Genomic DNA, 230,686 nt, shown 5'->3' on the forward strand with positions numbered 1-230,686 from the left:
ACCGATGACATCGGTTTCGCTATTTATCAGCTGGATTTAAGTAAGTAATTTTCGTGCCGGATGCGGCGCAATAGCGTCTTATCCGGCCTACAAAACTACGCAGCCCGTTCGTCCCGCTGCGCTAAAACCTGCGGCAAATTCAGTTCTATCCAGTCCGCCAGCGCGGCAACTTTATCGCTCACCTGCTCACCCAACGGCGTCAGGCTATACTCCACGTGCGGCGGTACCACCGGATACGACACCCGATTGATAAACCCGTCATGCTCTAACGCTTGCAGGGATTGCGCCAGCATCTTTTCACTGACCCCGCCCATCTTACGGCGCAAATCGCTGAAACGGTGCGTACCGTCGCGCAGCGCCACCAGAATCAACACGCCCCAGCGGCTGGTGACATGTTTTAACACCTCGCGGGAGGGACACTGTTCGGCAAACAAGTTGCCATCGCGTAACTGCTGGGAGAGCGTCGAAGCTGTCATTTTCATACTAACCTTTTTGTGCGTACTTACTAAAAGTAAGTTTAGGTGTTAGCGTGATTAAACACAAGACCAATACCAAGGAGTCACTCCATGATCGCAATTACCGGCGCCACCGGCCAACTGGGCCAACATGTTATTGAATCTCTGCTGAAAACCGTTCCTGCCAGCCAGATTGTGGCAATTGTGCGTAATCCCGCTAAAGCGACGGCGCTTAGCCAGCAGGGCATTACCGTTCGTCAGGCGGATTACAGCGATGAAGCCGCCTTGACGGCTGCCTTACAGGGTATCGACAAGCTACTGCTAATCTCCTCCAGCGAAGTGGGACAACGCGCCTCGCAGCATCGCAACGTGATTAACGCAGCGAAAGCCGCGCACGTGAAATTCATCGCCTACACCAGCCTGCTGCACGCCGACACCTCCCCGCTGGGGCTGGCTGATGAGCATGTGGCAACCGAGAAGATGCTGGCTGAATCCGGTATCGCATACGCGCTGCTGCGTAACGGCTGGTACACCGAAAACTATCTCGCCAGCGCACCGGCTGCACTGGAACACGGCGTGTTTATCGGGGCTGCAGGTGAAGGCAAAATCGCCTCAGCGACACGCGCCGACTATGCCGCTGCCGCCGCGCGCGTCATCAGTGAAGACGTTCATTCCGGTAAAACTTATGAGCTGGCGGGCGACGCAGGCTGGACCCTGAGCCAGTTGGCTGCCGAGCTGGCAAAACAGAGTGGTAAAAAAGTGGTGTATCAGAACCTGAGCGAAGCAGATTTTGCCGCCGCACTTAAAGGTATAGGCCTGCCTGCCGGGCTGGCGGACATGCTGGCTGACTCAGACACTGGCGCCTCCAAAGGCGGTCTGTTCGACGACAGCCATACGCTGAGCAAACTGATTGGTCGCCCGACCACCTCGTTGGCTGACAGTGTCAAAGGCATCGTGTAAGTGTTAAAAATTAGTTAATTGTGGTGGCATCCCCGCGCATCCTCTCTGATAATGACAGGATGATGCGTGGGGAGAGAAAACGTGCAAGGTGTACCTGAGCAGTTTATTGATGAGAAAGACAGCGCCCGCTTTCGCCATCTGGCGCAGGTGCCGGGCGTTGAGCTGTATCATGCGCACATCTCGCGTTACGCTTTCGAGCCGCACACCCATGAAGCGTTTGGCATTGGCGCGATAGAAGCCGGAGCCGAACGTTTTCGCTATCGCGGCACGCAGTATGTTGCCCCCGCCCATTCCGTCGTCACCATGAATCCCGATGAGCTGCATACCGGCGAAGCCGAAACCGCCGACGGCTGGCGCTATCGGATGATTTATCTTGAACCCTACCTTCTGGAAGAGGTCACCGGGATCCGCCACTGGTGGTTTCATGACGTAACGCGTCACGATCCGCTGCGCTCGCGCCAGATCTGCTCGCTGATCCACAGCCTGTGGAACACGGAAGATCCGCTGGCGCAAAAAGGACTTCTACTCGATCTGATCGACACGTTCCAGCCACTGGCCCGCCATGCGCCGGTATTGACGGAGGGGGCGCATCGCTTTGAACGGGTACGCGAGTATCTGCACGATAATTATATGCATCCGGTCACGCTCGACGAGCTGGCGCGGGTTGCATCGCTGAGTCCCTGGCATTTTCAGCGCCAGTTTAAATCTCATTTCCACGTCACGCCGCACCAGATGCTGATGGCGATCCGCCTATGGCGAGCCAAAGGTTTTCTCACTTACGGTATGCCCGCTGCAGAGGTCGCCGCCGCAACCGGCCTCACCGACCAGTCGCATCTCACCCGCGCGTTTACCCATCGCTACGGCATTACGCCGGTACGTTATCAGAAACAAGTCGTCCGGCGTTGATCAGCAATCTCATACAATACGGCGGCATTTTTCCTGCCTACACTCGACTCATTGTTAAACGATGTGGATGTCAAAAATGATTAGCGGTGTGTTGTATGCCCTGTTGGCCGGGCTGATGTGGGGATTAATTTTTGTTGGACCGCTGATCGTACCGGAATACCCGGCGGTATTGCAGTCGATGGGGCGTTATCTGGCGCTGGGGCTGATCGCATTGCCGATTGCCTGGCTGGGACGTGCGCGCCTGCGTCAACTTGTGCGGAAAGACTGGGTAACTGCGCTGACGCTAACAATGATGGGGAATCTGATTTATTACGTTTGCCTGGCAAGCGCCATCCAGCGCACCGGCGCACCGGTCTCCACGATGATTATTGGTACATTACCGGTGGTGATCCCGGTCTTCGCTAACCTGCTCTACAGCCAGCGTGACGGCAAATTATCATGGTGGCGTCTGTCGCCTGCGCTGGTATTGATTGGTATAGGACTGCTGTGCGTGAATATCTCGGAGCTGAATCAGGGGTTACCAGACTTTAGTGGCTGGCGTTATGGTTCCGGCATCGCGCTGGCGCTTGTCTCGGTGGTGTGTTGGGCATGGTATGCGCTGCGTAATGCCCGCTGGCTGCGCGAGAATCCGGATAAGCACCCGATGATGTGGGCGACGGCCCAGGCTCTGGTAACGTTGCCTGTTTCTCTGGTCGGTTACATTGCCGCCTGCCTGTGGCTTAACGGGCAAACGCCGGACTTCGCTCTGCCCTTCGGTCCGCGTCCGGGCGTGTTTATCGGTCTGATGATAGCCATTGCGGTATTGTGTTCGTGGGTTGGCGCATTGTGCTGGAACGTCGCCAGCCAAAAATTACCGACGGTGATCCTCGGCCCGCTGATTGTCTTCGAAACGCTGGCTGGCCTGTTGTACACCTTTATTCTGCGCGAGGAATTTCCACCTCTGCTGACGGTTAGCGGAATTGCGCTGCTGATGGTTGGGGTGGTGATAGCCGTCAGAGCCAAGCCACAGAAACCGAGCGTCGTGGTGGTTTCACAATCATAATGTGCCGGATGGCGCTGCTTATCCGGCCTACAAGGATTGTACGATCTCATGTAGGCCGGATAAGGCGTTTACGCCGCCATCCGGCGCGACACTTTAAACACCGCTACCGTCTGGTTCAACCGCGCGGCCTGCTCTTCAAGCGCGGCAGCGGCGGAAGCGGACTCTTCTACCAGCGAGGCGTTTTGCTGGGTCACGCGATCCATTTCGGCAACCGCCTGGCCTACCTGATCGATACCCCGACTTTGTTCATCAGAAGCTGAGGCAATCTCCCCCATGATGTCGGTCACGCGGGTCACGGCGCTAACTATTTCCGCCATCGTTTCGCCCGCTTCATGCACCAGCGCCGTGCCGGCATTGACCCGATTCCCCGAGTCATCAATCAGCGCTTTGATCTCCTTCGCCGCCTGAGCGCTACGCTGCGCCAGCGTCCGAACCTCGCCTGCGACCACGGCAAATCCGCGTCCCTGCTCGCCCGCACGCGCCGCTTCCACCGCCGCGTTTAGCGCAAGGATATTGGTCTGGAAGGCAATGCCGTCGATAACATTGGTAATTTGCGCGATTTTGCTGGAACTGGTGGCGATTTCATCCATCGTACGCACCACACCATCGACCACGTTTCCGCCTTTTTGCGCCGTTTGTGAAGCATTTTTTGCCAGACTGGTCGCCTGACGCGCGTTATCTGCGTTCTGTCTCACGGTTGCGGTAAGTTGTTCCATGCTGGCAGCAGTCTCTTCCAGAGAGGCGGCCTGCTGCTCGGTACGTGAAGAGAGATCGTTACTGCCTGCGGCGATTTCACCCGCGCCGGTATAGATGGTATCGGCCCCGTCACGCACCACGCTGACCGTATTCGCCAGCGCCTGCTGCATGTCACGGACGTTGCTTGCCAGCAGCGCCATTTCATTACTGCCATCGGCGCTGATGGGGTGCGTCAAATCGCCTGCGGCAATGTGGCGAATATGTCCCATCACCTCGTGGAGCGGCTTGAGCAGCACTCGCTGCATCGCCAGCCAACTGGCGATAATCACGGTGACGACAATCAGCATCACCGCGGACAGCAGCCAGATTATCTTCTGGTAATCACTCTCATTGTCCTGCACTCCGGCAGTGGCCAGCGCCGTTTGCGCACTACGCCATTGCCGATAAACTTCCTGCATGGCCGTTTGCTTTTGCTCGGCATTCTGCTTGAACATCTCTTCCAGCTTTCCTTCAGCCAGCAGCACGTTCATTTTTGCCAGCGTCGCAGAATAGATGCCGTACTGCTCTTCCAGTCGATCGGCCAGATGCTCATCCAGCCCAGGCGTTTCCGGCAGAGCGTAGTATTTATCGTAATGATCTTTCGATTCGGCCAACAGGCGATTTGCCGTGTTCACCAGCTCCTGCAACTGACCGCCGTTAATCTCGCTGGCCATCGTTCCCTGTAAACGCAGCATGCCCCGGTTGAGCGTGACGCGAGCCTGGTTCAGGCTAATCCACGCATCGGTAAACTCGGCCACGTTCTGGCTGGAAAGTTGAGACACGTTAAAGTTCTGCTTATCGTTATTGAGTGCGCCAATAAAGACGCCCGCGGAGATGAGCTGCATTGCGCCCAGCGCGAGTAACACGGTGATAAGTAAGGTTATCACTTTGATTCGTTTGAACATCTGTAGCCTTTTATTATGCAGGTATTGTCTGAGGTCTAACTATCGGCAGCGGCGTGCGCTTATTTAATCCTGTCGTGCGGCTTTTTTCACCGTACCTCTCCTTTCCAATAAGATTCAGCATCTTAACGAGATAAGAAATTTTCGTGACGTCCATCACAAAACACCCCACCCCGAAAGGGTTATATCCTTTGCCATAAGTTGCATTTAAAATACATCTTATATTATTGAGAATGAGGTAACGGCAATGTCATATCGCGATCAACCTTTAGGTGAACTGGCGCTCTCTATTCCTCGCGCTTCGGCCCTGTTTCGTAAATACGATATGGATTACTGCTGCGGCGGTAAGCAAACGCTGGCACGCGCTGCCGCGCGTAAAGAGCTGGATTTAGACGTTATTGAGGCGCAGCTTGCGCAGCTGGCTGAACAGCCGCTGGAGAAAGACTGGCGTACCGTGGCTCTGGCTGAAATCATCGACCATATCATCGTGCGTTATCACGACAGACACCGCGAACAGCTGCCGGAGCTGATCCTGCAGGCCACTAAAGTTGAACGCGTTCACGCAGACAAACCGAACGTACCGCGCGGTCTGGCGAAAAACCTGACCATGCTGCATGAAGAGCTGTCCAGCCACATGATGAAAGAAGAACAGATCCTGTTCCCGATGATCAAACAGGGCATGGGTAGCCAGGCGATGGGGCCAATCAGCGTGATGGAAAGCGAACATGACGATGCGGGTGAACTGGTAGAAGTGATCAAACACATCACCCATAACGTAACGCCGCCACCAGAGGCCTGCACTACCTGGAAAGCCATGTATAACGGCATTAACGAGATGATCGACGACCTGATGGAACACATCAGCCTGGAAAACAATGTTTTGTTCCCGCGTGCCCTCGCAGGTGAATAAAAAAAGGCGCCCGAGAGCGCCTTTCTGAAGTCCGAATTCGGCCACTGCATATGTGGCCTTTTTTGTGTCAGAACGTAGACCTGATAAACGCAGCGCCGGCGGCATATGCCGGATGCGGCGTAAACGCCTTATCCGGCCTACATCTCACTGCTTAGCGATTATCGCGTACCTGCCATACGTTTCTTACCGATGAACAACCAGCCCAGACCTAGCGCGATGAACCACAGCGGCGTGACGATCAGCGCCTGACGGGTATCATCTTCCAGCGTCAGCAGTACCAGTACGAAGACGAAGAACGCCATACATACCCAGCACATCAGCTTGCCTAACGGCATCTTGTAGATTGATTTTTCATGCAGGTGAGGACGCTGCTTGCGGTACACCAGGTATGAGCAAAGAATGATGGTCCAGACGAACATGAACAGAATCGCCGATACGGTGGTGATCATGGTGAAGGCGCCAATCACGCTCGGGTTCACGTACAGCATCACCACGCCGCCCAGCAGACAGATACAGGAGAAGGTTAAACCCTTCGCCGGAACTGCGCGTTTAGACAGCTTGGCAAACGCTTTAGGCGCAACGCCTTCCTGCGCCAGACCGAACAGCATACGGCTGGTAGAGAACACGCCGCTGTTTGCAGAAGAGGCAGCTGAAGTCAGCACCACAAAGTTGATCAGGCTCGCCGCAGCAGGCAGACCAACCAGCACAAACAGTTCAACGAATGGGCTCTTGGTTGGCACTACCGAGCTCCACGGCGTAACGGACATAATCACGATCAGCGCGAACACGTAGAACATGATGATACGGATTGGAATCGAGTTAATGGCGCGCGGCAGCGATTTTTCCGGATCCTTGGTTTCCGCTGCGGTCGTACCCACCAGCTCAATACCCACAAACGCGAACACCGCTATCTGGAAGCCGGCAAAGAAGCCGCTCAGACCTTTCGGGAACCAGCCACCGTCATTCCACAAGTGCGTGAACGATGCCTGAACGCCGGTTGGCGACTGGAAGTGCGTCAGCACCATCACCAGACCGACGACAATCAGGCCGATGATGGCAACGATTTTGATCATCGCAAACCAGAACTCCATCTCACCGAACATTTTTACGGTGGCGAGGTTGAGGCTCAGCAGCAGCACGATCACCGCCAGCGAGGCGACCCAGTCTGACAGTTCGGGGAACCAGAATTGCGCATACGCGGTAATCGCGACCACGTCTGCCATCCCGGTAACGACCCAGCAAAACCAGTAGGTCCAACCGGTAAAATACCCGGCCCATGGCCCGAGCAGGTCAGAGGCGAAATCACTAAACGATTTGTACTCCAGATTCGAGAGCAGCAATTCACCCATTGCACGCATCACGAAAAACAGCATAAAACCGATGATCATATACACAAAGATGATCGACGGTCCGGCGAGACTGATGGTTTTACCGGAGCCCATAAACAGGCCAGTACCGATAGCGCCACCAATAGCAATAAGTTGAATATGACGGTTTGTGAGATTGCGCCGTAGCGACTGTTCAGACGACGCCTCTTCAGCGGTGTCGACTTTTACCTGATCTACCATGTTTTTTCTTCCTGTACCTGTCTGTGTTGTTCAGGCTCTACGGCCTTTAGTGTGTCTATGATACGACGATCCTGTTATCAGGACTCATCGATATTAGGTAAGAATTGGCGGGATGAATACTAAGATTTAGATATAATGTTAATTTAATGTTTAAAGTGAGTGTCATATCACTCTGATAGCGCGAATCAGCTCACAAAAATACACGCTGATGGGGCATTTGCAAGATAAAATATCGACAACGACGTAACTATAGCTTTTCACGCTATTTTTTTGTTCCCCCCGGCCTTGGGGGGAACAGAAGTCACTGCTTACAGGATCTCAAGCAGCTCAACTTCGAACACCAGCGTGCTGAACGGAGGAATGGACGCGCCAGCGCCACGCTCGCCGTAAGCCAGTTCCTGAGGAATAGTCAGTTCCCATTTGGAACCTACCGGCATCAGGGTCAGCGCTTCAATCCAGCCTGGGATTACGCCGTTAACCGGGAATTCAGCCGGTTCGCCACGTGCGACAGAGCTGTCAAACACGGTACCGTCGATCAGCTTACCGGTGTAGTGCACGCGAACGCGGTCAGTACGTGCCGGAATAGTACCTTCACCCTGGGTCAGAACACGGAACTGCAAACCAGATTCAGTGCTGTTCACACCGTCTTTCTCACGGTTTTCTTCCAGATATTTGACGCCATCAGCCGCCATAGCCTGGAAACGCTCGCGACGTACTGCGTCAGCGCGTTCGTGGATTTCACGCAGTGCGCGATGCACAACATCAACCGGCACTGCCGGGTGCTTACCTTCCAGCGCGTCAGCGATACCCGCTACCAGCGCTTCAGGCAACAGTCCTTCTAGTCCGGATTCGCTCAGCTGTTGTCCTACCTGCAAACCAATGCCGTAGCTTGCTTGCGCTTCGATAGTGTCAAAAGTCGGGTTAGCCATCATATTTCCTTTCATCGGATGTAAAGTAGCGGGCAGCATATCAGCCATGCCGCATCCGGTAAAACTTTGTCTCGGGAACAGATGACAAATCGCGAGGAAACATAAACAATAGGAATATCCCGCGTTGACGTCACGAAAGCGGGTAATATGACGAACATCATAGCGTTAGCCATCTATACTCTATGATCGAGGAACGAGACGCGGAGCAGGAGGAAAGCCATGCCCGGGCGCTTTGAATTAAAACCAACCCTGGCGAAAATCTGGCATGCACCGGACAATTTTCGCATTATGGACCCGCTACCGCCTATGCACCGCCGCGGCATTATTATTGCCGCTATTGTGTTGGTGATAGGTTTCCTGCTCCCTTCCAGTGACACCAGCGATGCCCCTGTGGTGACGCGTACTGCCCAGCTGGATTTACAGTCACAGTCGCAGCCACCGACCGAGGCTCAACTGCAGGCACAGCTCGTCGCGCCGCAAAATGATCCCGGCCAGGTCGCTCCGGTTGCGCCAGAGCCAATCCAGGAAGGAGAACCTGATGCGCAGCCTCAGGTCCAGCAATCTCAGCCGCAGACACAACCTTTCCAACAGGATAGCGGAATTGACCAGCAGTGGCGCTCCTACCGCGTAGACTCAGGTAAAACGCTGGCGCAGGTATTCCGTGACCATAACCTCCCGCCAACCGATGTCTATGCGATGGCACAGGTTGAAGGCGCCGGAAAACCGCTGAGCAATCTGAAAGACGGTCAGATGATACAGATCAGGCAGAATGCCAATGGCGTGGTGACAGGGTTAACCATCGATACCGGCAACGGCCAGCAGGTACTGTTTACCCGCCAGCCTAACGGTAGTTTTATTCGCGCCCGTTAAGCGCTGTGACCCCGCGATTCCAGGCCTGATAAGCGATAGCGCCATCAGGCATCAAGGTGAAACGTCAGCGTTTCACCTTGTTCACCCACCAGATCCCCGAACACACCAGCACCAGCGCTACCGCATATTTCCATTCGAGAATGTTTTCACCGAGGAATATTGCCGACAGTACTGCTCCCGAAACCGGGATCAGGAAGTTAAACGGCGCAATCATCCCCACGCGATTATGCTTGAGCAGAATACTCCACAAGGCGAAAGCGACCGAAGAGAGTAACGTCAGGTAGCCGAGAATCGCCACCGAAGATGCACCGTGTACGGTTAGCGTGCCGCCAAAAGCGTAGCCGCCGATAACCAACGCCAGACCGCCACCGCCCAACTGGTACCCTGTCATTACCGTCGGGTCCACCGTCTGAGAAATACGTTTTCCATATAGCGTGGCAGCAGAGAGAATAAAGGCTGCCATCACTACTGAGCCATCTCCTAACAGATTGAAGCTAAAATCCATTCCGCTGCTAAAGTTCACCACCATTACGCCGGTAAAGCCGAGAATACAGCCCAGCGCTTTGTTGTAACTCAGTTTGTCGTTATGGTAGATAAAATGGGCCAGCAGCACGCTGAAGAAGGTCCCGGTCGCATTCATGATGGACCCTTTCACCCCCGTAGTGAACGCCAGGCCAATGTAGAAGAAGATGTATTGCAGCGAGGTTTGCGTTAGCCCCAACAGCGTGAGTTGGCCGTACTGACGCGGACTTAACCGGCCAATCGGTTTACGCTGCGCTACCGCCAGCAGTAGCAGCAATAATCCCGCAAACAGAAAGCGATATCCGGCAAAGACAATCTTTGAGGGAATGTCATCCGTGGCAATCTGGAAGATCTCATATCCGCTTTTGATCGCCGGATAGGCACTCCCCCACAGCAGGCAGCAGAACGCCGCGCTCAGGTAGACAACATTTTTACGCGCAAACAGAGGTTGGTGCGTTGGTTCCATTCCATCACCACTTTGAAATAATGTTTTATTTTTTTGATTATCCCGAAAAGGATAAAGAATAGCCAGAGAGAAAAGCGGGGGAACAGAAAAGCAAAACGCCGGCATAGGGCCGGCGCTTTTACGCGGTCATCAGAATAAAAACTTATTCTGCAACTACGTTTACAGTCAGCTTAGCAAACACTTCGCTGTGAACCTGGAAGCTCACTTCGTGCTCGCCAGTGGTACGCAGAACGCCGTTCGGCAGACGAACTTCGCTCTTAGCTACTTCAACGCCAGCTGCAGTTACAGCGTCAGCGATGTCGCGAGTACCGATGGAACCGAACAGTTTACCTTCGTCGCCAGCTTTAGACGCGATGGTTACGGTTTCCAGTGCGTTGATTTTCTCAGCACGAGCTTCAGCAGCGGACAGAACGTCAGCCAGTTTAGCTTCCAGCTCAGCGCGACGCGCTTCGAAAAATTCAACGTTTTTCTTGGTAGCAGGAACAGCTTTACCCTGTGGTACCAGGAAGTTACGAGCATAGCCCGCTTTAACGTTAACCTGATCACCCAGGCTACCCAGGTTTGCTACTTTATCAAGCAGAATAACTTGCATTACCTTATCCTCTCAAAGTCGTATTAATGGACCGTGACCGATTACTGATGACGATCAGTGTACGGCAGCAGGGACAGGTAGCGAGCGCGTTTGATAGCGCGAGCCAGCTGACGCTGATATTTTGCACGGGTACCGGTGATACGGCTTGGGACAATCTTACCGCTTTCGGTGATGTAGTTTTTCAGCGTAGCGATATCTTTATAGTCGATCTCTTGAACGCCTTCCGCGGTGAAACGGCAGAACTTGCGACGACGGAAATAACGTGCCATATGGCTAGTCTCCAGAATCTATCAATTCAATCTGCTCGGCATGCAGAACCATTTTGCTCAGGCCGTTCTTTGCTTTGTGGCAAGAGATGAACCCCTGAACGGTCACTGCGCTACCGACCGTTATACTGTGAGTAATGGCCTGGTTTTCGTGTCCGCTAATAATAACGGGCATTTGGCACCACGCCTGCCGGTGAAACCCGGCTTCCTCCTGCACAGAACGATGCTCAAGCACGAACTGGCAATGAGGAATTCCTGATGGACTGACCTTTCGAAGGGGGGCCCTGCACACAGTGCCGGACAACGCCAGACGGTTGGTCATCAGAAATTACTCTTCAGAATCCCCAGCTTCAGCATCATCTGCGGTTTCGTTAGCGAAATCATCGCGACGTTCACGACGCTCGTCTTTCGCTTTAACCATCGGAGATGCTTCGGTAACAGCGTGTTTAGTACGCATAACCATGCTGCGGATAACGGCATCGTTGAAGCGGAAGGTAGTTTCCAGCTCATCGATCACTTCCTGCGGCGCTTCAACGTTCATCAGAACGTAGTGAGCTTTGTGCAGTTTGTTGATCGGGTAAGCCAGCTGACGGCGGCCCCAGTCTTCCAGACGGTGGATCGTGCCTTCTGCACCAGTGATGGCAGCAGTGTAGCGTTCGATCATACCCGGAACCTGTTCGCTCTGGTCAGGATGGACCATAAAAACGATTTCGTAATGACGCATCGAATTGCTCCTTACGGATTATTCAGCCTCCTGTCTGGGTCAGCCGAGGCCCATGGAGGCAAGGAACGTGTTAAAGGTCGGCTGAAAAATGACGCGTCATAATACTGGGGTCAGCAGGTAAACTCAAGGTGCTTGTACGATTATTTATCATGTCGCTATTAATACATATCCAGCAGCATTTTGATGCTGATGCAAATGGAGACAATGACAATCATGGGTCGGATGACTTTCTTACCGCGCGTCAGTACGACTGTCGCACCAAGACGTGCGCCAAGGGATTGCCCTGCAAACATCACCAGCCCAAGCGACCAGATCATTTTACCGCCGAAAATGAAGAACAAAATCGAGGCGATGTTCGACGCCAGGTTAATAAAATTCGAGTGGATTTGCGCTTTATCAATACTGTATCCCCACAGCAGGATATAGCTGAGGGTATAAAAGGAACCTGCCCCAGCACCGAGAAAGCCATCATAAAAACCAATACATCCCCCACCGATCAACGAGAAGAGAAACAGGGATACCTGCTGCTTTCTTTTCGGTTCGCTAAGGTTTGGCGCAAAAATAAAGTAAATGGCGACTGCGATAATCAGGATTGGGAGCAGTTTCTTCAGCAGTTCCGGTTCAATGAACTGGATAAGCGTCGTTCCCAGCGCAGAACCGATAAAGGCAGATAAAAACACATACTTGTGCTCCTGCACGTTGATATGTCCCCGGCGTAAAAAGTAAATTCCAGAGGTCAGAGAGCTACCCAGAGCCTGAATTTTATTGGTTGCCAGCGCATTAGCCGGGGGTAAACCAGAAATTAAGAGTGCGCCAATAGAGAGAAATCCACCACCGCCCGACACCACGTTAATAAAGCCAGCCACCAGCGCGACCATAAACATAACCACGAAATAGCTGAAATCCATGAATGAAGTATCCATAAGTTTTTGCCTTATTATCATAAAGTTATATTAATTATCCGGCTCACTATAAACGGCGTACTCCCCCGATTAAATTGACTATTTGGTAAGAGCTTATGCGCGAAAGGCAGGTATTTTTTCACCGCAGCGGTATACACCAGCGGACTGTTAATTAAAGAAAAGATGGCTATGCGGTAATTTTTTGAACAACTGCATCAGAAATGGTCGCTATCGACTGCGCCGACAGCGGTTAAAATTACATCAGAAGCTAATCACTCACAGGAGAGAAGCAACCAGCGACCGCAGTCGAGGAGGTACATATGCGAGCCCGTGTTTTGACCCTTCTGGCTGTGCTTTTGCTCAGTGCAAATGCAACGGCAGCCATCAAAATTGATAACCATCAGGCCAGGAACATGGATGATGTGCAGAGCTTAGGCGTCATTTACATAAATCATAACTTCGCCACTGAAAGTGAAGCCACTCAGGCCCTGAATGAAGAGACCGATGCGCAAGGCGCAACCTACTACCACGTGATCCTCACCAGGGAACCCGGTAGTAACGGGAATATGCACGCCAGTGCAGATATTTATCGTTAACACCAGAAATAACCAACGAGAACATTGCCACAGTTTGACTTGCCCCCTTCACTGGGGGCTTTTTTTGCAAAACAATCCCGAAGCCAGACCGCTCTCATCCCCATGAAGAGTTGGCTCCGGAACGTTTTATCTTACTTCTGCCCGTAATAGGCATTTGGACCGTGCTTACGCATGAAATGCTTATTCATCAGATAACTGTCGATGGGGCTGAGTGCCGGATTAATGCCACGCGCAATCCACGCCATCCGCGCCACCTCTTCCATCACCACGGCATTGTGTACCGCATCATGTGCATCTTTCCCCCAGGCAAACGGACCGTGCTGATACACCACAATCCCCGGCGTATGCAGTGGTTCAACGTCACCCAACGTTTCGATGATCACCTCTCCGGTGTTCAGCTCATATTCACCCTGAACCTCTTCTTCGCTTAGTGCCCTGGTACACGGAATGTCGCCAAAGAAATAATCCGCATGCGTGGTGCCGAGCGCGGGTATTGCCAGACCTGCCTGCGCCCATGCCGTCGCGTGGGTTGAGTGGGTATGCACCACGCCGCCAAGAGAGGAATAGCGGCGATACAGCGCCAGATGGGTGGCGGTATCGGAAGAAGGACGATAGCGTCCTTCCACCACGTTGCCGTGCAGATCCACAACCACCATGTCATCCACTGTCATTGTTTGGTAGTCGACGCCGCTGGGCTTAATCACCACCAGCCCGCGTTCGCGGTCGATGGCGCTGACATTACCCCAGGTAAACGTCACCAGCCCGTAGCGCGGCAGATCCATATTGGCCTCAAAAACCTGCTGTTTGAGTTTGTGCATTACACCGCCTCCTCCAGACCGGCGCTGGCCATACGCGCTTTTACCCAGTCGCGCGCCTTCGCCACTTCACGTGCCGGGTCGTCCGACGTTTCACTCCACATCTCAATCAGGTATGGCCCGCAATACCCACTCTGTTTGAGCGTCGCAAAACAACGTTCGAAATCGACAATCCCTTCACCAAACGGCACATTTTTGAATACGCCGGGTTTGGTATCTTTCACGTGTACGGCAACGATATGGCCCATTCCCGCCTGCAATTCCATCTGCACGTCGTTATCCCACGCCGACAAATTGCCAATATCGGGATACAGCTGGAACCACGGATTGTTGAGATAGTGGGCGTAACCCAGCGCCTTACTGATCGAATTCATCAGTGGATAATCCATGATTTCCATCGCCAGCGTCACCTGTGCACGGCTCGCCATCTCTACGCTTTCTTTCAGCCCATCGCGAAACCGACGACGCGTTTCGTTATTGGCCTGCTGGTAATAAACGTCGTAACCCGCCAGTTGAATAACGCGAATACCGATATCCTGCGCAAACTGAATGGCTTTACGCATGATCTCCAGCCCTTGTTCACGTACCGCATCATCTTCACTACCCAGCGGGAAACGACGATGAGCGCTCAGGCACATGGACGGTACCCGTATCCCTGTCTCAGCGATAGCGGCCACCAGCGCCAGTCGCTGCTCGCGGTTCCAGTCAAGACGCGCCAGGCGAGCGTCGGTTTCATCAACCGACATTTCGACAAAGTCAAAACCCAGTTCCTTCGCCAGCTGCAAACGCTCCAGCCAGCACTCCCCGCCGGGGAGTGCCTTTTCATAAATACCGAGCGGGACCTGTTTCGACAACATAGTCGCTCCTTATCCCCACAGCTGGGCGATAGAACGTTTGAACTGACGGGCCGCTTCCACCGGAGAGTCGGCATCGCGAATGCTGCGACCGGCAATAAATACGTGAATCGGAATTCCCTGAAACAGCGGCAGATCTTCCAGCGCCAGACCGCCGGTGACGGTGACTTTAAAGCCCATCTCGGACAGGCGTTTGATCGCGCTGATATCCGCTTCTCCCCACGCCACGCCCGCCGCCTGCGCATCACGACTGCGATGATACACAACTTGCCCAATCCCTGCGTCACGCCATTCCTGGGCCTGCTCCCAGGTCCAGTAACCGGTCAGTTCAATCTGCACGTCGCCGTTAAATTCTTTCGCTACCTCCAGTGCCCCCTTGGTGGTGTTGATATCCGCACAGCAGATGACGGTGACCCAGTCAGCGTTGGCTTCGAAACACATGCGGGAGAGGATTTTTCCCGCATCGGCAATTTTGGCGTCCGCCAGCACAATTTTATGCGGGTAAAGCGCCTTCAGATCGCGAACGGCGCGCACACCCTCTGCCACGCAAAGAATAGTTCCCACCTCAATGATATCGACCTCTTCGGCAATCAGACGCGTCGTTTCATACGCAGAAGACATTGATTGGTTATCCAGCGCAACCTGCAACATAGGTAATGACATTTTGGTATCCTTTTAAACAGCCGCCGCAGTGGCGTTATCAATTAAATCCAACACTTCCTGCGCGGTGCGACAGGCGCGTAAACGGTCGAAATTGGCTTCGTCATCAAAGAGATTCACGATCTGCATGATGCCCACTTCCTGATGTGTGTTGGCGTCAACTGCCGCCATCGTTATCAGAATATCGACCGGGTCGTTATCTTCGTGGTTAAACACCAGCGGTGATTTCAGCGTCACCAGCGCAAAACCGGTTTTCTTGACCCCTTCCTCCGGACGGCCGTGCGGCATTGCCAGGCCAGGCGCAATCACAAAGTACGGGCCAAACTGCTCAACGCCATCAAGGATGGCCTGGTAGTAGCGTGGTTCAACCACATCGGCCTTAACCAACAGATCCACACCAAGCTTTACCGCTTCCTGCCAGGTACTGGCCTCGGCTTGCAAAAGGATGGAATTATTGTCTGTTAGCGAGTCACGTAATTTCATATGCCGCCCCTTACTTCACGTCCTGCGGGAAATGCGCTTTGATCACTTCCAGCAGTTTTGGCCCAAAATCGGCAGGAGACAGCATGTTGCGTACGCCAACGACATATTTATTGCCAGAAACGGTAATCTCACCGGCGATATGCGTAGAGGCGATGATGATATCCGCGCCGCTCAGTTCACTTTTGTATTCACCCACGGCACAGCTGTTTACCGTATGGTCAATATTTGACTGGGTTAAAAACTGGTCCACCTTCATTTTCATGATCATGGAACTGCCCTGCCCATTGCCACACACAGCCAGAATACGTACGGTCATAATCGGAACTCCTTATTAAGCAGAGTGTTCTGCCAGTTGTTTTTCTGCGTCTTCCTCAGCGCGCAACGTGCGTCCTGCGAAAAACATATAAGCCAGTGCAATCAGAATAATGACGGCCATAAACACAATGCCGATGGAGGCAAAGCCTTGCATCATCGGCGGTGCCAGAATTGACCAGTCCGCCATGCCCATCCAGGCGCTCATACCGGTGAGTTTCACCGCCCAAACGCAGCCGAAGATTTCGATCATCCCCATCACCAGGCAAATCTTGAGCGCCGCGCGCCAGCCGCCAAAGTGGTTAGCAAATACGCCAATGGTGGCGTTCGAGAAGAACATCGGGATAAAGCCAGGGATAATCAGAATGGAAGAGCCGCAGGCAACCAGAATACCTACCGCAATCAGTTGGCCGATGGTGCCCCACATAAAGCCCCAGACCACCGCGTTGGGGGCAAAGCTGTAAATGGCTGCGCAGTCGATAGCCAACACCGCGCCGGGGATCAGACGTTGAGAGATACCGTTGAACGCCTCTGAAAGTTCAGCAACGAACATACGTACACCCTGGGTGATGATGAAGATAGCGACAGCAAACGAAAAACCGGTTTGCAGGATATACACCGTCCAGTGGGTTTTACCCGCCATCGCCTGAACCACATCAATGCCGAAAGAGAGCAGGATCGCCCCGAAAAAGATGGTCATCACAATCGCGGTGGAAACGATGTTGTCATGGAAGATATTCAGCCAGCCTGGCAGCTTGAGATCTTCTACGCTCTCCTCTTTCTTACCCAGATACGGCGCGACTTTGTAAGCAATCCAGGAGGCGAACTGCTGCTGGTGACCGATGGAAAAACCGCAGCCATCGGTCACTTCCTGGGTCGGCTTGTACATCATATTGGAGGTAATGCCCCAGTAGAGCGACACCAGCACCGCGGTACAGATGATGGTGGTCCACATCGGATAACCAAAGATGTAGAAAGAGACAGCAATCAGCCCCGCCTGCTGGAACATGATGTGCCCAGTCAGCATGATGGTTCGAATGCCGGTAATACGCCGTAGCAGTACGTAACAAATGTTCAGCGCCAGCGCCAACAGTACGGCGTACCCTACCCAACTGTAGGCATCACCCATTCGTTCGATGGTTGCCATCATGGAGGCATAGGTATCGGAGATCGCGCCATTGATACCGTAAACCTCAGACATCTTCGCCACCACCGGTTTAAACGTGCTGGTCAGAATGCCCGACCCTGCCTGCAATAACATAAAACCGATAATCGTTTTGATCGTGCCTTTGATAATGACGCTGACACTTTTACGCAACAGGATGTAGCCGAGGCAGGTCACAATACCCAACAGCAACGGTGCATTGGTCATGACCTGATTAAAAAAGACGGTAAAGATGTTGTAGAGGATCTCCATAACGATCTCCAGTAGACGAAGTTGCTGAACATTCATTACAGATGCCCAGGATGTTGTGCCCTCACTCTAATTTTCAAAAGTAATCACAACAAGATTGAATTTGATTAAATGTGATGAAGTACGCAAATAATTCTCTTACTTGCAGAGTGGATTTACTTCAAATTCATACTCGTCAAAATAAATTCATTTAAAACAATAAAATACAAAAATACATTTCATATAAACCATCTTGTCACGTTGTAATTTGTTCACATTTTCCCATTCAACACCAAAAATCAGCGCATTGCCTTCTTGAGAAAATGATGTCAGTATCAATCAAAACAAATCATAATTTGATTCAACTTGAAAAAACATGAAGGTAATTGCGATGAGTAAAGTAAAAAGCATCACGCGTGAATCATGGATTCTGAGCACATTCCCGGAGTGGGGAAGCTGGCTCAATGAAGAGATCGAGCAGGAACAGGTCGCACCTGGCACTTTCGCTATGTGGTGGCTTGGCTGTACCGGTATTTGGCTAAAGTCTGAAGGCGGAACTAACGTCTGCGTCGATTTCTGGTGCGGTACGGGTAAACAGAGTCACGGTAACCCGCTGATGAAAACCGGTCACCAGATGCAACGCATGGCGGGCGTGAAGAAGCTGCAGCCAAACCTGCGCACCACGCCGTTTGTTCTTGATCCGTTTGCCATTCGTCAGATCGATGCGGTGCTGGCCACGCACGATCATAACGATCACATCGACGTAAATGTTGCGGCAGCCGTCATGCAGAACTGTGCCGATGACGTGCCGTTTATTGGACCGCAGACTTGTGTGGATCTGTGGATCGGTTGGGGTGTACCAAAAGAGCGCTGCATCGTGGTAAAACCTGGCGATGTGGTGAAAGTGAAAGATATTGAAATTCATGCGCTTGATGCGTTTGATCGTACGGCATTGATCACGCTTCCTGCCGATCAAAAAGCGGCAGGCGTGCTGCCGGATGGTATGGATGCCCGCGCCGTAAACTATCTGTTCAAAACGCCGGGCGGTACGCTTTATCACAGCGGTGATTCACACTACTCCAACTACTATGCAAAGCATGGCAATGAGCACCAGATCGACGTCGCGCTCGGATCCTACGGCGAGAACCCACGGGGTATTACGGACAAAATGACCAGTTCCGACATGCTGCGTATGGCGGAGGCCCTGAATACAAAAGTGGTGATCCCTTTCCATCACGATATCTGGTCAAACTTCCAGGCCGATCCTCAGGAGATCCGCGTACTTTGGGAGATGAAAAAAGATCGGCTGAAGTATGGCTTTAAGCCTTTTATCTGGCAGGTGGGTGGCAAGTTCACCTGGCCGCTGGACAAAGATAACTTTGAATATCACTATCCGCGCGGCTTTGACGACTGCTTCACGATTGAACCGGATTTACCGTTTAAATCGTTCTTGTGATCCACACAAAATGCCGGGCCATCCCGGCATTTTTTCCCATTTACTTTAGTATTTCCAGGCTATTTCAAATATCATCTTTTCAAATCAATTTGTATCGGAATAGCTCATGACTGAAGCACAAAGACATCAAATACTGCTGGATATGCTGGCGCAGTTGGGCTTTGTTACCGTTGAGAACGTGATTGAGCGTCTGGGGATTTCACCCGCCACAGCACGCCGGGACATCAACAAACTCGATGAAAGCGGCAAACTCAAGAAAGTCCGCAACGGCGCAGAAGCTATTACCCAGCAGCGACCGCGCTGGACGCCAATGAATCTGCACCAGGCACAGAACCACGATGAAAAAGTTCGCATTGCCAAGGCGGCATCCCAGCTTGTGAATGCAGGTGAAAGCGTGGTGATCAACTGCGGATCGACCGCCTTTCTGCTGGGTCGCGAAATGTGCGGCAAGCCGGTGCAGATCATCACTAATTATCTGCCGCTGGCGAACTATCTGATCGACCAGGAGCATGACAGCGTGATCATCATGGGAGGGCAATATAACAAAAGCCAATCCATCACGCTTAGCCCGCAAGGCAGTGAAAATAGCCTGTATGCCGGGCACTGGATGTTCACCAGTGGCAAAGGGTTGACCGCGGACGGACTGTATAAAACGGATATGCTGACCGCGATGGCCGAGCAGAAGATGCTTAACGTGGTGGGCAAACTGGTGGTACTGGTCGATAGCAGTAAAGTCGGTGAACGTGCGGGAATGCTGTTCAGTCGCGCCGACCAAATCGACATGCTGATTACTGGCAAAAATGCAAACCCTGAGATTCTGCAACAGCTTGAAGCTCAGGGCGTGAGCATTATGCGCGTTTAAAGGTGCTGGCGGAAAAACGTCACTGTTGCGGCCAACGCTTCTGGCGTGATGCGATGTCGTACGCCCGCTTCCCACAGGCAGGTCAGATTGTTGTCCAAACCTGCCTGAATCAGCGCTTGCTGTAAGCGGAAGGTTTCAACAGCCGGTACAACATCATCATCCTGTCCATGCCACAGCAGCAACGGCCTGTCAGCGAGGCGTGGTAACTGATGCGTAACATCCCATTCGGCAAGCGGGGCGATAACGGCATCAAATTCCGCCTGCTGCTCTGGGGTCTGAACCAGTAAAGGGGGAAAAAGCGTCTGCGCAAGCCGGGTAAAATAGCCTGAACCCATCAGGCTGGCTACACATTTAACCTCAGGATGGCGCGCCATTATGCCCAATGCTGTCATTCCCCCCATCGACGCCCCACCGACGGCAAGCCGCTCATCTGAAAGCCAATTTTCCGCCTCCAGCGCCGCACGTAACGTCGTAAACTCCTGCATATTTTGCTGCAAAATATGCCAGAAGCGGCGCATTCGCACCCTGGCATCGCTTTTGAAGCGAGCGCCATGGTCGGGCGCATCTGGCATGACGACACGGAACCCGGCCTGAGCCAGCGCAACGGCAAAATAGCTGTAAACCAGGCTTGAAGAGGTAAACCCGTGATAGAAGATAACACAAGGGAGTGAACATTCGCGTTTGCCAGCCGGAACGGCGTGCAGGACAGGTATACCCGCCAACTGTCGTGTTTCAATTTCGATCATTTGTCGCCTCTTTCTTTCTGGTATGCCATGCAGCAATACTTAACGCAAGCGAATGTGTTCGGCAATGATTCATAATGTTGAGAACTGGGTTACGCTTTCGCAACATTTTCATTCGAAAATCGCGTGAGAGATAACAATTCGGGAACATTCCCCTAAAGGGAAATTAATAAGGCACTACACTATGGCTATCAGGAAACGAGATAGAGTTATGCGTCGGTTTGCCTCTTTGTTGTTGGTTATGTTTTTAAGCGCCTGTAGCGTGCTACAGGGAACGCCACAACCCGCACCGCCCGTTGCCGACCACCCGCAGGAGATCCGCCGTGACCAGAGTAATGGGTTACAGCGATTAGGGACGGTTAGCGCGCTGGTAAGAGGCTCTCCGGATGATGCGCTGGCAGAGATCCGTGCCAAAGCCGCCGCGGCTAAAGCTGATTACTACGTGGTTTTATTAGTGGATGAAACTATCGTGACAGGCCAATGGTATTCACAGGCTATTTTGTATCGTAAATAACATTGGGTTGAAATTTAGTCAGCTTTACATTGCTTTGCGCCCCTATGCGTTTACCTGTGCACAATAAACCAACAGCAGGAAGCTTGAGGTTTATTATCGCGATGGAATGCCCTGCCGTGTGTAGGGGTACGAATAATGGAGCTGACGATGAAACAATCACTTGCCTTATCCTCACTGCTGCTTTCTGCCGGACTGGTAGGTACTACGGCGCAGTCTGCCGAATTCGCCAGTGCTGACTGTGTTACTGGCCTGAACGAAATTGGCCAGATATCTGTCAGTAACATTGCAGGAAATCCGCAGGATGTAGAACGTGTTGTCGCGTTAAAAGCGGATGAACAAGGTGCCTCATGGTATCGGATCATTCAAATGTACGAAGATCAGCAGCCCGACAACTGGCGCGTACAGGCCATACTCTATGCTTAACACATTGCCGGATGGCGTAAACTTATCTGAGCTACAGTGAACTGTAGACATGATAAGACGCGAAAGCGTCGCCATCAGGCATATTATTATCGTAATCCCCCCGTTGCCCGCAGAAGCAAATCGTTCAGCACCTGCTCAGACAATCGTAGTCCCCCCCGCGTATCAAGCATAATTTGGCACCAGGCCTGCGCCACTGGTGGAGAGGCATAGCGCAACATCTGCGCTCCGCAACCAAGCAGGAAAAGCTGCTGCGTAATCTCCCGCCCCAATGCCTCGCTGGGTTTACGTAAACGCTGCTGGAGCTGACGCACCATTCGATCGTAATGTCGGTCTTGCCCTTTGACTTCCGCAAAGGCTTCACTGAGCATCTCGTATATGCCGGGTTGTTTGGTTAGTACCCGCAATACATCAAGGCACATAATGTTGCCAGAGCCTTCCCAGATACTGTTTACCGGCATTTCACGATACAAACGCGGCAGCTCGCTCTCCTCGCAATAGCCAATCCCACCCAGCACTTCCATCGCTTCTGCCACAAATGGCATACCGCTTTTGCAAACGGAGAATTTCGCCGCTGGCGTGAACAACCTGGCCCACAGCGCTTCTTTAGCATCAGCACGACGGTCCCAGGCCCGCGCCAGTCGAAACAGTAACGCCGTTTGACCTTCCAGTTGGAGCGCCATCCGACCTAACACTTGACGCATCATCGGCTGTTCAATCAATGGCTTGCCAAAAACTTGCCGCTGGTGCGCATGGTAAATCGCGACGGAAAAAGCACGTCGCATCATACCGTGACTGCCGAGCGCACAGTCAAAACGCGTCATCCCCCCCATTTTCAGGATATGGCGTATACCTTCCCCTTCTTCACCCAATAGCCAGCCAATCGCTTCATGGAATTCAACCTCGCAGCTGGCGTTGGAGCGGTTGCCTAACTTATCTTTCAATCGCTCAAGACGGATAGCATTACGCTGCCCGTCAGGTAAAAATCGCGGCACAAAAAAGCAGGATAATCCTCCCTTAGCCTGGGCCAGCACTAAATGGGCATCGCTTTGCGGCACGGAGAAAAACCACTTATGTCCCACCAGCCGATACGAGCCGTCAGCAAGACGTTCTGCCTGAGTGGTATTGCTCAGCACATCTGAACCACCCTGCTTCTCGGTCATGCCCATGCCGATAAGCAGCCCACGCTTTTGCCCTCCGGGCAGTAAATGCGAGTCATAACGGTCGCTTAGCAGCGGCGTAAGCCAGTCGTGAAAGGGGGCGGGTAACATTTGAAGTAACAGCGGCGTGGCGGCAAAAGTCATGGTCACCGGACACAACGTGCCAGCTTCAACCTGCGCATGCAGCATGAAACGCGAGGCCCGTGCAACAAATGTTCCCTGCCTCGCATCTTCTTCCCAGGCCAGATTATGTACGCGGTTGGCGCACAATCCCTGCATCAGCAAATGCCAGGCTGGATGAAAACGCACATCATCCAGCCGCTGCCCCTGCGGGTCGTAGCGCAACAGTTCAGGTGGAAAAGCATTGGCCAGACGACCCAGTTCGAGCGACTCGGCAGTCCCTAGCTGCTGACCAATACTGGCGAGAAGATCGCTGTCCCAACCAGCGCCTTCGCGGATAACCGCTTCGCACAGCGCGCCATCGGACAAATATAAGTTACTGTTATTGAGCGGTACAGGTTGGTTAAAAACGGTATGCGTTTGCCAGTGCATTGTGTCTCCCTCCTTCAATGGCCGTCGCTTTAAGTATGGTCAGCCAGACAAGAGAGTGCCTGGGATTCAGGTCACAAAAAAGCCATCCCGAGGGATGGCTTAAGAGACATAGAGAATAAATTAGCCGCGCTGGCGGACGGCTTCAAACAGGCAGATACCCGTCGCAACTGAAACGTTCAATGACGAAACGCTCCCTGCCATCGGGATGCTGATCAGTTCGTCACAGTGTTCGCGGGTCAGACGGCGCATACCTTCACCCTCTGCGCCCATCACCAGCGCCAGACGACCGGTCATTTTGCTCTGATAGAGAGTATGGTCGGCTTCACCTGCGGTTCCGACGATCCAGATATTCTCTTCCTGCAGCATACGCATGGTGCGCGCCAGGTTGGTCACGCGGATCAGCGGTACGCTTTCTGCCGCACCACAGGCCACTTTTTTCGCCGTCGCATTCAACTGTGCGGAACGATCCTTCGGTACGATTACAGCATGTACGCCAGCGGCATCGGCGCTACGCAGGCATGCGCCCAGGTTATGCGGATCGGTGACGCCATCGAGGATCAATAAGAACGGCTGATCGAGCGTAGCAATCAGATCCGGCAGATCGTTTTCCTGATACTGACGGCCCGGCTTCACGCGAGCAATAATCCCCTGATGTACCGCACCCTCGCTTTTCTCATCCAGAAACTGACGGTTAGCCAGTTGAATGACAACACCCTGTGCTTCCAGTGCGTGGATCAGTGGCAGCAGGCGTTTATCTTCACGACCTTTGAGAATAAAGACGTCCTGGAAGCGCTCAGGCGCACGTTCCAGCAGGGCCTGCACCGCATGGATGCCGTAAATCATTTCACTCATGAATGTACTCGTTAATAGTTTATGCGTAACGCCAGGCAACGCGAAGGTTGCCCGACTTACAGTCTATGGCTGTTATTGTGCGACTTTCTTTTTCGCCGCACGTTTAGCTTTAGTGGCGGCAGCAATTTTAAGCGTTTTTGCCGAGGGCTTTTTCGCTTTTTTATCGCCTTTCTTCTCAGCCGCATTCTTTTCCGCCTGAGGTTTGGCTCTGCCTTTCTTCTCGCCGCGGAAAGCGCTGTCCGGCTCGAAATTCACCTTTTTGCCCATCTGACGACGTTTACCGGTATTTTTACCCGCATCGCCTTTTTTGGCTTTTTCGCGGGCGGTTTTACCTTCATTACGCGGCGCACGTTCGCTGGAGATCAAGCTGAAGTCGATCTTACGCTCGTCCATGTTGACTGCTTCCACGCGAACTTCCACGCGATCGCCCAGGCGATACATCTGGCCGCTGGATTCCCCCGTCAGGCGCTGCCCAACCTGGTCGAAACGATAGTAGTCGTTATCCAGAGAGGAGACATGCACCAGACCATCGATAAACAGTTCATCGAGACGGACAAAGAAACCAAATCCGGTCACGCTGGCAATCACGCCTTTGAAGACATTACCCACCTGGTCCAGCATGAAGTCGCACTTCAGCCAGTCAGAGACATCGCGCGTGGCTTCATCAGCACGGCGCTCGGCCATCGAACAGTGCTGACCCAGTTGCAGCATCTCTTCCATCGAATAATGGTAGCCACCGGTTTCCGTGGTGTTGCCCTTATGGCCCTGCTCCTGCGCCAGCAGATACTTAATCGCCCGGTGCAAGGAGAGATCCGGGTAACGACGGATCGGTGAAGTAAAGTGCGCATAAGATTGCAACGCCAGGCCAAAGTGACCACGGTTTTCCGGATCGTAAATCGCCTGCTTCATCGAACGCAGCAGCATGGTTTGCAGCATTTCTGCGTCAGGACGGTCAGCAATCGACTCCAGCAGTTCAGCGTAATCACGCGGCTCAGGTTTGTTGCCACCAGGCAGCTCCAGCCCCAGCTCTGCCAGGACGGAACGGAACGAGTTAATCGCTTCGGTCGTCGGCTTATCGTGAATACGGAACAGCGCTGGCTCTTTGGCTTTCTCAACGAATCGTGCCGCGGAGATGTTCGCCATGATCATGCACTCTTCAATCAGCTTGTGCGCGTCGTTACGCTGCGTCTGCTCGATACGCTCGATACGGCGTTCAGCATTGAAGATAAACTTCGCTTCTTCACTCTCAAACGAGATACCGCCACGCTCTTCACGGGCTTTATCCAGCACTTTGTAGAGGTTATGCAGCTCTTCAATGTGTTTAACCAGCGGTGCGTACTGCTCACGCAGCTCCTGGTCGCCCTGCAGCATGTGCCAGACCTTAGTGTAGGTCAGACGTGCGTGGGAACTCATGACCGCTTCGTAGAATTTAAAGCCGGTTAAACGGCCTTTCGACGAAATGGTCATTTCACAGACCATACACAACCTGTCCACCTGCGGGTTGAGTGAACACAATCCGTTAGACAGCACTTCCGGCAGCATCGGAACAACCTGCGACGGGAAGTAAACGGATGTGCCACGGCTACGAGCTTCCTGGTCCAGCGGAGTCGGCGGGCGAACGTAATAGCTTACGTCAGCAATCGCCACCCATAAACGCCAACCACCGCCGCGTTTCTTCTCGCAATAAACCGCATCGTCGAAGTCGCGCGCATCTTCGCCATCGATAGTCACCAGCGGCAGATCGCGCAGATCGACACGTCCTACTTTCGCCTCTTCCGGCACTTCTTCTTTCAGTCCGGCGACCTGTTTCTCAACCGCCTGAGGCCAGATATATGGGATTTCATGAGTACGCAGGGCCATATCAACGGCCATGCTGGTTCCCATGTTGTCACCCAGCACTTCAACAATTTTACCCACCGCTTTGGTGCGGCGAGTCGGGCGCTGGGTCAGCTCAACCACGACCACAAAACCCATACGAGCGCCCATTACCTCTTCCGGCGGGATCAGGATATCGAAGCTCAGGCGGCTGTCGTCTGGGACGACAAACCCAACACCAGCATCGGTGAAGTAGCGGCCGACAATCTGGCTGGTTTTCGGCACCAGTACGCGCACAATACGCGCTTCGCGGCGACCTTTACGGTCCGCGCCCAACGGCTGCGCCAGTACCTGATCGCCATGAATGCAGGTTTTCATCTGCTCGCTGGACAGATACAGGTCATCTTTGCGGCCTTCAACGCGCAGAAAGCCGTAGCCATCACGGTGGCCAATAACGGTACCTTTCAGCAGGTCGAGACGCTCCGGCAGCGCATAGCATTGACGACGGGTGAAGACCAGTTGTCCGTCACGCTCCATCGCGCGCAGGCGACGACGCAGCGCTTCTTGCTGCTCTTCACCTTCAATATTGAGTTCAGCGGCCAGCTCATCGCGGTTGGCCGGCTTTTCACGTTTAGTTAAATGTTCGAGGATAAATTCCCGGCTCGGGATAGGATTCGCGTATTTTTCTGCTTCGCGTTCCTGGAAAGGATCTTGTGACATGTCGGTTCCTCCGTCATCATCGCTGCTGGCGGGAGTCGTTACTCCACCAGCAATAATTTATAAAGCGGTTGATTCTTTTCAACCAAATCAGCAAGTGTGTAGTTGTCCAGTTCCGTGAGAAAACTTTGCACTGCTTTAGAAAGCGCCTGTTTGAGTCTACAGGCTGGGGTAATATGGCAAAACTCGCTGCTACAGTTGACCAACGATAAGGGTTCCAGCTCGCGAACCACATCACCAATACCAATATCCTTAGCGGGTTTACCCAGGCGGATACCGCCATTTTTTCCTCGAATAGCAGTAACAAAGCCCGCCCGGCTAAGTTGATTGATTATTTTGACCATATGATTACGGGACACGCCGTAGACTTCTGTCACCTCAGAAATACTGGTCATACGTCCTTCGGGAAGTGACGCCATGTAGATTAGCGCACGTAATCCGTAATCGGTGAAACTTGTTAACTGCACATCAACCTCAGGAAAAGGGATAAAACGGATAAACCTGGTAGTATTAATTACATTGATGATAAACCAGCCACCAGCCAGGTCGCTAATTTATTTCAGTTCGGGAAGGAAAAAAGCGAGGAACTTACGTGATTTTAAGCCGGATTCTGATGCAAAGCACCTTATCCGGCCTAAATTAGTGCAAGCGCAGCGCCGTTTGACGCTACGCTATAACCAGAATTATGCGTCGAACGGGTCGCGCAGGATCATGGTTTCAGTACGGTCTGGGCCAGTTGAGATAATATCAATCGGCACACCGGTCAGTTCTTCAATACGCTTGATGTAGTTCAGCGCTGCCTGCGGCAGACCGCTACGTTCCTTCACGCCGAAGGTGGATTCAGACCAACCCGGCATGGTTTCGTAAATCGGCTCGATACCTTTCCAGTCGTCAGCTGCCAGCGGAGTAGTCGTTACTTCGCGGCCATCCGGCATACGGTAAGCAACACAGATTTTCACCTCTTTCAAACCGTCCAGTACGTCCAGTTTGGTCAGGCAGAAGCCAGACAGGGAGTTAATCTGTACTGCACGGCGTACAGCAACGGAATCCAGCCAACCGGTACGACGACGACGACCGGTGGTCGCGCCATACTCGTTACCTTGTTTGCACAGGAACTCGCCAACGTCATCAAACAACTCTGTCGGGAACGGACCCGCACCTACACGAGTAGAGTAAGCTTTGATGATACCCAGAACGTAGTCCACATAACGTGGACCCAGGCCGGAGCCGGTTGCCACGCCACCTGCGGTGGTGTTGGAGGACGTTACGTACGGATAGGTACCGTGGTCGATATCCAGCAGCGTACCCTGCGCACCTTCAAACATGACGAAATCGCCACGCTTACGCGCCTGGTCCAGCAGATCGGAAACATCAACAACCATTGAGGTCAGGATGTCGGCGATAGCCATCACATCATCCAGCACTTTCTGGTAGTCAACTGCTTCAACTTTATAGAAATTCACCAGCTGGAAGTTGTGATATTCCATCACTTCTTTCAGTTTTTCAGCGAAAGTTGCTTTATCAAACAGATCGCCAACACGCAGACCGCGACGAGCTACTTTGTCTTCATAAGCTGGACCGATACCACGACCGGTAGTACCGATCGCTTTCTCGCCACGCGCTTTCTCACGAGCGTTATCCAACGCAACGTGATAATCAAGGATCAGCGGACAAGCTTCAGACAGCAGCAGGCGCTCGCGAACCGGGATACCACGATCTTCCAGTCCTTTCATTTCTTTCATCAGCGCGGACGGAGACAGAACAACACCGTTACCGATGATGCTGATTACGTTTTCGCGAAGAATGCCTGATGGAATAAGATGGAGGACGGTTTTTTCACCGTTGATTACGAGAGTATGGCCTGCGTTGTGACCACCCTGGTAGCGCACAACATATTTAGCCCGTTCAGTCAGAAGATCGACGATCTTCCCTTTACCTTCGTCACCCCATTGGGTGCCCAGTACGACGACGTTGTTACCCATTTTTCAAAATCACCGTTTGCTTAAAAATGGATTCTACCACCGCTTTTTCAGATATACAGCACTTTTTGCATGCGAAAATCCGCAAATTAGTCTACTTATTGATCAGCCAATCGTTTTCCTCAACATGTAGTAGACCACAACGCCCGCAACCACAAGACCTCCACCAAAACGACGCAAAATATTTTCGGGAAGTTGCGCCATTGCGGAGATCATTTTCTTCCATGCGCTGGGATAAAGCATCGGACCCAGCCCTTCCAGCACCAAAACCAGCGCGAGCGCCAGCAAAATTGTTGAATTCATCCATCGCCCTTATATAAAAAGAAAACCACCGCATCCCTGGAGATGCCGGTGGTTTTGCTGCTTTAAAACCGCTGGAACGCGATTAGCGTGTCGCGGTATTTGGTGTCTTCATGTAGCGGAAGAAATCGCTGTCCGGGCTCATGACCATCACGTCCTGATTCCCTTCAAAGCTCTTCTCGTAAGCACGCAGGCTACGGATGAAGGCGTAGAAGTCCGGATCCTGACTGAACGCATCGGCAAACAGCTTAGCGGCTTCTGCATCGCCTTCACCGCGCATAATACGGCCCTGACGCTCAGATTCTGCCAGCGTTTTAGTGACTTCATAGTCAGCCGTTGCACGCAGTTTTTCCGCCTCTTCCTGGCCTTGTGAACGATGGCGACGCGCTACCGCTTCACGCTCAGCGCGCATACGGTTGTAGATAGCCTCGGACACTTCAGCAGGCAGGTTGATTTGCTTAATACGCACGTCAACCACTTCGATGCCCAATGCCGCCATACTGTTCGGATTGATGACCGGTACTTTACCGTTCGTTTCAGCCTGAACACGTTCAGCCGCTTCGGCAATCGCGCTATCTGCTGCCGGAGTCGCCACTTCATCTTCCGTGCCAGCAGAACCGGAGTTCAGCGCGTCACGCACTTCCAGGGTCAGACGACCGCGGGAATCGGTAACGATGTCCTTCACGTCCAGACGACCAATTTCAGAACGCAGACGGTCAGAGAACTTACGTTTCAGCAGGACTTCCGCCTGAGAAACATCGCCACCGCCCGTTGCCAGGTAGTAACGGCTAAAGTCACTGATGCGCCACTTGATGTAGGAGTCAACGATCAGGTCTTTCTTCTCTTTGGTAACAAAGCGATCGGCCTGGTTGTCCATGGTCTGAATACGCGCATCCAGCATCTTCACAGATTCAATAAACGGAATCTTGAAGTGCAGGCCTGGTGCAACAACCAGCGGCTTGTTTTCATCGTCACGCAGAACTTTACCAAAGCGCAGAGTAATACCGCGCTCGCCTTCTTTGACCACAAAGACAGACATGAACAGAACTACCAGAACGATGATGATAATCGCAATAACTGACTTACGCATCGTTATTCCCCCTGACGCTGGTAGTCGTTACGCTGCGCATTCGCGCGGCGTTGGTCCATAATATCGCCCTGACTGGTGGACGAAGTGTTGCTTGCTCCAGTGCTGGAAGTCGTTGCTGGCGGAAGACGCAGCAGGTTTGAACTGCTGTCAGTCTTTGTTGCTGGCGCACTACCACCTTTCAGCATTTGATCCAGCGGCAGAACCATAAGATTGCTACCTTTATCGTTAACCAGGACTTTGCGGGTATTGCTCAGCACTTTTTCCATGGTTTCGATATACAGACGCTCGCGGGTAATTTGCGGTGCGGCTTTATATTCCGGCAGAATTTTTGCGAAGCGAGCCACTTCACCCTGTGCTTCCAGGATGGTCTGAGTCTTATACGCACGTGCTTCTTCCAGAATACGCTGCGCCTGACCGTTTGCACGCGGCTGAACTTCGTTGGTGTACGCTTCCGCTTCACGGATGTACTGCTGTTCGTTTTCACGTGCTGCGATAGCATCGTCAAACGCGGCTTTTACTTCTTCCGGCGGACGTGCAGCCTGGAAGTTGACGTCCAGCAGGGTGATACCCATGTTGTACGGACGGATCGTTTCTTCCAGTTCACGTTGGGTGTCGCTACGAATAACGGTACGCCCTTCGGTCAGGATACGGTCCATGGTGTATTTACCGATAACCCCACGCAGGGCGCTGTCAGTAGCCTGACGCAGACTGTCATCCGCGCTGGTTACGCTAAACAGGTAACGCTGCGGATCGGTCACGCGGTACTGTACGTTCATTTCGACGCGCACGACGTTTTCGTCAGAAGTCAGCATGACGCCGGATGCGGCAAGTTCACGCACGGCTTCAACGTTGACCGGTGTCACTTCGTCGACAAAGGTCGGTTTCCAGTTCAGACCCGGTTCAACCAAATGGCTGAATTTACCGAAGCGTGTCACCACGCCGCGTTCCGCTTCTTTAATGGTATAGAAACCGCTGGCCGCCCAGATAATGACGATAGCGGCCGCTGCGATAGTAAAGACTCGACCGCCCAGTTGCGGACGCGGGCCTTGCGATGAACTACCGCCGCCAGAGCCAGTACCTTTACCGCCACCCAGACCACCGAGCTTTTTACTCAGTTTGCGGAAGATATCGTCCAGATCGGGAGGTCCCTGCTCGCGACCACCTTTGTTTCCATTTCCCTCAGGGTTGCCGCCAGGTTTGCTGCTTCCCCAGGGGTCGCGGTCTTGTCCGTTATTACCGGGCTGATTCCACGCCATTTTTGTGCTCCATATTTGTTATGCGATGCTATACCTGCGTCTTTTGCGCTGCCGTTGCGTTGGCTGCGTCCCTCAACGCCAGTCACATAGTTGACTATGCTCCTGGAGATTTCAGGACTTGCCGCCTTCCTGCCGCACAAAATCCACAAGGTATAGAGGCGAAAAAATCTTCAGGCCATATCCGTCAGATCAGACAACATAGTCTTCCAGTGCCGGTTCTTGTTTACAGAGGCGACGCCAGTCTACGATCGGCATACGAACCTGCAGACCTACGCTGCCGTCCTCCTCCATCCACTCTTTTTCTATTGCCTGAAGTTGATAAAACCGGCTTCTCAAACGCCCTTCCTGCGGCGGCAAACGCAACGTATGCTGCGCCACCTCACCGGAAAGTCGCTCAGTCAAAGCCTGAAAAAGTTGTGGTATACCAATCCCCGTTTGCGCTGATACCCAAACGCGAATGGGTTTATTCTCTTCATCTCTGTCGATACGCGGCTCAAAGTCATCCAACATATCGATTTTATTCATCACCAGCAGGGTCGGGATCTCATGCGCATCGATCTCTTCGAGCACCGTATCGACGGCCTCAATGTTTTCCTGCACACGAAAGTCTGCTGCATCAATAACGTGCAGCAGCAATGTCGCCTGACGTGTTTCCTGCAAGGTGGCCTTAAACGCCGCCACCAGGTCGTGCGGCAAATGACGGATAAACCCAACGGTATCCGCCAGCACTGTCTCACCCACGTCCGCAACGTCTATTCTGCGTAGCGTCGGGTCCAGGGTCGCAAACAGCTGATCCGCTGCGTAGACCTGGGCTTCGGTGATCTGGTTGAACAGGGTGGATTTTCCGGCGTTGGTATATCCCACCAGTGATACGGTTGGGACATCCGCTTTCTTGCGCGACTGTCGCCCCTGCTCACGTTGCTTTTCAACTTTTTCCAGGCGCGACTGTATCTGCAAAATGCGATTACGCAGCAAACGACGGTCGGTTTCGAGCTGGGTTTCACCCGGGCCGCGCAAACCAATCCCGCCCTTTTGCCGTTCAAGGTGAGTCCAGCCACGGACCAGACGCGTAGCCATATGGCGCAACTGCGCCAGCTCAACCTGCAACTTACCCTCATGGGTTCGCGCACGCTGGGCAAAAATATCTAAAATGAGACCAGTCCTGTCGATAACAAGACACTGGCACAACTGTTCCAGGTTACGTTCCTGGGCAGGGCTTAGAGCATGATCAAAAATCACCACCGCAGCGCCAGTCGCTTTTACGGCTTCGGCAATTTCGATTGCCTTACCTTCACCAACAAAATACTTCGGGTGCGGTGCTTTACGGCTCCCGGTAATCACCTGCATTGCTTCGACACCGGCGGAAGAAACCAGAGATTCAAACTCCTGGAGGTCTTCCATATCTTTGTCTTGCGAAAAATAGATGTGTACCAGTACCGCCTGCTCACCGGCATCATAACGGTCAAACAAGCGTCAACCCCTTAATATAAATCAACGGGGAACGCAGGATCGCTGGCTCCCCGTATGTAAAACAGCTAATAACCTTATTCGGTTTCTTCGCTGTCCTGTTGCGCAGATGAACCTTGCGCGTTGCTACCGTGATGGTAGTTGCTGCCTGTGCCGCCGGTGGCATTATTGCTGTGATGAGAAACCGGACGAGACGGGACAACAGTAGAAATCGCGTGCTTATAAACCATCTGGCTGACCGTGTTTTTCAACAGGATCACGAACTGATCAAAAGACTCGATTTGACCTTGCAGCTTAATACCATTCACCAAATAAATAGAAACTGGAACACGTTCCCGACGCAGTGCGTTCAGGAACGGATCTTGTAAAGATTGCCCCTTAGCCATTCTCTCTTTTCCTTATATGCTTATTTGTACTTTGAACCTTTCGATTCTGAAAAATTGCGCACGATACGTTTCAATTGTACACATTCAGTTCGCGATAGCACCAACAACCTGTAATACTTCGTTTCGCGCCTGGTCAGGCTTTTCACTGTCAAGCCAGTGCACCCCTTCCCAACCACGCAACCAGGTTACCTGTCGCTTCGCCAACTGCCTCGTGGCGCAAACACCTCTATAAACCATTTCATCGTATGAAATTTCACCTTCAATGTATGACCACATCTGGCGATACCCTACACAACGAATGGAAGGCAAATCCGTATGCAAATCTCCACGGGCAAAAAGCGCCCGGACTTCTGCTTCAAAACCTGAAGCTAACATCTGATGAAAACGCTGCTCAATTCGCTGATGGAGCAGTTCACGGCTCGCCGGGGCGATTGCAAACTGATGCACCTGATACGGCAAAGCATCTCCTGACGTTTGCGTCAGCTCCGTTAAAGTTTTACCCGAAATGAAAAAAACTTCCAGTGCCCGGGAAAGTCTTTGCGGATCATTTGGATGAATACGCGCCGCAGCCACGGGATCGATGTCCTGAAGCTGTCGGTGTAACGCGTCCCAACCCTGCTCTGCCGCCTGCTGCTCAATTCTGGCCCTGACTTCCGGGTCCGCCGACGGTAACGGCGACAGTCCTTCAAGCAAGGCTTTGAAATATAACATTGTGCCGCCCACCAGCAACGGGATACGCCCCGCGGCGGTGATGTCGGCCATCTCGACTAACGCATCGCGACGAAAATCCGCAGCGGAGTACGCTTGCGACGGATCGCGGATATCCAACAATCGGTGCGGCGCGGCCTGTAATTCAGCTGCATCAGGCTTGGCTGTACCGATATCCATCCCCTTGTAAATAAGGGCGGAATCAACGCTTATCAACTCTATAGGCAAAACTTTACGCAATTCAATTGCTAATGCCGTTTTACCGGAGGCCGTTGGCCCCATCAAAAAAATCGCCTTTGGCAGGCTCGCCTTACGGGTATCACTCATGTTTCAGGGCATTCATTACCGAATGTAAATCAACAGGTTGTAACAGACCACCCGGCGGTGCCTTCACGAGTTGTGGGCAGAGCCGCTCAACATCCGCTAACAGCGTAATCGCCTGTGCCATGCTCCACTGTGGATGCTCGCTCATCAGGTTACGTGCGATCCACTGTGCAATATTGCCCGGCTCGAATACGGATTGCTGCGCCAGGTAGCCTATCAGTTCAGGAATCAAGATTTGTAAATTTTGTTGGCGTAAGGGTAAAGGCACAGCCCGGATGGTCACATGCTGCGCATCCAGCTGAAATTCAATGCCCAACTCAGCCAGTTGGCTCTGTCCTTTTTGCAGTGCCGCTTTTTCATCGGCGGTCACTTTTAGACGTAAAGGGATCAGTAACGGTTGAGCACAAACCGTTCCCTGACCCGGCGTTAACTGCGCCTGACGCAGCCAACGCTCAGCCACCGGCAATGCCAACAACTGAATATGGCCATCGCACTCGAGTAACGCGCAGTCTGCACCAACAATCGTTAGCACCCGGCCAAAGCCCTGACTACTGCCAGTCAGAGGCGTCGATGACGTTTCAGAGACCGGCGTTTTCCGCGTTGGAGCCGGCGTCTGCATCAGTTGCTGATAGATTTCGCCCTGCTGCTTTTGGTATCCGGGTTGAGCATGAGGCCAACTGGCTCCCGCCTGACGGCCACCGCCACTACTACTGCCACCGCTACTGCCACTTCCAGCACCAGCGGATGCTGAGTACCGCGGTGTCGCAGGTTCACGCGCGGGAGCAGGCTCGGCAAAATGGTTGCGTCCAGCAGCTACGCGGTTTTCCGGGATGTGCCTTGGGGCGGGTTCGTCGTTATCAGCCAACGGCAGCGGCGTTTCAAGCTGCTGTTGCAGGACGCTCAACACGCCCTGGTAAATAAAATCGTGCACCAGGCGGGATTGATGGAAACGGACCTCATGTTTAGCTGGGTGTACGTTGACATCCACTTGATGCGGATCGATTTCCAGATACAGCACAAATGCGGGCTGTTGATCGGCTCCCAGCTTATCTTCACAAGCCTGGCGGATAGCATGGTTGATCAGCCGGTCACGCATCATCCGACCATTCACATAGCAGTACTGGATTTCTGCCAGAGCTGCCGTTGTGTGGTTAGGATCGGCCACCCAGCCACGCAATGTTAAATCGCCATGCTGCCATTCGATCGCCAGCGCATGCTCCAGAAATGGCGTGCCGCAAATCGCGCCCAGCCGGCGCTCTTTCTGCCCATCCGCGGCCACTGCCCGGTACTGTCGCACCACTTTGCCGTTGTGCGATAAATTTATCGTCACATCAAAACGTGCCAGCGCAATGCGGCGAATAATCTCGTCGATATGATTAAATTCGGTTTTCTCGGTGCGCATAAATTTGCGCCGCGCCGGGGTGTTGTAGAACAGATCTAGCACCTCCAGCGTGGTTCCCACCGGATGCGCAGCGGGTTTAACTGTGACATCCATGTCACGCCCTTCGGCATACGCCTGCCAGGCTTCGGGTTGTTCTTGCGTACGCGACGTCAGGGTTAAGCGAGACACGGAGCTGATACTGGCCAGCGCTTCGCCGCGAAATCCGAGGCTCACGATGGCTTCAAGATCGTCAAGCGAGGCTATTTTACTGGTGGCATGACGCGCCAACGCCAACGCCAGCTCGTCTTTTTTAATCCCACAGCCGTTGTCACGAATACGGATAAGCTTCGCGCCGCCGCGCTCAATATCGATATCAATGCGCGTCGCACCGGCATCAATGCTGTTTTCCACCAGCTCTTTCACCACTGACGCAGGCCGCTCTACCACCTCGCCTGCGGCAATCTGGTTCGCCAGCTGTGGCGGTAGAACCTGAATCGGCATGGCTAATCCTTAATTTGTTAACGTGTTACCCGGCGATATGGCGCTGGCGGTTTGCGCCGGTGCGCCCTGCGGCCCGGTTTGCATCGGGTGCGCCTGGAAATAGTTACGCAATCCTTTGTAAATCGCCTCAGCCAGCTGCTGCTGGTAATCATCGCTCGCCAGCAGACGTTCTTCGCTGTTGTTACTGATAAAGCCGGTTTCAACCAGCACTGACGGGATATCAGGCGAACGCAGTACGCCGAGGCTAGCGTGTTCTGGACGACGCTTATGCATCGAACCAATACGTTCTAACTGGCCGATCATGCTGGTCGCCACATCATACCCGACGCGCTGCGAATGACCGAACTGCAGATCCAGTACAGCCTGGCTGAGATAAGGATCGGACTGGCTGTTTGCCAGCACATCGCCCGCGCCGCCCAACAGCTCCGATTGCTTCTCGTGCTGTTCCAGCCAGCCGGCCATCTCACTGTTCGCCCGACGGTTTGACAGCACCCAAACGGAAGCACCTGTGGCATCACGGTTTGGTGCGGCATCCGCGTGAATAGAAACCAGGAAATTGGCGTTTTGTTTACGCGCGACGTCTGAACGCCCCATCACCGAGATAAAGTAATCACCATCACGAGTGAGGACGCCTTTAAACATCGGGTCATCATTGAGCAAACTGCGCAGCTTGCGCGCCACGGCAATCGTGACGTTTTTCTCACGCGTGCCGCCAGGACCAATAGCACCAGGATCCTGTCCACCGTGTCCGGCATCAATGGCAATCACCACTTTATCGCCGTTGCTGGAACTGGCGCGCGCCGCAGGGCGCGTAGAGGTATTGCTGTTAGTCACAGCCGTAGTGCGATCGTTTTCTGCTTTAAACGGATTGCGCGCTGGCTCGACAGGACGTGGGGCAACAATCGGCGCTTCAACACGCTTTGCAACCACGGGAGGTGGAGGCGGTGGCGCATCAGCGTTGATGGTAAACACGACGGTATAATTGCCGCCGTTCTGGCGTTTTACTGCTTCGGCTTTACCGTTCTCGGTTAAATCCACCACCAGTCGCAGAGACTGCGCATCTTTTGGCGTGCCGGAACGGATAGATTTCACCAGATTATTGCCGCTAAACAGCAGCGGTAATCCCTGAATCACTCCGGTTTGTTTAATATCCAGCGCGACGGTTCGTTTCCCGTCCTGCGAAACGGCATATTCAGGATCGCCAATAAAGCTCAGCGTAATCCGCGCCTGCTGATCGCCATTAGATACCTGAAGATCGGAGAGGCTGGCGGCCCCTGCCTGCGCGCACAGCAGGACCAGGGTTGCCATCAACCAGTTTCTGATGCGATAAATCATCCCGCCACCCTTAAGGTTAATCGGCTAAACGCGCCAGCAATAAATCACCTGATGAGGAGACTGCGCTTACACGCGCCTCTCGACCTTGCGCCTGGTATTCAATGTGTATTTCGACGTCCGGGTCTGGCAGTACACCTTTACCTTGTTGCGGCCATTCCACCAGGCAGATGGCATCTTTGGCAAAATAATCGCGGATCCCCATAAATTCCAGCTCCTCTGGGTCCGCAAGTCGGTATAAATCGAAGTGATATACCATCATGTTATCGAGTGAATAGGGTTCAACCAGCGTGTAGGTGGGGCTTTTTACATTACCTTTATGACCTAATGCCTGCAGAAATCCCCGGCTGAAGGTGGTTTTACCCGCCCCCAGGTCGCCGTACAAATATATAACCGTCGCGCCGTCACAGGCTTTGGCTACCCGCAGTCCCAGGTCTAAAGTCGCCTGCTCATCAGGTAGTGGAATTACTCGATTCATCATGATAAACGTCAATCACATCAGGGTTAACAATACGCTGTAGCGTGGTAAAGAGATCTGTCGCCAGCATGCCGCGCGTACCATAACGCGCCGCCAGCACATCCGCCGCCGCTCCGTGCGCAACACATCCCGCACATGCTGCATCATACGGGGTAAGCTTCTGTCCGAGCAATGCGCCAATAATACCGGAAAGTACATCCCCCATTCCGCCGCTGGCCATCCCGGCATTGCCGGTATCAATAATACCCAACTCCGCCTGTTCAGCAGCAACAACCGTACCCGCGCCTTTCAGCACTACCACGCCTCCGTACCGTTTTACCAGACGTTGTGCACAAAGTAAGCGATCGTCTTCAATTTCTGCAATGGAACAGCCCAGCAGTCGCGCGGCTTCACCTGGATGCGGCGTGATCACGCGATTGTGACGTTTATCGGGGTTGATTGCCAGCAGGTTCAGCGCATCCGCATCCCAGAGCATCGGTTTGCGAAAATTCTCCACTTTTTGCAGCGCTTTTTTGCCCCACTCCTGCTGACCAAGCCCGGGGCCTATCACCACCACATCCGCCCATGCCAGGCTCTCTTCCAGCGTCTGCGGCGTCAGCGCATCGACCATCAGTTCCGGTCTGGCTGTCAAAATAGGCGCGATATTTTCACTGCGCGTCAACACTTTGACCAGCCCGGCACCTGCACGCAGCGCGGCTTCTCCGGCCATGCGTATTGCGCCTGCCGTTCCGTGGTCACCGCCGATAATCACCAGCCGACCGTGGGAGCCCTTGTGCGAGGTGGGTCGACGCGGCGTTAGCCAGTGTGCAAGTTGTTGAGCATCAAAACGTTGCAATGGCGCGTTCTGCCCCGCCAGCCAGTCGTCCAGTCCGAGAGCGTTAACATGCAGACGCCCGGTGACATCGCGCGCTTTGCCGGTGAGCAGGCCCGGCTTGAGTGCAATAAAGGTAATGGTATGCGCTGCGTTGATGACCGCGCCCGGCGTCGCTCCCGTCTGCGCCAGCAGGCCGGAGGGAATATCTATCGCCACAGTAGGGGCTGGGTGAGAATTGGCACGTTCAATCAATACTGACAGAGGCTCACGCGGTGCGTGTTTTAAGCCAGTGCCTGTCAGCGCGTCGATAATCACGTCCACGTTATCTGGCCAATTGATATCAACCGCGTGAATGACGCCACCCGCGTTAAGCCAGGCATCACGCGCCTGCTGCGCCTCCTCGGGGAGCGGTTTGTCACCCTCCTGTGCCAGCAACGTGACTTCAAGACCCAGCGCTTTGGCAAGTCTTGCCACTACGTAACCATCGCCGCCGTTGTTGCCATGACCACATAGCACCAGCCAGTGCCGGGCGTTCGGATAAGCCTCACGAGTGATCTGAAACGCCGCCTCTCCCGCCCGTTGCATCAGTTCGTACAACGCCAGCCCTAAACTGTCTGCCGCCTCTCGCTCCATCCGCCTGATGTCATCGGCGTGCCAGATGGAGTGTGGTATACTTGCGGGGTTTTTCTTCATTGTATGGTCCGTCATGTCAGAGCCCCTCGATCTCAATCAGTTAGCGCAAAATATTAAGCAGTGGGGGCTGGAGCTTGGCTTTCAGCAGGTCGGTATTGCCGATACCGACCTCAGCGAAGCGGAGCCCAAACTGCAGGCCTGGCTGGATAAACAATACCACGGCGAGATGGACTGGATGGCCCGTCACGGCATGATGCGCGCCCGCCCTCACGAATTATTGCCCGGTACGCTACGTGTCATCAGCGTACGTATGAACTATCTTCCTGCCAATGCGGCCTTCGCCAGCACGTTGAAGAACCCTTCGCTGGGTTACGTCAGCCGTTACGCGCTTGGCCGCGACTACCATAAGCTGCTACGTAACCGCTTAAAAAAGCTGGGGGAGATGATTCAACAGCACTGCGTTTCGCTGAATTTTAGACCTTTTGTCGATTCTGCGCCCATTCTTGAGCGTCCGTTAGCGGAAAAAGCCGGGCTTGGCTGGACAGGTAAGCACTCACTTATTCTCAATCGCGAAGCCGGTTCATTTTTCTTCCTCGGGGAATTACTGATCGATTTACCCTTACCGGTAGACCAACCAGCAGAAGAAGGATGCGGGAAATGCGTCGCCTGCATGACCATCTGTCCCACCGGGGCCATCGTTGAACCCTACACGGTGGATGCGCGCCGCTGTATCTCTTATCTCACTATCGAACTGGAAGGCGCGATCCCGGAAGAATTTCGTCCCTTGATGGGGAATCGAATTTACGGCTGCGATGATTGCCAGCTTATTTGCCCGTGGAACCGCTATTCACAGTTGACGACAGAGGATGACTTCAACCCGCGCAAGCAGCTTCATGCTCCGGAGTTAATAGAGCTGTTTAGCTGGAGCGAAGCGTGGTTTTTAAAAGTCACGGAGGGGTCTGCCATTCGTCGTATTGGCCACCTGCGCTGGCTGCGAAATATCGCCGTTGCGTTGGGTAATGCTCCCTGGAATGAAGCCATTCTTCGCGCACTGGAAAGTCGCAGAGGTGAGCACCCACTTCTCGACGAACACATAGAGTGGGCGGTTGCTCAGCAAATTGAGAAGCGAAATACCTGCGTAGTTGAGGTGCAGCTACCGCAGAAACAACGTTTGGTCAGGGTCATTGAGAAGGGTCTGCCGCGCGACGCTTAAGTCATCCACAGCTTGTGTATAAAAATAAAAACACATTGATATTCAAGAGGGAAAAAATCGTCAAGTGATCGCATTAACAATTTGAAATGATAATTAAACCAGTAATTTCAAATGGTTAAAATGATACTATTCACCCGGCGAAGTTTTTTGCATTCCAGGAATAATACCCGAACCTGTGGATAAGTCTGTTTACAAGAGTATGTCAATGACGAAACAAAACGTCCCCAACGCAATTATTCGTTGTGGATATTTTTATTGGGGTAAGAATTTGGAGCGGGAAACGAGACTCGAACTCGCGACCCCGACCTTGGCAAGGTCGTGCTCTACCAACTGAGCTATTCCCGCTTGGGTGTGTCTGTGCTTAACAAGCACTTTCAAATTTTGGAGCGGGAAACGAGACTCGAACTCGCGACCCCGACCTTGGCAAGGTCGTGCTCTACCAACTGAGCTATTCCCGCATAATCTTCGTCTTTCGAACCGCTACTGCGTTGGCTGCCTTCATTCGCCTGAGTCACTTACTTTAGTAAGCTCCTGAGGACTCATTCAGTTGCCGCCTTGTCGCAATTCGAAATCCTGCGATTGGTGGTCTGTGCTTTACAAGCATTTTCAAATTTTGGAGCGGGAAACGAGACTCGAACTCGCGACCCCGACCTTGGCAAGGTCGTGCTCTACCAACTGAGCTATTCCCGCAAATCTGTACTGTTTTTGTTGCTGTCGTAATTCGCATTTCTGCGTCGTTACGGGAGGCGCATTATACGAGAAATCCGTTTAGCTGCAACCCCCCTGAAAGCGTTTTTTTCGAAAATTCGTTCAAGTGATTAATTTACAATCAAGCTGAACAATTTAGCGTCAAAAACCCGGTGGCGCAAGCCACCGGAGAACAAAATCAAAGATTAATAAAATGTTCGCGATAGTAAGCAAGCTCAGCAACAGATTCACGAATGTCGTCCATCGCCTGATGTGTTCCCTGCTTGGTGAAGCCCGCAAGGATTTCCGGCTTCCAACGACGCGCCAGTTCTTTGAGCGTGCTGACGTCCAGATAGCGATAATGGAAATACGCCTCCAGCTCCGGCATGTATTTAAACAGGAAACGACGATCCTGCCCGATGCTGTTGCCGCAGATAGGTGATTTCCCTTCCGGAACCCACTCTTTCAAAAAAGCCAGCGTGGCCAGTTCAGCTTCACGATCGCCCATGGTGCTCGCCTTCACGCGCTCCACCAGCCCGCTACCGGTATGCGTACGTACGTTCCAGTCATCCATTAATGCCAGCTGTTCGTCGGACTGGTGCACCGCAATTGTCGGTCCTTCAGCCAGAATATTCAGGTTGGCATCCGTCACCAGCGTGGCGATCTCAATAATGCGATCGCGCTCGGGATCCAGACCTGTCATCTCCAGATCGATCCAAATCAGGTTGTTTTCATTGGCACTCATGCTATTTTCCACCCTTCAGCGTCACATTCAGTGTGACTACATTGATCTAAAATTGTGTGTATCATAAATGTTTTGCCCATCATGGGCGACCAGGAGCCAGTCCGATTGAGTAAGAATAAACTCTCCAAAGGCCAACAGCGCCGTGTGAACGCCAATCACCAGCGTCGTCTTAAAACGTCCACGGAGAAGCCCGACTACGACGACAACCTGTTTGGCGAAACCGCCGAAGGCATCGTTATCAGCCGTTTTGGCATGCATGCCGACGTAGAGTCTGCTGACGGTGAAATTCACCGTTGCAACATCCGCCGTACAATTCGCTCGCTGGTGACCGGCGATCGCGTAGTCTGGCGCCCGGGTAAAGCGGCAGCTGAAGGCGTGAATGTCAAAGGTATCGTTGAAGCGGTACACGATCGTACCTCGGTACTGACACGACCCGACTTTTACGACGGGGTAAAGCCTATTGCCGCCAACATCGACCAGATCGTTATTGTCTCAGCCATCTTACCCGAGCTGTCACTCAATATTATCGACCGGTATCTGGTAGCCTGCGAAACGCTACACGTTGAACCGATTATCGTGCTGAATAAGATCGATCTGCTGGATGATGAAGGCATGGCCTTCGTTAACGAACAGATGGATATCTATCGCAACATTGGCTATCGGGTGTTGATGGTATCAAGCCGCACAAAAGACGGCCTGAAACCGCTTGAAGAAGCATTAACCGATCGCATCAGCATTTTTGCCGGTCAATCGGGCGTAGGTAAATCCAGCCTGCTCAATAATCTCCTCGGCCTGCAGGAAGAGATCCTGACCAATGATGTCTCTGACAACTCCGGCCTTGGACAGCACACCACCACGGCCTCTCGCCTGTATCATTTCCCGCACGGCGGCGACGTTATTGACTCCCCTGGCGTGCGTGAGTTTGGACTGTGGCATCTGGAGCCGGAACAAATCACGCATGGCTTTGTCGAATTTCATGACTATCTGGGCCATTGCAAATACCGCGACTGCAAGCATGATACCGATCCAGGCTGCGCTATCCGTGAGGCTGTAGAAAAAGGGGCCATAGCCGAAACCCGGTTTGAAAATTATCACCGCATCCTGGAAAGCATGGCGCAGGTAAAAACGCGTAAAAACTTTTCTGATACAGACAACTGACAACTAAGCTAAGCATCGCTAGAATCGTCCCCCTTTTTTCAGGATCCGGCCCGTATGCCGGATCGGGAACAAATTATGGCCTGGAGGCTACCTTGTTAAACTCATTTAAGCTTTCGCTACAATACATTCTGCCGAAACTATGGCTCACTCGCCTGGCGGGTTGGGGTGCGAGCAAACGAGCGGGATGGCTGACCAAACTGGTTATCGATCTGTTCGTGAAATATTACAAGGTCGATATGAAAGAGGCGCAAAAGCCGGACACCGCCAGCTATCGCACCTTTAACGACTTCTTTGTTCGCCCGCTGCGCGACGATGCACGCCCGATTAACACCGATCCAAACGTACTGGTCATGCCCGCTGACGGCGTGATCAACCAGTTAGGTAACATCGAAGAAGACAAACTGCTGCAGGCTAAAGGGCACAGCTATACCCTTGAAGCGCTGCTGGCTGGCAACTACCAGATGGCGGATAAATTCCGCAACGGTACGTTTGTAACCACTTACTTGTCTCCACGCGATTACCACCGTGTACACATGCCGTGTAACGGTATCCTGCGTGAAATGATGTACGTGCCGGGCGATCTCTTCTCTGTAAACATCCTGACTGCGCAAAACGTACCGAACCTGTTTGCCCGCAACGAACGTGTAATCTGTCTGTTTGATACCGAATTTGGCCCGATGGTGCAGATTCTGGTCGGCGCGACCATCGTCGGCAGCATTGAAACCACATGGGCTGGCACCATTACCCCACCACGAGAAGGCGTCATCAAGCGCTGGACCTGGCCGGAAGGCGAAAGCGAAGGGTCGGTGGCGCTGTTGAAAGGTCAGGAAATGGGCCGCTTTAAGCTCGGTTCCACCGTCATCAACCTGTTCGCACCTGGCAAAGTTAACCTGGTTGAGCAATTGCAGGATCTTTCCGTGACTAAAATCGGCCAGCCAATGGCCATCTCGACCGAGACTTTCGTGACGCCAGAGGCAGAACCGGCCCCGCTGGCGAAAGAAGAGATCGAAGCAGAACACGATGCCAGCCCGCTGGTTGACGACAAAAAAGACGAAAGTTAAACATAGGAATCGCTGCTGTGCGCCTGATTATCACTTTTCTGATGGCCTGGTGCCTCAGCCTGGGGGCGTACGCTGCGACGGCCCCCGATGCCAAACAACTCACCCAGGAACTGGAGCAAGCAAAGGCGGCAAAACCCGCTCAGCCAGAAACCGTTGAGGCGCTCCAGTCCGCGCTGAATGCCCTTGAGGAGCGTAAAGGCTCTCTCGAGCGCGCCCAGCAATACCAGCAAGTTATTGATAACTTCCCCAAGCTGTCCGCAACGTTACGCGCGCAGCTTAGCAACCTGCGTGATGAACCGCGCAATGTGCCAACCGGACTCACTACCGATGCGTTAAACCAGGAGATCCTCCAGGTTAGCAGCCAACTGCTGGAAAAGAGTCGTCAGGCCCAGCAGGAGCAGGATCGCGCCCGGGAAATCGCCGACTCGTTAAGCCAGCTTCCTCAACAGCAAACCGATGCCCGCCGCCAGCTCAATGAGCTTGAGCGACGCATTGGTACCGCCAACGGCAATTCCGCACAGAATCAGGCGATGCAGGCTGAATCCGCCAAACTTAAAGCCCAGGTCGATGAACTGGAGCTGGCGCAGCTTTCTGCCAATAACCGTCAGGAACTGGCGCGTATGCGCTCCGAACTGGCGGAAAAACAGAGTCAACAACTCGACACTTACCTGCAGGCTTTGCGCAATCAACTCAACAGTCAACGTCAGCGTGAAGCTGAGCGAGCGCTGGAAAGCACCGAACTGCTGGCGGAAAACAGCGCGGGACTGCCGGAAGGCATTGTCGACCAGTTCAAGGTGAACCGCGAGCTGTCTCAGGCCTTAAACCAGCAAGCACAGCGTATGGACCTGGTCGCTTCGCAGCAGCGTCAGGCCGCCAGCCAAACGCTGCAGGTGCGTCAGGCATTGAATACGCTGCGAGAGCAGTCTCAGTGGCTTGGGGTTTCAAATATGCTGGGAGAAGCGCTGCGAGCGCAGGTATCCCGTCTGCCGGAAATGCCTAAACCTCAGCAGTTGGATACCGAAATGGCGCAGCTTCGCGTACACCGCATGCGCTATGAGGATCTCCTCAACAAACAGCCGCAGCTGCGTCAGATTCATCAGGCCGATGGACAACCGCTGACCGCTGAACAGAGCAGCATCCTCAACGCCCAGCTACGGACCCAGCGTGAGCTGCTGAACTCATTGTTACAGGGTGGCGATACGCTGATCCTTGAGCTGACCAAGCTCAAAGTTTCCAACAGCCAACTGGAAGATGCGCTAAAAGAGGTCAACGAAGCGACGCACCGCTACCTGTTCTGGACGTCAGACGTTAGCCCTATCTCCCTCTCCTGGCCTGTCGACATCGTTCAGGATCTGCGGCGTCTGATTTCATTAGATACGTTTAATCAGTTGGGCCAGGCCAGCATCATGATGCTGACCAGCAAAGAAACGCTGCTACCGCTGTTCGCGGCGTTGGTGCTGGTTGGCTTTAGCCTCTCTTCGCGCAAGCACTTCACCCGTTTCCTTGAACGCTCGTCCGCGCGGGTCGGGAAAGTTACCCAGGACCACTTCTGGCTGACAATACGCACGGTATTCTGGTCAATACTCGTCGCTTCGCCGTTGCCAGTACTGTGGGCAACGCTCGGTTACGGATTGCAGGAAGCCTGGCCTTATCCGTTGGCTGTCGCGATCGGCGATGGCGTTACCGCCACGGTGCCCATGCTGTGGGCGGTAATGATCTGCGCTACCTTTGCGCGTCCCAACGGTCTGTTTATTGCCCACTTTGGCTGGCCGCGGAACCGCGTCGCGAAAGCCATGCACTATTACCTGATGAGCATCGGGCTGATTGTCCCGTTGATCATGGCGGTGATTATGTTTGATAACCTCAATGACCGGGAATTCTCCGCCTCACTGGGGCGTCTGTGCTTTATTCTGATTTGCGGTGCGCTGGCTGTCGTAACCCTGAGCCTGAAACGCGCCGGGATACCGCTGTACCTCGATAAAGAGGGCAACAGCGATAACATGGTCAACAGCATGCTGTGGAATTTGCTGATGGGTGCGCCGCTGATTGCTATTCTCGCCGCAGCGGTGGGCTATCTCGCTACGTCACAAGCCTTGCTGGCGCGTCTGGAAACGTCCGTAGCGATTTGGTTCTTATTGCTGGTGGTGTATCACGTTATCCGCCGTTGGATGCTAATTCAGCGCCGCCGCCTGGCGTTTGACCGCGCCAAGCATCGACGCGCTGAAATGCTGGCGCAGCGCGCGCGAGGCGAAGAAGAACCACCGCATTCCACCAGCCTTGAAGGCGCGATTGACGTTGATGAAAGCGAAGTGGATTTGGATGCTATCAGCGCACAATCGCTGCGCCTGGTGCGTTCTATCCTGATGCTTATCGCCCTGCTCTCGGTCATTGTACTGTGGTCAGAAATTCATTCCGCTTTCGGCTTCCTGGAAAACATCTCGTTGTGGGATGTCACCTCCACGGTTCAGGGCGTGGAAAGCTTAGAACCGATAACGCTGGGCGCAGTGCTTATCGCGATTCTGGTGTTTATCATCACCACCCAGTTAGTACGCAACCTGCCCGCGTTGCTGGAGCTGGCACTACTGCAACATCTTGATTTAACCCCCGGTACCGGTTATGCCATCACCACCATCACCAAGTATCTGCTGATGCTGATTGGCGGTCTGGTTGGCTTCTCGATGATCGGTATTGAATGGTCCAAACTGCAATGGCTGGTGGCGGCTCTCGGTGTCGGTCTGGGCTTTGGTTTGCAGGAGATCTTCGCCAACTTTATTTCCGGCCTGATAATCCTGTTTGAAAAACCAATCCGCATTGGCGACACGGTGACGATTCGCGATCTTACCGGTAGCGTGACGAAGATTAATACCCGTGCCACCACTATCAGCGACTGGGACCGCAAAGAGATCATCGTGCCCAACAAAGCCTTTATCACCGAACAGTTTATCAACTGGTCGTTATCCGATTCCGTTACCCGTGTGGTGTTAACCATCCCGGCACCGTCGGAGGCGAACAGCGAGGAGGTTACGCAGATCCTGCTGACTGCCGCGCAGCGCTGTTCTCTGGTTATCGATAATCCGGCACCTGAAGTCTTTCTGGTTGACCTGCAGCAGGGGATTCAAATCTTCGAACTGCGTATTTATGCCGCAGAGATGGGGCATCGCATGCCGCTGCGCCATGAAATCCACCAACTGATTCTGGCAGGCTTCCGCGAGCACGGTATTGATATGCCGTTCCCTCCGTTCCAGATGCGTCTGGAGAGCCTCGGCGGTAAGCAAACAGGGAGAACATTAAGTTCTGCAGGAAGAGGTAGTCGCCCGGCAGGGAGTTTGTAACGCACAATGCAGGCAAGAAATGCCGGATGGCGACCCGTTGGGTCTAATCCGGCCTACGAAGATGCTACTTTGTAGGCCGGATTAGGCAGGTCGTTTATTCCACCGCCCACTCAGGCTCGTTGATCGTGCGACGGCTGTAGTTCTGATAAATCGCCATCGCCAGCAGTGAGAAGAAGATCGGACCGCCGGTCATCCACAGTGCGCTGTTCCAGTCCCCGGCTTCAATCACCGGCTGGATGATGGTGAACACGTTGGCAAACGTCACCACCAGCACGACAACCCCCGTTGCCAGCAGCGTCGCCGTTCGGGTTTTAAAGACCACAAATGGTCTTTCCAGACCCGGACGGGATTTAAAGAACGGAAACGCCAGCGCCAGGAACAGATACGGCAGCGTCATCGAGACGTTCGCCATCAGCGTCAGTTTGTTATAGAACGCTGAAGCCGTATCGCCACCAAATGAAACCAACAGGATAAACAGGCTCACCAGCAGGCACTGTAACCACATTGCCGTCGTCGGCATCCCTACGGCATTCAGTTTGGTCATCGGCGCGGGCCACAACGCCTTCGGCGTGCCCTGAATAATCGCTTTCAGCGGTGAGTAGCTGAGGGTGAAAAAAGCGCCGGTGTAGGCAAGGAACATGGAAAGCCCGGTAATACGTGCAAACCATACGCCCATCACCATTGCGGCATCAGGGGAAAGATGTAGCGCATTACCCAACGTCATTCCGAGGCTTTTCATCAGGATATAGGTAATATTCCCGAGGTTAACTGAGCTATTACTTAATACCTGCTGCCAGTTAGTGCTAACGCCCCATAAAAAGATGGCCAGTGAATAACCAACAGAAATGACAATAGCGGCAAAAACAATGCCTTTAGCAAAGTTCTTTTCTGGTTTTTCTGTTTTATCAACCAGTCCCCCCACAGCTTCAATTCCGCCGTAAGCAAAAATGGCAAACACAACAAATGACAACCTTGCCAGTCCGGACTGATATCCGGGATTAGGCGAGGAGATGAAATTAATATCCTGTGCAAAGTGGCCACCAGTTAATAACAAAATAGCGACACTCACTAACAACAGAACTAAATTAAGACACATTACGGCAATTCCACCTACAGCCGTAATACGCGCAATCTTATTAATACCCCGGGATGCCACGCAGGTCACCAGGATCATCCAACCGACGGCGAGCAACCCGACAACCTGCGTAGGCTCAAGCCCTGCAATACGCCAGTGCTGCGTCATGTCTGCGCCAAACAAGAAGGTTGAAAAAGGTACCCAGACTTTCGCCGCGGTGCTTACCATCCATATCACATAAGAAGAAAACCACATAAACGTGCCGATAAACGCATAACGCGGTCCAACGCTATTATTCATCCACGAATAGATTCCCCCCTCTTCTTTCCGATAGGCAGAACCCATTTCCGCCATCATTAAAGCAAATGGAATAAAGAATAATAATGCAGAAAATATATACCACGGTATTGCACTATACCCCATTAAATAGAACGCGGAGGGGCTATTAGCAAAACCGAAAACTGACGTAAATATCATGAGAATGAGACCTATCAGGCTCATCTTTTTTATTGTTTGGGTCATTAAACCATCCCTTACTCTGGCAAGCGTTTAACAAACGCCGCTCACCGGTTGGCACTGCTCTCTTTGCAGAGTTCAGCGATAAAAAAATCAACACAGAATTGATACCTAAACGATATCAAATATCCAGGTGTAAATTGTGGCTATTAGAGGGGAAATGAAAAAATATGCTACAAAGTGGCGATTAAGCCGCCACTTTGTATTGCAGAAGAGTAAGTTATGCGCGATCGACGGTAAATGCGATTACCTCGGCCAGGCTCTCTGCACCCAGCGCCAGCATCACCAGACGGTCAACGCCCAGCGCCACGCCTGAGCAATCCGGCATGCCCACTTTCAGCGCTTCCAGCAGGTTATTATCAATAGGTTGCTGCGGCAGGCCACGTGCGGCGCGTTTGCGGTTATCCTGTTCAAATCGCTGCTGCTGTTCGCGCGCGTCGGTCAATTCATGGAAACCATTCGCCAGCTCAATACCTTTGTAATAAACCTCGAAACGTTCAGCCACGCGGTGATCTTCGGTACTGATTTGCGCCAGTGATGCCTGGCTGGCCGGGAAATGATACACAAACGTCGGTTTGTCTTTACCAATATGCGGTTCAACGCCCATCGTAAACAGCAGTTGCAGTAAGGTATCCCGGTCTTCTTCGGTATCAGCGATATTGCTGAGATCCAATTTCGCCGCCGCTTCCCGCAGTTGGGTTTTATCCGCAGACAGCGGGTCAATCTCCAGATGGCGCTGAAAGGCCTGCTGGTAAGAAAGGCTTTCCGCAGGCGAACAGTCCAACACCTGCTGGAGCAAATCATCCACTTCATTCATCAGGCGATACATATCGTAATGCGGACGATACCACTCAAGCATGGTGAATTCAGGGTTGTGATGACGCCCCATCTCTTCATTACGGAAGCTGCGGCATAATTGATACACCGGGCCGCACCCTGCCACCAGCAGGCGCTTCATATGGTATTCAGGGCTGGTCATTAAATAGAGATTCATTCCCTGGGAGTGCCCAGGGCCGACGAAACGCGTTTCGAACGGGAACAGATGGATGTCCGTCACCGTTGCCTGACTCATACAAGGGGTCTCAACCTCAAGCACGCCACGATCGGCAAAAAAGCGGCGAATCTCCGCTATAATTGCTGCACGTTTCAACAGATTGGGGATGGACGCGCTCGGCTGCCAGGTTGCCGTTTCGCTCATGGTTGTTTCTCCGATTTAAGACAAGGGCACGAAGTCTACTCGTATCGCGCTAACGAGACAAATTTCGCGCACCAGTAATCAGCACTGGCAATTGGATAAAAAAAGCGACACAGGGTGGTTTAGTAATTAAATTAATCAAATTCAATGATAATTCCCCCCTCTGATACGCTAAAAAAATCGAACACGTCAAATTTCCCGCACATCCCTAAGACTATACTATTGTACCTATAAAGGAGCAGTGGAAACGCGTTCATAACCTGTTTGAAGCCGATGAAGCATCTGATTCAGGCAGGGATGAAATAACAACAATCTGGAGGAATGTCGTGCAAACCTTTCAAGCCGATCTTGCCATTATAGGCGCCGGTGGCGCGGGATTACGTGCTGCAATTGCTGCCGCACAAGCAAATCCCAACGCTAAAATCGCACTGATCTCAAAAGTGTACCCAATGCGCAGCCATACCGTTGCTGCCGAAGGCGGCTCTGCTGCTGTCGCGCAGGATCATGACAGCTTTGACTACCATTTTCACGATACGGTAGCAGGCGGAGACTGGCTGTGTGAGCAGGATGTCGTGGATTACTTTGTCCACCACTGCCCAACTGAAATGACGCAACTGGAACAATGGGGCTGCCCATGGAGCCGTCGTGAAGACGGCAGCGTCAACGTACGTCGCTTCGGCGGCATGAAAATCGAGCGTACCTGGTTTGCCGCGGATAAGACCGGCTTCCACATGCTGCATACGCTGTTCCAAACATCTTTGCAGTTCCCGCAGATTCAGCGCTTTGACGAACACTTCGTTCTGGATATCCTGGTTGACGATGGCCATGCTCGTGGTCTGGTTGCCATGAACATGATGGAAGGCACGCTGGTGCAAATCCGTGCTAACGCTGTCGTGATGGCAACGGGCGGCGCAGGTCGTGTTTACCGTTACAACACCAACGGCGGCATCGTAACCGGCGACGGTATGGGCATGGCGCTGAGCCACGGCGTTCCGCTGCGTGATATGGAATTCGTTCAGTATCACCCAACAGGTCTGCCAGGCTCCGGTATCCTGATGACTGAAGGCTGCCGTGGTGAAGGCGGTATTCTGGTTAACAAAAACGGCTACCGTTATCTGCAAGACTACGGCATGGGTCCGGAAACCCCGCTGGGCGAGCCAAAAAACAAATACATGGAACTCGGTCCGCGCGACAAAGTTTCTCAGGCGTTCTGGCACGAATGGCGCAAAGGCAACACCATTTCCACTCCGCGTGGCGATGTGGTTCACCTCGACCTGCGTCACCTCGGCGAGAAAAAACTGCTCGAACGTTTACCGTTCATCTGCGAACTGGCGAAAGCTTACGTGGGTGTCGATCCGGTTAAAGAGCCGATCCCGGTACGTCCGACCGCGCACTACACGATGGGCGGTATCGAAACCGATCAGCACTGTGAAACCCGCATTAAAGGTCTGTTCGCTGTCGGCGAATGTTCCTCTGTTGGTCTGCATGGCGCTAACCGTCTGGGCTCTAACTCCCTGGCTGAACTGGTGGTCTTCGGTCGTATGGCCGGTGAGCAGGCTGCAGAACGCGCTGCAACGGCTGGCGCTGCAAACAGTGCCGCTCTTGATGCACAGGTTGCTGGCGTTGAAAAACGTCTGAAAGATCTGGTTAACCAGGAAGGTAACGAAAACTGGTCTAAGATCCGTGACGAAATGGGCCTGTCCATGGAAGAAGGTTGCGGTATCTACCGTACGCCGGAACTCATGCAGAAAACCGTTGATAAGCTGGCGGAACTGCAGGAACGCTTCAAGCGCGTACGTATCACTGATACCTCCAGCGTCTTCAACACCGACCTGCTGTATACCATCGAACTGGGTCACGGTCTGAACGTTGCTGAATGTATGGCGCACTCCGCTCTGGCACGTAAAGAATCCCGCGGCGCGCATCAGCGTCTGGATGAAGGCTGCACCGAGCGTGACGATGTGAACTTCCTCAAACACACCCTCGCCTTCCGCGATGCTGACGGCACGACTCGCCTGGAATACAGCGACGTGAAAATCACCACTCTGCCACCGGCTAAACGTGTTTACGGTGGCGAAGCGGAAGCAGCCGATAAGAAGGAGAAGGCGAATGGCTGAGATGAAAAACCTGAAAGTTGAGGTGGTGCGCTATAACCCGGAAACCGATACCGCGCCGCACAGTGCTTTCTACGAAGTTCCTTATGATGAAACCACGTCACTGCTGGATGCGCTGGGCTACATCAAGGATAACCTGGCACCGGACCTGAGCTACCGCTGGTCCTGCCGTATGGCGATCTGCGGCTCCTGCGGCATGATGGTCAACAATGTACCGAAACTGGCGTGCAAAACCTTCCTGCGTGATTACACCAACGGCATGAAGGTTGAAGCGCTGGGCAACTTCCCGATTGAGCGCGATCTGGTCGTCGACATGACGCACTTTATCGAAAGCCTGGAAGCGATCAAACCGTACATTATCGGTAACCCGCGTACACCGGATCAGGGTCCAAACACCCAGACTCCGGCGCAGATGGCGAAGTATCATCAGTTCTCCGGTTGCATCAACTGTGGTCTGTGCTATGCCGCGTGTCCGCAGTTCGGCCTGAACCCTGAGTTCATTGGACCGGCTGCGATTACGCTGGCGCATCGTTACAACGAAGATAGCCGCGACCACGGTAAGAAGGAGCGTATGGCTCAGTTGAACAGCCCGAACGGCGTCTGGACCTGTACTTTCGTGGGCTACTGCTCCGAAGTCTGCCCGAAACACGTCGATCCGGCTGCGGCCATTCAGCAGGGTAAAGTTGAAAGTTCAAAAGACTTTCTTATCGCTACCCTGAAACCACGCTAAGGAGTGCACGATGACGACTAAACGTAAAGCCTATGTGCGGCCAATGACGTCCACCTGGTGGAAAAAGCTGCCATTTTATCGTTTTTACATGCTGCGTGAAGGCACGGCGGTTCCGGCAGTCTGGTTCAGCATTGAACTGATTATCGGCCTGTTTGCACTCAAGCATGGTGCAGAGTCCTGGATGGGCTTTGTCGCCTTTTTGCAAAACCCGGTGGTGGTAATCCTTAACATTATCGCCCTGGCAGCAGCGCTGCTGCATACCAAAACCTGGTTTGAGCTGGCGCCAAAAGCTGCCAACATCATCGTAAAAGACGAAAAAATGGGGCCAGAGCCGATCATCAAAGGTCTCTGGGCAGTTACTGTGGTTGCGACAGTAGTCATACTGTTTGTTGCCCTGTTCTGGTAAGGAGTCCGGAATGATTAATCCAAATCCAAAACGCTCTGACGAACCCGTATTCTGGGGCCTGTTTGGTGCAGGCGGTATGTGGAGCGCAATCATTGCGCCGGTAATGATCCTGCTGGTAGGCATTATGCTGCCGCTGGGCTTTGTTCCTGATGCTTTCAGCTATGAACGCGTACTGGCATTCGCTCAGAGCTTCATCGGACGTGCGTTTCTGTTCCTGATGATCGTTCTGCCGCTGTGGTGTAGTTTACACCGTATGCACCACGCGATGCATGACCTGAAAATCCACGTGCCTGCTGGCAAATGGGTATTCTACGGACTGGCAGCAATCCTGACCGTTGTAACGGCTATTGGTATTCTGACCATCTAAGTACATGCGTTAATAATCAGGCCCGCCATTGGCGGGCCTTTTTATTTGTGCAGCACTCCTGTCAACCAACGGGAAAATTCACGCATCGCGGGTGTCTCCGGACGCGATTGCAAACGCGTTATCCAGTAACTTCCCAAATCAATCTGCGTTAAAAACGGTTGAACGATTCGTTCCCTACTGAGTAAATGCGTGAACATTCTGACTGGCGCAATTGCCACACCGATCCCCGCCTGCGCGGCTTCCAGCATGGTGACGGACGAATCAAACACCACCACGTTGTGCGTCGGTGACGGAGGCGCCTCTCCGGCGGCCTGCATCCAAAGCGTCCATTCATCCCGCCGATACGATCGTAATAACGGAAATTTCAGGATGTCCGCAGGCGTTTGAATCTGCGAAGCCAATGTTGGCGAACACAGTGGAGACATCAGCGCGCTACATAAATATTGCGCGTCGGTATCGTGCCAAGCTCCCCCTCCGTAGCGAATGGTATAATCCAGCCCTTCGGCAGCGGGATCCACGCGGTTATTATGGGTAGAAATATGCAAATCAACATGCGGGTAACTGCGCTTAAAATCGCCCAGTAGAGGAAACAGACACCCAACCGCAAAGGTCCCCACCACACCAATTTTAAGTTTTTCCTGGGTGTGTTTGGTAGCAAAACGATCCAGCATCCCCGCCATACGATCGAAAGAGTCATTAAGTACAGGTAACAGACTTTCCCCTTCAGTCGTCAACATTAATCCACGAGAACCGCGCACAAAAAGCTGACAATTTAGCTGCTGCTCAAGCGCTTTTACATGCTGACTGATGGCAGAATGCGTCACGTTGAGCTCAATCGCGGCGCGGGTAAAACTGAGATGTCTGGCGGCGGCTTCAAAAGCCCGCAGCGAGTTAAGAGGGATATAGCTACGCGTCATCATCCGGCCTGTTAGAAAAACTTATATCTGCTGCTAAATTTAACCGTTTGTCAACACGGTGCAAATCAAACACACTGATTGCGTCTGACGGGCCCGGACACCTTTTTGCTTTTAATTACGGAACTGATTTCATGATGAAAAAATCGTTATGCTGCGCTCTGCTGCTGACAGCCTCTTTCTCCACATTTGCTGCCGCAAAAACAGAACAACAGATTGCCGATATCGTTAATCGCACCATCACCCCGTTGATGCAGGAGCAGGCTATTCCGGGTATGGCCGTTGCCGTTATCTACCAGGGAAAACCCTATTATTTCACCTGGGGTAAAGCCGATATCGCCAATAACCACCCAGTCACGCAGCAAACGCTGTTTGAGCTAGGATCGGTTAGTAAGACGTTTAACGGCGTGTTGGGCGGCGATGCTATCGCCCGCGGCGAAATTAAGCTCAGCGATCCGGTCACGAAATACTGGCCAGAACTGACAGGCAAACAGTGGCAGGGTATCAGCCTGCTGCACTTAGCCACCTATACGGCAGGCGGCCTACCGCTGCAGATCCCCGATGACGTTACGGATAAAGCCGCATTACTGCATTTTTATCAAAACTGGCAGCCGCAATGGACTCCGGGCGCTAAGCGACTTTACGCTAACTCCAGCATTGGTCTGTTTGGCGCGCTGGCGGTGAAACCCTCAGGAATGAGTTACGAAGAGGCAATGACCAGACGCGTCCTGCAACCATTAAAACTGGCGCATACCTGGATTACGGTTCCGCAGAACGAACAAAAAGATTATGCCTGGGGCTATCGCGAAGGGAAGCCCGTACACGTTTCTCCGGGACAACTTGACGCCGAAGCCTATGGCGTGAAATCCAGCGTTATTGATATGGCCCGCTGGGTTCAGGCCAACATGGATGCCAGCCACGTTCAGGAGAAAACGCTCCAGCAGGGCATTGCGCTTGCGCAGTCTCGCTACTGGCGTATTGGCGATATGTACCAGGGATTAGGCTGGGAGATGCTGAACTGGCCGCTGAAAGCTGATTCGATCATCAACGGCAGCGACAGCAAAGTGGCATTGGCAGCGCTTCCCGCCGTTGAGGTAAACCCGCCCGCCCCCGCAGTGAAAGCCTCATGGGTGCATAAAACGGGCTCCACTGGTGGATTTGGCAGCTACGTAGCCTTCGTTCCAGAAAAAAACCTTGGCATCGTGATGCTGGCAAACAAAAGCTATCCTAACCCTGTCCGTGTCGAGGCGGCCTGGCGCATTCTTGAAAAGCTGCAATAACTGACGATGAGGCCCAGGATATTGGGCCTCCTTTCTTTCTCTTTTTTTCCTGTTGTCATCTACACTTAACAAAAATACAGCAAGGAAAATCCCATGCGCATTTTGCCCGTCGTTGCTGCAGTTACGGCTGCATTCCTGGTTGTCGCGTGCAGCTCCCCGACACCGCCGAAAGGCGTTACCGTGGTAAATAACTTTGATGCCAAACGCTATCTGGGAACCTGGTATGAAATTGCGCGCTTCGACCATCGTTTCGAGCGCGGGTTGGATAAAGTGACCGCAACGTACAGCTTGCGCGACGACGGCGGCATCAACGTTATTAATAAGGGCTATAACCCTGACAGGGAGATGTGGCAGAAAACGGAAGGGAAAGCCTATTTCACCGGCGACCCAAGCAGAGCCGCGCTTAAGGTTTCATTCTTCGGCCCCTTCTATGGCGGGTATAACGTAATTGCACTCGACCGGGAATATCGTCACGCGCTGGTTTGTGGTCCGGATCGCGACTACCTGTGGATCCTTTCACGGACCCCTACTATTTCAGATGAAATGAAACAGCAAATGTTAGCCATCGCGACCCGGGAAGGGTTTGAGGTGAATAAACTGATTTGGGTGAAACAGCCCGGCGCTTAGTGAGTGCTCAGCTTCAGACCAATAATGCCAGCAACGATCAGCCCAAGGCTCAGCAAACGTGCCGGGCTGGCAGACTCACCCAGCAGCAAAATTCCTGTAATGGCCGCCCCAACAGCGCCAATACCGGTCCAGACCGCATAAGCGGTTCCTACAGGCAACGTGCGCATTGCCCAGGAGAGCATGGCGATACTGACGATCATCGCCGCAATAGTGATAATGCTTGGCGTAAGACGCGTAAAACCGTGGGTGTATTTCAGGCCAATCGCCCAGACGACTTCGAGCAAACCTGCAATTAATAAAACGATCCAGGACATATCAGGCTCCAGAACAATGGGGCCGTCCCCGGTGAAAGAAGCGTTTGCAGGTCGTCCTGCAAAGCTGATGTGTGAAATGGCATTTTTGCCCGGAAGAAAATGAATTTCAACCTTTTTATTCACTGCCTGCTAAAAGCAAGAATTAAGCATAATTAGCGGCGTAGTTCCCGCATTTGGCACTCATCGGAGTTCTCTATGATGAAGGGCTTTCTGAAACCAGAAAGTCGATTGCCCCTCTTCTGAATGCGAAACGTTTATGCTTAAAATTTTAGTGATTGACCGGTGCCACTTTACCCGCACAGGGATAGAGGCCTTGCTTAATCATTCTGGCAGGTTCAGCTCCTCATTTCTGGTATCAGGAATCAATAATCTCCTGTTAGCAAAAGAGCATATTTTGCAATGGAAACCGCATCTGGTGATCGCGGATTTATACAGTTTTATTAGCGAGACGCACTCCAGTCCGCCAATTAAACCTTTTTTTATGAGTTGTGGCGTCATCCCACTAATTTTACTGCAATCAGCAGACAGACAGCATGCCCCCATCGTGCCCTCTCAATCCGTAGCCCATTCGGTCTTGACCAAGCACACCACGCTGAACACACTCTCCCACACAATTCAGGAAGCGCTTCAGGTTCGCCCCGCATTAGAAATAGCCAAAAATGCCACGCCTTTGCTTACGCCGCAGGAGGAGAAAGTATTATCAATGTGGATGGATGGTGTGAGTAACAATGCCATTGCCGCCGCGCTCAGCATTCATGGCAAAACGGTCTACACCTATAAGCGGAATATCCGTATGAAACTGCACCTGGGGAACCGCTTCTCGCCGTTCCTTTCACTCCCAGGGAAGGGTGATTAACGGTACGACACGACGTCGTACCGTTCTTCATTATTGCTGAGCTTTTGTCGCTGCACCAGAAATGGCGCTACCGCCTTCAGAAATATCCTGTCCTACGCCTCGTGTGGTATTACACGCGGTTAAAACGGAAGAAAGTACCAACACAGAAAAGATCGCAGCAATTGTCTTCTTAACCATAACGTCTTCCTTTTCTAGCCAATATTGTTTGTGTATAGCTACTTAATAATAGACAAGATCCGGGAGTGTGATGGATAAACAACCGTTTTTAAGACTATATGACAGGATTAGCTGGCGGCGTGAGAAATTGAATTGCCAAGATGTTTTATGTCTTCACCGAAGCCGCGCGCGGTATTGCATCCCGTCAGGAGGGTGCTGGTGAAAAGGAGTAGCATTACAAGACCGAGAAGACGTTTCATCATTCCTGCCCTGGAAAAAGTATGGCGCAGCAACCTGCGCCATAAGATCAAATGGAAGACTTATTTTACGCGAGAAACGTATTCGCCGGAGCGGGTATCCACTTTGATCACTTCGCCGATCTGTACGAACAGCGGAACTTTAACGACTGCGCCGGTAGACAGGGTAGCCGGTTTGCCGCCAGTACCAGCGGTATCACCTTTCAGACCTGGGTCGGTTTCAACAACTTCCAGCTCAACGAAGTTCGGCGGAGTTACGGAGATCGGCTGACCGTTCCACAGGGTCACGATGCATTCAGCCTGGTCCAGCAGCCATTTGGCGTTATCGCCTACCGCTTTCTCGTCTGCAGCCAACTGTTCGAAAGTGGTGTTATTCATAAAGTGCCAGAACTCACCGTCGCTATACAGGAAGGTCAGGTTCATGTCGGCTACGTCTGCGCCTTCAGCGGAGTCAGTAGACTTGAAGGTTTTCTCTACGCGAGTACCGGTCAGCAGGCGACGCAGCTTAACGCGCGCAAACGCCTGGCCTTTACCTGGTTTAACGAATTCGCTGGCTTCAACCGCATAAGGTTCGCCGTCCAACATGATTTTAAGACCAGCACGAAAATCGTTGCTATAGTACGTTGCCATAAGGCCCTCTGAAAATTGTTAACTGGTAGCTAAGCCACAAAATGGCGCATATTGTAACCCTAAATACCCCATCCAGAGAAGATTGGTTATCGCAACTTGCCGATGTTGTGACCGATCCCGATGAACTTCTGCATCTTTTGAACATAGATGCAGATGAAAAACTGTTGGCCGGACGCGACGCGAGACGGCTTTTCGCCCTGCGCGTGCCGCGTGCGTTTATTGCCCGCATGGAGAAAGGCAACCCGGACGATCCGCTTTTACGTCAGGTGCTGACTGCCCAGGAAGAGTTTGTGGCCGCGCCAGGCTACTCAACCGACCCACTGGAAGAACAGCACAGCGTGGTTCCCGGTCTGCTGCATAAATATCGCAATCGGGCACTGCTGCTGGTTAAAGGCGGTTGCGCGGTAAATTGTCGCTATTGCTTCCGCCGACACTTCCCATACGCCGAAAACCAAGGCAATAAGCGCAACTGGCAGGTCGCCCTCGACTACATTAACGCGCACCCTGAGCTGGATGAAATCATCTTCTCTGGTGGCGATCCGTTAATGGCCAAGGACCACGAACTGGACTGGTTGCTCACGCAACTGGAAGCTATCCCGCACATTAAGCGTCTGCGTATTCACAGCCGTTTGCCAATAGTGATCCCAGCGCGCATTACAGAAGGACTGGTCGAGCGTTTTGCGCACTCCTCCTTGCAGATTCTGCTGGTCAATCACATTAACCATGCCAATGAAATTGATGAGACGTTTCGCCAGGCGATGAGCAGTCTGCGCGCCGCGGGCGTTACGTTACTCAACCAAAGCGTATTGCTGCGTGACGTAAACGATAACGCACAAACCCTGGCTAACCTTAGCAACGCACTGTTTGATGCCAGTGTGATGCCCTATTACCTGCACGTGCTGGATAAAGTGCAGGGTGCCGCACACTTTATGGTCAGCGACGATGAAGCGCGTCGCATTATGCGTGAGCTTCTGACGCTAGTTTCCGGCTATATGGTCCCCAAACTGGCGCGTGAAATTGGTGGAGAGCCAAGTAAAACACCGCTGGATCTGCAGTTACGCCAACAATAGCCATTACTGAGTGTCCGATTCCGGACACTCACCACGATTAATTATTATTTAAATCTCCACAAGTGGAGCCTCGCTTTTAATCTGTGCTATTTTAATTAGCGCAGTTCAATCATTCATTCGTAAACATTATCAATAGTTTCAAATGCAGAATATTAATAAATATATGGTTAAGGAGAACCTTTTATGGCTATAAATATTAAGGGCATTAATACTGGCATTATTCGCCAAAAGAATGAATTTGTTGCCATGGCATTAAAAATAAAAGAACCAAGAAACAAAGAATCTCTCTTTTTTCTCTCTCCACTTGGACTTAGAGACCTGCTTATCGCGCTGGAGAGCCGGCTGTTCGCCATTTCTCAGCTAAACAAAGACGAGCGTATGCAATATGAAAAGACATGCGATAAAGCCAGCAAAAAAATGCACGAGAATATTCCGTCAATTCAGGAAGATGAACTAAAAAATGCGGATATTAACCGTCGCATAAATTCGCTGATGTTAGTGGATGACAAAGGCGAGAATTTAACATTTTCTCTGACGTTACATGACGGACAAACATGCGAATTACTGGTTAATGAATTACAGATTCAGGTGTTGGCGCATGCAATTATTCACGCAATAAATAATGCTGGCATGAGAGAACTCGCGCTACGAATAACATCGCTGCTGGATTTCCTGCCGCTGTACGATGTTGATTGTCAGCAAAACGACAATCTGGAATACGACTCTTATACACAACCCGAATGGAAACATAACCTGTTCAATCATTATCTGGCGATTATTTACCGCTATAAAGATGATAAAGGAAAAGCCCAGTTCTGTGGTTCGGTAGTGAAAACTCGCGCCCTTTCCGGTAGCAAAGAAGCCGAAGCCATTACTCGCCGCCTTCTCGACTTCAGCCCGCGGCTGAAAAAACTTGCCGGTGTACCGTGCCAGGTGTTTGTCAGAACGTTGACGGGTGATAAGGCGCAAAAGCTCAATCAGGATCAGTGCCTGCGCGCACTGCATCATTTACGCGTTCAGTCTGCGCATAAAACTCAGAATGCCTGATGGCGCTGCGCTTATCAGGCCTACGATTGCATGAGCCTGTCCAGGCCACTTTATTACACAAAATCATTCAATCTGCATCGCGGCGGCAAGCGAAGAAATCCCCAGGAGCATAGATAACTATGTGACTGGGGTTTCATAGCGCAGTCAACAAAGAGGCAGCTTGAAGGATGAAGTGTAATCAGTTAGGGCACTTATAAACCTGACCAATCATCTCACTGGCGGTAGGAACAAAGCTGGACAGCATTCCCTGCGATGGGCTGCTGACGCCATAAATCACGTTACCGCCCATTGCCGCAGCCTGGTTACGCAGATCGTTTGCTGCGCCACGCATTGAGCCGCCCTCTTCGCCGTGCTGGCCTGAAAGCCAGTTGCTTTGCTTACCGGTTGCGGTGCCTATCAATTGGCACTCTGCACCAGGCTTGTCTTCAACAAAACGTACGCTTTGCCCGGCAGAACTCAGTTCGTTGCTGGAGCTACAACCCGCCATCAGTAGCGCGGCACCAACGATCCCTGCTAAATATTTCACGTGCATGTCATTCCCCATAATCAATTAGTTGGACGTTTTGTCCGTAGCTGAATCATATACTAAAAAGATGACCAAAAGAAAAACCCCCGGACATTTCTGCCCGAGGGTTTCTCAATTCTGGGAGATGAGCACCCAAATCATTCTGGTTGCAGGAAGGCGGCCAGTTTGTTAATCCCCAGGAGCTTACTCAAGTAAGTGACTGGGGTTAGCAAACGCAGCCAACGCATCTGCGGCCTGAAGGATGCAGGGTGTGGGCAATTACATCATGCCGCCCATACCACCCATGCCACCCATACCGGCAGCGCCTAAGTCAGGCGCATCGCCTTTCGGCAGGTCGGTAACCATGCACTCGGTGGTGATCATCAGACCCGCAACAGAAGCCGCGTACTGCAGAGCAGAACGAGTTACTTTGGTTGGATCCAGGATACCCATGTCGATCATGTTGCCGTATTCTTCAGTTGCAGCGTTGTAACCGTAGTTACCGTCACCAGCTTTCACGGTGTTAGCCACTACAGACGGCTCTTCGCCGCAGTTCAGTACGATTTGACGCAGTGGGGATTCCATTGCGCGCAGCGCAACTTTGATACCTACATTCTGGTCTTCGTTCTGACCTTTCAGGCCGGCAATTTTAGACGCTACGCGAATCAGCGCAACACCACCACCAGCAACCACGCCTTCTTCTACCGCAGCACGGGTAGCGTGCAGGGCATCTTCAACGCGGGCTTTCTTCTCTTTCATTTCAACTTCAGTCGCAGCACCAACTTTGATAACCGCAACGCCGCCTGCCAGTTTCGCTACGCGCTCCTGCAGTTTTTCACGGTCATAGTCGGAAGTTGCTTCTTCGATCTGCTGACGAATCTGAGTCACGCGACCCTGGATTGCAGCTTCGTCGCCCACGCCATCAATGATGGTGGTGGTATCTTTGTTGATAACAACGCGTTTCGCCTGCCCCAGATCTTCCAGAGTTGCTTTTTCCAGCTCCATACCGATCTCTTCAGAGATAACGGTACCACCGGTCAGGGTAGCGATATCCTGCAGCATTGCTTTACGACGATCGCCGAAGCCAGGTGCTTTAACCGCAGCGACTTTCACGATACCGCGCATGGTGTTAACAACCAGAGTTGCCAGCGCTTCGCCTTCAACATCTTCAGCGATGATCAGCAGCGGTTTACCTGCTTTCGCTACAGCTTCCAGAACCGGCAGCATTTCGCGGATGTTGGAGATTTTCTTGTCAGCCAGCAGGATGAACGGGCTTTCCAGTTCTACTGCGCCAGTTTCCGGCTTGTTGATGAAGTAAGGAGACAGGTAGCCACGGTCGAACTGCATACCTTCAACCACGTCCAGTTCGTCCTGCAGACCAGTACCGTCTTCAACGGTGATCACGCCTTCTTTACCGACTTTGTCCATCGCTTCAGCGATCAGTTTACCTACGGTTTCGTCGGAGTTAGCGGAGATGGTACCAACCTGAGCAATAGCTTTAGAGTCGGAGCACGGTACGGACAATGCTTTCAGTTCTTCAACAGCAGCAGCGACAGCTTTGTCGATACCACGTTTCAGATCCATCGGGTTCATGCCCGCAGCAACGGCTTTCAGACCTTCAGTGATGATGGACTGAGCCAGTACGGTTGCGGTGGTGGTACCGTCACCTGCAGCGTCGTTCGCTTTAGAGGCAACTTCTTTCACCATCTGCGCACCCATGTTTTCGAACTTGTCTTCCAGTTCGATTTCACGTGCTACGGAAACACCATCTTTAGTGATGGTCGGTGCACCGAAAGATTTATCCAGAACTACGTTACGGCCTTTTGGACCGAGGGTAACTTTCACTGCATCTGCCAGTACGTTTACGCCGCGCAGCATTTTCACACGAGCGTCGTTACCGAATTTTACGTCTTTAGCTGCCATTTTCTCTTTCCCTTAAATTCGTATGTTCAGTGTCGTTCGCGGATTAGGCTTCAACAATCGCCAAGATGTCGCTTTCAGACATGATCAACACTTCTTCATTGTCGATCTTCTCAGATTTAACACCGTAGCCATCGTTGAAAATAACGATATCGCCGACTTTCACGTCCAGCGGCTGTACGGTACCGTTGTCCAGGATGCGACCCTTACCGACAGCGATGATTTCGCCACGAGTTGATTTACCTGCTGCAGAACCAGTCAGTACGATGCCGCCAGCAGATTTGGATTCAACTTCTTTACGTTTGACGATCACACGATCATGTAACGGACGAATACTCATTGATAGCTCTCCTTTGAGAAAGTCTTTATCAGTTATGGGTGACGCCGGCCCGTAAACGGTTTCCCGGCTAGTGACCAGAGAGATGGGGATGGGGTTTTGTGCCTTCAAGGGGGCAAGCGAAAAAAATTTTTTATCAGCAGAAAATCCCGTCAAAACGCCGACGCACCTCACATTTCATAACGATTTCAGTCACGTCGTCATAAGCAAATCTGATTGTGATACCATCAAAAATCTGCGCTGTAGCCCGGTCAATGGGCATAACCGGATAACAACTTATGAGCGGACTGAAACAAGAGCTGGGACTGGCTCAGGGCGTTGGCCTGTTGTCTACATCATTGTTAGGTACAGGCGTTTTTGCCGTCCCCGCGCTGGCCGCACTGGTTGCGGGCAACAACAGCCTGTGGGCATGGCCGGCGCTGATTGTTTTGGTCTTTCCCGTAGCGATTGTCTTCGCCGTACTGGGTCGTCATTTTCCCAGCGCAGGCGGTGTGGCGCATTTTGTCGGCATGGCCTTTGGTTCACGCCTGGAGCGCGTCACCGGATGGCTATTTTTGTCGGTGATTCCCGTCGGCTTGCCTGCGGCATTGCACATCGCCGCCGGATTCGGTCAGGCGATGTTTGGCTGGCATGACGAGCAGCTTCTGCTGGCTGAGCTCGGTACGTTGGCATTGGTTTGGTACATCGGCTCCCGCGGCGCAAGCTCCAGCGCGAATCTACAAACGGTCATTGCCGGGCTGATTGTTGCCCTGATTGTTGCTATCTGGTGGGCGGGCGATCTGACACCTGGCGAAATCCCCTTCCCTGCGATTACCGATATTGAGCTTCCAGGCCTGTTCGCCGCGTTGTCGGTCATGTTCTGGTGCTTTGTCGGCCTTGAAGCGTTTGCTCACCTGGCGTCTGAATTCAAAAATCCGGAGCGAGACTTCCCACGCGCACTGATGATCGGCCTGCTGTTGGCGGGGTCTGTTTATTGGGCATGCACCGTTGTCGTTCTCCATTTTGGTGCCTACGGCGAGCAAATGGCGGCCGCAGCGTCGCTGCCAGAGGTCGTCGTGCAACTGTTTGGCGTACAAGCTCTGTGGGTCGCCTGCATCATTGGTTATCTGGCCTGTTTTGCCAGCCTCAACATTTATATACAAAGTTTCGCCCGGCTGGTCTGGTCGCAAGCCCAGTATAAGCCGGAGAGTTATCTGGCTCGTCTGTCCCCCCGCCACCTTCCGCGCAATGCGCTTAACGCCGTATTGGGCTGCTGCGTAGTCAGTACTCTGTGCATCTATATGCTGCAAATCAATCTCGATGCGTTAATCGTCTACGCCAACGGCATCTTTATTATGATTTATTTGTTGTGCATGTTGGCGGGGTGTCGATTACTGAAAGGGCATTATCGCGCACTGGCGGTCATTGGTGGTCTGCTGTGTCTACTGCTACTGGCGATGGTCGGCTGGAAGAGTCTGTACGCGTTGATTATGCTGGCAGGACTGTGGCTGTTTTTACCCCGCAGGCCAGATAAGGCAACGTTGACGCCATCATCCGGCCTATAAACACTTTTGCCGGATGGCGCTAACGCTTATCCGGCCTACATACTGATGCTTAATCCCGGCGATCGTCTTTATGTTCGATGCTGTCGCGCTTGTCATCTTTACGCTGAAATTCACCATCAAAAGTCTCACCGCCGCCGGTTCCGGCGCTAAAACCACCGCCAGGCATACGCGAAAAACGCAAATGTGGCAGCAGTTTCATCGTCAGATGTTTTTGCACCGGGGGTAATAAAAGAAGAAGACCGAGGAAATCGGTGAAAAAACCAGGCAGCACCAACAACAGGCCAGCGATAATCAATGATACGCTTTTGATCATTTCTGCAGCCGGACTTTCACCAGCCGCCATTTTTTGTTGCATCAGTAAAAAGTTCTTAAATCCCTGATTACGAACCAGAGACATACCGATAACCGACGTAAAAATAACCAAAATCAGCGTCATCAGGACGCCCATCACATGGGCAACCTGAATAAAAATAGATATCTCTATGTAAACATAGAGAAAAATGGCAAGCAATGGTATCCAGCGCAAAGGGATCTCCTGTTAATAACAGCCGTTTTGTTCAACTTCTGTTCGAAAAATTATGTTAATCGCATCGATTTGATATTGTGGTGGTTAGCAAAATTTCAAGTGCCTTGTACACTAATATTTGGGGTTAATCACAAAGGGGTGATCCATTTCACAGAATAATAAATAAGGGGTAAATTCCACGCTTTAAGTGATCCAGATTACGGTAGAAATCCTTAACCAGCATATGATCTCGGGTATCAGACCGATGCAGGGGATAATCGTCGGTCGAGAAACAATCGAAATCACATATATCCTGTGTGTTTAGTCAAATCATTGGCAGCTTGAAAAAGAAGGTTCACATGTTAAACAACATTCGTATCGAAGAAGACTTGTTGGGTACCAGGGAAGTTCCAGCGGACGCCTACTACGGTGTCCACACTCTGAGAGCGATTGAAAACTTCTACATTAGCAACAACAAAATCAGCGATATTCCTGAATTTGTTCGCGGTATGGTAATGGTTAAAAAGGCAGCGGCTATGGCCAACAAAGAGCTGCAAACCATTCCTAAGAGTGTGGCAAATGCCATCATCGCGGCGTGTGATGAAGTCCTGAATAACGGAAAATGCATGGATCAGTTCCCGGTAGACGTTTACCAGGGTGGTGCGGGTACCTCCGTCAACATGAACACCAACGAAGTTCTGGCCAATATCGGTCTGGAACTGATGGGTCACCAGAAAGGTGAATATCAGTACCTGAACCCGAACGACCACGTTAACAAATGTCAGTCTACCAACGACGCATACCCAACTGGCTTCCGTATCGCTGTATACGCATCCATCATCAAACTGGTTGATGCACTGAACCAGCTGCGCGAAGGCTTCGAGAAAAAAGCTGTTGAATTCCAGGACATCCTGAAAATGGGTCGTACCCAGCTGCAGGATGCTGTACCGATGACCCTCGGTCAGGAATTCCATGCTTTTAGCGTACTGTTGAAAGAAGAAGTGAAAAACATTAGCCGTACCGCTGAGCTGCTGCTGGAAGTTAACCTCGGCGCGACAGCAATCGGTACTGGTCTGAACACGCCGAAAGAGTACTCTCCGCTGGCAGTACAGAAACTGGCTGAAGTCACCGGCTTCGCCTGTGTTCCGGCAGAAGACCTGATTGAAGCAACTTCTGACTGTGGCGCATACGTTATGGTGCACGGCGCACTGAAACGTCTGGCTGTGAAGATGTCCAAAATCTGTAACGACCTGCGTTTGCTCTCCTCTGGTCCGCGTGCAGGTCTGAACGAGATCAACCTGCCGGAACTGCAGGCTGGTTCTTCTATCATGCCAGCTAAAGTGAACCCGGTTGTTCCGGAAGTCGTAAACCAGGTGTGCTTCAAAGTCATCGGTAACGACATCACTGTAACCATGGCATCTGAAGCTGGTCAGCTGCAGCTGAACGTAATGGAGCCGGTCATTGGTCAGGCAATGTTTGAATCCATTCACATTCTGAGCAACGCTTGCTACAACCTGCTGGAAAAATGCGTTAGTGGTATCACTGCTAACAAAGAAGTCTGTGAAGCGTTTGTATTCAACTCCATCGGCATCGTTACTTACCTCAACCCGTTCATTGGTCACCACAACGGCGACATCGTCGGTAAAATTTGTGCCGAAACCGGTAAGAGCGTACGTGAAGTTGTCCTGGAGCGCGGTCTGTTGACCGAGTCTGAACTGGACGATATCTTCTCTGCACAGAACCTGATGCACCCTGCTTATAAAGCAAAACGTTATACTGATGAAAGCGAACAGTAATCGTGTAGGGTAGTACCGGAGAAGGCACGTCATGATGACGTGCCTTTTTTCTTACTCGAAGTTACTTAAAAACAACAATTTAATATCAACTTGTTAAACAACAAGGAAGGCTAATATGATAGTTTTAGAACTTATCATCGTTTTGCTGGCAATCTTTTTAGGTGCCAGACTTGGGGGTATCGGTATTGGATTTGCAGGTGGGCTGGGTGTTCTGGTTCTCGCCGCTATCGGCGTAAAACCCGGTAATATCCCGTTCGATGTTATTTCCATCATCATGGCGGTTATCGCTGCCATTTCAGCTATGCAGATTGCAGGTGGTCTGGACTATCTGGTTCATCAAACTGAAAAACTGCTGCGTAAAAACCCGAAATACATCACGATCCTTGCACCTATCGTGACCTATTTCCTGACCATCTTCGCAGGTACCGGCAACATCTCTCTGGCAACGCTGCCAGTTATCGCCGAAGTTGCGAAAGAACAAGGGATCAAACCTTGCCGCCCGCTCTCTACTGCAGTGGTTTCTGCACAGATTGCGATTACGGCGTCTCCAATCTCCGCAGCCGTGGTTTACATGTCCTCTGTAATGGAAGGTCATGGCATCAGCTACATTCACCTGCTGTCCGTGGTCATTCCGTCCACCCTGCTGGCTGTTCTGGTCATGTCCTTCCTGGTAACTGCACTGTTCAACTCCAAACTGTCTGACGACCCGATTTATCGTAAGCGTCTGGAAGAAGGCCTGGTTGAACTGCGTGGTGAAAGACAAGTTGAAATCAAAGCTGGCGCAAAAACTTCTGTTTGGTTGTTCCTGCTGGGCGTGGTTTGTGTCGTCGTATATGCGATCGTCAACAGCCCAAGCCTCGGTCTGGTCGCTAAACCGCTGATGAACACCACCAACGCAATCCTGATCATCATGCTGAGCATCGCGACGCTGACCACGATCATCTGCCGCGTTGAAACTGACTCCATCCTGAACTCCAGCACTTTCAAAGCCGGTATGAGCGCCTGTATTTGTATCCTGGGTGTTGCATGGCTGGGTGATACCTTCGTATCTCACAACATTGACTGGATCAAAGATACTGCAGGTAGCGTAATTCAGGGTCATCCGTGGCTGCTGGCTGTCATCTTCTTCTTTGCTTCTGCACTGCTGTACTCTCAGGCTGCAACCGCTAAAGCACTGATGCCGATGGCTCTGGCTCTGAACGTTTCCCCACTGACTGCTGTTGCGTCTTTCGCCGCGGTTTCTGGCCTGTTCATTCTGCCAACCTACCCAACTCTGGTTGCGGCAGTTCAGATGGATGACACCGGTACAACTCGCATCGGTAAATTCGTCTTTAACCATCCGTTCTTCATCCCGGGTACTCTGGGTGTGGTTCTGGCTGTCTGCTTCGGCTTCTTGCTGGGCAGCTTCATGCTGTAAGTTTTTCCTGCAGGGTGCCTGGGCGCCCTGCAGTTCCTCCTCCCCACCCCGCTTTAACTAACATCCTTCCCTCGTCCGTTGTATAGTGACCATTCTTTTGCTGGTTACTCTGTTCTTTCGAGGTGTTTATGCTTGATGTAAAGAGTCAGGATATTTCCATCCCCGATACCGTTGTGGTGCTCTGTACCGCCCCGGATGAAGCAACCGCCCAGGATCTGGCCGCCAAAGTGCTGGCGGAAAAGCTGGCTGCCTGCGTGACCCTGCTACCCGGTGCGACCTCCCTCTACTATTGGGAAGGCAAACTGGAACAGGAATATGAAGTCCAGATGATTTTAAAAACCACCGTCACACACCAGCAAGCCCTTCTCGATTGCCTGAAGTCACATCATCCGTATCAAACGCCTGAACTTCTGGTTTTACCCGTCACTCACGGAGACTTTGATTACCGCTCATGGCTCAACGCATCCTTACGCTGATCCTGCTGCTGTGCAGCACATCTACCTTTGCCGGATTATTTGACGCGCCTGGCCGCTCGCAGTTTGTTCCTGCCGATCGGGCGTTTGTTTTTGATTTTCAGCAAAACCAACACGATCTGAACCTCACATGGCAGGTTAAAGATGGCTACTATCTGTATCGCAAACAGATAAACATTACGCCATCTCAGGCCGATATTGCTGAGGTAAAACTGCCGCCAGGCGTCTGGCATGAAGATGAGTTTTACGGCAAAAGTGAGATTTACCGTAAACAGCTGACTGTCCCGATCACGGTCAATCAGTCTAAGTCTGGCGCAACATTAACGATCACATACCAGGGCTGCGCCGACGCCGGATTTTGCTATCCGCCAGAAACAAAAACGGTGCCATTAAGTGAAGTGTCTGCCGGTTCTGCGGCGGCCCCTGCGCCAGCCCCAGCCACTGCAGATCCGCAAGAGAAACCGCAGCCCACGGCCCAACTCCCCTTCTCCGCGCTGTGGGCATTGCTGATCGGAATTGGTATCGCATTTACGCCTTGCGTACTGCCGATGTATCCGCTGATTTCCGGTATCGTACTGGGTGGCAAGCAACGCTTATCAACCGGACGGGCATTGCTGCTGACGTTTATCTACGTTCAAGGGATGGCGCTCACCTATACCGCGCTGGGTTTGGTTGTTGCAGCCGCCGGTTTGCAGTTCCAGGCCGCGCTTCAGCATCCCTACGTCCTGATTGGCCTTGCCGTCATCTTTACGCTGCTGGCTCTGTCAATGTTTGGCCTGTTCACGCTGCAACTGCCCTCATCGCTGCAAACGCGCCTCACGCTAATGAGTAACCGCCAGCAAGGCGGATCTCCCGGCAGCGTCTTTGCGATGGGGGCGATTGCTGGCCTCATCTGTTCTCCTTGCACAACGGCCCCGCTAAGCGCGATTTTGCTGTATATCGCTCAGAGCGGGAACATGTGGCTGGGAGGCGGCACACTGTATCTGTATGCGTTGGGGATGGGATTACCCCTGATGCTGATTACCGTATTTGGCAACCGCCTGCTGCCTAAAAGTGGCCCATGGATGGAACATGTCAAAACCGCTTTTGGCTTTGTCATTCTGGCGCTTCCCGTCTTCTTACTCGAACGTATCGTTGGCGACGAGTGGGGCGTTCGCTTATGGTCACTGCTAGCCGTCGCGTTCTTTGGCTGGGCGTTCATCACCAGCCTACAGGCAAAGCACGCCTGGATGCGTATCGTGCAGATTGTCCTGTTAGCCGCAGCACTGGTAAGCGTGCGTCCATTGCAAGACTGGGCGTTCGGCGCACCACATGCTCAAACCCAGGTACATCTTAACTTCACGCCGGTGGCATCGGTAGATGCGTTAAATCAAGCACTGGCGCAAGCTAAAGGCAGGCCAGTCATGCTGGATCTGTATGCCGACTGGTGTGTAGCCTGTAAGGAATTTGAAAAGTACACGTTCAGTAATCCGCAGGTTCAGCAAGCGCTAGGCAACACGGTGCTATTGCAGGCAGATGTGACAGCAAACAATGCCCAGGATGTCGCTCTCCTGAAACATCTACAGGTTTTAGGTTTGCCGACTATCTTGTTCTTTGATGCCGATGGGAAAGAGCACCCGGAAGCTCGGGTTACGGGCTTTATGGATGCCGCGACCTTCAGCGCACATTTGCGCGATCGCCAACCGTGAGCGACACTTGCAACAGGAAATACGGAGGAGAATACCGTGCAACGTGAAGATGTCCTGGGAGAAGCCCTGAAATTACTTGAGGTGCAAGGGATAGCCAATACCACGCTGGAAATGGTGGCCGAACGCATCGATTATCCTCTGGATGAACTGCAGCGCTTTTGGCCCGATAAAGAGGCCATTCTGTACGATGCGCTACGCTACCTCAGCCAGCGGGTGGATATCTGGCGGCGTCAGCTTTTGCTGGATGACACGCTGAGCGCTGAGCAGAAATTACTGGCGCGCTACACTGCGCTGTCCGAATGCGTGAGCAATAATCGCTATCCCGGCTGTCTGTTCATCGCCGCCTGTACGTTTTACCCCGATCCCGGGCATCCGATCCATCAGTTAGCCGATCAGCAAAAAAAGGCGGCACATGACTTCACCCATGAGCTGCTGACTACGCTGGAAGTTGACGACCCGGCAATGGTCGCCAAACAGATGGAACTGGTGCTGGAAGGCTGCCTGAGCCGCATGCTGGTTAATCGTAGCCATGCTGATGTCGAAACGGCACACCGCCTGGCTGAAGATATCCTGCGCTTTGCCCAGTGCCGAATGGGCGGTGCGCTGACCTAAGCGAGCATTACCTGTTTTCGTCGCCTCTGCCGGATAGATTTGTGCAAACTTCAGGCATAACCATGCAGATTGCCGCAATATTAAGCGGTTGAACAATGTTTCCAGAAATTTGATTGACTGACAGACGTGAATACGGTTTAATGCGCCCCGTTGCCCGGATAGCTCAGTCGGTAGAGCAGGGGATTGAAAATCCCCGTGTCCTTGGTTCGATTCCGAGTCCGGGCACCACTATTCTTTTTTTATGCTTTCCTATGAATCTCTATCTTGTTGTAATTCAATTGGTTGGTGTAAAAAGTCTTTCCGGTACGTTTTGATTTATCCCTTAGTATCCGGAAAAAATGGGGTCAGATTGCGGGTCGTTCAGTTCGATAAACTGGAGAGGCCCTCATATGTTAACTGACAGCAAAATCCGCTCAGCCAAATCCCTCACAAAATCCTACAAACTCACCGATTCACAAGGCCTGTATCTGACGGTATCGGGCAGCGGCTCTAAGTTATGGTATTTCCGCTACCGCCTCGCCGGGAAAGAAAGCCGTCTGGCCTTTGGCCCCTATCCTCAGATCACGCTGGCGGAAGCCCGCGAAAAGCGCGATGCAGCACGTAAGTTGCTTGCATCCGGCATCAGCCCTTCTCAGCTTCACAAGGCGCACAACACCGCCGTTGATGAATCCCGCACATTCCGGCATACGGCAATGGCGTGGCACACCAGCAGTCTTAAACTCTGGTCGGAAGCCCACGCCGGTAAAATTCTCACTTGCCTTAAACGCTACGTTTTCCCCGTTATCGGCGCGATGGATATCGCTGAGATTGAAACCCGTCATCTGGCGCAACTGGTTAAGGCCATTGACGATAAAGGCGTGCATGATGTTGCCGGACGGGTTCGCCAGCATCTGACCAAAATCATGCGCCATGCAGTACAGCAAGGTGTGATTAAATACAATCCTGCTTACGATTTAGAGGGAGTCGTGACCCCGTTGGTGACCCGGCATCACCCCGCCCTGCCCCTGAATCGCCTGCCGGAGTTGCTGGAAAAGATGGATGACTACAAAGGCAGGGAACTGACCCGTCTGGCGCTGGATCTCAGTCTGCATGTCTTTCTGCGTTCCAGTGAGCTACGTCTCGCACGCTGGGATGAATTTAACCTGAAAGCCCATATCTGGACAGTGCCTGCAAAGCGTGAGGCCGTAAAAGGCGTGAGGTTTTCAGAGCGTGGTGCAAAAATGAAGGATGAACATCTGGTGCCGCTGTCGCAACAGGCGGTCGCCCTGCTGAAGCAGATTCAGGCGATTTCCGGCGAATCAGTCTTCGTTTTTCCGGGCGCACATACCCTGAACAAGCCGATGAGTGAGAACACCATCAACAAGGCGCTGCGCGTGATGGGCTATGACACCAAAACCGAAGTCTGCGGCCACGGCTTCAGGACCATGGCCTGTAGCGCCCTGAACGAGTCCGGGCGCTGGTCAAAGGATGCCATTGAGCGACAGATGAGCCACAAAGAGCGCAACGGAGTGCGGGCTGCCTATGTGCACAAAGCAGAGCATCTGGAAGCCCGGATCGAAATGATGCAGTGGTGGTCGGACTATCTGGATACCTGTCGGGAGAAGTATGTGCCGTCGTATATTTATGCCCGGCAGCATAAGGTTTCTGCAGGCAGCTAAATAATAACCAGGCCACTTAAAAGCAGCACCTGCGTCAGGGCGCTGCTTTTTCGATCCATAGATGTCATTGCCCCGTTTAAATCCGTTTTTCTGAGGTCGTGCTGTAATAACTCAGGCAATTAAACAACGGGAAGTCATACAACTCCTGATTATCTTGACTGGAATATCAATATTCTCGCAAAACATTCAGACCCCGTTTTCTATAAGATATGTCTTAATATACTCAACATATCATTGTTATTATTGCGTTACCTTTGTTAAAACCATATACACCAACACGACAGATTATTGACCCGCATTAAAACAAAGTATCATCAATTAATTAACCAACAACAATAACTGGTTGATAAACATATAATAAAAATATTTTGTAAAATTAAAATTATTTATTGAAATTTAAAAAACAAAGGACTAATAATATTTATACGTTATTACGATGATATCAGGAGATAAATGGCATGCATTATCTTTCTTTAACTCTGCCCGTCTTTTTACAAAGAAACCATGGTATCCTTTTCCATATCCTCATCATAAAGAGCTCAATTAACATTCAGCTAACATCATATCACTTCCGGTTTTATTTCGCCCTTAAGAATAAAGCTACTGCAAAAATAACATTTACTGTAATAAATTCTTTATCATCATTGTTCTGTTTCCCGGAAGGGAAATCAGAGCATCGCATCAACATTGAATATACGTGACAGATATCGCCTCCCTGTCATAATAAAAAAGCCTACAGGTTAATATATAAGTTCACATTTTGTCCTGAGCATACTCCGCTCCGGGTTATATAAAATAACAAAATAACACACCTGCATATCTTTAACTCTCGGTCACAAAATCAACTCCAGTTTAAATCTGAACAGATAAAGGAGATGAATAATGAGTAAGGACAATTTCCCCTCCCCCACACCAGGTATGGATACGGAATGGATAACCATCGGGGAAGCGACAGAAATCGCACATGATCTGGTAACAAAAAGAGTCACTGACAGTGATATTTACCGCCATGCACTGTATGGTGACATTACATTATCGATTTATTTTCAGTCCCCCGTCATTTTACGCAAAGTCAGAGTATCCGAATATAAAGTGACACTCAGGCCTGTTACCAATTCATTAATTCACCGGTTGTGCTTTCTTGACCGAAGCAGTTTCCTCCGTCATTCCAGCCTCATGGTCAGCACCGGTGGAAAATATATATTCCCGAGAAACCGGATTATTGACACCCCACTGAGTGGTCATGAATCTCTGCTGATACAGCACTTACTGGCCCGTTCGCTGTCACTCCCGTTACCGGAAGAACATCATGTTAATCATGGTATTTCTGTCATCATTGCCGGGGAAATATTTCAGCTGTTTGAGCAGACAACATGGCGGGAGAGGATCAAGAAACAAATTATGCACCTTCCCAAAAATATCACCCCGGATATTTATGCACATCCTTCATATAAAAAAATGAGACGATGTTCTCATCATACCTTCTTTCCCCTGTATTATCTTCCGGCCGATGCCTGCTTTGTCATCCGCTGCAGTGAACTGGATAAACTCATGAAACCTGGCGGTGGAGAAAATATCTCTCCGGAGAGCCCTTCACGCACACGGATATCTACCCCACTTTCCCGACTGTTCTGGCTTTCCTGTCGGCGTAATGACACCATCAGTCCCCTGATGAATCAGCCCTATAAACTGCTGTCCATTTTTGAGCAGTGGGCATCAGAGGAGGGTATTACCGATCACCTGAGTGGTGACACACTGAAAACCGCACTTGAAAGAGGTTCTCCCGATAAGAGGAGCTCGCGCAAATAATCCATTCATTTATCCTGCTAACCTGTATTACGGACAATGAGATCCGTAATACGGGTTCCCCCGCTTCCCTCCCCTCCTCCACCTGTGTTTTTTTGTTTTCTCCGGGCATATCCCGTTTCTGCACTGGAGGAAATTATGACATCACATCAGTTATTACGCCTGAGACAGGTTGAAGAGAAAACCGGTCTGAAACGCTCGCAAATCTATCTGTATATGAAAGACGGCACCTTTCCCCGTTCAATAAAGATTGGCCCGGCCAGTGTTGCCTGGCTCGAATCTGAAATTGACGAATGGATAAACCTTAAATTATCCAGCCGCTAAAAATTTTTAGGGAGGGAACAGAATTATGACCCCGACACTGAATTACGCTGTATTAACCGATGCCCTGTGTGCGCTGAAAGAAGGGAATATTCGCCATTGTGAATCGCTGGGATTCACCTTAGACGAAATGACTGCCCTTAATCAGCTGTCGCTTGATGAGTTGTTTGTTGTCAGCAGGGCCTCAGCCCTCTTTATCTCGGTCAATATCCGTCATGATGTTTTGCATCATTTGCTGGCTCAGGCCCGCAAGGAATACCGGCGAAAACAGCAGGTTAACCGGGCGATTCATCTGGGCGGCTCTATTGCCTTGCTGAATCAGTACTTTGGCCTTACCTCCAATGAAGTCTGCCTTCGTCGCCGGTTGCTGGGTGTCAGCGTGCCTTTTGGCCGGACGCCTGAACCCGACGAAGAGACGGATGCCGCTATCTGGCAGCAATGGCAACAATGCCGGGTAGACAACCTTGAGTCACCTGATGCACTGACCGCCATGATGCAGGTAACCGAAACCCTGCTACCGAAAGCCGGAGGGCTGTCACTCACCACGGTCTGGAAGCGCATTGCGCAGTGTGAGCAGGAAGCCGCTGCTTACAGGAGGCCCCTCCATGCCGGATGAAATCGACCGCGATCAGGAGTTTAATGAGCAGCGGCTGGAAGAGATGATTGAACAGAGCCGTTTTAAACCGAGAACAACACCATCATTATTCCACTGTCGTTTATGCGATAAGCCTATTCCTGAACAACGACGACAGGCACTCCCGGGCGTAACAACCTGTACGGAATGTCAGGATAAACTTGAACACCGCAAGTGTTAAGCGTAAACAGTAAGACATATGGGGAATAAATTCCTCATATGTCTTTATCTGTATTATTAAATAAGAATAAAACCTCCTGCCTTATTTTAATTTCCTTTTCCGCCCCCCACGTCTCTATTTGTCCGTCCGATTAACTCTTTCATTTTTGTTTTGAGTTTATTGTTTATAGTCTGACCCGCCCCCCTCATGCTGAACACACCATTACAGAATGGTTGCCCTGTTGGACGTTAATTCGTCCGGGTCGGGTATTGCTCTTTAAAAATATGGGCCGGGCTGTCACACAACCACAATTCAGGGTGCCGCTGAATGTTCTCGCTGACCCGTTAAAACCGGAATGCAGGATCGGGATGTGATCGAAAATGTTATATCTCACCATTTCATTAAAGGGGGCATCATGAGAAAACCCGTTTATTACGCCTATGTCACCCAGGAAACTCAGCCGGATTTGCAGGGCGACAAAAATACGTACTGGACAAAAGTCGGTGTGGCCTTTTCCCATAACGGTAAGTCCGGCCTGAATATTGTCCTGACGCCCGGTATTGCCGTCTCCGGCAAACTGGTCCTGCTTGAACCCCGGGAGGATAACAACCCGCCACAGAGTACGGTACCCGGCGAAACAGCGCTTTAACTCTTCTTTATCACTCCTTACTCCACAGCGTACAGGGTCCGCTGACCTGCGCGCTGCCTGAAATCCCGGGGCTATCATGCTTTCCACCACTGTTTTTCTGGCGGCGGCCATGCAGTGTGCCGCCAGCATTCATCCGTCCACCGCACTTGATGTGGCACGGGTGGAATCCGGTTTTAATCCTTATGCCATCGCCGAGATAGTCCCCAGGGCCAGAAGAGCCTCCGGTGACAATTCTGTTATTTCCCATCTTCCCGCCAGTCGGGCCGATGCCGAGCGCATTATCCGACGTATTGCCATACATAACCGGCGTTATTCCGTCGGGCTGATGCAAATCACCAGCACCAATTTCCGTCACTACGGCGTGACGGCCACCGATCTGCTTGATCCCTGCACCAATCTGTCTGTCTTTGAACGCATCTTCAGCGACTGCTACCGCCGTGGCGGCACCCTGAAAAGGGCGCTGAGTTGTTATTACTCCGGCAATTTCCGTACCGGACAACAGCCGGAAGCCGCGTTTTCCGGGACGAGCTATGTGCAGCGAATGGGTTTAACACCGGCATCTCCCCGCTATGCCGTACCCGGCACCCGCGAGGATAGCTCTGCCACTGCGACTTCCCTGAAGGCCATCCCTGCCGATCCCCCGTCCCGCCCCCGCGTGATCTGGCCGGGGACCGTCGTGCGTGGCATCCCCGCGAAACTTCGTCAGGACAACACCGCCATCGCACCGCTCTCCGCGTCGTCACTGCGCCGGAGTCTCTCCCGGCCAGCCCATGAGGAGGAAGAATAATGACACGTTTCCACAAGCTTAAGGCGGCAGCCAGCCCCGTTTCTGCTGGTGTGCTGACGGCTTTTTCTGCAACCCCGGCGTTTGCCGACGGGTTTCAGCGCGCAAACACGGTGATGGAAAAAGTCTCCACTGGCCTGCATGGCCTGGCGGCCATCACCATCACCGTGGCCGTGATCTGGGTGGGTTACAAGACGCTCTGGAAAGGCGAAAGCCTGTCCCAGTGCGCCTACATCATCATCGGCGGGATCCTGATTGGCGGGGGCAGTGAGATCGGTGCGCTGCTGATGAGCTGAGAGGTCACTTATGGCAAAGCTGCTCAAGGCAATGAAACGTCCGGCGGCACTGTGGGGGGTGCCGATGGTGCCCCTGCTGGGTGTCACGGGATTTACCATCATCATCGCTGTCTGGACTTCTGTCGCGTTCCTTGCCCTGCTCCCGGTTGAATTTCTGGTGATGAAGTCGCTCACCCGGAATGAACCCCTGCGGTTCAGCCTGATTGCCGTCTGGCTCAGGGCAAGAGGAAAACCGGCAGCAAACCGTCTGTTCGGCGCAACCGCCTTTATGCCCGTTGAGCATGAGGCCGTTGATATCACGGAGTTTCTCACCACCATGAAACTGAATCAGTGTGCCACGCTCAGAAAGTACATACCGTATTCATCGCATATTCATCAGCATGTTGTCCGCTCACCAGACAGTGACCTCTACTGCACCTGGGAACTGACGGGCACCCCGTTTGACTGCGAATCAGAAGAAACCCTCAGTATTGACCGCAACCAGTTGCACGGACTCATCCGCTCCTTCGAGGGAATGCCGGTCACCTTTTATATCCATAACGTGCGGGAGCCGTTCTCGGATTCACTGCACAAGGCGTCCGGCAACCCTTACGCCGATGAAATCAGCCGTCTCTATTATGCTTCGCTGGCGGCGGATCCGTTTCGCCGTAACCGCCTGTTCCTGACCGTCTGCTACCGCCCGTTTGTCCGTCTGGAAAAGGCCGGACGCAGACGTATGAAAGACGGTCAGAAGCTGAAAAAGCTTGGCGGCGCGCTGCGGGAAATGCTGGAAATCAAAGGCTCACTCGATACCGCACTGTCACGCTACACGGCCCGTCCTCTCGGCACCTTCACCGAAGGCAACGCGGTATTCTCCTCCCAGTTAGCCTTTTATGAGTACCTGCTGACGCACCAGTGGCGCAGGGTGCGCGTCACCCGCACTCCCGCGTATTCGGTGATGGGATCGGCAGCGCTGTTCTTTTCGGCAGAGTCCGGGCAGATAAACCACGTCAGCGGCACGCACTATTTCCGGGGGCTGGAAGTGAAGGAGTTCCCGGAGGAGACGGCGACGGGGATGATGGACTCGCTGCTGTATGCCCCCTGTGATTACGTGGTAACGCAGTCTTACACCTGCATGTCACGCGAGGAAGCCCGTAAGGCCATCAAACGCACCCGCCGTCTGTTAATGAGTTCGGATGATGACGCGGTATCCCAGCGGCTGGATCTGGATGTGGCGCTTGACCTGCTGACATCGGGGAAAATCGCCTTTGGCAAACACCATTTCTCCCTCATGGTGTTTTCCCGCACGCTGGACAGTCTGGTGGCCGATACCAGTGAAATCAGCAATGCCCTGAACAATCTCGGCATCACCCCGGTTCCGGCAGCGCTTTCACTGTCAGCGGCGTATATGGCGCAACTGCCCGGTAACTATCGCCTACGGCCACGCCTGGGCGAACTGAGCAGCAAGAACTTTGTGGAGCTGGCCGCACTGCACAACTTCTACCCCGGCAAACGCGATAACGCCCCCTGGGGAGATGCGATGGCCCTGCTGCGCACCCCGTCAGGGGATGGCTACTACCTGAACCTGCACAACACGCTGGCGGACAAGGACGAGTTCAACGAGAAGAACCCGGCCAGTACCTGCATTCTCGGTACCAACGGTTCGGGTAAAACCATGCTGATGACGTTTCTGGAAAACATGCAGCAGAAATATGGCCGCGCGGACAGTTTTTCGCCCGATACGAAAACGAAACGGCTGACAACGGTGTATCTGGATAAGGACCGGGGCGCGGAAATGAATATCCGGGCGCTGGGCGGCCGTTACTTCCGTATCACGCATGGCGACCCCACGGGATGGAACCCGTTTTCGCTGTCGCCCACAAAACGTAATATCAGTTTTATCAGCCAGTTGATGAAACTGCTGTGCACGCGTAACGGTGCGACCATCACGCCCCGTGATGAGCGTCGCCTGAACGACGCCGTTAATGCCGTGATGAGCAATGAGCCGCAATACCGTACCTGTGGTATTACGCGCCTGCTGGAGAATCTGCCGGAGCCTGCCACCCGTGAGGCACAGGAGAACGGTCTGAGCATCCGCCTGTCGCAGTGGGCGCAGGGCGGCGAGTTCGGCTGGGTGTTTGATAACGCCACAGACACCTTCGATATCAGCCACTGCGATAACTTTGGCATTGACGGCACGGAGTTTCTGGATGATGCGAACGTCTGTGCGCCGATCTCCTTTTACCTGCTGTACCGCATTACCACTCTGCTCGACGGGCGACGACTGGTTATCTTTATGGACGAGTTCTGGAAGTGGCTTCGGGACCCGGTCTTTAAGGATTTCGCCTATAACCGACTGAAAACCATCCGTAAACTGAACGGGATGCTGGTTGTGGGCACCCAGTCACCGGCGGAGATCATCCGGGATGAAATTGCGCCCGCCGTGATTGAGCAGTGCGGAACGCAAATCCTGGCAGCCAACCCCGGTGCCGACCGGGAGCACTATGTTGACGGGATGAAGTTTGAACCGGAAGTGTTTGATGTGGTGAAAAATCTGGATCCGCAGGCTCGTCAGTATGTGGTGGTAAAAAATCAGTTCAGGCGCGGCGACACCCGGCGCTTTGCCGCCCGCGTGACGCTCGATCTCTCCGGTATCGGCAGATACACCCGGGTCATGAGCGGCAGCGCCGATAACCTCGAAATCTTCAACTCAATTTACCAGGAAGGGATGCAGCCGTATGAATGGCTGGACTCCTACCTGGCTCAGGCACTCTGACAACATGAAGGAGAACCATGATGAAAAGGCGTTTTCATGCCCTGATTTTCGCGTGCGTGATGGTCAGCCCGCTGGCACATGCCGGTATTCCCGTTCTGGTGGATGCTGACCCACTGCGTGAAGCCGAATGGCTGAAAGAAGCGCAGCGCTGGATGCAGACTGCGCAGCATTATCAGAGCCAGATCCAGGCGTATAAAGATCAGTTGGCAACGGCCACCGGCATCCGTGATATTGCTGACTTTGTTGACCAGGCCAAAAGCCTGAAATCCGACCTTGAGAAGCTGCGCAAGCCAGGGCAGGCACTCAATGATCTGCTGCTTTCCGGCGGTTCTTCCGGGCAGTTCGATGCCCTGTACGAAAAGTATAAAATTTTCGACACCTGCAACACAGAACAATCCGAAAATTACGCCAGGGTCTGTAAGCAACAAGTCATCAATAAGGCGATTCAGTTTGAGCAGACTGACGAGATACAGGGGCAGGTCAGCCAGATGCTGGGGGAAATTAACAGCCTCTCAAACCGTATTGCACTTTCCAGAGACACAAAGGAGTCTCAGGACCTTGCCAACAGTATTCAGCTAAAATCAGTAATGCTGAACACGCTCACTGACCAGTGGGAAATCAGCGTGAAGGCAGCAGAACAGCGCGAAAAAGTGCTGGAGAACGAGCGTATTAAACAGTGGAATCAGCAGCAATTAAATGCTCCCACATTGAAATTTCATGAATAAATAAGGAATGGAGCGCAAATGAATAAAATCATCGTTATCTTAACCCTTTCATTTATTACAATAATTTCCGGATGTGACGAGGAAGCCAAAACAACACAATGGTATCGTGATCATCCGGATGAATTAAAAACGGTTTATGAAAAATGCCAGAAAACCGGCAGTGCTTCAGAAAACTGTAAAAATGCCAACGAAGCGCATTATCAGATCCAGCAACTCAATGCTCCCACACTTAAATTCCATGAGTAGAGAGGTTCACTATGGCTGATCTCGGTACATTTGAATTTATAGAGAAGCAGCTAATTGGTGGAATAACACAATCCACCAGTGGTCTGATGATGGAACATTCTGCAATGGTTATGGGACTGGCGGCGGCGTCAGCCACCCTCTATATCCTGTGGCGTGGATACCAGACTCTGGCGGGTAAGCTGTCCACGCCGATGGAAGATGTCATGTGGGACCTCATGAGGATGGCGATCATTCTGTCTTTTGTGGCAAACGTCAGCGGTTATCTTGACAGCGTTATCGACTCTATTAATGGTTTAAAGGAGGGATTTTCCGGCGGCGATAATATATGGCAGATGTTAGATACGCTATGGGATAAAGCAAAGGTACTCGGAAAAACACTGCATGACATGGATAATTCAACATACATAAAAGATGAGGGCATGACTGCTCAGCTTTATGTCTGGCTTGGGGTGTTCGTTTTAATGTTGGTCACAGCCTTTGTCTCAATGATCGCGGAGGTGATGATTTTACTGCTGAGTATTACTGCGCCCATATTCATATTCTGTCTGATATATGGATTTTTACGCCCTATGTTTAATAACTGGCTGCAAAATATATTTGCAGCCATATTAACGGTTCTTTTTTCAGCCTTATCATTAAGAATGGTTATAAATTTTGTGACCAAAATATTAACGCAATCACTGGCCGGAGCTGCAAAAGCCAATATTGTGGAGTTAGGCGCACAGGTCTGCCTTGCCGGTATCTGCGCGGCAATACTGGTTTACCTCTCCGCCAGGCTGGCCGGAGCACTCGCCGGGGCGAGTGCGACCATATCCATGCAGGGACTGGCGGCGGTGGGTATTGGCGCTGCGGCATTTGGTGCCGGAAAACTGGCAGCAGGAGCCGGGAAGCAGACAACCCGCGCCGTTCAGGACACGCTCCAGGGCTGGAGAGATGCCAGCGCGGGTAAACCCGGCAGCGGTCCGGGATACAGCGCGGCGAAAGCGCGTAAGTATGCGATTGAGCAGATGATCGCCCGCAACGAAGCCCGGCGACTGGCACAAGCCAGAGACTCGGCGGTTCAGAAATTCCATCGTTAAACCTGTCATCCCTGGTCGAAATACCCCCGTTACACCCCCTGGTGAAAACATAGCCCTGTTTTCATTCCACTGATCTCCCTGAGGAAATACCCCATGAAACGCTTGATTGCGCTGGCTTTGCTGTGCGCGCTTTCCGGCTGCGCGCAGTCTCCCCGTCCTCCTGCTTTTAGCGGCCAGGGCGTCCCCGTGAACACCCCACAGATTATGGCGGAGTTAAACAGTTATGAGTGAACAAACCCTCATTGCGGATTCCCGCACCTTCGAGCAGCAGATGATTGAGCGGGACAAACGCGCCACAAAAGCCGGGTTTATGGTGGGCGGCACGGGCCTGCTTACCGCCATGCTGGCGCTCATCGCCCTGGTGCTGATGCTGCCCCTGAAACAGACGGTCGTTGAACTGTACACCGTGGATAATCATACCGGACGTGTGGAGCACGTCACCCGTGTGTCAAAAACCCACCTGACGGCGGAAGACGCTTATCAGAAGGCGATGACCGCCAGCTACGTCAGGCTGCGTGAGCGGTATGTCTATCCCTCCCTCCAGGACGATTACGCCACGGTACAGATTTACAACAGCCCTCAGGTCAACGATGACTATCTGGCGCTGTATGCCGGTAAAGACGCCCCGGACAAGGTGTATCAGAACGGGGCGCATACCGTGCGGATCGACATTCTGTCAAACCAGCTCACCGGGGGCACTGACCCCGACAAGGTCGCCACCCTGCGTTACAAAAAGATTATCCGCCGCCTCGCGGACAACAGCACCCGCACCGAATACTGGGATGCCCGCCTGACGTTCCACTCCGACCCCGGCAGGGAAATGAGCGACACCGAACGGGAAGTTAACCCGTTCGGGTTTACCGTGACCAGCTGGCAGGCAGACCGTGAAATCCGGGGAGGCGAATAATGAAAAGCATCATCTTTATCCTGCTTGCGCTGATGTTGTGCGGCACCGCATGGAGTGCCGCCATCCCACAGGCGAGCCGCTACGACGCCCGCGTTCAGCAGGTGGTTTATAACCCGCTGAACGTCACCGTCGTCAGTACCCGGCCCGGCTTCATGACCACGCTGGTCTTTGACAGCGACGAGGCGGTTATCAGCGCCAGACCCGGTTTTGAGGAGGCGTGGGAAGCCACGCCGGTCGCCAACCGGGTCAGTGTCCGCCCGGTAGCGCTCGTTCAGGGTGCGCCCGGCGCGGACGGGAACACCACACAGGTGGTCATCCCGCCCAACAGTCGGGACTGGCACACCAACCTGCTGGTTGTCACCACCCGGCGGCTGTACAACGTCGAGCTGAACGTCATTGATGATAAATCCCCGCAGCAGCCCGCTTACCAGGTGAGTTACCGCTATCCGGGCGAAGACCGGGAGAAGGCCAGCCGTGAGACAGCGACCAGCGCGCTGGAGCGTGAGCAAAAACAGCAGCAGGCCGACATTCAGCAGGCCCTGAATGCCGCGCAGACGCCGCGCAACTGGGACTACCTCAGTTATCCGGGGCGCGACAGCGTCCGGATTGTCCCGGATTTCGCGTATGACGATGGCCGCTTTACCTTCGTGGGCTTCTCCCCGGCCAAATCCATTCCCTCCGTGACGAAAGTGCTGAACGGCCAGGAACATGTGGTTAACAGCAGTGTCCGCCGAAAAGGCAACTTCACCGTACTGCTCATTCAGGAGGCCACGCCCCGTCTGGTTCTGCGTTCCGGCAACGCCGTGGTCGGCCTGGAAAATCGTGGATTTGGCCGGGTCCGGGCCGCTGATGGTGCCACCGTCTCCCCGCAGGTCGAACGGGTGGAAAAGCCCGCCACCCACTGATAACAGAGGAGTCATGCAGATGAACGACGAACACCCGCATCCTGAACCTGATGAGTCCCGATCCTCCCCGGCGCAACCGGAGGACGACATTGCTGCACTTGAGCGCGAGGCCCGTGCCAGGCGGGAAGCGGCGCTTCTCACCATGCAGGAGGATGAAGAGAACGATCCGGTACAACCCGCTATCAACAAACTGAAAAAGCGCAGGCGCGGGAAAGCCACCGCGTTTCTGGCGCTCGCCGCCGTTGCGCTGATTGGGCTGGCATGGGCGGGCAACTGGGTATACCGCAATCTTCTCTGGCCACCGGGTGAAGAAAAACGACAGGATGCCGCGCCACAGCCGAACCGGAGCGATTACCGGCAGCGTACCGATCTGGGGGCGCACGATACCGCGGCGGACACACCAGAACCGGTGGACAGCATCCCGCGCAGTACGACGGTCACCGGGCCGGAGACGCCACCGGAACTGGATAAAGCCCGTTTTTTGGTCCGGAGGGACAACTCTGCCGCTGCGGCCCGAAACCCGGTCCGGACCCGACAGCAGGAAATGACACAGGCAACCTCTACTGGTCAGCAGACAGACACCACACCGACACCAACGGAATCGTCCCCGGCAGCGGTCCGGCGCATTCCTTACAACCCGGATCTGTATGTGCCGGAAAATACCGCCATTCCCTGCTCACTGGATTACCGCTTTGTCTCGGATCGGGCGGGGAAAATCCGCTGCACGATCGCCGACGATATCTGGAGCGCCAGCGGTAACACGAAGCTGATTGAAAAAGGGACCACCGCCACGGGCATTTACCAGACGGGTGCGGAAACGGGAATGACGCACGGACAGGGCCGCGCCTTCCTCATCATCACGAAACTGCGTACCCGCCAGCCCCCTTATCTTGATATTCCGCTGGTTGATACCCGCGCTGCCGGGGAACTGGGCGAGGCGGGTGTTGACGGCTGGATCGATTCGCATTTCAGCGAGCGATTCGGGGGCGCATTACTGGTCGGTATGATCCCCGATGTTGCGGCATGGGCTTCCAACAGCGCGGGTCAGAAAGATCGTAATACCGACTACACCGAAAACAGCCGTCAGGCCATGGCAGATATGGCACGAACCACGCTGGAAAACAGCATCAATATCCCGCCGACCGTGCACAAAAATCAGGGTGAGATCATCAACCTGGTCACCGGACAGGATATTGATTTTTCCGGCATCTATACGCTGAGGATGAAAAATGACCGCTAAAAACATCTCCCTGGACCGCTATAAGCAGCGATTTTTTGGCGATTTTCTGGCGCTTCCCGGACTGACGGAGATCGCCGTTAATCGTCCGGGTGAGCTTTTCACCAAAATTAACGGTGTCTGGGAGCAGCACGCCGTTCCGCTGGATTATGAGGGCTACTACAACTTCGCCCGGTGTCTGGCGAAGCATCACGGCGACAATATCGAAGATATCAAGCCGGGACTGTCCGCCACGCTGGAATCCGGTGAGCGTTGTCAGGTCATCGTCCCCCCGGCCTGCGAGCGTGACACGGTGTCCATCACGCTGCGTAAACCCTCACGGGTTCAAATCCCGCATCAGGACTATATCGACGCCGGGTTTTATAACCGGGTGGCCGGTACAGAAAAAACGCAGACACATGATGAGGAATTACTGACCTTATATCACGCGAAAGATATTCCGCGCTTTATGGAGAAGTGCGTGGAGTACGGTAAAACCCTCGCGGTGGCCGGGGAAACCAGTACCGGGAAAACCACCTATATGAAGATGCTGATTGGTTATATCCCCCCTCATCTGCGTATTACGACCATTGAAGATAACCCGGAAATCACCTTCTTTATTCATAAAAACTACGTCCACCTTTTTTATCCGTCGGAGTCGGCAGATGAAAAATGGTCAATGGTGACGCCCGCCAGCCTGCTGCGCTGGAATTACCGCATGAATCCCGACCGCATATTATTAACCGAAGTGCGCGGCGGTGAAGCCTGGGATTTTCTCAAAATAACCGGCTCCGGTCATGAGGGCAGTATGACCTCCCTTCATGCCGGTTCGGCAAGGGAAGCGGTGGACGGGTTTATTACCCGCTGCTATGAGAATCCGCAATGCGCCCGACTCCCTTACACCTTTATGTTACGCAAGGTACTGGACAGTCTGGACGTTATCGTGAGTATCGACCTGGACGGTAATGTGCGCCGGATGAATGATATTTATTTCCGGCCACTGCACCGCCGCGCCTTTTTTGAGGAGATGAAAGCATGATGAAGGTTATCAATATGCTGCTCTTTTCGCTGGTACTTTCCGGCTGTTCTTCACCCCCGCCACCGGTTCCTGTTGAATGGAATAAACCGGGCCAGTCAGTCAATACCGGTTTACCGCAATGGCGGGACAATCTGGTTATTATTCCTTCTCCGGTGGTTAATGATAAATGGTTATTGTCCATTCATGCACGGAATTATAATGAGACACGCTGGACGCCCGCTGTATTTTACGCGGTCGCCCACTCAGCGCGTATTGTTGTTGCAGCGCCATCAGGCGCAGATTTTTTTACGGCAAAAAACTGGCTGCGTCAGTATGGCGCAAAAGGCGTTATTGCATATCAGCCGGTCTCTGACTGCCTGACATGCAGCGATACCCGCATTTATTTTTCGCGTTAAATCATCCCCCTCACATCATGAAATTCATTTTACTGTAAGGACGTCATCATGAAATATTCCGCTATTACGGCGGCAATGTTGTGCATTGCTGCCGGGACGCCTGTTTATTCATTTGCTGCTGACCCGTGCGAAGTCGTGCTTTGTCTGTACGGTAAAGCAACCGGAAACAGTGGAGGGAGCGAATGCCATTCTGCTGAACGGGCCTTTTTTAATATCGTCAAAAAGAACCGGCACGGATTTTTACCCAATCATACGCTGAATGCCAGAAAAGTTTTCCTGGGGGAATGCGCCAGTGCGGATCCGGCAGCGGTGAATAAAATTCTGTCCAGATTTGGCCGGGTCAGAGGGTAATAACCCCTGACCATTATGTTAATACCCTTCCCGTATGGAGAAATAAAAGTGAACAAAGAACACCTGTTTATTTCTAACATTCACTCAACACATCAGGACAGAATATCTGTTACGTGTATCTATAATTCTCTGTCAAAAGAAGCCTGCCGGGGATGTGGGCTTTATTATGAGATATATGAAAGCCGGTTTATCCATTTATTGCGACATCATCTTTCACAGCTTAATGAACCGGACGCAGAGAAGCTCAGGCGATATGCCGAAAGTCAGGGAACGAAGACCGATGATGAAACGTACCGTGCGGCATTAAACGCAGAACGGGAATGCCTGGCTGAAATAGCCCACGAACAGAGGTGAATCACAGGCACTGATAATATATCGAACGACGCCACAGACTGACAGACGGCGAGTTTCAGGCGTGCATATTTTTGGCTTCAATTTCGAAGAAATTGTTAAGCCGTAAAATAAGCACGTGGAGTGCGGACAGAAAATTCAATTTCGCAGAAATTGTTAATTTTCAGGCACCGTGCTCACCTGTGAACATTCGCCCAAAGCGAATTGAGCAGGCCGGGGGGAGCCGCAAAAATTTTGCCGCCCCGGCGAGCAAAAAGGCACGCCCACGTGCCGGTTTTTGTGGGGGGCTTGCCCCGCACACCGTCAAGCCAGGTCATATTTTCCGCCCCAGCGGGGAATATGACCGTTCAGGCGCGACCAACCCCTTTAAAGCAGCGTTCCCGTTTTTTCGAGCCTGCGAGAAAAAACAGGCTAAACGCGCGTCTTAAAGGGGTTGGTCGCGCGTAGCGTGCGACGGTGTGCCGCCCTTGACCCTGGGGGCTTTGACGCAGCGTTCAGCGAAGACATTGCCCCCATGTTTCCGGCTGTCAGGGCGTCCAGCCGGGACAAAGGAAACACGCCGTTGTCCGTCATACGGGCGTTTCAGGGACGGACGACCACCGGTCGGCAGACTTCTGAAAGCGCGGATAACGGGCATGAGCGCCGCAGGCGTTCAGTGCTTTTCGTCCTTTTATGGGCGTCACGGGTGGGCGTCGTGCAGGGACGTGGGGTATCACGTCCATCGGTGACGCCCATGTGGTGCGCCCGTCACACCGAAATCAGACCGGAGATCACTGCCATGGGAACTCATCTGATGCAAAGGCTGAATGCCTTTTCGGATGCCTTTTCTGTTTTTCTGCTCTGGCTGCAACACAACCCGGTCATATTATCCCTGTTTGCCGGGCTGACGCTGCCATTCATTTTTCATCTGCCACGTGAGGAAAGAAAAAATGCCCCCTTCTGGTTAAAATCAGTGGCGTGCGTGTCCATCTTCTTCTTTATATCCGGCACGCTGTCACCGCTGACCATTCAGGGGCTGAGTTTTTTCTTTACGGTACTCGATAATCACATTCTGCTCAGGTTATCACTCTGGATACTGACGGTCGTATTGACGCTTGCCGGTCTGGCCTTTCACATTACCGCCCGACGGTTACTGGCCGGAGAAATCGACAGTTTAAAACACCGGATGATTAAAAAAAGCAAACTGGAAAGGAATATCAGAACAGATGTTCGTGACGTCAGGGATATGTTGCCTGACAGCATCGAATATAATCCGCTGGATTATATTGACCTGAATAAGGGTATTTTCATCGGACTGGATAAAGACAATCAGCCGCAATATATCACCGCAGAAGAATTTCAGACCCAGCACGCCGACCTTATCGGCACCACCGGCTCCGGTAAAGGAGTGAGCGCCTGTGTCCTGCTTTATCAGGCCATACTGTCAGGTGAAGGGGTATTTGTTGAAGATCCCAAAAATGATGAGTGGGCTCCACATGTCCTGCGGGACGCCTGCCTGAAAGCGGAAAAACCGTTTGTCCTGATTAACCTGAATGACCTTCATTACCAGCAGGATTTACTGGCTGATATTTCTCATGAACAACTGGAGGAGCTGTTTAATGCCGGTTTCAGCCTGGGGAAAAAAGGCGAAGGCGCTGACTTTTATCGTATTGCCGACCGACGGGCCGCCAGAAATACGGCGGCGATTTATGAAAAAGGCATGACATTACGGGATTTATTCAATACCGACTTTGTGAAATCTCTCAGTGAAGATGTGCCTGCTTTTTATGGCGAGCTGGAGGAAATCGCCTTAGTGAACTCAATTAACGCCCGCAACGGATTTTCATTAAAGACAATATTTAATGAGGGCGGATGCTGTTACATCATCGGTTCAATGCGTAATCAGAAAATCATTTCGGCGCAACGCATGATTTTAACCCGACTGATCCAGATAGCCGAAACGCGGGACCGGATACAAGGTAAGCCCCGGCCTGTCGCTATTTTTCTGGATGAACTTAAATATCATCTTTCCCGCCCGGCGCTTGAGGGACTTGGTGCGGCAAGAGATAAAGGTGTGCATATCATCATGGCGCATCAGTCGGTGAAAGATTTGTATGACTGTCCGGCGGACCTGGAGGGTGATGCCGTCGCCGGTTCAGTGATTGAGAACTGCAAGTTTATGCTGGTTTATCGCCTTCGTGATCCGGATACCGCCGACTGGGTGGCAAGAATGACCGGCTCTATTCTGGTTGACGATGAGATGCGGAAAGTGAAGACGGATATTTCCCTGACGGAGAAAATGGAAACCGACCGGATGATCCGCCAGGCAGAACGTTATTATATCGACAGTAATATGCTGCTTAATCTGCCAAAATTTGTTGGTTTTGTATTTACTCAGAATGATCTGGCGAAGGCGACCAAACTTTTTCATATACCGGCGAAAAAGCAATATATCAACCTGCTTTCATTTGAGCATAAAAACCCGCTGTATACCGGAAAAGACCATCAGGTTCACAAACCGTCCATTAACCTGTGAGGCAGCTAATGCTAATTCATAACGTTGCTGAAAGAAATGAAGCCGCAAACCGGAGAATGGAGGCATTACTGAGTTTTCTTAAGGAAGAAACATTCTCTGATTTCCAGACATTAAAAAAAGTTGTCGGCTATAAAGGAAGACATAACCATGCGATGTATAACCTGCTGAATAAGGCGGTGGCTCTGGGATTTATGAGTAAACATGAATATCCGGTACTGACAGGGAAAAAGGCATTGTGGGGAATAACCATGCCGGGGCTGGCAAGGGTGGTTAACGCAGATGACCCTGTTTTTCCCGCTTATTTTGAGCCGGGAAAACTCCGGCACTGGACGCTGGAGCATCGCCTGTTAAACCAGCGGGTCAGGCTGGCCCTGGAGGAAAAAGGCGGTACAGGCTGGCTTAACGGCGACCGGGGGGCATTTATAGCGCGGTATCCGGGCGTCCGGCACCGACCGGACGGCATTATTACCCTGAGCAGCGGTGCCATCATCGCGGTGGAAACCGAGCGCTCGCTGAAAACCCGCGCCCGCTACATCACCATTATCAACAGTCATCTGGCCGCCAGCGACGCCGGATGCTGGCACTATGCCATGTATGTCATGCCGGACGAAAAGACCCGCGTGTCGCTTGGCAGGCTGTTTGGCAGCATCAGGACGGTGATGAGGAACAGTGTTCCCGTTCCGTTTGATGCGAAGAACCGCGACATGTTTCTGTTCCGCACGATAGCCGAACTGGAACAGGCCCCCGACAGCCACGACTAAATGCCGTCAATGAGGAAATCGATGGCGGCCTTCACCTGAGTGCGGTACTGCGACGCATCGCAGAACACCGTCCCCAGCGCCCGGACAGGGACACTCGCCAGTTCGTGGGTCATGACCGCGTATTCCTGGCCGTCCGTCAGTCTGACAACAGGGACAAGACGATCCGGGCGGCGGCCTGCCGGATACCTGTCAACAGGCAACAGCGGGATCACGATCCGGCGGTTCAGTTGTCCAATGATATCGCTTGTGACATCAAGCAACAGGGGGTAAACGGCGCTTTTACCGGTATTACCGTATACGGTGAACTGCATGGTTAAAATGTCCGGTATTCATCACTGAAACAGCCATACTCATCATGGAAACGATTTAATGCGTCGATAGCCTCCCTGTTCTCTTCCTGCCATTTTTTGGCTTCATGGTGACGAAGCTCGGCATCCAGGGCGGCTGTCAGGGTCGCACTGAGGTTAATACCCGCCTCACGCGCCCGGACCAGTAAGGCGCGCTCTACTGTCATGGTCACGCTCTGCGTGTTGCGTTGTTTCGCGGTCATGCTTTCTCTCCCGTCATGAGATACGTGCAATCCGCACGGTTTAATACACTTATCATAGCACCAAAAAAAGGTCCTGCTACCGTTGCAGTCTTTCACATTTAACAGTCAGTCTGTCATACCGGCTCTGTCATCCACAGAAATCACAGGTGTAATAATGACGTTTGCGGGATGCGCGGGCTCTTTGCCGCCCGCCCCCGCAGCCTGCGAATTTTCCGGGCACCCGATGCCCGGAAAATTCGCAGGGAAATTGAAAAATCCGTCATTCTGCCTGCCCCTGAATCAGGTTAAAGCCGCACTCCTTTGCGGCTTCCCGTTCTTCAACTCAAACCTTATCTATCAGATAACGATGCGCTTTCGATGCTGCACTGGCGGCTTTAAAAATATAGCGCTTGTCGTTTTTCAGTGCTTTCAGCCAGGAAGCAATATAGCTCTCGTGCTGAACCTCTCCGACAATCCCCAGATCCGCCATCAGGAACGCGCTTCCCAGCTCGGCGATCAACTCCTCAAATGCATAATCCCCACTGCCAAATCTCCCTTTCATTTCACGGTTAAGACGTGTTTTGCCACCGCTCCAGTGCACCAGCTCATGCAGGCCGGTGGCGTAGAAATTAGCGGCATCAGAAAAAAGGTGACGCTCCGGTAATCTGACTTCATCGGTTGAGGGTCTGAAAAAGGCATTTTGTCCTTTTTCGATGATGTTTGCGCCACTGCTCTGGAAAAGATTTTCAGCCTGCGGCAACGGGTCAAACGTCTCAGCAGGACTCACAGCCTCAGCAGTCAGGGAAAGGCCGTCAATTTGTTCAACGTTAAACACGGTGAAGGTTTTCAGCATCGGAATGTGATCAACATCTCCGGCGTCGTTTTCCTTCTCCAGCGTGGTATAGAAAATCGCGGTCGTGCCGTGCTCACCTTTGCGAACCTGCCCGCCTTCTGCCTGAGCCTGTTTGTACGTCATCCAGCGGGCGTCACTGAATCCCTGTTCTGACGCGCTGTACCACAGCAACATGATATTCATCCCGCTGTACGCCACGCCAGTGGCGTAGTTGGAAGGTAATCCGGACATCCCCGCGACACGCTGCCACGGACACGTCCAGGGCTTAACACCTGCTTCCAGTGCGCTAATGATGTTGTCGGTAACGGTCTGATAAATATCAGTTCTGGTTTTAGTAAATTTCGTTTTTGAGGAGCCTGACGGGTCCAGCGGGGATACGCTGGTCGCCGCTGCGGTGTTAGGGGCGCTGGTCCGGGTATGCAGGGAAATCGTCATGGTTTTTTCTCCGTCAGTGGTGTGATTTTCGTCTTCGTATCGCCTGACGGTTCGCTTTCCCGGCATCGTTCCGGCCAGCAAGGGCGCAGCATGCGTGCCATTTACCCTTGCGGGACGGGTTGTGTTGGGAAACGATTAACCGGAAGCGAATACGGGGAACGGAAAGCACACGGGAGAAAAAATCTGCCTCTGCATAGACGAGGGCATAGCGCCCCTTGCTCAGCAGCAGTGAAAAGGAATTGGAGGTTTTGATTTAAGCAGATTGCTAAGCAATTAAATGACACGATCCTGTTATATCCTTCTCATTTTAGTTACATACCTGAGCAACAGGTACCCATCAATCTCTGATGGGTACTATCTAACGCCTGAGTCTTGACATCTCAACGACACGTTGGAATTCATTCAACAAAACACTTAATTAATATAACGAATAAACCAATCCCAAGCCGTATATATAGAATATTGCCATTTAGAAATGGTGAATTTATATAAAAAAGAGTGATAGAATAAATTGACACTTATACTGTCATTAAATTTTCTATTATCACAACGTTCACCAGACTCCGATCCCTCATATCACGCTGCGAATGGCAATTAGGACAAAGATATATAGTTAAAACAATTAAAAACGATAAACCCCAAACGACATGCTTGAATTTAATAACGACTACCCCTGATAAATATCCATTACATTCTCGCCATATTCAACCTTTCTATTTACGATAAAAAAGTAGTTTTATATAGTTTTCGTTACAGATGACTCTACCATATCAAGTGGGAAATATACGCCAAGATAAATACGGAGCCAAGTGGCCTGGTTACTGATTCTCAGCACAATCTAGCCTGTACACACTGCCTTGCACACAGATAAGCGAGAGAACAAAACACACAAATATGGTCACCAGGGAATGACTAATCTTCCATATGCGAAAACCAGACATAGCCCAGCGGAACCATGAATGATCTTAGAGGCGGCCAGAGAGTACCAATAATCAAGCTTAAGGCCACACTAATCACCATCGTCAATGTTGATCGGAACATCAGCATTTTTCCTTTCCCAGCAATCTATAAAGTAAGAATAATAAATGATATAGCATAAATAAGATGATTCGCAAAAAAAGCAGCAAACGCTAATGCTAAATCAGGGGCTCATGGAAAGGAATATATTTCTGTTCAAAATTTAAATTTCATTCAGCATAAATGTTAATCAATCAGAAATAGAAGCATGTTATTGCCAATGTCTTAAGATTAACTTGAGAAAAATCCACGATAGATGACGGTCATCTCTTGTCCCTCACCGCTCACTATTGCAAAAATTTCTGGTGGGGCAGAATGTACTCGCGTATAGAGGACGGCCACCGGATTAGGGAGGTCCATAATAAATATTGATTTAATGCAAAGAGCCATATAAACTTAGTTTACAAGGTGATGGTGCTCCACCTTTCCCAACCGCCGGTTTTTCAATACCGGATGATGGCGCCTGATATACAGATGAAGTTGTCCTCTTATAGGCATGTATGTCAGGTATCGCTATGCAAAATAAAACCACATTACCGCTTACCGCAGGCTCTCTCTCTTCTCAAAGAGATAATCCGATCCATGTTTTTGGTCATCGAAATCCTGACAGCGATGCTATCTGCAGCGCGTTGGTTGTGGCTGACTGGCTCAATTACACCGGTCGTCCTGCAACGCCCTGGCGCCTGGGAGATATCACCCCGGAAACCCGTTACATCCTCACCGTCGCGGGTGTTTCACAACCCGATTTACTCACCGCCGACCTGACCGATAAAACCGTATGGCTGGTTGATTTTACGGATGCAGAGCAAGGGCCGTCCTCGCTGATGGACAGCAACGTCATCGGCATCATTGACCATCATCGTATTGGCACCCTCATTACCCGCAATCCACCGGATGTCTGGGTGCGGGCGGTAGGATGCTGCGGAACCGTGATTCTCTCGATCCTGATGCATGACATTCCGATGCCGCTGACGGCCACTCAGGCTGTGCTGCTGATGGGGGCGATCCTCAGTGATACTGTTGCGCTGACCGGCCCCACCACCACCACTCAGGATCAGGAAGCCGTGGCTGTTTTGCGGGAAATCGTCGGCATCAATTATGACCAGTTTGTGGCCGGACTGCTGCGGGCCAAAACAGATATAACCGGGCAATCCGCGTCGGTATTACTCAATCGTGACGCCAAAAATTACCGGATCCATGATGTGCCGCTGTTGTTGTCACAAATTGAGGTCCGCGACATGGCTGATATTACTCCCCTGTTGCCTGCGCTGCTGCAGGAAATGGATAAAACCTGCAAGGACAGTGCGCTGGAAATGGTGATCCTGATGGTGACGGACATCACCAGCAGGAACTCCGTTTTGCTTTTTTCAGACAGCAGCCTGACAGGCTCCCGCCAGGTGTCACTGCCCGGTATGACAAGCCGGAAAAAAGAAATCCTCCCCTGGCTGACAGACCGCTTCGCTTCTTATAAGAGGTGATTTATGCAAATTTACCGGCATGCCTTGTTACTTGTACAGAATGAAACCGACGGCCTGCTGTTGCTTGAGCAGGCAGAACGTCTGGCAAAAGAGATGGCTACCCGTATTACTGTCGGCCATCTCAGCGCTGACTACCGGGAGCTGGATTACACCAGTGATTCATTAACCAAAGATCGTCAGTCACAGGAAGTTATTGATGCAAAGGCAATGCTGAGCCGTCTGGTGGAGTCCAGCAGTATTGATATCAACGTCAGGTCCATCGTCAGCATTCATCGTTTCCGGGACGTCGAAGCCGTTGTTCAGCAGGAAGGTATTGATCTGGTCATGCTGGGGCATAAAAACCGCCTGTTCGGGTTTTTTTCCTCTTTCTCTTTCGAATTCATCAATCACCTTTCTGTTGATGTTCTGATTAAGCATATTCCAGCCCCTTAAAAGAAGGTCAAATTTATGAGCTTTGAAATTGAACGCATCGTTGCAAGAGAAATTCTGGATTCCCGTGGTAACCCGACCGTAGAGGTTGAAGTGACTTCTGTGGGGGGCTGTATGGCAAGGGCTTCCGTTCCTTCCGGCGCCAGCACCGGCTCCCGTGAAGCCATTGAGCATCGTGATGGCGACAAGACCCGTTTTGGTGGTAAAGGCGTACAGGATGCGGTCCGCAGCATCAATACCGAAATTAACGATGCCCTGCAGGGTTTCGACGTTCGTCGTCAGAAAGAAATCGACAACTGCCTGATTGCCCTTGATGGCACAGAAAACAAAGGCCGGCTGGGTGCTAATGCGATCCTTGGCGTATCGCTGGCAGTATCCCGCCTGGCGGCACAACTCTCCTCTACCCCGCTCTACCGCTATCTGGGTGGCGTCGGCGCGAATCTGCTGCCGGTTCCCTGTATGAATATCATTAACGGCGGAGTTCATGCCCGCTGGCAGGGCGCTGATTTTCAGGAGTTTATGATTGCACCATGGGGAGCCTCTTCCGTACGCGAAGCTATTCGCTGGGGCAGTGAGGTCTACCAGGCCCTGCGTCAGGTCCTGCTGGAAAAAGGTTTATCCACCGGCGTGGGCGATGAAGGCGGTTTTGCACCGGCCGTTTCCTCAAACCGCCAGCCGCTGGAGCTTATCGTGGAGGCAATTAGCAAGGCGGGATACCGCCCGGGCGAAGATATCGTTATTTGCATGGATCCGGCCTCCAGTGAATTCTACGCCGATGGGAAATATACCCTGCGTACCGAAAATACCCAGCTCCGCGCCGAAGAAATGACCCGCTACTATGAGCAACTGGTGAAGGATTTCCCGATAATCCTGATTGAAGATGGCCTGGCGGAAGACGACTGGGCTGGCTGGCAGATCCTGCATAGCGCGCTCGGCGATAAAGTTGAGCTGGTTGGCGATGATATCTTTGTGACCAATGTGAAATATATCCAGCGTGGTATCGATGAGAATCTGGCCAATGCCGCATTGATCAAACTGAACCAGATTGGCACCCTGAGCGAAACCATTGAAGCCGTTCAGTTGTGTCAGGATAACAACTGGGGAACCTTTATTTCGCACCGGAGCGGGGAAACCGTGGACAGCTTCATTGCAGATATGACCGTCGGCCTGCGGGCTGGTCACCTGAAAACCGGTGCACCCAGCCGTGGGGAGCGCATTGAGAAATACAATCAACTGATGCGTATTGAAGATGAATTAGGTGATGCCGCCATCTTTGCCGGTAAAGCTGCCTTCAAAAAACGCTGATTCCGTCACCCTTCCCGTATGCTCAGATACGGGAAGGGGTAAGGTGGTCCTGTGAACGGAAAAATACTCCTACTGTCAACAGCAACGGGCATCCTGACAACCTGTCTGGTTTTCCTGATCACTGATGTCTTTTTTAACGTACTGCCGGATGGTACCTGCGCCGTTGTAATCGCGCTGTTCATCGGGAGTAGCGCCCATCTTCTGATGCGTCACCTCCTTGACCGGAGTCCAGGTAAATCCGGGTAACTGAACGGGTTCAGTTACTTCCGGTTCAGTGGTGGGTGACAGACAGGTAGTTGTTTATGGGAAAAATCATTTTACTCCGCCATGGCGAGAGCCAGTGTAATCAGCAAAATCGTTTTACCGGATGGGAAGATGTCCCGCTGACGCCGAAAGGAGTGGAGGAAGCCCGGCGCGCAGCAAACCATGTTGCTGGTCAGTCATGCTAATGCACTGCGTGCACTGACCATGTTTATTGAGCAGATTGATGAAAACAAGGTTCCCGATCTGCATGTCCTGACGGGAATCCCCGTACTGTATGAAATGAATGAAAAACGGGCCATCACCGCACGTTATTCCCTTGAATGACGGTCTGATGGTGCCCTGATTTCAGCGAGGTGGTATGTACAAATCATTATTCGCGGTGGTGATAGGCGGTTCGATCGGCTGTGTGATCCGCTGGATACTGTCCATGCGTCTCAATGCACTTTTCCCCAATCTTCCACCTGGCACCCTGGTGGTTAATCTGGTTGGCGGATTTATCATCGGTATGGCACTGGCCTTCTTTGTCCGGCAGCCTCACCTTGATCCCGCCTGGAAGTTTTTTATTACCACCGGCTTATGTGGCGGTATGACCACCTTTTCCACCTTTTCTGCTGAGGTAGTGGTGTTACTGCAGAATGGCAATTATGCATGGGCTGTCATTTCCGTACTGACGCACGTAACTGGCTCGCTTCTTATGACTGCCGCCGGTTTTTTTGTGATGACACTGTTGTAAAGGCATATGCGCCATACGCTTAACCGGCGCTATGTCTCCGTCAGACTTTCATTTTATCGGCATAACAACACGCCTGACCCGTCGGGTCAGGTTTTTCCGGAGAAGGATGTATGGAGATGCCCCCTGAGAATAACGTGAAGGGACTTTCCGAAACGGAGATGCAGGCCAGGCTGGCGCAATATGGCTATAACGAAGTGCGTGAACAGCCTCCGGGCCAGTTGCGTGCGAACTGTTCCATTTTCTCGCATGTAAAGATAGTATCAGATAGTATCAAGACCGATTTCATGGGGAGGCCATCGGTTTGTTAGTGAGAATAAATAAACCACTATTAATTAGAACGTTGAATTGCATCAGTAAAGTATTTAGACCTCAACAGAGTATCGTCTGGCTTGATTTATCGCTGAAAAAACAAATGGATGACTTATGAAAATCGTTATATTAGATGGTGGTATACTCAATCCTGGTGATCTCTGTTGGGAAGAGTTGAAGCAACTGGGCGAAGTGACGGTATACGACCAATCTGTGCCGGAACAGGTGGTTCAACGTCTAGCTAATGCTGACATTGTCATTACCAACAAAGTTGAGTTGAACGAAGCGATATTCAACCAGTGTCCTAGTTTAAAATTTATAGCGGTTACTTCCACTGGCTATAACGTCATCGATCTGGCTGCCGCGCGCGCGCGCAGGATAGCAGTCTCTAATGTTCCAACCTATGGCACTGCCACTGTGGCTCAATTCACTACCGCGCTTTTGTTAGCACTTTGCAACCAAGTGAGCGAACACAGCAAGGATGTACTTGCAGGTGGCTGGAGTCAACGTAACACATGGTGTTACTGGTTAAACCCAATGATTGAAATAGCGGGCAAAAAGGCCGGAATTATCGGTTATGGTCGCATCGGTAAGGCATTTGGTACTATCGCTCAGGCAATGGGTATGACGGTACTCGCCTACGTGCCAGGAACCGCTAATGTGGAGGAAAACGACAATGTGTGTTACGTCGATCTCGACACACTATACGCTAATGCCGATGTCATCAGCCTGCACTGCCCACTGACACCAGCCACCAAAGGTATGATCAACAAAAACACTCTGCAAAAAATGAAGTCAAGTGTACTACTGTTGAACGCGTCACGTGGTGAGCTGATCAATGAAACAGATTTGGCCGTAGCCCTAAATGAAGGCCGTATTGCTGGGGCTGCAGTGGATGTGCTCTCCACCGAGCCACCTGCCACTGATAACCCGTTGCTGACTGCCAAAAACTGCCTGATCACTCCGCATATTGCCTGGGCATCAGTGGAAGCTCGTGGGCGAATTCTTACGACAACCGTGAAAAACGTCGCCGCCTTTATCGCCGGGCAACAGCAAAACCGCGTGGTTTAAATAATAATCAGTTCTGTTTGGAATATAGCGACCTAGACAAACGACGAAGAGACATACTTACTTGCTTTCACTAACCAGAAACAGAAGTACTGTTCAAAAATAATGTTGGGAAAGATGTAGCAAAACTACAAAAACACATATTCATAAATCCATCATATAATATTCTCATATTATTTTTCCTGCGACATATAACCGCAGACATTGATAGCGCCCCCCGAGTAAATATAAAGAAAAGTTGGATAGACGAAAAAGGTTTTTACGGGAGAAATTTTTAATTAAAAATCTCATTAGTATACTTCGATTATTCTCAATTACGCATTATTGTTCCAGGTACAACAGTTAGATACCCGATTCTCCGTCTGTGATGTCGATTAAAGGAAGAAGGTCGATACCAAATCGGTCATGAAGCCTGATACGGTAGATGCCCCATGATTAATGATAACTCGACCTGAGCAATAGTGATTAATAGATTTTGATTGAAATTCCAGATTTCATCCAAATATTCCCATCGTCTAATTCATGTAGAACGCCTGGAGAGAGAATACATATAATCATATTGAAATACAGATAGTTATCACAGAACAATCACCAACAGGATGAACTAATTTGCTGGAATTAATCAGAAAATGTGGCATTTAATGTGATCAAGATGAAAAACTCTCACTTAACAAACTAACCTACTGAATGATAGGTTCAGTCGACACTATACACAGCAGGCCTGATAACGTCCTCCCTGCTATTTTCCTGAGGAAAGTTAATGAAAACTGAAACCCTATCAATTCATGCCGGTTATGAAGTTGATCCTACAACGAAGGCTGTTGCTGTTCCTTTGTACCAGACCACATCATATGCTTTTGATGATACGCAACATGGTGCAGACCTTTTTGATTTGAAAGTTACCGGTAATATTTATAGCCGAATAATGAATCCAACTAATGATGTGCTGGAAAAACGTGTTGCAGCACTGGAGAAAGGTGTTGGAGCCCTGGCTGTGGCATCCGGGATGGCGGCAATCACGTATGCGATTCAGACCATTGCTAAGGCTGGTGACAATATTGTTTCTGTCGCCAAACTTTATGGGGGAACCTATAACCTTTTTGCCCATAACTTTCCGCGTATCGGCATCACTACACGATTTGCCGCACATGAGGATCTTACGGGGTTGGAAGCACTGATTGATGACAAAACATGCGCTGTTTTTTGTGAAACCATCACTAACCCCGGAGGAAATATCGCGGATATTACTGCCCTGGCTGAAATTGCACATCGTCACGGTGTACCGCTTATCGTAGACAATACTGTTGCAACGCCGGTATTGTGCCGCCCGATTGATTTTGGTGCTGACATCGTAGTTCATTCATTGACCAAATATATCGGCGGGCATGGTACGACGATTGGTGGCATGATTGTAGACAGCGGTAACTTTGACTGGGAGGCGAATGCCTGCAGGTTTAGTGTGCTGACCACTCCGGACCCTTCCTATCATGGCGTCACCTATACAAAAGAATTTGGTCCGGCAGCGTTTATCGGACGGTGCCGCGTAGGCCCTCTTCGTAATACCGGGGCCGCATTGTCACCATTTAATGCCTTTATGCTGCTTCAAGGGCTAGAAACGCTCTCACTTCGTATGGAACGCCACACACATAACGCATTACTGGTTGCTGAGTATCTTGAAAAACATCCTCAAGTGGCATGGGTCAAATATGCAGGTCTGCCTCAACATCCGGATCACGCCTTAGCTAACAAATATGTAGGGGGAAAACCTTCTGCGATTCTGTCTTTCGGAATTGTTGGCGGACAGGAGGCTGGCACAAGATTTATCGACAGTTTGAAGTTGATTGTACGTCTGGTAAATATAGGAGATGCAAAGTCTCTGGCGTGTCACCCCGCTTCCACGACGCACAGACAGCTTAATGACGAAGAGCTGGAGCTGGCTGGTGTACCCCGGGATATGATCCGGCTCTCGGTTGGTATAGAACACATTGATGATATTATTGAGGATTTATCACAGGCACTTGAAAACACACGCCTTTAAGAAATCATCAATGGTGCAGAGAGTTGTGGGCTCTGGGCAGGAAAACCTCTTTCAGTACAAATCCGTAGCAGTCAGTATTCACCATGCTATTTCTTCAATGCATGGTGATACCCCGAATCACCAGTGCTGGATACTGTCCCTGATAATGAACTAAAAGGGTAGACAAAAAAGACAGCGCCCTTTAATCTACCATCTAGTAGATAACTAAAGCATTTGTAGTTAGTCCCGACAATCTTAATAAGGAGTTTCTATGTCTGTTTCAACTAAACCTTACATTGACATGGATGCAGTAAAATTAACTCAGGATGCTGTCCGTGCCCAACCTGCACTGGGTAACGTGACCTTCACCATGAAAGGAACATCGAATGGTGGTGTTTCCGTCAAAGTGGGAACCGGCCCACTTATTCAGAATGGTGACGTGGATGATGCCCGAGAGGGGCGCTTTTCTCTGATCAGCGATGAACCTGTAGCCCTACTTGGCGCTGATACTGGTGTCAGCCCTGCTGAATACATTCTGATGGGATTGGCTGGTTGCTACACCGTTACCCTGACTTCACTGGCTGGTGCTAAAGGTATAGACCTGGATGGTATAGAGCTGGAACTGTTCTTTGATATTAACCTGAACGGATTCCTGGGTCTGGATGACTCAGTTCGTAAAGGTGCACAAGGTATTCGTGTTGACATCAAAATGGCCGGTGAAAAAGCAACGCGAGCTCAACTGGAAGAGCTTGTGCGCGATCTTCCTGGCAGTTCACCTATTCATGACACTCTGGCTAATCCCGTAACGATTACCACGAAACTAGTGTAATTACCGGTTCTTGTCACGTCCTTGACCTCATTCCCCTTAGGGGGTTTTAACAATAACTGCGTAAGCTCCTGCAGTTGATTCTGAGTTAGCCCGCTTATTCGCGGGCCCTTTTTAGTCAGTGACGCATAGTTAACTGATACCTAATTGACCATGCGTGAACCTAGCTTATACGTTCTTTTCCCATAGCTGGTAACTCCCGGGGCATGCAACACACGGAGATGACTCAGATATTACATCCATCGCTTCCGCATACAGGGCCTTCAACCAGGGGGAGATCTGGTTGACTTTCTGTCCAGACCTGATTTAACGCCGACAGAAAGAAATCCGCCTTCTGTGCGCCATTAATGACATATTTGTTGTTGAAAAGATATAACGGTACACCATTGACACCCATCGCACGTAATGCCGCTTCATCCCGAACCACACTGGAAGATGCGGTGTCGACGTTAAACGCAGCCTCAGCAGCAGTAGCAGACATTCCAACTTCGCCTGCCATTCTGACGAGCTCATTACGTTCAAAAATTGAACGACCATCTGTAATACTGGATCTGAATAAATGTTCAGCCAGTTCCTCACCAACTCCTTCCTCCCACGCAGTACGAAGTAAAAGCAGGGCGTCTTCCGTATCGCCAAAAAGCATTGTTTCAAAGTTATATACGAGGCCTTCTGACAAACCGGCACTTTTGACCTGACTCATCATGTTATCTGCAGCCTGCTTGTTACCAAATTTTTTATATAACGCCTCCTTGAAAGGAATTGCTGGCAGATTATCGGCTATGCGAAAACCGTGATGTCTGATTTCAAGTTGTTGTTTATACTCAAAACGTTCTACTGCAGCATCAAAACGTTTTTTAGCTATCCAGCACCATGGACAGACAAGATCGGACCAGATATCAATATAAATTTTTGGCAAATTTGGTTTCATTACAACCTCTGGGTCAGGTAAACAGGAAAGGTGGTCACTTATGCATTTAATAAGAAGATACCTTGAAAGAATATATATCTACTAGTTGGATGGTCAAGCATCAGTTCCAGTTTACCCGTAAAAAAACGTCAGCGCCTCTTATCAGCCCTGACCACAAGTAAGATACCAGCCAATACTGTGCATGAAGATAAGATGATCCGGAGGCTAAGGTGTTCACCAAGGATCCAGGTACCTCCTGCCAGAGCAAGGCAAGGCACACTTAACTGAATTGTACTGGCAGTAACGGATTCTAAGTGTGGAATAATGGAATACCATAATACATAGGAACCTGCCGACGCTAATGAACCTGATAAGATAGCAAGCAAAACACCAGTCTCATCAAAGTCTGGACTTCTCTCCAACAGAAGAGATAGCCCAATTGCCATAGGGACAGCGAGTATAAAATTTGCAGTGGTGGCGGCAGAAGCATTCCTTACTTTACGGCCAGAAATGGTATAAGCTGCCCATGCAAAACCAGAACAAACCATCAAAAATGAGCTAAATAACGGTGGGGTTTGAGCTCCGGGTAAGAGAAGAACAGTTATCCCACCCACAGCTAACACTAAACCTGACAGCCGTTGCCAGCCCAGAACTTCTCCATGAACTAATCCATGCGCGACCATGGAAAGCTGCACCGCCCCAAAAAGCAATAATGCTCCGGTTCCTGCTTCAAGATGGATGTAGGCGATGGAGAAGCACAACGCATAGACCATCAAATACATCCCATTTTTTATCTGCCATATTTCTTTACTGAAAACATTCCCCCGCGCCAGCATTGGCAGCAGTACTATTGCCCCACTTGCCAAACGCAGATTGGTAAAAGTGACAGGGTCAATATGTTCATTTTTCAGGGCTATTCGGCACAAAACTGAGTTGGCCGCAAATGCTGTCATAACCAGGGCAATCTGTACAACCAGTACTTTTTTGTTCATGTGTGCATTTTCCGTCACATAGCTATCTACTAGTTGGTAATATAGTACTTTCTGTTACTGAGAGGAACAATTTGTCTCAGTTCTGCTAGCGAATACTCAGGTGATGATATGAAAAATTATGATGAAAATAATTTCAGAGAGGTTGAATGGTATGAAGGGATTTCAGTTATCTGTTTTTTTGCGGCCTGGTGCCCTCCTTGTTTAGCAAATAAAGAAACATTTGAAACATTTTCAGAATGGTTGCCAGAGGGGGTCAAAGTTGGAAGCATAAATGTAGATATCAGTCCGGTACTTACCAGCCGATATCGAATCTACGGATTACCTACAGTACTTTATATTCATAAGAGTAAGGTCATAAAATACATTGCGGGAGTGAAAAGCCTCAGTTTTTATCAGGAGGCATTTCTTGAAACTAGTGCTAATATATAAGGATTTCACTCCCGATGTTAATCTGACCTGATTAGCCTGATTGTTGTACCAACTACTCTGACTTAACGAACACGACATTTAGTTCTGTAACAACTCCATGGTACTCTCCAGTACACTTAAACATATACCCTAATAAATTTTTTGGTTAGAGTGATGAAGCCTTAAAACATCATGACAAGATCGTAATAATTTGTTCAATACTATTATCAAAAATATCAGGATCATTTATTGCGCGTGCTACAACACTTGCACCCTCACATATATTCATAATCAATAAGGCTGTTTTTTTAGCGGATATGCCAGGACGTATTTCACCAGCCTCAATACCCCGACTGAGGATCGTCGTCAACCAGTTGATCTGCAATTCAAAGTACTTGGTCGCCTGGAGGCGCACGTTTTCAGGAAGGTTAGCCATATCAGCGGATAATGCACAACAAAGCGGCAAACTTGAAGCCCGATATCCGTCAGAAAAAATTTTCATGTAGGCTGCAAGTCTGTCAAAAATATGTTGATGCTGAGTTTCAATCTCATCAAACAGCATAGTTGTATTGTTTATTGCCTCAAGAACAACTTGTTCACCAAGTATGTCTTTCGTAGGGAAATGATGATGAATGCTTGCTTTAGTAATTCCTATACTTCTGGACAAATCAGCATAGCTAAACGCTGAGTAACCGTGTGAACGCATCAAGATTCCAGCTTCATTAAGAAGCCTTTCGCGAGTCAAACCAATCATCATTTATACCTCAACTTATCTACCAACAGGTAGATTTTAATCCGGTTTGTTCACCACTGCAATGACCGTTAGACATCGGTTATACCTCTGGGGTCAAGAACTCGTGTAATTTTTGTGGTCAAAACGCGTGCAGAGGGAGAGGAAGAGGACGACTACGGCCACGTAAAATCGACCGGACTATGACTTCGACCTGAATATAAGGCAATAATCGAGTCGCGAATGCGTCAGTCAAAGTGAAAAATTCAGGACTCTTCTTTTATTACAAGAGACCAGATAAATAAGTTTTTCATAAAATCGCCAGAACTCGAGTAAGCCTATGTTGAAACTTTAGTTATAAATAAAAAATGGCAATCCTAGAACAGACTGCCATATGTAAAAAAGCTCATCGATTAGTAGTATATCGAAGTCAATTAATAAGTTAATTCAACCAAAGGCAAGAAAGATAGTCTGCACGATAATCTATCTGTAGTTAATAAAATAACAATAATCTTTAAATCACATTACACTTTCTCTTTTCTTGAGATATACAACATGACAAATGCGCCCAATAACGTTGCAAAGGAAAGACAATACCAGGCTATATCAGTTGTGCCTGTCATACCTTTAATCCAGCCAACAAAGTATGGGCTTGAAAATCCAGCAATTTGACCAACAGCATTTATAATTGCCAGACCTCCGGCTGCCGCGCTGGCGCTTAAATAACCACTCGAAAGCGGCCAGAACATAGGCAATGCTGTAAATGCTCCCATCGTAGCGACAGTGAGGCCAGTTAATGCAATTAACGGGGAATGACCAAACATGGCGGCAATCATCAAACCGAATGCACTCATAAGCATCGGGATAGCCAGGTGCCAGCGTCTTTCATTCCTTGCATCAGCAGATTTACCCATATATAGCATAAATATTGTTGCCGCTGTGTAAGGAATAGCTGTCACAACTCCCACCATCAACATACTTCCCCATCCACCAGCTTTGATAACTGATGGTAACCAAAAACTGATAGCGTAAACCCCTCCCTGAAATGAAAAATAAATTAAACCTAACGTCCAGACCATTCCACTTTTCATAACTTCAGCAATAGTTTCAGACTTAACACGAGATTTGCTTTTTTCATCTTCAGCAAGATTAGCCAGTAATGTTTCTTTTTCTTCTTTAGTAAGCCATTTGGCATCTTCAATTTTATCATCAAGAATATAATATATACCGATACCTAATAATATTGTTGGAATGCCTTCAATGATAAATAACCATTGCCATGCAGCCAGCCCTGCAAGGGGTTTTGCAGTAAAGGCATCCAGTATCCAGCCTGATAATGGGCCACCTATAACACCAGAAAGTGGAATAGCGGACATAAAAAGGGCCATGACACGCCCCCTGACTGCCGTAGGAAACCAGCGGGTAAAATACAAAACCAAACCAGGGAAAAAGCCTGCTTCCGTAGCCCCTGTAAAAAATCTAATGATATAAAACGACTCTTCCGTTTTGACAAACATTAAACTTGCACTGAGAGCCCCCCATAAGATCATAATAACTGCAATCCAGATTCTCGCACCAAACTTCTGCAAAGCAATATTACTTGGCAAACCAAACAACAGATAACCAATAAAAAATATACCCGCCCCAAGACCATAAGCAGCTTCGCTCATGTTCAGGTCTTCAAGCATTTGCAGTTTGGCAAAGCCGACATTCACACGATCCAGGTAATTAAAAAGGTAACAAACAAAAATATAGGGAATAATCCTTTTGATTATTTTTGAGTAAAGGTTTTTAATGTCACTGGAATTTGAAGAAGAATATGATAAATCCATGCAGTCCTCCAACCATCTTTATTATGGGATCTTCACAGAAGATCCCATTTCAATTATTATTCGATAACAGTAACCAGATATTCCTGGACTACATCGTCATTGAGTTCCTGACCCAGCCCAGGAAGATCCGGAGCCTGGAAGAAACCATTTTCAGGTTGATAGTCATATTTACACAGATCAATGATATCTTTCTTCAAAGCAAGCGTATGATGTTCATGAATAATGAAGTTAGGAATAGCTGTTTCAATATGCAGTGCTGCTGCCGTTGAAACCGGGCCACCACAAACGTGAACCTGAACTGTTGCATGATACACGTTTGCATAATCACAAATCTTTTTCGTTTCCGTGATACCACCAACCAGGCATGCATCGGGCTGGATAACTGCCACTGCTTGTTTTTCAAACAACTCACGATACCCCCAGCGGGTGTAGCTTCGCTCTCCTGTGGCAACTGGCATGTTGACGTTATTAGTTACTCTTGCAAAAGCATCGGTATTCATTGGGTTAACCGGTTCTTCGTAGTAAAAAATATTCAAATCTTCTACTGCTTTTGCAAGTTGAATGGCTGAGTTAGTTCCAAGCAATGAGTGAATTTCGAGGATAATATCAACATCCGGCCCAATTGCATCTCTCATTGCTTTTAAACGGCTATATGCACGGTTAATATCTTCGCTGCGAAGCAGACCATAATAACTTTGCTTCGGATTACTCAAAGAGTTTTCTTCTTTAGTTGTACCGTAGAACTGAATTGGATCGACTTTAATACAGTCGTAGCCTTCTTCAACAGCCTTTAATGCCGCGTCAGCATAATCTTTGGGATCAAACAGTGCCACCTGCTCTTTTCCCCAGCCAAATTGTAACTGACTTGCGTAAGTCCGGAGCTTATCATTTGTTTTGCCACCAATTAATTCATAAATCGGCGCACCATATTTTTTGCCTTTGATATCCCAGAGTGCAATATCAATTGCGCTCATTCCGGCATAAAATACCGGACCACCGCTCATCCCCCAGAATGTACCACGGTACAAATCCTCCCAAATAGATTCTATCTTCATCGGGTCTTTGCCAATGATTCGTGGTGCTAAATCTTTCAATATTCCAACAGCAGCGTTGGAACCTGAACCATACGCCAGTCCTGCCTCACCAATACCAGAGATACCTTCGTCGGTATTTACACGGATCAGTACTGGGTTAAAATAACTCAGCGCAGGGTCTTTCTCACGAACGTTACAATCAAAAATTTCTACACTTGTAATCTTCATATTAATACCTCAAATCATTGCAGAGTTTTTATGAACGGGCATGCATGCTTTCGTCAATAAAAACACCTCATCAGAGGTAATTCAATACATAGTTAAATGCCGGTAAGGAATAGCTTGTGATATTTCACTGGGTACTATTACGTATGGCCTCAATCAACTGTGCGACAAATCACATTTCTATATTACTTTTTCGTATTTACTGCGTTTTCGCGCAATGTCTGTGAAATATCAGAGGCAGTACATTTTCTCGTGAAATATCACTGATACTTGCTCAACATCTCATTTTCGTTGCAATTGCGATGACCATTACCTTTTAATTGAGTTTGAAAACATTCTCCTAGGGAAAACTCCACAAAATGTCTTCTTTCAAAAAAAGCATACATGCCAAAAAAAATTATTTGATATTCATCACATTAATGATCACTGAAACAACAAGTTGCACTCTATTCTTTTACACTAAAAGGTTCATAACATCATATACTAAAAGACAATAAATATGGAAAAACGGCTGGAATCCCTGGTAGAAGTGGCAGAGCGTACAATCATTGATATGATTATTACAGGTAAGTTGAAACTTGGTTCGCGTATTACTGAGTCCGAACTGGCTGAAATGCTTTCCTTAAGTACCGCACCGGTGCATCAGGCTCTGCATATTTTAGGAAGGATGGGGATTGTTCGAATCAGACCCCGAAAAGGAACTTATATATTTGATTTTACTATTGAAGATATCAGAAAAATGACAATAGCCAGGTACACAATTGAAAGTGAAGCACTCCGACAGGCATGTAGCAATAACCTTGGTCGATTTTGCCTTGAAATGTCCAAAATTATATCCAGATCAGATATAGAATTTACAATGGATAATATGACACAATATTTAAAGCATGATGCTGACTTTCATGAATTATTATTCACTTATGCTGATAACGAATTTTTGACCATGGCTTCAAATGCTATTACCATAAAAGTTATGGTGCTTTGGTACTTGTCAATACTTGATAACTATACAGTAAAAGATATGGAGGACTCCTTTAACGATCACAATGAAATTCTAGGAAAAATAATAGCCAATGACATTGACGGAGCATGTTGCATATTAAAGAAACACCTTGAACGGCTTGAAAAAATCTACCTCAGGGATAAGTAAATATTTGTCTGGCGGCAAGCCATACACTACACAAAATACTTTCCAATAGAAGCAACACTTATGCTATTGAAAAACTGACTAACTATTCCCATTAATGAAAACATAAAGGTTTGCTAAAAAATAACTCTATATATTTTTAACAAAAAACTTCCTTATACATCATTTATTTTATAGGCAAACCTTTAAACGATTTAATTTCTCTGATACTAAAACTAGTATTCATCTCCTTTATATTTCCAATTGTTCGTATTTTTATCATTGATACGTTGTGAAAATCATCCATATCTTTTACTACAAGATGCAAAAGATAGTCATATCTCCCGGAGATATTATGACAGGCAATGACATTGTCAATCTTCATTATTTCCTCCTCAAAATGTTGCATGCACTCCTCGGAATGGAGATCTAATGTAATATTCATGAACGCGTAAAAATTATATCCAAGGCTTTTGGGTTCAATAAAAGCCCGATAGTTTTTTATCACTTCCTGCTCTAAAAACTTTAGCCGTTTCCAACAGGCTGGCGGGGAAAGAAAAACACGCTTGGCAATCTCAGCGTTGTTCAGCCTGCCATCTTCCTGCAAGAGTTTTAAAATCTGCATATCAACTTTGTCAAGCTTTACCATATTCAACCTCCTGTGACATCAATCATATTCATAATTTTATGAAATTAAATTAACTAAATCAACAAAAACAAGAAATAAAGTAAACCATAAATCATAAAATCAGTTAATTTTAAAAAGATAATTAATATACTTACAGAGTAGAATCATTTATGAAGTGCGAACCTCTGTAAATAACCACCATAAAATATCCTCACACAGGAAGATACCTATGACCATATTAGAACAGAACATCGACAGGGCCTCATTGTCACCAGAGGAGTGGAAAAAACTAACCCGATTTGACAGTACAGATGTAGGATGGATTATTATAAGCATTGGTATGGCTATCGGTGCCGGAATCGTGTTTTTACCGGTCCAGGTGGGACTTATTGGACTGTGGGTATTCCTGCTTTCATCCATCATTGGTTATCCAGCCATGTACCTGTTTCAACGATTGTTTATCAATACGCTGGCAGACTCACGAGAGTGTAAAGACTATCCTGGTGTCATCGAGGGATATTTGGGAAAAAACTGGGGAATGCTCCTCGGTCTGCTCTACTTTCTCATGCTGGTCATCTGGATTTTCGCCTACCCTACAGCGTTGACTAACGATACAGCTTCGTATTTACACACATTTGGCTTAACTGAAAGTCTTTTATCAGAAAATCCTTTCTATGGCCTGATTCTTATTACATTTCTTGTGCTTATTGCTTCACGTAGTGAAGAACTCTTGTTCAAGATTTCCTCTTTTATGGTGTTATCAAAACTGGTGGTAGTGCTTATCCTGGGGTTGATGATGGTCAGTATGTGGGACCTCTCCAAAAACATCGGTTCATTCCCTTCCCTTAGTATTTTAATCAAAAATGCCATTATCACCCTGCCATTTACACTGACATCTATCCTGTTTATTCAGTCTTTGAGTCCGATGGTAATTTCATATCGTGCAAAAAACAAATCTATAGAAGTGGCAAGATATAAAGCACTGAGAGCAATGAATATCGCTTTTGGTACACTGTTTATCGTTGTTTTCTTTTATGCATTATCATTTACTTTCGCCCTCGGTCACGATGAAGCTGTCAAAGCATACGAACAAAATATTTCAGCACTGGCTATTGCCGCACAGTTTATTGAAGGAGATGCAGCAAAGTATGTGACACCAGTTGGTGTGGCATTAAATATCTTTGCCCTGATGACCGCCTTCTTCGGTGTTTACCTCGGGTTCAAAGAGGCCGTACAGGGGCTGGCGATGAACGTATTGACTCGCTTTATTCCGTCAGAGAAAATCAATAAAAAAGCACTTAACGTTAGTATCGTCATTTTCACTATCGCTATCGCCTGGGGGGCAATCGTTCTGAACCTGCCGGTTCTGCTGTTCACCTCAATCTGTAGCCCCATTTTCGGCATCGTTGGTTGTTTAATCCCTGCTTATCTGGTTTACAAGGTACCCTCTCTTCACCGATATAAGGGGTTTTCTCTGTATCTGATCATCTTTACTGGCATCCTGCTCTGCATTTCTCCGTTCCTGAAATTCATTTAATCAAACATATATGTCCAAAGAAGGTTCAATTATGAAGTACAATTTTGATGAAATTATCGACAGAAAAAATACTGATGCCCTGAACTACGATGGGTGGCGACAATATATATTTAAAGCCGACAAGAATGCCCGCTTTGACTTTAAGGACGATGAATTTGTCAGAATGTGGGTTGCTGATATGGATTTTGCGACACCTCCGGAGATCCTTGCAGCGATTAAGGAGAGGCTTGACAAAAAAATCCTCGGTTACACAAAAGTTTACGATGATGAGTACTATCATATTTTCCACAACTGGTGCCAGAGACGCTATGACTGGAATATAGATACCGCGGAAATCGTGCTTTCACCAGGCATTATCCCTGCACTTAACCGTTTAGTGCCGTTACTGACACAACAGGATGAGAGTGTTTTGATCAATACACCATCCTATACGCCTTTTAAGCAGGCTGGAGACTATAGCTATCGTCGAGTGATCTGTTCTGATTTGCTGGAACAGGACAATGAATACGTTATCGACTTCGACGATATGGAGACAAAACTAACCGATCCCTCTCTAAATATTAAACTGTTCATTTTATCCAATCCGCAGAATCCGACCGGGAAGGTCTGGTCTGAACAAGAGTTAATGAGAATGGGGCAGTTGTGCCTTGAAAATGATGTCTGGATTATTTCAGACGAAATACACTGTGATTTACTGAGAAACGGAATCAGTCATATCCCAATGGCAAAACTTTTCCCAGACACTGATAAGATCATCACCTGCATGGCACCAAGCAAAACCTTCAACCTTGCCGGAAACCTGATGTCACATATCTTTATCAAAAATGAAAAGATCAGAAAAGAATGGCTGCGTCTTTATGATGAGTTTCTTTCACCACTGAGTGTGGCTGCGACCAAGGCGGCCTGGTCCCGATGCGACGAGTGGCTGGAACAATTGAAACACTATCTTGATGATAATTTCAGACTGGTAGAAAAATTTACCCAAGAGCACTTTCCTGACGCAAACTTTAAAATTCCCGACGCAACTTATCTGGCATGGATAAATATTGAGAAATACCTGCCACCGCAGGTAGACAGACAACAGCTTTCTCTCTACTTCGCCAACCAGACGGGAATTCTGCTCGAAGGTGGGAACATGTTCGTAAGCAATGGAGATGGTTACATCCGGATTAATCTTGCCTGTCCACGCGCCGTGGTACAAGAAGGGTTAGAGAGAATAAGAAAAGCACTGAAATAGTACTCCCCCCGAAAAAATCAGCCTGGTCATTCAAAAGGTCGCAGTTTAAACAATGCGACCTTTATGCCAGATAATTTAGCATTTGAACCGATTTTCGGAGACCCTCTATCAAGCTGGATGACTCTGCATGTATATCGTCGACTGAAAAATAATATCAGGGATATAAATAGCCTGTTAATACCTCTATTCCTCCTCCATGACATCCTGACTCATCAGTATAGTGTTACAGCATTGTAAGGGCACTGTATAGCGCATTCACCACAACCATCACAGCATTCGTTGTCAGCCGACACCAGTCCAGACTCATCAATAAAGCAAGCCTGTCGTGGGCATACATCCACGCACTGTTTACACTGTCTGACAGGATTCACACAGGCAGTATTACTGAACATTGGGCGCAGTCCGGTATCAAAACGAGACTGCACGCGTAGCGCATCGCTCGAACATGCTGCGATACACAAACCGCAGCCATCACAACTGGCATACTCAATCATCAGTTGTGGGTAACCGTCTTCATGCCTGGACAGGACTCCCATTGAGCAGACATCAATGCATTGACTACATCGGGTACACTGAGCAATGAACTCCGCATCAGGAACCGCTCCTGGCGGCAGCGAATGCCCCAGCCGGGTAGTTATTACTTCCGGCATTGTGTGTTTTGCTGCACTGACAAATGCACGAAACAACCCGCGTCGACTGACGTGTCGGTGAGTCATCAACTCCTGATAATATTTCTCAGATTTGTTCATCCAAAGTACAACCGTTTCACCGCAGGTTTCAACGCTCGTTGCTGCTGCACATCCTGCAAATAACGCATGGTTACTACGGCAAGACGGGCATAGAACGGACTCATCACGTTGCACTGCAGCCGTTCAAGATAGCGATATCCCCACGGTAACAAATAAACCTCTAACAACTGATTAACCGCCGCATCTTTTCCGGCATCCAGTAGCGCGCTACAGGCTAACAACATCAGCCCAAACTGATCTTCCGGTTCATTCTGACGCGAGTTAAAAGTCATTCCCTGAGAATGCAGAAACGCCCGGTACTCAGCGGTGGTATCGCCCATCAGCAGGTTATCGCGCTCCAGCCAGACAGATCCCCAAGGCGGCACAGGCATTTCCCCCTGCCCCTCAAACAGCACAGAGAATTGCCATGCCAGTTCTTCATCATCGGGCAACGGCCAGTCCGAACACCACAAAGCAACCTGCGCTGGGTCGAGCCAGGGATACAGCTCCGACAGAGTGGGCAGACAGTCGAAAAGTGCTTTCACCTCCGGTCGTTCCGGAGAGTAGTAAAACAATGCACCGAGGATCCTCGGTAATACAATATCGGGGGACATCCCTGAGTTCTCCTGAAAACAGAGCGGCTACAGCCGCTCACAGATTACATCGGCAACGTCCACAGGTTGTAGAATGCGATCCTACCCACCAGCTCCGCAGCGATAACCACCAGCGATGTGGTCGCCAGAACGGCCACATTAGTTTTGAGTCGAACCCAGGCCACCACACCGACAATGCCGACAGCCAGCAGCACTACCTGAGCAGTGAACCAACTGGATTGAGCGGCAGTTAGCACCCCATCAGCATCCATAAGCGTCAAAATATAGCCTGGACGCAGGCAGAAGCTGACCAGAATCGCCAGCACGCTCACCAGCAACCCCAAGCGCAGACCAAACAGCCCGGCCAGAATGCCGCCACCAATCATCGGAGTCAGTATCATCATCACTGTGGTGTAAGATGTCCGCCAGGTGACCACCGTCGGCAACTGATAGATTTGCGGAATGGCGAAGATAAAGCCCACCCCCACCACGGCCGCCAGCCACACCAGCCCTTTGCATAACGAAGCCGATCCACGATTGAGAAGCAACCCTAATGAGCCCAACCCGCCAAGTGTCGCAAACACCGCCGATAACACGATTTCGTTGCTCATTGGTGAATGGCCCACTCGTAGCAACATGTTCAATGCTCTAAAAGGATGGCCTACATGGAAAATTCCCAGCAACACCCCAACGCCAAAGAGACACATCGCAGAAAAAAGACCAACGGCCATACGCTGCCTGTCAATCTGTCCCAGGATGCCGCCAATCAGCAACAGAATAAACGCGCCGACCGCGCTTTGAGTAAAGACTGTAAAAAAGACCAGAGGTAACTCATGCATTGCGCACCTCACTCATGTTCACGATAGCCCCTTTCTTGTCTCCCGTAGGGCGAGCCTTCGGATGGGGTTTAATAATAAGGTTAGGATGAGTAAACGACGCGGCGGGCAGTGGCGCGATTTCGTTCTCAGTACCATACTTCGCCCGCAACTCGTCAATTGGACCGAAATCCAGCGCTCGCTGTGGGCAAGAGTCCACACAGATGGGGCGCAGGTTTTTCTCCAGCCTCTCAAGACAACCATCACACTTACGCATCACTTTGGCCTTAGCATCAAACTGCGGCGCGCCGTACGGGCAGCGCATTTCGCAATAGCGGCAGCCAACACAAATGCTGTCATCGACCAGCACCAGGCCATCTTCTTCGCGTTTGTGCATCGCCCCGGTCGGGCAGCCAGACACGCATACCGGTTCATCACAGTGGTTACAGGCAATAGAGAGGTAGTAGGTAAAAGTGTCGTTGTGCCAGCTTTCCCCTTCTTTCACCCAGCCTCCGCCGCCATATTCATATACCCGACGGAATTTCGGCCCCACGTCCAGATCTTTATTATCCTTGCAACTGACCTGGCAGGTTTTACAACCTGAGCAGCGCGAGGAGTCAACATAAAAGCCATACTGTTTCATTGCGGATCACCCCTTAAGCGCGTTTGATTTCAACCAGGTTGGTATGCTGCGGGTTCCCTTTCGCCAACGGCGACGGCAGATGACTGGTGAGAGTGTTAATACACCCGCCCACGTCCACGCCGTTACTGTCCAGCCGGGTCCACGCTCCCTGTGGCATCGCTACCACGCCCGGGAGAATGCGCTGAGTCACCTTGCAGGGGATCTCCACCACACCGCGATCGTTGAATACATGGACCAGATCGCCTGATTTCAACTGACGAGCATTGGCGTCTATCGGGTTGATCCAGATTTCATCTGGTACCGCTTCATGCAACATCAGTACACTGGCATATGTTGAGTGGGTGTGACCTTTCGTGTGAAAACCACTCATCTGTAGCGGATATTTTGCCGTCAGATTTTTGTTAAGATGGGACTCTGCCACTACACAAAACTCAGGAATAGCCGGAATACGATCTCCTTCTGGTAGTGTCCAAGTTTTAGCAAGTTCTGCCAGAGTGTGCGAGTAAATCTCAATCTTCCCGGAAGGTGTCGTCAGTGGACTGGCAACCGGGTCATGGCGGAAATCAGCAAGGATAATACTGTCCTCATCACGAGTACTTTGCTGATCGATAACCCCCATATTCATTGCTACTTCCCATTCAGGTAGATATGATCGCTTCTCTTTAACTTGTCCGTAATGCTTCGCCATCCACTCTGCCTGAGTACGCCCCTCAGTAAAACGCTCCCTCACTCCAAGATGTCCCGCAATATCTGCACAGATATCATAGGTACTGCGTACTTCCCACATCGGTGTGATCGTTTTTTGCATTGCAATCATGTAATGATGAGAACCGGCAGCATAGGAACTGTCCACCAGATCCTCGGCTTCTAAGTAGCTAGTTTCTGGAAGAAGGATATCTGCAAAGCGGGCACTGGCAGTCATATGGTTATCAATAACCACTATAGTTTCGCACAAGCTGTCATCTTCAAGTATTTTGCGTGTACGGTTGATATTTCCATGTTGATTCAGAAGTGCATTCCCGGCCTGGTTGAAGAACAGTTTAATACCGGTTTTCAGTTTATCCGCGCCTTTGACCCCCATAGTGGTGGCTGTCATTTTTTCCGGACTTTTAATCGCATCAGTCCACAGATAGCAGGGGATTGACACCTTAACTGGATTTTCACCAATCGGCAGAGCCGGAACACCATAAGGTGTTCCGTATGTCCAGTTCCCATTATTGGTTCCTGGCAATCCAAAATGACCAGTCAGGGCAGGAAGTATCTGAACCGCTCTGGAAGTCTGTTCACCATTCGCATGACGCTGTGGTCCCCATCCCTGAGCAATAAAACATGCCCGAGCTCCGGCCATTTCACATGCCAACTGGCGAATACGAATAGCCGGGATGCCACAGATATCTGCCGCCCACTCAGGTGTTTTTTCAATGCCGTCATCGCCGTTACCCAGAACATAGTCTTTATAACTGGCGTTTGTTTTCGCTGTTTCTGGAAGAGTGCTACGATCATAACCGACACAATAAGTATTGACTCGTTCTTCGTCGATAAGATTTTCTTTGATCAACGTGTGTGCAATAGCAGCTACCAGTGCAGCATCGGTTGTAGGGCGAATTGGTAACCATTCAGCATGTTCTGTAACAACAGAGTCTGTATAGCGCGGATCGATTATAATCACCCGGGCACCTGATATTTCCAGCGCCCGTCGCAGTTCTTCAACTTGCCCACCACCGGACATCCGAGTCTCGGATAAATTCAGACCAAAAAAAACTACAAGGTCAGAATGCGCAATCTGGCTAAAATGACTGGCAAACTGTACTCCTGTGGCACCATACGTGTAAGATGTGGCAGTAAAGTTTTGAGCGTTTGAGTAATTATTGTAATACTGCAGAAAGCCGCCATTCAGGTTCAATAACCTCTTCCATGCGGGTGTTCCTTGATTATGATAATACGCACCGGATTGATAATTAAAATATATTGCCTCATTTCCATATTTTTCAGAAACGCGCTTTAATTCAGCAGCAATAAAGGCTGTGGCCTCATCCCATGAAATACGTTTAAATTTCCCTTCGCCTCGTTTACCCACTCGTTTCATTGGGTATTTAATCCGATCAGGGCTGTAAACACGCCAGCGGCTGGAACGACCCCTGGATTTGCCCCTATATATCCAGACACCTGTTATCACTTAACCCATTACTGGCCCGCTGCCGCAGATATTCCCGTGGCGAGCGATAACCCAGCGCACTATGCGGATGCCATTCGTTATAATGCTCGAACGCCTCTGCAAGGTTCTTTGCTGCCGTTAACCCGTCTGGTTTGGGCATGATACTTATGTAGTCACGCTTTATCGTTTTCACGAAGCTCTCTGCTATTCCGTTACTCTCCGGACTCCGCACTGCCGTGTTCTTCGGTTCAAGTCCCAACATCCTGGCGAACTGACGTGTTTCATTCGCCCGGTAGCATGAACCATTATCCGTCAGCCACTCCACTGGAGATGCCGGAAGCTCGCTGCCAAAGCGGCGTTCCACTGCTCCCAGCATGACGTCCTGTACTGTTTCACTGTCGAAGCCACCCGTTGTGACCGCCCAGTGCAGTGCCTCACGGTCACAGCAGTCCAGCGCGAACGTGACCCGCAGTTTTTCTCCGTTATCACAGCGGAACTCAAACCCGTCAGAGCACCATCGCTGATTACTTTCTTTCACAGCCACTCTGCCGGTATGTGCCCGTTTCGATGGCGGTACAGCGGGTTTTCGCTCAAGCAACAGCGCATTCTGGCGCATGATCCGGTAAACACGTTTGGCATTGATCGCAGGCATACCAGCAAGTTCTGTTTGTCTGCGAAGCAGCGCCCATACCCGACGATAACCATATGTGGGCAGCTCTCCGATAACATGGTGTATACGGCGAAGCACATCCGTATCATCCGTGTGACGGCTGCGGCGGCCGTCCTTCCAGTCATCGGTTCGTCTGAGAATGACGTGCAACTGCGCACGCGACACCCGGAGACAACGGCTGACGAAGCTTACTCCCCATCCCCGGGCAATAAGGGCGCGTGCGCTATCCACTTTTTTGCTCGCCCATATTCAACGGCTTCTTTAAGGAGTTCATTTTCCATCGTTTTTTTGCCGAGCAGGCGCTGGAGTTCTTTAATCTGCTTCATGGCGGCAGCAAGTTCAGAGGCAGGAACGACCTGTTCTCCGGCAGCCACAGCAGTAAGACTTCCCTCCTGGTATTGCTTACGCCAGAGAAATAGCTGGCTGGCTGCCACACCATGTTGCCGGGCAACAAGGGAGACCGTCATTCCCGGTTCAAAGCTCTGCTGAACGATAGCGATCTTTTCCTGTGTAGTACGCCGCCTGCGTTTCTCCGGCCCTAAGACATCAATCATCTGTTCTCCAATGACTAGTCTAAAAACTAGTATTAAGACTATCACTTATTTAAGTGATATTGGTTGTCTGGAGATTCAGGGGGCCAGTCTAACCCCGCAGACAAGGACGGATTTGGTGTTCACCGAATACCGAATCATCCTTAGCATCTTCCGGTTCAATTCGCACAATCCGATCATCTTTAACTATGACTTTCAGTGCGCAGCGGCTGCCACAGTTTACTAAGCAGGCACTATGTCTTATGGTTTCAATCCCCTCCTTTCCCGAAGCCGATACAGTATCAGACGCATTGAGAGTAAACGGCAGGGTCAGTGTGCTTGATGCTACAACCGCAGCACTAATTTTGGTTGTGTTAACAATAACCTGCCTGCGAGACAGGTCATGTTGTAATAGTTCATTGATTATTGTTTTCATGTAATTTCATTTACCCTGAAGTTGCTTCCGGATATATAATATTACACTTCGATATAAGTAAGTTATTGACAACAGTCAATTAACACAAATACACATTGATATGCTTCATAATCCATGTAACAAAAATGTTGCGCATTCTAGCCCAATGTGAACATCCATTCTCGGCGTTATTCATCATCGACAGCCGGTTAAATCATATATGAGTGAATCGCCACGGGTTTAACAGACACCTCAGAGTCATTTAAGATGGCTTAAAGAGAGGTGCCCATGAGCGGTAAGCGTTATCCCGAAGAGTTTAAAATTGAAGCAGTCAAACAGGTTGTTGATCGCGGTTATTCTGTTGCCAGCGTTGCAACACGTCTCGATATCACCACCCACAGCCTTTACGCCTGGATAAAGAAGTACGGTCCAGATTCTTCCACTAATAAAGAAGAGTCAGATGCTCAGGCCGAGATCCGCCGTCTCCAGAAAGAGCTGAAGCGGGTTACCGACGAACGGGACATATTAAAAAAAGCCGCGGCGTACTTCGCAAAGCTGTCCGACTGAGGTACGCCTTTATCCGTGACAACACCTGTTGCTGGCCTGTTCGCCTGCTCTGTCGGGTGCTGGATGTTCATCCCAGTGGTTTTTACGCCTGGCTTCAGCAGCCGCATTCACAACGCCATCAGGCAGACCTGAGGCTGACAGGGCAGATTAAACAGTTCTGGCTGGAATCGGGATGCGTCTATGGTTATCGCAAAATCCATTTGGATCTGCGGGACAGCGGGCAACAGTGCGGAGTGAACAGAGTCTGGCGACTGATGAAACGTGTCGGGATAAAGGCTCAGGTCGGATACCGGAGCCCGCGGGCACGTAAAGGCGAGGCCAGTATCGTGTCGCCCAACAGGCTCCAGCGACAGTTCAATCCGGATGCTCCGGATGAGAGTTGGGTAACGGACATAACCTACATCAGGACCCACGAAGGCTGGCTGTATCTTGCCGTGGTTGTTGATCTGTTCTCACGCAAAATTATCGGCTGGTCCATACAATCCCGGATGACAAAGGACATTGTCCTGAACGCACTGCTGATGGCTGTATGGCGGCGTAATCCCCAAAAACAGGTGCTGGTTCATTCGGATCAGGGCAGTCAGTACACAAGCCATGAGTGGCAGTCGTTCCTGAAATCACACGGCCTGGAGGGCAGCATGAGCCGTCGCGGTAACTGCCATGATAATGCGGTTGCAGAAAGCTTTTTCCAGTTGTTGAAACGTGAACGGATAAAGAAAAAAATCTACGGAACGCGGGAAGAAGCCCGCAGCGATATTTTTGATTACATCGAAATGTTTTATAACAGTAAGCGTCGGCATGGTTCTAGCGAACAGATGTCACCGACAGAATATGAAAACCAGTATTATCAACGGCTCGGAAGTGTCTAGATTATCCGTGGCGATTCACAGGAAACCACCGGGCTATTTCTCGCACACCCATCCCAGCATTATGATATCCAAGAGAAAATACGGGTCAAAAGATGGGTCTTGACAACCAGTGGAGACAAAAACTACCATTAAAAACAGTTTAATAGATAACTGAATGTTCCCGAGTCCGGGCACCAAATTCATATCAACGGACCTCCACGGAGGTCCGTTTTTCGTTTCAGAACGCCACAATTTAAGCGTTCTGCCTCCAAATCAATTCTACCGAACTCAACCAGATTCCCCCCACATCAACCCCATTGTGTGGGTATAATTGCGGGTATACCCCAGTTCGACAGAATTTGTACCCTCTTTAACGCATTCAGAAGGCTGAACTATGGCACTGACTGACGCAAAAATCCGGGCTGCAAAGCCCACCGACAAGGCTTATAAACTCACTGACGGGGCCGGCATGTTCCTGCTGGTTCATCCTAATGGTTCCCGTTACTGGCGTCTCCGTTATCGTATTCTGGGTAAGGAGAAAACCCTGGCACTTGGTGTGTATCCGGAAGTTTCTCTCTCCGAAGCTCGTACAAAACGGGATGAGGCCCGAAAACTGATTTCGGAGGGGGTTGACCCTTGCGAACAAAAAAGAGCTAAAAAAGTAGTCCCTGATTTACAACTCTCTTTTGAACATATTGCACGACGCTGGCATGCCAGTAATAAACAATGGGCACAATCACACAGCGATAAAGTACTCAAAAGCCTCGAGACACACGTTTTCCCCTTTATCGGCAACCGGGATATCACAACACTCCGTACCCCGGACCTGCTTATCCCTGTTCGTGCCGCAGAAGCTAAACAAATTTATGAAATCGCCAGTCGCCTGCAGCAAAGAATATCTGCTGTAATGCGTTATGCCGTACAGTCTGGCATCATCAGATATAATCCTGCTCTGGATATGGCTGGCGCATTGACCACTGTAAAACGCCAGCATCGCCCCGCTCTTGATCTTTCTCGCCTGCCTGAACTTTTGTCGCGTGTTAGCAGTTACAAGGGGCAACCTGTCACCCAGCTTGCCGTTATGCTGAATTTACTGGTTTTTATTCGTTCCAGTGAACTCAGATACGCCCGGTGGTCTGAAATTGATATTGACAATGCCATGTGGACTATTCCAGCCGAACGCGAACCTCTGCCCGGCGTAAAATTCTCACACCGGGGCTCCAAGATGCGAACACCACATCTTGTGCCACTCAGCAAACAGGCTGTAGCCATACTGACAGAACTTCAGACATGGGCAGGTGAAAATGGTCTGATATTTACGGGTGCACATGACCCGCGTAAACCAATCAGTGAAAATACTGTAAATAAAGCCCTGAGGGTGATGGGGTATGACACAACTCAGGAAGTCTGTGGCCATGGATTCCGGGCGATGGCGTGCAGTGCATTGATTGAATCAGGTTTGTGGTCCCGCGATGCTGTGGAACGTCAGATGAGCCATCAGGAGCGTAATGGTGTACGTGCTGCGTATATCCATAAAGCAGAACATCTGGAAGAACGGCGACTGATGTTGCAATGGTGGGCCGATTTTCTGGATGCGAACCGGGAGAAGGGTATCAGTCCGTTTGAATATGCAAAGATTAACAATCCATTAAAATAGTAAGCAGTCCGGGCAATCAGCCCGGACTGCTTTAACTAATTATTTTTCTTTGAAATGATGACGAAGATTGATGTTTCTGACAAGTTACTCCGGCTTCCATTAAAGTCCCTTCGTCACGTTCTTCAGGCTATTTATGACTGTGATTAGCACCAGGAATATATGGTTTCCATGAGAGCAAGTAATAACCCCCGGTGTTTTCGGCTGCTCTGGTATCCCCGTCGGCTTTGTTGAATAAATCAGATTTCGGGTAAGTCTCCCCCGTAGCGGGTTGTGTTTTCAGGCAATACGCACGCTTTCAGGCATACCTGCTTTCGTCATTTTGTTCAGCGCTCGTACCAGGGCCATAGCCTCCGCAACCTGACCATCGTAGTCACGCAGCGTCAGTGACCCCCCGAACAGCTGTTTTACCCGGTACATCGCCGTTTCCGCTATCGAGCGACGGTTGTAATCTGTTGTCCATTTCCACCGCGCATTACTCCCGGTCATTCGCTGATTAGCCACTGCACGGTTACGGTCTGCATATTCACCGGGCCAGTAACCCGCACCTTTTCGGGGAGGGATAAGCGCGCTGATTTTCTTACGCCGCAGTTCATCGTGACAGAGCCGGGTGTCGTAAGCGCCGTCTGCCGATGCTGCCCTGATTTTTCTGTGAGTCTGCCGGATAAGACCCGGGAAGGCTTCTGAGTCCGTCACATTGTTCAGCGACAGGTCTGCACAGATGATTTCATGTGTTTTGCTGTCAACTGCCAGATGCAACTTTCGCCATATACGACGGCGTTCTTTGCCGTGTTTTTTGACTTTCCATTCGCCTTCACCAAAGACCTTCAGCCCGGTGGAATCAATCACCAGATGCGCGATTTCACCCCGGGTGAACGTTTTGAAACTGACATTAACCGACTTTGCGCGCTTGCTGACACTGGTGTAATCCGGGCAGCGCAACGGAACATTCATCAGTGTAAAAATGGAATCAATAAAACCCTGTGCAGCCCGCAGGGTCAACCTGAACACGCGTTTAATGACCAGAACGGTGGTGATGGCGAGATCAGAATAGCGCTGAGGTCTTCCCCGTGATGAAGGCGTTGCCGACTCATACCAGGCCTGAATAGCTTCATCATCCAGCCAGAAAGTTATAGAGCCACGGTTGATGAGGGCTTTATTGTAGGTGGGCCAGTTGGTGATTTTGAACTTTTGCTTTGCCACGGAACGGTCTGCGTTGTCGGGAAGATGCGTGATCTGATCCTTCAACTCAGCAAAAGTTCGATTTATTCAACAAAGTCATGTTATACTCAAAGTAGACAATCCTGATCTCAAGCGTACGTATTGTCCATGCGATGAATAAAGGAAAAGTTATGAAACACAAGCTTTCTGCAATCCTTATGGCCTTCATGTTGACGACGCCAGCTGCGTTTGCTGCCCCTGAAGCAGCAAACGGGACCGAGGCAACGACGGGTACTACTGGCACCACAACGACCACTACCGGTGCAACCACGACGGCTGCTACCACTGGTGGCGTGGCTGCTGGAGCTGTCGGCACGGCGACAGTTGTCGGTGTGGCAACGGCTGTTGGTGTGGCGACGTTGGCAGTAGTTGCAGCAAATGACAGTGGCGATGGCGGTTCTCATAACACCTCAACCACCACGTCCACTACGCGCTAATTCTGCTTAAACGCGTCGAAATTAAAGTTAAATAACACCCGGTTGCGATATTCGTACCGGGCTTTAGAGATTTGCATTTTTTTAATTAACCTTTCAAGGATTAAAGGTGCGCCCTCTTATTTTATCGATTATCGCACTATTTCTTGCGGGATGTACGCACAGCCAGCAAAGTATGGTCGATACATTTCGCGCCAGCCTTTTCGATAATCAGGATATCACCGTAGCGGATCAGCAGATCCAGGCGTTGCCTTATTCCACGATGTATTTACGCCTTAATGAAGGGCAACGAATCTTTGTGGTACTGGGATATATAGAACAAGAACAAAGCAAATGGTTATCCCAGGATAACGCCATGCTGGTTACTCATAATGGACGTCTTTTAAAGACCGTCAAACTTAATAATAATCTGCTGGAAGTGACAAATTCCGGGCAGGACCCTCTGCGTAACGCGCTGGCAATAAAAGACGGCAGCCGCTGGACGCGCGATATTCTCTGGAGTGAAGACAACCATTTTCGCTCTGCGACCCTGAGTTCCACTTTTTCCTTTGCTGGATTAGAGACGCTGCATATTGCGGGTCGCGATGTGCTGTGTAATGTCTGGCAGGAAGAGGTGACTTCCACGCTGCCAGAAAAACAGTGGCAAAACACATTCTGGGTCGATTCGGCTACTGGCCAGGTTTGTCAAAGTCGGCAAATGTTAGGCGCAGGGGTTATTCCCGTAGAAATGACGTTTCTTAAACCCGCACCATGAATAAATTACAGTCGTATTTCATTGCCAGCGTACTTTACGTAATGACACCCCATGCCTTTGCGCAAGGAACGGTGACTATTTATCTGCCTGGCGAACAACAGACACTTTCCGTTGGCCCCGTGGAAAATGTTGCCCAGTTGGTGACACAACCGCAACTGCGCGATCGCCTCTGGTGGCCTGGTGCCTTGCTGACCGACTCTGCGGCGAAAGCTAAAGCGCTTAAAGACTACCAACATGTCATGGCACAGCTTGCTTCCTGGGAAGCAGAAGCTGACGACGATGTGGCGGCAACGATTAAATCCGTGCGCCAGCAGTTACTCAATCTCAATATCACTGGTCGCTTACCGGTCAAACTGGACCCTGATTTTGTACGAGTGGATGAGAACAGCAATCCCCCGCTGGTCGGGGACTATACGCTCTATACCGTACAGCGTCCGGTGACTATTACTCTGCTGGGTGCGGTTTCTGGGGCTGGGCAATTGCCCTGGCAGGCAGGCCGTAGCGTTACCGATTATCTGCAAGATCACCCCCGTCTTGCAGGCGCGGACAAGAATAACGTTATCGTGATTACGCCTGAGGGTGAGACTGTCGTCGCCCCTGTTGCCCTGTGGAATAAAAGACATGTGGAACCACCGCCTGGCAGCCAGCTTTGGTTAGGCTTTTCTGCGCATGTACTGCCCGAAAAATATGCTGATTTAAATGACCAGATTGTGTCTGTTTTAACGCAACGTGTTCCTGACTGATGAAGAAGAATTCTTATCTTTTAAGCTGCCTGGCCATTGCCGTCTCCAGTGCCTGTCATGCTGAAGTATTAACCTACCCGGATCCGCTGGGTTCGTCGCAATCGGACTTTGGCGGCACAGGATTGTTGCAGATGCCAAATGCGCGCATCGCACCGGAGGGTGAATTCAGCGTCAACTACCGGGATAACGATCAATACCGTTTCTACTCCACCTCCGTGGCGCTGTTCCCATGGCTGGAAGGCACCATTCGTTATACGGATGTGCGCACACGTAAATATAGCCAGTGGGAAGATTTCAGCGGCGATCAGTCATACAAAGACAAATCATTCGATTTTAAACTTCGCCTGTGGGAAGAAGGTTACTGGCTACCGCAAGTGGCGTTTGGTAAACGTGATATTGCTGGTACGGGTCTGTTTGACGATGAGTATCTGGTGGCCAGCAAGCAAGCGGGGCCATTTGATTTCACCCTCGGGATGGCATGGGGCTACGCCGGTAATGCGGGCAATATTACCAACCCGTTTTGCCGGGTGAGCGATAAATATTGTCATCGCGCAGAGTCTCACGATGCGGGCGATATCAGCTTTAGCGATATCTTTCGTGGCCCGGCCTCCATCTTTGGCGGCATTGAGTATCAAACGCCGTGGAATCCCCTGCGTCTGAAACTCGAATACGACGGCAACAATTACCAGAATGATTTCGCTGGCAAACTGCCTCAGGCAAGCCATTTCAACGTCGGTGCAGTTTATCGCGCTGCCAACTGGGCAGACCTCAACCTGAGTTATGAACGCGGTAACACGTTGATGTTTGGTTTCACTTTACGGACCAATTTCAACGATCTGCGCCCTGCCGATCTGCGCCCTGCCCTGCGCGATACGCCAAAACCGGCATATCAACCTGCGCCTGAATCTGAAGGATTGCAGTACACCACGGTAGCAAACCAACTTACCGCCCTGAAGTATAACGCGGGCTTTGACGCGCCAGAAATTCAGCTACGCGATAAGACGCTGTATATGTCTGGTCAGCAATACAAATACCGTGATTCTCGTGAAGCGGTCGATCGTGCCAGCCGGATTCTGGTGAATAACCTGCCGCAAGGCGTTGAGAAGATTAGCGTGACGCAAAAGCGCGAGCATATGGCGATGGTGACTACCGAAACCGACGTAGCCAGCCTGCGCAAACAGCTGGCAGGTACAGCGTCTGGTCAATCAGAGCCACTGCAACAACAACGTGTTGAAGCTGAAGATCTTTCTGCCTTTGGTCGGGGCTACCGTATTCGTGAAGATCGCTTTAGCTACTCTTTCAACCCAACACTTTCACAGTCGCTGGGCGGCCCGGAAGATTTCTATATGTTCCAGCTGGGGCTGATGTCCAGCGCCCGCTACTGGTTTACTGACCACCTGCTGCTTGATGGCGGTATTTTCACCAATATTTACAATAACTACGACAAGTTTAAGTCTTCGCTATTACCCGCGGACTCTACCCTGCCCCGCGTGCGCACGCATATCCGTGATTACGTTCGCAATGACGTTTATCTCAACAACTTGCAGGCGAACTACTTTGCCGACTTAGGCAATGGTTTCTATGGCCAGGTGTATGGCGGTTATCTGGAAACGATGTACGCCGGTGTCGGTTCCGAGCTGCTTTATCGCCCGCTAGATGCCAGCTGGGCGCTGGGTGTGGACGTTAACTACGTGAAGCAACGTGACTGGGACAACATGATGCGCTTCACCGATTATTCCACACCCACAGGTTTCGTGACGGCTTACTGGAACCCGCCGACGCTCAATGGCGTACTGATGAAACTTAGCGTTGGGCAATATCTGGCAAAAGATAAAGGCGCAACGATCGACGTCGCCAAACGCTTTGACAGCGGCGTGGCGGTAGGGGTATGGGCGGCAATCAGTAACGTATCTAAAGATGACTATGGCGAAGGCGGCTTTAGTAAAGGTTTTTATATCTCGATTCCGTTCGACTTGATGACCATTGGACCTAACCGCAACCGCGCGGTGGTTTCGTGGACACCATTGACGCGTGATGGTGGACAAATGCTGTCACGCAAATACCAGCTCTATCCAATGACGGCAGAGCGAGAAGTACCGGTTGGACAATAACCTGACGTAATTCATAACATTACATTGACTGATAAATATAAACCAATGAAAAAGAACATTTTTAAGTTTTCGGTACTGACATTGGCTGTTCTGTCTTTGACAGCATGTACCCTTGTTCCTGGTCAGAATTTATCGACCAGTAACAAGGATGTCATTGAACTACCTGACAATCAGTATGACCTGGACAAAATGGTCAATATCTATCCCGTCACGCCAGGATTGATTGATCAGTTGCGCGCCAAACCGATTATGTCGCAGGCTAACCCGGAGCTGGAGCAGCAAATCGCGAACTATGAATATCGTATCGGCATTGGTGATGTGTTGATGGTTACGGTCTGGGATCACCCGGAACTAACCACCCCCGCAGGGCAATACCGTAGCGCCAGTGATACCGGCAACTGGGTTAACGCCGATGGTGCGATTTTCTACCCCTATATTGGTCGCCTGAAAGTGGCCGGGAAAACACTTACCCAGGTACGCAACGAGATTACAGCGCATCTCGATTCAGTCATTGAAAGCCCGCAAGTCGATGTCAGCGTCGCGGCGTTCCGCTCGCAAAAAGCGTACGTCACCGGCGAAGTCAGCAAATCGGGTCAGCAGCCGATTACCAATATTCCTCTGACCATCATGGATGCGATTAACGCCGCGGGCGGTCTGACCGCAGATGCAGACTGGCGCAATGTGGTGCTCACCCAGAATGGCGTAAAGACCAAAGTGAACCTCTATGCGCTGATGCAGCGTGGCGACTTGCGCCAGAACAAACTGCTGCACCCGGGCGATATTTTATTTATTCCGCGCAACGATGATCTGAAAGTCTTCGTGATGGGTGAAGTGGGTAAACAGAGCACGCTGAAAATGGACCGCAGCGGTATGACCCTGGCGGAAGCGCTGGGTAACGCTGAGGGTATGAATCAGGATGTCGCTGATGCGACGGGGATTTTTGTTATTCGTGCAACGCAAAACAAGCAGAATGGCAAAATCGCCAATATTTATCAGCTGAATGCGAAGGACGCATCGGCAATGATACTCGGAACGGAATTCCAGCTTGAACCTTACGACATTGTTTATGTCACTACCGCGCCGCTGGCTCGTTGGAACCGTGTGATTTCCCTGCTGGTACCGACGATTTCCGGGGTGCATGACCTGACAGAGACTTCACGGTGGATTCAAACATGGCCCAACTAAAATTTAACTCAATCCTGGTGGTTTGTACCGGCAACATTTGCCGTTCGCCCATTGGCGAGCGCTTGCTGCGTAAACGTCTGCCAGGCGTAAAAGTCAAATCGGCAGGTGTTCATGGTCTGGTAAAACACCCTGCAGATGCGACAGCAGCAGATGTTGCCGCTAATCATGGCGTATCTCTTGAAGGACATGCCGGACGTAAGCTCACTGCTGAGATGGCACGAAATTACGATCTGATTCTGGCAATGGAGTCGGAACATATTGCTCAGGTTACCGCAATCGCTCCCGAGGTCCGCGGGAAGACAATGCTGTTTGGGCAATGGCTGGAACAGAAAGAGATCCCGGATCCCTATCGTAAAAGTCAGGACGCATTTGAACATGTCTACGGTATGTTGGAGCGCGCCAGTCAGGAATGGGCGAAGCGCCTCAGCCGGTAATTTGAGTTTATAAAATACGATGACAACTAAAAATATGAATACGCCACCAGGCAGCACTCAGGAAAATGAGATCGATCTGCTTCGTCTGGTCGGCGAGTTATGGGATCACCGTAAGTTTATTATCAGCGTGACCGCGTTATTCACACTGATCGCTGTCGCTTACTCGCTGTTAAGCACGCCAATTTATCAGGCAGATACTCTGGTCCAGGTTGAGCAGAAACAGGGCAACGCCATTCTCAGCGGCCTGAGCGATATGATCCCTAACTCATCGCCCGAGTCTGCACCGGAGATCCAACTGCTGCAATCGCGCATGATTCTCGGTAAAACCATTGCTGAACTGAATCTGCGCGACATGGTTGAGCAGAAGTATTTTCCGATTGTGGGTCGCGGCTGGGCGAGATTAACCAAAGAAAAACCAGGTGAGCTGGCGATCAGCTGGATGCATATTCCACAACTGAATGGTCAGGATCAGCAACTGACACTCACGGTTGGGGAAAATGGCCACTATACGCTGGAAGGTGAAGAGTTCACCGTCAATGGTATGGTCGGCCAGCGTCTGGAAAAAGATGGCGTTGCGCTGACTATCGCGGACATTAAGGCCAAACCAGGAACACAGTTTGTCCTGAGCCAGCGTACCGAACTGGAAGCGATTAACGCGTTGCAGGAAACCTTTACCGTTAGCGAACGCAGTAAAGAAAGCGGGATGCTGGAACTTACCATGACTGGTGATGATCCCCAGTTGATTACTCGTATTCTGAACAGCATCGCTAACAACTATTTGCAACAGAATATCGCTCGCCAGGCGGCGCAGGATTCACAAAGCCTTGAATTCTTACAGCGCCAGTTGCCAGAAGTGCGCAGCGAGCTGGACCAGGCGGAAGAAAAACTCAACGTTTATCGCCAGCAGCGCGATTCGGTTGACCTTAACCTGGAAGCCAAAGCCGTTCTTGAGCAGATTGTGAACGTTGATAATCAACTCAATGAGCTGACCTTCCGCGAGGCAGAGATCTCCCAGCTGTATAAGAAAGATCACCCAACTTATCGTGCGCTGCTGGAAAAACGCCAGACGCTAGAGCAAGAACGCAAACGCCTGAATAAGCGGGTATCGGCTATGCCTTCCACCCAACAGGAAGTGTTGCGTTTAAGTCGTGACGTAGAAGCGGGCCGTGCGGTATATCTGCAATTACTTAACCGCCAGCAGGAGTTGAGTATTTCGAAATCCAGTGCCATTGGTAACGTGCGGATTATCGACCCGGCAGTCACTCAGCCGCAGCCAGTGAAACCGAAAAAAGCGTTGAATGTGGTGCTTGGTTTTATTCTTGGCCTGTTTATTTCGGTGGGTGCCGTGCTGGCGCGTGCGATGTTGCGTCGTGGTGTAGAAGCCCCGGAACAACTGGAAGAGCACGGCATCAGCGTTTATGCCACCATCCCGATGTCCGAGTGGCTGGATAAACGTACCCGTCTGCGTAAGAAAAATTTATTTTCTAATCAGCAGCGCCATCGTACTAAAAATATCCCCTTCCTGGCGGTGGATAACCCGGCGGATTCTGCTGTGGAAGCCGTACGTGCGCTACGAACCAGTCTGCATTTCGCTATGATGGAGACTGAGAATAACATTCTGATGATCACCGGTGCGACGCCAGACAGTGGTAAAACATTTGTCAGTTCAACTCTGGCAGCGGTGATCGCCCAGTCCGATCAAAAAGTGTTATTTATTGATGCCGACTTACGCCATGGTTATTCGCATAACCTGTTTACCGTGAGTAATGCACATGGCTTGTCGGAATATCTGGCAGGTAAAGATGAGCTCAACAAAGTGATCCAGCATTTTGGCAAAGGAGACTTTGATGTGATTACTCGCGGTCAGATGCCACCTAACCCGTCTGAACTGCTGATGCGCGATCGGATGCGTCAATTACTGGAATGGGCGAACGACCATTACGATCTGGTGATTGTCGATACGCCGCCGATGCTGGCGGTGAGCGATGCTGCGGTCGTGGGGCGCTCTGTCGGCACCAGCCTGCTGGTTGCGCGTTTTGGCCTGAACACCGCCAAAGAGGTGAGCTTGTCAATGCAGCGTCTGGAACAGGCAGGCGTCAATATTAAAGGCGCTATCCTCAATGGTGTGATTAAACGCGCCAGCACCGCTTACAGTTACGGCTATAACTATTACGGTTATAGTTACTCCGAGAAAGAGTAAAACTGAAGGTAAAGTGACCGGATGCGGCGTGAACGCCTTTTCCGGTCTACGCATTAGACAGTTCTTCGTTTGTCATCAGCCTCAGAGCATTCAGGTAGCTGAATGCTCTTTTTTATGCATTACAAACTGCACGCCGGTATGCGTGCTTCATTCACGATTTGCGTAAAACCGGCCAACGAACACATGCCCTGCGCATTTCGCTCTTCACATCCTGCCAGGGTCAGTTTCACCTCTCCGGGCGGCGTATTTAATGACAGCGGCGTTTTATCACGCATCTGCTGTAAAGTCTGGAAGACCAGCGAAACCTGAATCCACTGGCTGTTATCGCTTAGCCGACGCCAGCGTTCAAACACCAGTTCACCACCTGGCGGCGTGTTATCCGGCTGACCTGGAAGCGTCCAGTTGAGCTCCAGTGCGCCGCCGAGATTTGCCAGATTAGTATCGTGTCCGGCGATAAACAGCACTGAAGTGGGTAATATCACACCATACGCCTGTTTTTGCGGTGGATGGGGCGTCAACGCTGTCATGATCAAATCCAACAACGGGGTGGCGCGGCTGCGGGCAACCTCCGGCGTGCGTTGTAGTAAATAAAATTGCGCGTTATGCAAACTTAGCAACGTGTTCCACTGGTGTGAATCAGTGATCCTTCCCCACCCCGGCTCCGGCATTCCCTGTGCCTGTTGCAGGAGAAATATCTCCGTCAGCATTGATGCGAGGCTTACCGCACCGGTTAATGAGACATTGTCGGCGCTCACCTTGAGTTCCGATGGTAATGCCTGCGTTAATGAACAGCTTTCGTCCTGTTTCTCACGGTTAAGGCACAAGTTTGATTGCGGAAAATTAAGCACCCGTTCCAGTTCGCGAAACGCCGTTTGCCGATGCCCGGTAAAGTCAGCAATTGACCCTCCTGCCCTGCTGAGGATCGCGTCAGTCACGTTCGCGTTATCCAGTTGGCAAACGCCAGTTTTTAGAGGATTAAATAACGGATCGGGACTGGACGTATCTGCCTGGGTATGTACGGTTATTGCACAGTCAGGTGCCAGCCCGGCGGCGAAGGCTTCGCCTGTTTTACGGGTACGCTCGTCGACATCAGCAATAATCGCGACCTGACCAGGCTGCGGGCAGCCCTTTTTCGTCAGCAATCCGTCGGCTACCAGACGCTGGCGTTGGTAATGTCCGAGATAAGCGATTAGCTCACCACCGCGCGGTGTCAGCCAACCCAGTTTTACCGGCCAGGTTGGCCATGCGTCTGGGGTGACATCCTGCATCAGTTGCGTGGCCTTGGTTGGGGCACGCACACCATGACGACTGACAATCACCACACTTTCCAGCTTCAGCTCCGGCTCACTCTGAGCGAATGCAGATTGCGGGGTTAACGGAATCAGAAGAGATAAAAATGGGATCAAGATCGCTTTCATCGATATGTTTCCGCTTTTCATATCCGACATTATTGATTGCCTGATACGACGCTAATGCGCCGCATCAGACTTACGTTCGTTAACTTTTCAATCGCGGGTCCAGCCATACCAACACAAGGGTGGAGAGCGAACACATCAACAAAATGCCGACGAACCAAAGTAAATACCACATTGTTCCTGCTCCTTAGTACAGCTCGTTTTCGTTACGGCGGAGAGTTTCTGTCGTCATGCGCCCCCACATTTTGTAGTAGCTCCAGAGAGTGTAGAGCAACACAATGGGCAAAAATATCAGCACGATTACCAACATAATACTCAGCGTCAGCTGACTGGAAGTGCTGTCCCACAACGTCAGGCTGGAGATTGGACTCACGCTTGACGGCATGACAAAGGGGAACAGCGTGATGCCTGCCGTGAAAATCACGCCAAATTGCATCAATGATGCCATCAAAAATCCCCAACCCGGGCGACCACGATAAATCGCCATCACCGTCAGCAATGGGCAGAAGAACCCCAGTAGCGGGAAGATCCACAAAACGGGCGACTCGACAAAATTATTCATCCAGGCACCAGGTAGCACTGCCACCAGTTTCATTAACGGATTGGAAGGACCGTTAGCATCCTGGGCGAGCAGTACAAAGCCATCAATACCGACCCACAGCCAGTAACCCGCCAGCAAAAAGCACAGCATCACCAACAGTGCAGCGCGTTTAGTCGCCAGCTGTGAACGCAGATGAATCACACCAACAGTTTTCAGTTGTAACCAGACGCCACCTTGCAAAATCACCATCCCAAGGCTGAGCAATCCGCACAATAAAGGGAATGGCGTCAGCAGTTGCCAGAAGCTGCCGAGATACTCCACGCGTAATTGCGGTGTGAAGGCAAACGGCACGCCGAGCAACAAGTTGCCGAAGGCGATACCGAAGACTACCGGCGGCACCAAACTGCCGATGACCAGACCGGCATCCCACATTTTACGCCAGCGTGCATCGGCGATTTTTCCGCGATAATCAAAGGCCAGCGGGCGGAAGAACAGCGAGCACAGCACCAGGATCATCGCCACATAAAAGCCGGAAAACGCCGCTGCATACACTCTGGGCCAGGCGGCAAATAATGCCCCACCTGCGAGGATCAACCAGACCTGATTGCCTTCCCAGTGCGCACCAACGCTATTAATCACTATCCGGCGTTCATCATCATTACGCGCCACCAGCGGCAGCAAACAGCCGATCCCCATGTCAAATCCGTCGGAGATCATAAAGACCACCAGGATCACGCCAATCAGCAGCCACCAGATGAAGCGCAATGTTTCATAATCAAACATGATTTTCTCCTTTACCCCTGTTGCTGCGTCGGTTGTTCACTCTGCATCGCGCTCGGCCCCAGACGGGCATATTTCTGCATCAGGTAGACTTCGGCGATTAAGAACAGGGTGTAAAGCCCTACGATCATGATCAGTGAGAAAGCCAGTTGTCCTGTGGTTAAGGCGGAGTGCGCGGAGTATGTCGGTAAGATGTCCTGTATCGCCCACGGCTGACGACCAAACTCGGTCATAAACCACCCGGCTTCAATCGCAATCCACGGCAACGGCAAACTCCAGAGCGCCATTTTCAGCACCCAGCGATGCTGGTCGATTTTGCCACGCAGCGTCTGGACAAGCGCAATCAGCATCACCAGTAGCAGCAGGGAACCACAGCCCACCATGATGCGGAAACTCCAGAATACCGGCGCAACCTGAGGTATTGCACCACGCATCGCCGCCTGGTACTGTGCGGCTGTGACATGATTCATATCCGGCGCATAGCGGGAGAGCAACATGCCGTAGCCCAGGTCACCTTCCAGTTCCCGGAATGCCTGCAACACATGCGGCTCACGATTGCCTTGCGATATTTCCTGCATTAACAGCCAGACCATACGTCCGCGTTGCAAGCGTGGGTAGGTTTCAGCCATCAAATTCTTCAGACCCGGCACGGGTTTATCTAATGAGTGAGTGGCGAGGATCCCTAGCAGCGCGGGAATTTTGATGGCAAAGGCGTTACGCTCTTGATCCTGTTCCGGCCAGGCAACCACATGGAACGGTGCAGGTGCAGGTTCCGTTTGCCACTCCCCTTCCATCGCCGCCAGTTTTACCGGTTGTACTTGCGCGACTTCATACGCAGAACTGTCTCCGAGTTGCAGCGTGCCAATAATCGCCAGAGTACCGAAGACGGAACCGATGGCAAACGAGCGTAATGCGACATCGCGCTCCCGTCCGCGCAGTAAATACCAGGCGCTGATCGCCATAATAAACATGGCCGAGATTTTGTTGTTCTTTTAGAGCCTGAGGTTTAGCGTAAGCGGGAGCCAGCCTGTAAATACCATCACCATCGGGGACGATTCTGTCGCCCAGACGATTAAGATCACGATACAAAGTACGCTCACTGATGTTGAATTCGTCCATCATCTTCTTACGTGATACAAAACCGTACTGGTAAAGTTCTGCAATAATAGCGGTTATTCTTTGTACCATTACCTCATGCCCGCTCATGCGCGTTCTCCTTGTAATTTTTCCTTGAGATTACCAGTCGCTACTGACATGCCCTGTCAGTAGCGACTGGAGGATCATGTTTTCATATCGGCAAATTTCTCACATAACTTAAGGAGATTAAGTCGAAAAGTCAGTTAATGGATTTTGCGGTCAATAACATAATCAGTCTCCTGCAGGCAGTCGCGAGTAGCCACTCAGAGGTGAAAGAACAACTGACGTGTCAAGGCTTCAAAAGCGGAGTATGCTGAGATTCAGTCGATTAGAGCCAGGCTGAAAAAATCTTTATAGACTTAGTTTGTTTTGCCTCAGGACTGACTGCAGCCAAACGAGCGTTCATCTCGGCTGTATGACTTGGTGCGCTCCTTCGCAAAGTAGCTCAGACGGAAAGTGAGCTTATCGTAAACCGCACGATAGTCTGTGGCGTTGGCATCCAGATAATACAGGGGATTATCTGGGATGTGGACCAACGTTCGGTATTCGGGGTAAGGGCCTAGTTGCAAAGCGCTCAGCCAGGCTTCACGTATCAGGCTGGCTAATCCCGTTCCCCCTTCTCCATAGCTCCCAAGTCCATTGAATGTGTCTTTGTTCACGAAAAGTACTGAATCGCCACAGATAATCTAGACACTTCCGAGCCGTTGATAATACTGGTTTTCATATTCTGTCGGTGACATCTGATCGCTAGAACCATGCCGACGCTTACTGTTATAAAACATTTCGATGTAATCAAAAATATCACTGCGGGCTTCTTCCCGCGTTCCGTAGATCTTTTTCTTTATCCGTTCGCGTTTCAACAACTGGAAAAAGCTTTCTGCAACCGCATTATCATGGCAGTTACCGCGACGGCTCATGCTGCCCTCCAGGCCGTGTGATTTCAGGAAAGACTGCCACTCATGGCTTGTGTACTGACTGCCCTGATCCGAATGAACCAGCACCTGTTTTTGGGGATTACGCCGCCATACAGCCATCAGCAGTGCGTTCAGGACAATGTCCTTTGTCATCCGGGATTGCATGGACCAGCCGATAATTTTGCGTGAGAACAGATCAACAACCACAGCAAGATACAGCCAGCCTTCGTGGGTCCTGATGTAGGTTATGTCTGTTACCCAACGCTCATCAGGAGCATCCGGATTGAACTGTCGCTGGAGCCTGTTGGGCGACACGATACTGGCCTCGCCTTTACGTGCCCGCGGGCTCCGGTATCCGACCTGAGCCTTTATCCCGACACGTTTCATCAGTCGCCAGACTCTGTTCACTCCGCACTGTTGCCCGCTGTCCCGCAGATCCAGATGGATTTTGCGATAACCATAGACGCATCCCGATTCCAGCCAGAACTGTTTAATCTGTCCTGTCAGTCTCAGGTCTGCCTGATGGCGTTGAGAATGCGGCTGCTGAAGCCAGGCGTAAAAACCACTGGGATGAACATCCAGCACCCGACAGAGCAGGCGAACAGGCCAGCAACAGGTGTTGTCACGGATAAAGGCGTACCTCAGTCGGACAGCTTTGCGAAGTACGCCGCGGCTTTTTTTAATATGTCCCGTTCGTCGGTAACCCGCTTCAGCTCTTTCTGGAGACGACGGATCTCGGCCTGAGCATCTGACTGTTCTTTATTAGTGGAAGAATCCGGACCGTACTTCTTTATCCAGGCGTAAAGGCTGTGGGTGGTGATATCGAGACGTGTTGCCACGCTGGCAACAGAATAACCGCGATCAACAACCTGTTTGACTGCTTCAGTTTTAAACTCTTCGGGATAACGCTTACCGCTCATGGGCACCTCTCTTTAAGCCATCTTAAATGACTCTGAGGTGTCTGTTAAACCCGTGGCGATTCAGTATCAATGCTCTGCCGGGGATCTCACCGTCCCCGCGCGGATGCTGATCGCCCTTTAGCAAATGGGTGCCTGGGCATGTTCATCGCCACAGGCACCTTCCATCCAGCCTGATCATTTACCTAAATCTGCTTTATTCAACAACGCCAGATTCATCCTCACTCATGCTTTCTTTGCTTTGAATGAACCGGAGCGCCAAATAAAGGTCTGGTGCCAGAATCATGTCGTCGTCTTTCATTGTCGGTCGACTCTCCTTAAACCAGCGTGTTAACTCCGTTTTCCGGCCCGCAAGAATTAACTTAATCTGCCGCCCCTTCAGGTCCCGTTTTAACTCATTAATGGTTGCCAGGACGCTGATATCTGAATAGGTAAAGCAAGAAACGGCGTCAATGACCACCCATTTCGGTTGTAGCGCAGCACCATCGACTAAATTCAAAACACGGCGCTTAAAATAGGCCACATTAAAATAGGTCAGCGGTGAGTTAAATCGGTACATCAACACGCCAGGGATCATTTTCACATCAGTTGAATTACCTAATGAGTGAATCATCCCATTTTCGTCAATTCCCAATAAGTGTTCAGTAGGACGGAAAACTGTGCGCAGGAACTGCAACAGACCTAGCAATACCGCAAGGCCAATTCCCTGAATAACACCAATAATCAGAACACAGCCAAAGGTGAAAAACGCCAGGCGAAATGCGGGTTTATTTCTTCGCCTCAGGTTCCAGAGTCCGCGTAAATCAATTAATGACCACGATGCATAAATTAGAACAATGCCTAATGCAGATACCGGAATAAATTGTAATGGCTGCGTGAAAAATACCACGACGATTCCGATGATTAAGGCAGCAACAACGGAAACAAGCTGGCTTTTCCCTCCAGAGGAATCATTTACCGCAGTCCGGGAATCGGCTCCGCTAATCGCAAACCCCTGAGATAAGCCAGACATTAGATTCGCGACCCCCAAAGCCCTGAACTCAGCATCAGCATTTATTTCGTATCCGTTTTTCGCGGCAAAACTGCGAGCGGTGAGCATCAGGCTAACAAAACTGACTAACGCCAGGTTCAGCGCAGGGATCAATAAATCACGCGCCAGACCAGGCTGAAACGATCCCCAGTGAACGACGGGCAAACCAGACTGAAAGCCCGATCCCCCAATAGTGGCAATCCCATACTGCTGCGCAGATGTAATCCATACCAGCGCCGTTGTTATCACAATAGCAATCAACGGTGCTGGCCATTGGCTACGAAACGTCTTGATAGCTATTAAAATCGCTAACGTTAGGATGGCGATCCCTAAGGTTAATAAATGAATTTCTGAGAGTCGACCAGGCAGGGCAATGATCTTCTCAATCACTTGCTCTTCATCAAGCGTAATCCCCAATACCTTACCGAGTTGCCCGACAATAATCGTCACGGCAACGCCGTTAAGCAGACCCGTTAGAATGGGATGAGAAAGCAGGTCAGCAAGCGCCCCCAGGCGAAATTTACTGGCAAGCAGGCACCATCCCCCCATCATCACAGTCATGACAATTGTTAACTGCCAGTGAAGTTCTGGGTTTCCGGCAGAAAGAGGAACTACAACGGCTGCAATTACCGCGCAGGTCGTGGCATCAGGACCAACAATCAATTGGCGGGAAGAACCAAACAGCGCATAAGCTAGCATTGGCAAAACGCAGGAATATAACCCGACGATAGCCCCGACTCCCGCTAACTCAGCGTAAGCAATCGCAACCGGTAGTGCTACGGCAGCAACGGATAACCCGGCTTTAACATCATGTTTTAGCCAGCTTTTATCGTACGCTAATAAATTTTTTAGCCCCGGCATGTAGTTTAATACCATTTTTCCGAACACTTTATTCTCCGGATAGACCCTTACTAATAGATAAAGGTACACGTAACTGTCGCAGGCGATCCTGATATTTTCGGGAGGTAATACAGAAAATTCAGATTGGGGGGTTTACCGCATATGCCGCAGGAAGGCTTGTGTTATGGAAGTTTTGGATATTGCTTTGTACCCGATGGTGCGGTGTTGTGATGTGCCTGATGCGCTGCGCTTATCAGACCTACAAAATACATTCAGCCCGGCCCCTGTAGGCCGGATAAGGCGGTTTTCATCCCGCACAGACGCAAAAAAGCCCATCCGGCAGGATGGGCTTCTTCACTTTAATTGATGCCTGGCAGTTCCCTACTCTCGCATGGGGAGACCCCACACTACCATCGGCGCTACGGCGTTTCACTTCTGAGTTCGGCATGGGGTCAGGTGGGACCACCGCGCTACAGCCGCCAGGCAAATTCTGTTTATCAACACACTTTTAGCATGTCGATGTTATCTGTAATCAGGCTGAATATTGTCTCTGTCTTTCGCCAAAACACCTTCGGCGTTGTAAGGTTAAGCCTCACGGTTCATTAGTATCGGTTAGCTCAATGTATCGCTACACTTACACACCCGACCTATCAACGTCATCGTCTTTAACGTTCCTTCAGGACTCTCAAGGAGTCAGGGAGAACTCATCTCGGGGCAAGTTTCGTGCTTAGATGCTTTCAGCACTTATCTCTTCCGCATTTAGCTACCGGGCAATGCCATTGGCATGACAACCCGAACACCAGTGATGCGTCCACTCCGGTCCTCTCGTACTAGGAGCAGCCCCCCTCAATTCTCCAGCGCCCACGGCAGATAGGGACCGAACTGTCTCACGACGTTCTAAACCCAGCTCGCGTACCACTTTAAATGGCGAACAGCCATACCCTTGGGACCTACTTCAGCCCCAGGATGTGATGAGCCGACATCGAGGTGCCAAACACCGCCGTCGATATGAACTCTTGGGCGGTATCAGCCTGTTATCCCCGGAGTACCTTTTATCCGTTGAGCGATGGCCCTTCCATTCAGAACCACCGGATCACTAAGACCTGCTTTCGCACCTGCTCGAGCCGTCACTCTCGCAGTCAAGCTAGCTTATGCCTTTGCACTAACCTCCTGATGTCCGACCAGGATTAGCTAACCTTCGTGCTCCTCCGTTACTCTTTAGGAGGAGACCGCCCCAGTCAAACTACCCACCAGACACTGTCCGCAACCCGGATCACGGGTCTACGTTAGAACACCAGCCATTAAAGGGTGGTATTTCAAGGATGGCTCCATGCAGACTGGCGTCCACACTTCAAAGCCTCCCACCTATCCTACACATCAAGGACCAGTGTTCAGTGTCAAGCTATAGTAAAGGTTCACGGGGTCTTTCCGTCTTGCCGCGGGTACACTGCATCTTCACAGCGAGTTCAATTTCACTGAGTCTCGGGTGGAGACAGCCTGGCCATCATTACGCCATTCGTGCAGGTCGGAACTTACCCGACAAGGAATTTCGCTACCTTAGGACCGTTATAGTTACGGCCGCCGTTTACCGGGGCTTCGATCAAGAGCTTCTCCTTACGGATAACCCCATCAATTAACCTTCCGGCACCGGGCAGGCGTCACACCGTATACGTCCACTTTCGTGTTTGCACAGTGCTGTGTTTTTAATAAACAGTTGCAGCCAGCTGGTATCTTCGACTGATTTCAGCTCCATGGGTAAACCACTTCACCTACATATCAGCGTGCCTTCTCCCGAAGTTACGGCACCATTTTGCCTAGTTCCTTCACCCGAGTTCTCTCAAGCGCCTTGGTATTCTCTACCTGACCACCTGTGTCGGTTTGGGGTACGATTTCGTGTTACCTGATGCTTAGAGGCTTTTCCTGGAAGCAGGGCATTTGTTACTTCAGCACCGTAGTGCCTCGTCATCACACCTCAGCGTTAAAAGAAGTCCGGATTTACCTAAACTTCCCGCCTACATGCTTAAACCGGGACAACCGTCGCCCGGCTAACATAGCCTTCTCCGTCCCCCCTTCGCAGTAACACCAAGTACAGGAATATTAACCTGTTTCCCATCGACTACGCCTTTCGGCCTCGCCTTAGGGGTCGACTCACCCTGCCCCGATTAACGTTGGACAGGAACCCTTGGTCTTCCGGCGTGCGGGTTTTTCACCCGCATTATCGTTACTTATGTCAGCATTCGCACTTCTGATACCTCCAGCATACCTCACAGTACACCTTCAACGGCTTACAGAACGCTCCCCTACCCAACAACACATAGTGTCGCTGCCGCAGCTTCGGTGCATGGTTTAGCCCCGTTACATCTTCCGCGCAGGCCGACTCGACCAGTGAGCTATTACGCTTTCTTTAAATGATGGCTGCTTCTAAGCCAACATCCTGGCTGTCTGTGCCTTCCCACATCGTTTCCCACTTAACCATGACTTTGGGACCTTAGCTGGCGGTCTGGGTTGTTTCCCTCTTCACGACGGACGTTAGCACCCGCCGTGTGTCTCCCGTGATAACATTCTTCGGTATTCGCAGTTTGCATCGGGTTGGTAAGTCGGGATGACCCCCTAGCCGAAACAGTGCTCTACCCCCGAAGATGAATTCACGAGGCGCTACCTAAATAGCTTTCGGGGAGAACCAGCTATCTCCCGGTTTGATTGGCCTTTCACCCCCAGCCACAAGTCATCCGCTAATTTTTCAACATTAGTCGGTTCGGTCCTCCAGTTAGTGTTACCCAACCTTCAACCTGCCCATGGCTAGATCACCGGGTTTCGGGTCTATACCCTGCAACTTAACGCCCAGTTAAGACTCGGTTTCCCTTCGGCTCCCCTATTCGGTTAACCTTGCTACAGAATATAAGTCGCTGACCCATTATACAAAAGGTACGCAGTCACACCCCAAAGGGTGCTCCCACTGCTTGTACGTACACGGTTTCAGGTTCTTTTTCACTCCCCTCGCCGGGGTTCTTTTCGCCTTTCCCTCACGGTACTGGTTCACTATCGGTCAGTCAGGAGTATTTAGCCTTGGAGGATGGTCCCCCCATATTCAGACAGGATACCACGTGTCCCGCCCTACTCTTCGAGTTCACAACACATGCACTTTTGTGTACGGGACTTTCACCCTGTATCGTGCGACTTTCCAGACGCTTCCACTAACACACATGCTGATTCAGACTCTGGGCTGCTCCCCGTTCGCTCGCCGCTACTGGGGGAATCTCGGTTGATTTCTTTTCCTCGGGGTACTTAGATGTTTCAGTTCCCCCGGTTCGCTTCATTACGCTATGTATTCACGTAATGATAGTGTGACGAATCACACTGGGTTTCCCCATTCGGAAATCGCCGGTTATAACGGTTCATATCACCTTACCGACGCTTATCGCAGATTAGCACGTCCTTCATCGCCTCTGACTGCCAGGGCATCCACCGTGTACGCTTAGTCGCTTAACCTCACAACCCGAAGATGTTTCTTTCGATTCATCATCGGTTTGCAAAAATTTGAGAGACTCGAACACACCGCTTTTCATTTCTTATTACGGAGAAATGAAACAGTGTGTCGTTTCAATTTTCAGCTTGATCCAGATTTTTAAAGAGCAAAACTTCTTAATGCACTCGAAAGTACATTCAGAAGTTCATCATTCATCAGACAATCTGTGTGAGCACTACAAAGAACGTTTCTTTAAGGTAAGGAGGTGATCCAACCGCAGGTTCCCCTACGGTTACCTTGTTACGACTTCACCCCAGTCATGAATCACAAAGTGGTAAGCGCCCTCCCGAAGGTTAAGCTACCTACTTCTTTTGCAACCCACTCCCATGGTGTGACGGGCGGTGTGTACAAGGCCCGGGAACGTATTCACCGTGGCATTCTGATCCACGATTACTAGCGATTCCGACTTCATGGAGTCGAGTTGCAGACTCCAATCCGGACTACGACATACTTTATGAGGTCCGCTTGCTCTCGCGAGGTCGCTTCTCTTTGTATATGCCATTGTAGCACGTGTGTAGCCCTACTCGTAAGGGCCATGATGACTTGACGTCATCCCCACCTTCCTCCAGTTTATCACTGGCAGTCTCCTTTGAGTTCCCGGCCGAACCGCTGGCAACAAAGGATAAGGGTTGCGCTCGTTGCGGGACTTAACCCAACATTTCACAACACGAGCTGACGACAGCCATGCAGCACCTGTCTCAGAGTTCCCGAAGGCACCAAAGCATCTCTGCTAAGTTCTCTGGATGTCAAGAGTAGGTAAGGTTCTTCGCGTTGCATCGAATTAAACCACATGCTCCACCGCTTGTGCGGGCCCCCGTCAATTCATTTGAGTTTTAACCTTGCGGCCGTACTCCCCAGGCGGTCGACTTAACGCGTTAGCTCCGGAAGCCACGCCTCAAGGGCACAACCTCCAAGTCGACATCGTTTACGGCGTGGACTACCAGGGTATCTAATCCTGTTTGCTCCCCACGCTTTCGCACCTGAGCGTCAGTCTTTGTCCAGGGGGCCGCCTTCGCCACCGGTATTCCTCCAGATCTCTACGCATTTCACCGCTACACCTGGAATTCTACCCCCCTCTACAAGACTCTAGCCTGCCAGTTTCGGATGCAGTTCCCAGGTTGAGCCCGGGGATTTCACATCCGACTTGACAGACCGCCTGCGTGCGCTTTACGCCCAGTAATTCCGATTAACGCTTGCACCCTCCGTATTACCGCGGCTGCTGGCACGGAGTTAGCCGGTGCTTCTTCTGCGAGTAACGTCAATTGCTGCGGTTATTAACCACAACACCTTCCTCCTCGCTGAAAGTACTTTACAACCCGAAGGCCTTCTTCATACACGCGGCATGGCTGCATCAGGCTTGCGCCCATTGTGCAATATTCCCCACTGCTGCCTCCCGTAGGAGTCTGGACCGTGTCTCAGTTCCAGTGTGGCTGGTCATCCTCTCAGACCAGCTAGGGATCGTCGCCTAGGTGAGCCGTTACCCCACCTACTAGCTAATCCCATCTGGGCACATCCGATGGCAAGAGGCCCGAAGGTCCCCCTCTTTGGTCTTGCGACGTTATGCGGTATTAGCTACCGTTTCCAGTAGTTATCCCCCTCCATCGGGCAGTTTCCCAGACATTACTCACCCGTCCGCCACTCGTCACCCAAGGAGCAAGCTCCTCTGTGCTACCGTTCGACTTGCATGTGTTAGGCCTGCCGCCAGCGTTCAATCTGAGCCATGATCAAACTCTTCAATTTAAAAGTTTGATGCTCAATGAATTAAACTTCGTAATGAATTACGTGTTCACTCGTTGAGACTTGGTATTCATTTTTCGTCTTGCGACGTTAAGAATCCGTATCTTCGAGTGCCCACACAGATTGTCTGATAAATTGTTAAAGAGCAGTTGCGACGCGCTTTAGCGCTCTGTCGCGAGGTGGCGTATATTACGCTTTCCTCTTTCAGAGTCAACCCTCATTTTCAGGTTTTTCTCTTCAACCGAACCGGTTGTTTGTGTGAAGTGATTCACATCCGCCGTGTCGATGGAGGCGCATTATAGGGAGTTTCCTGTGGCCCGCAACCCTTAAATGACAGAAAAATGACTGACTGCTGCATTCCACAGCAAAACCCCGCCTTATACCCATTTACACACAGAGTTATCCACAATCATAAGGAAATTATCTGTCAGCGCCCCTGAAAAGGGAGAGAACCGGTATGAAAATCTCTATATAGAAAGAAATTCACTCTACGCTATATAAAGAAGAAGGACCGACAACTGAAGCGCCATAATCCCTACCACCTTTGAATTACGGACCCCATCAGGCAATAATACCCGCACAAACCGTGATTTCAGGACTGTGATGAGATACTCCCTGCAACGTACAGCTATACGCAAACGCCCGATGAAGCTTGGCACCACCGTGATCCTCATGGTTAGTGCAGTACTCTTCTCCGTGCTGCTTGTCGTTCATCTGATTTATTTCTCGCAGATCAGCAACATGACGCGCGATGCATTAGCGAGTAAAGCGCTTGCGGTCGCGCGAACGCTAGCCAACTCTCCGGAGATCCGCCAGGGACTAATGAAAAAGCCCGAGGAAAGCGGCATTCAGGCGATTGCCCAGGCGGTGAATAAGAGCAACGACTTTTTGTTCATCGTCGTCACTGATATGCAAAGCATTCGTTACTCCCATCCCGAAGCGCAGAGAATCGGTCAGCCATTTAAAGGCGATGACATATTGCTGGCCCTGCAGGGTAAAGAGAATGTCGCCATTAATCGCGGATTCCTGGCTAAAGCTCTACGTGTATTTACTCCTATCTATGACGAACATCACCGGCAGATTGGCGTCGTGTCGATCGGCCTTGAGCTAAGCCGGGTGACTGAGCAGATCAATAACAGCCGCGGCAGCATCATCTGGTCCATCTTATTTGGCGTGCTGGTTGGACTGCTCGGTACATGGGTATTTGTCAAAGTTCTCAAGCGCATTCTGTTTGGTCTGGAGCCTTATGAAATCTCCAATCTGTTCGAACAACGCCAGGCGATGCTGCACTCTATAAAGGAAGGTGTCATTGCCGTTGACGAATGCGGTGAGGTGACGCTGATTAACCAAGCGGCGCAGGAGCTGCTGGATTATCACAAATCACAAGATGATGCCCAGCTCTCCACACTCAGCCATGCGTGGTCACAGGTGGTCGATTTTTCACAGGTACTACATGACGGAACGCCGCGCCGCGATGAAGAGATCATGGTGAAGGATCGGCTACTCTTAATTAACACGGTCCCGGTACTCAGCAACGGTAAAATCATCGGTGCCATTTCAACCTTCAGAGATAAGACTGAAGTCCGAAAACTAATGCAACGTCTGGATGGTATGGTCAACTATGCCGACGCACTTCGTGAACGATCCCACGAATTCATGAATAAATTGCACGTGATTCTGGGATTATTGCATCTGAAAAGTTATAAGCAGCTTGAAAATTACATCCTGAAGACAGCAAACAATTATCAGGAAGAAATTGGCTCGCTGTTAGGAAAAATAAAATCACCGGTGATCGCAGGATTTTTACTCAGTAAGATTAATCGCACATCTGATTTAGGCCATAGTCTGGTCATTAGCAATGAAAGCCAGTTACCGGAAAATAGCAACGAAGATCAGGTGGCGGTGCTGATTACCGTTCTGGGGAATCTGATTGAAAACGCCCTGGAAGCGCTAGGTCAAGAACCTGGTGGTGAGATCAGCGTATCCTTGCATTATCGACACGGCTGGTTGCATTGCGAAGTGAATGACGATGGTCCGGGGATTGCCCCCGAAAACATTGAGCATATCTTTGAGAAGGGCGTTTCGTCAAAAGGAACCGAACGGGGCGTTGGTTTAGCGCTTGTTAAACAACAGGTTGAAAACGTTGGCGGCAATATATCCGTCGAGTCTGAACCTGGGATCTTCACCCAATTTTTTGTACAGTTACCGTGGAATGGTGAGAGGGCCAGCAGATGATCAATGTCTTAATTGTCGATGACGATGCAATGGTAGCGGAATTAAACCGCCGTTATGTCGCGCAACTCTCCGGTTTTCACTGCTGCGGCACAGCCTCCACGCTGGAGAAAGCAAAAGAGATAATCTTTCATAGCGGTCATCATATTGATCTGATTTTGCTAGATATTTATATGCAAAAAGAAAACGGTCTGGACCTGCTACCGGTTCTGCACAGCGAAGGTTGCAAGTGTGATGTCATCGTCATCTCTTCCGCCGCTGATGCCACCACCATCAAAGATTCACTTCACTACGGTGTTGTTGACTACCTGATCAAACCTTTCCAGGCTTCCCGGTTTGAAGAGGCGCTCACCGGCTGGCTGCACAAGAAAAATGAAATGGACAAGCATCAGTATTATGAACAGTCTGAGCTTGACCAGCTGATTCACGGCAGCTCTTCCAATGAACAGGAAGCACGGCGCTTACCCAAAGGGTTAACGCCACAAACGTTACGCACGCTGTGTCAGTGGATTGATGAGCACCAGGATCAAGAGTTCTCCACAGATGAGCTGGCCAACGAGGTCAATATCTCGCGCGTCTCTTGCCGTAAATACCTTATCTGGCTCGTCAATTGTCACATCTTATTTACCAGCATCCATTATGGCGTGACCGGCAGACCTGTTTATCGTTATCGCGTGCAGGCTGAACACTACTCATTGCTTAAACAATATTGCCAATAAATACACTTGGGATTATTTGTTATTTGAAAGTAACAATTATTAAAATAATGAAAAATCCCAATTTCACCAGCTGGAACTGTAAAATTATAAATTTGCGTTAGATCAAATATATTTGTATCCGACATGTTAAATGCATTATTTAAATATTGACAAACATCACACTGTTTTTAATTTCAAAATCGCTAACAAAAGTTAATTAAGTATTATCTAACTCGCAGAGTGTGTATTTTTACCCATAAAGGATTAGTCTGAAATTAACCAGACATACAAAATCTAGACTGGTAGCAATGGAGACCATGCTACGTACCATGGACACCGTACATTTTTGTGAGCAAATAAAAGTATCCGCACGCCGACCTCATCACATTATGAGATGGCGTGACCGTGATCACATAAATAATCTACTCACCCATTCTGTCGGTGGTTCACGTAATAGCGGAAAACGCAAAACAGATAAATTACAGCGTCAACCGCAGCTTTCCATGTTCAGCTCTGCTTCCCATCGCCTGAGGATTCTCTCCTCTGATCAAAGCCACAGAAAAAACCAAATATCGCCATAACTTTAAAAAAACATTCTAGCAAGACATTTGAACATTAATCGCAAATACGGATATATCGAATACTGACCATTTTTTGATGCTTATTCTGGCAAAAAAGAATGTGGCACAGATCCATTTTTCAAAAATTGACTGGGTTTTTCGCGAGGGTAAATAAAATGTTATTTAGTATACAACTTCTCATAATATTAATATGTTTGTTTTATGGTGCCAGAAAGGGCGGTATCGCACTGGGTTTATTAGGCGGTATCGGCCTGGTCATTCTGGTTTTCGTTTTCCATCTCCAGCCGGGTAAACCACCTGTAGATGTAATGCTGGTTATTATTGCCGTGGTGGCCGCATCGGCAACCTTGCAAGCCTCCGGCGGCCTTGACGTTATGCTGCAAATCGCTGAAAAGCTGCTGCGCCGTAACCCAAAATACGTTTCCATCGTCGCACCTTTCGTTACCTGCACCCTGACGATTCTCTGCGGTACAGGGCACGTGGTATACACCATCCTGCCAATCATTTATGACGTTGCCATTAAGAACAATATTCGCCCGGAACGTCCGATGGCGGCGAGTTCTATCGGCGCGCAGATGGGGATTATCGCCAGCCCGGTTTCTGTAGCCGTTGTGTCACTGGTGGCAATGCTGGGTAACGTAACGTTTGAAGGCAAGCATCTCGAATTCCTCGACCTGCTCAGCATCACCATCCCGTCTACCCTGTTGGGTATCCTGGCGATCGGTATCTTCAGCTGGTTCCGTGGTAAGGATCTGGATAAAGATGAAGAGTTCCAGAAGTTCATTTCCGTACCTGAAAACCACAACTATGTGTATGGCGATACCGCCACGCTGTTAGACAAAAAGCTGCCGAAAAGCAACTGGCTGGCCATGTGGATCTTCCTGGCCGCTATCGCCGTTGTTGCCGTGCTTGGCGCGTTCTCTGAGCTGCGTCCTACCTTTAGCGGCAAACCGCTGTCAATGGTGCTGGTTATCCAGATGTTCATGCTGCTGACCGGTGCGCTGATTATTATCCTGACGAAGACCAATCCCGCTTCAATATCTAAAAACGAAGTCTTCCGTTCCGGTATGATCGCGATTGTGGCGGTGTACGGTATTGCCTGGATGGCCGAAACAATGTTCGGCGCGCACATGACAGAAATCGAAGGTGTGCTGGGCAATATGGTGAAAGAGTATCCGTGGGCCTATGCAATTGTTCTGCTGCTGGTATCCAAATTTGTAAACTCCCAGGCAGCGGCGCTGGCAGCGATTGTTCCGGTCGCGCTGGCAATCGGAGTTGATCCCGCGTACATCGTGGCTTCTGCTCCGGCATGTTACGGTTACTACATTCTACCGACCTACCCGAGCGATCTGGCTGCTATCCAGTTTGACCGTTCCGGCACCACCCACATCGGCCGCTTCGTTATCAACCACAGCTTCATTCTGCCTGGCTTGATCGGCGTAAGCGTATCCTGTGTCTTTGGTTGGATCTTCGCCGCAATGTACGGTTTCCTGTAATCACAGTTCGCGTGCCGTCCACGTTGGTACGGCACGCCACCATGAAGACACAGAGAATTTTAAAATTCCTGAGAAAAATGAAAAGGCTGGAAGCAAATGTCAAAAGTTGAATTCACTTACCAGGCGGCTTTCCCACTGGGGGAAGACAAAACTGAGTACTACCTGCTGACATCCGAACACGTCAGCGTCGGCGAGTTTGAAGGCGAAACAATCCTGAAAGTAGCCCCTGAAGCACTTACGCTACTGGCCCAGCAAGCCTTCCACGATGCCTCCTTCATGCTCCGCCCAGAACACCAACAGCAAGTCGCCTCAATTCTCCATGATCCCGAAGCCAGCGAAAACGATAAGTACGTGGCACTGCAGTTCCTGAGAAACTCCGAAATCGCCGCCAAAGGCGTGTTGCCAACCTGCCAGGACACCGGTACGGCAATCATCATGGGTAAAAAAGGTCAGCGTGTTTGGACCGGCGGCGGCGATGAAGCGGCGCTCTCCAAAGGCGTATTTAATACCTATATCGAAGATAACCTGCGCTACTCGCAAAACGCGGCGCTGGATATGTACAAAGAAGTGAATACCGGCACCAACCTGCCCGCACAGATCGATCTGTACAGCGTGGACGGTGACGAATACAAATTCCTGTGCGTGGCCAAAGGCGGCGGCTCAGCCAACAAAACCTATCTGTATCAGGAAACCAAAGCGCTGCTGACTCCCGGCAAACTGAAAAACTTCCTGGTTGAGAAAATGCGTACGCTGGGTACCGCAGCTTGCCCGCCGTACCACATCGCATTCGTCATTGGCGGCACGTCAGCGGAAAGCACCCTTAAAACGGTGAAGCTGGCCAGCACACACTACTATGACGCGCTGCCGACTGAAGGCAATGCTCACGGCCAGGCGTTCCGCGATCTGCAACTGGAACAGGAACTACTGGAAGAAGCGCAAAAACTCGGCCTTGGCGCTCAGTTTGGCGGAAAATACTTCGCACACGATATCCGCGTGATCCGCCTGCCTCGCCACGGCGCGTCCTGCCCGGTTGGTATGGGCGTTTCTTGCTCCGCAGACCGTAACATCAAGGCCAAGATCAACCGCGAAGGGATCTGGATTGAAAAACTGGAACATAACCCAGGTCAGTACATTCCAGAATCTCTGCGCCAGGCGGGCGAAGGCGAAGTGGTTAAAGTTGACCTTAACCGCCCAATGAAAGAGATCCTCGCCCAGCTCTCTCAGTACCCGGTTTCTACTCGTCTGTCACTGAGCGGTACTATCATTGTTGGTCGTGACATTGCCCACGCGAAGTTAAAAGAACGTATTGAGTCCGGCGAAGGTCTGCCGCAGTACGTGAAAGATCATCCGATCTACTACGCGGGTCCGGCCAAAACGCCTGCAGGCTACCCGTCCGGTTCTTTAGGTCCAACCACCGCGGGTCGTATGGACTCCTACGTTGACCTGTTGCAGTCTCACGGCGGCAGCATGATCATGCTGGCAAAAGGTAACCGTAGCCAGCAGGTGACTGACGCCTGCCACAAACACGGCGGCTTCTACTTGGGCAGCATCGGTGGACCGGCAGCGGTACTGGCGCAGCAGAGCATTAAGCATCTGGAATGCGTGGAATACCCGGAGCTGGGAATGGAAGCTATCTGGAAAATCGAAGTAGAAGATTTCCCGGCTTTCATCCTGGTCGATGACAAAGGCAACGATTTCTTCCAGCAAATCGTCAGCAAACAATGCGCTAACTGCGCGAAGTAACCCATTCGGCCCGGCACTGGACTGGCACTAAATTTTTGGCGTCAGTCCAGCGATCCCCCCGGGCCAACTTTATCCCCCCATTTACTGGTATTGAATTTTTGCCGTTCACAGGGAATAGTGACCTTTTCCATTACGTGTGAATTCGCAATGCTCCGCACTCTGAACCCCACAATCTTGCGCACCGGCGCATTGATCCTGGCGCTGATTCTTATCTACACCGGTATCTCTGCCTCGGAGAAAATCACCTGGCTGATGGAAGTCACACCGGTCATTATTGTCGTCCCGCTGTTGCTGGCAACCATGAAGCAGTACCCATTGACGCCGCTGCTTTATACGTTGATTTTCTTGCACGCCATCATTCTGATGGTAGGCGGGATGTATACCTACGCCAAAGTTCCCATTGGTTTTCAGGTTCAGGAATGGCTGGATCTCAGCCGTAACCCCTATGACAAGCTGGGCCATTTCTTCCAGGGGCTGGTACCAGCCCTGACGGCAAGAGAGATTTTAGTGCGCGGCAATATTGTCCGTGGTCGTAAGATGCTGTCATTTCTGGTCTGCTGCGTAGCGCTGGCGATTAGCGCAATGTATGAACTGATCGAATGGTGGGCGGCGCTGGCAATGGGACAAGGTGCGGATGATTTCCTTGGCACGCAGGGTGACCCGTGGGATACCCAGTCGGACATGTTCTGCGCCCTGCTCGGCGCATTAACAACGGTCCTCGCACTGGCGGGCTGGCACAATCGGCAGTTGAAAACGGCCGGAGAGCGCTAACGCTTTTCCGGCAATCTACGCTACCTACTGCGATACTTGATAACCAGAATCGGCAAGGCGAACAACAGTGTCAGAAAGTTCGCCATGCTGACGGCAGTATCTTCAATCAATAATCCGTAAATCAGCCACAAAACCAGCCCGCACACAAACATCACATACATCAAACCGGAGATGCCTTGCGTGTTGCGGGTGGTAATAACCTTAATGGCTTGCGGTAAGAAAGAAAGCGTCGTCAGGCTAGCCGCCATATACCCAATCCACGAATGCCATTCCATCGCTACGCCTTCACATCGCCTGGAGTGGCTACCGCAATAGCCGGGATATCCAGTTGCTCATGGTGCTGCGGCACCTTGCGATACTTATCCAGTAAATGGATCTGGATCCTGCGCAGGGTGTCGCCATTCAGTCGATAAAAGCGGAAATACAGGACTAAGGTCACCACGAAAAAGAGTGCGGGTAGCGCTATCATAATAAACTGCATGCCAACGATGGTTTCGGCAGACTGCGCGACATTCGGCGCGTAATTAATCACCCCGAGTATCAACGCGATAAAGAAAGCGGCAAATGCTGACCCGCCTTTTACCACCATTGTCTGCACCGAATAAGCGATACTTTCACAACGAACATTAAGTTTGTATTCGCCGTAATCAACGGTATCCGCCACCATAATAACCTGCAACACCCAGAAAAGCGCAGATCCAATATTTAGTAAAACACCAGCAATAACAATCAGTAAGATATTATGGAAATCTGCCAGCGCCATCACCAGTAGTACGCTACAGCTAAGCACCGGCAGCACCGATGCCCCAGCCCACAAGATCCGTCGTGACAACGCGCTTACCAACCGAGGAAAGAAAATCAGCGTCAGCAGGTTTGCCGCACCTGCGTAAGACATGTAGTACGGGAAGAGACTTGCATCGCCAATCACGTAGGTAAAATAGTAAATGGCAAAGCCAGCAATGATATTGGATGCAATATTGTAAGCCAGTGCCATACCTAACAGGCAGGTTAGCTGGTCATTTTTATAAATGAGCCCAACGATCGCTTTCAACCCAAGACGACTGCTGTCTGCCGTGGCCTCACTATCTGACGAAAAAACCTCATGCACATTCCGTAGCGTCACAACGGTGGAAACGATAAAGAACGCGATGAGAATGAGCGTAAACATCTGAAAACCAAAACCACGATCGGCTCCGCCAACATAGCTCACAAAAGGTAGCGTCACGCCTGCGGTAACAAACCCGGCAAGGCTGGCGAAGAAACGCGGATACGGCACCAGTTGTTCACGCTCGCGTTTATCCAGTGTAATGGTTGGCACCAGTGACCAGAATGGAATATCCATAATGGTGTAGGTCATTCCCCATAATATATACGTCACGCAAACAAATACGACCTGCGCAGTACCCTCAAAAAGATGTGCGCTAAAAAGCAAAAACAGCACCAATGAGTTCGCCAGCGTACCGAGCAAGATCCAGGGTTTAAATTTTCCCCAGCGCGATCGGGTGGCGTTCACAATCCAGCCCATGATGGGATCGTTTACCGCATCCCAGATCCTTGCCGCTAGGAACAACGTTCCGACCAGCCCCACCGATAATCCCACCACGTCGGTGTAGTAATACATCAGGTACATGTACACAATTCCGATGGCGAAATCCTTACCAAACGCTCCAAATCCATAACTGAGTTTTGTTGTCAGAGATATGCTCATAGGGTATCGGGTCGCTGTTACCAGCGCCCGCCTTCTGTAAGAGGAAACGTCAGAGGTTAAACGCCGGATACAATGCCCGGCGTGATTGTGTATTAACGGTACAGCCAGGCCGGCAGCCAGTCGCCGTGAGACGCGATCAGGTCGTCCACCAGCGCATAAATCTCTTCAATCCCCAGTACAGCGGCGGTATGCGGATCCATCATCGCCGCGTGATAAACGCGATCGCGATTCTCCGTCAGGATGGCTTCCGTTAGCAGGGTCTGAACATTGATATTGGTTTGCATCATGGCCGCCAAATGTGACGGGAGAGTCCCGACTTTCGTTGGCTGAATACCATTCGCATCGACCAGACAAGCGACTTCAACGCAGCAGCCTTGCGGCAGGTTATCGATCAGATTGTCATTGCGAACGTTGCCATACACGACGCTCGGTTCACCGGTCCAGATAGCGTTCATGATAGTGCTGGCATATTCGCGTGACGGTTTAATGTCGATCCGCTCAGCCGTTTTGTACTCTTCCAGCTCTTTTTTCCAGTTCGCCAACTGTTCCACACAACGTTTCGGATATTCATCCAATGGCACCTTATAGCGCTCAATCAGATCTTCACGCCCCGGTTTGATAAACCACGGCGTATATTCAGCGAAGTGCTCCGACGATTCGGTGACGAAATACCCCAGTTTTTTGAACATTTCATAACGCACAATGTTCTGGCAACGGGTATTTCCGTGAATATTTGGTTTCGGCGCCTGACCGGATTCATAGGCCGCCAGCAGCTCCGGGTAGAGATTCACATAGGCACCGTCCGCCGTTTTGCGCTCCAGCTCCAGATAAAACGCCATATGGTTGATCCCGGCACTGCGATAGCGCAAAGAGGCAGGGTCGATGTTCAGATCGCGGGCCAACTCCTCCGCCGTCCCCTGCACCGAATGACACAACCCAACCTGCTTAATATGCGGATAACGTGCATACATTGCCCAGGTGTTCATTGCCATCGGGTTAACGTAGTTAAGCATCGTGGCCTGCGGACAGACTTCGGTCATATCCTCACAAATCTGCCATAAATGCGGGATGGTACGCAGCGCGCGCATGATGCCGCCCGGCCCCAGCGTGTCGGCAATCGTCTGCTCCAGACCATGGCGTTTACACACCGTAAAATCGGTGATGGTACAAGGTTCATAGCCGCCAATCTGGAAAGCGACCACCACAAAATCAGCATCCTGTAATGCTGCTTTTTGATCGGTATAGCAGGTGATTCGTCCAGACGCGCCCGCAGAATCCATCAACTTGCGCACAACAACGTGTGATTCTTCCAGACGCGTAGGATCGAGATCCATCAAGGCGATATGCGCAGATTTAAGCGCATCGCGGTGAAAGACATCCCCAAGAATATTTTTGACGAAAATCGTGGAACCGGCGCCGATAAAGGTAATTTTGGGTGCAGACATCATGACTCTCCAGAACATTAGTGAACACAGTCATGGTGGCACAGCGCATAGATGAAAACCTCCGACTTCCCTGCCGAGCATTCCCATAAACTCAGATCATCACTCTGCGCCCTATTGGATCTGAGTTTATGGGACAAAATTACCCAAAAAGCAGAGTATGCGGCCGCAAAATGTCGCTATGCTCAATGGTAACGGTCCAATTTGTGTCCTGATTCTCAGCCTTAATACGTGTTAAATGACATGATTCTGATAATTCAGGAAATGGAGCAACCATGAGTACATTACCGACATCACCTCTCCCTCCCGATCCGCACATGTGCAGTAGCGATGAAGAACAAACCCGCAGCCCGCTATCGCTGTACTCAGAATATCAACGTATGGATATCGAGTTGCGCTCACCGCATGCTATGCCTGCCAGCCACTGGCATGGGCAGGTGGAGATCAATGTTCCGTTTGATGGTGACGTCGAGTACCTTATCAACAATGAAGTCGTGCAGATAAAACAGGGACACATCACGCTATTCTGGGCCTGTACACCTCATCAACTCACGCGTCCGGGCAGCTGCCAAAGTATGGCTATCTTCAATTTACCGATGCACCTTTTCCTCTCCTGGCCGCTGGATCGCGAGCTGATCAACCATGTTACCCATGGAATGGTCATCAAATCGCTGGCGTCGCAGCAGTTGAGCACCTTTGAGGTTCAGCGCTGGCAACAGGAACTGAGCAACCCGAACGAACAAATTCGCCAGCTCGCCATTGATGAAATTGGTCTGATGCTCAAACGGTTTAGCCTTTCCGGCTGGCAGCCTATACTCGTCAATAAAACCTCGCGGACCCACAAAAACAGTGTGTCGCGGCACGCCCAGTTTTACGTCAGCCAAATGCTGAGCTTTATTGCCGACAACTACGATCAGGCGCTCACCATCAACGACGTCGCGGAACACGTGAAGCTCAACGCCAACTACGCGATGGGGATTTTCCAACGCGTAATGCAACTCACCCTGAAGCAGTACATTACGGCAATGCGGATCAATCACGTCCGCGCATTGCTTAGCGATACCGATAAAACCATTCTCGACGTTGCGTTGACCGCCGGATTCCGATCCAGCAGCCGTTTTTATGACACCTTCAGCAAGTTTGTCGGCATGTCGCCGCAGCAGTACCGCAAACTAAGCCAGCAGCATCGGCAAACAATCGCAGGTTGATATCATTCGGCAATATCAGTATCAGCCAAAAAAATATTCCCACTGTCGATAAACGGCGGTGAAAAACCGCCAACAAGCAAACATAAACCACTGTTTAAAAACAAATTAAACACATATCAGGCTATTTTTTACCCGCTTTACAGCCCATTTTGACAGGATAATACTTGCCTGCGTCACATTCATACGGTGTGTCTGCAATTCATAGATTGCAACCTTTCCACAACCGGGTAAAAGATGATGAAAGTATTAATTGTTGAAAGTGAGTTTCTGCATCAGGACACCTGGGTCGGTAGCGCTGTCGAACGTCTGGCTGACGCATTAAGCCGCCAAAATGTTACCGTCATTAAGTCCACCTCATTCGACGATGGTTACGCAATCCTCGCCGCCAATGAAGCCATTGATTGCCTGATGTTCAGCTATCAAATGGAACAACAAGACGAACACCTGAACGTCAGGCAATTGATCGGCAAGCTCCACGAGCGCCAGCAAAACGTTCCCGTTTTCCTGCTGGGCGATCGCGAAAAAGCCACCGCATCGCTGGATCGCGACCTGCTGGAGCTTGTCGATGAATTCGCCTGGATTCTGGAAGACACCGCAGACTTTATCGCCGGGCGCGCCGTTGCGGCGATGACCCGCTACCGCCAACAACTTCTGCCGCCACTGTTCAGCGCGCTGATGAAGTACGGCGACATCCATGAATACTCCTGGGCAGCACCAGGTCACCAGGGCGGCGTCGGATTCACCAAAACGCCGGCCGGTCGTTTCTACCATGATTACTATGGTGAAAACTTATTCCGTAGCGACATGGGTATTGAACGTGCATCGCTCGGTTCGCTGCTGGATCATACCGGCGCGTTTGGTGAGAGCGAAAAATATGCCGCCCGCGTGTTTGGCGCTGACCGTTCCTGGTCCGTAGTGGTCGGGACTTCCGGCTCTAACCGCACCATCATGCAGGCCTGTATGACCGACAACGACGTCGTGGTGCTGGATCGTAACTGCCATAAATCCATCGAACAGGGGCTGATCCTCACTGGGGCAAAACCGGTGTACATGGTGCCAAGCCGCAACCGGTACGGCATTATCGGGCCTATCTACCCGCAGGAAATGCAGCCTGAAACTTTGCAGAAAAAAATCAGCGAAAGCCCGCTGACCAAAGACAAAGCCGGACAAAAACCGTCTTACAGCGTTGTGACCAACTGTACCTACGACGGTGTTTGTTACAACGCCAAAGAGGCCCAGGACCTGCTCGCGCAAACCAGCGATCGCATCCACTTCGATGAGGCCTGGTACGGCTATGCTCGCTTCAACCCAATTTATGCCGATCACTACGCCATGCGTGGCGCGCCGGGCGATCATAACGGTCCTACCGTTTTTGCCACCCACTCAACCCACAAACTGCTGAATGCGCTTTCTCAGGCATCTTACATTCACGTTCGTGAAGGTCGTGGGGCCGTGAACTTCTCCCGCTTTAACCAGGCGTACATGATGCACGCCACTACCTCTCCGCTGTATGCCATCTGCGCCTCAAACGACGTGGCGGTCTCCATGATGGATGGTAACAGCGGCCTGTCACTCACCCAGGAAGTGATCGACGAAGCGGTCGATTTCCGTCAGGCCATGGCACGGTTGTACAAAGAATTCACCGCCGAAGGCGACTGGTTCTTCAAACCGTGGAACAAAGAGATTGTGACCGATCCGCAGACCGGCAAAACCTATGACTTTGCCGATGCGCCAACCCAACTCCTGACCACCGACCAGAACTGCTGGGTTATGCGCCCGGGTGAATCCTGGCACGGATTTAAAGACCTGCCGGATAACTGGAGCATGCTGGACCCGATCAAAGTCAGCATTCTGGCACCGGGGATGGGCGACGATGGCGAACTGGAAGAGAACGGCGTACCGGCCGCACTGGTCACCGCCTGGCTTGGCCGTCACGGCATCGTGCCGACCCGTACCACCGATTTCCAGATTATGTTCCTGTTCTCCATGGGTATTACCCGCGGGAAATGGGGCACACTGATCAACACGTTGTGCTCTTTCAAACACCATTACGATGCCAATACCCCGCTGGCACAGGTGATGCCAGAACTGGTTGAGGAACATCCAGACACTTACGCCAACATGGGCATTCACGATCTGGGCGACACCATGTTCGCCTGGCTGAAAGAGAACAACCCTGGCGCACGTCTTAACGCGGCCTACTCCGGCCTGCCTGTTGCTGAAATCACCCCGCGTGAAGCCTATAACGCGATAGTCAGCGATAACGTTGAGATGGTGGCCATTGAAAATCTGCCGGGTCGTATAGCCGCGAATTCCGTTATTCCTTACCCACCAGGAATTCCGATGCTGCTGTCCGGGGAAAACTTTGGCGACGCCAATAGCCCGCAGATTAGTTATCTACGTTCGTTGCAGTCCTGGGACCACCACTTCCCTGGATTTGAACATGAAACCGAAGGAACGGAAATTATTGACGGTGTGTACCACGTTATGTGCGTGAAAGCATAATGTCGTTTTATAGATAGTCCGATGTTTAAGGTAGACATGTCATGCTTGAGTAATTCCTGAGTATTGCTGCAAAACAATAACATTGTCATACCTTTTTGCGCGGGACCACCCCGCGCTTTTTTTATACGCAAATAGCGCCTTTCCACTTGCGTACAAAAATGTGTACATAAGAAAAATCCCGCCAAACATTGTAATTAATTTCAGACACGTTATTTTATTGCAGTCCTGGTTTCATCATACAATTTCAATTTAGCCGATTTGGCTCATCCGATGTTGAGCTACGGTGTTTTATGTTCATATTCCTGGAGTTGGGTATGAGGCTTTGCAGCAAAGAAGCTTGTGTTGTTGTATTAACGGAGAAGGATGTTTGGTTAAGGATTAACGGTAAAGAAGCCATCAGTTTAAAAGCTAATCATATGGCACTGGTGGCATGCGATAATAATATTATCGATTTCTCATCACTTAATAACGCATTGGTCGTACATATCAGCCGCGATATCATTAAAGATTATCTGCGCTTTTTAAATAAAGACCTTTCACAGATCCCACTCTGGCAACGCAGTGCCAGCCCAGTGATGACCGCCGCGTGTCTGACGCCGGATGTCTTCAGGGTGGCTGCCCAACATAGCGTAATGGACACAGTGAACGAAGCTGAAAGAGAGCGTACGCGCTCGCTACTGTTCACGGTGTTATCACGCTTTCTCGACAGCAAAAAGTTTATTTCTTTGCTCATGTATATGCTACGCAACTGTATCAGCGATAGCGTTTATCACATTATTGAGAGCGATATACATAAAGACTGGAATTTAAGCATGGTTGCCAGTTGCTTATGCCTGAGTCCCAGTTTGTTAAAGAAAAAGCTCAAAAGTGAAAATACAAGTTACAGCCAAATAATTACCACATGTCGCATGCGATATGCCGTCAATCAATTACTGATGGACGGCAAAAACATTTCTCAGGTCTCTCAACTGTGTGGATATAACAGTACCTCATACTTTATCTCCGTATTCAAAGAGTTCTATGGGATGACGCCTCTGCATTATGTTAGTCAACATAGGGAGCCATCCGCCGCCTGATTTTTAATCAGTTAGCGATAAGCCATAATAATATCAGCATTAGCGATACCCCAGCTCCGTCATCATTAAACAGACTTTTGACGAGGTATGATAAGGCGTCATTTATCCTTATCAGGAGTTAAAAAATATGTCGACGGATGCTGATGCTCACAAAGTGGGCTTAATCCCCGTCACCCTTATGGTGTCGGGGAATATTATGGGTTCCGGTGTATTCCTGCTACCCGCAAACCTTGCGTCAACTGGCGGGATTGCAATCTACGGATGGTTGGTCACGATTATCGGTGCTCTGGCACTGTCGATGGTGTACGCCAAAATGTCGTCCTTAGACTCCAGTCCCGGTGGTTCTTATGCTTACGCCCGCCGTTGCTTCGGTCCTTTTTTGGGCTACCAGACCAACGTGCTGTACTGGCTGGCCTGCTGGATTGGTAACATCGCCATGGTGGTCATTGGCGTCGGTTACCTGAGCTACTTCTTCCCCATCTTAAAAGATCCGCTGGTCCTGACGCTGACCTGCGTCGTAGTGCTGTGGATCTTCGTATTACTGAACATTGTCGGACCGAAAATGATCACCCGCGTGCAGGCCGTCGCAACGGTACTGGCACTGGTGCCAATTGTCGGGATTGCCGTCTTCGGTTGGTTCTGGTTCCGCGGTGAAACCTATATGGCGGCCTGGAACGTCAGCGGCATGAACACCTTCGGCGCAATTCAAAGCACTCTGAACGTCACCTTGTGGTCATTTATCGGGGTGGAAAGCGCCTCCGTTGCGGCTGGCGTGGTTAAAAATCCCAAACGTAACGTACCTATCGCCACCATGGGCGGCGTGCTGATTGCCGCTGTTTGCTACGTGCTCTCCACCACCGCGATCATGGGTATGATCCCTAACGCGGCGCTGCGTGTATCAGCCTCTCCGTTCGGTGATGCCGCACGTATGGCGCTGGGTGACACCGCTGGGGCGATTGTTTCCTTCTGTGCTGCTGCCGGGTGTCTTGGTTCTCTGGGCGGCTGGACGCTGCTTGCCGGGCAAACCGCCAAAGCCGCAGCCGATGACGGCCTGTTCCCACCGATTTTTGCCCGCGTGAACAAAGCCGGTACGCCAGTGGCCGGGTTAATTATTGTCGGCATCCTGATGACCATCTTCCAGTTCAGCAGTATGTCGCCGAACGCAGCGAAAGAGTTTGGTCTGGTCTCTTCGGTTTCCGTTATTTTCACCCTGGTGCCGTATCTGTACACCTGCGCCGCGCTGCTGCTGCTCGGCCATGGCCACTTTGGTAAAGCACGCCCGATGTACTTACTGGTGACCTTTATCGCCTTTGTCTACTGCATCTGGGCGGTTGTCGGTTCCGGCGCCAAAGAAGTGATGTGGTCGTTCGTCACGCTGATGATCATCACCGCGCTGTACGCACTGAACTACAACCGGATCCATAAAAACCCGTATCCACTGGATGCCCCGGTAAACAATAACTAACTTAAGCAATCGTCATTGCCCGATGGCGTCAGTTCATCGGGCCTACGCTGCCTCGCTGATATTCGAAAAATCAACATTAAGAACTTAAGGTTGGCTTAATTTTACTTTGAGAGGATTTGCGCCACATAGTCGATGGAACCCCCTTAATGTTAAAGCTCTTGTTTAAAAGGCCCACTCTCGGGCTAATCAGCTGGCTCCTGCTGATCTCATTTTATCTTGCGACCTTCCTGAACATTGCGTTCTATAAACAAGTGCTGCAAGACCTGCCTCTGGACTCTGTGCGTAACGTGCTGGTGTTTTTATCAATGCCGGTGGTCGCGTTCAGCGTCATGAACATCGTGCTGACGCTGGCCTCATTCCTGTGGCTTAATCGCCTTGTGGCGTGCATTTTCATTCTGGTTGGTGCATCGGCCCAATATTTCATCATGACCTACGGCATCATCATCGACCGCTCGATGATCGCCAATATGATGGATACTACGCCCGCTGAAACCTTCGCCCTCATGACGCCACGAATGGTGCTTACACTTGGGATCAGCGGTATTCTGGCCGCGCTCATTGCCTGCTGGGTAAAAATCAAACCGATCACGCCAGTCATGCGCAGCATACTGTTTCGTGGCGCGAACATTCTGATCTCCGCGCTGCTGATCGTGCTGGTCGCTGCGTTCTTCTATAAAGATTACGCCTCACTGTTTCGCAACAACAAAGAACTGGTGAAATCCCTCAGTCCATCCAACAGCATTGTGGCGACGTCATCCTGGTATTCACACCAGCGACTGGCCCACCTGCCGCTGGTACGCATTGGCGAAGATGCACATCGCAATCCGTTGATGGTAAAAGAAAAGCGTAAAAACCTGACGATTGTGGTTCTCGGCGAGACCTCGCGCGGCGATAACTTCTCGCTGTCAGGCTACTCGCGCCTGACCAACCCGCTGCTGGAAAAAGATGATGTGGTCTATTTCCCCCGCACCACATCCTGCGGAACGGCAACGGCAGTATCAGTACCCTGCATGTTCTCGGATATGCCACGCGCGCACTACGACGAAGAACTGGCACAGCATCAGGAAGGCGTACTCGACATCATTCAGCGGGCGGGAATTAACGTTCTGTGGAACGATAACGACGGCGGCTGCAAAGGGGCTTGCGACCGGGTTCCACACCAGAATATGACTAAGCTGAACCTGCCAGGGCAGTGTATTGACGGTGAATGCTACGATGAAGTCCTGTTCCACGGGCTGGAAGAGTACATTAATAACCTGCAAGGCGACGGCGTGATTGTGCTGCATACCATCGGCAGCCACGGCCCGACCTATTACAACCGCTATCCTGCGCAGTTTAAGAAATTTACGCCAACCTGCGATACCAACGAAATCCAGACCTGTTCGCAGCAACAGTTGGTCAATACTTACGACAACACCATTCTTTACGTTGACTATATTGTTGATAAAGCAATCAATATACTGAAAGAACACCAGGATAATTTCACCACCAGCCTGGTCTATCTTTCCGATCACGGCGAATCCTTAGGGGAAAATGGCGTCTATTTGCACGGCCTGCCGTATTCGATTGCACCAGATACGCAAAAACATGTGCCGATGCTGCTGTGGCTCTCCGAGGATTATCAGCAACGCTATCAGGTCTCTCAGACATGTTTGCAAAAACGGGCAAGCTCAGAAGATTTCTCACAGGATAATCTCTTCTCGACCCTGCTGGGATTAACGGGCGTACAAACACAGAAATATCAGGCGGCGGATGATATTCTGCAACCCTGCCGGGGAGGCTAAACGAATGAAAATTCTGATTGTTGAAGACGATACGTTGTTATTACAGGGACTGATACTCGCCGCGCAAACAGAAGGCTATGCCTGCGACGGCGTATCAACGGCCCGTGCAGCGGAGCAATGTCTGGAAACCGGACATTACAGTCTGGTTGTTCTGGACCTGGGTTTACCGGATGAAGACGGCCTGCATTTCCTCAACCGGATCAGGCAGAAAAAATACACCGTGCCGGTGCTTATTCTCACCGCCCGTGACACACTCAAAGATCGGGTCAGCGGGTTGGACGTGGGCGCCGATGACTATCTGGTCAAACCGTTCGCACTGGAAGAGCTGCACGCCCGCATCCGGGCGCTGCTGCGTCGTCACAACAATCAGGGTGAAAGTGAATTAATTGTCAGCAATCTGACGCTGAATATCGGTCGTCGCCAGGTGTGGATGGACGGACAAGAGGTTATCTTAACGCCGAAAGAATACGCGCTCCTGTCACGCCTGATGCTCAAAGCGGGCAGCCCGGTACACCGGGAAATTTTGTATAACGACATCTACAGCTGGGATAACGAACCGTCGACCAATACGCTGGAAGTGCACATTCACAATCTGCGCGATAAAGTCGGTAAATCACGCATCCGCACGGTCAGGGGATTTGGCTATATGCTGGTCGCCACTGAGGAAAGCTAAGTGAAACCGCTGCAATATCTAAAACAACCGCTCCCGCTTCGTCATCGCCTGATGCTGACGATTGGTCTTATTCTGCTGGTCTTTCAGTTGATTAGCACCTTCTGGTTGTGGCACGAAAGTACCGAACAAATACAGTTATTCGAACAGGCGCTACGCGAAAATCGTAATAACGATCGCCACATCATGCATGAGATCCGCGAGGCTATCGCCAGCCTGATCGTCCCCGGCATCTTTATGGTCAGCCTGACATTGCTGATTTGCTATCAGGCAGTGCGACGAATAACCCGCCCGTTGGCAGATCTGCAAAAAGAGTTAGAAGCGCGAGCAGCCGATAACCTGGCCCCAATTGAAATTCACAGCTCAACCGTTGAGATTCAGGCCGTTGTCTCAGCGCTCAACGAGCTAGTGACACGGCTGACCAGCACTATTGAAAACGAACGCTTATTTACCGCCGATGTCGCCCACGAACTGCGTACACCGCTGTCAGGCGTTCGCCTGCATCTGGAATTATTATCCAAAACCCATAAGGTCGACGTTACGCCGTTAATTGCCCGCCTTGACCAGATGATGGACAGCGTATCGCAACTGCTGCAACTCGCCCGCGTCGGACAGTCGTTTTCAGCCGGGAGTTACCAGAATGTCAAACTGCTGGAGGACGTTATTCTGCCCTCCTACGATGAACTCAACACCATGCTGGACCAACGTAAACAGACGCTGCTCCTGCCACAAAGCGCGGCGGACGTTGTCGTGCGTGGCGATGCTACGCTGTTGCGGATGCTGCTACGAAATCTGGTGGAAAACGCGCATCGTTACAGCCCGGAAGGCACCCATATTACGATTATCCTGAACACCGAGCATGATGCCGTCCTGGCCGTCGAAGATGAAGGGCCGGGCATTGATGAAAGTAAATGCGGGGAGTTAAGTAAAGCATTCGTCCGAATGGACAGCCGTTTTGGTGGGATTGGGCTGGGGCTGAGCATTGTCAGTCGTATCACCCAGTTACATCAAGGGCATTTCTATCTGCAAAATCGCCAGGGAGCCAGCGGCACTCGCGCATGGGTGGAATTGGCGAAAAATCAGTAAGAGCTCACCCACACATACAAAAAGCTGCTGACAATCAGCACACTGCATACGGTGGTCAAACTTTCATAAATACGGGTTTTCATGACACTCTCCTCCGAAACTATGGAGGAGAGTTTGCCTGACACAGATTAAGCCAACCTTAAGTCGATATCATAAGACACCTTATCCGGCCTACGAAAGTACAACGCTGCCCGTAGGCCTGATAAACGTAGTGCCATCAGGCAATAACACGAATGTCCAGGCCATGCGCCGGATGGCGGCTAGCGCCTTATCCGGCCTACTGAGTACAACGCTGCCCGTAGGTCTGATAAACGTAGTGCCATCAGGCAATAACACGAATGTCCAGGCCATGCGCCGGATGGCGGCTAACGCCTTATCCGGCCTACGAAAGTACAACGCTGCCCGTAGGCCTGATAAACGTAGTGCCATCAGGCAATAACACGAATGTCCAGGCCATGCGCCGGATGGCGGCTAACGCCTTATCCGGCCTACTAAGTACAACGCTGCCCGTAGGTCTGATAAACGTAGTGCCATCAGGCAATAACACGAATGTCCAGGCCATGCGCCGGATGGCGGCTAGCGCCTTATCCGGCCTACTGAGTACAACGCTGCCCGTAGGCCTGATAAACGTAGTACCATCAGGCAATAACACGAATGTCCAGGCCATGCGCCGGATGGCGGCTAACGCCTTATCCGGCCTACTGAGTACAACGCTGCCCGTAGGCCTGATAAACGTAGTACCATCAGGCAATAACACGAATGTCCAGGCCATGCGCCGGATGGCGGCTAACGCCTTATCCGGCCTACTGAGTACAACGCTGCCCGTAGGCCTGATAAACGTAGTGCCATCAGGCAATAACACGAATGTCCAGGCCATGCGCCGGATGGCGGCTAACGCCTTATCCGGCCTACTGAGTACAACGCTGCCCGTAGGCCTGATAAACGTAGTGCCATCAGGCAATAACACCGTTACTCTTCAATACGCGGATGCTGCTGCACCAGACGCGTGCGCTTAACCTGTAGCTCAGCAATTTCCTGATCGATATCTTCGATTTTCTGTTCAATGTTATCGTAGTGTTCGCCGAGGATCTCTTTCGCTTCCTGAATATCCGAAGCAGCAGGTGTCGCGCCTTTCAGCGGCTGATTAGCCGTCTCTTTCATGGTCACGCCGGTAATCAAACCTACTACCGCAATCACCATCAGATAATAAGCAGGCATCATCAGATTCTGCGAGCTTTCCACCAGCCATGCGGCCAATGTCGGAGTCAGACCGGCGATTAATACCGAGATATTAAACGCGGCGGCCAGCGCACTGTAGCGAATATGCGTCGGGAACATCGCCGGTAACGTTGACGCCATCACCCCGGTAAAGCAGTTGAGGATCACCGCCAACATCAACAATCCGGCGAAAATCAGGCCGATGACGTTACTGTTAATCAGAATAAATGCCGGAATCGCCAGCACAAACAGCGCAATACTGCCCATGATCACAAACGGACGACGCCCGAAGCGGTCGCTGAGCAAACCCATAATCGGCTGCACAAACAGCATACCAATCATGATGGCGATAATAATCAACACGCCGTGGTCTTCAGAGTAATGCAGGTTATGCGACAGATAGCTCGGCATATAGGTGAGCAGCATGTAGTAGGTGACGTTGGTGGCAATCACCAGACCAACACATGCCAACAGGCTGCGCCAGTGCTTAGTTGCAATCTCTTTAAACGAGACCTTAGGACCTTCCTGCAGACCCTGACGATCGCCCTGCTCCAGTTTATCCACGTGCTGCTGGAACGCCGGCGTCTCTTCCAGCGCATGGCGCAGGTACAGACCAATCAGCCCTAACGGTAGCGCCAGGAAGAACGGAATACGCCAGCCCCACTCAAGGAAGTTATCCTCGCCGACGATAGTTGAGATCAGGACCACCACGCCCGCGCCCAGCACAAACCCGGCAATCGAGCCGAAGTCCAGCCAACTGCCCATAAATCCGCGCTTACGGTCTGGCGAGTACTCTGCGACAAAAATCGATGCCCCGGTATACTCTCCGCCGACCGAGAACCCCTGCGCCATCTTACACAGCAACAGCAGAATCGGTGCCCAGATACCAATTGAGGCATACGAGGGAATAAGGCCGATACAGAAGGTACTGATCGACATAATCACAATGGTGATAGCGAGTATCTTCTGGCGACCATATTTATCGCCAAGCATACCGAAGAACAATCCGCCAAGCGGTCGAATCAGAAAGGGAACAGAGAAGGTGGCGAGTGCGGCAACCATCTGCACGCTGGGGTCAGCCCCCGGGAAGAACACTTTACCTAATGCGTAAGCAACAAATCCATAAACACCAAAATCGAACCACTCCATCGCATTACCTAACGACGCTGCGGTAATGGCTTTTCGCAATTTACCGTCATCAATGATGGTAACGTCGCGCAGCGTTATTGGTTTTATTTTTTTCCTTTTTAGCATGCTCGTCCTCATAGACTTAGCCCTGTCACGCTCCAGTTCGAGTCCCCCAACGCCCATGCGTCAGGGTCATCACCGAGCGGGGAACGCACAGGCGCATTCCCTGTAACAAGCGTAGCAGGTTTACTTACACTGACGAGAAACGCACAGTACAACCGAACCTGTTGACGCCTGATTGGGCGGTTAATGACCTCTTTACCCTAACAGCGTTTAAATTTGTGATCAACTTCACATATAGTTTTTCATTTCGTCAACATGCGTAAATTAGGTCATTCTTAGTCAGCTTTTTTACATGTAATGCTTGCGATTTAATGACAATTAAATACAAAAATAAATCGCTTTATTGCACCAACAATCACAGCGGTCACTATTATTCTGCTAGCAAAAAAACCACCTAATCCCTTCACAAAAAGATCACAGCTTTTTTAATAATCAGAGCGACCGAGAACTTTTACTCGGAATATGTGATGAAGATAACTAAAACATCGTTTTATTTTGATTGAATCAATGTTCCCATGAATGCAAACTAATTCCAGACGCAATATCCCTGGGAGCAGCAACACGCTCAACGTATGCCGCGTTAGATTTTATAAAACAAAGAGATAGCGATTTTCTTTGTTAAGAAACACCAATAACCATTTGAATTTATTAATTTTTACCCTCTTGCGCGAGTTTTAGCAGCGACAAGACATGAGGACGTTTATGAAAATTAAAGCCACGATTGAACGCATCCCCGGCGGAATGATGTTGATTCCTCTGTTATTAGGCGCAGTGTTAAATACGTTAGCCCCGGATACCGGTGCGTATTTCGGTTCGTTTACCAAAGGAATGATCAGCGGAACGGTACCGATTCTGGCAGTGTGGTTTTTTTGTATCGGCGCATCTATTGATTTACGGGCGACCGGTACGGTATTACGCAAGTCCGGTACGCTGGTAATAACCAAAATAGCCGTAGCGTGGGTAGTGGCAATGATTGCTGCTTCATTTATTCCTGATACCGGTATTCAAACCGGGTTCTTTGCAGGCCTCTCAGTTTTGGCAATTGTCTCCGCAATGGACATGACCAACGGTGGTTTGTACGCCAGCCTGATGAACCAGTACGGCACCAAAGAAGAGTCCGGCGCATTTGTGTTGATGTCTCTGGAATCCGGTCCGTTAATGACCATGGTGATCCTCGGCTCCGCGGGTCTGGCCTCCTTCGAGCCACACCATTTCATCGGCGCGGTATTACCGTTCCTGATTGGTTTTACGTTGGGCAACCTGGATCACGACCTGCGTTCTTTCTTCAGCAAAGCCACACCGGTGCTGATCCCGTTCTTCGGCTTCGCGTTGGGTAACACTATTAACCTGAGCGTGATCGTTGATACCGGTCTGCTGGGTATCCTGCTGGGTGTCGCGGTTATCGTCATCACCGGTATTCCGCTGATTATTGCTGACCGTGTTATTGGTGGCGGGAACGGTACGGCAGGCGTCGCAGCCTCCTCAGCAGCAGGTGCTGCGGTAGCAAACCCGGTGATTATCGCCCAGATTAACCCGGCGTTCGAACCGGTTGCCGCATCCGCTACGGCGCTGGTTGCCGCCAGCGTAATTGTCACCGCCATTCTGGTGCCGATTATCACCGCGCTGTACGCCAAACGTTTTAATAAAAACCTGGTCGCCAACGAAGCAGTGGCCACCCCGGCAGACTCTCTGCACCACTAAACCTGCCTTTATCCTACTCACCAGCCCTGCTCAATTGACGAGCAGGGTCGGTGCAAAAATCTCCTCAACCATCGCATCGACCAGCCGCTTTGCCGAACACAATCGCGGCATTCCCAGCGCCACATTTTGCCAACGCTGCGTCACCGACCAGCTCACAGGATGACGTTGCGCATCGCACCAGCTCCCCAGCCAGCTCAGCATATCGTTATACTCGCCCGATCCGCCGACAGCTGGCGTGCTGAGCCAATGATGATAGTAATGACGCGTAGCGGGCGCTGCATTCACGCTGTCCGCCAATGCCTGAGCAGCCATGGTTCGCAGGTTGTCTTTTAGCATTAACACCACATCGGCATTCGCTAACCGGCAGGCATCACCAAAAGCTCCCCAACGTAGCTCCTCCAGCGCAACAAAACAGCGTCCTGGTAACGACCAGCCGTCATACGCGCCAGCCCGCCAGCGGGTAAAAATTTGTTCGCTATGCTCGCCCGCCTGAACCGTCAGGCCGCGCTGGGTCAGCGCCTTCTCTTTATACGCCGCGCGTTGGGTAAACCAATCAGTCAGTGAATTTATTTGCTGTAAAAGACCGGGGGTTGAAAGCCCACGCGGGTGTTCTGTTTGTTGCAAAAATATTAGCCCTTCGGCGATCCGTACCAGCGCCAGATGACCCGGGTCAATCATGCCTGCCAGCTTCTCCACCAGCTTAAGGCGCATCACCAGATGTTCGCTGGACACTCCTGCCATCACCCACGCACGCAGTTGCGTCTGGGATAACACCTCCTGCGTCAGACGCGCGCGCAGCCGCTGCTGCTGTTGCAGAAAACCGCCGGAACGTTTGGTTTCATCTCCCTGAACCAGATCGACCATAAACTTCGGGTAGACACACTCCAGCGTCCTCCCGGGGCCTTCCAGTAAAACGTTAGTCATGTGTGCTCGGTTGCAAAAAGGGTATTGATATCGTCACGCAGCAAACGGGAATCTTCATAAAGCCATGCCGCAATCGTAATGCGCTGCTGCAATTGCTCATTCATTGCATTCACCGCGGATTCATTTTGTTGGCGTAGCGTCAGACTCTCACTCAGACTCGCCTGCAATTGCGCCAGGCACAGAGAGAAATCAGCAAAAAATGTGGCCATGCCAGCCGTAACGGAGATATCGACCTGAGCAGCTAAAGCTTTACGAATTTGTTGGCAAAACTGGGAGACGTACTGCACAAGATTCTTATGCAATGCGCCCATATCTATGAGATAACGCGTTTTTGTTTCGACGTAATCATTCCATCCCCAGTTGGGTTGATTTAGCCAACGAGAGAAAGTGTCACGCACCACACCGCCAGTAGACGGCGCATTTTCTGCCGGAATATCCTGCTCAATGGCCTCGTTAAACAATTGGCGGGTATTGAAATTAAACATCGCCGTATGGAACGCTGGAAAACGGATCCGCGCACGAAAACCGGCGTGGTTTAGCTCCTCCTTCACCCTTTGCTCAATTGGCCGCATCGCGTCATTTAGCGCCCGGGAGAGCGTCGACTCAAGCTGTTCAAAACGCAGGGCTAAGTCCCGGCTGATGCTTTCCTGCGCCGCCAGCAATACCCCCTCACAGGACGAGCGAATTTTATCTAACACAATTTTCGCCTGCCCTTCATCATGCAACACCAACATCTCTCCGGCCATTTCTGCCGTATTCACAGCATTCCCCAGACCGTGTTGTGACATCATCAGGACGTTTTCTTTGACAAAGAACGTGTTGATACCGCAAAGAATCTCGGTTTGTTGCTCACTGAGATAGGCAGCAGCAGCCTCCAGCGCCAGTTCTACTTCATGGCTGACTTCATCGCTCACCCGCCCCTGGCTCACTTCTAACTGCTGCATATCCTCTTCAATATGCGTGATGTTCAGCCGCAGTTTGTCATAGGCGACCGTTAACCCATGGGCGCGAAATTCCAGATATTCGTGCACGCTTTGTGCATAGTTCAATAACTTATGTGACGCTGAGCGAAGCGCATACAGCGAAGCATTAGCATAAGCGGCATGGATCACTTTCTGGATCGGCTGTTCAAACAGCGAGTCTTCCCACAACAGGTCGGCGGCATGGCGGATGTGTTCCGTATCGTCAAGATCGGTGGTGCGCCAGCGTCTGCCAAGCGCCGCTTCGGCAAAATCCTGCACCCAACGTTGCTCCTGATGATCCGGCAGTCGCCCGCGCGTCGTCAGCTCATGACGCGCCCTGTTTGCCAGATAGCCCCACATTGAGGAGACCGGATAAATTCTTTCAGGGGAGATTCCGCCTTGCATCAACGTGCCGGAAATCAACGCCCGCACCTGCTCTTCATCGTCACTGTTGCGATCTTTCTGATCGAACTTGTTCACCAGCGCATACAGCGGTACTGACTTGCCGACCGCCATAATCGCCTGACGCACTTCCTCATCGGAAATCGATTTCAGTTGGGTGTAATCCAACACCGCCAGCACCGCAGAGGCCCGCACCAACTGTTCATTGAGCATTTTTTGTAAGTGCGGTTGTCCCGCCTCGTTCGGCCCCGGGGTATCCAGCAGCGTTAATTGCCCTGGGTAGCTTGCCTGTCCGGCCAAATGGACAAATTCAACCTCAATAACCGGAATATGCTCAATCGCGGCATAGGCGGCAAAAGGAAAATCAACGTCCAATGCTTTTGACAGGCGCACCAGGTCGTTGAGGCTTTTAAGGCAATGGAAAATAGGCTGTGCACCAAGATAATACCGTTCAAATGCCACACCATTTTCAATATGTTGCAGCAGAACATTCATATCCTTGTCAATTTCCAGGGTCTGCGTAAGACGCAGGCGATCGCACTCGCGCACGCGCTGCTGCAAAACCTTCATTAAGGCATCGATCGGCGCGACATGTGAAAAATGCAGCACCGGCTCTTTCTGCCCCGGCGTATGGCGTATTAGCGTTGGTAACGCCGTCATGGGGCGATTACGATTAGGTAAAACTTCTGTACCTACAATGGCGTTAATCGTCGTCGATTTTCCCGCTTTCATCGTGCCAACAATCGCCAGCACCATTTCCAGACGCGTAATCTTGCGCAGCTCATTATTGAGCGTTGCTTGCTGGACATCCATGCCACGCGCGCTGAAATGCAGGGGCTGAACAACCTGACTGCTATGCTCTCCTTGTTTTAGCGCGACATCATCCAACGAGGTCACGGGCAATTTTTGCAATTGCCTGAGATGTTCAAGCGAGAGCATCAGCAAGCGTTCCGCTTCCTGACTTAATTCATATATTGTCTGTGTGTGCATGGAAAATTTTTCCTTAACGCAAATGGCATTGCTTTTATTTAGCCCAATCGTTTTATTTATAGATTTTTTGGCTTTTATAATTACGTATAGAAATAATTAAAATCAAAACAACCAATTGATATTATTAAAATAAATTTGGTGTATAACCGCTGGCCGATGCCTCTCACTTATGAAAATAAGTAAGAAAGATAAACAGCGTAGTTCAGTTTTAAAAAATGCCAGCGGAATCCCCCTACTAAATTTAAGGGGTTCAATGATATTCAATCACAATGACTTAGGCATTTCTAAGCAATGTTACCTATGAATATCAGATATTTCGCCTCACCTTATCTTAAATATCTAAGCGTAGCAATTTCCCTTAAAAAATATTCCGCCATACTTTCATTGAGGTGAAAGCAGAGGGTCTTTACAGCAGATCATTTTGCGTAATCACGCAGTAGTCCCGACAAAAGCAGGGATTTTATGTATAATTGCGGCCTTTTTCGGCAATCTGCCATTTTTTGGGCGCATTTGCCCCTGCTGACTTTTGAGGAAATCCACATGTCATTACCACACTGCCCGCAATGCAACTCCGAATACACTTACGAAGATAACGGCATGTTCATCTGCCCGGAATGCGCTCACGAATGGAACGATGCTGAACCGGCGCAGGACAGCGACGAACTGATCGTTAAAGATGCCAACGGCAACCTGCTGGCTGACGGCGACAGCGTTACCGTCGTGAAAGATCTGAAAGTAAAAGGTAGCTCTTCCATGCTGAAGATCGGTACCAAAGTGAAAAACATTCGTCTGGTTGAAGGCGACCACAACATCGATTGCAAAATCGATGGCTTTGGCCCAATGAAGCTGAAATCTGAGTTTGTGAAAAAGAACTGATGCAATTTGCCTGATAGCGCGACGCTAATCAGGTCAACACCAGCTCTTCTGCCAGGCGGGAAGCTCATACTTCCCGCCTGGTTTATTTTTGCAGACGCTAACTACACTTAATTGGCTTCTTTTACCTGAGGTAAAGATTATGCCGTTAAGTCCCTATATCTCCTTTGCAGGCAACTGCGCTGACGCTATCGCCTACTATCAAAAAACGTTAGGCGCTGAGCTACTCTACAAAATCAACTTCGGTGAAATGCCCAAATCGGCGCAGGATAGCGAAGATGGTTGCCCTTCAGGCATGAAATTCCCCGATACAGCCATCGCCCACGCCAACCTGCGCGTTGCGGGTAGTGACATCATGATGAGCGATAGCGCCCCGGACGGAAATGCTCACTACTCTGGCTTTACGCTGGTGCTCGACACGCAAAACGTCGATGAAGGCAAACGCTGGTTTGATAACCTGGCAGCAAACGGAAAAATCGAAATGGACTGGCAGGAAACCTTCTGGGCCCACGGTTTCGGTAAAGTGAGCGACCAGTATGGCGTGCCGTGGATGATCAACGTCGTCAAACAACAGCAACCCCCTACAGAGTAATCCAACGGGAGGCCAGCCCTCCCGTACTGTCATCAAATAGCGCTCAACTCTTCATCGTCGAGTAACCATCCCTTAACGAAAACGTCACATTAATCCGCCACGATGGGGCCACTTTTTTAGGGAGGCCGCATCATGCAAACGATTATTCGCGTCGAGAAACTCTCCAAGTCCTTCAATCAACATCAGGCGCTCAATGCGGTTGATCTGAACATCTGTTCCGGTGAGATGGTGGCTCTGCTTGGGCCGTCTGGCTCCGGCAAATCCACCCTTTTACGTCATTTAAGCGGTTTGATCACCGGTGATAAATCCCCCGGTAGCCGCGTCGAGCTGCTGGGCCGCACCGTTCAACATGAAGGCCGCCTGGCGCGCGATATCCGCAAAAGCCGCGCCCACACCGGCTACATCTTCCAGCAGTTCAATCTGGTGAACCGCCTGACGGTGCTGGAGAACGTCCTTATTGGCGCGCTCGGCAGCACGCCATTCTGGCGTACCTGTTTTAGCTGGTTTAGCCAGGATCAAAAACAGCGTGCATTACAGGCGTTGACCCGCGTGGGCATGGCGCACTTTGCATACCAGCGCGTTTCCACGCTTTCGGGCGGTCAGCAGCAGCGTGTCGCAATCGCCCGCGCACTGATGCAGCAGGCCAAAGTGATCCTCGCCGACGAGCCGATAGCCTCGCTGGACCCGGAATCCGCCCGCATCGTGATGGACACCCTACGCGACATAAACCAGACCGACGGCATCACCGTGGTCGTCACGCTGCATCAGGTGGATTACGCCCTGCGCTACTGCGAACGCATCGTCGCGCTGCGCCAGGGCAACGTCTTCTTTGATGGCAGCAGCCAGCATTTTGATAACGATCGTTTTGACCATCTCTACCGCAGCATGAACCGCATCGAACAGAGCGCGCAGGCTGCCTGACATCCCCACAATGAGGAATGGAAATGAGTTATAGAACAATTGCCGCGCTGGCCTTCACCAGCATGTTTAGTCTCAGCACACTGCTCACCCCGGCCCATGCCGAAGAGCAGGAAAAAGCGCTGAACTTTGGCATTATTTCGACCGAATCACAGCAAAATCTGAAGCCGCAGTGGGAACCGTTCCTGAAGGACATGGAAAAATCACTGGGCGTGAAAGTGAACGCCTTCTTCGCCCCGGACTACGCCGGGATCATCCAGGGAATGCGCTTTAACAAAGTTGATATCGCCTGGTACGGCAACCTCTCGGCAATGGAAGCGGTGGATCGCGCTAACGGACAAGTGTTTGCCCAGACCGTCGCCGCCGACGGATCCCCGGGTTACTGGAGCGTGTTGATCGTTAACAAAGACAGTCCGATCAATAACCTGAACGATCTGATCGCTAAACGTAAGGATCTGACCTTCGGCAACGGCGATCCTAACTCAACGTCAGGCTTCCTCGTCCCCGGCTACTACGTCTTCGCCAAAAACAACATCTCCGCCAGTGACTTCAAACGCACCGTTAACGCCGGACACGAAACCAACGCGCTGGCCGTCGCCAACAAGCAGGTCGATGTCGCCACCAACAACACCGAAAACCTCGACAAGCTGAAAACTTCCGCGCCGGAAAAACTGAAAGAGCTGAAGGTTATCTGGAAGTCACCGCTGATCCCGGGCGATCCGATCGTCTGGCGTAAAAACCTTTCCGAAACCACCAAGGACAAGGTGTACGACTTCTTTATGAATTACGGAAAAACACCGGAACAGAAAACCGTACTGGAACGCCTGGGATGGGCACCGTTCCGCGCCTCCAGCGATCTGCAACTGGTGCCGATTCGCCAGCTGGCGCTGTTTAAAGAGATGCAGGGTGTGAAGGACAACAAAGGGCTGAACGAGGAAGAGAAAACCAGCAAAACCTCGGTGCTGAAAGCGCAGCTCGATGACCTTGACCGTCTGACCGCCGCACTGGGCGCTATGACCAGCGTCACCAAAGCGGTGCAGTAACCCTGGTGCCCAAATTGTAGGCCTGATAAGCGCAGCGCCATCAGGCAATGCAAAGGATTACATGCCGGATGGCGGTGCCAGCACCTTATCCGGCCTACAACAGACCCGAAACATCGACACCCAGGAGCTAAACATGCAAACCATCACCGTCGCCCCGCCCAAACGTAGCTGGTTCTCGTTGCTGAGCTGGGCCATTCTTCTCGCCGTACTGGTAGTCTCGTGGAAAGGTGCCGAAATGGCTCCGCTCACGCTAATCCAGGATTCCGGCAATATGGCGACCTTCGCCGCCGACTTCTTCCCGCCGGACTTCAGCCAGTGGCAGGACTATCTCGGTGAAATGGCCGTCACTCTGCAAATTGCCGTCTGGGGTACCGCCCTCGCCGTTGTACTGTCGATTCCCTTCGGCCTGATGTGTGCCGATAACCTGGTCCCGTGGTGGATTTACCAGCCGATGCGTCGCCTGATGGACGCCTGCCGCGCCATCAATGAAATGGTCTTCGCCATGCTGTTCGTGGTCGCCGTCGGGTTAGGCCCATTCGCCGGGGTGATGGCGCTGTTTATCCACACTACCGGGGTACTCTCCAAGCTGCTTTCCGAAGCAGTAGAAGCTATTGAGCCAGGTCCGGTAGAAGGCATTCGCGCCACCGGTGCCAACAAAATTGAAGAGATTCTGTACGGCGTTCTGCCACAGGTCATGCCGCTGCTTATCTCCTACTCGCTGTATCGCTTTGAATCCAACGTTCGCTCGGCCACGGTGGTCGGAATGGTGGGTGCAGGCGGTATTGGCGTGACCTTATGGGAAGCGATTCGCGGCTTTCAGTTCCAGCAAACCTGCGCCCTGATGGTGTTAATCATCGTCACCGTCAGCCTGCTGGATTTTCTTTCCCAGCGTTTGCGTAAGCACTTTATCTGATTAGCGAGGCATTGATTGCTATGCACTTGTCTACACATCCGACCAGTTATCCAACGCGTTATCAGGAAATTGCCGCGAGACTTGAGCAGGAGCTACGTCAACATTATCGCTGCGGTGACTATCTGCCCGCCGAGCATCAGCTTGCCGCGCGCTACGAGGTAAACCGCCACACCCTGCGCCGCGCCATTGACCAGTTGGTTGAACGCGGTTGGGTTCAGCGTCGTCAGGGCGTCGGCGTGCTGGTGCTGATGCGCCCGTTCGATTACCCGCTTAATGCCCAGGCGCGCTTTAGTCAGAATCTGCTGGACCAGGGCAGCCATCCCACCAGCGAAAAACTGCTGGCGGTGCTGCGTCCGGCCTCCAGCCACATTGCCGATGCGCTCAGCATAAACGAGGGCGATAACGTGATTCACCTGCGCACCCTGCGCCGGGTTAACGGCATCGCACTGTGCCAGATCGACCACTATTTTTCCGACCTCTCGCTGTGGCCGCTGCTGCAAGGCTTCAACAGCGGTTCGCTGCATGACTACCTGCGCGAACAGTCCGGTCTGAGGCTGCTACGCACGCAAACGCGCATCAGCGCCCGCCGTGCGCAGGCCAAAGAGAGCAAGGTGCTGGAAATCCCCAATATGGCGCCGCTGCTGTGCGTGCGCACCCTGAACCACCGTGAAGGCGAAGAACACGCGGCGGAATACTCCGTCAGCCTGACCCGCGCCGACATGATCGAATTCACTATGGAGCACTGAATGCATTTCGATACCGCCACCCGCCAGCGCTGGATGCGCGCGCTGGCATACAGCAATGCCGATGTCCTGAACGCCCGCATCACCGCGCTCAAGCTGACGCCGGACTATGAACTTATCCGCGCTCCGGAAAGCGGACTGATGCAGATCCAGGCCCGTATGGGCGGTACCGGCAACCGCTTCTTTGCCGGTGACACCACCCTTACCCGCGCAGTGGTACGCCTGAAGAGCGGCACGCTGGGTTACAGCTACCTGCTGGGACGCAATAAACAACATGCCGAGCAGTGCGCGGTGATTGACGCACTGCTGCAGGAACAAACGCATTTCCAGAACCTAATGGAAACCTTAATTGCCCCGCTGGAAGCGGAACGCGATGCGCTGATTAACGCACGCCGTGCCGAAGTCAACGCCAGCCGGGTCGACTTCTTCACGCTGGTACGCGGAGATAACGCATGACCTTACAGACCGCTTTTAATTTACCCGTTCAGGATGCTCAGCAGAGCTTTCGTCGCCTGCTGAAAGCCATGAGCGAACCGGGCGTAATCGTCGCCCTGCATCAACTGAAACACGGCTGGCAGCCGCTGGGTCTGGCGACCACCAGCGTGCTGCTGACCCTGGTCGATGGCGACACGCCGGTCTGGCTGGCGCCGTCGATGGATAACGATATTGCCCGCCAGAACCTGCGTTTTCATACCAACGCGCCGCTGGTGGATCAGCCGCAGCTGGCGGCCTTTGCCGTCGCCGACGAGCGCATCAGCAGCGAACAGCTTAACGCCCTCTCCGCCGGTTCAGCCGTCGCGCCAGAGACCAGCGCCACGCTGATTGTGCAGGTCGCAGGCTTAAGCGGCGGACGTATGCTGCGTCTGACCGGTGCGGGCATTGCCGAAGAGCGCATGATCGCGCCACAGCTGCCGGAATGCCTGATTCACGAACTCACCGAACGCCCGCACCCGTTCCCACTGGGGGTCGATTTGATCCTCACCTGCGGCGAACGCCTGCTGGCTATTCCGCGAACCACCCATGTGGAGGTGTGCTGATGTACGTCGCCGTCAAAGGGGGCGAAAAGGCGATAGCCAACGCCCACGCCCTACAGGAAAACCGACGCCGGGGCGATGAGACCATTGCTGAACTGAGCGTGGCACAAATCGAACAGCAGATGAACCTGGCCGTTGACCGGGTGATGACCGAAGGCGGCATCGCCGACCGCGAACTGGCGGCGCTGGCGCTGAAGCAGGCCAGCGGTGATAACGTCGAAGCCATCTTCTTGCTCCGCGCCTACCGCACTACGCTGGCAAAAGTGGCGGTCAGTGAACCGGTTAACAGTGCAGAAATGCGCCTTGAGCGCCGAATCTCGGCGGTCTACAAAGATATTCCCGGCGGGCAACTGTTGGGACCAACCTATGATTACACCCATCGCCTGCTGGATTTTACCCTGCTGGCCAATGGCGAAACGCCGTCTCTGCGCAGCGCAGACGGCGCGCAGGATGCCTCCCCACACGTCTTTTCCCTTCTGGCCAACCAGGGACTGGCAAAGCGTGAAGAGGATGATGGCGCGACACCCGACGACATCACCCGCACGCCGCCGGTTTACCCCTGCTCACGTGCTTCACGTCTGCAACAGCTGATGCGCGGCGACGAAGGCTATCTGCTGGCGCTGGCCTACTCCACTCAGCGTGGTTACGGGCGCAACCACCCGTTTGCCGCCGAAATCCGCAGTGGCTATGTGGCACTGGAAACCGTACCAGAAGAGCTGGGATTTGCGGTGAACGTCGGCGAACTGCTGATGACCGAATGCGAAATGGTTAACGGGTTTGTCGCGCCAGAAAATGAATCCCCCCATTTTACCCGCGGCTACGGGCTGGTGTTCGGTATGAGCGAACGTAAAGCGATGGCGATGGCGCTGGTGGACCGCGCCCTACAGGCAGCCGAATACGATGAAACGGTCACAGGACCGGCGCAGGACGAAGAGTTCGTGCTGGCGCATGCGGATAACGTCGAGGCGGCGGGTTTTGTTTCGCACCTCAAACTTCCCCATTACGTCGATTTCCAGGCCGAACTGGAACTGCTCAAACGCCTGCAACAGGAGGCCACCTGTGACCACTAACCTCTCCGGCTACAACTTTGCCTATCTTGATGAGCAGACCAAACGCATGATCCGCCGCGCAATTCTGAAAGCGGTGGCAATCCCGGGTTACCAGGTCCCGTTTGGCGGACGTGAAATGCCGATGCCCTACGGCTGGGGAACCGGCGGTATTCAGCTTACCGCCAGCGTGATTGGCGAGCCGGACGTGCTGAAGGTGATTGACCAGGGCGCAGACGACACCACTAACGCCGTGTCGATTCGTAATTTCTTCAAGCGTGTGACCGGAGTGAATACCACTGAGCGTACGGAAGATGCGACGCTGATCCAGACCCGCCACCGCATCCCGGAAACACCGCTGGTGGAAGATCAGATAATCATCTTCCAGGTACCGATCCCTGAGCCGCTGCGCTTTATCGAACCGCGTGAAACGGAAACTCGCACCATGCACGCGCTGGAAGAGTACGGCATCATGCAGGTGAAACTGTATGAAGATATCGCCCGCTTCGGCCATATCGCCACCACTTACGCCTATCCGGTGAAGGTCAATGACCGCTACGTCATGGACCCGTCGCCCATCCCGAAATTCGACAATCCAAAGATGGACATGATGCCGGCCCTGCAACTGTTTGGCGCTGGCCGCGAAAAGCGTATCTATGCCGTTCCACCTTACACCCGCGTGGAAAGTCTCGATTTCGACGATCACCCGTTTACCGTGCAGAGCTGGGATGAGCCTTGCGCCATCTGCGGCTCAACCCACAGCTATCTCGATGAAGTGGTGCTCGATGACAGCGGCAAACGCATGTTTGTCTGCTCCGACACCGACTACTGCCGCCAACAGAGCGAGGCCCTCAGCAAATGACGCAACCGCTGCTTTCAGTCAACAACCTGACCCATCTTTACGCGCCGGGCAAAGGCTTCAGCGATGTCTCTTTTGACCTGTGGCCAGGCGAAGTGCTGGGTATTGTCGGCGAGTCCGGTTCCGGCAAAACCACGCTGCTGAAATCGATCTCTTCCCGGCTGACGCCGCAAAACGGTGAGATTTTGTATCAGAACCGTTCGCTGTACGGCATGAACGAGGCCGACCGTCGCCGTCTGCTGCGCACCGAATGGGGCGTGGTGCATCAGCATCCGCTGGATGGCCTGCGCCGTCAGGTCTCCGCAGGCGGCAATATCGGCGAACGCCTGATGGCCACCGGCGCGCGTCACTATGGCGACATCCGCGCCACCGCTCAGCGCTGGCTGGAGGAGGTAGAGATCCCTGCCTCGCGTATCGACGATCTGCCCACCACCTTTTCTGGCGGCATGCAGCAGCGCCTTCAGATTGCCCGCAACCTCGTCACCCATCCCAAACTGGTGTTTATGGACGAACCTACCGGCGGGCTGGACGTTTCCGTACAGGCCAAACTGCTGGACCTGCTGCGCGGCCTTGTGGTGGAACTGGATCTGGCGGTAGTTATTGTCACCCACGATTTGGGCGTCGCGCGCCTGCTGGCCGACCGTTTGCTGGTGATGAAGCAAGGTCAGGTGGTGGAAAGTGGGTTAACCGATCGCGTGCTCGACGATCCGCATCATCCATATACCCAGTTGCTGGTGTCGTCGGTGTTGCAGAACTGATTTTTTGTTGTGCCGGATGGCGGCTATGCCTTATCCGGCCTACGGAACGGCATCGCTTGTGCCGGATGGCGGCTACGCCTTATCCGGCCTACGGAACGGCATCGCTTGTGCCGGATGGCGGCTACGCCTTATCCGGCCTACGGAGCGGCATTGGTTGTAGGCCTGATAAGCGAAGCGCATCAGGCAATCGAACGCAAAAATGTCTAAAGAGGCTAAAAATGAACGCGATCCGCGTTGAAAATGTCAGTAAAACCTTTGTCCTGCATCAGCAAAACGGCGTGCGTCTACCGGTGCTGCAAAACGCCACTCTGGACGTTAAAAGCGGCGAATGCGTGGTGCTGCACGGTCACTCGGGCAGCGGCAAATCCACATTGCTACGTTCGCTGTACGCCAACTACCTGCCGGATGAAGGACGCATCCACATCCGCCACAGCGATGAATGGGTCGATCTGGTGCAGGCCCCGGCGCGCAAAGTACTGGAGGTTCGCCGTTCAACCATCGGCTGGGTGAGCCAGTTCCTGCGCGTGATCCCAAGGATTTCCGCGCTGGATGTGGTGATGCAACCGCTGCTGGATCTGGGGGTCTCCCGTGAGGAGTGTGCAGCCAAAGCAGCTAACCTGCTTACCCGCCTGAACGTGCCGGAGCGGTTGTGGCACCTGGCGCCGTCGACCTTTTCCGGCGGCGAACAGCAGCGCGTCAACATCGCTCGCGGGTTTATCGTCGATTACCCAATTCTGCTACTTGATGAGCCTACCGCCTCGCTGGACGCCAAAAATAGCGCCGCCGTCGTCGCATTAATTGAAGAGGCGAAAGCCCGCGGCGCAGCAATTGTCGGCATTTTTCACGATCAAACCGTGCGCGACCGCGTCGCGGATCGTCTGCATCTGATGGGAACAACAGCATGATTATCAATAATGTAAAGCTGGTGCTGGAAGATGAAGTGGTGCAAGGATCGCTGGAAATCGAGGGCGGGGTCATTCGCACCTTTGCAGAAAGTCCGAGCAGCCTACCTGAGGCGCTGGACGGCGAAGGCGGCTGGCTGCTACCAGGGCTTATCGAGCTGCATACCGATAATCTCGACAAATTTTTCACCCCGCGCCCAAAGGTAGACTGGCCTGCCCACTCGGCGATGAGCAGCCACGACGCGCTAATGGTCGCCAGCGGCATTACCACCGTACTGGACGCGGTGGCAATTGGCGATGTGCGCGACGGCGGCGACCGTCTGGAAAATCTGGAGAAGATGATCAATGCGGTCGAAGAGACGCAAAAGCGCGGGGTCAATCGCGCCGAGCATCGCCTGCACCTGCGCTGTGAGCTGCCGCATCACACTACCCTGCCGCTGTTTGAAAAACTAGTCAGCCGCGAGCCGGTAACGCTGGTGTCGCTGATGGATCACTCGCCAGGCCAGCGTCAGTTCGCCAATCGCGAGAAGTACCGCGAGTATTATCAAGGTAAGTATTCGCTCACCGACGAGCAGATGGCCCGCTATGAAGAAGAACAGTTAGCGCTGGCGGCGCGTTGGTCACAGCCCAATCGCACGGCGATTGCCCAGATGTGTCGTGAGCGCCAGATTGCGCTGGCGAGCCATGATGATGCCACCCATGATCATGTGCTGGAATCGCACCAGCTTGGCAGCGTGATCGCCGAATTTCCTACCACCTTCGAAGCGGCTGAAGCCTCGCGCCAGCATGGTATGAACGTGCTGATGGGCGCGCCCAACATCGTGCGCGGCGGTTCTCACTCCGGCAACGTAGCGGCGCATAAGCTGGCTGAGCTGGGGCTGCTGGATATTCTCTCTTCCGACTACTACCCCGCCAGCCTGCTCGATGCGGCGTTTCGCGTAGCGGACGACGACGCCAACCGTTTTACGCTGCCACAGGCCATTCGTCTGGTGACCCGCAATCCGGCACGGGCATTAAATCTCGACGATCGTGGCGTTGTTGCCGAAGGCAAACGCGCGGATCTGGTGCTGGCGCACCGCAAAGGCGGCAACATCCATATCGATCACGTCTGGCGTCAGGGCAAAAGGGTATTCTGACTATGGGTAAACTGATCTGGCTGATGGGGCCATCCGGCTCCGGTAAGGACAGTCTGCTGGCCGAACTCCGCCAGCAGGAACCGGCGCAACTGCTGGTAGCGCACCGTTACATCACCCGCGCCGCCAACGCCGGGAATGAAAATCATATTGCGCTGAGCGAACAAGAATTTTTTACCCGCGCCGGGCAGAACCTGCTGGCGCTGAGCTGGCACGCCAATGGCTTCTACTACGGCGTTGGCGTGGAGATTGACCTCTGGCTACACGCCGGTTTTGATGTGGTGGTCAACGGCTCGCGCGCGCATCTGCCCCAGGCGCAGGCCCGTTACGGCACATCTTTACTCCCCATTTGCTTACAGGTTTCCCCGGCGATTCTACGCCAGCGCCTGCAGGCTCGTGGACGGGAGAGCGAAACGGAAATCGCCGCCCGTCTTGAGCGCGCAGCCCGCTACGCCCCGTATGACTGCCACGTCCTGAACAACGATGGAAGTTTGCTACAGTCTGTCGATACACTACTCACACTGATGGGACGCAAGGAGAAGAAACATGTCTGTCTGTGAATTACGCCGCGCCACGCTATACGATACCGATGCGGTTTACGCGCTTGTCTGTGAGTTGAAGCAGGGCCAATTCGATCTGCAGGCCTTTAGCGCTGGCTACGCCGCAAATCTGCAAGATCCCAATATGCACTACCAGCTGGCGCTGCTCGACGGACAGGTCGTCGGCTTGATCGGCCTGCACCTGCAGTTTCATCTGCACCACGCCAACTGGATTGGCGAGATTCAGGAACTGGTGGTGATGCCACAGGCACGAGGGTTAAGGGTCGGCAGTCAGTTACTGGCCTGGGCCGAAGCCACCGCGCGCGAAGCGGGCGCAGAAGTCACCGAGCTTTCCACCAGCACCCAACGCCTTGACGCACACCGTTTTTACCAGCGTGAAGGCTATACCATGAGCCATTTTCGCTTCACCAAACCGTTGTAGGGGGAGCCATGAGTCTGACCATTACGCTGACGGGAACGGGCGGCGCACAGCTGGTGCCGACATTTGGCTGCGACTGTGCGGCCTGCCAACGAGCACGCTCACAGGCGCAATACCGTCGACGCCCTTGTAGCGGGGTGGTCAAGTTCAATAATGCGGTAACGCTGCTGGACGCGGGGATCCCGCATCTGATGGACGACTGGCCGGCGGGCAGCTTCCAGCAGTTTCTGCTGACCCATTATCATATGGATCATGTACAGGGATTGTTTCCGCTACGTTGGGGCGTGGGGACGACCATCCCGGTGTACGGTCCGCCGGATGAACAGGGTTGCGACGATCTGTTTAAGCATCCGGGCATCCTCGATTTTAGCCATACCGTGGCACCGTTTGTGGTGTTTAATCTGCAAGGATTGCAGGTAACGCCGCTACCGCTCAACCATTCAAAGCTGACGTTTGGTTATCTGCTGGAGACCGCACATAGCCGCGTGGCGTGGCTCTCCGATACCGCCGGACTTCCCGACAAGACGTTGAAGTTTCTCCACAATAACCAGCCTCAGGTGATTATCATTGACTGCAGCCATGCCCCGCGCGCCGAGCCACCGCGCAATCATTGTGATTTAAACACCGTTATCGCGTTGAACGACGTTATCCGCTGCCCACGGGTGATCCTGACGCATATCAGCCATCAGTTTGATCTGTGGATGATGGAACATCCGCTACCAGTAGGGTTTGAGGCAGGATATGACGGAATGGAGATTGTGCTGGAGTAAGGAAATTTGCCGGATGCGATGAAAACATCTTATCCGGCCTACAAACAGATGATTAAGCGACTTTTTTTGCGCCGACATCTCGCTGCGCAATAAAATCTTTAACTGAAACAATCCGGTTCAGTTCTTCTTGCGCCCGCATGTCATTTTCAACTTCCCACAGGTCAACCGCCGCCTGTAGGTTACGCCAGAAATCAACGGAGGTATCGAACGCTTTTGCCAAACGAAACGCCATATCCGTTGTTAATTTGCGATTATTGTTGACCAGTGCGCTCACTGTATTGCGGTGAACATGCAGAATTTCAGCCAGATCGTTGATTTTCAGATCAAGCGGTTCCAGGTATTCATATTGCAGGATATCACCCACAGTCGTTGGTTTTCTGGATGCCTGTTTCATATCGTTACCTTACGTTTTCTCTAATAGATGTGTGGATCTAAGTACACATCTTCGGCCTTACCATTAATCCATTTAAATATTAATCGGTACTGCTTGTTTACTCTGATTGAAGAATATTCCTGTAATTTTCCGGTTAACTCTTCATATCTGTTACCGGGTGGCGAGCGCAAATCCCGATGCGAAACAGCCGCATTAATGATATCCAGCTTTCTGGCTAAGGAAGGTGCGAATAAGCAGGTCATTTCTTCCCAAGCTGACTCGCTGATTAAAATTTCGCGGATCTGGGCCGATTTTTTTCCCGCAAACACATCGAATCAGCCTATTTAGGCTATTTTTTCCACCATTTCTGGCGTTATTTCCGGTTTTTACTGAGATCTCTCCCACTGACGTATCATTTGGTCCACCCGAAACAGGTTGGCCAGGGTGAATAACATCGCCAGTTGGTTATCGTTTTTCAGCAGCCCCTTGTATCTGGCTTTCACGAAGCCGAACTGCCGCTTGATGATGCGAAACGGGTGCTCCACCCTGGCACGGATGCTGGCTTTCATGTATTCGATGTTGATGGCCGTTTTGTTCTTGCGCGGATTCTGCTTCAAGGTTTTTACCTTGCCGGGACGCTCGGCGATCAGCCAGTCCACATCCACCTCGGCCAGCTCCTCGCGCTGTGGCGCTCCTTGGTAGCCGGCATCGGCTGAGACAAATTGCTCCTCTCCATGAAGCAGATTACCCAGCTGATTGAGGTCATGCTCGTTGGCCGCGGTGGTGACCAGGCTGTGGGTCAGGCCACTCTTGGCATCGACACCAATGTGGGCCTTCATGCCAAAGTGCCACTGATTGCCTTTCTTGGTCTGATGCATCTCCGGATCGCGTTGCTGCTCTTTGTTCTTGGTAGAGCTGGGTGCCTCAATGATGGTGGCATCCACCAAAGTGCCTTGGGTCATCATGACGCCTGCTTCGGCCAGCCAGCGATTGATGGTCTTGAACAATTGACGGGCCAGTTGATGCTGCTCGAGCAGGTGGCGGAAATTCATGATGGTGGTGCGATCCGGCAGGGCGCTATCCAGGGATAATCGGGCAAACAGGCGCATGGAGGCGATTTCGTACAGGGCATCTTCCATGGCACCGTCGCTCAGGTTGTACCAATGCTGCATGCAGTGAATACGCAGCATGGTCTCCAGCGGATAGGGCCGTCGGCCATTGCCCGCCTTGGGATAAAACGGCTCGATGACAGCGGTCATATTCTGCCATGGCAAAATCTGCTCCATGCGGGAGAGGAAAATCTCTTTTCGGGTCTGACGGCGCTTAGTGCTGAATTCACTATCGGCGAAGGTGAGTTGATGGCTCATGATGTCCCTCTGGGATGCGCTCCGGATGAATATGATGATCTCATATCAGGAACTTGTTCGCACCTTCCCTAATGCAGTGTGAATATCCGCAGGTATTTTTCTGTGCGATGTCGCCCGTTCAAAAAAATCTTCAAGCCATGTATCCCGAAAATTTCTGATATTTAATGATTTAGACATTCCATTGCCAACACCTTTTCCATAAGCATAGAGAGATTGTAGTGCATACACGCACTGTGCTCAAGTGCATTCATTAACATGAAATGGTGAGCTGTTGGGCGAGCAGGTAAATCCCTGCCAGAAAGATAAAATACCCATAAATTTAATCGTTACCGCTACCGATCGTAATCTTCTTCCATTCTGCGCTCTTCGTCTTCTAACTGACGCCGTTCTTGATCGAGTTGGCGCTGACGGTCATCCAGTTGGCGACGTCGATCTTCAAACTGGCGGCGGCGATTGTCATATTGCCTGCGCCGGTCGTCACTCATCTGGCGCTGCCAGCTTTCATCACGGGAGTCATCATAATCCCGCCCGTTGTCCGGTTTGTATGCGTCGTTAATCGCCTGCTGAATATTACCAATGGCGTCATCGATAATATCCGCCTGTGCCGATACGGTGGTCAGCATTAGCAAACTAAAAAGAAGGAATGTCGCGGAGCGTTGCATAAAACCAGCCTCATCAAGAAACTCGCTCCACGGTAATCAAAGCGTATTTGCGCGGGTAGCGGAGGAATCTCAATTACGCGAATGCCGCAGCGCCTGCGCCAGCTCTCCCCGAGTAAAAGGCTTACGCAATAGCGCCACATCCGGCAACGCCGGGTTATGCGCCGGACGTAAATCCTGACCGCTTATCAGCAGGATGGACAACTGCGGATAATGTGCCTGGGCATGGTTAACCACATCCACGCCGCTTAAACCACCTGGCAGCATTAAGTCGCTAATAAAAATATCAATCTCGGATGAAACCGCCAGCATATGCATCGCCTGTTCCCCGTTTGCGGCCTCTAACGTCAGGTAGCCCAGCAGGTGTAATTGCTCGCACAACGTCTGGCGTACATCATCCTCATCCTCGAGCACCAACACCAGTTTTTCACCGCTGTTCGCCGCATGTACCGCTACCGCTTCCACTTGAGCCTGCACCGGCACAACGGCACGAGGCAGTTGCAGCCTGACCGTCGTTCCCTGCCCGGGAGCGCTTTCAATCTCCACCCGGCCACCGGACTGGCGCACAAAACCGTAGACCATCGACAGCCCCAGTCCGCTGCCGCTACCGGTCTGTTTGGTGGTGAAAAACGGCTCGAAGACCTGGGCTTTCACCTCCTGTGACATCCCGCTTCCCTGGTCGGCAACCTCCAGCATCACCATATCCTGCTTGCGCCCATCGCTGCGCGTGACCCGCTGATTCCAGGTACGGATTTTAATCGTGCCCGCCTGCCCGTCCATGGCGTCACGAGCGTTCATCACCAGATTGATAATGGCGTTTTCCAGTTGGCTGACGTCAATCCACGCGGGCCAGGCGGGAGACTGGGCTTCAATCTCCAGCGTCAACGTGGCCGGAAGAGAGTGGCGCATCAGTTCGCCCAGATTTTCCAGCAGCGTTTTCAGTTCCACCGCATGGGGATGCAACGACTGTTTGCGCGAAAAGGCCAGCAGTCGCTGGGTAAGCAGCGCCCCGCGCTCGGCGGCTTTTAGCGCCCGATTGACCCGTGGCGCATCGGGCGACTCCGGATTCACCAGATCCAGACTGCCAATAATAACCGCCAGCAGGTTATTGAAATCATGTGCTAATCCACCCGTCAGTTGCCCCACCGCCTTCAGCTTTTGGCTGTGCAACAGCGCTTCTTCCAGCCCCTGACGCTCGGTGCGATCGATTTCCATCTGACTGGTTTTTTCTTTTAGCAGTCGGGTGGTGTGCTCCAGCGACGCCGTATTCCGGGCAAAGACGCTAAAGGCGCGGGCCAGCTCGCCTAACTCATCACGCCGCTGCAGGGCCGGGACGCTGACGTCTGATTCACCGTGCGCCAGCCGGGTCATCGCCCGTGAAATGGCCGTCAGGTTGGAGCCGAGATTACGGTAGATATACCATCCGGCAAAACCGGTGATCACCACCGCCAGCAGCGCAAACACTAAAATAAACAACGCGCCGGATTGCAGTTCCTGATGGCTTTGCGCCACCCGCTGCTCTGAGATCAGCGCCACCTGCGAGGCATACTGATTGATATCGCTGTTGAGGATCGCCACCAGCGCTTTGATATGAAACATATACCAGTTGATGGCCAAATCGCTCTGCTCCAGCGCGGAAGAGAGCGGCTCCAGCTTATGCAGCTCCCGGTTGAAGTCGTTGAGGATACCGCTAATCAGCGGATTGGCATGCTGCAAGGGAAGCGCAGGCATCACCGCATCCAGTTGTTTCACCACCGAACGCGGCGTGGGCGTGTCGATGGCGGCAACAATTAAGCGGTCCATCTGCCCCAGCAGCGCATCATCCTGCGCGCCGATCAACTTTTGCAGATGACGTAAATAGCTTTGATTTTGATACAGCGAACTGAGCAACGCGTTACGCTCCAGGTGTCGCCGCTGCCCGCGCTGCAACATCCCTTCTACGCTGCTTTGTAGTTCATTACTGCGCTGGATAATACGCTCGACCAGCACCGGCTCTTGCTGCGCCAGCGGCGCGGTAGCCAGTTGTTCCAGCGACTGCTTCAGCACCCTTTGCGTCTCCTGCAGCCGCTCCGCTTCCCCTTTGTATTCCAGCGCCCCGACCACCTGCGACAGCCGCACTGCCGCCGTCGCCACGTTCGCCGTATCGCGCGCCAGGTTCATGCTGCCGGTCATGTCGTCAACGGTTTGCTGCTGCACCTGCTCCTGAATCTGGCTTGCGTGCTGAAAACCCAGCACCGCCACGCCGCTCACCATCAGCGTGACCGCCACCACCAGCAGATTGAAGAACAGCAATCGTCCGCGCGCACTGGCGAAAAAGTGACGTCCCGGTTGCGGCATATCACGCTCCGTGAAGAAAAATCGCAATATGACAAATATGAACGGCTTCTGACATTTTGCATTTACATTCCTGTGATGGACTGCTGATATCGGCCACCCCACAGGAGATCCGCCATGAGCAGGACACCGGTTCTGGAGATGCGCAACATTGCTAAAGCGTTTGGCAAATTTTACGCGCTGAAAGGGGTCGATTTAACGGTCTGGCCGGGCGAGATTCATGCCCTGATGGGCGAGAATGGCGCGGGGAAGAGCACCCTGATGAAGATCCTCGCGGGGGCCTATACCGCCACCAGCGGTGAGATCCTGATTGACGGTCAGCCGTTCCACATTCGCGGTCCTAAAGATGCGCTTAGCGCAGGCATCACGCTGATTTATCAGGAGATGCAGCTCGCGCCGAACCTGACGGTGGCGGAAAATATCTTTCTTGGCAGCGAGCTGTCGCGCGGCGGTCTGGTCCAGCGAAAAGAGATGGTGATGCAGTCGCAGAAAGTCATCGACCGACTCGGTGCCCAGTTTAAGGCCAGCGACCGTGTGATGACCTTGACCATAGCCGAACAGCAGCAGGTGGAAATTGCCCGCGCCCTGCACCGTAACAGCCGCATTCTGGTGATGGATGAACCCACCGCCGCCCTCTCCTCACGTGAAACCCATCGCCTGTTTGAACTGATCATGCGCCTGCGCGATGAGGGGATGGCGATTATCTACATCAGCCACCGCATGGCGGAAGTGTACGAACTCTCGGACCGCGTCAGCGTCCTGCGCGACGGACAATATGTTGGCAGCCTGACCCGCGACAAGCTCAACGCCTCGGAGCTGGTGCGCATGATGGTGGGCCGTCCGTTGAGCGATCTGTTCAACAAAGAGCGCGACATTCCCTTAGGTAAAGCGCGCCTCAACGTTCATCACCTGACTGATGGCAACAAAGTGCAGCCGTGCAGTTTGCTGGTACGCTCCGGGGAGATCGTCGGCCTGGCCGGGTTAGTCGGTGCCGGGCGTTCTGAGCTGGCTCAGTTGATTTTTGGCGTTCGTAAAGCCATCGGCGGCATGATTGAAGTAGACGGTGAACCGGTAGTGATCCACTCCCCGCGCGAGGCGATTGACCACGGCATTGGCTTTCTGACGGAAAACCGCAAAGAGCAGGGATTATTTTTAGAGCTGGCAGCGGCAGAAAACATCACCATGGCAACGCTGGAGCGTGACGCCAACTGGGGCATGCTCGATCGCAAAAAGGCGCAGGCTATTTCCGATGACGCCATCAAGCTGCTCAACATCCGCGTGCCGCACGCACAGGTACGCGCGGGCGGGCTGTCTGGCGGAAATCAGCAAAAACTGCTGATTTCACGCTGGGTCGCGATCGGCCCACGTATTTTGATCCTCGATGAACCCACGCGCGGCGTGGATGTTGGCGCCAAAAGCGAGATCTACCGGATCATGAACGATATGGCGCGCAAAGGCGTAGCGATCCTGATGATCTCCAGCGAACTGCCGGAAGTCGTCGGCATGAGCGATCGCGTGTACGTCATGCGGGAAGGAAGCATTGCCGGCGAGCTGAACGGACAAAGTATTACCCAGGAAAATATTATGACGCTGGCTACCGGCGTGAACGACTCCCACCATCAGGCGGTGCCCCATGAATAATCCAACCCCTCCCCAGCAGGTGGCGAAATCTGCCTCCGCGAAAAGAATGCTGATGAGCGATCTGATGCAAACAGTCGGCATCTTACCGATTCTCATCCTGATTGTGGCGGTATTTGGCTTTATCGCGCCCAACTTTTTTACCGAAAGCAACCTGCTGAATATAACCCGTCAGGCGTCGATCAACATCGTGCTGGCGGCTGGCATGACCTTCATTATTTTGACCGGCGGGATCGACCTCTCGGTTGGCTCGATTCTCGGCACCACCGCCGTCGCAGCCATGGTCGTTTCTCTTATTCCTGAGCTTGCCATGCTGTCAATTCCGGCGGCGCTTATGCTCGGCCTGGTGCTGGGATTATTTAACGGCGCGCTGGTCGCTTTTGCCGGACTACCGCCGTTTATCGTCACGCTTGGAACCTATACGGCGCTGCGCGGCGTGGCCTATCTGCTGGCCGACGGTACAACGGTGATTAACTCCAATATCAGCTTTGAGTGGATCGGTAACAACTATCTCGGCCCGGTTCCGTGGCTGGTGGTCATTGCGCTGGCGGTGGTGGTGGTGTGCTGGTTCATTCTGCGCCGCACCACGCTCGGCGTTCATATCTACGCGGTCGGCGGCAATATGCAGGCCGCACGTTTAACCGGGATCAAAGTGTGGCTGGTGCTGCTGTTCGTCTACGGCATGAGCGGTTTGCTCTCAGGTCTTGGCGGGGTGATGAGCGCCTCGCGGCTGTATAGCGCCAACGGCAACTTAGGTATGGGTTACGAGCTGGACGCCATCGCGGCGGTGATCCTCGGCGGCACCAGCTTTGTTGGCGGGATCGGCACCATCACCGGCACGCTGGTGGGGGCGTTGATAATCGCCACACTCAATAACGGCATGACGCTAATGGGCGTCTCCTATTTCTGGCAACTGGTGATCAAAGGGGCGGTGATCATCATAGCGGTGCTAATCGACAAATACCGTACCCGACACCATCAAAGTGCATAGACAAGCTTACTGGCCTGCTCATTCGTAGGCCTGATAAGCGCAGCGCCATCAGGCGTATAACAACAATACCCTACGTGAGGAAACGAGTATGCGTTTGAAGCCATTAGTGACCGCGCTCTGTGCTGGCGCCCTGCTTGCTGCAGCTCCGTTTGTGCAGGCAAAAGAACTGAAATCGATTGGCGTTACGGTGGGCGATCTGGCCAACCCGTTCTTCGTGCAGATCACCAAAGGCGCGGAGCTGGAAGCACGCAAGCTGGCAGGTGATAGCGTTAAAGTAACGCTGGTTTCCAGCGGTTACGATTTGGGGCAACAGGTGTCGCAGATCGACAACTTTATTGCCGCCAAAGTCGACATGATTATCCTTAACGCCGCCGACTCCAAGGGCATCGGCCCGGCGGTAAAACGCGCGAAAGACGCCGGGATCGTGGTGGTTGCCGTTGACGTGGCAGCGGAAGGCGCAGACGCGACCATTACCTCCGATAACACCCAGGCAGGTGAAATGGCCTGTAAATACATTACCGACCGCCTGAAAGGCAAAGGCAACGTCGTCATCATCAACGGGCCGCCGGTTTCCGCCGTCCAGAACCGCGTGGAAGGCTGCCAGACTGAGTTTAAACGCCACCCTGACATCAAGGTGCTATCGCATAACCAAAACGCCAAAGGCAGTCGCGAAGGCGGGCTGGAGATCATGACCGCGCTGCTGGCGGCAAATCCGAAGATCGACGGCGTATTCGCCATTAACGATCCGACGGCGATCGGTGCCGATCTGGCGGCAAAACAGGCGCAGCGTAGCGAATTCTTTATTGTCGGCGTAGATGGATCCCCAGACGGTGAAGAAGCGCTGAAGCGCGAAAACTCACTATTTGTGGCGACTCCGGCACAAGATCCGCAGGTGATGGCTGCCAAAGCGGTCGAAATCGGCTATGACATATTGCAGGGGAAACCCGCCCCGAAAGAACCCGTGCTGATCCCAGTAACGATGATCGATAAAAACAACGTCGGCAGTTATAAGGGTTGGACGGTTAAATAGCCCGCCACAACAACGCCGGATGGCGGTAAAAATGCCCTATCCGGCCTACAAGATCGCTATGAATTTGTAGGCCGGATAAGCGCGGCGCCATCCGGCATTATATTAAGGAGGATTCAGCCGATGAAACGCTCCGCAATAAACGAGATCCTTGGCCACACGCGCCAGTTTTTCTCTCAGCACGACGTGCATCTCCCCCCTTTTGCCAGCTTCCCCCCGACCCAATGGCACAAGCTTGATGCCTCTGCCTGGGGCGAAGTGTTCGACCTTAAGCTCGGTTGGGATGTCACCGCGTTTGGCGGCAACAATTTCGCCGCGCAAGGGTTAACGCTGTTCACTCTGCGTAACGGCTCGCCGAAAGGTATGCCTTATGAAAAATGCTACGCCGAGAAAATCATGCATGTTCGCGATGCACAGGTCACGCCGATGCATTTTCACTGGCGCAAGCGCGAAGACATTATCAATCGCGGCGGCGGTAATTTGATTGTGGAACTGTGGAATGCGGGAGTCCGGGAGCAAACGGAGCAGACCGACGTAAGCGTGGTGATTGACGGCTGTCGGCAAACCCATGCGGCAGGCAGTCAGTTGCGCCTGACGCCGGGTGAAAGCATCTGCCTGCCACCGGGCCTGTATCACAGCTTCTGGGCGGAAAAAGGTTTTGGCGACGTGCTGGTCGGCGAGGTTTCGTCTGTTAATGACGACGACCACGATAACCACTTTTTGCAACCGATCGCCCGCTATAACGACATTGAAGAAGACGAACCTGCGCAGCTGGTGCTGTGTAACGAATATCGCCTGTTCCGCTAACCAAGGAGCGCATTATGCCGTTGATATCTCTCGCTGATGGCCTTGCCCATGCCCGTGAGCATCGCTATGCCTTAGGGGCGTTTAACGTTCTGGACTCCCACTTCCTGCGCGCGCTGTTTGCCGCGGCAAAGCAGGAACGTTCGCCGTTTATCATCAACATCGCCGAGGTGCACTTTAAATATATCTCGCTGGATTCTCTGGTCGAAGCGGTCAAATTCGAAGCCGCGCGGCATGACATTCCGGTGGTATTGAACCTTGACCACGGCCTGCACTTTGAGTCGGTGGTTCGGGCACTACGCTTAGGGTTCAGTTCAGTGATGTTCGATGGCTCCACGCTGGAGTATGAAGAAAATGTCCGCCAGACCCGCGAAGTGGTAAAGATGTGCCACGCCGTCGGCGTATCGGTGGAAGCCGAACTGGGCGCGGTGGGTGGTGATGAGGGCGGCGCGCTGTACGGCCATGCCGACGAGTCGCTGTTTACCGACCCGATGATGGCGCGTGATTTCGTCGACAGAACCGGGATTGACGCGTTGGCGGTCGCCATTGGCAATGCCCACGGCAAATATAAAGGCGAACCGCTGCTCGACTTCCCGCGTCTGGATGCCATTCGCCAGCAGGCGGCAATCCCGCTGGTACTGCACGGCGGCTCCGGCATCAGCGACGACGATTTCAGACGCGCAATTGAACTCGGCATTCACAAAATCAACTTCTATACCGGCATGTCGCAGGCGGCGCTGACGGCAGTAGAGGCGCGGATGGCGAATCGCCAGCCGCTGTACGACGAATTCGCCGAACTGCTACTCGGTATTGAAGAAGCCATTACCGATACCGTTTCAGAACAGATGCGCATTTTTGGCAGCGCGGGACGGGTCTGATGGAACGCAAAGGCGTTATCGCTGCAGGCAACATGCTGGTCGATCACGTGCATCAAATTGTGCAGTGGCCGGAACGTGGCTGGCTGGCGGAAATCACCCGTAGCGAACGCGCCACGGGCGGTGCGCCGCTTAATGTGCTGCTGACGCTGGCAAAAATGCACACTGGACTGCCGTTGCAGGCGGTGGGGTTAATCGGTCAGGACAGCGACGGCGACTACATCATGGCGATGCTGGAGCAGTATCACGTTAATCGCCAACACGTGCAGCGCACCACATTCGCCCCCACGTCGATGTCGCAGGTGATGACCGATCCCAGCGGCCAGCGCACCTTTTTCCACTCACCGGGTGCCAATCGGCTACTCGATCTGCCCGCGTTTGAGCAACTGGATACCTCGATGAAAATCTTCCATCTGGGATATCTGCTGCTGCTCGACAGTCTGGACATGCCGGATGAGGAGTACGGGACGCGTAGCGCACGGCTGCTGGCGCAAATGCGCGACAACGGCTTTGAAACGTCGCTGGATCTGGTCTCACGCAAGGGCGACCCGCGCTACCAGCCACTGGTAATGCCAGCCCTGCGCCATCTCGACTATCTGGTGATTAACGAGCTGGAAGCCGGGGAGTTCAGCGGGCTGGAGATCCGCCAGCCCAACGGCGAACTGCATATTGCGCACATCGCCACCGCCGCACGCGAATTATTGAATGCAGGCGTACGCCAGCGGGTGGTGATCCACTGTCCGGAAGGTGCCTGGGGTGAAGCGCCGGATGTGCCGGGCGTCTGGATCTCGTCGCAGTACCTGGCGCAGGAGGAGATCGTCGGCAGCGTCGGGGCGGGAGATGCGTTTTGCGCCGGATTTTTGTATGGCTGTCATGAGCGCTGGTCTCTGACGGACAGCGTCAGGTTGGCACACGCCTGTGCGCGGGCAAGCTTGCTGTGCGCGAATGCGATAGACGGCGCGAAGACGCTGGCAGAGTTGAAAGCAGAAATGGCTGACGCCTGATGCGCTGCGCTTATCAGGCCTACGTTCGCATCGTCCGGAAATATGCCTGATGCGCTGCGCTTATCAGGCCTACGACCGTATCAGGCCTACGGGGTCGTTATCGCTTTTGTAGGCCGGATAAGGCGTTTACGCCTCATCCGGCAACTGCACACGATCACGCCGCCTTATCGTGATGTTGCACGTCGGCGGCAAACACATAACCCAGCCCGCGCAGGGTTTTGATCAACATTGGCTGGTGCGGGTTGTTCTCTATTTTTCGCCGCAGGCGCATGATTAACACGTCAATCGTGCGGTCAAACACCTCAACGCTGTCGCTGCGCGTCAGCTCCAGCAGTTGTTCCCGGCTCAGCACCCGGCGGGCATTTTGGGCCAGCGCCAACAGCAGGCTGTATTCCCCCTGCGTCAACTCCACCTTCAACTGCTGGGGATTATGCAGCTGGCAACCGGCGGTATCGAGATGCCAGCCATTGAAAGAAAGCCCCGTGGTTTGCGGGCCGCCGCTTTCTGCCGTTAACACGCCAACGCGTCTGAGCACCGCCTTTACCCGAGCTACCAGCACCCGCGCATTGAACGGCTTACCGATATAGTCGTCAGCCCCCATTTCCAGCCCGACAACCACATCCGACTCGCTGCCAAGCCCAGTCAGCATCACCACCGGTAATCCGGGCCTCAACTTCTGCACCTGTTGTAGCACCATCAGGCCGTTAATATCGGGCAACATCATATCCAGTAATACCAGAGCGATATCCGGCTGAGTCTCAATGCAGCGCAGCGCCTCCTGCCCGGTGTGACAGGCGGTCACCGTAAAGACGTGTTCGCTCAGCACATCCTGTAAAAGCGTGCAGACAGCGATGTCATCATCCACAACCAGTATGGCTGGCTTCATTGTTTTTCCCCATTTCTGGCCAACTTAAATGAGTGTGATTGATTCTGCACAGAGTGACAGCGATAAGGCACAAGGATGTGCGGGAAACATAACCTCGGTCACACTGCCGGGCCGTCACGTATTGGAGATTCGTCACGTCAAATATGACGACAGCCTGTTTTTCGTCAGAGTTTTGCGCAAAATTCGCCCGTAATATCGACTAATGCCCCTGATAAAAACATGGCATAAAAGATGCATAACAAAAACGACAAGCGCGTATGCGCGATTTGATTAACTGGAGCGAGACCGATGAAAAAAGTCGTCACGGTTTGCCCATATTGCGCATCAGGTTGCAAAATCAACCTGGTGGTCGATAACGGCAAAATCGTCCGGGCTGAAGCGGCGCAGGGGAAAACCAACCAGGGTACCTTGTGTCTGAAGGGCTACTATGGCTGGGATTTTATCAATGATACCCAGATCCTGACCCCTCGTCTGAAAACCCCTATGATCCGTCGCCAGCGTGGCGGCAAACTGGAATCCGTTTCCTGGGATGAAGCGCTTGATTACGTCGCCAGTCGTCTGAGCGCCATCAAAGCGAAGTATGGCCCGGACGCTATTCAGACGACCGGTTCATCTCGCGGTACGGGTAACGAAACCAACTATGTAATGCAAAAATTCGCGCGCGCCGTTATTGGTACCAATAACGTTGACTGTTGCGCTCGCGTCTGACACGGCCCATCGGTTGCAGGTCTGCACCAATCGGTCGGTAACGGCGCAATGAGTAATGCTATCAATGAAATTGATAACACGGATTTAGTGTTCATCTTCGGGTATAACCCGGCGGATTCCCACCCGATCGTGGCGAATCACGTGATTAATGCTAAACGTAACGGGGCGAAAATCATCGTCTGCGATCCGCGCAAAATTGAAACCGCGCGTATTGCCGACATGCACATCGCGTTGAAAAACGGCTCGAACATCGCGCTGCTCAACGCTATGGGTCATGTCATCATCGAAGAAAAACTGTACGACCAGGCGTTCGTCGCCTCCCGTACGGAAGGATTCGAAGAGTACAGCAAGATCGTCGAAGGCTACACGCCGGAGTCCGTCGAAGATATCACTGGCGTTAGCGCGCAGGATATTCGTCAGGCTGCACGTATGTATGCCACGGCGAAAAGCGCGGCAATCCTGTGGGGCATGGGTGTTACCCAGTTCTATCAGGGCGTGGAAACCGTGCGTTCACTGACCAGCCTCGCAATGCTGACCGGCAACCTCGGTAAGCCGAGCGTGGGCGTTAACCCGGTTCGTGGGCAGAACAACGTTCAGGGCGCATGTGACATGGGCGCGCTGCCGGATACTTATCCGGGCTATCAGTATGTGAAAGATCCGGCTAACCGCGAGAAGTTCGCTAAAGCCTGGGGCGTGGAAAGTCTGCCTGCTCATACCGGTTATCGCATCAGCGAACTGCCGCACCGTGCAGCGCATGGCGAAGTCCGCGCGGCGTACATCATGGGTGAAGATCCATTACAAACCGATGCTGAACTCTCCGCAGTGCGCAAAGGCTTTGAGGATCTGGAACTGGTTATCGTGCAGGATATCTTCATGACCAAAACTGCCGCTGCCGCAGACGTTATTTTACCGTCTACGTCATGGGGTGAGCATGAAGGCGTATTCTCCGCAGCTGACCGTGGCTTCCAGCGCTTCTTTAAAGCCGTTGAGCCGAAGTGGGATCTGAAAACGGACTGGCAGATTATCAGTGAAATCGCCACCCGTATGGGCTATCCGATGCACTACAACAACACCCAGGAAATCTGGGACGAGTTGCGTCATCTGTGCCCGGATTTCTACGGTGCCACTTACGAGAAAATGGGCGAACTGGGTTATATCCAGTGGCCTTGCCGCGACACCTCAGAAGCCGACCAGGGTACGTCTTATCTCTTCAAAGAGAAGTTCGACACCCCGAACGGCCTGGCGCAGTTCTTCACCTGCGACTGGGTAGCGCCAATCGACAAACTCACTGAGGAGTACCCGATGGTACTGTCTACAGTGCGTGAAGTCGGCCACTACTCTTGCCGTTCGATGACCGGTAACTGTGCGGCGTTGGCCGCGCTGGCGGATGAACCGGGCTATGCCCAGATCAACACCGCCGACGCAGAACGCCTGGGCATCCAGGATGAAGAGCTGGTGTGGGTGAACTCGCGTAAAGGCCGGGTCATTACCCGTGCGGCAGTCAGCGATCGTCCAAACAAAGGCGCGATTTACATGACCTACCAGTGGTGGATTGGCGCATGTAATGAACTGGTGACCGAGAACTTAAGCCCGATTACCAAAACGCCGGAGTACAAGTACTGTGCTGTAAACGTTGAACGCATTGCCGATCAGCGCGCTGCCGAGCAGTATGTCATTGATGAGTACACCAAGCTGAAAGCCAGCCTGCGCGAAAGCGCGATGGGTTAAGCTTCCCCTGACGGCCTCCATTCGGAGGCCGTTTTTTTATGCACATAATCTCTCTATACTGTTCATTCCCTACACTAAATCTAAATATAAGATGAAACGACTTTTCGCCTTGATGGTGTTAATGACATGCTTTGTCCATGCCGAAGAGCCCGGTAGTCAGTTTTTGAAAGCCGCCGAGTCCGGAGACCGACGCGCACAATATTTCCTCGCTGATACCTGGTTTAGTTCAGGTGATTTGAGCAAAGCGGAATACTGGGCGCAAAAAGCCGCCGATAACGGCGATGCGGATGCCTGGGCTTTGCTGGCGCAGATTAAGATTACCAATCCGGTCAGTCTGGATTATCCCGAGGCCAAAACGCTGGCGGAAAAAGCGACCCAGGCAGGCAGTAAGACCGGGGAAATTACGCTGGCGCGTATTCTGGTCAACACTCAGGCTGGACACACCGATTACCCCAAAGCCATTACCTTGCTGCAAAACGCCTCCGAGGACCTGGAAAACGACTCCGCCGTCGACGCGCAAATGCTGCTTGGGCTGATTTACGCCAACGGCGTGGGTATTCCCGCAGACGATGAGAAAGCGACGTGGTATTTCAAACGTAGCTCTGCCATTTCCCGCACCGGTTATTCCGAATACTGGGCTGGGATGATGTTCTTAAACGGTGAGCAGGGTTTTATCGTGAAGAATAAACAGAAGGCACTGCACTGGCTGAATTTGAGCTGTACGGAAGGATTCGATACCGGCTGCGAAGAGTTTGATAAGTTAACCAACGGGTAGTCGTTGTAGGCCTGATAAGCGTAGCGCCATCAGGCAACCCGGAGCAGGTTGCCGGATGGCGGCGTTGCCTTATCCGGCCTACAAGGCGGTCTTATCAAACTGACCCAATACTTCGCGCTCATAGGCCAGCGCTTTTTTGCGGTCAAATTTGTGTTCCCACTTGGAGATAACCAGCACCGCCAGTGCATTACCCACCACGTTCAGCGCGGTACGCGCCATGTCGAGGATACGGTCAACACCGGCAATAAACGCCAGGCCTTCCAGCGGGATCCCCACGCTGCCCAGCGTTGCCAGCAGCACCACGAATGATACGCCCGGCACGCCCGCAATCCCTTTCGAGGTCACCATCAACGTCAACACCAGCACGATTTCCTGCCACAGCGACAGGTCGATACCATACAGCTGCGCAATAAAGATCGCGGCAATACTCTGGTACAGCGTTGAACCATCAAGGTTGAATGAGTAGCCGGTCGGCACCACAAAGCTGGTGATTGAAGCCGGTGCGCCATAGGCTTCCATCTTCTCGATAATACGCGGCAGTACGCTCTCGGAGCTGGCGGTAGAGTAAGCCAGAATCAACTCGTCTTTCAGAATGCGGATCAGGATCCAGATGCTCAAACCGCAGATACGCGCGACAATCCCCAGCACCACCAGCGCGAAGAACAGGATGGCAAAGTGCACCAACAGCACCAGCTTCGCCAGCGGCCACAGGGAGGCAAAACCGAAGTTCGCGACGGTAACGGCAATCAGCGCGAAAACGCCGACTGGCGCATAGCGCATAACCATGTGGGTCACTTTAAACATGGTTTCGGAAATAGAGCGGAACACGGTAACCAGCGGCTCGCGGTGAGTTGCCGGCAGGGAAGACAAGCCTAAACCGAACAGCACCGAGAAGAAGATAATCGGCAGCATATCGCCTTTTGCCATTGAGGCGACGATATTGGTCGGCACCAGTGACAAAATTGTCCCCATCAAACCATGCGCGTGGCTCTGTACTTCTGCAGTCGTGCTTTGATATTTCGAAATATCCACGGTCGCCAGTTGCGACATATCAATCCCGGAACCCGGCTGGAACACATTCGCCAGCGTGATCCCAAGGATAATCGCCACGGTGGTGATCACTTCGAAATAGAGAATAGTTTTAGCACCAATGCGGCCCAGCTGTTTTGCATCACCGACTCCGGCGATACCGACAACCAGCGTAGAGATGACAATGGGCACAACAATCATTTTGATCAGATGGATAAAGATATCGCCCGCCGGTGACAGCAGGTTTACAACCAGCCATTCACGGCTGTCACTATGGTAATGCAGGTAACTCCCTAGCAGAATGCCCAGCACCATGGCGATTAGAATCTGCCATGCCAGGCTGACTTTCAAATTTTTCATAACAACGGACTTCCTCGATGGAGCGCTATTCCACATGCGGTGTGTGGGAATAGTACATACTGAAAGGGTATGAATTGTGTTGCGTTCGTTTATGGAGTTTTTTAACGCTTATTATCATTATCATCTGCATGGCATTCCGCGCAACCCTCTAAGAACAGGGCTTTTAGCTGAATTTATGCATAAAAATGCAATTTTGTCGCGGTATCGATGAATAACTTTTTGTTATAAAAGAATTTTAATATGTTCAAAAATGAAGAAGTCATGGCGAGAGTTTTTTTTGCTCATTTGTTCGTTCGCCTATTTTTTAAACAGGCCAAATGATACAAATCACAAAAAAAACAAATTTATTTTTGCCGATTCTGCAACAACTTCGCCATATTAATAGAGTCAACGAGCTGCGCCCGGTTTACCCTCGGCGAGTTTAAATCCATAACCTTTTGCCACACTGAAATAGCCTGGGCGTAGTCTGCCTGCATAAACGCATCTGAGGCTAACAGCATCAGCGCGGTGACCTCTGCCGGGTCCAGCGCCAGGGCCCTATCAATCATCTCGCGAGTGGGCGGCGTCATATGTTGTCCGGCCTGGTAATACAATACCGTTGCCATCGCTGAATAGATCTCAGCATTTTCACCGCCGACACGCAGCGCCTGTTCGTAGGCCAGCAGCGCATTATGATACGCGTTTTGCCAAAGATAATACTCCCCGAGTTGCGCCCATTTCACGCCGTCCTGGGGGTTAGAGCGAATCTGCGATTGCAGCAAAAGCAGCTGTTTTTCCTGAATATTTTCATCGGAGAAAGCATGTAAAGGATCCGCCAGTCGCGTCTGCTCCTGACGAACCGCCTGCCATTTTGGCGTCAACAAGTAGCCTCCTATGCAGGCCACAGCCATCAGCACCGCCGCAGCGGTCAGTCGCTTCATGGGCATTGGGCGTAACGACGGTTCGCACTGGTTCATTGCTCACCCTCCTCCGTATGCTGACGTCTTCTCACTCGCCAGACCACCACACCTACCAGCAATAACAACAGGCACGGTAACGCCCACAGCAGCAGCGTTTGCTCATTCAGCGGCGGATTATAACGAACGAAGTCACCGTAACGCTCGGTCATCCATGTCATGATCTCGGCTTCGCTTTTCCCTTCCGCCACCATGCTATAAACCTGATGGCGCATACTGACCGCTACCGGCGCATTGGATTCCAGTAGGTTTTGGTTCTGACACTGCGGGCAGCGAAGCTGGCTGGCAATGGACAGCGCTTGTTCCTGCTGTTGCGGGTTGGCAAACGTCCATGTGTCCACAACCTGGGCATGGGTAGCGAAAGTGATGAAAAACAGGAGGAGCGTTAAGAGTAAAAATTTTTTGCCGGAAGGCGCTGCGCTTATCCGGCCTACGGTTCGCGCTGCCTGTAGGCCGGATAAGGCGTTTACGCCGCCATCCGGCAACGCTGTTATTAATTTACGCATCACGCTTCCTTCCTCGCCATCCGCTCAGCAGCGCGCCAAAGACCATTAATAGTCCCCCACCCCAAATCCAGCGCACGCCGGTCTGCACGTACAAACGCATGGCATAGCGGTCAGGTCCGGTTTTTTCACCCATTACCGCGTACCAGTCATGCATCAGATTCCAGCGGATCCCCGGCTCCATCATCTGTTGACGGCGCGCGGCATAGAAGCGCCTTTCGGGTTGCAGGCTGCCAATACGTTTCTCATTGTGCCACAGCGTGATCTGCGCTTTTTCACTGGTGTAGTTACCTTTGGCTTCCAGGTCGAGACGCTCAAAACGGAAAATGTAACCCGCCAGTTCAACCTGCTGCCCAGGGCTCAGGTTCAGGCTTATCTCCTGACGGCTACCGCTGGAAAAGACGATCCCCGCCGCAAACATCAGCACCCCGGCATGCGCCAGCAGTGCCGGAAGCTGGATGCGGAAAGGCACTTTACGGCTTCTGACCGTTGCCAGCACGATAACCAGCAGCATCAGCAGGCCAAAGGGCAGCGTAGCACGGTTAAAGTACGGTGCGCCTACGGAGAGCCGTCCCCAGCCGAACAGCCCGTAAATCATCGGGTAGAGCGTGCCAATCAACACAATCAGCAGCACCGCACTAAAGAGCAGCAGCGCAACCAGAATCAGCATCTCGCGTGACCAACCGCCAAAACGCGCATTCTGCCGGACTTGCTGGCCCCGCCAGGCGTACAGCCCGAGCGACGCCAGACTCAACACGGTAAACAGCGCAAACAGCGGCGCGGCGCGGACGTTATCCAGCGCGAAAGCATGCACCGAAACGAGAATGCCGGAACGCACAATCAGCGTCCCCAGCAGCGATAAAATCAGCGTGACGATCGCCAGTAGCAGCGACCAGTGGCGGAAGATTCCGCGCTGGCGCGTGATATACAGGCTATGCAGCAGCGCGCTGGCGGAAAGCCAGGGTAATAAGGAGGCATTTTCAACCGGGTCCCAGAACCACCAGCCGCCCCAGCCCAGCTCGCAATAGGCCCACCAGGAGCCGAGGATAATTCCCAGCGTCAGCGCGCACCAGCCGGGCAGCGCCCAGCGCCAGCACACCCAGGCGCTCTGCGCATTAAAGTCACCACGTAGCAGCGAGGCCAGCGCCACGCCTGCCGCCACCATCAACCCACCGTAACCCAGATACAGCAGAGGTGGATGGAGGATTAACCCGAGATGTTGCAGCATCGGGTTAAGGTCGCGCCCTTCAATGGCTGGCGGGAAGATGCGTACGAACGGATCGGACCATACCACCACAAACAATAGCAGCAGGGCCGTTATCATTGAAAGGACGCTGAGCGTCAGCGGAAACAGCGCGTCGGTATCACGCCGATAGCGTAAAGCGAACAGCGCGCTCCAGCCGGAAAGAAACAGCACCCACAGCAGCAGCGATCCTTCATGACCGCCCCACACCGCCGCCAGTTTTAATCCCCACGGCAGTAGACTGTAGCTGTGCTGAGCAACGTAGACCACCGAAAAATCGCTGGTCAAAAAGCAGAATACCAGAATGGCAAAAGCCAGCAGTAGCAGGGTAAATTGCGCCCACACGCCCACCGTTGCAAGGCGCATCACCCCTTGCCAGCGCTGGCGGACACCCACCAACACGGCAAGCGGGGTCAACACGTTGACCCCAAGGCTTAATAACAGCGCCAGAAAACCGGCTTCAGGAAGGAGAACGTCCAGATATCACCTTACGCAACAGTTAGCTGACCCGCATAGAGTATAAAAAAACGCAGCAGCAGTACGCCGGTCAGGCTGGCGCCGCACACTGCCAGCACGCCATGAAACGTCGAACTGCGGTTGGCCCAGGGTTTTAGCAGCATCGGCAGTATCAGCCCAAGCCCAGCCACGCCAAGCCAGAACCACCAGGTCCAGAATCCGCCGCCCAGTGCCGCCGCCAGCGCGCGCATTTTGCCGTCATCGCCCAGCGCCAGACCGACGAAGAACGCCGCCAGCAGGAAGATCTCCAGCCATACCACCGGGACTTCCATGCGGTGCACAAAGTGCGCTTCGGTGCTGTGCGGGTTGCTACGATGGCGTAACGCCATGGCGATCAGCGCCACCGCGGCGCCGGAGGAGATCCCAGAGAACAGGAACAGCACCGGCAGGATCGGGTTATTCAGGAACGGGTAAGATTTCAGCGCCGACAGCAGGAAGCCGGTGTACGCCCCGAGCAGAACCGCCAGCACCAGCATTAACGTCTCAAGCGCACGATGGAAAGGCCCGATCAGCGTCAATACTTTCTGCACGATACCTAACCGCGGCAGCCAGCGCTGTTGCAGGGCAATCACCTCTTTTTCAAAGATTTTTGCCAGCCACAGCACTAACACCACCATGTACAACTGGAACAGCATGACCCCCATTGACATCACCGAAGTGAAGCTGTAGTGGAACATCAGTTTCCAGAAAGTCCATGGACGCGTCAGGTGGAACACCAGAATTAACAGACCGAGGATAATCGCCCCCGGTCCTAACACCAGAGTAGTGCGCAGCAGCGTGCTGTCCGAACCGCCCGCCTCCGGATGGAAGCGACGCAGCAGAATCGCCAGCGTGACCAGTCCGGCAGAGATACCTATCAGGAACAGATAGATGGCAATGGGCCAGTCCCACACCAATGATTCAAAATGAAATGCAGAAGCGGATGTCATTGGCTCACCTCCCCAAATTTAAAGGGAACGCGGTAGACCTTCGGTTTTGTACCCAACGCCAGCTTGTAACGGTAGGTCGTTTTCTGCTGCAACAAACGGGAGATATCGCTGTTGGGATCGTCCAGATTACCAAACGTCAGCGCCTTCGTCGGACATGACTCAACGCAGGCGGGCTGTTTGCCCGCTTTCAGGTTGGTTTTCCGGCAGAAATCGCATTTATCCGCCGTTTTGCTCACCGGATGGATAAAGCGCACGCGATAAGGACACGCGGCGATGCAGTACTGGCAGCCAACACAAAGGTCCGGGTTCACATCCACAATGCCGCTGGCGGCATCGCGATACGATGCCCCCGTCGGGCAGACGTCAACGCAGGGAGCGTGGTCGCAGTGCTGGCACGAGTGACGGAAGAAGCGATACTTCACATCAGGAAACGTACCCTGTGGCTCACTGCGAATAATCGTCAGACGCGATACGCCTTCCGGCACGTTGTTGACTTCGCGACAAGCATCCATACAGGCCGTACAGCCGATGCATAATGACTCATCATGTACCATACCGTAACGCACGCCGTTGATGTTCAGCGTCTTCGCCACAACGCGCCTCGCCGTCCCGCTCACTGCCACCAGCGCGCCGACGCCGGTGATAAACTGGCGACGAGAGCAACTCATGGATGCTCCTTAAGCAACGGAATCGACGCCGGGTTAAAGTTCGGATTGTTACGCTGATCGCTGTGGCAATCGACGCAAATCTTGATCCGTCCTTTATCGCTCAGCGTTTGCATCGTGTCTTGCTTCGGATGCAGTGAGTGACAGCTGGCACACGCCACTTTGGTTACGTGGACATCGTGCGGCCAGAACGCTTTTTGCAGCTGCTCAGGCAGGTGACAGGACATACAGACGCTGTTCTGCTGCTCCACGTTGTACATCGGCTCATTAAAGCGCATCACATCTTTCACCCCTTCACGGTGGTTCGGTGACGGCTGGCCGTGACAGTTGGTGCAGGTGACCGGCAGTTTGTTATTCGGGTTGATGACTTCCGCATGCTTACCATGCATGCCTTCGGTATCTGGCTTGTGACAGTCCAGACAGGCGGCATCCGGATTACGCTGTTGGGTAACCGTCCAGCGTTGATCCGACTCCTGCGGCGTTGGCGTGGCAGTGATTCCACTCAGGCTCCATAACAGGCCTGACGCCAGCACCCCAGCAGTTAATAACGAACGTAATACGCTCATATTCACTCCGTTGAGTTATCCGCCCCTTGCGGGGCGAAATGGGGTTATTGGCTTAACAGACCGTTTTTACGCGCCTGTTCTTCCCACTGCGGAATCACCGTTTTGATGAAGTCCTGCTTCTCAGCATTGATTTGCTGCATGTTCAGACCAATCGCCGCCTGGGCTTTCTCTTTGGTCGAGATATCCGGCAACGGAATTTCATGCGTGATGCCTTTGGTCGCCAGCAGACGGACCAGTTTGGTACGTGCGTCAGCGGCTTTATCCAGTGCACTACCCAGCATCCGCAGGCCTTCTTCCGGGGCGTGCATGTGAATGCCGTGTGAGGCGATAGACAGGTCCCAGCGCCATTGTGCGTGACGGATATCTTCCAGAATCGGCTTCATTTCCGCTTCGGTTGCGCCCGCATCCCATGCGGCTTTCGCTTCGAAGTGCGCACGCACCAGCTGATCTTCAACCTTGATTTTCAGGTCATGAATGGCCTGTTTACGCTCGGCGACCACTTTTTGCAGGGACGCTTTGTCCTGGGTGTGGCAGTTCGCGCAGGTCTGAGGGAAGTTATCGAACGGATTACCAATCTTATGGTCGGTGTAGATCTTGCCTTCCGCGTTTTGCACTTTCGGCATGTGGCAGTCGATACAGGTCACGTTGTTCTTGCCGTGAATGCCCGCGCTCCAGGTCTCATACTCCGGGTGCTGCGCTTTCAGCATCGGCGTTTTAGACAGGGAGTTGGTCCAGTCAGAGAAAGCAATGTTGTCGTAGTATTTCTCCATGTTCTCGACTTTCATGCCGTCGTCCCACGGGAACTTAACGGCTTTGTTTTTACCGTCGAAGTAGTATTCCACGTGGCACTGGCCGCAGACCATGGATTGCTGGTCAAAGCGACCGGCTTTCTCAAACGGTTTGCCGATGGTTTCCATCGCGCGTTCTGCATAAGGACGCGACAGGGTCAGTTCCGGCTTGCCTTTGGCGAAGTCTGGTGACGCGGTGTTATGGCAATCTGCGCAACCGAGGTTGTTAACAATTTCCGGGCCGCCGCGCGCCCATTTACCGTGGAAGTAGCCATCTTCGCCGTCTTTCTGGATAAGACGCGCTACGTCCGGGCTTTTACAGCTCCAGCAGGCCATCGGCAACGGACCATCTTCTGCCGTTTTTGGTGCGCCGGTACGTAAGGTTTCACGCACATCAGTCACGGCATACGCGTGTCCCCGCGGTTTGTTGTAATCGCGCGAGAATGGATATCCCGCCCACAGGATCACCAGACGCGGATCTTCTGCCAGCGCATCTTCACGGGCTGATTGCTCAGACGTGGCTTTCCAGGAGAGATATTGATCGGGATGCTGAGGCGCGAAGGTTTCATTCTTCGCTTCAACGGTGACGGTTTTTGCGGGTACAGGAGTTTGTTCAGCGTGAACAGCAGAGATAAATAATAAAGGTAATAACAGGCTGAAGAAACGGCGTACGCGTGATTTTATCCTTGCCATAGGGGTCTCATCCAGATGACGCCATTATCTGCAATGGCGATTCTTTTATTGTTTTCCATAACAGCAACCACACGAATACTGTTATGACATTGCTCCACCCTATTTGTAACAAGAAACCACACTGGAAATGTTGTTTTTAATCAATTGTAAGTGTATGTAAAATACCACTTTAGAGTTATAACACCCCTCTAACCTCTCACTCTTTCGTCTAATTCAGAGACAGATCACCTTTTCAACAATCCTTTAGATAACTACATGTTATCGCGAGAATTAATCAATTTTTGCTAGTTCCCTTCAAAATTCAGTTTGTCGCTAATTTGCACAATTCGTTTATTGCGTGATCTGCCGCGCAAATCCTAAACAAAACTCTCAAAGCCCCTACATTTAACGTTTATGAGACATATTATTAACATCCTACAAGGAGAACAAAAGCCATGAGCCAAATACATAAACACGCTATTCCCGCAAACATTGCGGATCGTTGCCTGATAAATCCGGAGCAGTACGCAGAGAAATACCAGCAATCCGTTAACGAACCCGACACATTTTGGGGCGAGCAGGGAAAGATTCTCGATTGGATCAAGCCGTACAGCCAGGTGAAGAACACCTCCTTCGCACCAGGCAACGTGTCTATTAAATGGTACGAAGACGGCACCCTGAACCTGGCCGCAAACTGCCTTGACCGCCATCTGCAGGCAAACGGCGATCGTACCGCCATTATCTGGGAAGGCGATGACGCTACCCAAAGCAAAAACATTACCTATCGCGAGCTGCATCGCGATGTCTGCCGTTTCGCCAATACGCTACTGGATTTAGGCATTAAAAAAGGTGACGTGGTGGCCATTTATATGCCGATGGTGCCAGAGGCTGCGGTTGCCATGCTGGCCTGTGCCCGCATTGGGGCCGTGCATTCTGTCATCTTCGGCGGTTTCTCACCGGAAGCCGTCGCCGGACGTATTATCGACTCCAATTCACGCCTGGTGATCACCGCCGACGAAGGCGTACGCGCCGGACGCGCTATCCCACTGAAAAAGAACGTGGATGATGCGCTGAAAAATCCAAACGTGAAAACCGTTGAACATGTGGTCGTCCTCAAACGTACCGGTGGAAAAACGGAGTGGCAGGAAGGCCGTGATCTGTGGTGGTCCGATCTTATCAAGAAAGCCAGCTCAGAACACCAACCGGAAGAGATGAACGCGGAAGATCCGCTGTTTATCCTGTATACCTCCGGTTCAACCGGAAAGCCGAAAGGCGTGCTGCACACCACCGGCGGGTATCTGGTCTACGCTGCAACCACCTTTAAGTACGTGTTTGATTACCATCAGGGCGATATCTATTGGTGTACCGCTGACGTGGGTTGGGTAACCGGGCACAGCTACCTGCTGTACGGCCCGCTGGCCTGCGGCGCAACCACGCTGATGTTTGAAGGTGTGCCAAACTGGCCAACGCCTGCGCGTATGTCGCAGGTTGTGGACAAGCACCAGGTCAATATTCTGTATACCGCACCGACCGCCATTCGCGCCCTGATGGCAGAAGGCGACAAAGCGATTGAAGGTACTGACCGTTCGTCGCTGCGTATCCTGGGTTCCGTTGGCGAGCCGATCAACCCGGAAGCGTGGGAGTGGTACTGGAAGAAGATCGGCAACGAAAAATGCCCGGTCGTCGATACCTGGTGGCAGACCGAAACCGGGGGATTCATGATCACCCCACTGCCGGGCGCTACCGAGCTGAAAGCCGGTTCTGCAACCCGTCCGTTCTTTGGCGTACAGCCTGCGATTGTCGATAACGAAGGTAATCCGCTGGAAGGCGCGACCGAAGGCAACCTGGTGATTACCGACTCATGGCCAGGCCAGGCGAGAACCCTGTTTGGCGATCATGAACGCTTTGAGCAAACCTACTTCTCTACCTTCAAGAATATGTACTTCAGCGGTGACGGCGCGCGCCGTGACGAAGATGGCTATTACTGGATCACCGGACGAGTGGACGATGTGCTGAACGTCTCCGGCCACCGTCTGGGAACGGCCGAAATCGAATCAGCGCTGGTGTCGCATCCGAAGATTGCCGAAGCCGCGGTGGTGGGGATTCCGCATAATATTAAAGGCCAGGCGATCTATGCCTACGTCACGCTGAATCACGGTGAAGAGCCGTCACCTGAGTTGTACGCCGAGGTTCGCAACTGGGTGCGTAAAGAAATTGGCCCGTTGGCAACGCCAGACGTGCTGCACTGGACCGACTCACTGCCGAAAACCCGCTCCGGCAAAATCATGCGCCGTATTCTGCGTAAAATCGCGGCGGGCGATACCAGCAATCTGGGCGATACCTCGACCCTCGCCGATCCTGGCGTCGTGGAGAAACTGCTCGAAGAGAAGCAGGCCATCGCGATGCCATCATAACCTTAACCGTGAAATGCCCGATGGCGCGCTGCTTATCGGGCCTACAAACCCTATCCCTACCCCTCCCCTGACCGGGAGGGAAATATAAAAACCCTCCCCCAAAGGATTTCGCGTTGCAGGGCTGCGACAGCAGTCAGGTCATGCCTGCTGCGCGAAAGACGAAGGGGACCTCTGGAGAGCTCTGTGATGAATGACAATATTTATCAGCGGATAGAAGACAGTGCGCGTTTCAGGGAGTTAGTTGAAAAACGGCAACGGTTTGCCACCATTCTTTCCATCATCATGCTGGCAGTTTATATCAGCTTTATTTTATTGATTGCCTTTGCGCCGGGCTGGCTGGGTACTCCGCTACACGCGGGAACCAGCGTCACCCGCGGTATTCCGATTGGAGTCGGAGTGATCCTCATCTCCTTCATCCTGACCGGGATCTACATCTGGCGGGCAAACGGTGAATTCGATCGCCTGAACAATGCGGTTCTGCACGAGGTTAAAGCATCATGAAGAGAGTCCTGACGGCGCTTGCCGCCACGCTGCCCTTCGCCGCAAACGCGGCGGATGCTATTAGCGGTGCAGTCCAACGCCAGCCAACCAACTGGCAGGCGATTATCATGTTCCTGATTTTCGTCATCTTTACGCTCGGCATTACCTACTGGGCGTCTAAGCGCGTTCGTTCGCGTAATGACTACTACACCGCCGGCGGTAATATCACCGGTTTCCAGAACGGGCTGGCGATTGCGGGCGACTATATGTCGGCGGCATCGTTCCTTGGAATTTCCGCGCTGGTGTTTACCTCCGGTTATGACGGGCTGATCTATTCACTCGGCTTCCTGGTCGGCTGGCCAATTATCCTGTTCCTGATTGCTGAGCGTTTGCGTAACCTGGGTCGTTACACCTTTGCTGACGTTGCGTCTTATCGTCTGAAGCAAGGGCCAATCCGTATTCTGTCCGCCTGTGGTTCCCTGGTGGTGGTTGCGCTGTATCTGATCGCGCAGATGGTTGGTGCAGGTAAGCTGATTGAGCTGCTGTTTGGTCTGAACTATCACATCGCTGTCGTATTGGTTGGCGTGCTGATGATGATGTACGTTTTGTTTGGCGGCATGTTGGCGACCACCTGGGTACAGATCATCAAAGCCGTACTGTTGCTGTTCGGTGCCAGCTTCATGGCCTTTATGGTGATGAAACACGTCGGCTTTAGCTTCAATAATCTGTTCACCGAAGCGATGGCGGTACACCCGAAAGGCTCAGCCATTATGAGTCCGGGCGGACTGGTGAAAGATCCGATCTCCGCGCTGTCGTTAGGTCTCGGCCTGATGTTTGGTACGGCAGGCTTGCCGCACATCCTGATGCGCTTCTTCACGGTTAGCGATGCCCGCGAAGCACGTAAGAGCGTGTTCTACGCCACCGGTTTTATGGGTTATTTCTACATCCTGACCTTTATCATCGGCTTTGGCGCAATCATGCTGGTAGGTGCTAATCCGGCGTACAAAGATGCTGCGGGCGCGCTGATTGGCGGTAACAACATGGCGGCGGTTCACCTGGCGAATGCGGTAGGCGGTAACCTGTTCCTCGGCTTCATCTCAGCAGTGGCCTTTGCCACCATCCTGGCGGTGGTTGCCGGCCTGACGTTGGCGGGCGCATCGGCGGTTTCTCACGACCTGTACGCCAACGTATTCCGTAAAGGCGCAACTGAACGTGAAGAGCTGCGAGTCTCGAAGATTACCGTACTGGTGCTGGGCGTGATTGCTATTCTGCTCGGCGTGCTGTTTGAGAACCAGAACATCGCCTTCATGGTGGGCCTGGCGTTTGCTATCGCGGCCAGCTGCAACTTCCCTATCATTCTGCTCTCCATGTACTGGTCAAAACTGACCACGCGTGGCGCAATGTTGGGTGGCTGGTTAGGCCTGCTGACGGCGGTTGTGCTGATGGTGCTTGGCCCAACGATTTGGGTCCAGATCCTCGGACACGAAAAAGCCATTTTCCCGTATGAGTATCCGGCGCTGTTCTCCATCAGCGTAGCATTCCTCGGGATCTGGTTCTTCTCAGCCACCGACAACTCAGAAGAAGGCAACCGCGAACGCGAGCAGTTCCGTGCTCAGTTCATCCGTTCCCAGACCGGGTACGGCGTAGAACAAGGTCGCGCGCACTAACCTCCCTTCTCCTCCGGCTTTCGGGCCGGAGGATTACATCCTTTCTCAGAACATCAGCCTCGCCACCAGCGGCGCTACCAGCACCATCACCACGCCAGAAAGCATCATCACCAGACTGGCAACTACCCCCTCTTGCTGACCGAGTTCATAAGAGCGAGCCGTGCCTGCACCGTGCGATGCTGCGCCAAATCCTGCGCCTTTCGCCATCCCTTCACGAATGGAAAGCCGTAAAAACAGCACATCGCCGACCGCCATACCAAATACGCCGGTCACCACCACGAACAATGCCACCAGGTCCGGCTGCCCGCCCAACGGTTCTGCTGCCGCCAGCGCAAACGGTGTGGTGACGGAGCGCACCGCCAGACTGCGTTGGATCTCATCAGGCAACATAAACAGGCGCGCCAGCCATACGGAACTGGTGACGGCCACCAGCGTTGCCGTTACCACGCCCGCCGTCAGCGACATCCAGTGACGCTTAATCACGGCAAGGTTGTCATACACCGGAACGGCAAAGGCGATGGTAGCCGGGCCTAACAGCCACAGCAACCAGTGCGATTCACCAATATAGTTTTGCCAGGAGATATGGCCGAAAACCAGCATCAGCACCAGCAGGGCCGGGGTGAGAACTAATGGCATCAGGGGTAATTTACGAAAACGGCGATACAGACGCTTATTGGCAAAGTAGATACCCAGCGTAATCACCAGACACAATACACTTAACTGGAAATTACTCACGGTTTAGCCTGCGCATTTCATAGCGATACACTTTATCCACGACCCACGCCGTTGCGCCGAGCACCATCAGCGTACTGATCGCAATCACGGCAAATATACGCCAGCCATCAACCAGCAACAGCTGCGTGTAGTTCACAACGGCGACCACCGCCGGGACAAAAAACAGAAGCATTTCAGCCAGTAACCAGCGAGCACCTGCGCGAATCCAGTTCAGCGGGATAACCCGACAGACAATTAACGCCAGCATCAGCACCATCCCTACCAGGTTGGCAGGAAGCGGCAGATGCAGCCAGGAGACAAGATATTGAGCAAATACAAAGAGACCTGCATACAACAGAACCTGAACGGGGATCTGGAGTCGATGAATAACGGCAGGCGTCACGCGGCTTATCGCCACAGCCATGAGGGTATGTCCTTAAAAAATAGAGAGCGCCAGTATAGAGAGCCCCCGTCCAGGACTGAAATGAATTAAACTCATTGCAGGCATAGTCTTAAGGAATAATCATGGATATCAGAACGCTGAGATATTTTGTTGAGGTGGTTCGTCAGCAGAGCTTTACCCGCGCAGCGGAGAAGCTTTTTGTCACCCAGCCCACCATCAGCAAGATGTTGAAGAACCTTGAAGACGAGCTTAACTGCACGCTGTTAATCCGCGACGGTCGGCGACTGCTGTTAACCGACACCGGGCAGGTCGTTTTCGAACGCGGCCTGGCGATCCTTGCCGAGTTTCGCCAGCTTGAAGCGGAACTCAGTGACATTAATCACCTCAACAAGGGCGTGCTGCGCCTCGGTATCCCGCCCATGGTGGGGATGTTGATGGCCGGGCCGATCGGCCTGTTTCGCCAGCGCTATCCCGGCGTGGAGCTGAAGGTCTCTGAATTTGGCGGCTTAACCGTTCAGCAGGCGGTAATGAACGGTGACCTGGATGTCGCGATGACCGCGCTGCCGGTTGAAGAAGAGAGCGGTCTGGCAACCCTGCCGCTTTTTAGCCATCCACTCTGCGTGTTGGTTCCTCGCTCCGGTCAGTGGACAACGTGCGAATCCATTCCCCCTGAGGCGCTGGCGGAACATCCGCTGCTTATCTACAACGAAGATTTCGCGTTGAGCCGCCAATTGCTTGAGCTGTTTAGCCAACACAACGTCAAGCCCCGCATAGCGGTGCGCAGCGGGCAGTGGGATTTTCTGGCGGCAATGGTACAAGCCGGAGTCGGGATTGCCATTTTACCGGAGCCGATTTGCCAGCGCCTGGATAAGCAAACTCTGCGCTGGATCCCTCTGGAGAGTGATTTGCGCTGGCAGTTGGGCATGATTTGGCGCGAAGGCGTTTATCTGTCGCACAGCGCCCAGGCGTGGCTCAAATGCTGTGAAGGATTTTGGCTACCGCAAGCGTCGTAAAATGCCGGATGCGGCCTACATCGGTATGCTGGTCTTGTAGGCCTGATAAGCGTAGCGCATCAGGCACGTTCACCCGCATTAAAATCCATTATTTCACCTGCCCAATCTTGCGGGTACAAACCGTGCCTCACATCACGATGAAATGTTGAAAAAGGCCAGTCCTGTACCTGCTTTACCCAACCGTGCTTCACCGGGTTAATGTAAATATAATCAACATGCTGGCGATAATCATGTTCATCACGAATGGTGTGCTCCCAAAAGCGAGATTGCCAGATATGTCGGGAAGACAATGAGTGGGTGAAATGCTTCTTAATTTCCCGCCAGCGAGAGGAATAATCCGCATCATTGTCAGGTAACGTCCATATGCAATGCATATGCTCGGGTAAAACGACCCACGCATTAATGCGAAAAGGCCTAACCTTTTTGACCTCAGCGATTGCACACCGAAGCGCGTGAATGTTGGCAGTCAGAAGATGGCTTCGACGGTCCTGCAGATTTACCGTAAAAAACTAGGTTCCCCCATTGATGTAATTTCGTCGATAGTTGGACATGTTTCCCCCTTTCCTCAACCGTATGGAGAAAAGAGGGAATCAACAAGAGGGATGGATTCGTTCAGGAAAGCCGCTCGCAAATTACACGATGAATAATTTCTTGCAGCCAGTTGCGCGCCATTTGGCACACCTTTCGCCGGATGCGGTTAGCGCCTTATCCGGCCTACATCGCTGTTGCCGGTCTTGTAGGCCTGATAAGCGTAGCGCATCAGGCACACCTTTCGCCGGATGCGGCTAACGCCTTACCCGGCCTGCATCGCTATTACCGATCTTGTAGGCCTGATAAGCGTAGCGCATCAGGCACACCTTTCGCCTGATGCGGTTAGCGCCTTATCCGGCCTGCATCGCTATTACCGATCTTGTAGGCCTGATAAGCGTAGCGCATCAGGCACACCTTTCGCCGGATGCGGCTAGCGCCTTATCCGGCCTACATCGCTATTACCGATCTTGTAGGCCTGATAAGCGTAGCGCATCAGGCACTACCGTTTACTGAGTCTCGATCAACAGCGCTTCCAGCAAATCCAGGTCGTGCAGTAATTTTTGCAGCGTTTCATTGCTGATTTCACGCGTGGCGCGCAGGTGATAAAGCTCCGCGCGTTCTGAACGTAGCGCTGCCAGGCGGAAACGCCGTTCGAGGTTTTCTTCCTGCATCGAGCTTTCCACATCGTTGCGCCCGTCGGCGCGTCGGCGCAGGTTACCAATCACGCGTGAACTCACCTCGGTGAGCAACTGGTTATCGATGTTCTCTTCGGTGTCCGCGGCCAGTCGCTCCTCCATTTTCTGGATCGCGACAATCGCCACTTCTGCCGTGGCAGCGCGGGCAATACGTTCCTCTTTCTGCTGCTGCGAGTGGTCTGCCACTTCCAGATGTTGTAGCAGAATCGGCAGCATCACCACGCCAACAAACAGCGAAAACAGGATCACGCCTGCGGCAAGGAAGATCAGCTCATATCGCGCCGGGAAGCCGCTACCGTCTGGTAACAACAGTGGAATGGAGAGCACACCAGCAAGAGTAATTGCCCCGCGTACACCGGCAAAAGAGGCGATCATGATTTCACGCGTCGTCCAGGATCCAAACTCCATCGGTTTTTTCTTCAGGAAGCGCAGACTGAACTTTTTCATGGTCCACAGCCAGCCAAAACGTACCAGCATTAGCGCCACGTAAATCAGCACGACATCGGTAAACAGCATCCAGATTTCAACGTTCGGGTCGACCTCTGCCGCCGCCAAAGAAGACTCCAGAATTCCCGGTAACTGTAGCCCTAACAGCAAGAAGACCATGCCGTTAAATACAAACTCCAGCATCGCCCAGGTACTGTTAGCACGTAAACGCATCGCCAGCGGCGCGCGGCGCATCACCCCGGAACGGGTGATCGTCATCCCGGCAGCGACCGCCGCGAGGATACCGGAAACGCCGATATGTTCCGCAATCAGGTAAGACGCAAACGGCAGCAGGAACAGCAGGACGATTTGCGTTGCCGGCTCGTCACCGCCCCAGCGGCTGAGGAAGCGCAGGGAGCGGCCGTACAGCCAACTGACGACAAAACCAGCCAGGATGCCGCCAATCGCCACTTTGAAGAACTCAAGCGTTGCGCCACCAACGGTGAATACCATCGTGCCCATCGCCACGGCGACGGCAAACTTCAGAGAGACCAGACCGGAGGCGTCGTTCATCAACGCTTCGCCCTGCAGGATACCCATGATTTTCTTCGGTATACGTCCCTCTCCCACAATGCCGGAAAGTGCGACAGCATCGGTTGGCGATAGCACAGCAGCCAGCGCAAAGGCTGGGATGAGAGGGATCCCCGGCACTAGCCAGTAAATCATAAAGCCAATGCCGACCACCGTGACCAGTACCAGCGCCAGCGCCAGGCCGAAAATCTCTCGCCCGTGCTCGAGAAACTCACGCGTTGGCGTCTTCCAGCCATCGGCAAAGAGCAGCGGCGGGATGAACAGAACCAGGAACAGCTCAGGATCGAATTCCACATGCAAACCAAACGTCGGCCACGCCAGCAAGGCGCCGATGGCGATCTGCATAAGGGGTAAAGGAAGTTGGAAGGGCAATACGCGAGTAAATACCCCCGACAGCGAGACCACAAGGGTCATGATGAGTATGGTGAAAAAGATTTCCATGCGTTCCCTGTTTGCGATGTTTCTTATGATTGCTAATGAGAGGCGTCGTGCCTCAATTCTATCTAATTGAGAGTAACGCAAAAGACAACGAGTGTGTTCTGAAAATGAAAACGGGCGGCCAAAGCCACCCGTTTTTAGGATCGTCAGGAAATCAGAATCAGATAGCCCAACCGCCGGCGTAGAAGGCCACCAGCGCGATGGCGATCACCACTGTGCCGATGTTCAGTTTGCGCCATTCACCAGAAACGATGCGGCCAATTACCAGGGTGGCAAAGCCAATCATGATGCCGGTAACGATGTTACAGGTCAGCACGATAAATACGGCCGTAACCAGTCCTGCCATTGCGTCGACAAAGTCAGCAAAGTCGATTTTCGCGACGTTGCTCAGCATCAACAGGCCCACATACATCAGCGCAGGTGCCGTTGCGTACACAGGTACAAGATAAGAGAGCGGAGAGAGGAACAGGATCAGCAGGAACAACACGCCAACGGTGATCGCCGTCAGGCCAGTTTTACCGCCAGCCGCCGTACCCGCTGCGGATTCAATGTAAACCGCCGCCGGAGCTGCACCCACCAGACCAGAGAACACGCTGCTCAGGGAGTCAGTGGTCAGCGCTTTGCCACCGTCAATAATCTGTCCGTCTTTATCCAGCAGATTCGCCTGTCCGGCTACCGCGCGGATGGTTCCGGTTGCATCGAAGACAGCGGTCATGACCAGCGCCAGCACGCTCGGCAGGACAATCGGGTTCAGTGCACCCATGATATCCAGGCTGCCGATCAACGAGTTGCCGTTTTCATCACTCAGAGACGGCATAGCAAAAATGCCGGAGAAATGCACGGCCGGGTCGAAAATCAGACCAACCACGGAAATACCGATAATGGTCAGCAGAATGCCACCCGGTACTTTCAGTTTTTCGAGGCCAATAATCACCGCCAGACCAATCAACGACATAATGACCGGGAAAGTATCGAAGTCACCCAGCGCAACCGGCAGGCCGTCCAGCGGGTTCTTAATCACCAGGCCAACACCGTTTGCCGCAATCAGCAGCAGGAACAGGCCGATACCAATCCCCGTGCCATGCGCAACGCCCTGCGGCAGATTGCGCAGGATCCAGCTACGGATACCGGTCGCGGAAATGATGGTAAACAGGACACCCATCAGGAACACCGCCCCCAGCGCAACAGGCACGCTAATATGTTGGCCCAGCACCAGGCTGAATGCGGTAAACGCGGTCAGAGAAATGGCGCAACCAATTGCCAGCGGCAGGTTTGCCCACAGGCCCATCACGATTGAACCGACGCCTGCGACCAGACAGGTCGCCACAAATACAGCAGCAGGCGGGAACCCGGCTTTACCCAGCATCCCCGGAACCACGATAACGGAGTAGACCATGGCCAGGAAGGTCGTTAATCCGGCAACGACTTCCTGACGAACGGTACTGCCGCGGAGCGAAATTTTAAACCAGGCGTCGAGTGAACCGCCGGTACGCGCTGAAGGCGTAGACATAGAAAACATCCCCTGAGAGTTTATTTTTTCGTCATTATGCGTGCTGGACAATCCACTGCCTGCTAAACGTTTTCTCCATGTGCCAGGTTTGCGTCAATAGGGGTGTCGCAAAAAAGCAAACGTTTAGCTCCGCGCATAAAAAACGGGTGGTAAAAAAAAGCAAACGATTATCCAGCGATCATACGCTGGTTTTCAACTGAACTTTGCCGCTTTTTACTCATTTCTTCTTATAACGCGCAAGAAATAACCAGTCGATGCGCAAACGTTATCGTCAATGCGCAATTTGGCAACAAATTTCGCGGAGTTATTACAACATCGGCGTGTTTATTTCGCGCAACTCGCGCAAGAAAACAGGTGAAGATGCATAAAATTTTTTGGCTAAAAAATCACCATTTCACTGGCAAATGGAGGGAGGTGGCTTACACTTACATTATCAACACAGGCCGGAACCTCCCCTAATGTGCTCGACTGAGGGGTGTTGATGTCGGGGGAAACCCTCCCGTGAACCAGCGGGATAGAGTGAAAGACAAAGACCGGAACCAAACTAAAGCGCCCTCTGTGGCGCTTTAGTTTTATATCCTTCATACCCGTCACATATTTTAAACCAATTAATCATCTTCCAGCAGGCGCGCTCCGGTCCCCTGCTCGCCAAGCTGATCGCCTGGGTTACGCAACGGGCAATCGCTGCGTGACAAGCATCCGCAACCAATACACCCATCCAGCTCATCGCGTAGCGCCACCAAAGTATGAATACGTCGGTCCAGTTCTTCACGCCATTGCGAAGAGAGCTGCTTCCACTCTTTGGCACTGAGTGAATGCCCTTCAGGTAATACACCTAACGCGTCACCGATCGTGGCCAGCGGGATCCCGATGCGTTGAGCAATCTTGATTATCGCGACGTAACGCAACACATCACGTTTGTATCGCCGCTGATTGCCGCTATTGCGCATGCTACTGATTAACCCTTTGCTTTCATAGAAATGCAGGGTCGATACCGCCACGCCGCTACGCCTGGCGACTTCACCTGGCGTGAGCAGCGCTTTTATCCGGGGTAATTTCTTTTCCATAAATCGCTTTACCTCAAGTTAACTTGAGGAATTATACTCGCCCACAGACAAAACGACGAATCGAATACTGAGAAAGAGGCAGCCCTATGTCCCATCAGCAGATTATTCAGACCCTTATTGAATGGATTGATGAACATATCGATCAACCGCTGAACATTGAGGCGGTGGCGAAAAAATCAGGTTACTCGAAGTGGTATTTACAAAGAATGTTCCGCACGGTGACGCGCCAGACATTGGGTGACTACATCCGCCAGCGTCGACTTTTGCTGGCCGCCGTTGAACTGCGGACGACTGAGCGACCTATTTTTGATATCGCGATGGATCTTGGTTATGTATCGCAACAAACCTTCTCGCGCGTGTTTCGCCGCGAATTTGATCGTACTCCCAGCGACTACCGCCACCGCCTGTAAGATCACTGCCCGCTCTGCGTCAGTATAGCGGGCGACCGTTGTACCCAGTGCATGAACTCCTGCGGCGGTAGCGCCTTCGCAAAATACCAGCCCTGACAATACTGTACGCCTCGCTCAAGCAGCCATTCGATTTGCTCCTTCGTTTCCACCCCTTCTGCAATTGTCTTCAGGTGTAAGCTTTGCGCCATTTCGATGATATGTTCGGCAATCAGGTGACTGGTGCTGTTACTGGACAGCGTGCTAATAAACGATTTGTCGATCTTCAGGATATCGATATTCAACGCGGACAAATTATGTAGATTGGAATATCCCGTGCCAAAATCATCAAACGCCACTTCATAACCCGCCTTGCGGAACGCCTGGATTATTGGGGTCATTTTATGTACATCTATGAACCCACGCTCGGTCACTTCGACTTTAATTTGCTGGGCCGCCACGGAGTACTCACGATTTTTGTCGTTAATCAGAGCAATCAATCGGGATGAATGAAAGTCAGAAGCGGAAAGGTTAATCGAGATAGAAAGCTGAGGATGCGCCGAAAGAAAATACCCCAAATCGTTGAACACCTCTTCAACGACATAATCCGTGATCCGCTCAATCATTCCCTCTTTTTCAGCCAGCGGAATAAACTCCGTCGGGCTCATCACCTCACCTTTACAACCCGGCCAGCGCAACAGAGCTTCAGCACCAACACATTGCCCATTCTTAATATCAATGATCGGCTGGTAATGCAGGCAAAGCTGACGTTTTTTGATCGCGCGTTTTAATAAGCGCCGGGGAGATAAGTATTCCTGGCGCGTGCGCCACCACATTAGCAGTATCAGGATGCTGCAGATAATCCCGAAGGGAATGGTTAATGCCGCCTCGTGATAGAAAATCTGACTTACGCGGTTGTCTGAGGTCGACACAATAATCGCAATTGGACGTTTTTCTGAATGCACGATGGTGTAGAAGCGATCGTCTTGTTGAAAGGTCGAGGCTTCACCGCGTATGAGCGGCGCGAATTGCGCAATATTTGCCGCTTCGCTGGCAGAGAAAAACGTATCTGTTACTGTGTCATACACGCCCCAGGAGAGATCCGGATCATCTGACATGACTTCGCTGTAGGACAATGGATTGATGACTGCGACGTAGTTCCCGCGTTGCATGTACGTCATTCTGTAGCCAGCGAAAAAAGGGGTATCGCGGTAGTAATAGATGGAGATATCCGGCGTACGTTTATAATCGGCTGTCGGCATAATATAAGTAACAGGCGGCGCCATCGACGTAGAGCACAAAAAGTGATCGCCCTGCGCATAAATTAGCTCACTGATATATAAACGACCGCGAATAATATTTAGCATACTTTTCTGATGTGCCGGGGTACACATCTTACCCTGATACAACTGGGCCATATCACGCGCCAAATCAGCTTGTAGGATCACCAATTCTGTTTTATTTAACACCAGTTGAGCAAAAGAGCGGAGTTGGCTATGGGTTTCGGTCATCGCCCGGATGTGTGCAAACCATATCGCCAGCACCACGGGGAACAATACCACCATGAATGTTCCCAGGAACTTCAGCAGCTTGCGTCGCGCTCTGTGATTCATGTCAGCCCTATTTCCCTGTTTCGTATATGCCAGAACCCATCAAGGCAGGATGCTATAAACACCGACTGATTAAGTTGCATGAATCTATCAGTATTAGCAACAGACTTCTCTATGTAAAAGTCTGATAATAGTTGATGATGATATTATTTTTCCGTAAGGCAAACTTAAAGTCATGCTTATTTCATAACGTTATTATCCCCAAGGAGTAATTTTTTATGAGCATTATCCTGGCTGCGTTTAAGAAATTCATTAAAGTTTTTTAACGTTTAATTTAGGATAAATATAACAAGTAGATTAAATGCATGTTTAAAGCATGGTTATTTTTTATCAACCCTTCATTAAATAAAGCCACACATTTAGAGTGGTTTTTGCCCTACAAAAATAACGTCCAATAGTGGTGAACAAACGACCAGTTGTGATATAGTTCACAAAAATCATGTAACAGAAACAATGTTTCATTCATGTTATTGCCCGTCGATAGCCAGAGTATCACACCCTCGGTGAACACCCCCGCGCTGTCCTGGGCATCCAGACTTTCTGAGGACGTTTTTCATGGCGACAATAACAACTGGCGTGGTTCTTCTGCGGTGGCAACTACTCAGCGCGGTGCTGATGTTTTTAGCCAGTACGCTCAATATCCGTTTTCGTAAATCAGATTATATTGGCCTGGCCGTCATTAGCAGCGGTTTGGGGCTGGTTTTTGCCTGCTGGTTTGCGACTGGATTGCTCGGCATAACCCTGGTGGATATGTCCGCTATCTGGAAGAACATTGAAACCGTGATGGTTGACGTGATGAGCCACACACCGCCAGATTGGCCGATGGTGTTGAACTGATCGTAAGAAAGCGTCCGACTGAACCCAGGCTTCAGTCGGACGCTCATTTTTAGGTTAAGTGACCCGATTCAAGGCTATGAACTACCACTCCATACGGAAACCCGCGTTAACCTGCCAGTTCATATCAATGTCACCTCCCGCCGACCTTTCCAGATCAACATACAACCGGGAGTTATTGTTCTGAGTAAGATGGATATTGGTACCTATACCATAGTTGATCCAAGAGTCACTTCCTCCTTCACTCACTTTCAGTAAGGCATCTTTACCCCAAACGATAACATCACGATCGCCAGCAAACTCATGCAGCAAATCCAGCTTCACGTAAATATCGCTATCCGGGCGCGATTCAAACCGATAACCTCCGCGCAATCCGACACGACCAATAACGCTGTCTATATCGTTTTGACGGACTTTCAACCCACTACTGGTGGTATAACTGGCCTCATCCAGATAGGTATACACCAGCTGACCTTGCGGTTCGATAAAAGTAGAGTTTCCTAAGCTAAACTCGCGACCGTATTCTGCACTGGCACTGATTGACCATGTACTGCTATCTGCAAAGCCAGAGTTGCCGTATGTGTTCCTGTAATTGAAGTCACTTTCATGGCGGCTATATTTCAGTACCAAATCCAGGTAATCTAGTTTCTCTGGACGATTCCAGGCAACATAAAGTGAACCACCATAGTGAATCGCCACAGATAATCTAGACACTTCCGAGCCGTTGATAATACTGGTTTTCATATTCTGTCGGTGACATCTGATCGCTAGAACCATGCCGACGCTTACTGTTATAAAACATTTCGATGTAATCAAAAATATCACTGCGGGCTTCTTCCCGCGTTCCGTAGATCTTTTTCTTTATCCGTTCGCGTTTCAACAACTGGAAAAAGCTTTCTGCAACCGCATTATCATGGCAGTTACCGCGACGGCTCATGCTGCCCTCCAGGCCGTGTGATTTCAGGAAAGACTGCCACTCATGGCTTGTGTACTGACTGCCCTGATCCGAATGAACCAGCACCTGTTTTTGGGGATTACGCCGCCATACAGCCATCAGCAGTGCGTTCAGGACAATGTCCTTTGTCATCCGGGATTGCATGGACCAGCCGATAATTTTGCGTGAGAACAGATCAACAACCACAGCAAGATACAGCCAGCCTTCGTGGGTCCTGATGTAGGTTATGTCTGTTACCCAACGCTCATCAGGAGCATCCGGATTGAACTGTCGCTGGAGCCTGTTGGGCGACACGATACTGGCCTCGCCTTTACGTGCCCGCGGGCTCCGGTATCCGACCTGAGCCTTTATCCCGACACGTTTCATCAGTCGCCAGACTCTGTTCACTCCGCACTGTTGCCCGCTGTCCCGCAGATCCAGATGGATTTTGCGATAACCATAGACGCATCCCGATTCCAGCCAGAACTGTTTAATCTGTCCTGTCAGTCTCAGGTCTGCCTGATGGCGTTGAGAATGCGGCTGCTGAAGCCAGGCGTAAAAACCACTGGGATGAACATCCAGCACCCGACAGAGCAGGCGAACAGGCCAGCAACAGGTGTTGTCACGGATAAAGGCGTACCTCAGTCGGACAGCTTTGCGAAGTACGCCGCGGCTTTTTTTAATATGTCCCGTTCGTCGGTAACCCGCTTCAGCTCTTTCTGGAGACGACGGATCTCGGCCTGAGCATCTGACTGTTCTTTATTAGTGGAAGAATCCGGACCGTACTTCTTTATCCAGGCGTAAAGGCTGTGGGTGGTGATATCGAGACGTGTTGCCACGCTGGCAACAGAATAACCGCGATCAACAACCTGTTTGACTGCTTCAGTTTTAAACTCTTCGGGATAACGCTTACCGCTCATGGGCACCTCTCTTTAAGCCATCTTAAATGACTCTGAGGTGTCTGTTAAACCCGTGGCGATTCATAGCTCTTGTTATCGCCAGTACCATAAGTGAAGTCTGCATTGCCTCTCATGTAATGCGCGGCGATCCCTCGCGTCCAGACAGACTCCTCGCCTTCTTCTTTGTTGTCATAGCCGAGTTGCCAGAAGCTATACAAGTTTTTGAAGTAGCTCCCTGTATCACTCTCTATTTCACCACCTTTATAGCGGATCCACAGACCATTTTGCTGCTGGTCCTTGCGGAGTTCGCCTAAACGCTTATTCAGGCTGTCGATTTCAAGACGGGCAGTTGCCATGGCGTAGTTCAGACCGGCATTGGCTATCACGGTGTTACTACCTGCGCTGGCTTTCGTCGAAACACCCGTGATATACCAGTTGGTTCCGTACTGGCTTTGCGGATCGCCTTCACGAATATCAGAACGCAGCAGCGGTTTATAGTCATACACATACTCGTTCGTAATATCGACTTTATCGTACGCTTCGAACGCCACATTACTTGCCGCATCGGCAACCCAGATGTCTTCCTTCAAATCAGTGAGCTTGTTAATATTCAACGCTTCAATCGCATGTGTACCGCCGGTACTACTTTTAACAACCTCAATGAAGTCACTACCGTTGCGTCGTTGCTCATCTGTTTTATTAGTATTGACATCAATTAGGAAAATACCGTTATTCCCTTTCAAATCATGAATTTTAACGGTTTCGTTGATACTCTGGTTGGTATGTAGATTAAAACCATGTAGGTTTACCGTGCCGCCGTCTTTCAGGGTGATGGCACTGATTTCCGCATCTTTACCATCGGGGATCCAGTGGGCATTATTCACCAACGTAAGATTGAGATCGCCGCTCCATTTCCCGATTTTTTCATCAAAGTAATTAGCTTCATGTCCATGCCAGTATGAATCTGCACCATTAAGCGTAATATTCATTTGGCTTGTATTAGAATAAAGCTTATCGCCAAAGTCGAGGTTACCTAATAGATTAACCTTGTTGCCTCCGGCCTGATTAATATTAACGACGCCACCGTCTTTAGCGCTGACCGCATCACTTTTTGATGACCCTTTCGGGTAGCCACTATTGTTCTCCAGGAGTTCTTTAAAGTTACTGGCGTAGGTATTAATGTATATATCGCCACCGTTTGCCGTAATGGTTGAGCCCGCACCCCGCGCATAAATTCCGTTATTGGCCAACGTTGCATCTTCACCCTGTTTGGTGTGCTCAACCTCAGAACGAATGTACACATTGCCGTTGACGGAAACATCAGCGCCATCGCCTGCATATAATGCAGTATTGTTATGTGTGTACTTAGAGCCAATCAGGAAATTATTTTTAAGACTAAAATTGTCGACGGTCACTTTGGTATCATTGCCCTCAGCGGACAACCCAAAGAAGGCTAATCCAGAACGGTGATCCTGCTGCGTGGTCCCACCAATATTGACGTTGTAATTACCAATATGATATTCACCGCCCTGATCACTCGTGATGTTGCCAATCTTGACCTCAAGACCGTTACCTTCACCTCGCACAGGATTATCAACTTTCACCGTAAAATCGTAGTTGTTGTCACCTGCTATCGTATCTTTGATGCTAATACCCGAACTTTCAGGATTATCACCGATGTAGTTTAACTCATAGTTTTTAGCAATTGCTCCGCCAGAATATAGCGCATTACTTATGCTCACTGACAATGCTAAAGGCAATATTACCTTAGCATTATTTTTCCATTGATACATATATAGACTCCGAAACACAAAAGAATATAGAAATATCAAAACGATTATCAAACCCTCACCAATAGAAAGAGATCGGAGAACAATACACTTGTATCAATGATGAATTGACAATCTCAGAGCATTATTTAATGCAAAATATTACGCTGTCAATATTTTGTGACTTATTAAGCACATAAATTTAAGATATTTTATTTGAATTTGATTACTATCAATATTATTATATGCATCTATTAAAATGTTAATTATCCACAGTATTTATATTTCGATTTTTTCTTGCAAAACATTCGATTAATACATATGAGAAAATCGTCAAAAACAAAAAGCCCCATATAAAATAGGGCTTTTGATTCATTACGATAAGAATCGTTTGGTCACGATTAGAACGGAATATCGTCGTCGAAATCCATCGGCGGCTCGTTAGACGGCGCAGCCGGAGCTGACTGTTGCGGACGAGACTGCGCGCCGCCGCTGAACTGGTTGCCACCCTGCGGCTGCTGAGGTTGACCCCAACCGCCCTGCTGCTGACCGCCACCTGCCGGAGCACCACCACCCTGACGACCACCCAGCATTTGCATGGTGCCGCCAACGTTAACCACAACTTCTGTGGTGTACTTTTCTACGCCGGACTGATCGGTCCATTTGCGGGTACGCAACTGACCTTCGATATAGACCTGAGAACCTTTACGCAGATATTCGCTGGCCACTTCCGCCAGTTTGCCAAACAGCACAACACGGTGCCATTCAGTCTGCTCTTTCATTTCACCGGTCGCTTTATCACGCCAGGATTCGGAAGTAGCCAGCGTAATGTTGGCAACTGCGCCACCATTCGGCATATAGCGTACTTCCGGGTCCTGGCCCAGATTACCGACGAGAATCACCTTGTTTACGCCTCTGCTGGCCATGATCGTGTCTCCTGAAAAACGTTACTGAATAAGTGTAAGCGCGGGATTGTAGCATTTCCAATAGCGCTTTTACTACGTTGCGAAGTTGATTCCAGTAAACAACCCCAGCCAGACATTGTTGCACAGACGTCTGCGTTTTGCATTCCAATACTGTATATCCATTCAGGTCAGGTTGTGTCATAATTAACCGTTTGTGATCGCCGGTAGCACCATGCAGCCAGGCAAAAAAGCGTTTAATCCGGGAAAGATGAATGGATAAGATCGAAGTTCGGGGCGCCCGCACCCATAATCTCAAAAACATCAACCTCGTCATCCCGCGCGACAAGCTGATTGTCGTCACCGGGCTTTCGGGCTCAGGCAAATCTTCGCTCGCTTTCGACACCCTATATGCCGAAGGGCAGCGTCGTTACGTTGAATCCCTTTCCGCGTACGCGCGTCAGTTTCTGTCGCTGATGGAAAAACCTGACGTCGACCACATTGAGGGGCTGTCTCCGGCCATCTCAATTGAACAAAAATCGACGTCCCATAACCCGCGATCCACGGTAGGTACAATTACCGAAATTCACGACTATCTGCGTCTGCTGTTTGCCCGCGTTGGCGAGCCGCGCTGTCCGGATCACGACGTTCCCCTGGCAGCCCAGACCGTAAGCCAGATGGTGGATAACGTCTTGTCGCAGCCGGAAGGTAAGCGTCTGATGCTGCTGGCACCGGTGATTAAAGAGCGTAAAGGCGAGCACACCAAAACGCTGGAAAACCTGGCAGGCCAGGGCTATATCCGCGCCCGTATCGACGGTGAAGTGTGTGACCTTTCCGATCCGCCCAAGCTTGAGCTGCAAAAGAAACACACCATTGAAGTGGTGATTGACCGCTTTAAAGTCCGTGACGATCTCACCCAACGACTGGCGGAATCCTTTGAAACCGCGCTGGAACTGTCCGGCGGTACGGCGGTGGTCGCCGATATGGACGACCCGAAAGCGGAGGAACTGCTGTTCTCCGCCAACTTCGCCTGCCCTATCTGCGGCTATAGCATGCGCGAACTGGAACCGCGGCTGTTCTCGTTTAACAACCCGGCGGGCGCGTGTCCAACCTGTGACGGTCTCGGCGTGCAGCAATATTTCGATCCTGATCGGGTGATCCAAAACCCGGAACTGTCGCTGGCCGGTGGTGCTATCCGCGGTTGGGATCGCCGTAACTTCTATTACTTCCAGATGCTTAAGTCTCTGGCGGAACACTATAAATTCGACGTTGAAGCCCCGTGGGCCAGCCTGAACCCTGCCGTGCATAAAGTGGTACTGTACGGTTCCGGTAAAGAGAATATCGAATTTAAATACATGAACGATCGTGGTGATACGTCCGTACGTCGCCATCCGTTCGAAGGCGTATTGCACAATATGGAGCGCCGCTATAAAGAGACGGAATCCAGCGCAGTACGTGAAGAATTAGCCAAGTTCATCAGTAACCGACCTTGCGCCAGCTGTGAAGGGACGCGTTTACGCCGGGAAGCTCGTCACGTATTTGTTGAAAATACGCCGCTGCCTGCGATTTCTGACATGAGCATCGGTCATGCAATGGATTTCTTCAACAATCTGAAGCTTGCGGGTCAGCGGGCGAAGATTGCCGAGAAAATTCTTAAAGAGATTGGCGATCGTCTGAAGTTCCTGGTCAACGTCGGCCTCAACTACCTGACGCTATCGCGTTCGGCAGAAACACTCTCCGGCGGTGAGGCCCAGCGTATTCGTCTGGCAAGCCAGATCGGCGCGGGTCTGGTCGGTGTAATGTACGTGCTGGATGAGCCGTCTATTGGCCTGCACCAGCGCGATAACGAACGTCTGCTGGGTACGCTTATCCACCTGCGTAATCTGGGTAATACCGTTATTGTGGTCGAGCACGATGAAGATGCAATTCGCGCTGCTGACCACGTGATCGATATCGGCCCCGGCGCTGGCGTTCACGGCGGTCAGGTCGTCGCCGAAGGGACGCTCGACGACATCATGGCAGTGCCTGAGTCGCTGACCGGCCAGTACATGAGCGGTAAACGCAAGATTGAAGTGCCTAAACAGCGCGTTGCGGCAGACCCAGAGAAAGTACTGAAACTCACCGGCGCACGCGGTAACAACCTGAAAGATGTCACCCTGACGCTGCCGGTAGGTTTATTTACCTGCATTACCGGTGTTTCCGGTTCGGGTAAATCGACGCTGATTAACGACACACTGTTCCCGATTGCGCAGACGGCGCTAAACGGTGCGACGCTGGCTGAACCTGCGCCGTATCGCGACGTTCAGGGCCTGGAACATTTCGACAAAGTGATCGACATTGACCAAAGCCCGATTGGCCGTACGCCGCGCTCTAA

Annotated in this window: 215 protein-coding genes, 4 tRNA genes, 3 rRNA genes, 8 pseudogenes and 1 riboswitch (2 of these 231 running past the window's edge); of the genes and pseudogenes, 122 read left to right on the forward strand and 108 right to left on the reverse strand. The window is 51.7% G+C overall.

Annotated elements, in window-relative coordinates:
- A protein-coding gene (cpdB, locus tag IB222_RS20335; RefSeq protein ID WP_149384859.1) for a 2',3'-cyclic-nucleotide 2'-phosphodiesterase crosses the window boundary here: on the forward strand, nt 1-48 show its 3' portion. 1,896 nt of this gene lie to the left of the window's left edge; 48 of the gene's 1,944 nt are visible here — the last part of the coding sequence; the start codon falls outside the window, past its left edge; it ends in the stop codon at nt 46-48.
- A 47-nt stretch (nt 49-95) separates the two neighbouring features.
- On the opposite strand, the gene IB222_RS20340 is transcribed toward cpdB, so the two are convergent.
- Nucleotides 96-476: a helix-turn-helix domain-containing protein gene (locus IB222_RS20340; RefSeq protein WP_032934267.1), complete on the reverse strand. Its 381-nt coding sequence runs from the start codon at nt 474-476 to the stop codon at nt 96-98.
- A gap of 90 nt (nt 477-566) precedes the next feature.
- Here IB222_RS20340 and IB222_RS20345 point away from each other — a divergent pair, with 90 nt between their 5' ends.
- The 3 genes from IB222_RS20345 (at nt 567) to IB222_RS20355 (ending at nt 3,363) form a co-directional block, all read left to right on the forward strand.
- Nucleotides 567-1,415: an SDR family oxidoreductase gene (locus IB222_RS20345; RefSeq protein WP_126319441.1), complete on the forward strand. Its 849-nt coding sequence runs from the start codon at nt 567-569 to the stop codon at nt 1,413-1,415.
- Nucleotides 1,416-1,496: 81 nt separating this feature from the next.
- Nucleotides 1,497-2,321, forward strand: a complete 825-nt coding sequence (locus IB222_RS20350) for an AraC family transcriptional regulator (RefSeq protein ID WP_126319443.1) — start codon at nt 1,497-1,499, stop codon at nt 2,319-2,321.
- A 76-nt stretch (nt 2,322-2,397) separates the two neighbouring features.
- Nucleotides 2,398-3,363 (forward strand): DMT family transporter, encoded by a 966-nt coding sequence (locus IB222_RS20355; RefSeq protein ID WP_063941648.1) that lies wholly within the window; start codon nt 2,398-2,400, stop codon nt 3,361-3,363.
- A 68-nt stretch (nt 3,364-3,431) separates the two neighbouring features.
- On the opposite strand, the gene IB222_RS20360 is transcribed toward IB222_RS20355, so the two are convergent.
- Nucleotides 3,432-5,003, reverse strand: a complete 1,572-nt coding sequence (locus tag IB222_RS20360; protein ID WP_003830435.1) for a methyl-accepting chemotaxis protein — start codon at nt 5,001-5,003, stop codon at nt 3,432-3,434.
- Between the two features lie 244 nt (nt 5,004-5,247).
- Here IB222_RS20360 and ytfE point away from each other — a divergent pair, with 244 nt between their 5' ends.
- Nucleotides 5,248-5,910, forward strand: a complete 663-nt coding sequence (gene ytfE / locus IB222_RS20365) for an iron-sulfur cluster repair protein YtfE (protein ID WP_003025690.1) — start codon at nt 5,248-5,250, stop codon at nt 5,908-5,910.
- 158 nt (nt 5,911-6,068) lie between these two features.
- Here ytfE and cycA read toward each other — a convergent pair whose 3' ends face one another.
- Entirely contained in the window at nt 6,069-7,478 is a 1,410-nt protein-coding gene (cycA, locus tag IB222_RS20370; protein WP_003830438.1) for a D-serine/D-alanine/glycine transporter, read from the reverse strand.
- 308 nt (nt 7,479-7,786) lie between these two features.
- Nucleotides 7,787-8,407, reverse strand: a complete 621-nt coding sequence (gene fklB, locus IB222_RS20375) for an FKBP-type peptidyl-prolyl cis-trans isomerase (RefSeq protein WP_186336575.1) — start codon at nt 8,405-8,407, stop codon at nt 7,787-7,789.
- Between the two features lie 219 nt (nt 8,408-8,626).
- Here fklB and IB222_RS20380 point away from each other — a divergent pair, with 219 nt between their 5' ends.
- A complete protein-coding gene (locus IB222_RS20380) occupies nt 8,627-9,277 on the forward strand; it encodes an OapA family protein (RefSeq protein ID WP_003830442.1) in 651 nt (216 codons plus the stop codon).
- Nucleotides 9,278-9,341: 64 nt separating this feature from the next.
- On the opposite strand, the gene IB222_RS20385 is transcribed toward IB222_RS20380, so the two are convergent.
- From IB222_RS20385 to IB222_RS20415, 7 genes and pseudogenes are all read right to left on the reverse strand, one after another.
- On the reverse strand, nt 9,342-10,265 hold the full coding sequence (locus IB222_RS20385) for a DMT family transporter (protein ID WP_149384858.1): 924 nt from the start codon (nt 10,263-10,265) through the stop codon (nt 9,342-9,344).
- A gap of 142 nt (nt 10,266-10,407) precedes the next feature.
- Nucleotides 10,408-10,857 (reverse strand): 50S ribosomal protein L9, encoded by a 450-nt coding sequence (rplI, locus tag IB222_RS20390; protein ID WP_003025676.1) that lies wholly within the window; start codon nt 10,855-10,857, stop codon nt 10,408-10,410.
- A gap of 41 nt (nt 10,858-10,898) precedes the next feature.
- Nucleotides 10,899-11,126, reverse strand: coding sequence for a 30S ribosomal protein S18 (gene rpsR, locus IB222_RS20395; protein ID WP_000135199.1), 228 nt, complete (start codon nt 11,124-11,126; stop codon nt 10,899-10,901).
- 4 nt (nt 11,127-11,130) lie between these two features.
- Nucleotides 11,131-11,445, reverse strand: coding sequence for a primosomal replication protein N (priB, locus tag IB222_RS20400; protein ID WP_003025674.1), 315 nt, complete (start codon nt 11,443-11,445; stop codon nt 11,131-11,133).
- Nucleotides 11,446-11,451: 6 nt separating this feature from the next.
- A complete protein-coding gene (rpsF, locus tag IB222_RS20405; RefSeq protein ID WP_003025672.1) occupies nt 11,452-11,847 on the reverse strand; it encodes a 30S ribosomal protein S6 in 396 nt (131 codons plus the stop codon).
- 70 nt (nt 11,848-11,917) lie between these two features.
- A pseudogene (locus IB222_RS20410) lies at nt 11,918-11,995 on the reverse strand (hypothetical protein); the annotation flags it as partial.
- Between the two features lie 10 nt (nt 11,996-12,005).
- A complete protein-coding gene (locus IB222_RS20415) occupies nt 12,006-12,770 on the reverse strand; it encodes a TSUP family transporter (protein WP_003830447.1) in 765 nt (254 codons plus the stop codon).
- Nucleotides 12,771-13,069: 299 nt separating this feature from the next.
- Here IB222_RS20415 and yjfY point away from each other — a divergent pair, with 299 nt between their 5' ends.
- Nucleotides 13,070-13,345: a DUF1471 family protein YjfY gene (yjfY, locus tag IB222_RS20420; protein WP_003025668.1), complete on the forward strand. Its 276-nt coding sequence runs from the start codon at nt 13,070-13,072 to the stop codon at nt 13,343-13,345.
- 131 nt (nt 13,346-13,476) lie between these two features.
- Here yjfY and IB222_RS20425 read toward each other — a convergent pair whose 3' ends face one another.
- Genes IB222_RS20425 through ulaA form a run of 6 tightly spaced genes read right to left on the reverse strand, consistent with a single transcriptional unit; the run spans nt 13,477 to nt 17,886 of the window.
- Complete coding sequence (locus IB222_RS20425) at nt 13,477-14,163, reverse strand: L-ribulose-5-phosphate 4-epimerase (RefSeq protein WP_079939052.1); 687 nt, start codon at nt 14,161-14,163, stop codon at nt 13,477-13,479.
- The gene (locus tag IB222_RS20430; protein ID WP_148362539.1) at nt 14,163-15,017 is read right to left on the reverse strand and encodes an L-ribulose-5-phosphate 3-epimerase; all 855 of its coding nucleotides are present in this window, start codon (nt 15,015-15,017) and stop codon (nt 14,163-14,165) included. Before IB222_RS20430 ends, IB222_RS20425 begins: the two co-directional genes overlap by 1 nt.
- 9 nt (nt 15,018-15,026) lie before the next feature.
- On the reverse strand, nt 15,027-15,677 hold the full coding sequence (gene ulaD, locus IB222_RS20435; protein WP_148362540.1) for a 3-keto-L-gulonate-6-phosphate decarboxylase UlaD: 651 nt from the start codon (nt 15,675-15,677) through the stop codon (nt 15,027-15,029).
- Nucleotides 15,678-15,689: 12 nt separating this feature from the next.
- Nucleotides 15,690-16,157, reverse strand: a complete 468-nt coding sequence (gene ulaC / locus IB222_RS20440) for a PTS ascorbate transporter subunit IIA (RefSeq protein WP_003830454.1) — start codon at nt 16,155-16,157, stop codon at nt 15,690-15,692.
- Nucleotides 16,158-16,167: 10 nt separating this feature from the next.
- Nucleotides 16,168-16,473 (reverse strand): PTS ascorbate transporter subunit IIB, encoded by a 306-nt coding sequence (gene ulaB, locus IB222_RS20445; RefSeq protein WP_003025655.1) that lies wholly within the window; start codon nt 16,471-16,473, stop codon nt 16,168-16,170.
- 15 nt (nt 16,474-16,488) lie between these two features.
- A complete protein-coding gene (gene ulaA, locus IB222_RS20450; RefSeq protein ID WP_003830456.1) occupies nt 16,489-17,886 on the reverse strand; it encodes a PTS ascorbate transporter subunit IIC in 1,398 nt (465 codons plus the stop codon).
- 367 nt (nt 17,887-18,253) lie between these two features.
- On the opposite strand from ulaA, the gene ulaG reads away from it, so the two are divergent.
- Complete coding sequence (gene ulaG, locus IB222_RS20455; RefSeq protein WP_003025649.1) at nt 18,254-19,318, forward strand: L-ascorbate 6-phosphate lactonase; 1,065 nt, start codon at nt 18,254-18,256, stop codon at nt 19,316-19,318.
- A gap of 106 nt (nt 19,319-19,424) precedes the next feature.
- Nucleotides 19,425-20,180, forward strand: a complete 756-nt coding sequence (gene ulaR, locus IB222_RS20460; RefSeq protein ID WP_003025646.1) for an HTH-type transcriptional regulator UlaR — start codon at nt 19,425-19,427, stop codon at nt 20,178-20,180.
- Here the strand turns inward: ulaR and yjfP are convergent.
- Nucleotides 20,177-20,926 (reverse strand): esterase, encoded by a 750-nt coding sequence (gene yjfP / locus IB222_RS20465; protein ID WP_063941654.1) that lies wholly within the window; start codon nt 20,924-20,926, stop codon nt 20,177-20,179. The two genes, ulaR and yjfP, sit on opposite strands and share 4 nt — an antisense overlap.
- A gap of 181 nt (nt 20,927-21,107) precedes the next feature.
- On the opposite strand from yjfP, the gene bsmA reads away from it, so the two are divergent.
- Both bsmA and yjfN read left to right on the forward strand, forming a co-directional pair.
- Nucleotides 21,108-21,437: a biofilm peroxide resistance protein BsmA gene (gene bsmA, locus IB222_RS20470; protein WP_057066585.1), complete on the forward strand. Its 330-nt coding sequence runs from the start codon at nt 21,108-21,110 to the stop codon at nt 21,435-21,437.
- A 147-nt stretch (nt 21,438-21,584) separates the two neighbouring features.
- Nucleotides 21,585-21,860 (forward strand): DUF1471 family protease activator YjfN, encoded by a 276-nt coding sequence (gene yjfN, locus IB222_RS20475; protein ID WP_003830465.1) that lies wholly within the window; start codon nt 21,585-21,587, stop codon nt 21,858-21,860.
- 86 nt (nt 21,861-21,946) lie between these two features.
- Here the strand turns inward: yjfN and IB222_RS20480 are convergent, their stop codons facing one another.
- From IB222_RS20480 to nnr, 15 genes are all read right to left on the reverse strand, one after another.
- A complete protein-coding gene (locus IB222_RS20480) occupies nt 21,947-23,569 on the reverse strand; it encodes an isovaleryl-CoA dehydrogenase (protein WP_149384857.1) in 1,623 nt (540 codons plus the stop codon).
- A gap of 120 nt (nt 23,570-23,689) precedes the next feature.
- Nucleotides 23,690-24,421, reverse strand: a complete 732-nt coding sequence (gene rlmB, locus IB222_RS20485) for a 23S rRNA (guanosine(2251)-2'-O)-methyltransferase RlmB (RefSeq protein WP_126319449.1) — start codon at nt 24,419-24,421, stop codon at nt 23,690-23,692.
- A 72-nt stretch (nt 24,422-24,493) separates the two neighbouring features.
- Nucleotides 24,494-26,956 carry a ribonuclease R gene (gene rnr / locus IB222_RS20490; protein ID WP_126319451.1) on the reverse strand — a complete coding sequence of 821 codons (2,463 nt, stop codon included), beginning with the start codon at nt 26,954-26,956 and terminating at the stop codon, nt 24,494-24,496.
- A 38-nt stretch (nt 26,957-26,994) separates the two neighbouring features.
- A complete protein-coding gene (nsrR, locus tag IB222_RS20495; RefSeq protein WP_003830485.1) occupies nt 26,995-27,420 on the reverse strand; it encodes a nitric oxide-sensing transcriptional repressor NsrR in 426 nt (141 codons plus the stop codon).
- A 216-nt stretch (nt 27,421-27,636) separates the two neighbouring features.
- On the reverse strand, nt 27,637-28,935 hold the full coding sequence (purA, locus tag IB222_RS20500; RefSeq protein ID WP_003025606.1) for an adenylosuccinate synthase: 1,299 nt from the start codon (nt 28,933-28,935) through the stop codon (nt 27,637-27,639).
- A gap of 102 nt (nt 28,936-29,037) precedes the next feature.
- The gene (locus IB222_RS20505) at nt 29,038-29,235 is read right to left on the reverse strand and encodes a DUF2065 family protein (protein ID WP_003025602.1); all 198 of its coding nucleotides are present in this window, start codon (nt 29,233-29,235) and stop codon (nt 29,038-29,040) included.
- Between the two features lie 82 nt (nt 29,236-29,317).
- Nucleotides 29,318-30,322 (reverse strand): protease modulator HflC, encoded by a 1,005-nt coding sequence (gene hflC, locus IB222_RS20510; protein WP_003830491.1) that lies wholly within the window; start codon nt 30,320-30,322, stop codon nt 29,318-29,320.
- 2 nt (nt 30,323-30,324) lie between these two features.
- The gene (gene hflK / locus IB222_RS20515) at nt 30,325-31,578 is read right to left on the reverse strand and encodes an FtsH protease activity modulator HflK (protein WP_063941660.1); all 1,254 of its coding nucleotides are present in this window, start codon (nt 31,576-31,578) and stop codon (nt 30,325-30,327) included.
- Nucleotides 31,579-31,767: 189 nt separating this feature from the next.
- Entirely contained in the window at nt 31,768-33,048 is a 1,281-nt protein-coding gene (gene hflX, locus IB222_RS20520; RefSeq protein ID WP_003830495.1) for a ribosome rescue GTPase HflX, read from the reverse strand.
- Between the two features lie 74 nt (nt 33,049-33,122).
- On the reverse strand, nt 33,123-33,431 hold the full coding sequence (hfq, locus tag IB222_RS20525) for an RNA chaperone Hfq (RefSeq protein WP_003025584.1): 309 nt from the start codon (nt 33,429-33,431) through the stop codon (nt 33,123-33,125).
- Between the two features lie 84 nt (nt 33,432-33,515).
- Nucleotides 33,516-34,466 (reverse strand): tRNA (adenosine(37)-N6)-dimethylallyltransferase MiaA, encoded by a 951-nt coding sequence (gene miaA / locus IB222_RS20530; RefSeq protein WP_003830497.1) that lies wholly within the window; start codon nt 34,464-34,466, stop codon nt 33,516-33,518.
- Nucleotides 34,459-36,345, reverse strand: coding sequence for a DNA mismatch repair endonuclease MutL (mutL, locus tag IB222_RS20535; protein ID WP_126319455.1), 1,887 nt, complete (start codon nt 36,343-36,345; stop codon nt 34,459-34,461). The genes miaA and mutL overlap by 8 nt, the downstream gene beginning before the upstream one ends.
- A 9-nt stretch (nt 36,346-36,354) precedes the next feature.
- Nucleotides 36,355-37,680 (reverse strand): N-acetylmuramoyl-L-alanine amidase AmiB, encoded by a 1,326-nt coding sequence (amiB, locus tag IB222_RS20540; RefSeq protein WP_048227207.1) that lies wholly within the window; start codon nt 37,678-37,680, stop codon nt 36,355-36,357.
- Nucleotides 37,681-37,696: 16 nt separating this feature from the next.
- On the reverse strand, nt 37,697-38,158 hold the full coding sequence (gene tsaE, locus IB222_RS20545) for a tRNA (adenosine(37)-N6)-threonylcarbamoyltransferase complex ATPase subunit type 1 TsaE (RefSeq protein ID WP_148362542.1): 462 nt from the start codon (nt 38,156-38,158) through the stop codon (nt 37,697-37,699).
- Nucleotides 38,130-39,677 (reverse strand): bifunctional ADP-dependent NAD(P)H-hydrate dehydratase/NAD(P)H-hydrate epimerase, encoded by a 1,548-nt coding sequence (gene nnr / locus IB222_RS20550; RefSeq protein ID WP_149384856.1) that lies wholly within the window; start codon nt 39,675-39,677, stop codon nt 38,130-38,132. The genes tsaE and nnr overlap by 29 nt, the downstream gene beginning before the upstream one ends.
- On the opposite strand from nnr, the gene queG reads away from it, so the two are divergent.
- On the forward strand, nt 39,676-40,815 hold the full coding sequence (queG, locus tag IB222_RS20555) for a tRNA epoxyqueuosine(34) reductase QueG (protein ID WP_126319459.1): 1,140 nt from the start codon (nt 39,676-39,678) through the stop codon (nt 40,813-40,815). The two genes, nnr and queG, sit on opposite strands and share 2 nt — an antisense overlap.
- Before the next feature lie 269 nt (nt 40,816-41,084).
- Here queG and IB222_RS20560 read toward each other — a convergent pair.
- From IB222_RS20560 to orn, 4 genes are all read right to left on the reverse strand, one after another.
- A tRNA-Gly gene (locus IB222_RS20560) sits at nt 41,085-41,160 on the reverse strand.
- 37 nt (nt 41,161-41,197) lie between these two features.
- Nucleotides 41,198-41,273: transfer RNA gene (locus tag IB222_RS20565), tRNA-Gly, on the reverse strand.
- Between the two features lie 156 nt (nt 41,274-41,429).
- Nucleotides 41,430-41,505 (reverse strand) — tRNA-Gly (locus IB222_RS20570).
- A 196-nt stretch (nt 41,506-41,701) separates the two neighbouring features.
- On the reverse strand, nt 41,702-42,247 hold the full coding sequence (gene orn / locus IB222_RS20575; RefSeq protein ID WP_020996267.1) for an oligoribonuclease: 546 nt from the start codon (nt 42,245-42,247) through the stop codon (nt 41,702-41,704).
- A 105-nt stretch (nt 42,248-42,352) separates the two neighbouring features.
- On the opposite strand from orn, the gene rsgA reads away from it, so the two are divergent.
- From rsgA to mscM, 3 genes are all read left to right on the forward strand, one after another.
- Nucleotides 42,353-43,405 carry a small ribosomal subunit biogenesis GTPase RsgA gene (gene rsgA / locus IB222_RS20580; protein WP_170974257.1) on the forward strand — a complete coding sequence of 351 codons (1,053 nt, stop codon included), beginning with the start codon at nt 42,353-42,355 and terminating at the stop codon, nt 43,403-43,405.
- 92 nt (nt 43,406-43,497) lie between these two features.
- Nucleotides 43,498-44,466, forward strand: a complete 969-nt coding sequence (gene asd / locus IB222_RS20585) for an archaetidylserine decarboxylase (RefSeq protein WP_003830511.1) — start codon at nt 43,498-43,500, stop codon at nt 44,464-44,466.
- A gap of 17 nt (nt 44,467-44,483) precedes the next feature.
- Nucleotides 44,484-47,798 (forward strand): miniconductance mechanosensitive channel MscM, encoded by a 3,315-nt coding sequence (gene mscM / locus IB222_RS20590; RefSeq protein ID WP_003830513.1) that lies wholly within the window; start codon nt 44,484-44,486, stop codon nt 47,796-47,798.
- Nucleotides 47,799-47,892: 94 nt separating this feature from the next.
- Here mscM and yjeM read toward each other — a convergent pair whose 3' ends face one another.
- Both yjeM and epmA read right to left on the reverse strand, forming a co-directional pair.
- Complete coding sequence (yjeM, locus tag IB222_RS20595) at nt 47,893-49,395, reverse strand: glutamate/gamma-aminobutyrate family transporter YjeM (protein WP_149384973.1); 1,503 nt, start codon at nt 49,393-49,395, stop codon at nt 47,893-47,895.
- Nucleotides 49,396-49,609: 214 nt separating this feature from the next.
- Complete coding sequence (epmA, locus tag IB222_RS20600; protein ID WP_149384972.1) at nt 49,610-50,587, reverse strand: elongation factor P--(R)-beta-lysine ligase; 978 nt, start codon at nt 50,585-50,587, stop codon at nt 49,610-49,612.
- A 323-nt stretch (nt 50,588-50,910) separates the two neighbouring features.
- Between epmA and frdA the strand changes: the two genes are divergently transcribed.
- Genes frdA through frdD form a run of 4 tightly spaced genes read left to right on the forward strand, consistent with a single transcriptional unit; the run spans nt 50,911 to nt 54,201 of the window.
- Nucleotides 50,911-52,701, forward strand: coding sequence for a fumarate reductase (quinol) flavoprotein subunit (gene frdA / locus IB222_RS20605; protein WP_003830519.1), 1,791 nt, complete (start codon nt 50,911-50,913; stop codon nt 52,699-52,701).
- Nucleotides 52,694-53,428 carry a fumarate reductase iron-sulfur protein gene (gene frdB, locus IB222_RS20610; protein WP_003025540.1) on the forward strand — a complete coding sequence of 245 codons (735 nt, stop codon included), beginning with the start codon at nt 52,694-52,696 and terminating at the stop codon, nt 53,426-53,428. Before frdA ends, frdB begins: the two co-directional genes overlap by 8 nt.
- 10 nt (nt 53,429-53,438) lie before the next feature.
- Entirely contained in the window at nt 53,439-53,834 is a 396-nt protein-coding gene (gene frdC / locus IB222_RS20615; RefSeq protein ID WP_003025537.1) for a fumarate reductase subunit FrdC, read from the forward strand.
- Between the two features lie 10 nt (nt 53,835-53,844).
- Nucleotides 53,845-54,201: a fumarate reductase subunit FrdD gene (gene frdD / locus IB222_RS20620; protein ID WP_149384971.1), complete on the forward strand. Its 357-nt coding sequence runs from the start codon at nt 53,845-53,847 to the stop codon at nt 54,199-54,201.
- A gap of 41 nt (nt 54,202-54,242) precedes the next feature.
- Here frdD and ampR read toward each other — a convergent pair whose 3' ends face one another.
- A complete protein-coding gene (ampR, locus tag IB222_RS20625; RefSeq protein WP_003830523.1) occupies nt 54,243-55,118 on the reverse strand; it encodes a LysR family transcriptional regulator AmpR in 876 nt (291 codons plus the stop codon).
- 131 nt (nt 55,119-55,249) lie between these two features.
- Here ampR and IB222_RS20630 point away from each other — a divergent pair, with 131 nt between their 5' ends.
- Nucleotides 55,250-56,395 (forward strand): class C beta-lactamase CMY-34, encoded by a 1,146-nt coding sequence (locus tag IB222_RS20630; protein WP_063859836.1) that lies wholly within the window; start codon nt 55,250-55,252, stop codon nt 56,393-56,395.
- Between the two features lie 93 nt (nt 56,396-56,488).
- Nucleotides 56,489-57,022 carry a lipocalin family protein gene (locus tag IB222_RS20635; RefSeq protein WP_001221666.1) on the forward strand — a complete coding sequence of 178 codons (534 nt, stop codon included), beginning with the start codon at nt 56,489-56,491 and terminating at the stop codon, nt 57,020-57,022.
- Here IB222_RS20635 and sugE read toward each other — a convergent pair.
- Nucleotides 57,019-57,336, reverse strand: a complete 318-nt coding sequence (sugE, locus tag IB222_RS20640) for a quaternary ammonium compound efflux SMR transporter SugE (RefSeq protein ID WP_000118520.1) — start codon at nt 57,334-57,336, stop codon at nt 57,019-57,021. The genes IB222_RS20635 and sugE overlap by 4 nt on opposite strands.
- Nucleotides 57,337-57,592: 256 nt before the next feature.
- Between sugE and IB222_RS20645 the strand changes: the two genes are divergently transcribed.
- Nucleotides 57,593-58,192: a LuxR C-terminal-related transcriptional regulator gene (locus IB222_RS20645; protein ID WP_003830562.1), complete on the forward strand. Its 600-nt coding sequence runs from the start codon at nt 57,593-57,595 to the stop codon at nt 58,190-58,192.
- Between the two features lie 30 nt (nt 58,193-58,222).
- On the opposite strand, the gene ecnB is transcribed toward IB222_RS20645, so the two are convergent.
- The 3 genes from ecnB to efp all read right to left on the reverse strand — a co-directional run bounded on the left by ecnB (nt 58,223) and on the right by efp (nt 59,235).
- The gene (ecnB, locus tag IB222_RS20650) at nt 58,223-58,369 is read right to left on the reverse strand and encodes a lipoprotein toxin entericidin B (protein WP_003025482.1); all 147 of its coding nucleotides are present in this window, start codon (nt 58,367-58,369) and stop codon (nt 58,223-58,225) included.
- 107 nt (nt 58,370-58,476) lie between these two features.
- Nucleotides 58,477-58,611, reverse strand: coding sequence for a lipoprotein antitoxin entericidin A (gene ecnA / locus IB222_RS20655; protein ID WP_003830568.1), 135 nt, complete (start codon nt 58,609-58,611; stop codon nt 58,477-58,479).
- Between the two features lie 57 nt (nt 58,612-58,668).
- The gene (gene efp / locus IB222_RS20660) at nt 58,669-59,235 is read right to left on the reverse strand and encodes an elongation factor P (RefSeq protein WP_003025478.1); all 567 of its coding nucleotides are present in this window, start codon (nt 59,233-59,235) and stop codon (nt 58,669-58,671) included.
- Nucleotides 59,236-59,276: 41 nt separating this feature from the next.
- Between efp and epmB the strand changes: the two genes are divergently transcribed.
- A complete protein-coding gene (epmB, locus tag IB222_RS20665) occupies nt 59,277-60,305 on the forward strand; it encodes an EF-P beta-lysylation protein EpmB (protein ID WP_063941665.1) in 1,029 nt (342 codons plus the stop codon).
- A 183-nt stretch (nt 60,306-60,488) separates the two neighbouring features.
- Nucleotides 60,489-61,352 carry a YjeJ family protein gene (gene yjeJ, locus IB222_RS20670; RefSeq protein WP_126957050.1) on the forward strand — a complete coding sequence of 288 codons (864 nt, stop codon included), beginning with the start codon at nt 60,489-60,491 and terminating at the stop codon, nt 61,350-61,352.
- Between the two features lie 178 nt (nt 61,353-61,530).
- Here yjeJ and IB222_RS20675 read toward each other — a convergent pair whose 3' ends face one another.
- From IB222_RS20675 to IB222_RS20685, 3 genes are all read right to left on the reverse strand, one after another.
- Nucleotides 61,531-61,884 (reverse strand): DUF4156 domain-containing protein, encoded by a 354-nt coding sequence (locus IB222_RS20675; RefSeq protein ID WP_003025468.1) that lies wholly within the window; start codon nt 61,882-61,884, stop codon nt 61,531-61,533.
- Nucleotides 61,885-62,136: 252 nt separating this feature from the next.
- Nucleotides 62,137-63,780, reverse strand: a complete 1,644-nt coding sequence (gene groL / locus IB222_RS20680) for a chaperonin GroEL (RefSeq protein WP_003830576.1) — start codon at nt 63,778-63,780, stop codon at nt 62,137-62,139.
- Between the two features lie 43 nt (nt 63,781-63,823).
- Nucleotides 63,824-64,117 carry a co-chaperone GroES gene (locus IB222_RS20685; RefSeq protein ID WP_000027827.1) on the reverse strand — a complete coding sequence of 98 codons (294 nt, stop codon included), beginning with the start codon at nt 64,115-64,117 and terminating at the stop codon, nt 63,824-63,826.
- Between the two features lie 275 nt (nt 64,118-64,392).
- Between IB222_RS20685 and yjeH the strand changes: the two genes are divergently transcribed.
- Nucleotides 64,393-65,658, forward strand: a complete 1,266-nt coding sequence (gene yjeH / locus IB222_RS20690) for an L-methionine/branched-chain amino acid transporter (RefSeq protein ID WP_126319463.1) — start codon at nt 64,393-64,395, stop codon at nt 65,656-65,658.
- A gap of 49 nt (nt 65,659-65,707) precedes the next feature.
- On the opposite strand, the gene IB222_RS20695 is transcribed toward yjeH, so the two are convergent.
- On the reverse strand, nt 65,708-66,184 hold the full coding sequence (locus tag IB222_RS20695) for an FxsA family protein (RefSeq protein WP_003025457.1): 477 nt from the start codon (nt 66,182-66,184) through the stop codon (nt 65,708-65,710).
- Between the two features lie 338 nt (nt 66,185-66,522).
- Between IB222_RS20695 and aspA the strand changes: the two genes are divergently transcribed.
- The 29 genes from aspA (at nt 66,523) to mobC (ending at nt 91,702) form a co-directional block, all read left to right on the forward strand.
- The gene (aspA, locus tag IB222_RS20700) at nt 66,523-67,959 is read left to right on the forward strand and encodes an aspartate ammonia-lyase (RefSeq protein ID WP_003830668.1); all 1,437 of its coding nucleotides are present in this window, start codon (nt 66,523-66,525) and stop codon (nt 67,957-67,959) included.
- Nucleotides 67,960-68,074: 115 nt separating this feature from the next.
- Nucleotides 68,075-69,376, forward strand: a complete 1,302-nt coding sequence (gene dcuA / locus IB222_RS20705) for an anaerobic C4-dicarboxylate transporter DcuA (RefSeq protein ID WP_003830670.1) — start codon at nt 68,075-68,077, stop codon at nt 69,374-69,376.
- Between the two features lie 128 nt (nt 69,377-69,504).
- Nucleotides 69,505-69,852, forward strand: a complete 348-nt coding sequence (gene cutA, locus IB222_RS20710; RefSeq protein WP_003025447.1) for a divalent cation tolerance protein CutA — start codon at nt 69,505-69,507, stop codon at nt 69,850-69,852.
- On the forward strand, nt 69,828-71,537 hold the full coding sequence (locus tag IB222_RS20715) for a protein-disulfide reductase DsbD (protein ID WP_148362548.1): 1,710 nt from the start codon (nt 69,828-69,830) through the stop codon (nt 71,535-71,537). The genes cutA and IB222_RS20715 overlap by 25 nt, the downstream gene beginning before the upstream one ends.
- A gap of 36 nt (nt 71,538-71,573) precedes the next feature.
- Nucleotides 71,574-72,149 (forward strand): transcriptional regulator, encoded by a 576-nt coding sequence (locus IB222_RS20720; RefSeq protein ID WP_008785982.1) that lies wholly within the window; start codon nt 71,574-71,576, stop codon nt 72,147-72,149.
- Between the two features lie 152 nt (nt 72,150-72,301).
- Nucleotides 72,302-72,377: transfer RNA gene (locus IB222_RS20725), tRNA-Phe, on the forward strand.
- 161 nt (nt 72,378-72,538) lie between these two features.
- Entirely contained in the window at nt 72,539-73,807 is a 1,269-nt protein-coding gene (locus tag IB222_RS20730) for an integrase arm-type DNA-binding domain-containing protein (RefSeq protein ID WP_057108511.1), read from the forward strand.
- An 882-nt stretch (nt 73,808-74,689) separates the two neighbouring features.
- Nucleotides 74,690-75,616, forward strand: coding sequence for a hypothetical protein (locus IB222_RS20735; RefSeq protein ID WP_057108510.1), 927 nt, complete (start codon nt 74,690-74,692; stop codon nt 75,614-75,616).
- 135 nt (nt 75,617-75,751) lie between these two features.
- Nucleotides 75,752-75,937: an AlpA family transcriptional regulator gene (locus tag IB222_RS20740; RefSeq protein ID WP_057107840.1), complete on the forward strand. Its 186-nt coding sequence runs from the start codon at nt 75,752-75,754 to the stop codon at nt 75,935-75,937.
- A 25-nt stretch (nt 75,938-75,962) separates the two neighbouring features.
- Nucleotides 75,963-76,550, forward strand: coding sequence for a DUF2857 domain-containing protein (locus tag IB222_RS20745; protein WP_077822678.1), 588 nt, complete (start codon nt 75,963-75,965; stop codon nt 76,548-76,550).
- On the forward strand, nt 76,540-76,749 hold the full coding sequence (locus IB222_RS20750) for a TraR/DksA family transcriptional regulator (protein WP_057108508.1): 210 nt from the start codon (nt 76,540-76,542) through the stop codon (nt 76,747-76,749). Before IB222_RS20745 ends, IB222_RS20750 begins: the two co-directional genes overlap by 11 nt.
- Nucleotides 76,750-77,143: 394 nt before the next feature.
- Complete coding sequence (locus IB222_RS20755; RefSeq protein ID WP_064388616.1) at nt 77,144-77,377, forward strand: hypothetical protein; 234 nt, start codon at nt 77,144-77,146, stop codon at nt 77,375-77,377.
- 76 nt (nt 77,378-77,453) lie between these two features.
- On the forward strand, nt 77,454-78,164 hold the full coding sequence (locus IB222_RS20760) for a lytic transglycosylase domain-containing protein (protein WP_057108507.1): 711 nt from the start codon (nt 77,454-77,456) through the stop codon (nt 78,162-78,164).
- Nucleotides 78,164-78,457 (forward strand): TrbC/VirB2 family protein, encoded by a 294-nt coding sequence (locus tag IB222_RS20765; RefSeq protein WP_057108506.1) that lies wholly within the window; start codon nt 78,164-78,166, stop codon nt 78,455-78,457. Before IB222_RS20760 ends, IB222_RS20765 begins: the two co-directional genes overlap by 1 nt.
- A 10-nt stretch (nt 78,458-78,467) precedes the next feature.
- The gene (locus IB222_RS20770; RefSeq protein WP_057108505.1) at nt 78,468-81,212 is read left to right on the forward strand and encodes a VirB3 family type IV secretion system protein; all 2,745 of its coding nucleotides are present in this window, start codon (nt 78,468-78,470) and stop codon (nt 81,210-81,212) included.
- A gap of 20 nt (nt 81,213-81,232) precedes the next feature.
- Nucleotides 81,233-81,937 carry a type IV secretion system protein gene (locus tag IB222_RS20775; RefSeq protein WP_057108504.1) on the forward strand — a complete coding sequence of 235 codons (705 nt, stop codon included), beginning with the start codon at nt 81,233-81,235 and terminating at the stop codon, nt 81,935-81,937.
- A gap of 18 nt (nt 81,938-81,955) precedes the next feature.
- Nucleotides 81,956-82,183: an EexN family lipoprotein gene (locus tag IB222_RS20780; protein ID WP_171847087.1), complete on the forward strand. Its 228-nt coding sequence runs from the start codon at nt 81,956-81,958 to the stop codon at nt 82,181-82,183.
- 11 nt (nt 82,184-82,194) lie between these two features.
- A complete protein-coding gene (locus IB222_RS20785; protein ID WP_064388579.1) occupies nt 82,195-83,262 on the forward strand; it encodes a type IV secretion system protein in 1,068 nt (355 codons plus the stop codon).
- A gap of 93 nt (nt 83,263-83,355) precedes the next feature.
- Nucleotides 83,356-83,493 (forward strand): hypothetical protein, encoded by a 138-nt coding sequence (locus IB222_RS20790; RefSeq protein WP_164887140.1) that lies wholly within the window; start codon nt 83,356-83,358, stop codon nt 83,491-83,493.
- Nucleotides 83,486-84,169, forward strand: a complete 684-nt coding sequence (locus IB222_RS20795) for a type IV secretion system protein (RefSeq protein ID WP_064388587.1) — start codon at nt 83,486-83,488, stop codon at nt 84,167-84,169. Before IB222_RS20790 ends, IB222_RS20795 begins: the two co-directional genes overlap by 8 nt.
- The gene (gene virB9, locus IB222_RS20800; RefSeq protein WP_064388589.1) at nt 84,169-85,074 is read left to right on the forward strand and encodes a P-type conjugative transfer protein VirB9; all 906 of its coding nucleotides are present in this window, start codon (nt 84,169-84,171) and stop codon (nt 85,072-85,074) included. The genes IB222_RS20795 and virB9 overlap by 1 nt, the downstream gene beginning before the upstream one ends.
- Nucleotides 85,075-85,093: 19 nt before the next feature.
- Nucleotides 85,094-86,314, forward strand: a complete 1,221-nt coding sequence (gene virB10 / locus IB222_RS20805) for a VirB10/TraB/TrbI family type IV secretion system protein (RefSeq protein WP_064388590.1) — start codon at nt 85,094-85,096, stop codon at nt 86,312-86,314.
- Nucleotides 86,304-87,329: a P-type DNA transfer ATPase VirB11 gene (gene virB11, locus IB222_RS20810; RefSeq protein ID WP_149384970.1), complete on the forward strand. Its 1,026-nt coding sequence runs from the start codon at nt 86,304-86,306 to the stop codon at nt 87,327-87,329. Before virB10 ends, virB11 begins: the two co-directional genes overlap by 11 nt.
- Nucleotides 87,326-87,724, forward strand: coding sequence for a cag pathogenicity island Cag12 family protein (locus IB222_RS20815; protein WP_057108599.1), 399 nt, complete (start codon nt 87,326-87,328; stop codon nt 87,722-87,724). Before virB11 ends, IB222_RS20815 begins: the two co-directional genes overlap by 4 nt.
- A gap of 48 nt (nt 87,725-87,772) precedes the next feature.
- A complete protein-coding gene (locus IB222_RS20820) occupies nt 87,773-88,075 on the forward strand; it encodes a TrbM/KikA/MpfK family conjugal transfer protein (protein ID WP_057108600.1) in 303 nt (100 codons plus the stop codon).
- Nucleotides 88,076-88,123: 48 nt separating this feature from the next.
- Nucleotides 88,124-88,429, forward strand: coding sequence for a dpoa decarboxylase (locus IB222_RS20825; RefSeq protein ID WP_072146387.1), 306 nt, complete (start codon nt 88,124-88,126; stop codon nt 88,427-88,429).
- Nucleotides 88,430-88,500: 71 nt separating this feature from the next.
- The gene (locus IB222_RS20830; RefSeq protein ID WP_196239630.1) at nt 88,501-88,854 is read left to right on the forward strand and encodes a hypothetical protein; all 354 of its coding nucleotides are present in this window, start codon (nt 88,501-88,503) and stop codon (nt 88,852-88,854) included.
- A gap of 350 nt (nt 88,855-89,204) precedes the next feature.
- On the forward strand, nt 89,205-90,941 hold the full coding sequence (locus IB222_RS20835) for a type IV secretory system conjugative DNA transfer family protein (protein WP_057108606.1): 1,737 nt from the start codon (nt 89,205-89,207) through the stop codon (nt 90,939-90,941).
- Nucleotides 90,942-90,949: 8 nt separating this feature from the next.
- On the forward strand, nt 90,950-91,702 hold the full coding sequence (mobC, locus tag IB222_RS20840; protein WP_149384969.1) for a MobC family replication-relaxation protein: 753 nt from the start codon (nt 90,950-90,952) through the stop codon (nt 91,700-91,702).
- Here the strand turns inward: mobC and IB222_RS20845 are convergent.
- The 3 genes from IB222_RS20845 to IB222_RS20855 all read right to left on the reverse strand — a co-directional run bounded on the left by IB222_RS20845 (nt 91,699) and on the right by IB222_RS20855 (nt 93,519).
- The gene (locus IB222_RS20845) at nt 91,699-92,013 is read right to left on the reverse strand and encodes a CcdB family protein (RefSeq protein ID WP_088169038.1); all 315 of its coding nucleotides are present in this window, start codon (nt 92,011-92,013) and stop codon (nt 91,699-91,701) included. The two genes, mobC and IB222_RS20845, sit on opposite strands and share 4 nt — an antisense overlap.
- Before the next feature lie 2 nt (nt 92,014-92,015).
- A complete protein-coding gene (locus IB222_RS20850) occupies nt 92,016-92,252 on the reverse strand; it encodes a type II toxin-antitoxin system CcdA family antitoxin (protein WP_057108410.1) in 237 nt (78 codons plus the stop codon).
- A 322-nt stretch (nt 92,253-92,574) separates the two neighbouring features.
- Nucleotides 92,575-93,519 (reverse strand): zincin-like metallopeptidase domain-containing protein, encoded by a 945-nt coding sequence (locus tag IB222_RS20855; protein ID WP_057108411.1) that lies wholly within the window; start codon nt 93,517-93,519, stop codon nt 92,575-92,577.
- 1,415 nt (nt 93,520-94,934) lie between these two features.
- A riboswitch (Fluoride riboswitch) is annotated at nt 94,935-95,009 on the forward strand.
- A 42-nt stretch (nt 95,010-95,051) separates the two neighbouring features.
- On the opposite strand from IB222_RS20855, the gene IB222_RS20860 reads away from it, so the two are divergent.
- From IB222_RS20860 to eno, 3 genes are read left to right on the forward strand one after another with little or no spacing between them, the layout of a single operon-like run.
- Nucleotides 95,052-96,014 (forward strand): DHHA2 domain-containing protein, encoded by a 963-nt coding sequence (locus IB222_RS20860; RefSeq protein WP_057108412.1) that lies wholly within the window; start codon nt 95,052-95,054, stop codon nt 96,012-96,014.
- A 3-nt stretch (nt 96,015-96,017) separates the two neighbouring features.
- Nucleotides 96,018-96,446: a universal stress protein gene (locus tag IB222_RS20865; protein WP_057108413.1), complete on the forward strand. Its 429-nt coding sequence runs from the start codon at nt 96,018-96,020 to the stop codon at nt 96,444-96,446.
- A 15-nt stretch (nt 96,447-96,461) separates the two neighbouring features.
- The gene (gene eno / locus IB222_RS20870; protein ID WP_057108414.1) at nt 96,462-97,748 is read left to right on the forward strand and encodes a phosphopyruvate hydratase; all 1,287 of its coding nucleotides are present in this window, start codon (nt 96,462-96,464) and stop codon (nt 97,746-97,748) included.
- Nucleotides 97,749-97,823: 75 nt separating this feature from the next.
- Here the strand turns inward: eno and IB222_RS20875 are convergent, their stop codons facing one another.
- Nucleotides 97,824-97,961 carry a hypothetical protein gene (locus IB222_RS20875; protein WP_176396445.1) on the reverse strand — a complete coding sequence of 46 codons (138 nt, stop codon included), beginning with the start codon at nt 97,959-97,961 and terminating at the stop codon, nt 97,824-97,826.
- Between the two features lie 83 nt (nt 97,962-98,044).
- Here IB222_RS20875 and IB222_RS20880 point away from each other — a divergent pair.
- The 7 genes and pseudogenes from IB222_RS20880 to IB222_RS20910 form a co-directional block, all read left to right on the forward strand.
- Nucleotides 98,045-98,167 (forward strand): annotated as a pseudogene (locus IB222_RS20880) (histidine phosphatase family protein); the annotation flags it as partial.
- A 7-nt stretch (nt 98,168-98,174) separates the two neighbouring features.
- Complete coding sequence (locus tag IB222_RS20885; RefSeq protein WP_223240864.1) at nt 98,175-98,336, forward strand: hypothetical protein; 162 nt, start codon at nt 98,175-98,177, stop codon at nt 98,334-98,336.
- A 34-nt stretch (nt 98,337-98,370) separates the two neighbouring features.
- A complete protein-coding gene (gene crcB, locus IB222_RS20890; protein ID WP_008786685.1) occupies nt 98,371-98,745 on the forward strand; it encodes a fluoride efflux transporter CrcB in 375 nt (124 codons plus the stop codon).
- Between the two features lie 158 nt (nt 98,746-98,903).
- Nucleotides 98,904-99,053 (forward strand): hypothetical protein, encoded by a 150-nt coding sequence (locus IB222_RS20895; RefSeq protein WP_233602516.1) that lies wholly within the window; start codon nt 98,904-98,906, stop codon nt 99,051-99,053.
- Nucleotides 99,054-99,168: 115 nt separating this feature from the next.
- Nucleotides 99,169-100,125, forward strand: coding sequence for a D-2-hydroxyacid dehydrogenase (locus IB222_RS20900; RefSeq protein WP_057108416.1), 957 nt, complete (start codon nt 99,169-99,171; stop codon nt 100,123-100,125).
- Between the two features lie 757 nt (nt 100,126-100,882).
- Entirely contained in the window at nt 100,883-102,160 is a 1,278-nt protein-coding gene (locus tag IB222_RS20905; RefSeq protein WP_057108417.1) for a bifunctional O-acetylhomoserine aminocarboxypropyltransferase/cysteine synthase, read from the forward strand.
- A gap of 250 nt (nt 102,161-102,410) precedes the next feature.
- Nucleotides 102,411-102,968 carry an OsmC family protein gene (locus tag IB222_RS20910; protein ID WP_057108418.1) on the forward strand — a complete coding sequence of 186 codons (558 nt, stop codon included), beginning with the start codon at nt 102,411-102,413 and terminating at the stop codon, nt 102,966-102,968.
- Between the two features lie 223 nt (nt 102,969-103,191).
- On the opposite strand, the gene IB222_RS20915 is transcribed toward IB222_RS20910, so the two are convergent.
- Together IB222_RS20915 and IB222_RS20920 are read right to left on the reverse strand one after the other, a co-directional pair.
- On the reverse strand, nt 103,192-103,893 hold the full coding sequence (locus IB222_RS20915) for a DsbA family oxidoreductase (protein ID WP_057108419.1): 702 nt from the start codon (nt 103,891-103,893) through the stop codon (nt 103,192-103,194).
- 128 nt (nt 103,894-104,021) lie between these two features.
- A complete protein-coding gene (locus IB222_RS20920) occupies nt 104,022-104,864 on the reverse strand; it encodes a DMT family transporter (protein WP_057108420.1) in 843 nt (280 codons plus the stop codon).
- A 108-nt stretch (nt 104,865-104,972) separates the two neighbouring features.
- Between IB222_RS20920 and IB222_RS20925 the strand changes: the two genes are divergently transcribed.
- A complete protein-coding gene (locus IB222_RS20925) occupies nt 104,973-105,293 on the forward strand; it encodes a thioredoxin family protein (RefSeq protein ID WP_057108421.1) in 321 nt (106 codons plus the stop codon).
- 169 nt (nt 105,294-105,462) lie between these two features.
- On the opposite strand, the gene IB222_RS20930 is transcribed toward IB222_RS20925, so the two are convergent.
- From IB222_RS20930 to IB222_RS20940, 3 genes are all read right to left on the reverse strand, one after another.
- Nucleotides 105,463-106,029, reverse strand: coding sequence for a TetR/AcrR family transcriptional regulator (locus IB222_RS20930; RefSeq protein ID WP_233602515.1), 567 nt, complete (start codon nt 106,027-106,029; stop codon nt 105,463-105,465).
- Between the two features lie 497 nt (nt 106,030-106,526).
- On the reverse strand, nt 106,527-107,834 hold the full coding sequence (locus tag IB222_RS20935; RefSeq protein WP_057108423.1) for an MFS transporter: 1,308 nt from the start codon (nt 107,832-107,834) through the stop codon (nt 106,527-106,529).
- Between the two features lie 56 nt (nt 107,835-107,890).
- Nucleotides 107,891-109,096: a mandelate racemase/muconate lactonizing enzyme family protein gene (locus IB222_RS20940; protein ID WP_057108424.1), complete on the reverse strand. Its 1,206-nt coding sequence runs from the start codon at nt 109,094-109,096 to the stop codon at nt 107,891-107,893.
- Nucleotides 109,097-109,592: 496 nt separating this feature from the next.
- On the opposite strand from IB222_RS20940, the gene IB222_RS20945 reads away from it, so the two are divergent.
- Nucleotides 109,593-110,243: a GntR family transcriptional regulator gene (locus IB222_RS20945; RefSeq protein WP_057108425.1), complete on the forward strand. Its 651-nt coding sequence runs from the start codon at nt 109,593-109,595 to the stop codon at nt 110,241-110,243.
- 163 nt (nt 110,244-110,406) lie between these two features.
- Here IB222_RS20945 and IB222_RS20950 read toward each other — a convergent pair whose 3' ends face one another.
- Complete coding sequence (locus tag IB222_RS20950; RefSeq protein ID WP_044265866.1) at nt 110,407-110,868, reverse strand: Lrp/AsnC family transcriptional regulator; 462 nt, start codon at nt 110,866-110,868, stop codon at nt 110,407-110,409.
- Nucleotides 110,869-111,076: 208 nt separating this feature from the next.
- Between IB222_RS20950 and IB222_RS20955 the strand changes: the two genes are divergently transcribed.
- Both IB222_RS20955 and IB222_RS20960 read left to right on the forward strand, forming a co-directional pair.
- On the forward strand, nt 111,077-112,384 hold the full coding sequence (locus tag IB222_RS20955) for an amino acid permease (protein ID WP_042111187.1): 1,308 nt from the start codon (nt 111,077-111,079) through the stop codon (nt 112,382-112,384).
- 31 nt (nt 112,385-112,415) lie between these two features.
- Nucleotides 112,416-113,621 carry a PatB family C-S lyase gene (locus tag IB222_RS20960; protein WP_044265872.1) on the forward strand — a complete coding sequence of 402 codons (1,206 nt, stop codon included), beginning with the start codon at nt 112,416-112,418 and terminating at the stop codon, nt 113,619-113,621.
- Between the two features lie 212 nt (nt 113,622-113,833).
- Here IB222_RS20960 and IB222_RS20965 read toward each other — a convergent pair whose 3' ends face one another.
- The 7 genes and pseudogenes from IB222_RS20965 to IB222_RS20995 form a co-directional block, all read right to left on the reverse strand.
- Entirely contained in the window at nt 113,834-114,337 is a 504-nt protein-coding gene (locus IB222_RS20965; RefSeq protein ID WP_077822672.1) for a 4Fe-4S dicluster domain-containing protein, read from the reverse strand.
- Nucleotides 114,338-114,366: 29 nt separating this feature from the next.
- Nucleotides 114,367-114,963: a molecular chaperone gene (locus tag IB222_RS20970; protein ID WP_042111190.1), complete on the reverse strand. Its 597-nt coding sequence runs from the start codon at nt 114,961-114,963 to the stop codon at nt 114,367-114,369.
- A gap of 44 nt (nt 114,964-115,007) precedes the next feature.
- A complete protein-coding gene (locus IB222_RS20975; RefSeq protein ID WP_057108426.1) occupies nt 115,008-115,781 on the reverse strand; it encodes a DmsC/YnfH family molybdoenzyme membrane anchor subunit in 774 nt (257 codons plus the stop codon).
- The gene (locus tag IB222_RS20980) at nt 115,774-116,400 is read right to left on the reverse strand and encodes a DMSO/selenate family reductase complex B subunit (protein WP_042111192.1); all 627 of its coding nucleotides are present in this window, start codon (nt 116,398-116,400) and stop codon (nt 115,774-115,776) included. The genes IB222_RS20975 and IB222_RS20980 overlap by 8 nt, the downstream gene beginning before the upstream one ends.
- A 13-nt stretch (nt 116,401-116,413) precedes the next feature.
- A pseudogene (locus IB222_RS20985) lies at nt 116,414-118,540 on the reverse strand (DMSO/selenate family reductase complex A subunit); the annotation flags it as partial.
- Nucleotides 118,541-118,550: 10 nt separating this feature from the next.
- A protein-coding gene (locus IB222_RS20990; protein WP_140415865.1) for an IS3 family transposase occupies nt 118,551-119,779 on the reverse strand; the annotation gives its coding sequence in 2 pieces (ribosomal slippage) (nt 118,551-119,464 and nt 119,464-119,779; 1,230 coding nt in all).
- Between the two features lie 91 nt (nt 119,780-119,870).
- Nucleotides 119,871-120,191, reverse strand: a pseudogene (locus tag IB222_RS20995) (dimethyl sulfoxide reductase subunit A); the annotation flags it as partial.
- Nucleotides 120,192-120,458: 267 nt separating this feature from the next.
- Between IB222_RS20995 and IB222_RS21000 the strand changes: the two are divergent.
- Nucleotides 120,459-121,606, forward strand: a protein-coding gene (locus tag IB222_RS21000; protein ID WP_096755719.1) for an IS3 family transposase whose coding sequence is annotated in 2 segments (ribosomal slippage) — nt 120,459-120,696 and nt 120,696-121,606 — 1,149 coding nt in all. Because the reading frame shifts where the segments join, the coding sequence is not laid out codon by codon here.
- A gap of 373 nt (nt 121,607-121,979) precedes the next feature.
- Entirely contained in the window at nt 121,980-123,242 is a 1,263-nt protein-coding gene (locus IB222_RS21005; RefSeq protein WP_188238274.1) for an integrase arm-type DNA-binding domain-containing protein, read from the forward strand.
- Between the two features lie 276 nt (nt 123,243-123,518).
- On the opposite strand, the gene IB222_RS21010 is transcribed toward IB222_RS21005, so the two are convergent.
- Nucleotides 123,519-124,442 carry an IS5 family transposase gene (locus tag IB222_RS21010; protein ID WP_032624899.1) on the reverse strand — a complete coding sequence of 308 codons (924 nt, stop codon included), beginning with the start codon at nt 124,440-124,442 and terminating at the stop codon, nt 123,519-123,521.
- 149 nt (nt 124,443-124,591) lie between these two features.
- Here IB222_RS21010 and IB222_RS21015 point away from each other — a divergent pair, with 149 nt between their 5' ends.
- From IB222_RS21015 to etk, 7 genes are all read left to right on the forward strand, one after another.
- Nucleotides 124,592-124,897, forward strand: a complete 306-nt coding sequence (locus IB222_RS21015) for a threonine-rich inner membrane protein GfcA (RefSeq protein WP_001299283.1) — start codon at nt 124,592-124,594, stop codon at nt 124,895-124,897.
- 106 nt (nt 124,898-125,003) lie between these two features.
- Entirely contained in the window at nt 125,004-125,648 is a 645-nt protein-coding gene (gene gfcB / locus IB222_RS21020) for a lipoprotein GfcB (RefSeq protein WP_188238270.1), read from the forward strand.
- Nucleotides 125,645-126,391 (forward strand): capsule biosynthesis GfcC family protein, encoded by a 747-nt coding sequence (locus IB222_RS21025; RefSeq protein WP_001038066.1) that lies wholly within the window; start codon nt 125,645-125,647, stop codon nt 126,389-126,391. The genes gfcB and IB222_RS21025 overlap by 4 nt, the downstream gene beginning before the upstream one ends.
- Nucleotides 126,391-128,502, forward strand: coding sequence for a YjbH domain-containing protein (locus IB222_RS21030; RefSeq protein ID WP_188238269.1), 2,112 nt, complete (start codon nt 126,391-126,393; stop codon nt 128,500-128,502). Before IB222_RS21025 ends, IB222_RS21030 begins: the two co-directional genes overlap by 1 nt.
- Before the next feature lie 45 nt (nt 128,503-128,547).
- A complete protein-coding gene (locus IB222_RS21035; RefSeq protein WP_001325515.1) occupies nt 128,548-129,687 on the forward strand; it encodes a polysaccharide export protein in 1,140 nt (379 codons plus the stop codon).
- On the forward strand, nt 129,675-130,121 hold the full coding sequence (gene etp, locus IB222_RS21040; RefSeq protein WP_000057871.1) for a protein-tyrosine-phosphatase Etp: 447 nt from the start codon (nt 129,675-129,677) through the stop codon (nt 130,119-130,121). The genes IB222_RS21035 and etp overlap by 13 nt, the downstream gene beginning before the upstream one ends.
- A 19-nt stretch (nt 130,122-130,140) precedes the next feature.
- Entirely contained in the window at nt 130,141-132,321 is a 2,181-nt protein-coding gene (etk, locus tag IB222_RS21045) for a tyrosine-protein kinase (protein ID WP_188238268.1), read from the forward strand.
- 119 nt (nt 132,322-132,440) lie between these two features.
- Here etk and appA read toward each other — a convergent pair whose 3' ends face one another.
- The 10 genes and pseudogenes from appA to IB222_RS21095 form a co-directional block, all read right to left on the reverse strand.
- Nucleotides 132,441-133,739 carry a bifunctional acid phosphatase/4-phytase gene (gene appA, locus IB222_RS21050; protein ID WP_016239723.1) on the reverse strand — a complete coding sequence of 433 codons (1,299 nt, stop codon included), beginning with the start codon at nt 133,737-133,739 and terminating at the stop codon, nt 132,441-132,443.
- A 79-nt stretch (nt 133,740-133,818) separates the two neighbouring features.
- Nucleotides 133,819-133,911, reverse strand: coding sequence for a cytochrome bd-II oxidase subunit CbdX (gene cbdX, locus IB222_RS21055; RefSeq protein ID WP_000270305.1), 93 nt, complete (start codon nt 133,909-133,911; stop codon nt 133,819-133,821).
- Nucleotides 133,912-133,923: 12 nt separating this feature from the next.
- Complete coding sequence (gene appB, locus IB222_RS21060; RefSeq protein ID WP_000460803.1) at nt 133,924-135,060, reverse strand: cytochrome d ubiquinol oxidase subunit II; 1,137 nt, start codon at nt 135,058-135,060, stop codon at nt 133,924-133,926.
- 11 nt (nt 135,061-135,071) lie between these two features.
- Nucleotides 135,072-136,031: pseudogene (locus tag IB222_RS21065) on the reverse strand (cytochrome ubiquinol oxidase subunit I); the annotation flags it as partial.
- A gap of 537 nt (nt 136,032-136,568) precedes the next feature.
- A pseudogene (locus tag IB222_RS21070) lies at nt 136,569-136,862 on the reverse strand (inovirus-type Gp2 protein); the annotation flags it as partial.
- A gap of 18 nt (nt 136,863-136,880) precedes the next feature.
- A protein-coding gene (locus IB222_RS21075; RefSeq protein ID WP_113772681.1) for an IS3 family transposase occupies nt 136,881-138,028 on the reverse strand; the annotation gives its coding sequence in 2 pieces (ribosomal slippage) (nt 136,881-137,791 and nt 137,791-138,028; 1,149 coding nt in all).
- 193 nt (nt 138,029-138,221) lie between these two features.
- Complete coding sequence (locus IB222_RS21080; RefSeq protein WP_148362550.1) at nt 138,222-139,943, reverse strand: SulP family inorganic anion transporter; 1,722 nt, start codon at nt 139,941-139,943, stop codon at nt 138,222-138,224.
- Between the two features lie 320 nt (nt 139,944-140,263).
- Nucleotides 140,264-140,379, reverse strand: a 5S ribosomal RNA gene (gene rrf, locus IB222_RS21085).
- A 97-nt stretch (nt 140,380-140,476) separates the two neighbouring features.
- Nucleotides 140,477-143,384: ribosomal RNA gene (locus tag IB222_RS21090) — 23S ribosomal RNA — on the reverse strand.
- Between the two features lie 235 nt (nt 143,385-143,619).
- A 16S ribosomal RNA gene (locus tag IB222_RS21095) occupies nt 143,620-145,161 on the reverse strand.
- The 16S, 23S and 5S rRNA genes sit together here, the layout of an rRNA operon.
- A 600-nt stretch (nt 145,162-145,761) precedes the next feature.
- Here IB222_RS21095 and IB222_RS21100 point away from each other — a divergent pair.
- The 5 genes from IB222_RS21100 to IB222_RS21120 all read left to right on the forward strand — a co-directional run bounded on the left by IB222_RS21100 (nt 145,762) and on the right by IB222_RS21120 (nt 152,679).
- Nucleotides 145,762-147,393 carry a sensor histidine kinase gene (locus IB222_RS21100; protein ID WP_003826772.1) on the forward strand — a complete coding sequence of 544 codons (1,632 nt, stop codon included), beginning with the start codon at nt 145,762-145,764 and terminating at the stop codon, nt 147,391-147,393.
- A complete protein-coding gene (gene dcuR / locus IB222_RS21105; protein ID WP_008786975.1) occupies nt 147,390-148,109 on the forward strand; it encodes a two-component system response regulator DcuR in 720 nt (239 codons plus the stop codon). The genes IB222_RS21100 and dcuR overlap by 4 nt, the downstream gene beginning before the upstream one ends.
- Before the next feature lie 715 nt (nt 148,110-148,824).
- The gene (gene dcuB / locus IB222_RS21110) at nt 148,825-150,165 is read left to right on the forward strand and encodes an anaerobic C4-dicarboxylate transporter DcuB (protein ID WP_003031873.1); all 1,341 of its coding nucleotides are present in this window, start codon (nt 148,825-148,827) and stop codon (nt 150,163-150,165) included.
- A 96-nt stretch (nt 150,166-150,261) separates the two neighbouring features.
- Complete coding sequence (gene fumA, locus IB222_RS21115; RefSeq protein ID WP_057068411.1) at nt 150,262-151,908, forward strand: class I fumarate hydratase FumA; 1,647 nt, start codon at nt 150,262-150,264, stop codon at nt 151,906-151,908.
- A 147-nt stretch (nt 151,909-152,055) separates the two neighbouring features.
- Nucleotides 152,056-152,679 (forward strand): DUF2238 domain-containing protein, encoded by a 624-nt coding sequence (locus tag IB222_RS21120; protein ID WP_032934135.1) that lies wholly within the window; start codon nt 152,056-152,058, stop codon nt 152,677-152,679.
- Between the two features lie 20 nt (nt 152,680-152,699).
- Here IB222_RS21120 and IB222_RS21125 read toward each other — a convergent pair whose 3' ends face one another.
- From IB222_RS21125 to melA, 3 genes are all read right to left on the reverse strand, one after another.
- Entirely contained in the window at nt 152,700-152,954 is a 255-nt protein-coding gene (locus IB222_RS21125) for a SemiSWEET transporter (protein ID WP_079939016.1), read from the reverse strand.
- 2 nt (nt 152,955-152,956) lie between these two features.
- Nucleotides 152,957-154,387 (reverse strand): melibiose:sodium transporter MelB, encoded by a 1,431-nt coding sequence (melB, locus tag IB222_RS21130; protein WP_079939015.1) that lies wholly within the window; start codon nt 154,385-154,387, stop codon nt 152,957-152,959.
- A gap of 92 nt (nt 154,388-154,479) precedes the next feature.
- A complete protein-coding gene (gene melA / locus IB222_RS21135) occupies nt 154,480-155,835 on the reverse strand; it encodes an alpha-galactosidase (RefSeq protein ID WP_149385122.1) in 1,356 nt (451 codons plus the stop codon).
- Between the two features lie 269 nt (nt 155,836-156,104).
- On the opposite strand from melA, the gene melR reads away from it, so the two are divergent.
- The 7 genes from melR to pmrB all read left to right on the forward strand — a co-directional run bounded on the left by melR (nt 156,105) and on the right by pmrB (nt 165,623).
- Entirely contained in the window at nt 156,105-157,037 is a 933-nt protein-coding gene (gene melR, locus IB222_RS21140) for a transcriptional regulator MelR (protein ID WP_003826756.1), read from the forward strand.
- Between the two features lie 237 nt (nt 157,038-157,274).
- Nucleotides 157,275-159,542: an arginine decarboxylase gene (adiA, locus tag IB222_RS21145; protein WP_148362704.1), complete on the forward strand. Its 2,268-nt coding sequence runs from the start codon at nt 157,275-157,277 to the stop codon at nt 159,540-159,542.
- Between the two features lie 314 nt (nt 159,543-159,856).
- Nucleotides 159,857-160,618 carry an AraC family transcriptional regulator gene (locus IB222_RS21150; RefSeq protein WP_008786968.1) on the forward strand — a complete coding sequence of 254 codons (762 nt, stop codon included), beginning with the start codon at nt 159,857-159,859 and terminating at the stop codon, nt 160,616-160,618.
- 127 nt (nt 160,619-160,745) lie between these two features.
- Nucleotides 160,746-162,083, forward strand: a complete 1,338-nt coding sequence (adiC, locus tag IB222_RS21155) for an arginine/agmatine antiporter (protein ID WP_003031853.1) — start codon at nt 160,746-160,748, stop codon at nt 162,081-162,083.
- Between the two features lie 146 nt (nt 162,084-162,229).
- Nucleotides 162,230-163,867 (forward strand): phosphoethanolamine transferase EptA, encoded by a 1,638-nt coding sequence (gene eptA, locus IB222_RS21160; RefSeq protein WP_149385123.1) that lies wholly within the window; start codon nt 162,230-162,232, stop codon nt 163,865-163,867.
- 4 nt (nt 163,868-163,871) lie between these two features.
- The gene (pmrA, locus tag IB222_RS21165; RefSeq protein ID WP_003826748.1) at nt 163,872-164,540 is read left to right on the forward strand and encodes a two-component system response regulator PmrA; all 669 of its coding nucleotides are present in this window, start codon (nt 163,872-163,874) and stop codon (nt 164,538-164,540) included.
- 9 nt (nt 164,541-164,549) lie between these two features.
- Nucleotides 164,550-165,623: a two-component system sensor histidine kinase PmrB gene (pmrB, locus tag IB222_RS21170; protein ID WP_126957405.1), complete on the forward strand. Its 1,074-nt coding sequence runs from the start codon at nt 164,550-164,552 to the stop codon at nt 165,621-165,623.
- Here pmrB and pmrR read toward each other — a convergent pair.
- Nucleotides 165,617-165,706: an LpxT activity modulator PmrR gene (gene pmrR, locus IB222_RS21175; protein ID WP_003826741.1), complete on the reverse strand. Its 90-nt coding sequence runs from the start codon at nt 165,704-165,706 to the stop codon at nt 165,617-165,619. The two genes, pmrB and pmrR, sit on opposite strands and share 7 nt — an antisense overlap.
- 886 nt (nt 165,707-166,592) lie before the next feature.
- A complete protein-coding gene (gene proP, locus IB222_RS21180) occupies nt 166,593-168,095 on the reverse strand; it encodes a glycine betaine/L-proline transporter ProP (protein WP_003826737.1) in 1,503 nt (500 codons plus the stop codon).
- 699 nt (nt 168,096-168,794) lie between these two features.
- Between proP and kdgT the strand changes: the two genes are divergently transcribed.
- Entirely contained in the window at nt 168,795-169,793 is a 999-nt protein-coding gene (kdgT, locus tag IB222_RS21185; protein WP_003826735.1) for a 2-keto-3-deoxygluconate transporter, read from the forward strand.
- 30 nt (nt 169,794-169,823) lie between these two features.
- On the opposite strand, the gene IB222_RS21190 is transcribed toward kdgT, so the two are convergent.
- Together IB222_RS21190 and crfC are read right to left on the reverse strand one after the other, a co-directional pair.
- Nucleotides 169,824-170,717 (reverse strand): diguanylate cyclase regulator RdcB family protein, encoded by an 894-nt coding sequence (locus tag IB222_RS21190; RefSeq protein ID WP_148362552.1) that lies wholly within the window; start codon nt 170,715-170,717, stop codon nt 169,824-169,826.
- Nucleotides 170,714-173,071 carry a clamp-binding protein CrfC gene (gene crfC / locus IB222_RS21195; RefSeq protein WP_003826731.1) on the reverse strand — a complete coding sequence of 786 codons (2,358 nt, stop codon included), beginning with the start codon at nt 173,069-173,071 and terminating at the stop codon, nt 170,714-170,716. The genes IB222_RS21190 and crfC overlap by 4 nt, the downstream gene beginning before the upstream one ends.
- 540 nt (nt 173,072-173,611) lie before the next feature.
- Between crfC and IB222_RS21200 the strand changes: the two genes are divergently transcribed.
- The 16 genes from IB222_RS21200 (at nt 173,612) to phnP (ending at nt 185,633) form a co-directional block, all read left to right on the forward strand.
- Nucleotides 173,612-173,947: a zinc ribbon domain-containing protein YjdM gene (locus IB222_RS21200; protein WP_003031835.1), complete on the forward strand. Its 336-nt coding sequence runs from the start codon at nt 173,612-173,614 to the stop codon at nt 173,945-173,947.
- Between the two features lie 139 nt (nt 173,948-174,086).
- Nucleotides 174,087-174,536 (forward strand): VOC family metalloprotein YjdN, encoded by a 450-nt coding sequence (gene yjdN / locus IB222_RS21205; protein ID WP_003031832.1) that lies wholly within the window; start codon nt 174,087-174,089, stop codon nt 174,534-174,536.
- Nucleotides 174,537-174,668: 132 nt separating this feature from the next.
- On the forward strand, nt 174,669-175,457 hold the full coding sequence (phnC, locus tag IB222_RS21210) for a phosphonate ABC transporter ATP-binding protein (protein WP_149385127.1): 789 nt from the start codon (nt 174,669-174,671) through the stop codon (nt 175,455-175,457).
- Nucleotides 175,458-175,480: 23 nt separating this feature from the next.
- Nucleotides 175,481-176,497 carry a phosphonate ABC transporter substrate-binding protein gene (gene phnD / locus IB222_RS21215; RefSeq protein WP_003826724.1) on the forward strand — a complete coding sequence of 339 codons (1,017 nt, stop codon included), beginning with the start codon at nt 175,481-175,483 and terminating at the stop codon, nt 176,495-176,497.
- Nucleotides 176,498-176,630: 133 nt separating this feature from the next.
- Nucleotides 176,631-177,410, forward strand: a complete 780-nt coding sequence (gene phnE, locus IB222_RS21220) for a phosphonate ABC transporter, permease protein PhnE (RefSeq protein ID WP_016155398.1) — start codon at nt 176,631-176,633, stop codon at nt 177,408-177,410.
- Between the two features lie 20 nt (nt 177,411-177,430).
- Nucleotides 177,431-178,156 carry a phosphonate metabolism transcriptional regulator PhnF gene (phnF, locus tag IB222_RS21225; RefSeq protein ID WP_063941252.1) on the forward strand — a complete coding sequence of 242 codons (726 nt, stop codon included), beginning with the start codon at nt 177,431-177,433 and terminating at the stop codon, nt 178,154-178,156.
- Nucleotides 178,157-178,609 (forward strand): phosphonate C-P lyase system protein PhnG, encoded by a 453-nt coding sequence (gene phnG, locus IB222_RS21230; protein ID WP_003826718.1) that lies wholly within the window; start codon nt 178,157-178,159, stop codon nt 178,607-178,609. It abuts the gene before it with no gap.
- Nucleotides 178,606-179,190 (forward strand): phosphonate C-P lyase system protein PhnH, encoded by a 585-nt coding sequence (phnH, locus tag IB222_RS21235; RefSeq protein WP_003826715.1) that lies wholly within the window; start codon nt 178,606-178,608, stop codon nt 179,188-179,190. The genes phnG and phnH overlap by 4 nt, the downstream gene beginning before the upstream one ends.
- Nucleotides 179,190-180,257 carry a carbon-phosphorus lyase complex subunit PhnI gene (locus IB222_RS21240; protein ID WP_148362555.1) on the forward strand — a complete coding sequence of 356 codons (1,068 nt, stop codon included), beginning with the start codon at nt 179,190-179,192 and terminating at the stop codon, nt 180,255-180,257. Before phnH ends, IB222_RS21240 begins: the two co-directional genes overlap by 1 nt.
- A 46-nt stretch (nt 180,258-180,303) precedes the next feature.
- Entirely contained in the window at nt 180,304-181,095 is a 792-nt protein-coding gene (gene phnJ / locus IB222_RS21245; protein WP_224774781.1) for an alpha-D-ribose 1-methylphosphonate 5-phosphate C-P-lyase PhnJ, read from the forward strand.
- Complete coding sequence (gene phnK / locus IB222_RS21250) at nt 181,092-181,850, forward strand: phosphonate C-P lyase system protein PhnK (protein WP_003826710.1); 759 nt, start codon at nt 181,092-181,094, stop codon at nt 181,848-181,850. The genes phnJ and phnK overlap by 4 nt, the downstream gene beginning before the upstream one ends.
- A 218-nt stretch (nt 181,851-182,068) precedes the next feature.
- Nucleotides 182,069-182,755, forward strand: coding sequence for a phosphonate C-P lyase system protein PhnL (phnL, locus tag IB222_RS21255; RefSeq protein ID WP_063941249.1), 687 nt, complete (start codon nt 182,069-182,071; stop codon nt 182,753-182,755).
- Nucleotides 182,752-183,888 carry an alpha-D-ribose 1-methylphosphonate 5-triphosphate diphosphatase gene (gene phnM / locus IB222_RS21260; RefSeq protein WP_126319496.1) on the forward strand — a complete coding sequence of 379 codons (1,137 nt, stop codon included), beginning with the start codon at nt 182,752-182,754 and terminating at the stop codon, nt 183,886-183,888. Before phnL ends, phnM begins: the two co-directional genes overlap by 4 nt.
- Nucleotides 183,889-183,890: 2 nt before the next feature.
- Nucleotides 183,891-184,445: a ribose 1,5-bisphosphokinase gene (gene phnN / locus IB222_RS21265; protein WP_008786953.1), complete on the forward strand. Its 555-nt coding sequence runs from the start codon at nt 183,891-183,893 to the stop codon at nt 184,443-184,445.
- Nucleotides 184,432-184,866 (forward strand): aminoalkylphosphonate N-acetyltransferase, encoded by a 435-nt coding sequence (gene phnO, locus IB222_RS21270; protein WP_126319498.1) that lies wholly within the window; start codon nt 184,432-184,434, stop codon nt 184,864-184,866. The genes phnN and phnO overlap by 14 nt, the downstream gene beginning before the upstream one ends.
- An 8-nt stretch (nt 184,867-184,874) precedes the next feature.
- Nucleotides 184,875-185,633, forward strand: coding sequence for a phosphonate metabolism protein PhnP (phnP, locus tag IB222_RS21275; protein WP_148362557.1), 759 nt, complete (start codon nt 184,875-184,877; stop codon nt 185,631-185,633).
- A gap of 52 nt (nt 185,634-185,685) precedes the next feature.
- On the opposite strand, the gene IB222_RS21280 is transcribed toward phnP, so the two are convergent.
- The 6 genes from IB222_RS21280 to IB222_RS21305 form a co-directional block, all read right to left on the reverse strand.
- A complete protein-coding gene (locus IB222_RS21280) occupies nt 185,686-186,027 on the reverse strand; it encodes a HigA family addiction module antitoxin (RefSeq protein WP_008786950.1) in 342 nt (113 codons plus the stop codon).
- Between the two features lie 20 nt (nt 186,028-186,047).
- A complete protein-coding gene (locus tag IB222_RS21285) occupies nt 186,048-186,308 on the reverse strand; it encodes a type II toxin-antitoxin system RelE/ParE family toxin (RefSeq protein ID WP_348925957.1) in 261 nt (86 codons plus the stop codon).
- Nucleotides 186,220-186,411 (reverse strand): hypothetical protein, encoded by a 192-nt coding sequence (locus tag IB222_RS21290; protein ID WP_348925512.1) that lies wholly within the window; start codon nt 186,409-186,411, stop codon nt 186,220-186,222. The genes IB222_RS21285 and IB222_RS21290 overlap by 89 nt, the downstream gene beginning before the upstream one ends.
- Nucleotides 186,393-187,373 (reverse strand): IS5-like element ISKpn26 family transposase, encoded by a 981-nt coding sequence (locus IB222_RS21295; protein ID WP_000019448.1) that lies wholly within the window; start codon nt 187,371-187,373, stop codon nt 186,393-186,395. Before IB222_RS21295 ends, IB222_RS21290 begins: the two co-directional genes overlap by 19 nt.
- A gap of 332 nt (nt 187,374-187,705) precedes the next feature.
- Nucleotides 187,706-188,035 (reverse strand): DDRRRQL repeat protein YjdP, encoded by a 330-nt coding sequence (yjdP, locus tag IB222_RS21300; protein WP_003031807.1) that lies wholly within the window; start codon nt 188,033-188,035, stop codon nt 187,706-187,708.
- A gap of 69 nt (nt 188,036-188,104) precedes the next feature.
- Nucleotides 188,105-190,369 (reverse strand): hybrid sensor histidine kinase/response regulator, encoded by a 2,265-nt coding sequence (locus tag IB222_RS21305; RefSeq protein ID WP_149385229.1) that lies wholly within the window; start codon nt 190,367-190,369, stop codon nt 188,105-188,107.
- A 114-nt stretch (nt 190,370-190,483) separates the two neighbouring features.
- Between IB222_RS21305 and IB222_RS21310 the strand changes: the two genes are divergently transcribed.
- The 6 genes from IB222_RS21310 to IB222_RS21335 all read left to right on the forward strand — a co-directional run bounded on the left by IB222_RS21310 (nt 190,484) and on the right by IB222_RS21335 (nt 196,705).
- On the forward strand, nt 190,484-192,007 hold the full coding sequence (locus IB222_RS21310) for a sugar ABC transporter ATP-binding protein (RefSeq protein WP_149335872.1): 1,524 nt from the start codon (nt 190,484-190,486) through the stop codon (nt 192,005-192,007).
- On the forward strand, nt 192,000-192,995 hold the full coding sequence (locus IB222_RS21315; protein WP_063941242.1) for a ribose ABC transporter permease: 996 nt from the start codon (nt 192,000-192,002) through the stop codon (nt 192,993-192,995). Before IB222_RS21310 ends, IB222_RS21315 begins: the two co-directional genes overlap by 8 nt.
- 88 nt (nt 192,996-193,083) lie before the next feature.
- Nucleotides 193,084-194,025: an ABC transporter substrate-binding protein gene (locus IB222_RS21320; RefSeq protein ID WP_003826688.1), complete on the forward strand. Its 942-nt coding sequence runs from the start codon at nt 193,084-193,086 to the stop codon at nt 194,023-194,025.
- A 120-nt stretch (nt 194,026-194,145) separates the two neighbouring features.
- Complete coding sequence (locus tag IB222_RS21325) at nt 194,146-194,829, forward strand: D-lyxose/D-mannose family sugar isomerase (protein ID WP_149385230.1); 684 nt, start codon at nt 194,146-194,148, stop codon at nt 194,827-194,829.
- A 14-nt stretch (nt 194,830-194,843) separates the two neighbouring features.
- On the forward strand, nt 194,844-195,704 hold the full coding sequence (locus IB222_RS21330) for a ketose 1,6-bisphosphate aldolase (RefSeq protein ID WP_149385231.1): 861 nt from the start codon (nt 194,844-194,846) through the stop codon (nt 195,702-195,704).
- On the forward strand, nt 195,701-196,705 hold the full coding sequence (locus IB222_RS21335; protein ID WP_149385232.1) for a carbohydrate kinase family protein: 1,005 nt from the start codon (nt 195,701-195,703) through the stop codon (nt 196,703-196,705). Before IB222_RS21330 ends, IB222_RS21335 begins: the two co-directional genes overlap by 4 nt.
- Nucleotides 196,706-196,859: 154 nt before the next feature.
- Here the strand turns inward: IB222_RS21335 and IB222_RS21340 are convergent, their stop codons facing one another.
- Nucleotides 196,860-197,591 (reverse strand): response regulator transcription factor, encoded by a 732-nt coding sequence (locus IB222_RS21340; RefSeq protein ID WP_003826666.1) that lies wholly within the window; start codon nt 197,589-197,591, stop codon nt 196,860-196,862.
- A 28-nt stretch (nt 197,592-197,619) separates the two neighbouring features.
- Here IB222_RS21340 and IB222_RS21345 point away from each other — a divergent pair, with 28 nt between their 5' ends.
- From IB222_RS21345 to yjcO, 3 genes are all read left to right on the forward strand, one after another.
- Nucleotides 197,620-197,784 carry a hypothetical protein gene (locus IB222_RS21345; protein ID WP_008786941.1) on the forward strand — a complete coding sequence of 55 codons (165 nt, stop codon included), beginning with the start codon at nt 197,620-197,622 and terminating at the stop codon, nt 197,782-197,784.
- A gap of 95 nt (nt 197,785-197,879) precedes the next feature.
- Nucleotides 197,880-200,027: a formate dehydrogenase subunit alpha gene (fdhF, locus tag IB222_RS21350; RefSeq protein WP_081003612.1), complete on the forward strand. Its 2,148-nt coding sequence runs from the start codon at nt 197,880-197,882 to the stop codon at nt 200,025-200,027.
- Nucleotides 200,028-200,118: 91 nt separating this feature from the next.
- The gene (yjcO, locus tag IB222_RS21355; protein WP_149385233.1) at nt 200,119-200,802 is read left to right on the forward strand and encodes a Sel1 family TPR-like repeat protein YjcO; all 684 of its coding nucleotides are present in this window, start codon (nt 200,119-200,121) and stop codon (nt 200,800-200,802) included.
- Nucleotides 200,803-200,880: 78 nt separating this feature from the next.
- On the opposite strand, the gene gltP is transcribed toward yjcO, so the two are convergent.
- The 7 genes and pseudogenes from gltP to nrfA form a co-directional block, all read right to left on the reverse strand.
- Entirely contained in the window at nt 200,881-202,191 is a 1,311-nt protein-coding gene (gene gltP / locus IB222_RS21360) for a glutamate/aspartate:proton symporter GltP (protein ID WP_003826659.1), read from the reverse strand.
- Nucleotides 202,192-202,535: 344 nt separating this feature from the next.
- Nucleotides 202,536-203,147, reverse strand: coding sequence for a heme lyase NrfEFG subunit NrfG (gene nrfG / locus IB222_RS21365; RefSeq protein WP_149385234.1), 612 nt, complete (start codon nt 203,145-203,147; stop codon nt 202,536-202,538).
- Nucleotides 203,144-205,373: pseudogene (gene nrfF / locus IB222_RS21370) on the reverse strand (heme lyase NrfEFG subunit NrfF). The gene nrfG and the pseudogene nrfF overlap by 4 nt, the downstream one beginning before the upstream one ends.
- An 8-nt stretch (nt 205,374-205,381) precedes the next feature.
- Nucleotides 205,382-206,338: a cytochrome c nitrite reductase subunit NrfD gene (gene nrfD, locus IB222_RS21375; protein ID WP_003826653.1), complete on the reverse strand. Its 957-nt coding sequence runs from the start codon at nt 206,336-206,338 to the stop codon at nt 205,382-205,384.
- Nucleotides 206,335-207,006: a cytochrome c nitrite reductase Fe-S protein gene (nrfC, locus tag IB222_RS21380; RefSeq protein WP_149385236.1), complete on the reverse strand. Its 672-nt coding sequence runs from the start codon at nt 207,004-207,006 to the stop codon at nt 206,335-206,337. Before nrfC ends, nrfD begins: the two co-directional genes overlap by 4 nt.
- A complete protein-coding gene (nrfB, locus tag IB222_RS21385) occupies nt 207,003-207,569 on the reverse strand; it encodes a cytochrome c nitrite reductase pentaheme subunit (protein ID WP_003826649.1) in 567 nt (188 codons plus the stop codon). The genes nrfC and nrfB overlap by 4 nt, the downstream gene beginning before the upstream one ends.
- A 44-nt stretch (nt 207,570-207,613) precedes the next feature.
- The gene (gene nrfA, locus IB222_RS21390; protein ID WP_148362565.1) at nt 207,614-209,050 is read right to left on the reverse strand and encodes an ammonia-forming nitrite reductase cytochrome c552 subunit; all 1,437 of its coding nucleotides are present in this window, start codon (nt 209,048-209,050) and stop codon (nt 207,614-207,616) included.
- 434 nt (nt 209,051-209,484) lie between these two features.
- On the opposite strand from nrfA, the gene acs reads away from it, so the two are divergent.
- The 3 genes from acs to actP all read left to right on the forward strand — a co-directional run bounded on the left by acs (nt 209,485) and on the right by actP (nt 213,590).
- Entirely contained in the window at nt 209,485-211,443 is a 1,959-nt protein-coding gene (acs, locus tag IB222_RS21395; protein WP_149385237.1) for an acetate--CoA ligase, read from the forward strand.
- 186 nt (nt 211,444-211,629) lie between these two features.
- Nucleotides 211,630-211,944 carry a DUF485 domain-containing protein gene (locus IB222_RS21400; protein ID WP_006688274.1) on the forward strand — a complete coding sequence of 105 codons (315 nt, stop codon included), beginning with the start codon at nt 211,630-211,632 and terminating at the stop codon, nt 211,942-211,944.
- Nucleotides 211,941-213,590, forward strand: a complete 1,650-nt coding sequence (gene actP, locus IB222_RS21405; protein WP_003826641.1) for a cation/acetate symporter ActP — start codon at nt 211,941-211,943, stop codon at nt 213,588-213,590. Before IB222_RS21400 ends, actP begins: the two co-directional genes overlap by 4 nt.
- A 45-nt stretch (nt 213,591-213,635) precedes the next feature.
- Here actP and IB222_RS21410 read toward each other — a convergent pair whose 3' ends face one another.
- A complete protein-coding gene (locus IB222_RS21410; protein ID WP_003031745.1) occupies nt 213,636-214,325 on the reverse strand; it encodes an LrgB family protein in 690 nt (229 codons plus the stop codon).
- Nucleotides 214,318-214,728 (reverse strand): CidA/LrgA family protein, encoded by a 411-nt coding sequence (locus IB222_RS21415; protein WP_003826638.1) that lies wholly within the window; start codon nt 214,726-214,728, stop codon nt 214,318-214,320. Before IB222_RS21415 ends, IB222_RS21410 begins: the two co-directional genes overlap by 8 nt.
- A gap of 101 nt (nt 214,729-214,829) precedes the next feature.
- Between IB222_RS21415 and IB222_RS21420 the strand changes: the two genes are divergently transcribed.
- Nucleotides 214,830-215,720 (forward strand): LysR family transcriptional regulator, encoded by an 891-nt coding sequence (locus IB222_RS21420; protein WP_003826636.1) that lies wholly within the window; start codon nt 214,830-214,832, stop codon nt 215,718-215,720.
- A gap of 59 nt (nt 215,721-215,779) precedes the next feature.
- Here IB222_RS21420 and IB222_RS21425 read toward each other — a convergent pair whose 3' ends face one another.
- From IB222_RS21425 to soxR, 4 genes are all read right to left on the reverse strand, one after another.
- On the reverse strand, nt 215,780-216,214 hold the full coding sequence (locus tag IB222_RS21425) for a transposase (RefSeq protein ID WP_223240925.1): 435 nt from the start codon (nt 216,212-216,214) through the stop codon (nt 215,780-215,782).
- Nucleotides 216,215-216,757: 543 nt separating this feature from the next.
- On the reverse strand, nt 216,758-218,404 hold the full coding sequence (locus tag IB222_RS21430) for a Na+/H+ antiporter (RefSeq protein ID WP_149385238.1): 1,647 nt from the start codon (nt 218,402-218,404) through the stop codon (nt 216,758-216,760).
- Nucleotides 218,405-218,561: 157 nt separating this feature from the next.
- Nucleotides 218,562-219,911, reverse strand: coding sequence for a guanine/hypoxanthine transporter GhxP (gene ghxP / locus IB222_RS21435; protein ID WP_003826632.1), 1,350 nt, complete (start codon nt 219,909-219,911; stop codon nt 218,562-218,564).
- 608 nt (nt 219,912-220,519) lie between these two features.
- Complete coding sequence (gene soxR / locus IB222_RS21440; RefSeq protein WP_043018085.1) at nt 220,520-220,978, reverse strand: redox-sensitive transcriptional activator SoxR; 459 nt, start codon at nt 220,976-220,978, stop codon at nt 220,520-220,522.
- 86 nt (nt 220,979-221,064) lie between these two features.
- Here soxR and soxS point away from each other — a divergent pair, with 86 nt between their 5' ends.
- Nucleotides 221,065-221,388, forward strand: a complete 324-nt coding sequence (soxS, locus tag IB222_RS21445) for a superoxide response transcriptional regulator SoxS (protein WP_003031731.1) — start codon at nt 221,065-221,067, stop codon at nt 221,386-221,388.
- 2 nt (nt 221,389-221,390) lie between these two features.
- Here soxS and IB222_RS21450 read toward each other — a convergent pair whose 3' ends face one another.
- Nucleotides 221,391-222,977 carry an EAL domain-containing protein gene (locus IB222_RS21450; protein WP_149385239.1) on the reverse strand — a complete coding sequence of 529 codons (1,587 nt, stop codon included), beginning with the start codon at nt 222,975-222,977 and terminating at the stop codon, nt 221,391-221,393.
- A 552-nt stretch (nt 222,978-223,529) separates the two neighbouring features.
- Here IB222_RS21450 and IB222_RS21455 point away from each other — a divergent pair.
- Entirely contained in the window at nt 223,530-223,811 is a 282-nt protein-coding gene (locus tag IB222_RS21455; protein ID WP_003826625.1) for a YjcB family protein, read from the forward strand.
- A gap of 81 nt (nt 223,812-223,892) precedes the next feature.
- Here the strand turns inward: IB222_RS21455 and IB222_RS21460 are convergent.
- The 4 genes and pseudogenes from IB222_RS21460 to ssb1 form a co-directional block, all read right to left on the reverse strand.
- Nucleotides 223,893-224,495 (reverse strand): annotated as a pseudogene (locus IB222_RS21460) (autotransporter outer membrane beta-barrel domain-containing protein); the annotation flags it as partial.
- A 19-nt stretch (nt 224,496-224,514) separates the two neighbouring features.
- A protein-coding gene (locus IB222_RS21465; protein WP_113772681.1) for an IS3 family transposase occupies nt 224,515-225,662 on the reverse strand; the annotation gives its coding sequence in 2 pieces (ribosomal slippage) (nt 224,515-225,425 and nt 225,425-225,662; 1,149 coding nt in all).
- 44 nt (nt 225,663-225,706) lie between these two features.
- Complete coding sequence (locus IB222_RS21470; protein ID WP_223240897.1) at nt 225,707-227,434, reverse strand: autotransporter outer membrane beta-barrel domain-containing protein; 1,728 nt, start codon at nt 227,432-227,434, stop codon at nt 225,707-225,709.
- A gap of 377 nt (nt 227,435-227,811) precedes the next feature.
- Nucleotides 227,812-228,336, reverse strand: a complete 525-nt coding sequence (ssb1, locus tag IB222_RS21475) for a single-stranded DNA-binding protein SSB1 (protein ID WP_003826621.1) — start codon at nt 228,334-228,336, stop codon at nt 227,812-227,814.
- Between the two features lie 251 nt (nt 228,337-228,587).
- Between ssb1 and uvrA the strand changes: the two genes are divergently transcribed.
- Nucleotides 228,588-230,686: the 5' portion of an excinuclease ABC subunit UvrA gene (gene uvrA / locus IB222_RS21480; protein ID WP_003826619.1), read on the forward strand. 724 nt of this gene lie beyond the right edge of the window; the window shows 2,099 of its 2,823 coding nt (coding positions 1-2,099); it begins with the start codon at nt 228,588-228,590; its stop codon lies beyond the right edge, outside the window.

Origin of the sequence: Citrobacter sp. C13, assembly GCF_014596815.2 — a bacterium.
GTDB lineage: Bacteria > Pseudomonadota > Gammaproteobacteria > Enterobacterales > Enterobacteriaceae > Citrobacter > Citrobacter portucalensis.

Bases quoted from the DNA above. Each gene is read 5' to 3' on its own strand.
- eno (WP_057108414.1), top strand. From the start codon at position 96,462: ATGAGCTTTGAAATTGAACGCATCGTTGCAAGAGAAATTCTGGATTCC.
- IB222_RS20385 (WP_149384858.1), bottom strand. From the start codon at position 10,265: ATGGAACCAACGCACCAACCTCTGTTTGCGCGTAAAAATGTTGTCTAC.
- virB11 (WP_149384970.1), top strand. From the start codon at position 86,304: ATGACCGCTAAAAACATCTCCCTGGACCGCTATAAGCAGCGATTTTTT.
- phnP (WP_148362557.1), top strand. From the start codon at position 184,875: ATGAGTCTGACCATTACGCTGACGGGAACGGGCGGCGCACAGCTGGTG.
- nrfC (WP_149385236.1), bottom strand. From the start codon at position 207,006: ATGAGTTGCTCTCGTCGCCAGTTTATCACCGGCGTCGGCGCGCTGGTG.
- IB222_RS21470 (WP_223240897.1), bottom strand. From the start codon at position 227,434: ATGTATCAATGGAAAAATAATGCTAAGGTAATATTGCCTTTAGCATTG.
- kdgT (WP_003826735.1), top strand. From the start codon at position 168,795: ATGAAAATTAAAGCCACGATTGAACGCATCCCCGGCGGAATGATGTTG.
- adiA (WP_148362704.1), top strand. From the start codon at position 157,275: ATGAAAGTATTAATTGTTGAAAGTGAGTTTCTGCATCAGGACACCTGG.
- IB222_RS21310 (WP_149335872.1), top strand. From the start codon at position 190,484: ATGAGCAGGACACCGGTTCTGGAGATGCGCAACATTGCTAAAGCGTTT.
- efp (WP_003025478.1), bottom strand. From the start codon at position 59,235: ATGGCAACGTACTATAGCAACGATTTTCGTGCTGGTCTTAAAATCATG.
- IB222_RS20425 (WP_079939052.1), bottom strand. From the start codon at position 14,163: ATGCACAAACTCAAACAGCAGGTTTTTGAGGCCAATATGGATCTGCCG.
- IB222_RS20675 (WP_003025468.1), bottom strand. From the start codon at position 61,884: ATGCACGTGAAATATTTAGCAGGGATCGTTGGTGCCGCGCTACTGATG.
- rplI (WP_003025676.1), bottom strand. From the start codon at position 10,857: ATGCAAGTTATTCTGCTTGATAAAGTAGCAAACCTGGGTAGCCTGGGT.
- frdD (WP_149384971.1), top strand. From the start codon at position 53,845: ATGATTAATCCAAATCCAAAACGCTCTGACGAACCCGTATTCTGGGGC.
- ulaD (WP_148362540.1), bottom strand. From the start codon at position 15,677: ATGTCATTACCTATGTTGCAGGTTGCGCTGGATAACCAATCAATGTCT.
- IB222_RS20845 (WP_088169038.1), bottom strand. From the start codon at position 92,013: ATGCAGTTCACCGTATACGGTAATACCGGTAAAAGCGCCGTTTACCCC.
- IB222_RS20765 (WP_057108506.1), top strand. From the start codon at position 78,164: ATGACACGTTTCCACAAGCTTAAGGCGGCAGCCAGCCCCGTTTCTGCT.
- IB222_RS20740 (WP_057107840.1), top strand. From the start codon at position 75,752: ATGACATCACATCAGTTATTACGCCTGAGACAGGTTGAAGAGAAAACC.
- rnr (WP_126319451.1), bottom strand. From the start codon at position 26,956: ATGTCACAAGATCCTTTCCAGGAACGCGAAGCAGAAAAATACGCGAAT.
- yjcO (WP_149385233.1), top strand. From the start codon at position 200,119: ATGAAACGACTTTTCGCCTTGATGGTGTTAATGACATGCTTTGTCCAT.
- dcuR (WP_008786975.1), top strand. From the start codon at position 147,390: ATGATCAATGTCTTAATTGTCGATGACGATGCAATGGTAGCGGAATTA.
- yjdN (WP_003031832.1), top strand. From the start codon at position 174,087: ATGCCGTTAAGTCCCTATATCTCCTTTGCAGGCAACTGCGCTGACGCT.
- phnL (WP_063941249.1), top strand. From the start codon at position 182,069: ATGAACGCGATCCGCGTTGAAAATGTCAGTAAAACCTTTGTCCTGCAT.
- IB222_RS20730 (WP_057108511.1), top strand. From the start codon at position 72,539: ATGTTAACTGACAGCAAAATCCGCTCAGCCAAATCCCTCACAAAATCC.
- IB222_RS20920 (WP_057108420.1), bottom strand. From the start codon at position 104,864: ATGAACAAAAAAGTACTGGTTGTACAGATTGCCCTGGTTATGACAGCA.
- sugE (WP_000118520.1), bottom strand. From the start codon at position 57,336: ATGTCCTGGATCGTTTTATTAATTGCAGGTTTGCTCGAAGTCGTCTGG.
- aspA (WP_003830668.1), top strand. From the start codon at position 66,523: ATGTTAAACAACATTCGTATCGAAGAAGACTTGTTGGGTACCAGGGAA.
- IB222_RS20505 (WP_003025602.1), bottom strand. From the start codon at position 29,235: ATGAATTCAACAATTTTGCTGGCGCTCGCGCTGGTTTTGGTGCTGGAA.
- IB222_RS20480 (WP_149384857.1), bottom strand. From the start codon at position 23,569: ATGCACTGGCAAACGCATACCGTTTTTAACCAACCTGTACCGCTCAAT.
- IB222_RS20715 (WP_148362548.1), top strand. From the start codon at position 69,828: ATGGCTCAACGCATCCTTACGCTGATCCTGCTGCTGTGCAGCACATCT.
- cutA (WP_003025447.1), top strand. From the start codon at position 69,505: ATGCTTGATGTAAAGAGTCAGGATATTTCCATCCCCGATACCGTTGTG.
- IB222_RS20750 (WP_057108508.1), top strand. From the start codon at position 76,540: ATGCCGGATGAAATCGACCGCGATCAGGAGTTTAATGAGCAGCGGCTG.
- rpsR (WP_000135199.1), bottom strand. From the start codon at position 11,126: ATGGCACGTTATTTCCGTCGTCGCAAGTTCTGCCGTTTCACCGCGGAA.
- IB222_RS20820 (WP_057108600.1), top strand. From the start codon at position 87,773: ATGAAATATTCCGCTATTACGGCGGCAATGTTGTGCATTGCTGCCGGG.
- etk (WP_188238268.1), top strand. From the start codon at position 130,141: ATGACAACTAAAAATATGAATACGCCACCAGGCAGCACTCAGGAAAAT.
- virB9 (WP_064388589.1), top strand. From the start codon at position 84,169: ATGAAAAGCATCATCTTTATCCTGCTTGCGCTGATGTTGTGCGGCACC.
- soxS (WP_003031731.1), top strand. From the start codon at position 221,065: ATGTCCCATCAGCAGATTATTCAGACCCTTATTGAATGGATTGATGAA.
- phnK (WP_003826710.1), top strand. From the start codon at position 181,092: ATGACGCAACCGCTGCTTTCAGTCAACAACCTGACCCATCTTTACGCG.
- phnC (WP_149385127.1), top strand. From the start codon at position 174,669: ATGCAAACGATTATTCGCGTCGAGAAACTCTCCAAGTCCTTCAATCAA.
- IB222_RS21415 (WP_003826638.1), bottom strand. From the start codon at position 214,728: ATGGCTGTGGCGATAAGCCGCGTGACGCCTGCCGTTATTCATCGACTC.
- IB222_RS20970 (WP_042111190.1), bottom strand. From the start codon at position 114,963: ATGTCCCCCGATATTGTATTACCGAGGATCCTCGGTGCATTGTTTTAC.
- hflK (WP_063941660.1), bottom strand. From the start codon at position 31,578: ATGGCGTGGAATCAGCCCGGTAATAACGGACAAGACCGCGACCCCTGG.
- IB222_RS20955 (WP_042111187.1), top strand. From the start codon at position 111,077: ATGACCATATTAGAACAGAACATCGACAGGGCCTCATTGTCACCAGAG.
- IB222_RS21120 (WP_032934135.1), top strand. From the start codon at position 152,056: ATGCTCCGCACTCTGAACCCCACAATCTTGCGCACCGGCGCATTGATC.
- IB222_RS20865 (WP_057108413.1), top strand. From the start codon at position 96,018: ATGCAAATTTACCGGCATGCCTTGTTACTTGTACAGAATGAAACCGAC.
- IB222_RS21455 (WP_003826625.1), top strand. From the start codon at position 223,530: ATGGCGACAATAACAACTGGCGTGGTTCTTCTGCGGTGGCAACTACTC.
- adiC (WP_003031853.1), top strand. From the start codon at position 160,746: ATGTCGACGGATGCTGATGCTCACAAAGTGGGCTTAATCCCCGTCACC.
- dcuB (WP_003031873.1), top strand. From the start codon at position 148,825: ATGTTATTTAGTATACAACTTCTCATAATATTAATATGTTTGTTTTAT.
- IB222_RS20430 (WP_148362539.1), bottom strand. From the start codon at position 15,017: ATGTTGTCGAAACAGGTCCCGCTCGGTATTTATGAAAAGGCACTCCCC.
- IB222_RS20360 (WP_003830435.1), bottom strand. From the start codon at position 5,003: ATGTTCAAACGAATCAAAGTGATAACCTTACTTATCACCGTGTTACTC.
- yjeM (WP_149384973.1), bottom strand. From the start codon at position 49,395: ATGACCCAAACAATAAAAAAGATGAGCCTGATAGGTCTCATTCTCATG.
- IB222_RS20855 (WP_057108411.1), bottom strand. From the start codon at position 93,519: ATGACGATTTCCCTGCATACCCGGACCAGCGCCCCTAACACCGCAGCG.
- miaA (WP_003830497.1), bottom strand. From the start codon at position 34,466: ATGAGTGATACCCGTAAGGCGAGCCTGCCAAAGGCGATTTTTTTGATG.
- IB222_RS21450 (WP_149385239.1), bottom strand. From the start codon at position 222,977: ATGAATCACAGAGCGCGACGCAAGCTGCTGAAGTTCCTGGGAACATTC.
- IB222_RS20785 (WP_064388579.1), top strand. From the start codon at position 82,195: ATGGCTGATCTCGGTACATTTGAATTTATAGAGAAGCAGCTAATTGGT.
- IB222_RS20685 (WP_000027827.1), bottom strand. From the start codon at position 64,117: ATGAGTATTCGTCCGTTACATGATCGTGTGATCGTCAAACGTAAAGAA.
- nnr (WP_149384856.1), bottom strand. From the start codon at position 39,677: ATGACGGACCATACAATGAAGAAAAACCCCGCAAGTATACCACACTCC.
- appB (WP_000460803.1), bottom strand. From the start codon at position 135,060: ATGTTTGATTATGAAACATTGCGCTTCATCTGGTGGCTGCTGATTGGC.
- nrfA (WP_148362565.1), bottom strand. From the start codon at position 209,050: ATGGCAAGGATAAAATCACGCGTACGCCGTTTCTTCAGCCTGTTATTA.
- IB222_RS21325 (WP_149385230.1), top strand. From the start codon at position 194,146: ATGAAACGCTCCGCAATAAACGAGATCCTTGGCCACACGCGCCAGTTT.
- yjdP (WP_003031807.1), bottom strand. From the start codon at position 188,035: ATGCAACGCTCCGCGACATTCCTTCTTTTTAGTTTGCTAATGCTGACC.
- IB222_RS20940 (WP_057108424.1), bottom strand. From the start codon at position 109,096: ATGAAGATTACAAGTGTAGAAATTTTTGATTGTAACGTTCGTGAGAAA.
- IB222_RS20925 (WP_057108421.1), top strand. From the start codon at position 104,973: ATGAAAAATTATGATGAAAATAATTTCAGAGAGGTTGAATGGTATGAA.
- purA (WP_003025606.1), bottom strand. From the start codon at position 28,935: ATGGGTAACAACGTCGTCGTACTGGGCACCCAATGGGGTGACGAAGGT.
- hflC (WP_003830491.1), bottom strand. From the start codon at position 30,322: ATGCGTAAGTCAGTTATTGCGATTATCATCATCGTTCTGGTAGTTCTG.
- ulaG (WP_003025649.1), top strand. From the start codon at position 18,254: ATGAGTAAAGTAAAAAGCATCACGCGTGAATCATGGATTCTGAGCACA.
- IB222_RS20905 (WP_057108417.1), top strand. From the start codon at position 100,883: ATGAAAACTGAAACCCTATCAATTCATGCCGGTTATGAAGTTGATCCT.
- priB (WP_003025674.1), bottom strand. From the start codon at position 11,445: ATGACCAACCGTCTGGCGTTGTCCGGCACTGTGTGCAGGGCCCCCCTT.
- IB222_RS20900 (WP_057108416.1), top strand. From the start codon at position 99,169: ATGAAAATCGTTATATTAGATGGTGGTATACTCAATCCTGGTGATCTC.
- IB222_RS20965 (WP_077822672.1), bottom strand. From the start codon at position 114,337: ATGACTCACCGACACGTCAGTCGACGCGGGTTGTTTCGTGCATTTGTC.
- ulaA (WP_003830456.1), bottom strand. From the start codon at position 17,886: ATGGAGATCCTCTACAACATCTTTACCGTCTTTTTTAATCAGGTCATG.
- IB222_RS20975 (WP_057108426.1), bottom strand. From the start codon at position 115,781: ATGCATGAGTTACCTCTGGTCTTTTTTACAGTCTTTACTCAAAGCGCG.
- yjeJ (WP_126957050.1), top strand. From the start codon at position 60,489: ATGGCTATAAATATTAAGGGCATTAATACTGGCATTATTCGCCAAAAG.
- ulaC (WP_003830454.1), bottom strand. From the start codon at position 16,157: ATGAAATTACGTGACTCGCTAACAGACAATAATTCCATCCTTTTGCAA.
- phnD (WP_003826724.1), top strand. From the start codon at position 175,481: ATGAGTTATAGAACAATTGCCGCGCTGGCCTTCACCAGCATGTTTAGT.
- IB222_RS21005 (WP_188238274.1), top strand. From the start codon at position 121,980: ATGGCACTGACTGACGCAAAAATCCGGGCTGCAAAGCCCACCGACAAG.
- IB222_RS20980 (WP_042111192.1), bottom strand. From the start codon at position 116,400: ATGAAACAGTATGGCTTTTATGTTGACTCCTCGCGCTGCTCAGGTTGT.
- melA (WP_149385122.1), bottom strand. From the start codon at position 155,835: ATGATGTCTGCACCCAAAATTACCTTTATCGGCGCCGGTTCCACGATT.
- nrfD (WP_003826653.1), bottom strand. From the start codon at position 206,338: ATGACATCCGCTTCTGCATTTCATTTTGAATCATTGGTGTGGGACTGG.
- nrfG (WP_149385234.1), bottom strand. From the start codon at position 203,147: ATGAACCAGTGCGAACCGTCGTTACGCCCAATGCCCATGAAGCGACTG.
- hfq (WP_003025584.1), bottom strand. From the start codon at position 33,431: ATGGCTAAGGGGCAATCTTTACAAGATCCGTTCCTGAACGCACTGCGT.
- pmrR (WP_003826741.1), bottom strand. From the start codon at position 165,706: ATGAAAACCCGTATTTATGAAAGTTTGACCACCGTATGCAGTGTGCTG.
- yjfN (WP_003830465.1), top strand. From the start codon at position 21,585: ATGAAACAATCACTTGCCTTATCCTCACTGCTGCTTTCTGCCGGACTG.
- appA (WP_016239723.1), bottom strand. From the start codon at position 133,739: ATGAAAGCGATCTTGATCCCATTTTTATCTCTTCTGATTCCGTTAACC.
- IB222_RS20960 (WP_044265872.1), top strand. From the start codon at position 112,416: ATGAAGTACAATTTTGATGAAATTATCGACAGAAAAAATACTGATGCC.
- soxR (WP_043018085.1), bottom strand. From the start codon at position 220,978: ATGGAAAAGAAATTACCCCGGATAAAAGCGCTGCTCACGCCAGGTGAA.
- orn (WP_020996267.1), bottom strand. From the start codon at position 42,247: ATGAGTGCCAATGAAAACAACCTGATTTGGATCGATCTGGAGATGACA.
- melR (WP_003826756.1), top strand. From the start codon at position 156,105: ATGAGTACATTACCGACATCACCTCTCCCTCCCGATCCGCACATGTGC.
- IB222_RS20910 (WP_057108418.1), top strand. From the start codon at position 102,411: ATGTCTGTTTCAACTAAACCTTACATTGACATGGATGCAGTAAAATTA.
- virB10 (WP_064388590.1), top strand. From the start codon at position 85,094: ATGAACGACGAACACCCGCATCCTGAACCTGATGAGTCCCGATCCTCC.
- IB222_RS20815 (WP_057108599.1), top strand. From the start codon at position 87,326: ATGATGAAGGTTATCAATATGCTGCTCTTTTCGCTGGTACTTTCCGGC.
- IB222_RS21190 (WP_148362552.1), bottom strand. From the start codon at position 170,717: ATGACTAACGTTTTACTGGAAGGCCCCGGGAGGACGCTGGAGTGTGTC.
- IB222_RS20945 (WP_057108425.1), top strand. From the start codon at position 109,593: ATGGAAAAACGGCTGGAATCCCTGGTAGAAGTGGCAGAGCGTACAATC.
- IB222_RS20885 (WP_223240864.1), top strand. From the start codon at position 98,175: ATGTTGCTGGTCAGTCATGCTAATGCACTGCGTGCACTGACCATGTTT.
- bsmA (WP_057066585.1), top strand. From the start codon at position 21,108: ATGGCTATCAGGAAACGAGATAGAGTTATGCGTCGGTTTGCCTCTTTG.
- IB222_RS21305 (WP_149385229.1), bottom strand. From the start codon at position 190,369: ATGCCGCAACCGGGACGTCACTTTTTCGCCAGTGCGCGCGGACGATTG.
- IB222_RS21280 (WP_008786950.1), bottom strand. From the start codon at position 186,027: ATGAAACAGGCATCCAGAAAACCAACGACTGTGGGTGATATCCTGCAA.
- ssb1 (WP_003826621.1), bottom strand. From the start codon at position 228,336: ATGGCCAGCAGAGGCGTAAACAAGGTGATTCTCGTCGGTAATCTGGGC.
- dcuA (WP_003830670.1), top strand. From the start codon at position 68,075: ATGATAGTTTTAGAACTTATCATCGTTTTGCTGGCAATCTTTTTAGGT.
- phnE (WP_016155398.1), top strand. From the start codon at position 176,631: ATGCAAACCATCACCGTCGCCCCGCCCAAACGTAGCTGGTTCTCGTTG.
- IB222_RS21430 (WP_149385238.1), bottom strand. From the start codon at position 218,404: ATGGAAATCTTTTTCACCATACTCATCATGACCCTTGTGGTCTCGCTG.
- acs (WP_149385237.1), top strand. From the start codon at position 209,485: ATGAGCCAAATACATAAACACGCTATTCCCGCAAACATTGCGGATCGT.
- IB222_RS20795 (WP_064388587.1), top strand. From the start codon at position 83,486: ATGAGTGAACAAACCCTCATTGCGGATTCCCGCACCTTCGAGCAGCAG.
- eptA (WP_149385123.1), top strand. From the start codon at position 162,230: ATGTTAAAGCTCTTGTTTAAAAGGCCCACTCTCGGGCTAATCAGCTGG.
- ecnA (WP_003830568.1), bottom strand. From the start codon at position 58,611: ATGATGAAACGTCTTCTCGGTCTTGTAATGCTACTCCTTTTCACCAGC.
- melB (WP_079939015.1), bottom strand. From the start codon at position 154,387: ATGAGCATATCTCTGACAACAAAACTCAGTTATGGATTTGGAGCGTTT.
- frdB (WP_003025540.1), top strand. From the start codon at position 52,694: ATGGCTGAGATGAAAAACCTGAAAGTTGAGGTGGTGCGCTATAACCCG.
- fklB (WP_186336575.1), bottom strand. From the start codon at position 8,407: ATGGCTAACCCGACTTTTGACACTATCGAAGCGCAAGCAAGCTACGGC.
- IB222_RS20630 (WP_063859836.1), top strand. From the start codon at position 55,250: ATGATGAAAAAATCGTTATGCTGCGCTCTGCTGCTGACAGCCTCTTTC.
- ghxP (WP_003826632.1), bottom strand. From the start codon at position 219,911: ATGTCTACGCCTTCAGCGCGTACCGGCGGTTCACTCGACGCCTGGTTT.
- IB222_RS21330 (WP_149385231.1), top strand. From the start codon at position 194,844: ATGCCGTTGATATCTCTCGCTGATGGCCTTGCCCATGCCCGTGAGCAT.
- ulaR (WP_003025646.1), top strand. From the start codon at position 19,425: ATGACTGAAGCACAAAGACATCAAATACTGCTGGATATGCTGGCGCAG.
- IB222_RS20355 (WP_063941648.1), top strand. From the start codon at position 2,398: ATGATTAGCGGTGTGTTGTATGCCCTGTTGGCCGGGCTGATGTGGGGA.
- IB222_RS21315 (WP_063941242.1), top strand. From the start codon at position 192,000: ATGAATAATCCAACCCCTCCCCAGCAGGTGGCGAAATCTGCCTCCGCG.
- phnM (WP_126319496.1), top strand. From the start codon at position 182,752: ATGATTATCAATAATGTAAAGCTGGTGCTGGAAGATGAAGTGGTGCAA.
- phnG (WP_003826718.1), top strand. From the start codon at position 178,157: ATGCATTTCGATACCGCCACCCGCCAGCGCTGGATGCGCGCGCTGGCA.
- IB222_RS21295 (WP_000019448.1), bottom strand. From the start codon at position 187,373: ATGAGCCATCAACTCACCTTCGCCGATAGTGAATTCAGCACTAAGCGC.
- phnO (WP_126319498.1), top strand. From the start codon at position 184,432: ATGTCTGTCTGTGAATTACGCCGCGCCACGCTATACGATACCGATGCG.
- ulaB (WP_003025655.1), bottom strand. From the start codon at position 16,473: ATGACCGTACGTATTCTGGCTGTGTGTGGCAATGGGCAGGGCAGTTCC.
- nrfB (WP_003826649.1), bottom strand. From the start codon at position 207,569: ATGAGCGTATTACGTTCGTTATTAACTGCTGGGGTGCTGGCGTCAGGC.
- IB222_RS20950 (WP_044265866.1), bottom strand. From the start codon at position 110,868: ATGGTAAAGCTTGACAAAGTTGATATGCAGATTTTAAAACTCTTGCAG.
- IB222_RS20745 (WP_077822678.1), top strand. From the start codon at position 75,963: ATGACCCCGACACTGAATTACGCTGTATTAACCGATGCCCTGTGTGCG.
- IB222_RS20635 (WP_001221666.1), top strand. From the start codon at position 56,489: ATGCGCATTTTGCCCGTCGTTGCTGCAGTTACGGCTGCATTCCTGGTT.
- phnJ (WP_224774781.1), top strand. From the start codon at position 180,304: ATGATCCGCCGCGCAATTCTGAAAGCGGTGGCAATCCCGGGTTACCAG.
- IB222_RS21100 (WP_003826772.1), top strand. From the start codon at position 145,762: ATGAGATACTCCCTGCAACGTACAGCTATACGCAAACGCCCGATGAAG.
- IB222_RS21345 (WP_008786941.1), top strand. From the start codon at position 197,620: ATGAGTGTGATTGATTCTGCACAGAGTGACAGCGATAAGGCACAAGGA.
- IB222_RS21200 (WP_003031835.1), top strand. From the start codon at position 173,612: ATGTCATTACCACACTGCCCGCAATGCAACTCCGAATACACTTACGAA.
- etp (WP_000057871.1), top strand. From the start codon at position 129,675: ATGGCCCAACTAAAATTTAACTCAATCCTGGTGGTTTGTACCGGCAAC.
- yjfY (WP_003025668.1), top strand. From the start codon at position 13,070: ATGCGAGCCCGTGTTTTGACCCTTCTGGCTGTGCTTTTGCTCAGTGCA.
- IB222_RS20850 (WP_057108410.1), bottom strand. From the start codon at position 92,252: ATGACCGCGAAACAACGCAACACGCAGAGCGTGACCATGACAGTAGAG.
- IB222_RS20340 (WP_032934267.1), bottom strand. From the start codon at position 476: ATGACAGCTTCGACGCTCTCCCAGCAGTTACGCGATGGCAACTTGTTT.
- ampR (WP_003830523.1), bottom strand. From the start codon at position 55,118: ATGACGCGTAGCTATATCCCTCTTAACTCGCTGCGGGCTTTTGAAGCC.
- frdC (WP_003025537.1), top strand. From the start codon at position 53,439: ATGACGACTAAACGTAAAGCCTATGTGCGGCCAATGACGTCCACCTGG.
- epmA (WP_149384972.1), bottom strand. From the start codon at position 50,587: ATGAGCGAAACGGCAACCTGGCAGCCGAGCGCGTCCATCCCCAATCTG.
- IB222_RS21240 (WP_148362555.1), top strand. From the start codon at position 179,190: ATGTACGTCGCCGTCAAAGGGGGCGAAAAGGCGATAGCCAACGCCCAC.
- ytfE (WP_003025690.1), top strand. From the start codon at position 5,248: ATGTCATATCGCGATCAACCTTTAGGTGAACTGGCGCTCTCTATTCCT.
- mobC (WP_149384969.1), top strand. From the start codon at position 90,950: ATGCTAATTCATAACGTTGCTGAAAGAAATGAAGCCGCAAACCGGAGA.
- pmrA (WP_003826748.1), top strand. From the start codon at position 163,872: ATGAAAATTCTGATTGTTGAAGACGATACGTTGTTATTACAGGGACTG.
- crfC (WP_003826731.1), bottom strand. From the start codon at position 173,071: ATGCACACACAGACAATATATGAATTAAGTCAGGAAGCGGAACGCTTG.
- IB222_RS20415 (WP_003830447.1), bottom strand. From the start codon at position 12,770: ATGGATACTTCATTCATGGATTTCAGCTATTTCGTGGTTATGTTTATG.
- IB222_RS21150 (WP_008786968.1), top strand. From the start codon at position 159,857: ATGAGGCTTTGCAGCAAAGAAGCTTGTGTTGTTGTATTAACGGAGAAG.
- IB222_RS20860 (WP_057108412.1), top strand. From the start codon at position 95,052: ATGCAAAATAAAACCACATTACCGCTTACCGCAGGCTCTCTCTCTTCT.
- yjfP (WP_063941654.1), bottom strand. From the start codon at position 20,926: ATGATCGAAATTGAAACACGACAGTTGGCGGGTATACCTGTCCTGCAC.
- IB222_RS21340 (WP_003826666.1), bottom strand. From the start codon at position 197,591: ATGAAGCCAGCCATACTGGTTGTGGATGATGACATCGCTGTCTGCACG.
- IB222_RS20780 (WP_171847087.1), top strand. From the start codon at position 81,956: ATGAATAAAATCATCGTTATCTTAACCCTTTCATTTATTACAATAATT.
- IB222_RS21030 (WP_188238269.1), top strand. From the start codon at position 126,391: ATGAAGAAGAATTCTTATCTTTTAAGCTGCCTGGCCATTGCCGTCTCC.
- IB222_RS20915 (WP_057108419.1), bottom strand. From the start codon at position 103,893: ATGAAACCAAATTTGCCAAAAATTTATATTGATATCTGGTCCGATCTT.
- phnF (WP_063941252.1), top strand. From the start codon at position 177,431: ATGCACTTGTCTACACATCCGACCAGTTATCCAACGCGTTATCAGGAA.
- crcB (WP_008786685.1), top strand. From the start codon at position 98,371: ATGTACAAATCATTATTCGCGGTGGTGATAGGCGGTTCGATCGGCTGT.
- IB222_RS21125 (WP_079939016.1), bottom strand. From the start codon at position 152,954: ATGGAATGGCATTCGTGGATTGGGTATATGGCGGCTAGCCTGACGACG.
- IB222_RS20775 (WP_057108504.1), top strand. From the start codon at position 81,233: ATGAAAAGGCGTTTTCATGCCCTGATTTTCGCGTGCGTGATGGTCAGC.
- actP (WP_003826641.1), top strand. From the start codon at position 211,941: ATGAAGAGAGTCCTGACGGCGCTTGCCGCCACGCTGCCCTTCGCCGCA.
- IB222_RS20755 (WP_064388616.1), top strand. From the start codon at position 77,144: ATGAGAAAACCCGTTTATTACGCCTATGTCACCCAGGAAACTCAGCCG.
- IB222_RS21320 (WP_003826688.1), top strand. From the start codon at position 193,084: ATGCGTTTGAAGCCATTAGTGACCGCGCTCTGTGCTGGCGCCCTGCTT.
- mutL (WP_126319455.1), bottom strand. From the start codon at position 36,345: ATGCCGATTCAGGTTCTACCGCCACAGCTGGCGAACCAGATTGCCGCA.
- IB222_RS21035 (WP_001325515.1), top strand. From the start codon at position 128,548: ATGAAAAAGAACATTTTTAAGTTTTCGGTACTGACATTGGCTGTTCTG.
- IB222_RS20935 (WP_057108423.1), bottom strand. From the start codon at position 107,834: ATGGATTTATCATATTCTTCTTCAAATTCCAGTGACATTAAAAACCTT.
- amiB (WP_048227207.1), bottom strand. From the start codon at position 37,680: ATGATTTATCGCATCAGAAACTGGTTGATGGCAACCCTGGTCCTGCTG.
- queG (WP_126319459.1), top strand. From the start codon at position 39,676: ATGTCAGAGCCCCTCGATCTCAATCAGTTAGCGCAAAATATTAAGCAG.
- yjeH (WP_126319463.1), top strand. From the start codon at position 64,393: ATGAGCGGACTGAAACAAGAGCTGGGACTGGCTCAGGGCGTTGGCCTG.
- fumA (WP_057068411.1), top strand. From the start codon at position 150,262: ATGTCAAAAGTTGAATTCACTTACCAGGCGGCTTTCCCACTGGGGGAA.
- epmB (WP_063941665.1), top strand. From the start codon at position 59,277: ATGGCGCATATTGTAACCCTAAATACCCCATCCAGAGAAGATTGGTTA.
- phnH (WP_003826715.1), top strand. From the start codon at position 178,606: ATGACCTTACAGACCGCTTTTAATTTACCCGTTCAGGATGCTCAGCAG.
- IB222_RS20735 (WP_057108510.1), top strand. From the start codon at position 74,690: ATGAGTAAGGACAATTTCCCCTCCCCCACACCAGGTATGGATACGGAA.
- IB222_RS20835 (WP_057108606.1), top strand. From the start codon at position 89,205: ATGGGAACTCATCTGATGCAAAGGCTGAATGCCTTTTCGGATGCCTTT.
- cycA (WP_003830438.1), bottom strand. From the start codon at position 7,478: ATGGTAGATCAGGTAAAAGTCGACACCGCTGAAGAGGCGTCGTCTGAA.
- gltP (WP_003826659.1), bottom strand. From the start codon at position 202,191: ATGAAAAATTTGAAAGTCAGCCTGGCATGGCAGATTCTAATCGCCATG.
- IB222_RS20345 (WP_126319441.1), top strand. From the start codon at position 567: ATGATCGCAATTACCGGCGCCACCGGCCAACTGGGCCAACATGTTATT.
- IB222_RS20770 (WP_057108505.1), top strand. From the start codon at position 78,468: ATGGCAAAGCTGCTCAAGGCAATGAAACGTCCGGCGGCACTGTGGGGG.
- IB222_RS20895 (WP_233602516.1), top strand. From the start codon at position 98,904: ATGCAGGCCAGGCTGGCGCAATATGGCTATAACGAAGTGCGTGAACAG.
- IB222_RS20760 (WP_057108507.1), top strand. From the start codon at position 77,454: ATGCTTTCCACCACTGTTTTTCTGGCGGCGGCCATGCAGTGTGCCGCC.
- rpsF (WP_003025672.1), bottom strand. From the start codon at position 11,847: ATGCGTCATTACGAAATCGTTTTTATGGTCCATCCTGACCAGAGCGAA.
- IB222_RS20380 (WP_003830442.1), top strand. From the start codon at position 8,627: ATGCCCGGGCGCTTTGAATTAAAACCAACCCTGGCGAAAATCTGGCAT.
- tsaE (WP_148362542.1), bottom strand. From the start codon at position 38,158: ATGATGAATCGAGTAATTCCACTACCTGATGAGCAGGCGACTTTAGAC.
- IB222_RS21420 (WP_003826636.1), top strand. From the start codon at position 214,830: ATGGATATCAGAACGCTGAGATATTTTGTTGAGGTGGTTCGTCAGCAG.
- ecnB (WP_003025482.1), bottom strand. From the start codon at position 58,369: ATGGTTAAGAAGACAATTGCTGCGATCTTTTCTGTGTTGGTACTTTCT.
- IB222_RS20790 (WP_164887140.1), top strand. From the start codon at position 83,356: ATGAAACGCTTGATTGCGCTGGCTTTGCTGTGCGCGCTTTCCGGCTGC.
- proP (WP_003826737.1), bottom strand. From the start codon at position 168,095: ATGCTAAAAAGGAAAAAAATAAAACCAATAACGCTGCGCGACGTTACC.
- groL (WP_003830576.1), bottom strand. From the start codon at position 63,780: ATGGCAGCTAAAGACGTAAAATTCGGTAACGACGCTCGTGTGAAAATG.
- cbdX (WP_000270305.1), bottom strand. From the start codon at position 133,911: ATGTGGTATTTACTTTGGTTCGTCGGCATTTTGTTGATGTGTTCGCTC.
- IB222_RS20645 (WP_003830562.1), top strand. From the start codon at position 57,593: ATGCTTAAAATTTTAGTGATTGACCGGTGCCACTTTACCCGCACAGGG.
- rlmB (WP_126319449.1), bottom strand. From the start codon at position 24,421: ATGAGTGAAATGATTTACGGCATCCATGCGGTGCAGGCCCTGCTGGAA.
- IB222_RS21025 (WP_001038066.1), top strand. From the start codon at position 125,645: ATGAATAAATTACAGTCGTATTTCATTGCCAGCGTACTTTACGTAATG.
- phnN (WP_008786953.1), top strand. From the start codon at position 183,891: ATGGGTAAACTGATCTGGCTGATGGGGCCATCCGGCTCCGGTAAGGAC.
- IB222_RS21015 (WP_001299283.1), top strand. From the start codon at position 124,592: ATGAAACACAAGCTTTCTGCAATCCTTATGGCCTTCATGTTGACGACG.
- IB222_RS20930 (WP_233602515.1), bottom strand. From the start codon at position 106,029: ATGATGATTGGTTTGACTCGCGAAAGGCTTCTTAATGAAGCTGGAATC.
- IB222_RS21400 (WP_006688274.1), top strand. From the start codon at position 211,630: ATGAATGACAATATTTATCAGCGGATAGAAGACAGTGCGCGTTTCAGG.